Annotated in this window: 180 protein-coding genes and 2 riboswitches (1 of these 182 cut by a window edge); of the genes, 110 read left to right on the forward strand and 70 right to left on the reverse strand. The window is 62.0% G+C overall.

What is annotated here, in order from left to right; genetic code table 11:
- Window positions 1–3,000, reverse strand: the 5' end (the start) of a protein-coding gene (locus Q5H93_RS07310; protein ID WP_305005853.1) for an alpha-2-macroglobulin family protein. Its footprint begins 3,318 nt before the window's first position; only the first 3,000 of its 6,318 coding nucleotides appear in the window; the start codon lies at window positions 2,998–3,000; its stop codon lies beyond the left edge, outside the window.
- 228 nt (window positions 3,001–3,228) lie between these two features.
- Between Q5H93_RS07310 and Q5H93_RS07315 the strand changes: the two genes are divergently transcribed.
- Entirely contained in the window at window positions 3,229–3,954 is a 726-nt protein-coding gene (locus Q5H93_RS07315) for a porin family protein (RefSeq protein ID WP_305005854.1), read from the forward strand.
- Between the two features lie 72 nt (window positions 3,955–4,026).
- On the opposite strand, the gene Q5H93_RS07320 is transcribed toward Q5H93_RS07315, so the two are convergent.
- Window positions 4,027–4,608: a DinB family protein gene (locus Q5H93_RS07320; RefSeq protein ID WP_305005855.1), complete on the reverse strand. Its 582-nt coding sequence runs from the start codon at window positions 4,606–4,608 to the stop codon at window positions 4,027–4,029.
- A 120-nt stretch (window positions 4,609–4,728) separates the two neighbouring features.
- Between Q5H93_RS07320 and Q5H93_RS07325 the strand changes: the two genes are divergently transcribed.
- Entirely contained in the window at window positions 4,729–5,700 is a 972-nt protein-coding gene (locus tag Q5H93_RS07325) for a hypothetical protein (RefSeq protein WP_305005856.1), read from the forward strand.
- Between the two features lie 93 nt (window positions 5,701–5,793).
- The gene (locus tag Q5H93_RS07330; RefSeq protein WP_305005857.1) at window positions 5,794–6,273 is read left to right on the forward strand and encodes a GNAT family N-acetyltransferase; all 480 of its coding nucleotides are present in this window, start codon (window positions 5,794–5,796) and stop codon (window positions 6,271–6,273) included.
- Between the two features lie 57 nt (window positions 6,274–6,330).
- Here Q5H93_RS07330 and Q5H93_RS07335 read toward each other — a convergent pair whose 3' ends face one another.
- On the reverse strand, window positions 6,331–7,524 hold the full coding sequence (locus tag Q5H93_RS07335) for a hypothetical protein (protein ID WP_305005858.1): 1,194 nt from the start codon (window positions 7,522–7,524) through the stop codon (window positions 6,331–6,333).
- A 156-nt stretch (window positions 7,525–7,680) separates the two neighbouring features.
- Here Q5H93_RS07335 and Q5H93_RS07340 point away from each other — a divergent pair, with 156 nt between their 5' ends.
- Window positions 7,681–7,875, forward strand: coding sequence for a cold-shock protein (locus tag Q5H93_RS07340; RefSeq protein WP_305005859.1), 195 nt, complete (start codon window positions 7,681–7,683; stop codon window positions 7,873–7,875).
- 171 nt (window positions 7,876–8,046) lie between these two features.
- Here the strand turns inward: Q5H93_RS07340 and Q5H93_RS07345 are convergent, their stop codons facing one another.
- The 9 genes from Q5H93_RS07345 to rsfS all read right to left on the reverse strand — a co-directional run bounded on the left by Q5H93_RS07345 (window position 8,047) and on the right by rsfS (window position 18,222).
- Complete coding sequence (locus Q5H93_RS07345) at window positions 8,047–8,535, reverse strand: gliding motility lipoprotein GldH (RefSeq protein ID WP_305005860.1); 489 nt, start codon at window positions 8,533–8,535, stop codon at window positions 8,047–8,049.
- 3 nt (window positions 8,536–8,538) lie between these two features.
- The gene (locus Q5H93_RS07350; protein WP_305005861.1) at window positions 8,539–10,332 is read right to left on the reverse strand and encodes a regulatory iron-sulfur-containing complex subunit RicT; all 1,794 of its coding nucleotides are present in this window, start codon (window positions 10,330–10,332) and stop codon (window positions 8,539–8,541) included.
- A gap of 195 nt (window positions 10,333–10,527) precedes the next feature.
- Window positions 10,528–10,824 carry a hypothetical protein gene (locus tag Q5H93_RS07355; protein WP_305005862.1) on the reverse strand — a complete coding sequence of 99 codons (297 nt, stop codon included), beginning with the start codon at window positions 10,822–10,824 and terminating at the stop codon, window positions 10,528–10,530.
- 557 nt (window positions 10,825–11,381) lie between these two features.
- Complete coding sequence (locus Q5H93_RS07360; RefSeq protein WP_305005863.1) at window positions 11,382–12,548, reverse strand: zinc-dependent alcohol dehydrogenase; 1,167 nt, start codon at window positions 12,546–12,548, stop codon at window positions 11,382–11,384.
- Window positions 12,549–12,889: 341 nt separating this feature from the next.
- Window positions 12,890–13,792, reverse strand: a complete 903-nt coding sequence (locus Q5H93_RS07365; protein ID WP_305005864.1) for a hypothetical protein — start codon at window positions 13,790–13,792, stop codon at window positions 12,890–12,892.
- Window positions 13,793–13,826: 34 nt separating this feature from the next.
- On the reverse strand, window positions 13,827–14,624 hold the full coding sequence (locus Q5H93_RS07370) for a UDP-2,3-diacylglucosamine diphosphatase (protein ID WP_305005865.1): 798 nt from the start codon (window positions 14,622–14,624) through the stop codon (window positions 13,827–13,829).
- Window positions 14,625–14,856: 232 nt separating this feature from the next.
- Entirely contained in the window at window positions 14,857–15,498 is a 642-nt protein-coding gene (locus Q5H93_RS07375; RefSeq protein ID WP_305005866.1) for a LutC/YkgG family protein, read from the reverse strand.
- Between the two features lie 91 nt (window positions 15,499–15,589).
- On the reverse strand, window positions 15,590–17,713 hold the full coding sequence (ftsH, locus tag Q5H93_RS07380; protein ID WP_305005867.1) for an ATP-dependent zinc metalloprotease FtsH: 2,124 nt from the start codon (window positions 17,711–17,713) through the stop codon (window positions 15,590–15,592).
- 122 nt (window positions 17,714–17,835) lie between these two features.
- Window positions 17,836–18,222 (reverse strand): ribosome silencing factor, encoded by a 387-nt coding sequence (gene rsfS / locus Q5H93_RS07385; RefSeq protein ID WP_305005868.1) that lies wholly within the window; start codon window positions 18,220–18,222, stop codon window positions 17,836–17,838.
- Between the two features lie 65 nt (window positions 18,223–18,287).
- Here rsfS and Q5H93_RS07390 point away from each other — a divergent pair, with 65 nt between their 5' ends.
- The 4 genes from Q5H93_RS07390 (at window position 18,288) to Q5H93_RS07405 (ending at window position 28,041) form a co-directional block, all read left to right on the forward strand.
- Window positions 18,288–19,052, forward strand: coding sequence for a biotin--[acetyl-CoA-carboxylase] ligase (locus tag Q5H93_RS07390; RefSeq protein WP_369810993.1), 765 nt, complete (start codon window positions 18,288–18,290; stop codon window positions 19,050–19,052).
- 357 nt (window positions 19,053–19,409) lie between these two features.
- A complete protein-coding gene (locus Q5H93_RS07395) occupies window positions 19,410–20,048 on the forward strand; it encodes a T9SS type A sorting domain-containing protein (RefSeq protein ID WP_305005869.1) in 639 nt (212 codons plus the stop codon).
- Between the two features lie 187 nt (window positions 20,049–20,235).
- Window positions 20,236–23,223 carry a glycosyltransferase family 117 protein gene (locus tag Q5H93_RS07400; RefSeq protein WP_305005870.1) on the forward strand — a complete coding sequence of 996 codons (2,988 nt, stop codon included), beginning with the start codon at window positions 20,236–20,238 and terminating at the stop codon, window positions 23,221–23,223.
- A gap of 153 nt (window positions 23,224–23,376) precedes the next feature.
- On the forward strand, window positions 23,377–28,041 hold the full coding sequence (locus Q5H93_RS07405; protein ID WP_305005871.1) for a beta strand repeat-containing protein: 4,665 nt from the start codon (window positions 23,377–23,379) through the stop codon (window positions 28,039–28,041).
- A 110-nt stretch (window positions 28,042–28,151) separates the two neighbouring features.
- Here the strand turns inward: Q5H93_RS07405 and Q5H93_RS07410 are convergent, their stop codons facing one another.
- Complete coding sequence (locus tag Q5H93_RS07410) at window positions 28,152–31,229, reverse strand: SBBP repeat-containing protein (RefSeq protein ID WP_305005872.1); 3,078 nt, start codon at window positions 31,227–31,229, stop codon at window positions 28,152–28,154.
- Window positions 31,230–31,382: 153 nt separating this feature from the next.
- On the opposite strand from Q5H93_RS07410, the gene Q5H93_RS07415 reads away from it, so the two are divergent.
- From Q5H93_RS07415 to rlmB, 5 genes are all read left to right on the forward strand, one after another.
- Window positions 31,383–31,685 (forward strand): hypothetical protein, encoded by a 303-nt coding sequence (locus Q5H93_RS07415; protein ID WP_305005873.1) that lies wholly within the window; start codon window positions 31,383–31,385, stop codon window positions 31,683–31,685.
- A gap of 63 nt (window positions 31,686–31,748) precedes the next feature.
- Window positions 31,749–32,741 (forward strand): hypothetical protein, encoded by a 993-nt coding sequence (locus tag Q5H93_RS07420; RefSeq protein WP_305005874.1) that lies wholly within the window; start codon window positions 31,749–31,751, stop codon window positions 32,739–32,741.
- Window positions 32,742–32,785: 44 nt separating this feature from the next.
- Window positions 32,786–33,850, forward strand: coding sequence for an HNH endonuclease signature motif containing protein (locus tag Q5H93_RS07425; RefSeq protein WP_305005875.1), 1,065 nt, complete (start codon window positions 32,786–32,788; stop codon window positions 33,848–33,850).
- A 114-nt stretch (window positions 33,851–33,964) separates the two neighbouring features.
- On the forward strand, window positions 33,965–35,212 hold the full coding sequence (locus Q5H93_RS07430; RefSeq protein ID WP_305005876.1) for a GWxTD domain-containing protein: 1,248 nt from the start codon (window positions 33,965–33,967) through the stop codon (window positions 35,210–35,212).
- Window positions 35,158–36,237 carry a 23S rRNA (guanosine(2251)-2'-O)-methyltransferase RlmB gene (gene rlmB / locus Q5H93_RS07435; protein ID WP_305005877.1) on the forward strand — a complete coding sequence of 360 codons (1,080 nt, stop codon included), beginning with the start codon at window positions 35,158–35,160 and terminating at the stop codon, window positions 36,235–36,237. Before Q5H93_RS07430 ends, rlmB begins: the two co-directional genes overlap by 55 nt.
- Window positions 36,238–36,468: 231 nt before the next feature.
- Here the strand turns inward: rlmB and Q5H93_RS07440 are convergent, their stop codons facing one another.
- Complete coding sequence (locus tag Q5H93_RS07440; RefSeq protein WP_369810994.1) at window positions 36,469–37,551, reverse strand: mannose-1-phosphate guanylyltransferase; 1,083 nt, start codon at window positions 37,549–37,551, stop codon at window positions 36,469–36,471.
- A 165-nt stretch (window positions 37,552–37,716) separates the two neighbouring features.
- Window positions 37,717–38,736: a KpsF/GutQ family sugar-phosphate isomerase gene (locus Q5H93_RS07445; RefSeq protein ID WP_305005878.1), complete on the reverse strand. Its 1,020-nt coding sequence runs from the start codon at window positions 38,734–38,736 to the stop codon at window positions 37,717–37,719.
- A 172-nt stretch (window positions 38,737–38,908) separates the two neighbouring features.
- Between Q5H93_RS07445 and recQ the strand changes: the two genes are divergently transcribed.
- A complete protein-coding gene (recQ, locus tag Q5H93_RS07450) occupies window positions 38,909–41,116 on the forward strand; it encodes a DNA helicase RecQ (protein WP_305005879.1) in 2,208 nt (735 codons plus the stop codon).
- A 5-nt stretch (window positions 41,117–41,121) separates the two neighbouring features.
- On the opposite strand, the gene Q5H93_RS07455 is transcribed toward recQ, so the two are convergent.
- From Q5H93_RS07455 to Q5H93_RS07495, 9 genes are all read right to left on the reverse strand, one after another.
- On the reverse strand, window positions 41,122–42,162 hold the full coding sequence (locus tag Q5H93_RS07455; protein ID WP_305005880.1) for a hemin-degrading factor: 1,041 nt from the start codon (window positions 42,160–42,162) through the stop codon (window positions 41,122–41,124).
- A 251-nt stretch (window positions 42,163–42,413) separates the two neighbouring features.
- Complete coding sequence (locus Q5H93_RS07460) at window positions 42,414–43,214, reverse strand: heme ABC transporter ATP-binding protein (RefSeq protein WP_305005881.1); 801 nt, start codon at window positions 43,212–43,214, stop codon at window positions 42,414–42,416.
- A 160-nt stretch (window positions 43,215–43,374) separates the two neighbouring features.
- Window positions 43,375–43,539, reverse strand: a complete 165-nt coding sequence (locus Q5H93_RS07465; RefSeq protein ID WP_305005882.1) for a VOC family protein — start codon at window positions 43,537–43,539, stop codon at window positions 43,375–43,377.
- 9 nt (window positions 43,540–43,548) lie between these two features.
- Entirely contained in the window at window positions 43,549–43,746 is a 198-nt protein-coding gene (locus Q5H93_RS07470; RefSeq protein ID WP_305005883.1) for a VOC family protein, read from the reverse strand.
- Between the two features lie 128 nt (window positions 43,747–43,874).
- Window positions 43,875–44,981: a FecCD family ABC transporter permease gene (locus Q5H93_RS07475; protein ID WP_305005884.1), complete on the reverse strand. Its 1,107-nt coding sequence runs from the start codon at window positions 44,979–44,981 to the stop codon at window positions 43,875–43,877.
- A gap of 137 nt (window positions 44,982–45,118) precedes the next feature.
- Window positions 45,119–45,952, reverse strand: a complete 834-nt coding sequence (locus Q5H93_RS07480) for a heme/hemin ABC transporter substrate-binding protein (RefSeq protein WP_305005885.1) — start codon at window positions 45,950–45,952, stop codon at window positions 45,119–45,121.
- A 116-nt stretch (window positions 45,953–46,068) separates the two neighbouring features.
- Window positions 46,069–47,250, reverse strand: coding sequence for an HmuY family protein (locus Q5H93_RS07485; RefSeq protein ID WP_305005886.1), 1,182 nt, complete (start codon window positions 47,248–47,250; stop codon window positions 46,069–46,071).
- Window positions 47,251–47,282: 32 nt separating this feature from the next.
- A complete protein-coding gene (locus Q5H93_RS07490) occupies window positions 47,283–49,424 on the reverse strand; it encodes a TonB-dependent receptor plug domain-containing protein (RefSeq protein ID WP_305005887.1) in 2,142 nt (713 codons plus the stop codon).
- Between the two features lie 242 nt (window positions 49,425–49,666).
- Window positions 49,667–50,089: a BrxA/BrxB family bacilliredoxin gene (locus Q5H93_RS07495; RefSeq protein ID WP_305005888.1), complete on the reverse strand. Its 423-nt coding sequence runs from the start codon at window positions 50,087–50,089 to the stop codon at window positions 49,667–49,669.
- Window positions 50,090–50,426: 337 nt separating this feature from the next.
- On the opposite strand from Q5H93_RS07495, the gene Q5H93_RS07500 reads away from it, so the two are divergent.
- From Q5H93_RS07500 to Q5H93_RS07530, 7 genes are all read left to right on the forward strand, one after another.
- Window positions 50,427–51,560 carry a tetratricopeptide repeat protein gene (locus tag Q5H93_RS07500; protein ID WP_305005889.1) on the forward strand — a complete coding sequence of 378 codons (1,134 nt, stop codon included), beginning with the start codon at window positions 50,427–50,429 and terminating at the stop codon, window positions 51,558–51,560.
- A 13-nt stretch (window positions 51,561–51,573) separates the two neighbouring features.
- Window positions 51,574–53,634, forward strand: coding sequence for an OmpA family protein (locus Q5H93_RS07505; protein ID WP_305005890.1), 2,061 nt, complete (start codon window positions 51,574–51,576; stop codon window positions 53,632–53,634).
- 30 nt (window positions 53,635–53,664) lie between these two features.
- The gene (locus Q5H93_RS07510; RefSeq protein ID WP_305005891.1) at window positions 53,665–53,880 is read left to right on the forward strand and encodes a hypothetical protein; all 216 of its coding nucleotides are present in this window, start codon (window positions 53,665–53,667) and stop codon (window positions 53,878–53,880) included.
- Window positions 53,877–57,218 carry a hybrid sensor histidine kinase/response regulator gene (locus Q5H93_RS07515; protein ID WP_305005892.1) on the forward strand — a complete coding sequence of 1,114 codons (3,342 nt, stop codon included), beginning with the start codon at window positions 53,877–53,879 and terminating at the stop codon, window positions 57,216–57,218. The genes Q5H93_RS07510 and Q5H93_RS07515 overlap by 4 nt, the downstream gene beginning before the upstream one ends.
- Window positions 57,219–57,346: 128 nt before the next feature.
- Complete coding sequence (locus tag Q5H93_RS07520) at window positions 57,347–58,072, forward strand: LytR/AlgR family response regulator transcription factor (protein ID WP_305005893.1); 726 nt, start codon at window positions 57,347–57,349, stop codon at window positions 58,070–58,072.
- 53 nt (window positions 58,073–58,125) lie between these two features.
- Window positions 58,126–58,731 carry a PKD domain-containing protein gene (locus Q5H93_RS07525; protein WP_305005894.1) on the forward strand — a complete coding sequence of 202 codons (606 nt, stop codon included), beginning with the start codon at window positions 58,126–58,128 and terminating at the stop codon, window positions 58,729–58,731.
- A 137-nt stretch (window positions 58,732–58,868) separates the two neighbouring features.
- Window positions 58,869–59,474, forward strand: a complete 606-nt coding sequence (locus tag Q5H93_RS07530) for a DNA-3-methyladenine glycosylase (protein ID WP_305005895.1) — start codon at window positions 58,869–58,871, stop codon at window positions 59,472–59,474.
- Window positions 59,475–59,779: 305 nt separating this feature from the next.
- Here Q5H93_RS07530 and Q5H93_RS07535 read toward each other — a convergent pair whose 3' ends face one another.
- Window positions 59,780–60,610 carry an IS5 family transposase gene (locus Q5H93_RS07535; RefSeq protein ID WP_305005896.1) on the reverse strand — a complete coding sequence of 277 codons (831 nt, stop codon included), beginning with the start codon at window positions 60,608–60,610 and terminating at the stop codon, window positions 59,780–59,782.
- 521 nt (window positions 60,611–61,131) lie between these two features.
- Here Q5H93_RS07535 and Q5H93_RS07540 point away from each other — a divergent pair.
- The gene (locus tag Q5H93_RS07540) at window positions 61,132–64,134 is read left to right on the forward strand and encodes a T9SS type A sorting domain-containing protein (RefSeq protein WP_305005897.1); all 3,003 of its coding nucleotides are present in this window, start codon (window positions 61,132–61,134) and stop codon (window positions 64,132–64,134) included.
- 411 nt (window positions 64,135–64,545) lie between these two features.
- Window positions 64,546–66,009 (forward strand): T9SS type A sorting domain-containing protein, encoded by a 1,464-nt coding sequence (locus tag Q5H93_RS07545; protein ID WP_305005898.1) that lies wholly within the window; start codon window positions 64,546–64,548, stop codon window positions 66,007–66,009.
- Between the two features lie 78 nt (window positions 66,010–66,087).
- On the opposite strand, the gene Q5H93_RS07550 is transcribed toward Q5H93_RS07545, so the two are convergent.
- Complete coding sequence (locus Q5H93_RS07550) at window positions 66,088–66,759, reverse strand: hypothetical protein (protein ID WP_305005899.1); 672 nt, start codon at window positions 66,757–66,759, stop codon at window positions 66,088–66,090.
- 489 nt (window positions 66,760–67,248) lie between these two features.
- Window positions 67,249–67,704: a GNAT family N-acetyltransferase gene (locus tag Q5H93_RS07555; RefSeq protein WP_305005900.1), complete on the reverse strand. Its 456-nt coding sequence runs from the start codon at window positions 67,702–67,704 to the stop codon at window positions 67,249–67,251.
- A 136-nt stretch (window positions 67,705–67,840) separates the two neighbouring features.
- On the opposite strand from Q5H93_RS07555, the gene Q5H93_RS07560 reads away from it, so the two are divergent.
- Complete coding sequence (locus tag Q5H93_RS07560) at window positions 67,841–69,226, forward strand: PQQ-dependent sugar dehydrogenase (RefSeq protein WP_305005901.1); 1,386 nt, start codon at window positions 67,841–67,843, stop codon at window positions 69,224–69,226.
- Between the two features lie 93 nt (window positions 69,227–69,319).
- On the opposite strand, the gene Q5H93_RS07565 is transcribed toward Q5H93_RS07560, so the two are convergent.
- Both Q5H93_RS07565 and Q5H93_RS07570 read right to left on the reverse strand, forming a co-directional pair.
- Entirely contained in the window at window positions 69,320–71,761 is a 2,442-nt protein-coding gene (locus Q5H93_RS07565) for an NIDO-like domain-containing protein (protein ID WP_305005902.1), read from the reverse strand.
- Window positions 71,762–72,131: 370 nt separating this feature from the next.
- Window positions 72,132–74,129, reverse strand: coding sequence for an NIDO-like domain-containing protein (locus tag Q5H93_RS07570; protein ID WP_305005903.1), 1,998 nt, complete (start codon window positions 74,127–74,129; stop codon window positions 72,132–72,134).
- A 704-nt stretch (window positions 74,130–74,833) separates the two neighbouring features.
- Between Q5H93_RS07570 and Q5H93_RS07575 the strand changes: the two genes are divergently transcribed.
- Window positions 74,834–77,473 (forward strand): T9SS type B sorting domain-containing protein, encoded by a 2,640-nt coding sequence (locus tag Q5H93_RS07575; RefSeq protein WP_305005904.1) that lies wholly within the window; start codon window positions 74,834–74,836, stop codon window positions 77,471–77,473.
- 279 nt (window positions 77,474–77,752) lie between these two features.
- Here the strand turns inward: Q5H93_RS07575 and lnt are convergent, their stop codons facing one another.
- Both lnt and rsmI read right to left on the reverse strand, forming a co-directional pair.
- The gene (lnt, locus tag Q5H93_RS07580; RefSeq protein WP_305005905.1) at window positions 77,753–79,423 is read right to left on the reverse strand and encodes an apolipoprotein N-acyltransferase; all 1,671 of its coding nucleotides are present in this window, start codon (window positions 79,421–79,423) and stop codon (window positions 77,753–77,755) included.
- Window positions 79,407–80,171 carry a 16S rRNA (cytidine(1402)-2'-O)-methyltransferase gene (gene rsmI / locus Q5H93_RS07585; protein WP_305005906.1) on the reverse strand — a complete coding sequence of 255 codons (765 nt, stop codon included), beginning with the start codon at window positions 80,169–80,171 and terminating at the stop codon, window positions 79,407–79,409. Before rsmI ends, lnt begins: the two co-directional genes overlap by 17 nt.
- 110 nt (window positions 80,172–80,281) lie before the next feature.
- Here rsmI and Q5H93_RS07590 point away from each other — a divergent pair, with 110 nt between their 5' ends.
- The 10 genes from Q5H93_RS07590 to Q5H93_RS07635 all read left to right on the forward strand — a co-directional run bounded on the left by Q5H93_RS07590 (window position 80,282) and on the right by Q5H93_RS07635 (window position 90,114).
- Window positions 80,282–80,776 carry a hypothetical protein gene (locus tag Q5H93_RS07590; RefSeq protein WP_305005907.1) on the forward strand — a complete coding sequence of 165 codons (495 nt, stop codon included), beginning with the start codon at window positions 80,282–80,284 and terminating at the stop codon, window positions 80,774–80,776.
- 69 nt (window positions 80,777–80,845) lie between these two features.
- Window positions 80,846–81,082, forward strand: coding sequence for a hypothetical protein (locus tag Q5H93_RS07595; RefSeq protein WP_305005908.1), 237 nt, complete (start codon window positions 80,846–80,848; stop codon window positions 81,080–81,082).
- A gap of 101 nt (window positions 81,083–81,183) precedes the next feature.
- On the forward strand, window positions 81,184–81,882 hold the full coding sequence (locus Q5H93_RS07600) for a metallophosphoesterase (RefSeq protein WP_305005909.1): 699 nt from the start codon (window positions 81,184–81,186) through the stop codon (window positions 81,880–81,882).
- A gap of 667 nt (window positions 81,883–82,549) precedes the next feature.
- The gene (locus tag Q5H93_RS07605) at window positions 82,550–84,202 is read left to right on the forward strand and encodes a hypothetical protein (RefSeq protein ID WP_305005910.1); all 1,653 of its coding nucleotides are present in this window, start codon (window positions 82,550–82,552) and stop codon (window positions 84,200–84,202) included.
- 153 nt (window positions 84,203–84,355) lie between these two features.
- On the forward strand, window positions 84,356–84,511 hold the full coding sequence (locus tag Q5H93_RS07610; RefSeq protein WP_305005911.1) for a hypothetical protein: 156 nt from the start codon (window positions 84,356–84,358) through the stop codon (window positions 84,509–84,511).
- Window positions 84,512–84,735: 224 nt separating this feature from the next.
- Window positions 84,736–84,921, forward strand: coding sequence for a hypothetical protein (locus tag Q5H93_RS07615; protein WP_305005912.1), 186 nt, complete (start codon window positions 84,736–84,738; stop codon window positions 84,919–84,921).
- Between the two features lie 185 nt (window positions 84,922–85,106).
- Window positions 85,107–86,399 (forward strand): serine hydroxymethyltransferase, encoded by a 1,293-nt coding sequence (gene glyA, locus Q5H93_RS07620; RefSeq protein ID WP_305005913.1) that lies wholly within the window; start codon window positions 85,107–85,109, stop codon window positions 86,397–86,399.
- A gap of 124 nt (window positions 86,400–86,523) precedes the next feature.
- Entirely contained in the window at window positions 86,524–87,378 is an 855-nt protein-coding gene (tatC, locus tag Q5H93_RS07625; RefSeq protein WP_369810995.1) for a twin-arginine translocase subunit TatC, read from the forward strand.
- Between the two features lie 165 nt (window positions 87,379–87,543).
- The gene (locus Q5H93_RS07630) at window positions 87,544–87,972 is read left to right on the forward strand and encodes an RpiB/LacA/LacB family sugar-phosphate isomerase (protein WP_305005914.1); all 429 of its coding nucleotides are present in this window, start codon (window positions 87,544–87,546) and stop codon (window positions 87,970–87,972) included.
- A gap of 207 nt (window positions 87,973–88,179) precedes the next feature.
- A complete protein-coding gene (locus Q5H93_RS07635; protein ID WP_305005915.1) occupies window positions 88,180–90,114 on the forward strand; it encodes an ATP-binding protein in 1,935 nt (644 codons plus the stop codon).
- A 12-nt stretch (window positions 90,115–90,126) separates the two neighbouring features.
- On the opposite strand, the gene Q5H93_RS07640 is transcribed toward Q5H93_RS07635, so the two are convergent.
- Both Q5H93_RS07640 and Q5H93_RS07645 read right to left on the reverse strand, forming a co-directional pair.
- Entirely contained in the window at window positions 90,127–91,515 is a 1,389-nt protein-coding gene (locus Q5H93_RS07640; protein WP_305005916.1) for a hypothetical protein, read from the reverse strand.
- A 183-nt stretch (window positions 91,516–91,698) separates the two neighbouring features.
- The gene (locus Q5H93_RS07645; protein WP_305005917.1) at window positions 91,699–91,941 is read right to left on the reverse strand and encodes a hypothetical protein; all 243 of its coding nucleotides are present in this window, start codon (window positions 91,939–91,941) and stop codon (window positions 91,699–91,701) included.
- 89 nt (window positions 91,942–92,030) lie between these two features.
- Between Q5H93_RS07645 and Q5H93_RS07650 the strand changes: the two genes are divergently transcribed.
- The 4 genes from Q5H93_RS07650 (at window position 92,031) to Q5H93_RS07665 (ending at window position 96,142) form a co-directional block, all read left to right on the forward strand.
- On the forward strand, window positions 92,031–92,267 hold the full coding sequence (locus Q5H93_RS07650; RefSeq protein WP_305005918.1) for a hypothetical protein: 237 nt from the start codon (window positions 92,031–92,033) through the stop codon (window positions 92,265–92,267).
- 63 nt (window positions 92,268–92,330) lie between these two features.
- Entirely contained in the window at window positions 92,331–94,091 is a 1,761-nt protein-coding gene (locus Q5H93_RS07655; protein WP_305005919.1) for an ABC transporter substrate-binding protein, read from the forward strand.
- Between the two features lie 12 nt (window positions 94,092–94,103).
- Window positions 94,104–95,165 (forward strand): ABC transporter permease, encoded by a 1,062-nt coding sequence (locus Q5H93_RS07660; protein WP_305005920.1) that lies wholly within the window; start codon window positions 94,104–94,106, stop codon window positions 95,163–95,165.
- Window positions 95,162–96,142 (forward strand): ABC transporter permease, encoded by a 981-nt coding sequence (locus Q5H93_RS07665; protein ID WP_305005921.1) that lies wholly within the window; start codon window positions 95,162–95,164, stop codon window positions 96,140–96,142. Before Q5H93_RS07660 ends, Q5H93_RS07665 begins: the two co-directional genes overlap by 4 nt.
- A 724-nt stretch (window positions 96,143–96,866) precedes the next feature.
- Here Q5H93_RS07665 and Q5H93_RS07670 read toward each other — a convergent pair.
- Together Q5H93_RS07670 and Q5H93_RS07675 are read right to left on the reverse strand one after the other, a co-directional pair.
- Window positions 96,867–97,757, reverse strand: coding sequence for an SDR family oxidoreductase (locus Q5H93_RS07670; protein ID WP_305005922.1), 891 nt, complete (start codon window positions 97,755–97,757; stop codon window positions 96,867–96,869).
- A gap of 3 nt (window positions 97,758–97,760) precedes the next feature.
- Window positions 97,761–98,441 carry a peptidylprolyl isomerase gene (locus tag Q5H93_RS07675; RefSeq protein ID WP_305005923.1) on the reverse strand — a complete coding sequence of 227 codons (681 nt, stop codon included), beginning with the start codon at window positions 98,439–98,441 and terminating at the stop codon, window positions 97,761–97,763.
- Window positions 98,442–98,567: 126 nt separating this feature from the next.
- Here Q5H93_RS07675 and Q5H93_RS07680 point away from each other — a divergent pair, with 126 nt between their 5' ends.
- The gene (locus Q5H93_RS07680; RefSeq protein WP_305005924.1) at window positions 98,568–99,209 is read left to right on the forward strand and encodes a DUF2238 domain-containing protein; all 642 of its coding nucleotides are present in this window, start codon (window positions 98,568–98,570) and stop codon (window positions 99,207–99,209) included.
- Here the strand turns inward: Q5H93_RS07680 and hemC are convergent.
- The 5 genes from hemC to Q5H93_RS07705 form a co-directional block, all read right to left on the reverse strand.
- Window positions 99,187–100,113, reverse strand: coding sequence for a hydroxymethylbilane synthase (hemC, locus tag Q5H93_RS07685; protein ID WP_305005925.1), 927 nt, complete (start codon window positions 100,111–100,113; stop codon window positions 99,187–99,189). The two genes, Q5H93_RS07680 and hemC, sit on opposite strands and share 23 nt — an antisense overlap.
- 39 nt (window positions 100,114–100,152) lie before the next feature.
- A complete protein-coding gene (locus tag Q5H93_RS07690) occupies window positions 100,153–101,301 on the reverse strand; it encodes a DNA polymerase III subunit (RefSeq protein ID WP_305005926.1) in 1,149 nt (382 codons plus the stop codon).
- A gap of 61 nt (window positions 101,302–101,362) precedes the next feature.
- Window positions 101,363–101,758, reverse strand: a complete 396-nt coding sequence (locus tag Q5H93_RS07695; protein WP_305005927.1) for a GxxExxY protein — start codon at window positions 101,756–101,758, stop codon at window positions 101,363–101,365.
- A gap of 105 nt (window positions 101,759–101,863) precedes the next feature.
- Window positions 101,864–103,069, reverse strand: coding sequence for a GlmU family protein (locus Q5H93_RS07700; protein WP_305005928.1), 1,206 nt, complete (start codon window positions 103,067–103,069; stop codon window positions 101,864–101,866).
- 174 nt (window positions 103,070–103,243) lie between these two features.
- Window positions 103,244–103,513, reverse strand: a complete 270-nt coding sequence (locus Q5H93_RS07705; RefSeq protein WP_305005929.1) for a type B 50S ribosomal protein L31 — start codon at window positions 103,511–103,513, stop codon at window positions 103,244–103,246.
- Window positions 103,514–103,715: 202 nt separating this feature from the next.
- Between Q5H93_RS07705 and Q5H93_RS07710 the strand changes: the two genes are divergently transcribed.
- The 6 genes from Q5H93_RS07710 to Q5H93_RS07735 all read left to right on the forward strand — a co-directional run bounded on the left by Q5H93_RS07710 (window position 103,716) and on the right by Q5H93_RS07735 (window position 107,471).
- Entirely contained in the window at window positions 103,716–104,168 is a 453-nt protein-coding gene (locus Q5H93_RS07710) for a hypothetical protein (protein ID WP_305005930.1), read from the forward strand.
- Window positions 104,169–104,242: 74 nt separating this feature from the next.
- Entirely contained in the window at window positions 104,243–104,830 is a 588-nt protein-coding gene (gene rdgB / locus Q5H93_RS07715) for an RdgB/HAM1 family non-canonical purine NTP pyrophosphatase (protein WP_305005931.1), read from the forward strand.
- A gap of 19 nt (window positions 104,831–104,849) precedes the next feature.
- Window positions 104,850–105,476, forward strand: a complete 627-nt coding sequence (locus Q5H93_RS07720; RefSeq protein ID WP_305005932.1) for a uridine kinase family protein — start codon at window positions 104,850–104,852, stop codon at window positions 105,474–105,476.
- 106 nt (window positions 105,477–105,582) lie between these two features.
- Complete coding sequence (locus Q5H93_RS07725; RefSeq protein WP_305005933.1) at window positions 105,583–106,143, forward strand: Uma2 family endonuclease; 561 nt, start codon at window positions 105,583–105,585, stop codon at window positions 106,141–106,143.
- A 3-nt stretch (window positions 106,144–106,146) separates the two neighbouring features.
- A complete protein-coding gene (locus Q5H93_RS07730; protein WP_305005934.1) occupies window positions 106,147–106,608 on the forward strand; it encodes a DUF4268 domain-containing protein in 462 nt (153 codons plus the stop codon).
- Window positions 106,609–106,655: 47 nt separating this feature from the next.
- Window positions 106,656–107,471 (forward strand): T9SS type A sorting domain-containing protein, encoded by an 816-nt coding sequence (locus tag Q5H93_RS07735; protein ID WP_305005935.1) that lies wholly within the window; start codon window positions 106,656–106,658, stop codon window positions 107,469–107,471.
- Between the two features lie 76 nt (window positions 107,472–107,547).
- On the opposite strand, the gene Q5H93_RS07740 is transcribed toward Q5H93_RS07735, so the two are convergent.
- Window positions 107,548–108,228: a hypothetical protein gene (locus Q5H93_RS07740; protein ID WP_305005936.1), complete on the reverse strand. Its 681-nt coding sequence runs from the start codon at window positions 108,226–108,228 to the stop codon at window positions 107,548–107,550.
- A 449-nt stretch (window positions 108,229–108,677) separates the two neighbouring features.
- Here Q5H93_RS07740 and Q5H93_RS07745 point away from each other — a divergent pair, with 449 nt between their 5' ends.
- From Q5H93_RS07745 to Q5H93_RS07775, 7 genes are all read left to right on the forward strand, one after another.
- Complete coding sequence (locus Q5H93_RS07745) at window positions 108,678–109,052, forward strand: hypothetical protein (protein WP_305005937.1); 375 nt, start codon at window positions 108,678–108,680, stop codon at window positions 109,050–109,052.
- Window positions 109,053–109,193: 141 nt separating this feature from the next.
- Window positions 109,194–112,202 carry a protein translocase subunit SecDF gene (gene secDF, locus Q5H93_RS07750; RefSeq protein ID WP_305005938.1) on the forward strand — a complete coding sequence of 1,003 codons (3,009 nt, stop codon included), beginning with the start codon at window positions 109,194–109,196 and terminating at the stop codon, window positions 112,200–112,202.
- A 201-nt stretch (window positions 112,203–112,403) separates the two neighbouring features.
- The gene (locus Q5H93_RS07755; RefSeq protein WP_369810996.1) at window positions 112,404–113,015 is read left to right on the forward strand and encodes an RNA polymerase sigma factor; all 612 of its coding nucleotides are present in this window, start codon (window positions 112,404–112,406) and stop codon (window positions 113,013–113,015) included.
- Window positions 113,002–114,693, forward strand: coding sequence for a hypothetical protein (locus Q5H93_RS07760; protein ID WP_305005939.1), 1,692 nt, complete (start codon window positions 113,002–113,004; stop codon window positions 114,691–114,693). The genes Q5H93_RS07755 and Q5H93_RS07760 overlap by 14 nt, the downstream gene beginning before the upstream one ends.
- A gap of 51 nt (window positions 114,694–114,744) precedes the next feature.
- Window positions 114,745–115,137 carry a hypothetical protein gene (locus Q5H93_RS07765; protein WP_305005940.1) on the forward strand — a complete coding sequence of 131 codons (393 nt, stop codon included), beginning with the start codon at window positions 114,745–114,747 and terminating at the stop codon, window positions 115,135–115,137.
- A 35-nt stretch (window positions 115,138–115,172) separates the two neighbouring features.
- Complete coding sequence (locus Q5H93_RS07770; protein WP_305005941.1) at window positions 115,173–115,751, forward strand: YceI family protein; 579 nt, start codon at window positions 115,173–115,175, stop codon at window positions 115,749–115,751.
- A 20-nt stretch (window positions 115,752–115,771) separates the two neighbouring features.
- Window positions 115,772–116,683 (forward strand): DUF5777 family beta-barrel protein, encoded by a 912-nt coding sequence (locus Q5H93_RS07775; protein ID WP_305005942.1) that lies wholly within the window; start codon window positions 115,772–115,774, stop codon window positions 116,681–116,683.
- 158 nt (window positions 116,684–116,841) lie between these two features.
- Here the strand turns inward: Q5H93_RS07775 and Q5H93_RS07780 are convergent, their stop codons facing one another.
- A complete protein-coding gene (locus Q5H93_RS07780; protein WP_305005943.1) occupies window positions 116,842–117,444 on the reverse strand; it encodes a NifU family protein in 603 nt (200 codons plus the stop codon).
- 265 nt (window positions 117,445–117,709) lie between these two features.
- On the opposite strand from Q5H93_RS07780, the gene Q5H93_RS07785 reads away from it, so the two are divergent.
- On the forward strand, window positions 117,710–119,920 hold the full coding sequence (locus Q5H93_RS07785; RefSeq protein WP_305005944.1) for an OmpA family protein: 2,211 nt from the start codon (window positions 117,710–117,712) through the stop codon (window positions 119,918–119,920).
- 51 nt (window positions 119,921–119,971) lie between these two features.
- Window positions 119,972–121,333 carry an HTTM domain-containing protein gene (locus Q5H93_RS07790; RefSeq protein ID WP_305005945.1) on the forward strand — a complete coding sequence of 454 codons (1,362 nt, stop codon included), beginning with the start codon at window positions 119,972–119,974 and terminating at the stop codon, window positions 121,331–121,333.
- Here Q5H93_RS07790 and aroC read toward each other — a convergent pair.
- Together aroC and Q5H93_RS07800 are read right to left on the reverse strand one after the other, a co-directional pair.
- Entirely contained in the window at window positions 121,328–122,407 is a 1,080-nt protein-coding gene (gene aroC, locus Q5H93_RS07795; protein WP_305005946.1) for a chorismate synthase, read from the reverse strand. The two genes, Q5H93_RS07790 and aroC, sit on opposite strands and share 6 nt — an antisense overlap.
- A complete protein-coding gene (locus Q5H93_RS07800) occupies window positions 122,408–123,883 on the reverse strand; it encodes a BatD family protein (protein WP_305005947.1) in 1,476 nt (491 codons plus the stop codon). It abuts the gene before it with no gap.
- A 329-nt stretch (window positions 123,884–124,212) separates the two neighbouring features.
- Here Q5H93_RS07800 and Q5H93_RS07805 point away from each other — a divergent pair, with 329 nt between their 5' ends.
- From Q5H93_RS07805 to Q5H93_RS07835, 7 genes are all read left to right on the forward strand, one after another.
- Window positions 124,213–124,965 (forward strand): ferritin-like domain-containing protein, encoded by a 753-nt coding sequence (locus Q5H93_RS07805; protein ID WP_305005948.1) that lies wholly within the window; start codon window positions 124,213–124,215, stop codon window positions 124,963–124,965.
- Window positions 124,966–125,001: 36 nt separating this feature from the next.
- Complete coding sequence (locus Q5H93_RS07810; RefSeq protein ID WP_305005949.1) at window positions 125,002–125,850, forward strand: ferritin-like domain-containing protein; 849 nt, start codon at window positions 125,002–125,004, stop codon at window positions 125,848–125,850.
- A 251-nt stretch (window positions 125,851–126,101) separates the two neighbouring features.
- A complete protein-coding gene (locus Q5H93_RS07815; RefSeq protein ID WP_305005950.1) occupies window positions 126,102–126,842 on the forward strand; it encodes a ferritin-like domain-containing protein in 741 nt (246 codons plus the stop codon).
- Between the two features lie 72 nt (window positions 126,843–126,914).
- On the forward strand, window positions 126,915–127,910 hold the full coding sequence (locus tag Q5H93_RS07820) for a ferritin-like domain-containing protein (protein ID WP_305005951.1): 996 nt from the start codon (window positions 126,915–126,917) through the stop codon (window positions 127,908–127,910).
- 45 nt (window positions 127,911–127,955) lie between these two features.
- Window positions 127,956–128,669, forward strand: coding sequence for a ferritin-like domain-containing protein (locus tag Q5H93_RS07825; protein ID WP_305005952.1), 714 nt, complete (start codon window positions 127,956–127,958; stop codon window positions 128,667–128,669).
- Window positions 128,670–128,687: 18 nt separating this feature from the next.
- Window positions 128,688–129,569, forward strand: coding sequence for a ferritin-like domain-containing protein (locus Q5H93_RS07830; RefSeq protein ID WP_305005953.1), 882 nt, complete (start codon window positions 128,688–128,690; stop codon window positions 129,567–129,569).
- A 195-nt stretch (window positions 129,570–129,764) separates the two neighbouring features.
- On the forward strand, window positions 129,765–129,956 hold the full coding sequence (locus Q5H93_RS07835; RefSeq protein ID WP_305005954.1) for a hypothetical protein: 192 nt from the start codon (window positions 129,765–129,767) through the stop codon (window positions 129,954–129,956).
- 11 nt (window positions 129,957–129,967) lie between these two features.
- Here the strand turns inward: Q5H93_RS07835 and queG are convergent, their stop codons facing one another.
- The 4 genes from queG to Q5H93_RS07855 all read right to left on the reverse strand — a co-directional run bounded on the left by queG (window position 129,968) and on the right by Q5H93_RS07855 (window position 133,560).
- The gene (gene queG, locus Q5H93_RS07840; protein ID WP_305005955.1) at window positions 129,968–130,924 is read right to left on the reverse strand and encodes a tRNA epoxyqueuosine(34) reductase QueG; all 957 of its coding nucleotides are present in this window, start codon (window positions 130,922–130,924) and stop codon (window positions 129,968–129,970) included.
- Between the two features lie 87 nt (window positions 130,925–131,011).
- Window positions 131,012–132,064 carry a Holliday junction branch migration DNA helicase RuvB gene (gene ruvB / locus Q5H93_RS07845; protein WP_305005956.1) on the reverse strand — a complete coding sequence of 351 codons (1,053 nt, stop codon included), beginning with the start codon at window positions 132,062–132,064 and terminating at the stop codon, window positions 131,012–131,014.
- A gap of 132 nt (window positions 132,065–132,196) precedes the next feature.
- The gene (locus Q5H93_RS07850) at window positions 132,197–133,174 is read right to left on the reverse strand and encodes a hypothetical protein (RefSeq protein WP_305005957.1); all 978 of its coding nucleotides are present in this window, start codon (window positions 133,172–133,174) and stop codon (window positions 132,197–132,199) included.
- Between the two features lie 50 nt (window positions 133,175–133,224).
- Entirely contained in the window at window positions 133,225–133,560 is a 336-nt protein-coding gene (locus Q5H93_RS07855) for an HIRAN domain-containing protein (protein ID WP_305005958.1), read from the reverse strand.
- 201 nt (window positions 133,561–133,761) lie between these two features.
- Here Q5H93_RS07855 and Q5H93_RS07860 point away from each other — a divergent pair, with 201 nt between their 5' ends.
- The gene (locus tag Q5H93_RS07860) at window positions 133,762–134,910 is read left to right on the forward strand and encodes a hypothetical protein (protein ID WP_305005959.1); all 1,149 of its coding nucleotides are present in this window, start codon (window positions 133,762–133,764) and stop codon (window positions 134,908–134,910) included.
- A 49-nt stretch (window positions 134,911–134,959) separates the two neighbouring features.
- A complete protein-coding gene (locus tag Q5H93_RS07865; RefSeq protein ID WP_305005960.1) occupies window positions 134,960–136,003 on the forward strand; it encodes a hypothetical protein in 1,044 nt (347 codons plus the stop codon).
- 466 nt (window positions 136,004–136,469) lie between these two features.
- Here Q5H93_RS07865 and Q5H93_RS07870 read toward each other — a convergent pair whose 3' ends face one another.
- Window positions 136,470–137,705 (reverse strand): acyl-CoA dehydrogenase family protein, encoded by a 1,236-nt coding sequence (locus Q5H93_RS07870; protein WP_305005961.1) that lies wholly within the window; start codon window positions 137,703–137,705, stop codon window positions 136,470–136,472.
- A 415-nt stretch (window positions 137,706–138,120) separates the two neighbouring features.
- Here Q5H93_RS07870 and Q5H93_RS07875 point away from each other — a divergent pair, with 415 nt between their 5' ends.
- The 3 genes from Q5H93_RS07875 to Q5H93_RS07885 all read left to right on the forward strand — a co-directional run bounded on the left by Q5H93_RS07875 (window position 138,121) and on the right by Q5H93_RS07885 (window position 142,746).
- Complete coding sequence (locus tag Q5H93_RS07875) at window positions 138,121–139,884, forward strand: APC family permease (protein WP_305005962.1); 1,764 nt, start codon at window positions 138,121–138,123, stop codon at window positions 139,882–139,884.
- Window positions 139,885–140,015: 131 nt separating this feature from the next.
- Window positions 140,016–140,131, forward strand: a riboswitch (SAM riboswitch).
- Between the two features lie 157 nt (window positions 140,132–140,288).
- The gene (locus tag Q5H93_RS07880; RefSeq protein WP_305005963.1) at window positions 140,289–141,473 is read left to right on the forward strand and encodes a trans-sulfuration enzyme family protein; all 1,185 of its coding nucleotides are present in this window, start codon (window positions 140,289–140,291) and stop codon (window positions 141,471–141,473) included.
- Between the two features lie 25 nt (window positions 141,474–141,498).
- Entirely contained in the window at window positions 141,499–142,746 is a 1,248-nt protein-coding gene (locus tag Q5H93_RS07885) for a homoserine dehydrogenase (protein ID WP_305005964.1), read from the forward strand.
- A 54-nt stretch (window positions 142,747–142,800) separates the two neighbouring features.
- Here Q5H93_RS07885 and Q5H93_RS07890 read toward each other — a convergent pair whose 3' ends face one another.
- On the reverse strand, window positions 142,801–143,595 hold the full coding sequence (locus Q5H93_RS07890) for a helix-turn-helix transcriptional regulator (protein ID WP_305005965.1): 795 nt from the start codon (window positions 143,593–143,595) through the stop codon (window positions 142,801–142,803).
- A gap of 701 nt (window positions 143,596–144,296) precedes the next feature.
- Here Q5H93_RS07890 and Q5H93_RS07895 point away from each other — a divergent pair.
- Both Q5H93_RS07895 and Q5H93_RS07900 read left to right on the forward strand, forming a co-directional pair.
- The gene (locus tag Q5H93_RS07895; RefSeq protein WP_305005966.1) at window positions 144,297–146,033 is read left to right on the forward strand and encodes a flavin monoamine oxidase family protein; all 1,737 of its coding nucleotides are present in this window, start codon (window positions 144,297–144,299) and stop codon (window positions 146,031–146,033) included.
- Between the two features lie 170 nt (window positions 146,034–146,203).
- The gene (locus Q5H93_RS07900; RefSeq protein WP_305005967.1) at window positions 146,204–147,937 is read left to right on the forward strand and encodes an alpha-keto acid decarboxylase family protein; all 1,734 of its coding nucleotides are present in this window, start codon (window positions 146,204–146,206) and stop codon (window positions 147,935–147,937) included.
- Window positions 147,938–148,079: 142 nt separating this feature from the next.
- Here Q5H93_RS07900 and Q5H93_RS07905 read toward each other — a convergent pair whose 3' ends face one another.
- Window positions 148,080–150,566 carry a TonB-dependent receptor gene (locus tag Q5H93_RS07905; protein ID WP_305005968.1) on the reverse strand — a complete coding sequence of 829 codons (2,487 nt, stop codon included), beginning with the start codon at window positions 150,564–150,566 and terminating at the stop codon, window positions 148,080–148,082.
- Between the two features lie 60 nt (window positions 150,567–150,626).
- Window positions 150,627–150,732, reverse strand: a riboswitch (TPP riboswitch).
- Between the two features lie 165 nt (window positions 150,733–150,897).
- On the opposite strand from Q5H93_RS07905, the gene Q5H93_RS07910 reads away from it, so the two are divergent.
- Entirely contained in the window at window positions 150,898–151,122 is a 225-nt protein-coding gene (locus Q5H93_RS07910) for a hypothetical protein (RefSeq protein WP_305005969.1), read from the forward strand.
- 147 nt (window positions 151,123–151,269) lie between these two features.
- Here the strand turns inward: Q5H93_RS07910 and Q5H93_RS07915 are convergent, their stop codons facing one another.
- The 4 genes from Q5H93_RS07915 to pnuC form a co-directional block, all read right to left on the reverse strand.
- Window positions 151,270–151,686 carry a GNAT family N-acetyltransferase gene (locus tag Q5H93_RS07915; RefSeq protein WP_305005970.1) on the reverse strand — a complete coding sequence of 139 codons (417 nt, stop codon included), beginning with the start codon at window positions 151,684–151,686 and terminating at the stop codon, window positions 151,270–151,272.
- 12 nt (window positions 151,687–151,698) lie between these two features.
- Complete coding sequence (locus Q5H93_RS07920) at window positions 151,699–152,565, reverse strand: aldose 1-epimerase family protein (protein WP_305005971.1); 867 nt, start codon at window positions 152,563–152,565, stop codon at window positions 151,699–151,701.
- A 258-nt stretch (window positions 152,566–152,823) separates the two neighbouring features.
- Window positions 152,824–153,351, reverse strand: a complete 528-nt coding sequence (locus Q5H93_RS07925) for an AAA family ATPase (RefSeq protein ID WP_305005972.1) — start codon at window positions 153,349–153,351, stop codon at window positions 152,824–152,826.
- Window positions 153,348–153,968 (reverse strand): nicotinamide riboside transporter PnuC, encoded by a 621-nt coding sequence (gene pnuC / locus Q5H93_RS07930; RefSeq protein ID WP_305005973.1) that lies wholly within the window; start codon window positions 153,966–153,968, stop codon window positions 153,348–153,350. The genes Q5H93_RS07925 and pnuC overlap by 4 nt, the downstream gene beginning before the upstream one ends.
- Before the next feature lie 79 nt (window positions 153,969–154,047).
- Between pnuC and Q5H93_RS07935 the strand changes: the two genes are divergently transcribed.
- From Q5H93_RS07935 to Q5H93_RS07950, 4 genes are all read left to right on the forward strand, one after another.
- The gene (locus Q5H93_RS07935; RefSeq protein WP_305005974.1) at window positions 154,048–154,371 is read left to right on the forward strand and encodes a rhodanese-like domain-containing protein; all 324 of its coding nucleotides are present in this window, start codon (window positions 154,048–154,050) and stop codon (window positions 154,369–154,371) included.
- Between the two features lie 98 nt (window positions 154,372–154,469).
- Window positions 154,470–157,190 carry an ATP-dependent helicase HrpB gene (hrpB, locus tag Q5H93_RS07940; protein WP_305005975.1) on the forward strand — a complete coding sequence of 907 codons (2,721 nt, stop codon included), beginning with the start codon at window positions 154,470–154,472 and terminating at the stop codon, window positions 157,188–157,190.
- Between the two features lie 75 nt (window positions 157,191–157,265).
- On the forward strand, window positions 157,266–158,183 hold the full coding sequence (locus Q5H93_RS07945; RefSeq protein WP_305005976.1) for a fatty acid desaturase: 918 nt from the start codon (window positions 157,266–157,268) through the stop codon (window positions 158,181–158,183).
- A 528-nt stretch (window positions 158,184–158,711) separates the two neighbouring features.
- A complete protein-coding gene (locus tag Q5H93_RS07950) occupies window positions 158,712–159,464 on the forward strand; it encodes a DUF2490 domain-containing protein (RefSeq protein WP_305005977.1) in 753 nt (250 codons plus the stop codon).
- A gap of 123 nt (window positions 159,465–159,587) precedes the next feature.
- Here Q5H93_RS07950 and Q5H93_RS07955 read toward each other — a convergent pair whose 3' ends face one another.
- Window positions 159,588–160,433: an FRG domain-containing protein gene (locus Q5H93_RS07955; RefSeq protein ID WP_305005978.1), complete on the reverse strand. Its 846-nt coding sequence runs from the start codon at window positions 160,431–160,433 to the stop codon at window positions 159,588–159,590.
- A 153-nt stretch (window positions 160,434–160,586) separates the two neighbouring features.
- On the opposite strand from Q5H93_RS07955, the gene Q5H93_RS07960 reads away from it, so the two are divergent.
- On the forward strand, window positions 160,587–163,064 hold the full coding sequence (locus tag Q5H93_RS07960) for a T9SS type A sorting domain-containing protein (RefSeq protein WP_305005979.1): 2,478 nt from the start codon (window positions 160,587–160,589) through the stop codon (window positions 163,062–163,064).
- A gap of 189 nt (window positions 163,065–163,253) precedes the next feature.
- Here Q5H93_RS07960 and Q5H93_RS07965 read toward each other — a convergent pair whose 3' ends face one another.
- The gene (locus Q5H93_RS07965; RefSeq protein WP_305005980.1) at window positions 163,254–163,601 is read right to left on the reverse strand and encodes an MmcQ/YjbR family DNA-binding protein; all 348 of its coding nucleotides are present in this window, start codon (window positions 163,599–163,601) and stop codon (window positions 163,254–163,256) included.
- A 153-nt stretch (window positions 163,602–163,754) separates the two neighbouring features.
- A complete protein-coding gene (locus Q5H93_RS07970; RefSeq protein WP_305005981.1) occupies window positions 163,755–164,606 on the reverse strand; it encodes an oxidoreductase in 852 nt (283 codons plus the stop codon).
- A gap of 221 nt (window positions 164,607–164,827) precedes the next feature.
- Between Q5H93_RS07970 and guaB the strand changes: the two genes are divergently transcribed.
- The 9 genes from guaB (at window position 164,828) to Q5H93_RS08015 (ending at window position 175,247) form a co-directional block, all read left to right on the forward strand.
- Window positions 164,828–166,306: an IMP dehydrogenase gene (guaB, locus tag Q5H93_RS07975; RefSeq protein ID WP_305005982.1), complete on the forward strand. Its 1,479-nt coding sequence runs from the start codon at window positions 164,828–164,830 to the stop codon at window positions 166,304–166,306.
- A 249-nt stretch (window positions 166,307–166,555) separates the two neighbouring features.
- Window positions 166,556–168,061, forward strand: a complete 1,506-nt coding sequence (locus tag Q5H93_RS07980) for a PP2C family protein-serine/threonine phosphatase (RefSeq protein ID WP_305005983.1) — start codon at window positions 166,556–166,558, stop codon at window positions 168,059–168,061.
- 15 nt (window positions 168,062–168,076) lie between these two features.
- Entirely contained in the window at window positions 168,077–168,406 is a 330-nt protein-coding gene (locus Q5H93_RS07985; protein ID WP_305005984.1) for an STAS domain-containing protein, read from the forward strand.
- A gap of 108 nt (window positions 168,407–168,514) precedes the next feature.
- The gene (locus tag Q5H93_RS07990; RefSeq protein ID WP_305005985.1) at window positions 168,515–168,928 is read left to right on the forward strand and encodes an ATP-binding protein; all 414 of its coding nucleotides are present in this window, start codon (window positions 168,515–168,517) and stop codon (window positions 168,926–168,928) included.
- Between the two features lie 214 nt (window positions 168,929–169,142).
- On the forward strand, window positions 169,143–171,455 hold the full coding sequence (locus Q5H93_RS07995; RefSeq protein ID WP_305005986.1) for a peptidylprolyl isomerase: 2,313 nt from the start codon (window positions 169,143–169,145) through the stop codon (window positions 171,453–171,455).
- 212 nt (window positions 171,456–171,667) lie between these two features.
- Window positions 171,668–173,053: a peptidylprolyl isomerase gene (locus Q5H93_RS08000; RefSeq protein ID WP_305005987.1), complete on the forward strand. Its 1,386-nt coding sequence runs from the start codon at window positions 171,668–171,670 to the stop codon at window positions 173,051–173,053.
- Between the two features lie 128 nt (window positions 173,054–173,181).
- The gene (locus tag Q5H93_RS08005) at window positions 173,182–174,138 is read left to right on the forward strand and encodes an AAA family ATPase (RefSeq protein WP_305005988.1); all 957 of its coding nucleotides are present in this window, start codon (window positions 173,182–173,184) and stop codon (window positions 174,136–174,138) included.
- A gap of 118 nt (window positions 174,139–174,256) precedes the next feature.
- A complete protein-coding gene (locus tag Q5H93_RS08010; protein ID WP_305005989.1) occupies window positions 174,257–174,676 on the forward strand; it encodes a hypothetical protein in 420 nt (139 codons plus the stop codon).
- Window positions 174,677–174,689: 13 nt separating this feature from the next.
- Window positions 174,690–175,247 carry a GNAT family N-acetyltransferase gene (locus tag Q5H93_RS08015; RefSeq protein ID WP_305005990.1) on the forward strand — a complete coding sequence of 186 codons (558 nt, stop codon included), beginning with the start codon at window positions 174,690–174,692 and terminating at the stop codon, window positions 175,245–175,247.
- Between the two features lie 4 nt (window positions 175,248–175,251).
- Here Q5H93_RS08015 and Q5H93_RS08020 read toward each other — a convergent pair whose 3' ends face one another.
- Entirely contained in the window at window positions 175,252–176,466 is a 1,215-nt protein-coding gene (locus tag Q5H93_RS08020) for a lipid A deacylase (RefSeq protein ID WP_305005991.1), read from the reverse strand.
- Window positions 176,467–176,671: 205 nt separating this feature from the next.
- On the opposite strand from Q5H93_RS08020, the gene recA reads away from it, so the two are divergent.
- The 10 genes from recA (at window position 176,672) to tsf (ending at window position 184,992) form a co-directional block, all read left to right on the forward strand.
- Window positions 176,672–177,754 carry a recombinase RecA gene (gene recA / locus Q5H93_RS08025; RefSeq protein WP_305005992.1) on the forward strand — a complete coding sequence of 361 codons (1,083 nt, stop codon included), beginning with the start codon at window positions 176,672–176,674 and terminating at the stop codon, window positions 177,752–177,754.
- 120 nt (window positions 177,755–177,874) lie between these two features.
- The gene (locus tag Q5H93_RS08030; protein WP_305005993.1) at window positions 177,875–178,687 is read left to right on the forward strand and encodes a DUF3108 domain-containing protein; all 813 of its coding nucleotides are present in this window, start codon (window positions 177,875–177,877) and stop codon (window positions 178,685–178,687) included.
- A 100-nt stretch (window positions 178,688–178,787) separates the two neighbouring features.
- A complete protein-coding gene (locus Q5H93_RS08035; protein WP_305005994.1) occupies window positions 178,788–179,483 on the forward strand; it encodes a response regulator transcription factor in 696 nt (231 codons plus the stop codon).
- A gap of 77 nt (window positions 179,484–179,560) precedes the next feature.
- Window positions 179,561–180,613 (forward strand): sensor histidine kinase, encoded by a 1,053-nt coding sequence (locus Q5H93_RS08040; protein ID WP_305005995.1) that lies wholly within the window; start codon window positions 179,561–179,563, stop codon window positions 180,611–180,613.
- A 122-nt stretch (window positions 180,614–180,735) separates the two neighbouring features.
- On the forward strand, window positions 180,736–181,449 hold the full coding sequence (locus Q5H93_RS08045) for an RluA family pseudouridine synthase (protein ID WP_305005996.1): 714 nt from the start codon (window positions 180,736–180,738) through the stop codon (window positions 181,447–181,449).
- A 12-nt stretch (window positions 181,450–181,461) separates the two neighbouring features.
- Window positions 181,462–182,025, forward strand: a complete 564-nt coding sequence (locus tag Q5H93_RS08050) for an SMI1/KNR4 family protein (protein ID WP_305005997.1) — start codon at window positions 181,462–181,464, stop codon at window positions 182,023–182,025.
- Window positions 182,026–182,180: 155 nt separating this feature from the next.
- Window positions 182,181–182,633 (forward strand): 50S ribosomal protein L13, encoded by a 453-nt coding sequence (gene rplM, locus Q5H93_RS08055; protein ID WP_305005998.1) that lies wholly within the window; start codon window positions 182,181–182,183, stop codon window positions 182,631–182,633.
- Window positions 182,634–182,687: 54 nt separating this feature from the next.
- On the forward strand, window positions 182,688–183,074 hold the full coding sequence (rpsI, locus tag Q5H93_RS08060) for a 30S ribosomal protein S9 (RefSeq protein WP_305005999.1): 387 nt from the start codon (window positions 182,688–182,690) through the stop codon (window positions 183,072–183,074).
- Between the two features lie 18 nt (window positions 183,075–183,092).
- Entirely contained in the window at window positions 183,093–183,860 is a 768-nt protein-coding gene (gene rpsB, locus Q5H93_RS08065; RefSeq protein ID WP_305006000.1) for a 30S ribosomal protein S2, read from the forward strand.
- Window positions 183,861–184,155: 295 nt separating this feature from the next.
- Complete coding sequence (gene tsf, locus Q5H93_RS08070; RefSeq protein WP_305006001.1) at window positions 184,156–184,992, forward strand: translation elongation factor Ts; 837 nt, start codon at window positions 184,156–184,158, stop codon at window positions 184,990–184,992.
- Window positions 184,993–185,048: 56 nt separating this feature from the next.
- Here tsf and Q5H93_RS08075 read toward each other — a convergent pair whose 3' ends face one another.
- From Q5H93_RS08075 to Q5H93_RS08090, 4 genes are all read right to left on the reverse strand, one after another.
- Entirely contained in the window at window positions 185,049–185,357 is a 309-nt protein-coding gene (locus Q5H93_RS08075) for a hypothetical protein (protein ID WP_305006002.1), read from the reverse strand.
- Between the two features lie 12 nt (window positions 185,358–185,369).
- Window positions 185,370–186,386, reverse strand: coding sequence for a DUF3089 domain-containing protein (locus Q5H93_RS08080; RefSeq protein WP_305006003.1), 1,017 nt, complete (start codon window positions 186,384–186,386; stop codon window positions 185,370–185,372).
- A gap of 48 nt (window positions 186,387–186,434) precedes the next feature.
- Window positions 186,435–187,421 (reverse strand): hypothetical protein, encoded by a 987-nt coding sequence (locus Q5H93_RS08085; protein WP_305006004.1) that lies wholly within the window; start codon window positions 187,419–187,421, stop codon window positions 186,435–186,437.
- A 125-nt stretch (window positions 187,422–187,546) separates the two neighbouring features.
- Window positions 187,547–187,948, reverse strand: coding sequence for a hypothetical protein (locus Q5H93_RS08090; RefSeq protein WP_305006005.1), 402 nt, complete (start codon window positions 187,946–187,948; stop codon window positions 187,547–187,549).
- 197 nt (window positions 187,949–188,145) lie between these two features.
- Here Q5H93_RS08090 and Q5H93_RS08095 point away from each other — a divergent pair, with 197 nt between their 5' ends.
- Window positions 188,146–188,559 carry a hypothetical protein gene (locus tag Q5H93_RS08095; RefSeq protein WP_305006006.1) on the forward strand — a complete coding sequence of 138 codons (414 nt, stop codon included), beginning with the start codon at window positions 188,146–188,148 and terminating at the stop codon, window positions 188,557–188,559.
- A gap of 281 nt (window positions 188,560–188,840) precedes the next feature.
- Here the strand turns inward: Q5H93_RS08095 and Q5H93_RS08100 are convergent, their stop codons facing one another.
- Window positions 188,841–189,740, reverse strand: coding sequence for a carboxypeptidase-like regulatory domain-containing protein (locus Q5H93_RS08100; protein ID WP_305006007.1), 900 nt, complete (start codon window positions 189,738–189,740; stop codon window positions 188,841–188,843).
- A gap of 257 nt (window positions 189,741–189,997) precedes the next feature.
- Window positions 189,998–190,891: a carboxypeptidase-like regulatory domain-containing protein gene (locus Q5H93_RS08105; protein ID WP_305006008.1), complete on the reverse strand. Its 894-nt coding sequence runs from the start codon at window positions 190,889–190,891 to the stop codon at window positions 189,998–190,000.
- 252 nt (window positions 190,892–191,143) lie between these two features.
- Between Q5H93_RS08105 and Q5H93_RS08110 the strand changes: the two genes are divergently transcribed.
- Window positions 191,144–192,544, forward strand: coding sequence for an alpha/beta hydrolase family protein (locus Q5H93_RS08110; RefSeq protein WP_305006009.1), 1,401 nt, complete (start codon window positions 191,144–191,146; stop codon window positions 192,542–192,544).
- A gap of 192 nt (window positions 192,545–192,736) precedes the next feature.
- Here the strand turns inward: Q5H93_RS08110 and Q5H93_RS08115 are convergent, their stop codons facing one another.
- Window positions 192,737–193,636: a carboxypeptidase-like regulatory domain-containing protein gene (locus Q5H93_RS08115; protein WP_305006010.1), complete on the reverse strand. Its 900-nt coding sequence runs from the start codon at window positions 193,634–193,636 to the stop codon at window positions 192,737–192,739.
- A gap of 229 nt (window positions 193,637–193,865) precedes the next feature.
- Here Q5H93_RS08115 and Q5H93_RS08120 point away from each other — a divergent pair, with 229 nt between their 5' ends.
- From Q5H93_RS08120 to Q5H93_RS08150, 7 genes are all read left to right on the forward strand, one after another.
- On the forward strand, window positions 193,866–194,123 hold the full coding sequence (locus Q5H93_RS08120; RefSeq protein ID WP_305006011.1) for a FeoA family protein: 258 nt from the start codon (window positions 193,866–193,868) through the stop codon (window positions 194,121–194,123).
- Between the two features lie 9 nt (window positions 194,124–194,132).
- Entirely contained in the window at window positions 194,133–196,313 is a 2,181-nt protein-coding gene (gene feoB / locus Q5H93_RS08125; protein WP_305006012.1) for a ferrous iron transport protein B, read from the forward strand.
- A 172-nt stretch (window positions 196,314–196,485) separates the two neighbouring features.
- Window positions 196,486–197,733: an efflux RND transporter periplasmic adaptor subunit gene (locus Q5H93_RS08130; protein ID WP_305006013.1), complete on the forward strand. Its 1,248-nt coding sequence runs from the start codon at window positions 196,486–196,488 to the stop codon at window positions 197,731–197,733.
- 165 nt (window positions 197,734–197,898) lie between these two features.
- Entirely contained in the window at window positions 197,899–199,368 is a 1,470-nt protein-coding gene (locus tag Q5H93_RS08135) for a TolC family protein (RefSeq protein WP_305006014.1), read from the forward strand.
- 297 nt (window positions 199,369–199,665) lie between these two features.
- A complete protein-coding gene (locus Q5H93_RS08140) occupies window positions 199,666–200,334 on the forward strand; it encodes an ABC transporter ATP-binding protein (RefSeq protein WP_305006034.1) in 669 nt (222 codons plus the stop codon).
- 145 nt (window positions 200,335–200,479) lie between these two features.
- Window positions 200,480–201,067 carry an RNA polymerase sigma factor gene (locus tag Q5H93_RS08145; protein WP_305006015.1) on the forward strand — a complete coding sequence of 196 codons (588 nt, stop codon included), beginning with the start codon at window positions 200,480–200,482 and terminating at the stop codon, window positions 201,065–201,067.
- Window positions 201,057–202,322: an ABC transporter permease gene (locus Q5H93_RS08150; protein WP_305006016.1), complete on the forward strand. Its 1,266-nt coding sequence runs from the start codon at window positions 201,057–201,059 to the stop codon at window positions 202,320–202,322. Before Q5H93_RS08145 ends, Q5H93_RS08150 begins: the two co-directional genes overlap by 11 nt.
- A 27-nt stretch (window positions 202,323–202,349) precedes the next feature.
- Here the strand turns inward: Q5H93_RS08150 and Q5H93_RS08155 are convergent, their stop codons facing one another.
- Window positions 202,350–202,757, reverse strand: a complete 408-nt coding sequence (locus Q5H93_RS08155; RefSeq protein ID WP_305006017.1) for a four helix bundle protein — start codon at window positions 202,755–202,757, stop codon at window positions 202,350–202,352.
- A 43-nt stretch (window positions 202,758–202,800) separates the two neighbouring features.
- On the opposite strand from Q5H93_RS08155, the gene Q5H93_RS08160 reads away from it, so the two are divergent.
- The 7 genes from Q5H93_RS08160 (at window position 202,801) to Q5H93_RS08190 (ending at window position 224,465) form a co-directional block, all read left to right on the forward strand.
- Entirely contained in the window at window positions 202,801–204,006 is a 1,206-nt protein-coding gene (locus Q5H93_RS08160; RefSeq protein ID WP_305006018.1) for an ABC transporter permease, read from the forward strand.
- A gap of 480 nt (window positions 204,007–204,486) precedes the next feature.
- Complete coding sequence (locus Q5H93_RS08165) at window positions 204,487–205,875, forward strand: sigma-54-dependent transcriptional regulator (protein WP_305006019.1); 1,389 nt, start codon at window positions 204,487–204,489, stop codon at window positions 205,873–205,875.
- A gap of 129 nt (window positions 205,876–206,004) precedes the next feature.
- Window positions 206,005–207,309, forward strand: coding sequence for a sensor histidine kinase (locus Q5H93_RS08170; RefSeq protein ID WP_305006020.1), 1,305 nt, complete (start codon window positions 206,005–206,007; stop codon window positions 207,307–207,309).
- Window positions 207,310–207,375: 66 nt separating this feature from the next.
- A complete protein-coding gene (locus Q5H93_RS08175) occupies window positions 207,376–212,892 on the forward strand; it encodes a reprolysin-like metallopeptidase (RefSeq protein ID WP_305006021.1) in 5,517 nt (1,838 codons plus the stop codon).
- 98 nt (window positions 212,893–212,990) lie between these two features.
- Entirely contained in the window at window positions 212,991–218,969 is a 5,979-nt protein-coding gene (locus Q5H93_RS08180; RefSeq protein WP_305006022.1) for a reprolysin-like metallopeptidase, read from the forward strand.
- A 187-nt stretch (window positions 218,970–219,156) separates the two neighbouring features.
- Window positions 219,157–222,906: a choice-of-anchor Z repeating domain-containing protein gene (locus tag Q5H93_RS08185; RefSeq protein WP_305006023.1), complete on the forward strand. Its 3,750-nt coding sequence runs from the start codon at window positions 219,157–219,159 to the stop codon at window positions 222,904–222,906.
- Window positions 222,907–223,151: 245 nt separating this feature from the next.
- Window positions 223,152–224,465: an ammonium transporter gene (locus Q5H93_RS08190; RefSeq protein ID WP_305006024.1), complete on the forward strand. Its 1,314-nt coding sequence runs from the start codon at window positions 223,152–223,154 to the stop codon at window positions 224,463–224,465.
- Between the two features lie 196 nt (window positions 224,466–224,661).
- Here the strand turns inward: Q5H93_RS08190 and Q5H93_RS08195 are convergent, their stop codons facing one another.
- The 3 genes from Q5H93_RS08195 to Q5H93_RS08205 all read right to left on the reverse strand — a co-directional run.
- A complete protein-coding gene (locus Q5H93_RS08195; protein ID WP_305006025.1) occupies window positions 224,662–225,372 on the reverse strand; it encodes an SAM-dependent methyltransferase in 711 nt (236 codons plus the stop codon).
- A 114-nt stretch (window positions 225,373–225,486) separates the two neighbouring features.
- Window positions 225,487–226,557 carry an RCC1 domain-containing protein gene (locus Q5H93_RS08200; protein WP_305006026.1) on the reverse strand — a complete coding sequence of 357 codons (1,071 nt, stop codon included), beginning with the start codon at window positions 226,555–226,557 and terminating at the stop codon, window positions 225,487–225,489.
- A 135-nt stretch (window positions 226,558–226,692) separates the two neighbouring features.
- Window positions 226,693–228,403: tail fiber domain-containing protein (locus Q5H93_RS08205; RefSeq protein WP_305006027.1), on the reverse strand; the 1,711-nt coding region annotated here is incomplete at its 5' end.

Genomic DNA, 228,403 nt, shown 5'->3' on the forward strand with positions numbered 1-228,403 from the left:
CACGCGGGCATCGGTTTCGCTACTGCCTAGCAGCAGGGTGGCGGGCTGGCCGGGGCGCACGCTGTCGGCGGGCACCAGCACCCAGTCGGGCGTGGCATAGGGAATCTGGCTGGCCTTCGAGTCGTAGAGCACGAAATCCAGCTGCGCCTGCGCCGAATCCTGGCCCGCCACGCGGGCTTTGAGCTGGTAACGGCCGGTGGGCAGGCCCGCCAGCGCGGCCTGCAGGTTGGGCAGCGCGGGGCCGTTTTTGGTATCGAAGGGCAGCTCCTGCACCAGGCGCGGCCTGGCTTCATTCTCCTCGTTTTCAGGCACCGGACCGGGCACGCCGGGCGGCAGCGGGCGGTAGCTGCGCTCCAGCAGGCGCAGGGTGCCGGTGGCGGGCGTCGGCTCGCCGGTGGCATTGGTGCTGAATAGCTTAAACGCCTCCAGCGCCTGCTTGTCGGCCTTATCCGGCCCTTCCAGCCGCAGGCTGATGAGGTCTTTGCCGATGGTCAGGCTTTGGGTGCCGGTGCGGGTTTCGCCCGCCGCGTCGGTCACGTCGGCCGTGATTTCAAAAATGTACGTGGACTCCCAGCGGCGCTTGCCCGTTTTGGGCACCACCGGCGGCGTGAAGGTGATAGTGAAGCGGCCTTCGGCATCGGTCTGGGTGGTGCCGTGCGCAATTTCCTGGCTGCCGGCCCCGCCCCCACCGGGCACGAAGCGCCCGCCGTAGCCGAAGTACAGCATCAGCTCGCGGCGCGTGACGCGGTAGCTCACTGTGGCGCCGTCGGTGGCTTGCCCGGCGTAGGCTTTGGCCTGGCCGCGTAGCGTCAGCGGCTGGCCCAGGGCGGGCGTGCCCGTCACCGGCTCGAAGGTCACGGCGAAGGTAGGCCGCTTGTAATCTTCCACGGCGAAGCTCACGCTGCCGTCGTCGGTTTGCAAGCTCATTTCGCCATTGAGCAGGCTGGTGGGCAGCACCAGCGAGCCATGAAACGAGCCGAACTCCGACGTGGTGAAGGTCAGCGTCTGCACGGTCTGGCCGTTCACATCCTGCAAGCGCACGCTCACCGGCTGGCCAGTCAGCAGCGTGCTTTTTTCATTGACGTGCTGCGCCAGTACCCCCTTGAAATACAGCGTTTGCCCCGGCCGGTAAATGGCGCGGTCGGTAAACATAAACGTGCGGCGCTGCGTGGGCTCCAGTCCCGGGCGGCCGGGGTAGTAGTAGCCGTTCACGCCCGCCACCAGCAGCGTATCGGTGCCGCGCCAGATGCGCACGGCCTGCAGCTGCTCGCGGTTGTCGTTGGTGCTGGCGGGGGCCGGCAGCTGCACTTCGCCGCCGGGGTTGGTTTTCAGGATGTCGCTCGGGCGGCTGACGTAGTCTTGCTTTTTACGGTCGTAATACTGGTAGCTGGCCCGCGCCGATACGCCCGCCAGCGGCGCCCCGCTCTGCCGGTGTAGCACCAGCAGCTGCGGCGCGCCGGTGTCGGCCTCGCGGCGGTGCACGGCGCTTAGCTCGCTGGCGCCCAGCACGGCGTAGCTGGTCGCGGCCCCGGGGCGCTGCTCCAGCGGCTTGTCGGCTTGGTTGCTCAGCACCACCAGGTAGTAGCCGGCGGGCAGGGCCGTGCCCGCTGCGCTTATTTTCTGCGTTTTATAATCGAGCGGATGCGCAGGTACCGGCACCGCCCAGTTAGCAACCGGCTTATTTTTCAACGCCCGGGCATAACGTTCGGCAAAGGTGCGTTGCCGCGAATCGTAGCGTCCAAAAGCCTCCCACTCCTGCATGGTAATGCGGTAGGCCCAGGCGTGTAAGCTACTCAGGTTGAGCGCCGTAGCATCGAGTCGCCAGGGCTGGCCGGGCGTCACGATGTCGGCGGCCGAAAAATCCAGCTCCGGCCGCTCGATTTCCTCCCGAATACTCCGCGCCCGCTGCGCCCCCCGCGACTTCGGATACGCCTTCTCGGCTTCCTTCGCCAGGGCCACCGCCGCCACGTTTTCCCCCGCTTCGTGCAGGGCCTGCACCCGCCGCGCCGTAAACTCCGTGCTGATGGGTAGGGTCTTATACGTCTCCGCCATGCGCACCAGCGCTGGCACATACAGCTCTGCCAAGTCGGTCCCCGGCGTGATGCCGTGCAGGTAATCAAGCCGCTGCAAGTCCACATCGGCCAGCGCGGCCACGTTCTGCGGAGCCAGTTGCTGGCGCGAGGCCGTGAGGCGCTGCAACAGGTGCAGCGTGTGCAGCTGCCCGTTCAGCGAATCGACCTCCGGGGCCAGCAGGCGCAGGGCGGCAAACTCGGCAGCTGTACCAAACACCTTCGGCTCGGTGAGCAGGAATTGCTGCTCGGGCCGGGTCACGTACAGCTCCTGGTTTTGCAGCCCCTGAATGGCGCGGTGCGCCAGCAAATCGTAGAGTGAGGGGCGCAGGGCGCGGCCTTCGGCATCGCCGCCGGTGGCCAGGTCGCCCAGCTCGGCCAGGGTGGTTTTCAGCTGGCGCTGGGGCTCATCTTCCACCGATTGGTAGTAGTGCCGCACGATGGTGGCACCCAGCCGGCCCAGGTCCCAGGTGGCGAGGCCGGTACCGCCGTCGGCAGTGGTGTTGCCATCGTCGGGGCGGGGCTTGGTCCCGGCGGTACGCTGGTAGAGGCGGTAGCGGTTTTGGTTTAAGTAATTAGTGTAAAGCTCGGCCAGCAGCGAGTGCAGGATAGGCCGGGCCGGGAAATTAGCCGTTTGCAAGTCCTTTTCGAGCAGGCTGATGGCTTTTTCGTCGGCATCTTCCTCCTTGCGCTGCAACAGCCTGATTTTGTAGAGCAGGGCTCGCACGTAGGCGGGGGCGTTGTTCTGCTTTTTGGCATCCTGATACAAGGCTTCCACCAGCGGCGCGGCGGTAGCCGTCTGGTCTTTAGCAAGCAGGGTATCAATCTTTTTCCAGCGCGGCCCGAAGGGGCCGGGCGGCGGGGCCGGGGCGGCCGAGTCGTTGCTAAACGTCATCAGGACAAGTAAAAGAGCAAACAGGATATAACGCATGGGCACTTATAAAAGCAAAAAAACGATAGCCGCCACGCCTTCTACGATGCGGACCGGGGCGGTATTGCATACTGCGGGCCAAAGTTCATCGTTTGGCAATAGCTAGAGTGGTAGCATGAATCCGATAACGCTCCTAGTAGTTGTCAAATTATAAAAAAGTTAAGCCTGGTATTGCGCCTATGCCATTTGGACTTAGCTTTGTCCCGCATTTTTTTCATCACTCATTTTATGCAAGTTAAGTTTTACACTATTCTAACCACCCTGGCCTGTCTGGCGGGTGCCCATTCGGCCAGTGCCCAGTTCAGCATCGGTCCCCGACTAGGCCTGAACCTGGCCGATGTTGCGCTCAGCGGTGACCTCGATGGCGATACCGACACAAAAATCTCAGCCGGCGTGCAGGTTGGGGTGGCGGCTACCATTGGGCTGGCCGACAAATTTGCCTTCCAGCCCGCGCTGCTGTACTCGCAGAAGGGCTTCAAGCGGGAACAGACCGAAACCGAAACCTTTGGTGGTATTACATACACGGCCTCCTTCTCTTCCAAAGCCAGCTTCAACTATCTGGAAGTGCCGCTGAATTTCGTATTCACCACCGGGGGCGAAAACGGCTTTCAGGTTTTTGCCGGCCCTTACCTGGCTTACGGAGTGGGCGGCAAAACTGAATCCAAATACTCCGTAAAGGACGCTAACGGCACTACTTACGACAGCGGCTCCGAAAACAAAACGGTGAAATTTGCTGATAAGGAAGGCTCGGATGATTATTCCTACGTCCGGGCTCTCGACCTGGGCCTTAACGGTGGCCTGGGCTACCGGCAGGGTCCGTTCCAGGCGCAGGTAGGCTATGGCCTGGGGCTCGGCAACCTGATACCCCAGAATGAGAATGGTGACGAATATGATTACAAAGCGCGCAACCGGGTAATTCAGGTATCGGCTACTTATTTCTTCAGCGTGAAATAAATGCTTGTCGCTTATAAAAAAGCCGGCTGACCTTTTGGGTCGGCCGGCTTTTTTATATTTCTGAATGGCTGCTCAAACCTTGGCTTCCAACCCTTTCAGCACCGCTTCGGCCTGCAGCACGTGGCGCTGAATGTGGGCTACCAGAAACTCCAGCTGGTCCGTCAGCCGCAGGCGCAGCAAGGGCATAAGCGGGTTGGGGATGCGCACCATATTGGCATTCACCTGGCGAGCCAGCAGCACCAGGCGCAGCAGCTCATCGAGCTGGCGGCTATACACTTCCGTGACCGTGCGAGGCAGGCGCGTGCCGGTGGGTGCGTAGCGCTGGGGCGTGGTCAGGGCCCGCTCGGCGGCCGGGCGGCGCATCGATTCGATGAGCCGCCGGCCGATGAAACCGCTCTTGGCCGTATCGGCGGGTTTGGAACCTGCTGCCATGGCTTTATTAAGACGGGCGGCAATTTCGGGCAGGTAGTGGCCACCCACAATATTGAGGTGTTCAAGGCATTGGCCCACGCTCCAGCGGCTGGGGCTGGGCCGCCGGTTCAGCACGTCGGGGCTGAGGGGACGGAAGTGCTGCTGCGCCTGCACCCGCAGCAGCAGCAGCTGGTCGGTGAGGCGGTCGAAAAACTCGGGAGTAGCGCGGGCGTCTGTGGGCATAATTCGAAGGAAACCTAACCAACCGTAAACATACCATTTAACGGTCGGTTTTCGGACAAAACAACGGCCTGAACGGCCAAACACCGGAGATATTTACCAGCCGTCCGGTATCTTGGCCGCATGGTAAACGAATGGACAGCGCGACTGGGCTTGCTGGCCGGGCTCGGCTTAGTGCCTTGGCTGGCACCAGCCCAGGCCGTGCCCAACCCCGGCGAACGGGTCGAAAGCCTGGTCACTTTCGGCGCAGCGTCGGACAAAACCTGGGGCGACGACGACTATACGCAAACTTTCTTCTTTCTGATACCTGAAGGCCAGCGCCAGCCGGTGTACATCCGGGTGTGGGACCCCGACTGTGGCGGCCAGAACGACGACCTCAAGGGCTCGGCCAGCACTACCACCTCGTTCAGCCTCTACGGCGGCGCGGGTACTTTTAGCGGTCCGGGCGCCCGCGAGCCCCACGCCATACCCAACCCCAGCGGCCGCCTCATCAAAAGCCAGACCTTCGGCAACGAGCCGAAGTACGACGGCAAGTGGTTCACCTTCGGCCCGCTCAACCCGCTGGAAGGCGAGCCGGTGAGCGAATTCAAGGGCCGCGTGTTCAAAATGATAGCCAAGGGCCTCAGCGGCAACGACGGCAACCTGTACCGCTACTTTTTCAGCACCAGCCCCACGCAGAACATTCCCGTGGAAGGCGGCAATGCCTTTACGTACAAATACGGCTTCCGCTTGCCGGCCACCAGCAGCAAGGCTACCGTGCACCTCTACCCTTTCGTTAACGACCGGGTAGTGAGCATCAAGCAAAGCAATTTTGACATGGACAACGCGGCGAAGCTGACCATCTTCAGCATCGCCAAAAACGGCCACTCCGGTGTGGTGAGCGGCGATGGCGTGTGGGCCAACAGTACGCTACCCATCGTGGACAAAGAGCACGGCCTGAGCCTGGACTTCCGCCTCACCTCCAACCTGAAGACGCCCAACGACCTGGTTTTCTACGTCACCGACCAGTACGATACGGCCCTGCCCTTCTTCGCCATTCCGCTGGGCGGCCCACCGCGCTACCAGTACGATATCGACGTGAAGGTGCACCGGTAGGTGAGTTATGAATTATGAGTTAAAAGTTATGAGTTGAAATCGGACTTAGTTCTACTGCGAGGTTATTAACTCATAACTTTTAACTCATAACTCATGACCATTCGCCCTTACACCCCCGCCGACCGCGCCGCCTGCCTGGCCATCTTCGAGAGCAATATGCCGCGCTACTTCGCGCCTGATGAGTTGCCCGGCTTCGCGCGCTGGCTTGATGCGCAGGATGCTGGCCGCCTGGCGTATGCCGAAAGCCTGGCCGAGCCATATTTCGTGGTGGAGGTAGCCGGGCAGGTCGTGGCCTGCGGCGGCCTCGGCATCTACCTCAAACAGCCCTTGCTCACGATGGCCTGGGGCATGGTGCGCAACGACTTGCACCACCAGGGCACTGGCCGGGCGCTACTCCAGCATCGTCTGCAATTCGCGGCTACGCACCACCCCAGCTACGCCGTGGTGCTGGATACTTCCCAGCATACCTACCCATTTTTTGAGAAGCTGGGCTTTCAGGTAACGAAAGTCACTCCCGACGGATACGGTCCCGGCCTGCACCGCTACGATATGCAGCGCCCTGCCCAGCGGTAAACAGAAAAGCCTGATGCAGTTGCAGCAGGCTTTTCTTTCGAGGGTTTGGTTTGGCGGTTACTCAGCCGCCTGCTCGTCGTCGCGGCCGGCGTTGCGGCGCGGGGCGCTGCCATAGTCCGTGTCGCTGGCTGGCGGGCTGGCGGCGGCATCATTAGCGGGCTGGCTTTGGCGGTCGGCATCGGGGCGGGCACCGGGGTTTTTATCGTTGTAGGAGCCGCCTTTGGAGCCGTAGCCCTGGCTGGTGTCGCCGCCCTCAGTGGCCAGTTTGGTACCGACGGTATTGCCCTGGCGCTCGGCCCCGGTGTGAGGGTCCGAGGGCTTGGGCTGCTCGCTGCGCTGGTGGCCGTAGCCGTAGCCCTCGCCCTGGGGGGCCTGGGGGGCATTGGGGCCACTGGGGGCGGCGCCACCGGCCGGCTGCTGCGCGGTGCCGGCCGAGTCGTGGTGTTCGCCGCCGGCGCTGCCCTGGTTGTCGTAGCCCCCGCGCGAGGAACGCTGGTCTTCGCTTTGGTTGCGGCCGGGCGCGGGCGGGGTTTCCAGGGGCTGGCCGACGGTGCGGGGCAGGCCCACGCCGCTGGTGTGGCCGTAGTCGGGGGCGTAGCCAGCGCCCTGCACTTCCACCGAGCCGTTGTCGTTCTGGTGGGCGGCAGCGGCATCGGTGCGGTCGGGCAGGTTGCGGTTGTCGAAGTCGTTGCCGCGGCCGTCGGTGGGCTGGTGGGCAAAAACGGGCGCGGCGGGCGGCGTGTCGATAACGGCGGCCTGCTCCACCGGCGAGGCTTGCACGTCGGGCCGCTCGTCGTGGCCGTCGTAGGCTTGGTAGGCATTCACGTCGCCACCGTCGGCGCGCACCACGCCTTCGCCGTAGTATTTTCTATCAATGCCGCCGTGCTCGGTCACGCCTTCGCGAAACTGATTACCGAAGCCGCCGTGGGTCGCACCCTGCGCCCCCTGCACGCCAAACTCGCCGCGGTCGGCGCTGCTGGCCTGGTTATCGGCGTGGGCCTGGTCGTTGTACACATCCCGGGTCGACTTGTTGAAGTTGGGGTCGGGAATTTCGCTGGGCTGGGATTTCCGGATTTCAGCCAGGTCGGCGGGGTCGGGGCGGGCGGCGGGGCCGCTGCCATGGCCGGTGGCGCTGGGCTGGCCCACGGCGGGCACGGGGCGGGCGGCGGTGTTTTCGGCCGGGCCGCCGAGGGGGTTGCCGGCAATGTAGTTGGCCTCGGTGTTGAGGTCTTTTTCTTCTTCGGTAGGCATGACAAACAAGGGGAATCGGTGAAGGCCGGCCGGAAACCTACGGGCCTCTTTCCTATACGCGGCCCCGTTCGTGTAGTTCAGGCGCTAGGGCGGTGGCGCGGCGGCTTCGCGGTTTTTGCCTTTTATTTGCCGTCTTCACCCATTCTTTTAGTTGCTATGCTTACTGGCACCGTCAAATTTTTCAACGACACCAAAGGCTTCGGCTTCATCGTCGCCGACGATACGCAGGAAGAAATCTTCGTTCACCAAACCGGCCTCATCCACGAAATTCAGGAGGGCGACCGGGTCGAATTCAACATCAAGGCCGGCAAGAAAGGCCCCAATGCCGTGGATGTGACGCGGATTGTGTAAGTAGAACGACAAAACCAGAACGTCATCCTGAGGCGCAGCCGAAAGGACCTCGCCCACTTCTCTGTGGCAGTAAATTCAACCGTTCAAACGGTGATGATTACTGCTGCACGAGGCGCGGGCGAGGTCCTTTCGGCTGCGCCTCAGGATGACGTTCTTTTATATTTTACCGCTTTACTTCACCTTCTCCACCCGCACCCCGATGGCCATCAGTCCCGGCAGCTGGTCCTGGCGCATGTACTGCTCCAGCGTAAGGGTATAATTGCCCGCTTGGGCAAACTGCTGGTTAGGCAAAGCCAGAATCTGGTGGTCGAAAATATCCCCGGTGCCGGTGCCGCGGGGCTCGCCGGTTTTGGGGTCCAGCAGTATCATCTGGTGTAGCAGGGCCGACTTCACGCGGCCGCCGGGGCCCGTGAGGGTATGCTTCACGTAGAGGTTGTAGAAGCCGTAATCGGCCGCGTTGCGCACGTTGAAATACACGTTGTAGCGCGTCGTCGTGTCGGCAATGGCAAAGGTGAAGCTGGGCTTCTGCTGCACGTCCCAGGAGTAGTTGGGAAAGTCCGTGTTTTGCTCGAACACCCGGTTGGGGTCGCAAGCCATAAGGCTGGCGGCCAGTAGCCCGAAGGCGGCCACCCGCCAGCTTAGGAAGAAACTAGTACGCATGACTTAGGCGCTGGGAGGAGTAGGAGCTGCATTGCCGGTGCCGCCTTCGCTGCTCCGGCCGCCACGGCGGCCACCTCGGCCGCGGTCGCGGCGGCTGCCGCCATCGCGACCACCCTCGCGCCCTTCGCGGGGCGGACGGGCTTCGCCCTCGGGGCGGGACGCGGCAGTGGCATCGGGCTGGCGCGGGGGGCGGTTGCGGCCACCCTCGGGGCGCGGCTCGGGGGCGGCGCCTTCGGGGCGGGGGGCGTTAGCGTCGCGGCCCTCGCGGCCTTCCCGACCATCGCGGCTGCGGCCGCTCCGGCGGTTGCTGGGGCGGGCGGCTGCGCCGCGGCGGCCGCGCTGTTCGGCAGTTTCGTCGGCGGCGGGGCTGGTGAGCTGCTCGGGGGGGCGGGGTCCGCCGGGGGTATCAATGACTACCGTGGCCGGACGGGCGTCGCGGTCGCGGCGCTCGGGGCGGCCTTCGCGGTTGGGCCGGTCGGCGCGGGGCTCGCGGTTTTCGCGGCCTTCCCGGGGCTCGCGGCCTTCGCGGGCGGGACGGTCGGCGCGGGGCTCACGCGGCTCGCGGCCTTCGCGGGCCGGGCGGTCGGCGCGGGGTTCACGGCCTTCGCGGGTCTCTTTGGGCTCGCGGATTTCGCCGCTGGCGCCGGCTTCGCGGCCGGGCTTGTCGCGGTCCTTTTTCTTGCGCTTGCTGCGCTTGCTGGTCTTGATTTGGTCGTCGAGGCGGTCGAGCGAGCCTTCCACGATGGCCGACACTTCGGGCTCAGGAATTTCCTCGCGGGGCGGCAGCAGGCTGTCGATTTTCTCGCCGCGCTTGTTCATTTCCAGCAGCTCTTTCACGCGGCTGGTGTCGAGCATCACCCAGTTGTTGTCGCCCTTGAAGGCAAACCACATGCGGCGGCGGAAGATGTCGGTTTTCTGCAAAAAGGCTTCGCCCTTTTCCGTTTGCAGCGGGCGCTGCACCGAGGGAATGTCTTTCAGCGCGTCGAGGTAGGCGTCGAGCTCGTAGTTGAGGCAGCACTTGAGGCGGCCGCACTGGCCGGCCAGCTTCTGGGGGTTGAGGCTCAGGTTCTGGTAGCGGGCAGCGGTGGTGCTCACGGTTTTAAAATCCGTGAGCCAGGTGGAGCAGCACAACTCCCGCCCGCAGATGCCGATGCCGCCGATGCGGCCGGCCTCCTGGCGCAGCGAAATCTGGCGCATCTCCACGCGCACCCGGAATTCATCGGCCAGGCGGCGGATGAGCTCACGGAAATCGACCCGGTCCTCGGCTGAGTAGTAGAACAGGGCGCGGGTGCGGTCGGCCTGGTACTCCACGTCGGAGAGCTTCATTTTGAGGCGCAGCTCGCTTACCACGGCGCGGGCGCGGAACATAGTGCCGTTTTCCAGGTCGCGCACGGCCTGCCAGCGCTCCTCGTCGTCGGGGGTGGCGATGCGCAGGATGGGCTTGATTTCCTTGGAGTCGGTGGGGACTTTCTTTTTGCGCATCTGCAGGCGCACCAACTCGCCCTTCAGGCTGACATGACCGAGGTGCCAGCCGCTGCCGGTGGCCTCTACCACCACGGCGTCGCCGGTGGTGAGGTTGAGGCGCTGGTCATTGCGAAAGAAGTCTTTCCGGCCGCCTTTGAAGCGAATTTCGACGATATCGAAGCCGGCGAAGGAGTCGGGCACGGCCACGTCGGCCAGCCAGTCGAACACATTTAGGCGGGTGCAGCCGCCGGAGCTACAGCTCCCTTTGGAGCCGCAGCCGCCTACCGAATCGGTAGAGCAGCCGCCGCCAGATGAACAGGATGAACAAGCCACGAGGGTGGGAATTTATATGAGTGAGGCGGCGCTTTCTCCGGGCCGCGCGATGAGTTCGGAATCTAGCAAAGATAACCCGTTTGGGGGGTGGTTGGGTTTTGGCATTCCGAACAGCCTGCGGTACGGCAGGCCGTAAGCAAATGCCCCACCCCGGCCGCAAGGGCTGGGGCGGGGCATCGCACTGGTGGTAAGTACCTACTCCTTTGGTTTGGCGGCTGCCTTCGGCTTGGGCGCCGGCGACTCTTTTACATCGAACCCATAGGGGCCGAGGGCGGCGGGGTTGCTCTTGTGCTTGCCCAGCAGGGTGTCGCGGCTGCGCTGGCCGATATTGGTGAATTTTTCCAGTAGCGTGTTGCGCTGACCGTAGAGGTCTTTCAAATCCCGCTCCATTTTGTCGATGTCCTTCTGTATTTTAGCAGCCTTGGCTACTTCGGGACCTATCTCATCCCAGTCGGGCTCGTCGAGGATGACCAGGGGCGACTTGTTCCCCAACTCCTAGTGGTGGGCGTAAATATCACCGGTGAGTTTGATAAGCTCGTTGGGATTTTTGGGTATTTCTACCCGTGGTTTGTGGGCCATGCGTGAAAAGTGGTTAAAGTTGATAATAAATCCGGCGCCAAATTAATTATCTTTTTGATTTCTTCAAACACTGTAGCCCTATTTTTTTAGTTGCCCACCCGCGCCTTAACTAATTGAAGGTCATTCCCGCCCCGATGCGTTCATGAAAAGCCTGCCATCGGGTCCGCAGCCCTGCTTTCCGCTCCATTTCACTTAAAGCCGGAGCCAACTTTGGCAATGTCGGAGCCGAATTTTATAATGTCGGCTTCGATTTTATAAAAGTCGGGGCCAACTTTATGAGTACCGGACCCAACTTTATAGAAAACGGACCCGACTTTCAAGAAGTCGGGTCCGTTTTCTATAAAGGCGAAGTCGGATTTACTACCGGCAGCGCCGTCTTTGCTTCGATTAAAGCCAACCTTACCTCCGTTGATACCAATGGTGGCAGTGTTGAAGCCGCCAGGGCTTCCGACGACGCCATAAGCGCCGGCTTAGCTCCCCGGCGTCAGCACCACTTTCACGCAGCCGTCCTTTTTGTGCCGGAAGATGTCGTAGCCGTGGGGCGCCTGGCTCAGGGGCAGGCGATGGGTGATGATGTCGTCGAGCGTGACCTCGCCGCGCGACACGTGGCCCATCAGCTTGTCGATGTGCTTGTGAGCCGGGGCCTGCCCGCCGCGCAGGATGATACCCTTGTCGAAGAACTGGTGGATGGGGAAGTTGTCGAACGGCGACGAGTACACGCCGAGCACCGTCACGTAGCCGCCGCGGCGCACGGCGCTCATGCAGGTGGTCAGCACCTTGTCGGAGCCTTTTTCGAGGTTGATGACGGCCTTGGCCCGGTCGAGCAGGTTGCGGTCGGGCTCGAAGCCCACGGCTTCCACGCACACGTCGGCGCCGTAGCCGAAGGTCATAGCCCGGATTTCATCCACCACCTGGTCGTGGCTCTGCCACAGGATGCCCTCGGCGTTGGCCGTCTTGGCGGCCTTATCGAGGCGGTACTGCTGGGTGTCCACGATAATCACGCGCTTAGCGCCGCGCAGCCAAGCCGATTTGGCGGCCATGATGCCTACTGGGCCGGCCCCGAAAATGGCAATGACTTCACCGCCCTTCACCTCGGCCCAGTCGATACCGGAGTAGCCGGTGGGGAAGATGTCAGTGAGGAAGAGCACCTGCTCATCGGTCAGGTTATCCGGCACTTTGCGCGGGCCAAAGTCGGCGTAGGGCACCCGCACAAACTCGGCCTGCCCGCCGTCGTAGCCGCCATACAGGTCGGTGTAGCCAAACAGCGCGCCGCCCTTCTCGGTCAGCAGGCCGCCCTCCGGCCCGTAGTGCTCGGGGTTCGAGTTTTCGCAGTGCCCCGGCATCTCGTGGCTGCAAAACATGCAGTGCCCGCAGGCCACCGGGAAGGGCACCACCACGCGGTCGCCCACCTTGAGGTTGCCCACGCCGCGCCCCACTTCCTCCACAATGCCCATAAACTCGTGCCCGAGCGTCATGGGCCGGGGCTGCGGAATGCTGCCGTTGTAGATGTGCAAATCGGACCCGCAAATGGCCGTGCTCGTCACCCGGATAATGGCATCGCGCGAATCCTCAATCTTAGGGTCGGGCACGTTGTCGACCCGCACGTCGCGGGCCCCGTGAATCACCAATGCTTTCATAAAAAGAAGTAGTTAGGAAGTGGAAAGAAGAAACTTCTCTCCTGCCTAACGGCCGCTTTTCGGATGGGGTTGCTAGGGTTGAGGTTGGGAAGGCAGAACGACAAGCTCCCCTCCTTGGAACCAAAGGTCGGCGAAGCCAAAGGAGGGGATGTTTTGCCGCAGGCAAAACGGGGGTGGTTCGCCGGGTCGCGCCGCCTGGGCTTTCAAGAGAATTACTGCGTCGTTCTATTGGCGCGACCGGTTCAACCACCCCCGTTCGCTGCTCAGCGCAGCTCACATCCCCTCCTTTCCAAGGAGGGGAGCTTGTCGTTCTGCCACCCTTACAACTCGCTCTATTGCCCTTATAGCTGATACACCAACACCCCCTCCGCCGTGAATACATACGCATACCCCTCGCCCAGCAGCACCTGCCGCACTCCCTCGGCCGGCACCGTGGCCGGCAGCGCCACGGTGCGCTCCGTCAGGTTGTAGAGGTGGAAGAAGTGCAGCGCCCCGCTGCTCACGTAGTACAGCTCGTCGCCCTTAAATCCCACCGTACTCAGCCCCAGGAAGGGCAGCTTCTTCTTATAATTTCCGAGGTTGTCGAAGACGTAAATCCCGGTCGTGCGGTCCACCAGATAGGTGTTGTTCTGGTATTGGCGGATAAAGCGGAAGTCCGGCCGCGTGCGCCCGATGATGAGGTCGAGCGGCGTGTTCTGCACCAGCCGCAGGGTCTGGGGGTCGAATTCGCGCAGTACCAGATTACTCTCATCGAGCAGCCAGATTTGATTGTCGGGCGCCAGCGTGGCCACGCGCACCATGCCGTCCACGTAGTCGGCCAGCCGCAGCTGCGACAGCGGCGCCAGAAACCTATCGAGCAGCAGAATTTCCTGCCGGTCGTCGTAGAATACCAGCGTGTTGGTCACGTTCCAGGCTTCCACCAGCGCCGTGTGGCCCGGCTGCGGGGGCGAGTAGGTATTCAGCGGCAGGCCCTCGGCGCCGTACTGGCGCAGGTTGTTGTCGGCATCAGTGAGGTACAGCGCCCCGCGCCGGTCCAGCGAGGCCGCGCCGGGGTTCGGTATTTTGATGATGCGCAGTAGCCGCCAGCTGTTGCCGTTGGGCGTGCCTAGCACGTCCGGCTTGGGCTTGGGGGCTTCCAGCGGGGCCACCGTGCCCGCCGGCGCCACCGAGGCCGCCGAGGGCACCGTCACCTGCGCCTGGACTTTGTTAGCCGTTAGCTGATAGCTGCCAGCGGTTAGTAGCATCAGGCTCCATAGGTGCCGCTTTGCCGCCCCCGTGCTACGCGGGAAGCTGCTGCTCAAAATGCCGCAAAGCCAGTTCGTTGCCATCATACACGCCGTAAGAACAATAATTGACCCATTCTCCCAAATTCACGTAGCGGCTGCCCGGCCCCACCGCCACATCGAGCGGCAAGTGCCGGTGCCCGAATACGTAGTAGTCGTGGTGCTGCACAGCCTCCAGCTCGCGGCAGTAAATCAGCAGCCACTCGTCCTCGCCGAAGTAATTGGCATCGGCCGCGCCATTCTGCAGCCGGCTGCGCTTACTCCAGGCGTTGGCAATGCCGATGCCCGTGTTCGGGTGCAGCCGGGCAAACAGCCACTGCGTGAATTTGCTGTTGAACATCGGTTTCAGCACCCGCTTGTAGGCGTGGTCGCCCGGCCCCAACCCGTCGCCGTGCCCAATGTGCAGCAGCTTGTCGCCGATGCGCTGCGTCACCGGGTTGCGCAGAATGGGAATACCCATCTCCTGCGTGAAGTAGCCGAACATCCACATGTCGTGGTTGCCGGTAAAGAAGGTAATGGGCAGGCCCGCATCGGTCAGCTCCGCCAGCTTGCCCTGCAGCCGGCTAAAGCCCCGCGGAATAGCGTGCTTGTACTCAAACCAGAAGTCAAAAATGTCGCCCAGCAGGTAAATAGCCGCCGCATCCTGCGCCACCATGTCTAGCCAGCGTACAATGCGCCGCTCCCGCGCCAGCGAGCTGGCCGCATCCGGCGCCCCGAGGTGAAAATCAGAAGCGAAATAAACACGCTTGCCCGGCGGCAGGAGTAAGTCGGGCAGTTGCGGAGGCAGTTTCATGCAGTAAATAACGGAAGAACGACAACTCGCCTCCTTAGAAAGGAGGGGATGTGAGGCGCGAAGAGCGCCGAACGGGGGTGGTTGAGCCGTCCGCGCCGTTAGAACGAAAGCAGTAGTTCCTTGTTCTATTCTCTACTATTTAACAAAAGCCCAGCCGGCGCGGACGGGCGAACCACCCCCGTTGCGCTTGCAGCGCAACATCCCCTCCTTTCCAAGGAGGGGAGCTTTTCGTTCATTCATCCTCCAGCAAAAACAGCGAAATCCGGCGTGGACCGTGCGCCCCCAGTACCAGCGTTTTCTCAATATCGGCCGTGCGGCTCGGCCCCGTCGTCAGCGAAACCATCGACGGCAGTGCTGTCCCGTACCGCTGCTGCATTACTCGCAGGGCATCGCCGATTTCAGCTACCACCTGGCTGGGGCGGGCCAGCACCACGTGCTGGTCGGGGTAGATGCTGAGGCGGCGGCCGCTGGCCGAAGCTGCGCTTACCAGCACGCTGCCGGTGCGCGCCACCAGCGCCTCGCACGACGTCAGCCCCCAGTCGGCGTGGGCTAGGAATTCGGTTTCATCAGCCTGAAAAGCTACGCCAGCCGCCCGCAGGATTTCCTGCATGGCCGGCTCCCACACGAAGGGCCGCCCCAGTTGCTGCCGCTCCCGAAACGTCGCCAACTGCACCGCCAGCTGCGCCCGCGTCTCGCAGTAATAAAACTCTCCGCCTGCCCCCTGAAAGCTCTGGGCAAAGGCCAGCACCTCATCATCGCCCGCCAGCGGCGGATGCACGGGGGCCGTAAAATCGGGGCGCGGCGGCAGCGGCGCGGGCTGCGCCAGGCCGGTGCGGATGCGGGTGAGAATGGCCTCGCGGGCAGTTTCGGACATAAGGCAAAATTACGGGGAAAGAAAAAGCCAGCCCGGATGGGGCTGGCTTTTCGGTTTTTTTGACGGCAAGCTGAAGCTTACCGCACCTCATTTATACCGGCGTTACGGCGCTGCCTGCTTCCACGTCGGAGCCGGGGCGGGCCAGGCGGTTGTCGTCGATGCCGGGCAGTTTCAGCTCGGGCAGGTCGTTGAGCAGGCCGGCGGCGGCTTGCTCGCCTTTCACTTCGCTGGCGGTTTCGCTGCGGTCGGTGCCGTGCATGTGGGCCTGGTAGGTGGTCTGCGAATCGAAGGGGCGTTTGCCCACGAGACGCTCCAGGTCGTCCTGCAGCAGCACTTCTTTCTCCAACAGCTCCTTGGCCACCACTTCCAGCTCGTGCCGACGCTCGGTCAGCAGCTCCTTGGTGCGGATATAGGCCTGCTCGATGATGTGGCGGATTTCCTCGTCAATAATCTGCGCTGTAGCCTCCGAGTAAGGCTTGGTGAAGCCGTACTCGTTCTGCCCTTTCGAGTCGTAGTACGAGATGTTGCCCAGCTTCGGGTTCATACCATAGATAGCCACCATCGACTGCGCCGTTTTGGTGATGCGCTCCAGGTCGCTCAGCGCACCGGTCGAGATTTTGCCGAACACGATTTCCTCCGCAGCCCGGCCGCCCAAAGTCATGCACATCTCGTCGGTCATCTGCTCCACGTTGTACAGAAACTGCTCCTTAGGCAGGTACTGCGCGTAGCCCAGCGCGGCCACGCCGCGCGGCACAATGCTCACCTTCACCAGCGGGTCGGCGTGCTCCAGAAACCAGCCCGCGATGGCGTGCCCGGCCTCGTGGTAAGCCACGATTTTCTTTTCCTCTGGGCTGATGATTTTGTTTTTCTTCTCCAGGCCGCCGATTACGCGGTCAATGGCATCGGTGAAGTCTTGATTAGTAATGAACTTCTTATCGCGGCGGGCGGCGATGAGCGCGGCCTCGTTGCACACGTTGGCAATTTCAGCGCCGGCAAAACCGGGCGTCTGCGCCGACAGCTTCTTGGCGTCCACATCCGGCCCCAGGGTCAGGGGCTTGAGGTGCACGTTGAAAATCTCGGTGCGGCCGTTGATGTCGGGCCGGTCGATGCTGATTTGACGGTCGAAGCGGCCGGGACGCAGCAGGGCCGAGTCCAGCGTATCGGGCCGGTTGGTGGCAGCCAGGATGATAACGCCCGAGTCGGTGCCGAAACCGTCCATCTCCACCAGCAGCGAGTTCAGGGTGTTTTCGCGCTCGTCGTTGCCGCCGGGCGTGCTGCCGCGGCTCCGGCTCCGGCCCACGGCGTCAATCTCATCGATGAAGATGATGCACGGCGCTTTGCTGCGGGCTTGCTTAAACAAGTCGCGCACCCGGGCCGCGCCCACACCCACGAACATCTCGACGAAGTCGGAGCCCGAGAGCGAGAAGAACGGCACATCGGCCTCACCGGCCACAGCCTTCGCCAGCAAGGTTTTGCCAGTGCCGGGAGGTCCTACCAAGAGTGCCCCTTTTGGAATTTTACCGCCGAGGATTGTGAATTTCGAAGGGTTCTTGAGGAACTCCACGATTTCCTGTACCTCCTCCTTGGCTTCTTCCAGCCCGGCCACGTCCTTGAAGGTAATTTTCACCTTATCACCGCCTTCAAACAAAGCAGCGCGGCTCTTGCCGATGTTGAAAATCTGCCCGCCGGGCCCGCCGCCACCGCTCATGCGGCGCATCAGAATCCAGAAGCCTACCAGCAGCAGGCCGTAGAAACCCAGTGTGGTCAGCGTATCCAGGTAATTAGGGCTCGAGTCGATGTTCAGCGGTAGGCGCTGGGCCTCGGGCAGCTCTTTCTGAATGCGGTCCAAATCTTCCTTGAAGAGCTTGGCATCCACCACCGGGAAGTAGAACTGCGGGTCGCCGCTCACGCCCAGGGGCGAGCGTTGCGCGATTTTGTTCCGGTACTCGGGTTTGGCGAGGGCTGTTTTTTTCAGCGTCACGTCTACCAGCTTGTCCTTCTCGTTGTGGATGGTGATATCGCGCACATCGCCAGCGCGCAGCATCACTTCGAAGTCCTGCTGGTTGATTTTGACCGAGGAGTTGAAGCCCCGCGTCACAATTATTCCAAACACGAACACCAGCAAGCCAGCCAGGGCCCACAGCTGCATCCCCGGGCGGGGACTGGGCGTGGTGCCACCGGCCTTTTTCTTTTTATTGGGCGTTTTATCCGACATGAAAAATAGATAGTTAGAATCAGGCAGAAACCAGGGGCGCAACACCGCGTCGGGCGCAAATGTTCGCTGCCGCCAGCGCACTTGCGCTTGCAGCGGTAAGACGCACGAAGGGCGTAATTATTTTACCGCGCTCCTTCCTCGTTTTCGATGTAGCTGATTTCGGCGTCGCCCCACAACTCCTCCAGAGCGTAGAACTTGCGGCGGTCACGCAGGAAAACGTGCACGACTACATCGACGTAGTCGAGCAGCACCCACTCACGGTTGGTGCGGCCTTCGGTTTGCCAGGGGCTTTCGCCGGAGGCTTTTTCTACTTCTTCCTCCACCGAGCGGGCAATGGCTTCGATTTGGGTATCAGAGTTCGCCGAGCAGATGATGAAATAATCGGCGATGGAATTCTTGAGGTCTTTCAGATTCATCACCACGATGTCGGACGCTTTTTTGTCCTGCATGCCGCGTACGACGATATCTGCCAATGTGTCCGAATCCTGCCGGACCAGGGTGCTTTTCATATTCTCTTGTTAGGTGTGAGCTTTGCAGCCGAAAGGCAACGTTAGTTAAAAATACGGAAAAAGGCGTGGTTATTAGTCCCCAGACCCTCTTCACGGGCCGGCAACTGATTTGGTTGCCGGAATGTCCGTCCACCAATTCGGAGGCTCAGGCCCTGCTCGTCCAAAACCGGGCCAGCGACGGCTGCACCGTCATTACGGGTTACCAAAGCCAGGGCCGGGGCCAGCGCGGCAACCAGTGGCACGTGGCCCCGGGCGAGAACCTGACGCTTTCCGTTATCTGGCAGCCCACGTTTCTGGCCGCCAGCCAGCAGTTCCTGCTGAGCCAGGCCGTGGCTCTGGCCGTACACGACTGGGCCAGCACCCTGCTCGGCCCCGACCCGAAGCTGAAAGTGAAGTGGCCCAACGACCTGTATTTTGGCAACCAGAAGTTTGGCGGCATTCTGATTGAAAACAGCCTTAGCGGCCCAAAGATTCAACACAGCATCGTCGGAATTGGCTTAAATATCAATCAGCAGCAATTTCCCATCGCCACGGCCACCTCGCTGGGCCAGCTCACCGGCCGCGCCTATGCCCTGGATGTGCTGGCCGCCCGCCTGCTCGAATGCCTGGAGCGGCGCTACCTGCAGCTACGCGCCGGGCAGATAAGCACCCTGCGGGCCGATTATTTAAAAGCTCTCTATCGCTACCAGGAAACCCACTTTTTTGAGGTGGATGGGCAGCGGGTAGAAGGGCAGATTGTGGGCGTGGAGGAGGACGGGCGGCTGGCCGTAGCCCTTAGCGCCCAGGAGCTGCGCCGATTCGGAATGCAGGAAATTCGGCACGTGGTGTGAAGACGAATTTCGGCAGATAATTCACTCATCGGCTACGCAACAACCTTGAACGACGGCCGGGGTTTATGGCCCATTGACCTACGAAAAACCAGTGTTCATCGTAAACCACTAAAAGTTTTTTGCATCTGCCTGAAAAAAGCTCTAGCTTGCAGGCAACCGAAGCAGCGTTACTGCCGAGTTGGCATTAGCAAAGCAACGGTTGGGCTCTTTTTTGGGTCTATCAATCCGATTGCGGCGCGTTTTCGTTGGTTGCGCGGCGGTTTTGCGGCCCGGCACGGTGCTTGCAAAAGGCCAATCCACGAGCTACCTCACCGCCGCTCGTTTTCTTAATCTGACATTCTCTCCTGCATTTCAACCATGCGCCTTTTTACTAAGCTTATTCTTTCCACTTTACTAGCGGCTAGCTCGTTGGTTTCGGCCTTGGCCGGCACGGTCACCATCACGGTGGGCGACAATTTTTACCGGGGGCCCGATGGCACCTCTACCATCACAATGGCTGCCAACGACCAACTGGTGTTCAGCTATCCAACGGGCAATAGCAGCCACCCGACCATGTCGGACAGTTCGCCGGCCGCCTGGAGCACTTTCCCGATGAACCCCAACTCGCGCACCAAGACGTTTGCCCCGAACACGTTTACGCCCGGCACTTACGCATTCCACTGCACGGCCCACTCCGGCCAGACGGGTACGCTGATTGTGACGGCTGTAACTGCCACCGCCGATGCCCGCCTCACGGCCCCGGTGCTCAACCTCTTCCCCAACCCCAGCAAGGGGCAAGTGACGCTGCAAATCAGCCAGCGCCCGGGGCAGGACGTGAAGCTGCGCCTGAACAACGTGATTGGGCAGGAAGTACGCTCGGTAGCTTTGAAGCCGGAGCTGCTGGCCAACGGGCAGGTAATTAACCTGAGTGACCTGCCGTCGGGGGTGTACTTTTACAGCGTGCTGGTGAACGACAAAGTAATGAGCACGAAACGCCTGATACTCCAGAATAATTAAGTGCGAAACACTTGATTGCAAGAATCGAAAAGCAGCCCCCGGGCTGCTTTTCGTGTTTATGGGCTGTAGCAAAGTAGGCGGGCGGGCAACGTAGCTGCCGATACCTTGCGGGCTACTAGTTACTTTTGCCCATTAGCTGATTTATTAACCCATTTTTCTTGGCCTGCTGCTTAACGGCGGGTACGGTATGCGTTTCAAAACCCTGAATAATCTGGTCGGCTGGCTGGTCTTTGCCATTGCCGCTGCCACTTACCTGCTCACCCTGGAGCCCACGGCTTCGTTCTGGGACTGCGGCGAGTTCATTGCCTGCTCCTACAAGCTGCTAGTGCCGCACCCCCCGGGCGCCCCCACCTTCCTGCTGCTGGGCCGCATGATGTCGCTGCTCTCGTTTGGCGACGTGACCAAGGTGGCCCCGCTCATCAATGCCCTGTCGGGCCTGAGCAGCGCGTTTACCGTCTTGTTTTTATTCTGGATTATCACCCGGCTGGCGGGCAAGCTGGTGCTGCGTGGGCACGACCTGGTGGCCGAGCACGCCGAGCCCACCATCGGCCAGCGCCTGCAGATTCTGGGCGCGGGCGTGGTCGGGGCGCTGTCGTTTGCCTTTTCGGATTCCTTCTGGTTTAACGCCGTGGAGGGCGAGGTGTACGCCATGTCGGCCCTCTGCACAGCGGCCGTGGTGTGGATAATGCTGAAATGGGAAGCCCACGCCGACGAAGCTGATTCGGACAAGTGGCTCATTCTGATTGCCTACGTGCTGGGCCTCAGCATTGGCGTCCACTTGCTGAATTTGCTGACGCTGCCGGCGCTGGGCTTCATCTACTACTACCGCCGCAACCAGACGCCGACGCTGAAAGGCGGCCTGATAGTGCTGGCGGTTAGCTTTGCCATTGTGGGCATCATTCTGGTGGGCATTATCCCCGGTTTGCCGTCGCTGGCGGGCAGCTTCGAGGTGTTTTTTATCAACACTGTGGGCCTGCCGTTCAACTCGGGGCTGTTTATTTTCCTGGTGCTGTTTGGGGCGGCCATCTGGTTTGGGTTCCGCTTGTCTTATCGGCTGAACAGCCGCCTGCTGAACACGGCGATGCTGTCGCTGGTGTTCGTGCTGATTGGCTATTCGAGCTACCTCATCGTGCCGATTCGCAGCTCGTTCCACCCCACCATCAACGAGAACAACCCCGAGGACGTGCTCTCGTTCGTGAGCTACCTCAAGCGCGAGCAGTACGGCTCGCGGCCCTTGCTCTACGGCCCGCAATTCAACGCCCAGCCCATCGGGCAGGAAGTGGGCTCGAAGCGCTACGCCCGCGACCCTAAGGCCGGCACCTACAAAGAGCTGCCTCCGACGCCGGAATACACTTACGCCGACGAGGATAAAATGCTGCTGCCGCGCCTGTACAGCTACGAGCCCAGCCACATTCAGGAGTATAAAAAGTGGGTTGATATCCAGGAGGGCGTGAAGCCGACGATGGGCCAAAACCTGTCGTTCTTGTTCCGCTACCAGATGGGGCACATGTTCTGGCGCTACTTCATGTGGAACTACGTGGGGCGCGAGTCCGACATCCAGCAAGCGGGCGTGGTGACGCCGGTGAGCAACAACAAGAACCTGCCGGCGCGCATTGCCGAGAGCCCGTCATACAATAACTTCTTCGCCATTCCGCTTATTCTGGGGCTCATTGGGCTGTGGTTCCAAAGCAAACGCGACTCGCGCGATGCCTTCGTGGTGGGGCTTTTGTTCCTGCTCACGGGCCTGGCCATCATCATCTACCTCAACCAGCCGCCGCGCGAGCCGCGCGAGCGGGACTACACCTTCACCGGGGCCACGTTTGCCTTTGCCATTTGGATTGGCCTGGGCGTGCTCGGCATTGCCGACGTGCTGGGCAAGGTGGTGAAATCGGACGGCCTGCGCGCTGCCGTGGGCGTGCTGCTGGGCCTGCTGGCTCCCGGCCTGCTGGTGGCCCAGGGCTGGGACGACCACGACCGCTCGGACCGCTACAACTCGGTGGATTCGGCTAAGAACCTGCTCAACAGTTGCGCCCCGAACGCCATTCTGTTCACCAACGGCGACAACGACACCTTCCCGCTGTGGTATGCCCAGGAGGTGGAGGGCGTGCGCACCGACGTGCGCGTGGCCGTGCTCTCGTACCTCAACACCGACTGGTACATCCAGCAGATGAAGCGCCGCGCGTACCTGTCGCAGCCGCTGCCCATCAGCATGGACGATGCCAACTACATTCAGGGTACCAACGACTACCTGCCCTACGTGCCTAACGCGCAGGTGCAGAATGTGGACCTCAAGCAGTTCATCGGCCTGGTGAAAGAAAACAGCATGCTGCTGCAGGCGCAGTCGCAGGATGGCAGCAGCATGATGTCGTTCCCAACGGCCAACTTCTTCCTGCCCATCGACACGACGGCGGTGAAAGGCTTGGGTATCATCCCGAAGGACCGCGCCGGGCAGCTGGTGCCCCGCATGGAGTGGAGCATGGGCAAGCGTGCCATCGAGAAGAAGAACCTGGTGATTCTGGACATGATTGCGACCAACAACTGGAAGCGGCCCATCTACTTCAGCAGCACCGTGGCCCCGCAGGACTACATGAACCTGCAGCCCTACTTCCAGCTGGAAGGCATGGCCTACCGCCTGCTGCCGCTGAAGGACCCCAACTACGACCCCCGCGGCTCGGACGAGGGCTTCGTGGAGAAAGACCTGCTGTATAAGCGCCTGATGAAGGACTTCAGCTACCGCGGGCTGGCTGACGCCAGCATTTTCTACGACGAGAACAACCTGCGCTTCCCCTCGAACTACCGCGACAAGTTTGCCCGCCTGGCCCAGTCGTACCTCGATGAAGGCAACACGGCCAAGGCCAAGGAAGTAGCCGATAAATGCCTGGCAGTGATGCCCGACAAGGCCATCCCCTACGACTACTACTCGCCGCTGCTGGTGCCCGCCCTGGTGGCCGGCGGCGAAAAAGCCAAGGCCGACGAGCTGATGGACACCATGACCAAGCGCTCGGAGCAGATGCTGGCCTACTACGCCACCCGCCCCGACGCCGGCCTGTTCGACGACGACCAGCGCGTGTGGCTACTGGGCTTGCAAAGCGTGTACCGCGCCGCCGAGATGGCCGGCGACAAGCCCCGCTCGGAGCGCGCAGTGAAGCTCATGCAGCAGTATTATCCGCAGTAGCCTTTCGGCTGCTTGAATAATGGCAAACGGCCGGTTCGCACCACGCGGGCCGGCCGTTTTGTTGTTCGGCAAGCTCATTTTAATACAGTTGCTTATGAAATGATGCGTGCTAGCGGCTGTATCTTTACCAAGTATTTAGCATCCGTTTCCTTTATGCAAGTGTTCTACTCCTCGTTTCTTGAAATACGCGCCACGCTGACGCGGCTGGCCGTTTTGGTGGCTGCTATCACCGTTGGCGGGCTGCTGGCGGCCCCCGCCGCACGAGCGCAGGTGCCCCAGTGGCAGCAGCTCATCTACGACCAGTACCAGCCGCGGGGGGCAACCAGCTCCACCATCAGGGCCACGGCGGTAGATGCCAATGGCGACGTGCTGGTAGCCGGAATTTTCAACTTTGAGGTGACCTTTGGGACGCACCGGCTGGCCAGCCGGGCCAATAATGAGCTGTTTGTGGCCAAGTGGCGGCCGAGCACCAGCACCTGGCTGTGGGCCATTCGGGATGGCGGCTACAACGTGACCGACGTGACGGGCCTGGCGCTGAACGGCAGCAGCGTCTACGTATCGGGCACGTTTACCAGCAATGCCAGCAGCACCTTTGCGGGTACGGCACTGCCGGGCGCGGGCGAAGCGGATGCCTTTCTGGTAAAATACACCGACACGGGCAGCACCGCTACCGGCGTATGGGCCGTGAGCGGCGGCGGTCCCGTAGCCGACGCGGGCCGGGGCGTGGCCGTGAGCGGCAACAGCGTGTACCTCACGGGCTCCTTTTCGGGCACGGCCCGCTTTGCCGGGACCTCGCTGGTATCGGCGGGTTCCAGCGACGTGTTTCTGGTGAAGTACACCGACAATGGCAGCAGCGTGGCACTCGGCTGGGCCCGGCGCAGCGGCGGCACCCGCATCGAAACCAGCGGGGCGGTGGCCGTGAGCGGCAACAACGTGTACATCACCGGCGACTTCGTAGGTCAGGCCAGCATTGCGGGTGTGACGCTACGCAGCACCGTGCGCACCGGTAACATTGAGACCCGCGACCTCTTCCTGGCGAAATATACCGACGCGGGCACTACCGCCTGGGTTACGCAGGTGGGCGGCACCGGCGAAGAATATGGCCACGCCCTGCTGGTGCAGGGCAGCGACATTTACCTGGGCGGCGAGTTTGCCAGCACCCTGACCATGGGCAGCACCACCCTCACGGCTGCGGGCAACCAGGATGCGCTGCTGGCCCGCTTCAGCGACACCGGCAGCACGGCGACGCCCGTGTGGGCCGTGCGCGACGGCGGCGGCAGCGCCGACGAGGTAAAATTCCTGGCCCTGCGCGGCAACGAGCTCTACTCCATCGGCACGTTCAGCCCCTCGACGCAGCCGGCGCCCAGCGTGGCCGGCGTGGCCCTGACCTCGGCCGGGCTGCTGGACGTGTACGTGGCCCGCTACGCCGCCGACACCGGGGCCGGGCAGTGGGCTAGAAGCTTCGGCAGCACTTTCAACGATGAGGCCTACGCCGTAGCCCCCAGTGCTACCGACCTCTACATCGCGTTTAACAACCCTAGCAGCGTGGTGGCTTTCGGGCCCAACCAAACCCTGCTGGCGACCATGAATGCCGGGGTACTGGGCCGGCTCGACCCCGCCACCGGGGCCTGGCGCGACCTGCGCACGCCCAACAAAGGCGGCCGCTCGCAGGTGAATGCCATCGCCCCCGATGCTGACGGCAACCTGCTGGTGGCTGGGCTGTTTTCGGGACAACTGGCCCTGGGCAGCACCCTGCTCACGAACGTGGGCGGGGGCGGACAGAACGACATCTTTCTGGGCAAGTGGAGCCCGGCGGCCAACGACTGGCTGTGGGCCGTGCGCGGCGGCGGCCTCGGCAACGACGAGGCCACCGGCGTGGCCGTGGTGGGCAACAGGGTGTACGTGGCGGGCACCTTTGCCAGCGGGCAGGGCTGCCGCATTGCCGGCACCAACCTGCCCGGCGCGGGCAGCACCGACGGCTTCGTGGCCGGCTACACCGACAACGGCAGCAGCGTGAGCGAGGACTGGGCCGCGGGCCTGGGCGGCAGCGGCGACGACCTGGCCAGCAGCCTGGCCGCCTCGGCCAGCGGCGTGTACGTGACGGGCACCTACACGGGCAGCGCTACGGCCGCCGGGGTGGCCCTGCCCACGTCTGCCGGCAGCACCGACATCTACCTGGCCAAGTATACCCTGGCCGGGGCTGGCGGCTGGGCCGTGCGCGGCGGCGGCACCGGTGGTGAGTGGGCGGGGGCCGTGGCTGCCAACGGCAACCAGGTTTACCTTACGGCCTCGTTTGACAGCCAGCGGGCGGCCTCGTTTGCGGGCGTGGTGCTGCCGGGGGCCGGCAGCTTCGACGTGGTGCTGGCCAAGTATGTAGACCAGGGCAGCACCGTGGCCGACGGCTGGGCCGTGAGCGCCGGCGGCCGCAACTACGAGCGCGCCCGGGCGCTGGCGGTGAGTGGCGCCAACGTGTACCTCACGGGTAGCTTCAGCTCAACCTTTGGCACGACGGTGGCGGGCGTGGCCCTGACCGGTGCTGGCAGCGATGACCTGTTTGTGGCCAAGTACGTGGACCAGGGCAGCACCGTGGCCAACGGCTGGGCGCGCAGCGGCGGCGGCACCGGCAGCGACATCAGCACGGGCATTGCGGTGAACGGCAGCTACGTGTACCTCTCGGGCACCTTCCTGAACGGTTCGCAGGGCAACACGGCCACCATTGCCGGCAGCACCATCACGCAGATTGGCGAAACCGACGTGTTCCTGGCCCGCTTCACCGACACGGGCAGCGCTGCGGCCGATGGCTGGGCCGTGGCGGGCGGCAGCGACGAGGGCCAGCTGAACGGCCCCGAGGGCAACGACTACGCGGCCACGGTGGCCGTGGTCGGCACCAACGTGTACCTGGGCGGGCAGGTGAGCGTGCCGGGCGGCATCACCTTCACACCGCCGCTGTTCAACGCCCAGCCGCCCACCTTCGGCACGCTGACAATGGAGCGCGGAGCGGGTAGCTACCCGTATTTCATTGCGCGGCTCAATGATGCGCCGGAGCCGGTGATTACGGCCCTCACGCCGGGCACGAGCGCGCCGGGCGCCACCATCAGCATCGCGGGCACCAACCTGAACGGCATTACCAGCATCACCTTCACCGGGCCCAGCGGGCCGCTGACGGTGACCACGGGCTTCGTGGGCAACGCGGGCGGCACCCTGCTCACGGGCGTGGTGGTGCCGGCCGGCGCCCTCACCGGGCCCGTGACCGTGACTGGCGCGGGCGGCACCAGCGCGGGCTTCGTGCTGCTGCTGCCGGGGCCGCGGCTGGAGGTGGCGCAGGGCGCCACCCCCTACCCCAGCGGTGGCCTAGCCTACGACTTCGGCCCGGTGCCGGTGGGCACCACTTCGGCCCCGGTCGCCTTCACCCTGAGCAACCCCGGCAGCACGCCACTGACGCTGACCAACGTGAGTGCCAGCTTCGACTTCGTGCTGAGCGGCGCGGTGCCTGCCACCGTGCCGGCCGGGGGCACGGCCACCGTGAGCGTGGCCTACGCCCCCACCCTGGCCGGGGCCCGGACGGGCACCCTCACCCTGACGTCGGCCCTGGGCGCCTATACCGTGAACTTGAGCGGCCGCGGCCTGCCCAACCCCACCGTCATCAGCCTCTCGCCGCCCGTCACGACGGTGGGCGCCACGGTTACCATCACGGGCACCAACTTCGTGGTGGGCGGCACTACCGTTACCCTCAATGGCGTGCCGCTGACCGGTGTATCGGTGAGCCTCACGCAGGGCTCGCTCACGTTTGTGGTGCCGGCGGGGGCTACGTCGGGGCAGCTGGTGCTGAGCACTTCGGGCGGCACGGCCAGCGCGGGGCTGCTATGCATTTCGTATCCGCCCACGGCGGCGGCGGTGGCAGGCTGCGCGGGTTCGGCTCTCACCCTCACGGCCAGCGGGGCCCCGGCTTCGGGCGGTACCTACCAGTGGTTTGCCACGGCCAGCAGCACGGCGGTGCTGGGCACCGGGGCCACTTTTACCACCCCGCCTTTGAGCGCGGCTACCACCTATTACGTGGCTATCGACTTTGGCGCGGCGGGCACGGGCTGCCCCAACCCGCGCACGGCCGTGCCGGTGACGCTGACGGCGGTGCCCCGGCCGACCATCGCGGCGGGCGGCCCGCTCAGCTTCTGCGCCGGCGACAGCGTGCGCCTGACGGCCAGCGGGGCCGATACCTACGTGTGGAGCACCGGCGCCACCACGCCCAGCATCCGCGTGACGACGGGCGGCAGCTACACCGTGACCGGCACCAGCACGACCACGGGCTGCGCGGGCCAGTCGGCGACAGTGGCCGTGCTGGTGCAGGCCCTGCCCGCCACGCCCACTATCACCCAGGCCGCCGGCGGGCTGCTAAGTAGCAGCGCAGTCAGCGGCAACCAGTGGTACGTGGGCGGCGTGCTCATTCCGGGGGCCACGGGCGTGAACTTCCAGGCCCCGGCCAACGGCAGCTACTCGGTGACGACGACCTCGGCGGCGGGCTGCGTGTCGGCGGCTTCGGCGGCGGCGGTGGTGGTACTCACGGGCACGGCCGCTTCTTCTTTAGCCGAGGGCTTCGGGCTGTTCCCCAACCCGGCCCACCACGCGGCCACGGTGCTGCTGCCGGCCGGGCTGGGCGCGGCACGGCTGACGCTGCTCAATGCCCTGGGGCAGACGGTGCGCTCGGTGGCGGTGAGTGGCCAGCAGGTGGCGCTGGACCTGCGCGGGCTGGCGCCGGGCGTATATGCCGTGCAGCTGGCGGCGGGCGGCCAGCGGGCCACGCGGCGGCTGGTGGTGGAGTAGCATCCAAGTTGATTTAACGGCAAACGGCCGGTCCGCACGGGGTGCGGGCCGGCCGTTTTTGGTTTGGATTCACTTATTCAACTGCCAGCCCGGCCGCGGCCGCCAGGAGCTTACTCTACCATCAGACGCAGCACCTGGCCGCCGCTGGCACTACGTAGGAGGTAGAGCCCGGGCCCGAGATGAGCTGGCAGCGTGAGCTGGAGCGGCCCGTGGGCCGGCATGACGGCCTGAGTTAGCAGCTGTCCTACGGTATTGAGCAGTTGCACGGGCTGGCCGGGCGGCAGGCCCGCTATCTGTACTTGGCCGTGGGCCGGGTTGGGCCAGAGGCTTCCTGCGGTGCCCGCCGGGGCCTGGGTGCTGGTGAGCACCGTGCCCAGTTGGGCAATGAAGCCGCTGTAGCCACTGGTGCCGCTGCCCGGCACCGTGGAGGCTCCGATGGTGAGCGTTGGGCCATAGGTGGTACCCGTTACGTACACCACATTATCCCGGCCGAGGGCCACTCCGGCGCGGTCGAGTAGCCCCGCGCCATCCAATACGTACTGCCCGCCCGACACTACGTTGGTGTAGTTACCAGCAGCATCAAGCACGGCCAGCACCAGCGTGCCATATATCGTTGGCGGTAAAGTAAAACTGCCAAACACTGGCTGGCTGCTGGTAACTCCGGTGGTGACGTAGGCATTGTTCTGAGGGTCCAACGCAACATCGCTTCCCATATCTGCCTCATACTGCGTGGCTGGGCTGGTAGCTCCTCCCTTCACCACCCAGTCCCAGGCGCCGTTGGCGCCGATTTTAGCCACAAACAGGTTGCTGCTGGGGCAGCTTAAGCTAACGGGGCCGATGGTAGCGGTGCCACTGAAAGTGCCCACAACCCGCAGGTCGCCATTGGTATCGAGGGCAATGCCGGTGCCCTGGTCGGCGCCGGGGCCACCGCAGCTGCCGGCCCATTCCCAGGTGCCGGCCGAATCGAGCCGGGCGATGAAGGCGTCATTGGTGTAGCCCTGCGAGCCGGTGCCATTGTTAGCATTGAGCAGGGCAATGGGGCCGAAAGCGGCCGCCGGGCTGGAGAAATACCCCGTGAGGTAGGCCGTGCCGTTGGGCGCGACGGCGATGGCCGTGCCGGCATCGAACGGGGAGGAGCTGGTGGAGCCGCCGCGCACGGCCCAGCGCCAGGTGCCGGCCGTGCTGATTTTGGCGACGAATACCTTACGGCCGACGGGGCTGGCGGCCAGGACAACGGGCCCGAAAGCGGCCGTAGTGCCCGAGTAAAAGCCCGTGAGGTAGACATCCCCGCGGCTATCGACGGCTAGGCTGCGGCCCTCGTCGTTGCTGTCGTAGCTGTTGCCGCCGGCCTGCCGCGCCCACTGCCAGTTGCCGTTGGGGTCGAGCTTGGCTACTACGATATTGCTTTCGGTGTAGCTGTTGGGCACGCTGGTGGTGGTGAGGGTGGCGGGGCCGAAGGTGGCCGTGGGGCTGTTGAAGTCGCCGGTGAAGTACACGTTGCCGGCAGCATCCACGGCCACGTCGCGGCCCCGGTCGTCGAACTGGCCGCCTGCCCGCACGGCCCAGAGGTAGCGGCCGGCGGCATCGCGCTTGGCCACCACCACATCCGAATAGCCGGCGCTGCGCAGACTGATGGCGCCCAGGGTGATGGTGCGCTTGAAATACCCGGTGAGGTAGGTGTTGCCGGCCGCATCGCTGCCGATGGCGCTCAGCCGGCTTTCGCCGAAGCCAGTGGCGCTGCCCGCCCGCCGGAAGGTGCCGCTGGTATCGAGCTGGGCTACCAGCACGTCGCGCTCGCCCAGCAGCTGCAGGGGCAGCGGGCGGAAGGTAGCATCGTCGTTGCTGAGGTAGCCGGTCAGGCTCAGGGTGCCGCCGGGGCCGGTGGCAATGCTTTGGCTGTAGTCGCCGCTGTTGGTGGCCCAGTCCCAGGCGCCGGCCGCCGACAGCCGCGCCACGAAGGAATTGCCGGTGGTGGTCGAGAGCATGTGGGGGCCAAAGTAGGCAGGGTAGCCGTAGTAATAGCCCGCCACATAGATGTTGGCGTCGGCATCGAGGGTCAGGCCGCGCGCCTGGGTGTCGGTTTTCTGGATGCCCCCCATCGTGGTGGTGCCCCGGCCACCGGCTTTCAGGGCCCACTGCCAGGCCCCGGCAGGGCTGAGCCGGGCCACAAACATATCGTTGGTGGGTTGCAGGAAGGCAATGTTGTTGGGGTTGGAATTGGCGAGCGTGATGCTGCCCAGCTGCACGCTGCTGCCGGCAAAATGGCCCGCGATAACCACATTGTCGTTGGCATCGACCGCCAGGGCGCTGCCGGCGCAGGTGTAGGCGCATTGGCTGCCGACGGCCCACTGCCAGCTCCCGCCGGTACTCAGCTTAGCCACCAGCAGGTTGGACTGCCCGCTCAGCGGCACGCTGATGGTGCCAAAGGTAGCCGTCGGGTACGCCGACAGGCCGGGCGTCGCGCCCAGCAGGTACACGTTGTCGGCCGCGTCGAAGGCCAGGGCGGTGGCGGCGGTGCCGCCGGCCAGGGTGGCGCCCTGCCAGCTGCCGCTGCCATCAAGGCGGGCCACAAAGGCGCTGGCCGTGGGGGTGGCCGCCAGGGTGGTGGGCCCCAGGGTGGCGCTAACGATGACGCTACCGCCCACGGCAACGCGGGTGCCGGCGCGGTTCACGGCCACGCTGCGGCTGCGGCCGCCGGTGCCCTGCCGGGCCCATTGCCAGCTGCCGGCGGCACTAAGCCTGGCTACGAAGGCCCCGCCGCCCGGCAGAACGGTGCTGCCAAAGGTGGCGCCGGCCGCGCCCAGGGTGCCGGCCACGTACACGTTGTCGTTGGCGTCGAGGGCCACGTCGGCCAGCTCGTCGTTCGGGCTGGTGCCGATGGCCTGCGCCCAGAGCCAGCTGCCGGCCGGGCTCATCTTGGCCAGGAAGGTGCCGGGCTGGTTGGGGCGGCTCGTGAGCTGGGTGGAGCCAAACACCAGGTCGCCCTGGAAGGCCCCGACCACGTAGGTATTGCCCTGCGAGTCGACGGCCAGCTGGTTGCCCTGCCCCCACCCGCCGCTGGCGCCTTCGCCAAACCGCTCGGCCCGGGTGAAGGCCCCCTGCGCCCGGGCGGGCGGGGCCAGCAATACGCTCCAGATAGCCAGCAGGGCCCATAGCCAACGGCCGGCGGAAAGTATACTTTTGCTCATGCGAAAAGCAGTGAAAGGATAAGTGCACAAGGTACTACAGGCGGGCCACAGTGAGGCTGCCCGGTGGCGGCCGGGCAGGCGCCGCAAACGGCGGGCTTACCATACTACGGTAACCGGCCGGCGCGCACGAGGGGCGGACCGGCCTTCTGGGTTTTGCTCGACTGCGTCCTGAAGGCGCTCGACTGTTCCTCGGGCGTGCTCGACTACGTCGCGGGGACGCTGGACGGCATCTTGGGTGTGCTGGACGGTGTCGCGAAGATGCTGGACTGCCTCCCGGACGGGCTGGACGATGCCTCGGATGGGCTGGACAACCCCACGGGGGCGCTGGACGATGCCTCGGGCGGGCTGGACAAGGCCACGGGGACGCTGGACAGTTTTTTGGGGAGCAAAACCGGGGGTATTGCGCTGATTGGGGGTTTGTTTGCTGATTTGTGGGGTTGGAATAGCGGAGGGTAGGGAGAATATGGTAAGAACGTAGTACATTTCAGCCATCTATTCACCCTTACAACTGTTTACCTCATGAACGCGAAAGAAACAGCCATCTATAACAGCGGCCACGATGTGGGCCTGGCGGTGGCCGATTACACGAAAGAATTGAATGATTTTCCGCCGCTGAAGGCCGCCAATGTGACGCGGGGCGAGCTGGTGGACGCCATTAAGGACAAGACGGAAACGCAGGATACGAACACGACGGCGGCGACGACGGACAAGGAGCTGCAGCGGGAGAAAATGGCGGTGGCGACGGATGTGCTGTCGGCGCGGGCGGTGGGCTATGCACTGGATACGAAGCAGCTGGGATTGAAGCAGGCGTTTACGCTGACGTATGCCGACGTGCGCTACGGCGATGCGGACGAGGATGTGAACCATGTGCGCGAGCTGGTGGCGAAGGTGCAGGCTTTGCCCCAAACGGTGCGCGAGCTGTACCGGCTGACGGATGCGGTGATTCAGGCCCCGGCTGATGCAGCCGATGATTTTGAGAAGGCGGATGATACCAAGACCAGTGCCAAGGCGGCCCCGCGCCTGGCTACGCTGGCGCTGCCGGAATTGCTGCGGCAGCTAAGCGCCGTGCTGCTAGTGATGAAGAGCTTGATTAAGGGGCAGCGCACCGATACGGACAAGAACTTTCAATGGCCGGCGCTGCATGCGGCGTTCACGACGGCGAACAAGCGCCGGGTGGTGGCGTCGAAGAAGCGGCCCGTGGATACCAAGCCGCGCCTGGTGCGCACGCTGCCGCTGACGGTGGGCGATGGGCAGCCGGTGCGGCTGGCGAACACGAACTATGGGGCAGCTTACACGCTGACGGTGGAAAACCAGTCGGCCAACGACTTACTGCTGTGGATGGCGCAGAAAGACGGGGCCCAGACGACACCGGGCCTGTGCCCGGCCGGGGCCGTGACGGTGCTGATGCGGGCCGACATTGGGCCGGCGACGGCGCGGTACCTGACGGTGCAGTTTGTGGGCGAAAGCGGTGGGCAGGCGACGGTGCAGGTGCGGCGGGTGGTGACGGAGTAGATTGAGGCACATACCTTAGCCTTCAATTTACAACAGGACTCATTATGGAAGTCATCAAAAACTTCGGCATCCTAACATCCATCGCATGGAATAGCAATGGTTGGACAAAAGACCCCAGCGCTGCAGACTTAGCCAAGGCGAAGTACGACTTTGTTAAGGAGAATGCGCACGAACACGAAAGCATCAATTTTGGTCATGAGATTTATCCGGCTGAAGAGGACGGCTCTTATATCGGTTATTCGCCTATACTGAACAGGACTCCGGATAAAGAGAACTCCAAGTATGTCAGCGCAATTTTCTTTTTAAGCTCTGATTACCGCCATCAGAACAGAAAGTGCATTGTAGGCCTCTATGGCTTTCCTGAAATCGGCTGGGCGCAGCGCGAAGCGAAGCATCCCATTTTCAAGACTTATGATGGAGGAAACATTCGTGCTCATGTCGACAACATCATTTACTTTCAGAATCCAGTGGTCATCGATGACCGAAGTGTCATCGATGATAAATTATTGCCAATAGGCAAGTTGATTTCGAAACAGGGTTTCAATTATCTGCATTCCGACAATGTATTCAATATCTTGTTGGCAGCAGTCAGGCTAAATCCGGCTAATACCAAGCTGGCAACCTTAGTCAGAAAATTTCCGACAGACATTGACTTCTTCAACGAACTCATTGATGGAGGAGAGGCTCATGATTTTCTTGAGAACAAGGAAGCAGACTCCCTTGCTGGCATAGCCGAATTGGAGAGGAAGATGCAAAAGCTACGTCCTCAAGTGAAGGAAAGAGTTTCGGCTTTCATCGAGAGAGGTGCCATTGCTGGCAAAGTTAAAAGCCTGACCGGCCATAAATGCCTGATGTGTGAAGCATTGGGCTTGAATCCAATTGGCTTTTTAAAGCGAGATGGTGTTCCATACGTTGAAACGCATCACGTCACTCCCGTTTCAGGCCTTACTGTGGGTGGACTAGGTTTAGCCAATATTATTACTCTTTGTGCAAATCACCATCGACAGATGCACTATGGCAACACTGAGCTTATTAGTCAAACGAAAACCCTTTTTGTGTTTTCCATTGACGGCAGTAAAGTCGAAATAAGCAAAATACGGGTTTCGTAGTTTAATCTGCACACCGGAATGCAAGCCGGTTCGCATTACGCGAACCGGCTTTTTCGTTAGCCCCCTTCCCTACTTTCCCGTAGCTTAGAACCTATGCCGCGTCTTCTGCCCCTATTGCTCCTGTTGCTCCTGCCGCTGCTGGCGCTACTGCCCGCCGCCCCGCGCCCCGATTTCGCCGGCCTCTACCGCGACCAGCCGCGCCTGCGCCTCGACACCCGCCGCGAGGCCGACAGCCTGCGCCTCTACCTGCAAGTGCCCGCCGACACGCGCCTCACGCCCGGCCGTTCCCTGCTGCTCACCGCCTGGCCCGCTTATGAAGCCAAGCAGCCGCAGTGGCAGGACAGCCTGCCGCGCCGCCGCTGGCACCCGCGCCCGCTGCCCGGCGGTGAGACGCTGCTCAGCTTCTGCCTGCCCATCACTAAGCTGCCCGCCGGCACCGTGCTGCAAATTCAAATCGGCAATGAGGTAGCCCCCGGCGGCTACCAGCCCGCTGAGCGCACGGCCTGGCTTACCCTTACGCCCGAGCGGCTGGCCCGGCCCTTCGTGCTCACCGATACGCTGGGCCTGCCGCTGCTACGCTCCTACGTGCGCACCACGGAGGTCTTCGGCGTCGAGAGCTTCGGGCTGATGCAGCCCGTACGCTGGACGCGCTACGACCTCAAGCCCGCCCCCGCCCTGCCGCCCATGACCGACCCGCGCACTGTGCCCGCCGGCCCCCGCGTGCTGCCGATTCTCGATTCGGCCACGGCCCAGCCGGGGCAGCTGTTTCGCTTCGGGCAGCCGGGGCTGTATGCGCTGCGGGTGGGCGGCGCGGGGGGCGTGCCGCGCCGCACGGTGGCCGTGCTGGCCGCCGAAAATGAATATCCGGCCCTCGTCACCGCCCCCGAATTAATTGAGCCGCTGCGCTTCCTCACTACCAGCAAGGAGCGGCAGGCACTGAGCAGCGCCGCCGAGCCCAAGCGGGCCGTCGACCAGTTCTGGCTCGACATCGCCAAGGGCAACAAAACCCTGGGCAAGGAGCTGATACGCCGCTACTACGGCCGCGTGACGGCCGCCAACGACCTCTTCGCCGCCCACAAGCCCGGCTCGCTCACCGATATGGGCCTGCTCTACACCGTGCTGGGCCCGCCGCCCAGCGTGCGCCGGCTGGCTAACGGCGAGGAACGCTGGTTTTATCCCGAGGCCAGCCGCGACGGCGGACCGGTTACCTTCACCTTCCGGCCCAAGCCGAGTACCTTTGCCCCCGATTATCACGAATTAGTGCGCCGCCCCGAGTACGAATTGCTCTGGTATGCCGCCGTAGAGCAATGGAGAACCCCCTCGACCGCCCCGAACGCCCCCGCCGCACCCAGAAACCGGTAGCCGGCCGCCGTTTTTACGACTCGCAAAACCGGCAAGTCACGCCCAAGCAGTTCCGGCCCGACCGCCAGGCCGGCCTGGGCGATGAATTCAGCGACCGCCCCGCCCGCCCCCGCGGCCGCGGCGGCTCCGACAACCAGCCCGAGGGTAGCGAGCGCCGCTTCGGCAACGACCGGCCCGACCGCGGCGGCGACCGGCCGCCCTTCCGCGAGCGCGACGACCGCGGCGGCCGGGGTGGCGACGACCGCCCGCGCTTCAACCACAAGCCCGCCGCCGACCGCAGTATCGACATGCTCTTCGGCCTGCGCCCCATCCTGGAGGCCCTGAATGCGGGCCGCACGCTGGAAAAGATTTTCCTGCTGCGCGGCACCAAGAACAGCCTCGTGTCCGACATCTCGGAGCTGGCCCGCGCGGCCGGCATCCAGGTGCAGCTGGTGCCGGTGGAGAAGCTCGACGGCCTGACCCGCAAAAACCACCAGGGCGCGGTGGCCTTCGTGTCGCCCATCGACTTCGCCCCGCTCGATAGCATCGTCTCGACGCTGTTTGAGGAAGGTAAAGTGCCCTTCCTGCTGCTGCTCGACCGCATCACCGACGTGCGCAACTTCGGCGCCATTGCCCGCACCGCCGAGTGCCTCGGCGTGCAGGCGCTGGTGGTGCCCAGCCACGGCGCCGCCCAAATCAACGGCGACGCCCTCAAAACCAGCGCCGGCGCCCTCAACCTGCTGCCCGTGTGCCGCGAAAAGGACCTGCGCGACACCGTGCGTTTCCTCAAAGACAGCGGCATCACGGTAGTGGCCTGTACCGAAAAAGCCGACGAAGCCGTGGGCGCCCACGAAATCGATTTCTCCGGCCCCGTGGCCGTGCTCATGGGCTCGGAGGAAGACGGCATCTCGCCCGAGCTGCTGCGCCTGGCCGACGTGAAGCTGAAAGTGCCGATGGCCGGCCAGATTCAGAGTTTGAATGTGAGCGTAGCCGCCGGGATTATGCTGTTTGAGGTAGCCCGCCAGCGCGTGACCACGGAGGAGTAGAACGATAAACTCCCCTCCTGCCAAGGAGGGGATGTTGCGCCGCAGGCGCAACGGGGGTGGTTAGGCCTGCCGCGCCGGTTGCGCCACTAATCAAAAAGGCCGTGAAGCGAAGTGCTTCACGGCCTTTTTTTTGTTGTTCGGGTTTTGTTCTAACGGCGCTGACGGCCTAACCACCCCCGTTTTTGCTGCGCGAAAACATCCCCTCCTTGGCAGGAGGGGAGTTTGTCGTTCTTAATTATACCCGGCACCCTTCTTGGCCTTCACATCGGCCACGAAGTCCTTCACTCGCTGCTCCTCCGAGCGCTTGCAGATGAGCAGCACGTTGTCGTACTCGGCCACGATGTAATCTTCGAGGCCCTGCACCACCACCAGCCGCTCGGAGGGCGTTTTGATGACGCAGCCGCTGGTGTCGTAGAGCAGCACGTCGCCGCTTACCACGTTGTTGTTCTCGTCCTGCTCGCCGATGCGGTGCAGCGAGTCCCAGGTACCTACGTCGCTCCAGCCGAAGTCGGCGGGCAGCACGTACACGTTGTCCGCCTTTTCCATCACGCCGTAGTCGATGCTGATGTTGCGGCAGCGCGAGTAGGCTTCGCTGATGAAGGCTTCTTCCTGCGGGGTGCCCAGCTGGTTGGCGCCTTCGTCAAATACCTCGGCGATATCGCTCAGGTACTGGTGCAGGGCGTGCACAATCACATCGGCGCGCCACACGAAGAGGCCGGAGTTCCAGAGGAAGTCGCCGCTGTCGATGAACATCTTGGCCAGCTCCAGATTCGGCTTTTCGGTAAAGGTTTTCACCTTGTGCAGCTGGCCGCCGGGCAGGCTCTGGTCGTCCATGTACTGGATGTAGCCGTAGCCGGTATCGGGGCGCGAGGGCTTGATGCCGAGCGTAATGAGAACGTCATCTTGCCGGGCAGCCTCTACGGCAATGCGGATGAGGCGGCGAAACTCGTCTTCCCGCAGCACGGCGTGGTCGGCGGGCGTCACGATAATAGTGGCTTTGGGGTCGCGCTGCGCAATGCGGTAGCTGGCGTAGGCGATGCAGGGCGCCGTATTGCGGCCGATGGGCTCGCCCAGAATCTGGTTGGCGGGCAGGTCGGGCAGGTGTTCCTGCACCAGGTCGGTATAGTCGCGGTTGGTCACCACAAACACGTTTTCGGGCGGGCAGATGCCGGCAAACCGGTCCACGGTAAGTTGGAGCATGGAGCGGCCCACGCCCAGCACGTCGTGAAACTGCTTGGGATGATTGGTGCGGCTAAAGGGCCAGAAGCGGCTGCCAATGCCGCCGGCCATCACGATGAGATAAGTGCTTTGCAAGATGGTAAACTAGTGAAATGGCGAGGTGGTGAGTTTATAAAGCAAGCTCTTACCTCAGTCCGGCATTGTTTTACAGAGAATTCAAGAATACAAAATTGCACCGAAAAGCCGAACTGGCCGCCGGTTGGTGTTACTCACCACCCTACTATTTCACCAGCCCAGCACCTACACCAGTCCCTCACGCAGCAAATCGTGCAGGTGAATGAAGCCCGCGAAGGTGCCGTCCTCCGTCACCACGAGTTGCGTAATGTTGCGCTGCTGCATGCGGGCCAGGGCCTCGGCGGCAAAGTCGTCGATGTCGATGGTGGCCGGCTGGGGCGTGAGAATGTCGCTGGCGCGCAGGCTTTCGAGGTCGGAGAAGCTGCCGAGCATGCGGCGCAGGTCGCCGTCGGTGATGATGCCGGCCAGGGCGTCGGCAGCGTCGAGCACGGCGGTGGCGCCGAGGCGCTTGCCGGAAATTTCCAGCAATACCTCTTTCAGGGTAGCGTCGAGGCGCACCTGGGGGCGCTGGTTCTGGCGGCTAAGGTCGCCTACTTTGAGGTAGAGCTTCTTGCCGAGGGTGCCGCCGGGGTGCAGGCGGGCAAAATCGGCGGCCGTGAACTGGCGGCTTTCGAGCAGACACACGGCCAGGGCGTCGCCCAGGGCCAGCGCAGCGGTGGTGCTGGTGGTGGGGGCCAGGTTGTTGGGGCAGGCCTCTTTCTGCACCGGGGCGTGGAGGATGAAATCGGCCTGCCGGGCCAGGTAAGAGTCGGCATTGCTGACCAGCGCGGCCAGCGGCACACCCTTGCGGCGCAGCAGCGGCACCAGCACCTTTATTTCGGGCGTGTCGCCGCTTTTGCTGATGGCCACTACGAAGTCGCCGGGCTGAATCATGCCCAGGTCGCCGTGAATGGCATCGGCGGCGTGCATAAACAGGGCGGGCGTGCCAGTGCTGTTGAGCGTGGCCACGATTTTACCGGCAATGTGGGCGCTTTTGCCGATGCCCGTGACCACCACCCGCCCCGCCAGGGCCAGAATAGCCGTGACGCAGCGCGCGAAGTCGGGCGTGGCGGCAATGGCTTCGGCCACGTCGTGCAGCGCGGCCGCTTCGGCGTGCAATACCTGCCGGGCAATGGCCAGCACGTTGACGGCCGGGGCCGGCGCGGCGGATGCTGCCGCAGCAGCCGAAGAAGAGGAAGAAGCCATCGAAAGAGCGGGGTTGAGGGCGCAAAATTCGGGGAAAACTACTGGATTGCGGAGCGGGGGAACTTTCCCGGGTCTGTTAAGAAAAAAATTTCGCTTTCATGTTGAAAACGACGGCTCGTGCTTATCTTCGTTTAGTCCTGCTTCTGCAAGCCACTTACTTTAGTTCCGTCCAATGCCGCTACCCGTCCTCGAAGCAACCGCCGAAGTTGCTGCCGACCTGAAACACAAGCTTAAGGAAGTTTTTGGCTACGGCCAGTTCAGGGGAACGCAGGAAGCCGTTATCAAGAATGTCCTAACGGGCCACAACACATTTGTGATAATGCCCACCGGCGCGGGCAAGAGCCTGTGCTACCAGCTGCCGGCCCTGGTGGTGCCGGGCACGGCCATCGTCATTTCGCCGCTCATCGCGCTGATGAAGAATCAGGTGGACCAGTTGGGCGCGTTCGGCGTGAACGCGCAGGTGTACAATTCGACCCTCACCAAAAGCGAGATGAAGCGGGTGCAGCGCGACGTGGTGAGCGGCGAGGTGCGCCTGCTCTACGTGGCCCCCGAAAGCCTCAACAAGGACGAAACCATTGAGTTTCTGCAGCGCTCCAACATCAGCTTCGTGGCCATCGACGAGGCCCACTGCATCTCGGAGTGGGGCCACGATTTCCGGCCCGAGTACCGCCGCATTCGCGGCATCATCGACCATCTGGGGCCGAACATTCCCATCATCGCCCTCACGGCCACGGCCACGCCCAAAGTGCAGCTGGATATCCAGAAAAACCTGCACATGGACGACGCTTCGGTGTTCAAGACCAGCTTCAACCGCACCAACCTCTACTACGAGGTGCGCGCCAAGCACAACACCAAAAAGCAGCTCATTCAGTACATCAAGCAGCGCAAGGGCAAGGCGGGCATCATCTACTGCCTGAGCCGCAAGAAGGTAGAGGAAATTGCAGAGCTGCTGCGGGTGAATGACATCCGGGCACGGCCCTACCACGCGGGCCTCGACCAGCAGGTACGCATTGACAACCAGGATGCTTTTCTCAACGAGGACTGCGACGTGATTGTGGCGACCATTGCCTTCGGCATGGGCATCGACAAGCCCGACGTACGCTTCGTAGTGCACTACGATGCGCCTAAAAGCATCGAGGGCTACTACCAGGAAACCGGCCGCGGCGGCCGCGACGGCCTGGAGGGCGACTGCCTGATGTTCTACAGCTACGACGACATTCTGAAGCTGGAAAAATTCAGCAAGGACAAGCCCGTGACCGAGCGCGACAACGCCCGGCAGCTGCTGCAGGAGATGACCAACTACGCCGAAAGCGCGGTGTGCCGCCGCCGGCAGCTGCTGCATTACTTCGGCGAAAACCTGGACACCGACTGCGGCTTCTGCGACAACTGCCGGCACCCCAAGGAGCGGTTTGAGGGCGAAGAGGCCGTGGGCCTGGCCCTGCGCGCCGTGGTGCAGACCGAAGCCCGCTTCAACCTCGACCATATCGGACAGGTGCTGATGGGGCTGACCAACCCGCACATCGAAAGCTACGGCCACAACGGCCTGCCGGTGTACGCGCAGGGCAAGGAGCTGGGCGACGCGCAGTTCTGGCACTCGGTGCTGCGGCAGTGCCTGCTCAACGACTTTCTGGAGAAGGACATCGACAGCATCGGGCTGGTACGCATCACCGACCGCGGCATTGACTTCATCGAAAACCCGCGCTCCATCACCCTCACCAAAGACCACAACTTTGAGGAGGAGCAGAAGGCTGACGAGGAAAAGGAGGAAGTGCAGCACGCCGCCGGGCACGACGAAGTATTGTTCAGCCAGTTGAAAGAACTGCGCCGGCAGGTGGCGAAGCAGAAAAACCTGCCCCCCTACGTGCTCTTTCAGGACCCGAGCCTGAAGGAAATGGCCACCACCTACCCCACCACGCTGCACGACCTGACGCACGTGTCGGGCGTGGGCCAGGGCAAGGCGCAGAAGTTCGGCGCGCCGTTCGTGGCGGCCATCAAGAAGTACGTGGAAGACAACGACATCGTCACGGCCGAGGACGTGGTGGTGAAGTCGGCCGTGAACCGCTCGAAGAATAAAATCTTCATCATCCAGCAAATCGACAAGAAGATGATGCTGGAGGATATTGCCCAGGCCCGCGGCCTCGACATGCGCGAGCTGATGGAGGAAATCGAGCACATCTGCTACTCCGGCACCCGCCTGAATCTCGATTACTACCTCGAAGACATGGTGGATGAGGACAAGCAGGAGGAAATCTACGACTACTTCATGAACGCCAGCACCGACAACATTGCGGTGGCCTTGAAGGACCTGGGCACCGACGATTTTACCGAAGAAGAGCTCCGGCTGGTGCGGATTAAGTTTATCAGCGAGGTGGCAAATTAGGCTCTTTACAGCGCCGCTACCAGTTCGCGCCACGACTCCTGCTCGGGGATGCCGGGCTTGCGCTTGCCGAACAGCAGCAGCAGGTTGCGGCCCTGGGCGTCGAAGAGTTCCAGGGAGGTTACCACGCCGTCGGCGGTGGGCTTTTGCACCACCCAGCTCTCGGCTACATCACCTAGCTTAAGGTGGAGGTTAAATTCAGGGTCGAGCACGTTAATCCAGGGGCCGGTGGGCACGATTTTGTGCACCGCGCCAGTGTGAATCTGAATGCAGCCGCGGCTGGCCACGAAAATCATAACTTCCTGCTCCTGCGCGGCGGCGGCGCGCAGGGCGCGCTCTATGGCATCATTCGCCACGCGGCGCAGCAGCTCGGGCGGGCCGAGGCGCAGCGCCTGGGTGCGGCTCAGACCAAACTGCCGCAGCAGGCCGAAGAAGGCGTGGGTATCCTGCAGGTCGCGCCAGGCAGCCTGGAAACCAGCTACGTCGATGCTGTCGTCGGAGGCTTCGGCTTTTTCGGTGGGCGACGGTGTGGTAGCGAGTGTGTCGGGTTGCACGTCGGCACGGTAGCGGGCCACCAGGGCGTCGTAGGCAGCGTCGTCGCTGGTTTCGGTGAGGTAGATTTTGTGCAGCGCCTCGCCATCGGCGGCGAAGAACTGCAGGCTGCGGCGGCCGTTTTCGCTTACGGCGAAGCCAAATTGCCAGTGCATCATAAAGAGACGCAGGTCAATATCTTCGCCTAGCACGAGGCCCATCTGCCCCTGAAAGGATACGTCGCGGTACGGGCCCTTGCGCTCGTGCACCACGCTGTCGTTGCGGGTCAGAGCCATCACGTGGCCCAGGGTGGGCACTTCCTTTAGCAGCTCGCGGAAGTCGCCGGCCAGAAATACCACGGGCGAATCGGCGGCATTGGAGCATTGGGTGGCTAGTAGCTCGGCTTCGCTGCTATTCAATTGTTTGGCGGCATCGCGGATGCGGGTTTGGGGATTGGCGGCTTTGAACTCGGCCCAGCGGGTGGCGAGGGCGGCGGAGGCAGTGAGGATTTCAGACATAATTTGGATGAGATGAGGAAGATGAGAGAACAAAACTCCCCTCCTTGGAAAGGAGGGGATGTTTTCGCGCAGCGAAAACGGGGGTGGTTGAACCGGTCGCGCCGATTGGGCTTTTGTTGAGTTTTTTGAAAAATCGAGAGCAGAACAAGGTATTACTGCGTCGTTCTATTGGCGCGAACGGGCGAACCACCCCCGTTCGCGCCTCAGCGGCGCTCACATCCCCTCCTTTCCAAGGAGGGGAGTTTGTCGTTCTACTCCTTCCCTATTACTTCATTATTGCCGAGCGGCACAATGAGCGGGCAGTTCAAACGCGGGTGTTCGAGCAATTCGACTTCGATGTCGAAGCCTTCCAAGATGTTTTCACTGGTGAGCACCTCGGCCGGCAGCCCGCAGGCAATAGCCCGGCCCTGGCGCATCAGCAGCACCTGGTCGGCGTATTGGGCGGTCAGGTTGAGGTCGTGCAGCACAGCTACCACGCCAAAGCCGCGCTCGCGGGTGAGGCGGCGAGCTACGTCCAGGGTATGGTGCTGGTGGCGCAGGTCGAGGCCGGTGAGGGGCTCGTCGAGGAGCAGGAAGCCGCCCTCGGCCTCCCACACCTGGGCCAGCACGCGGGCCAGCTGCGCCCGCTGCTGCTCGCCGCCCGAAAGCGTGGGGTAGCTGCGCCCGGCCAGGTGGCTGAGGCCCACGGCGGCCAGGGCAGCAGCCACCACGGCGTGGTCGTGGGCCGTGGGCTGGCCGCCAAAGTGCGGGTAGCGCCCCAGCAGCACCAGCTCCTGCACCTGGAAAGCCAGCGCCAGCGTGTGCTGCTGCGTGAGCACCGCCCGGCGCCGGGCCAGGCGCCCGGGAATCCAGTCGCCCAGCGGGCGGCCCGCGAAGGTGAGGGTGCCGGCGCTGGGCCGGAGGTCGCCGCTGAGCAGGCGCAGCAGCGTGGATTTGCCCGCCCCGTTGGCTCCCACCACGGCCACAAGTTCGCCGGGGCGGGCGCGGCCCGACACCTGTTGCAGCAGGGTTTTCGGGCCGATTTTATAGGTTAGGTTCTGGAAATCGAACATAGTGAGGGATGGGAAACCCAGAACGTCATCCTGAGCGACGAAGGAGCGAAAGGACCTCGCCTGCTTCGTTGGGGTGGTAATTAATTACTGCTGCACGCGGCGCGGGCGAGGTCCTTTCGCTCCTTCGTCGCTCAGGATGACGTTCTATTTATGCACTTCTTCAAAAATCCCATTCCACCGGCTCACCAAATTTGAGCAGATTCCCATCAGGGTCGAGGATGTAGAACTCCCGCATGCCCCAGGGCCGCACCGCCAGCGCGTGCCCGGGGCGCAGCAGGCCGGGCACAGCGGCGTAGCTTTCATGCAGCGCTTCGATGCCCTGCACCCGCAGGTATCAGGAGCAGGATGCGCCCAGGGCGTCGTCGGTGGTCAGCCAGAAGTGCAGCTCCTGCTCGTTCAGCTTCAGCAGTAGCAAATCGGGGTAGCGGCCCACTTCGCGAAAGCCCAGCTTCTGGCGGTAGAACTGGCTGGTACGCTCCAAGTTGAGGCTGGGCAGCTGCGGCACAATGGTGGTGATAGTGAAAGCAGACATAAAGGGTGCGGATGACCGACTGGTAAGGCGAAGAAGCTGGTAGACTTTTTTATTTGTTTTAAAGAAAAGTATACAGGACTGTATACTTTTCCGCCGGTTTGCGAAAAAAGTCTACCAGTTGAAATGACTTAGCGGAGCCTGCGCTGCTCGCGCAGCACCATCCCCAGAAAGACCGGCGCGCCCAGCAGCGCCGTGAGAATGCCAATGGGCAGCTCGGCCGGCGCCGCCACGGTGCGCGACAGCGTATCGGCCAGCACCAGCACCAGGGCGCCGCCCAGGGCCGAGGCGGGCAGCACGAAGCGGTGGTCAGGCCCGCCCACCAGCCGCAGCAGGTGCGGCACCAGAAAGCCCAGGAAGCCAATGGCGCCCACCATCGCCACCGAGGCGCCCACGGCCAGCGTGGCCAGGGCCACCAGCTGCCACTTCAGCCGGGCCACGGGCAGGCCCAGGTGGGCGGCCTGCTCCTCGCCCAGCGCCAGCAGGTTCAGCGGCTTGCCCAGGCGGGGCAGCCCCAGCAGCGGCAGCGCCAGAAAAGGCAGCAGCGTGGTCACGGTGCGCCACGAGGCGCCGCCCAGGCTGCCCAGTCCCCAGAAGGTGATGCTGCGCAATTGCGCATCGGTGGCGGCGTAGGTGAAGAGGCCGGTGAAGGCGCCCGCCAACCCGTTGGTAGCCACGCCCACCAGCAGCATGGTGCTCACCAGCACCCGCCCGCCCACGTGCGACACCCGGTATACAAACAGCGCCGTGAGCGCCGCGCCGAGGAAGGCCATGAGTGGCAGCAAGTAAGTGCTTATGGAGTTGTTAGGGTCGGCAAAAGCCGGCAGGAGCTTGAGCAGTTTTTCTTCCAGAATGATGGTGGCCACGGCCGCCATCGACGCGCCGGAGGAAATACCGAGCAGCCCGGGGTCGGCCAGCGGGTTGCGAAAAAGGCCCTGAATAGCCGCCCCCGACAAGCCCAGCGCCGCGCCCACCAACAGCCCCAGCACCACACGCGGCAGCCGGATGGCCAGCAGCACGCCTTCCTGCTGCGGCTCGAACGCCAGGCCGGTAGCTACTCCCAGCTTACTCAGCAAGATGCCCAGCACCGCCGGCACCGGAATGGCCACCGCCCCCACCACTACCCCCACCAGCATGGCTGCCAGCAGCCCCGCGGCCAACGCCAGCAGCAGCAGGCGCGGCCGCCGCGTGGGGGCCGGGGTGGCGGTGAGCTTGGGTTTTTCGGCGATGGCGGGCATTTGGAGTTGGGGGTTGGGTGAGAAAGCTTTATTCTATCATGCTGAGCGCACCGAAGCACCCTCTCACGCTTGGAAGATTGATTTACTGTGTCGTGCAGGCGTAAAAAGATGCTTCGCTACGCTCAGCATGACAGTTCTTACTTCAGCTTACCGGCCAGCTCGGCCGTGGCCTGGCCCAGGCGCGGGCCGAAACCGGTGAGCAACTGGCCGTCCATTTCAATCACGCGGCCGGTTTTGCCGGCGGTGGTTTGGGCGATGCCGGGCACTTGCAGCAGGCCGGCTTTGCCGCCCAGGCTGGCCAGGCCGCTGTCGAAGAGCAGCAGCATGTCGGGGTTGGCCGCCACGAGGGCCTCGGCGGTGAGGGGCTTGAAATCGGCGAAGTCGGTGACGGCGTTTTTGCCGCCGGCCAGCTCGATGATTTTCGCGGCCTGGGTGCCGGTGCCGGCCACCATCATGGTGCCGCTGCCCCGGGCGTAAATAAACAGCACTTTGGGCGCGGCGGCGGGCTTTTTCACCTTCGCCAAATCGGCATTCAGCTGCTTGATGACGGCCGGCGCCTGGGCCGAAGCTCCGAAGGTCGCTGCCACTTCGTTGATGAGTCTGGCAGTACCCGCCACCGAATATTCCTGCTTGAATAGCTGCACCTTCACGCCAGCGGCGCGCAGCTGTTCTGCTACTTCGGGCTTCAGGCTTTCGGTGGTGCCCACTACCAGGGTGGGCGTCAGGGCCAGTACGCCTTCGGCCGAGATATTGCGCGAGTGGCCCACCTTGGGCAGTTTCTCCAGCGCGGCGGGATAGGTGCTGGTCACGTCCACGCCCACCAGCTGGCTTTGCTTGCCCAGCGCGCACACGATTTCGCTGATGGTACCGCTCAGCGACACCAGCCGCGGGGCCGGGCCGGCCAGAGCGGTGCCCAGGGCGAGCAGCACAACAGCAACACTCAGCAACAGGCGGTTAAAAAGAGTTTTCATAGCTCAGAAAGACTTTGAGTGAAACTGTCCTGCTGACGAAAGAAGCCTTTTGTTGTGGCCGGATTCCCCCCACGGTCATCCCCACCCAAGGCTCCTTTCACCAGCACGACAGGTAGTTACTTCAGGTTGGTAGTGCCGTCGGCCTGATACACGTAGCGGAACGAGTAGTAGCCGCTGGGTGAGGTGGCCGTCGGGGCGGCCGGCGCATCCTTGTAGTAGTTCTGAATTTCCAGCTTGGCGTACCTGCCGAGGGCAGTTTTCAGCGCAATCACGCGGCCCGCGATGGGTGAAATGAGGTGCGTGGTCTGGTCGTAGCTGTACCAGCCGTTGCCCGAGCCGGTCGGGATGGCTTTGCCAGTGGCGGCGTCAGCTTTGTAGCCGGTAGTGGGCGCCGTGGTCAGCTCTCCAAACAGGCCGGGCAGCACCTGCGCCTGGCCCTGGCCGGGACCGCTCGTGCCGCCGTTCACTAGGATGGTCGTGCCGCGGAAAGCCACGTCCCACTTCGTGCTGGCCGAGTCGGTGTACGGCACCGTGCCCTTGCTCACGAAGCTGTAAAAAGTGTAGTGAGCCGGCGCCAGCGGCTGGCCGGTGGTGCTGATAAGCGTGGTATTGAGGCGGGTGCTGCCGTCCAGCTGCACGCTGTGGCGGAAGCTGTAGTAGCCGCCGGGCGTGGCCACGGTGGGGTTGGCCACGGCATCCTTGTAGTAGTTCGTGATTTCGAGCTTAGCGTACTTGCCGGTGGCGGTTTTCAGCAGAATCACACGGCCCGCAATAGGCGAAATGATGTGTGTGGTTGAGTTATAGTTGTACCAGCCATTGCCCGGACCCGCCGGAATGGCCTTGGCCGCCGCGCCGTCGCTGGCGTAGCCGGTGGTAGGAGCGGTGTTCTGCGCCTCGTAGGTAGTGCCGCTCACCACCTGCGCCTGGCCCTGGCCGGGGCCGCTCGTGCCGCCGTTCACCAGGATGGTCGTGCCGCGGAAGGCCACGTCCCACTTCGTGCTGGCCGAGTCGGTGTACGGCACTTCGGCCTTGGTTTCGAGGCTGTAGAAGGTGTAGTGCCGGGCGGGCAGCGGGCCCTGCGGACCATTGCCTGCCGAGGGCTGGGGCACCAGGCTGGTCACAGCGGCGGGGGTCAGTACGATAGGATTGGCCGCGCCGGGGGCCAGGCTGGTCACGGTTTCGGCCTGCGTGGGCGCGGTGGGCGCTACTACGGTGTCGTCGTCATCGTCGCACGAGGCCAGGCTCAGCGTCGTCAGCGTCAGGGCGGCCAGGGCCACGCGGGGGTTCAGGAGGTTCATAGAATGTTAAAAGGGTTGATTTTGAGACTGATTTAGTTGGTCCGCTTGCCCAGCTCCACGCCCAGGCTGGCGTAGAAGAGCCGCCCCGGCAGCGTGCTGATGAAGGCCGGATTGGTGTGGTTGAACAGGTTATCGACGTTGGCCTGCAGCGTATAGCGCTGGTAGAAGGTCTTGCTCACGGCCACGTTCCAGAGGGTGTAGCCGGCCACGTATTCGCTGGCCGCGTCCAGAATGGTGTTCTGGTTGAGGTCGCCAAAGCCATAGCGGCCGCGGTAGATGGCGCGCAGGCTGGCCGTCCAGCCCCGCCGCTCGTTGTCGTAGAAGAGCTTGGCGTTCCAAGTGTGGCGCGAGCGGTTGAAGAGTCCGCCGTAGTCGCCAGGGCGCACACGGCGGGTTTCGCCGTCGGCATCGCGGCGGAATACCTGGCCGGTTTCCACGCTTTCCTCTACCGCTTTATCCTTGGCAATGAGGTACTGGTAGCCACCGCTCAGCGTGAGGCTCAGCGGCAGGCGCAGACTGTTTTCCAGTTCCAGGCCCTGGGTGTAGGCGCGGGTGATGTTGCGATAGGAATACACAGCCTGGCCGTTTTTCTTCAGCGCCACCGTGGCCGTTTCGATGAGATTGGTGAGGTCGTTGCGGAAGGCATTGGCCGAGAAGCGGTACTGGTACTGCTCGTTGCGCAGCTTCGGTTCCAGCACAAAGCCCACGTTGTAAGCCAATGAGCTTTCGGCCGTCAGGCCGCTGGCCTGGTCCAGCACCGCCTGGTAAATCACCGGTTGGCCGGTAGCGGGGTCCACCGTCAATTGGCCCTGGGCGGCCAGCAGGGCCACCTTGTCGCGCACCTGGCTGGTACCGAACACGCTGTAGCCCACCACCGGATTCGAGAAATTCAGGTACAGCTGCCGGAAATCGGGTGCCCGGTAGCCACGCCCGGCCGAGCCGCGCAGTGCCAGCCAGGGCCGCAGTTGGTAGCGCGCCGCCAGCTTGGGACTAACCTGCCCGTCATACTGGCTGTGTCCGTCGTAGCGCAGGCCACCCACGATGTTCAATTTCGGCAGTGGCGTCCAGTCGTACTGCCCAAAGGCGTAGCGGGTTTGCTGGCGCTGGCGTTGGTCGTAGCGGGTGGCCGCCACGGTTTCCCACACGTAGCCCACGCCGCCGGTGATGGTGTGGCTGGCCGTCGGCGACCAATCCACCTGCACCTCGGGCCGGGTGAAATACTGGTTAAAATACGTGACGTCGTAGGGCTGGCCATCCACCGCGTAGGTGTAGTCTTCCTGGGTGCGGTAGCCACTCACGTACAGTCGTGTAGTGGCAAAAAGCTTGCCGCCGGCCGAGCGGTGCGTCAGCACCGGGTTCAGGCTGTAGTCCTGCTGCCGGGTTTTTAGCCGTACATCCGCATCGGTACCATCCTCGCCCGCCATGCGCATTACGCTATTCTGGTTTTCAATAAAATACCGTCCTGAAACACTGAGCTTGGTGCGCTCGCTGAACTGGTAGCTCACCCGGCTCTGGGCGGTGTAGGCCGCGAAGGGCGGCACCGTCGGCGTGCCGCTTTCGGGCTGCAAGGTGTAGCCCGCCGAACTATAGCGGTTCAGGAACAGCGTGGCACCCAGCTTCGGCCCGCGCACGTTGAGCTTGCCGGTGAGGTCGGCGGTGCGGTTGGTGCCGTAGCGCAGGCGCAGCTCGCCGCTGGTGCCGTCCTGCGGCTGGCTGGTGATGATGTTCACCACGCCGGCCAGCGCGTCGGAGCCCCACAGGGCCGAGGCGGGCCCTTTCACCACCTCGATGCGCTGGATGTTGCCCACCGCCACCCGCGACAGCTCCAGCGTGCCGGCGGTGCGGCCAATCAGCGGCTCACCATCCACCAGAATCAGCGTGTACTCCGGGCTCAAACCCTGCATCTGGATACCGCGCCCGTGGTCGGCCACAATGTTGAGGCCGGTTTGCTCGCCCAGCACGTCGTTGAGCCGCAGCGAACCCATGGCCTTAATCTGCTTCGCCCCTATCACCGCCACCGGAATCGGTACTTCGGTGAGACTCTTTTCGGTGCGCGTAGCCGTCACTACCACGTCGTCGAGGCGCTGGCGGCGCAGGGTATCGGCCGGCTGCTGGGCCAACGCCGGCAGCCCCAGGCCCCACAACGACACGCAGAAAAGACGAACCAACACCATGCTTTCTGTATTTAGAATTATTCTAAACAGCCGCAAAGGTATTCAGCGTTGACTCACCCGGCAAGACTATTTAGATTAATTCCAAATAAAAATTCAGGCAACAAAAAAGTGGCCCTGATAATCAGGGCCACTTTTTTGTTGACGCACGTAGGGGCGGGGGCAAGCCTCGCCCGAATCGTTACAGTCGTTTACTCAACTGGGTAATCGCGGGCGCGCGGGAGCAAGCCCAGCCCCCACGAGTGCTAGCAATACTCCTCGAAGGCGCCTTGCAGGTTGTTCACGATACGCATGGCATCGTTACCTTCAATGTGGTAACGCTCAATCATGTGCACCAGCTCGCCGTCCTTAAACAGAGCGATGCAGGGCGAGGAAGGCGGATACGGCAGCAGGTGCTCGCGCATCTTGGCCACGGCCTCGGTTTCCATGCCAGCAAATACGGTCACGAGCTTAGCGGGCTTTTTGTCGGCGCTGGCGAGGGCCATTTTCAGGGCGGGGCGGGCCTTGGCGGCGGCGCAGCCGCACACCGAGTTCACGGCTACCAGCACGGTGCCTTCTTTGTCGGCGAGGGCGGTTTCAACTTCTTCGGGGGTCATGAGCTGCTCGAAGCCAACTTCGACCAGGTCCTGGCGGATGGGCGCCACCATGTATTCGGGATAAACTGCCATTGGGAGTAATTTTTAAAAGTAACGGCGTGAGCCGTAGTTAGAGCCAGGCAAAGATACGCGGCCTATAAGTGGGAAGCGGGGGCAAAAGTTTCGAAAACGGGTTAATGGTGTAATTCGATAGGGACGCAATATTTTGCGTCTCGTCGTTGAACAATTTGGCTCCATTGACGCGACCGATGAGACGCAAAATATTGCGTCTCTACTGTCTGGGCCACTATATCCGACCTCTCATCTTGTTGCCTACTCTGCTCATCTCATCGCCTAGAATTGCCCCGCCGCTTAAAATCCAATAACTTCGCCCGGTAAGCTATTCACACAGGAAAAATTTCCGGGAATCATGCAATTCAACTTCTACTCGCTGGGGCTTTTGCTGGGGCTGGCGCCGCTGGCTGCCCAGGCCCAGGTCGATTCGGTGCGGGCCAAGAACCTGCCCGGCGCCCAGGTAGCCGAAAAGGCTTACAACATGGGACTTGTCAGCTTCAACGGCAAGAACTACACTGCCGCGCTGGCTAGCTTCAACCAGGCCGTGGCGGCCAAGCCCGACTTCGGCGCGGCCTACTCGAACCGGGGCGCCACGCGCTACGAACTCAAGGAATACGACAAAGCCATTACCGACTACGACCAGGCCCTGAAGCTGGAGCCGGGCAGCTACCGCAGCTACTTCGGCCGCGCCCAAGCCGAAGAGGCACTCAACAAGCTCGACGCGGCCGAGCAGGACTACTCCGAGGCGGTGAAAAACCAGCCCAGCTACGCCCCGGCCTGGTACCAGCGCGGTATCATTCGCTTCGAGAAGGAGGAATACCAGCAGGCCCGCGACGACTTCGACGGCGCCATCAAGGCCGACCCCAACTACGCCTACGCCTACCACGACCGCGCCAGTGCCAATACCAAGCTCAGCAACTTTGCCTCTGCCGAGCAGGACTATTCCAAAGCCCTGAGCCTCGACCCCAGCCTGCTGCCCGCCCTGCTCAACCGCGCCGCCGCCGAGCGCCGCCAGGGCAAGCTCAAGGAAGCTCTGCGCGACTACGACGCCTACCTCGACAAAAAGGCTGACAATGCCCTGGCTTTTAATAACCGCGGCAGCGCCCGCTTCGAGAATAAGGACTACGCCGGGGCCATTTCGGACTTCAACCAGGCCATTCTGCTGAACCCCAAATACTCCTTTGCCTGGAACAACCGGGCGGCGGCCTACCTGAAGCAGGAAAACTACGAGAAAGCCGAATCGGACGCCGACGAAGCGCTGAAGCTCAATCCGCAGTACGCCGAGGCGTACTTCAACCGGGGCCATGCCCGCGAGATGCTGCGCAAGGCCGAGGACGCCTGCGCCGACTGGCGCAAGGCCGCCGAGCTGGGCATTGATGCCGGCAACAGCTACGCCGCCGCCGCCGGCTGCGCCGGAGAGGCTACTGAAGCAAAAGATGAGGCGCCAGCCGACGAGAAGGCCGAACCGAAAACCACCGAGGGTAAATAGCTCATTATCTACCATGACCACTACCATTACCCGCCTGCTACTGGCTGCTTTGCTGGGCGGCGCCGCTTTGAGCGCCAGCGCCCAGAGCGTGCCGTTTTCAAAGGACAAGTTCTCGGACAAGGACGGCCTGAAAAACGCCCTACGCGAAATCAAGGCCGGCGACGAAGCCTACCAGGCCGACCCGCCGCGCTACACGGCCGCCCTGCCGCACTACCTGCAGGCCCAGAAATTCAACCCTGACAACGCCGGGCTGAACGTGAAAATCGGCGACTGCTACCTGCACTCACCCAGCAAGATGGCCTCGCTGGAGTATCTGCAGAAAGCCAACAAGCTCGACCCCACCGTGGACGCCCGCCTGCACTACCTGCTGGCCCGCGCCCTGCACCTGAATGCCAAGTGGGCCGAGGCCATCAAGGAGTACCAGCAGTCGCGGCCCGTGTCGAACCCCAACGGCGGTGAGGAAGGCAGCGTGTCGGCCGACGACATTGCCCGCCACATCCGGGAGTGCAAAAACGGCCAGCAGCTGGTGAAAACGCCGGTGCGCGTGTTCATTGACAATGCCGGGCCGGAGCTTAACTCGACTGACTCGGACTACGGCCCGGTGGTGTCGGCCGACGAATCGACGATTCTCATCACGTCGCGCCGGCCCAATGCTCCTAATGCCAAGAAAGACCCCAACGGCGACGGCTACTACGAGGACATTTACCTGGCCACCTGGAAGGGCAAAGCCTGGGGCAAGGCCACCAACCTGGGCGAGCCGGTGAACTCCGACGGCCACGACGCTACAGTAGGTCTTTCGCCTGACGGCCAGCACCTGCTGGTGTACGTGGATGACAAAAACGGCGACATCAACGAAGCCAACCTGCGCGGCACCACCTGGGGCCGGCCGCAGGGCCTGGGCAGCCGCATCAACACGGTGCACCACGAGTCGTCGGCCTCCTACTCGCCCGATGGGCGCTACCTCTACTTCGTGAGCAACAAGCCCGACGGCAGCCGCGGCGCTTCCGATATCTACCGCGTCGAGATTGAAGGCCGGGGCCCAGCCGTGAACCTAGGCCCGGAAATCAACACGCCTTACGGCGAGGAAGGCGTATTTATGATGCCCGACGGCAAGACGATGTACTTCTCCTCGGAGGGCCACAACTCGATGGGCGGCTACGACATCTTCAAGTCGACCTACCTCGACGGCCACTGGAGCGAGCCCGAAAACCTGGGCTGGCCCATCAATACGCCCGACGACGACGTGTTTTTCGTGACTTCGGCCTCGGGCCGGCACGGCTACTACTCCAGCGAGCGGCCCGGCGGCCTCGGCGCCAAGGACATTTACCGCATCACCTTCCTGGGCCCCGAGAAGCAGCCGCTGCTCAGCCAGGAAGACCAGCTGCTGGCTTCGCGCCTGCAGCCCGTGCGCCAGACGCTGCTGGCCCCGGCCGTGGCGGTGGCCTCAGCCAAGGTGACCATCCTGAAAGGCACCATCACCGACAACGCCAGCAAGCAACCCATTGAGGCCACTATCGACCTGATTGACAACGTGACAGGCCAGAATATTGCTACGTTTAAAAGCAACGCCACTTCGGGCAAGTACCTCGTGAGCCTGCCTTCGGGTGTGAACTACGGCATCGTGGTGCGGCAGGACGGCTACCTGTTCCACTCCGAAAACTTCGATTTGCCGGCCAATGCGGCGTATGCCGAGGTAGTGAAGGACATTCCGCTGAAAAAGCTGGAAGTAGGGGCCACTATCATCCTGAAAAACATCTTCTTCGACACTGGCAAAGCCACTCTGCGCCCCGAAAGCACCGCCGAACTGGAGCGCCTGCAGAAGCTGCTTACCGAAAGCCCGAACCTGAAGCTGGAAATGGCCGGCCACACCGACAACGTGGGCAAACCTGCGATGAACCAGGACCTCAGCCAGCGGCGTGCCCAGGCTGTGGTAACCTACCTCACGCAGCACGGCATTGCCACCGGCCGCCTCACGGCCGTGGGCTACGGCGACACCAAACCCGTGGTACCCAACACCACCAAAGTAGGCCGCCAGCTCAACCGGCGCACCGAGTTTAAGGTGACGGCAAACTAACTTGTTTAAAAACAATACCTCAGCCGCTGGATGACCAAGCTCATCCAGCGGCTGAGGTATTTTCGTAGTGCCAGCCTGGCCAGGCAATTGTTTGGCAGAAAGCGTGGTTTCGTTCGTCCGGCGCTGGCCCTTGCTGACCGAGGAAAAACTGCTGCCCGGCGTTTCGGTGAGCGGCATAAAAGTGCTGGCTTCTATTTTAGTTGTTTGGTCGTCCGTACTGTTCTGCTTGGCCTGAATTTCTGGTGATACGCTCTCTCTTTTCTGTATGGTGCTGGCTGCTGCTGGCTGGTGGGCCGTTATGGGCCCAGCCGGCATATGTGCGCCAGTTTGGGCCGGCCGAGGGACTGCAGCAGCCGTTCGTCTACGCCTTGCAGCAGGATGCGCAGGGCTACCTCTGGCTGGGCACCGCCGAGGGCCTGGTGCGCTACGATGGCAGCCGCTTTGTCACGTTCACCAAGGCTGAGGGCCTAGCCGAAGACTTCACCACCAACCTCTGGCTGGCCCCGCAAACCCAGCAGCTCTGGGCCCGCGGAATTGATGGGCATTATTCAGTTAAAAAATCTACTACCGAACGTTTTAGCGTCATCCCGCAGCCACCAACGGCCACCAACTGGCGCGCCCTGCCCACTGGCACGCCCACGCCCGACACCGCCGCCATTGGCCGCTACCTGCGCCGCTACCAGCTGCGGCTGCCGGCCGAGGTGGTCATTACCTGCCTCCTGGAAGACCGTGAGGGCAACGTCTGGCTGGGAACTGCCGGCCAGGGCCTATGGCGCCACGCCGACCGCCACCTGCGGCTGGAGCCGCGCCCGCTGCCGCCGCGCACCTTTGCCCCGATGACGGGCCTGCCCGCTACTGCCATCATCACGGCCGAGGCCAACTCCCCGGCCAGCGGGCGCTGGGTGGGCACGGCCGCCGATGGCCTCTATTGGCATCCCCTGGACCCGCACCTGATTCGCCGCCAATTCACTACCGCCGACGGGTTGCTACACAACAGCATCCGTACCCTGCTGGCCGACCGCACCGGGCGAATCTGGGTGGGCACGCACGGCACCGGGCTGGCCGCTTACGAGCCACATTCCGGCAAATTCGAGGCCTTTCGCCTGAACCGGAGCGGGGTTGATGTGAATTGCTTTGTGGAAGACCGGGGCGGCAATTTCTGGGTGGGCACCGAAGGTCAGGGGCTGTATTGCTACCGGCCGGGCGGGCAGTGGCACCATTTTGCGGCTGGCAGCGGCCTGCCCTCCGACTATATCTACGGCCTGCTGGCCCTGCCCCAGCACGGGCCAGGCCGCCGCCTGCTAGTGGTGCATCGCAACGGCCTGACCCTGTTGCACGACCTACCCAGCGGACCGGTTTTCACGCCCCTCGTCTCGGCGGATAATCCGCTGGTGCGCGAGCTACTGCCCGACCCGGAGCGCAGCGCCGATTCCAGCCAGGTATTCGTGCGCAGTCGGCAGGGCACGTTGATTTTATCCGTCAATGAATTGCCAGCCGCACCGGCGCCGCCCGGCCTGGCCATCACCCGGGCGGCGGTGGATGGCGCACCGCAGCCTGCCTTCCGGTTGGGCGAGCTGAGCGCCATCCGGCACCGGCTCGATTTCAGCTTCCAGGGCATCAGCCTCACGCCCGGCGCACCGCTGGAATATCAGTACCGCCTGCGTGGCCTGGCCGACGACTGGAACCGGCCCAACAGCGCCAGCGAAGCCCAGTTTCCGGGCCTCGATGCCGGCGACTACCGCTTCGAAGTGCGCGTGCGGCGCGGCAGCACCGCGCCGTGGAGCGCAGTGATGTCGGCGGCATTCAGCATTGCCACGCCGCTGTGGCGGCGGGGCTGGTTTATCGGGCTAGCGGCCTTGGCAGTCATTGCCTTGGGGGTGGGTGTGGTGCGGGCCCGCGAAGGCCGCCTGCGCCAGCAGCAGCTGGTGCTGGAACGCACCGTGCGCGAGCGCACGGCCGAGCTTCGCCAGCAGAAATCCCACATCGAGGTGATTAACCAGGATTTGACGGTGGCCCGCGACGCAGCCGAGGCGGCCTCACGCGCCAAGGCGCAGTTTCTGGCCAACATGAGCCACGAAATCCGCACCCCGATGAACGCTGTTATCGGCCTCACCAACCTGCTGCAGGCCACCCGCCCCAGCACCGAGCAGGCCGAATACCTCACGGCCATCGAGTCGTCGTCGCAAAACCTGCTGGTGATTATCAACGACATCCTCGACAGCTCGAAGATGGAAGCCGGCAAGCTGACGCTGGAGCAGGTGCCCTTCCGCCTGCCCGAGGTCGTGCGGCGGCTGGAGGCCATGTTCCGCTTTGCTACCGAAAGCAAGGGGCTGTTTTTGAAGGTAAACGTGGCGCCCGAGGTGCCCGCCGCCGTGCTCGGCGACCCCGTGCGCCTCAACCAGGTGCTGGTGAATCTGGTGGGCAACGCCATCAAATTCACCCGCCGGGGCGGCGTGACGGTGACGGTGGAGAGCCTGTTGCCGCTTGCTTCGACACCTCAGCATCAGCAGATTCGCTTTAGCGTGCGCGATACTGGCATTGGCATTCCGGCCGATAAGCTGGGCGCTATTTTTGAGGATTTTTCGCAGGCCAACACTTCTACCACCCGCGAGTTTGGCGGTACGGGCCTGGGGTTGAGCATTGCCCGCAACCTGGTGCAGCTGCACGGCGGCCAGCTCGGCGTGAGCAGCGAGGAAGGCCAGGGCTCGGAGTTCTTCTTCGATATCACCTACGAAGTGGCCGACGCCGACGCGGCCCAGCCCGAAACCCAGCACGGCCAGCTCCGGCCCTTCGAGCCGGCCCTGCGCGTGCTGGTGGCCGAGGATAACGACCTCAACCAGCTGGTGGCGCGCAAAACTCTGGAGGCCTGGAATGTAGAGGTGGTCATTGCCGCCAATGGCCGCCTGGCCGTGGAGGCTGCCATCGCCGCCGAGCAGCCCTTCGACGCGGTGCTGATGGACGTGCAGATGCCTGAAATGGACGGCTACGAGGCCTCGCGCCAGCTCCGCCGCCACTTCCCCGATGCCCGGCAGCTGCCCATCATCGGCCTCACGGCCTCGGTGCTGCCCGAAGACCGGGTGCTGGCCCTCGACGCGGGCATGAACGATACCCTGGCCAAGCCCTTTGAGCCCGCCGTGCTTTATTCGCGGCTGGCGCACTTTACCGGCCAGCCGATTGGCTTGCAAGAAGTTAATTCGGACAAAATGGTCGAATCAGCGCCCGAAACGGCCGCTTCATTGCTACCAACCGCCTTCACGCACGCCCGGCCCGACTGGCAGTTGCTGGAAGAGTTGGCTGGTGGCAACGAGGCATTTCTACGCCAGATTGTGCATACCTTCCTGACCGACGCGCCGGCCCAGGAGGCCTTGCTGGCCGTGCACCACGCCGACAATGCCGACCTGGCCCGCGTAGCCCACAAGCTGAAAGGGCAGGTGTCGTACTTCGGAATGCCCGGCCTGTGCGCGCAGCTCGACGAGCTGGAACGCGCCGCCAAACAGCCCGAATGCCCGCACTGCGAAGGGCTGATTGGCAGTATTCGCCAGCAATTAGCAGCGCTGTACCCGCAACTGCAGGAAAGAGCGTGAGGCAGAACCAACCGAAAATAAGTCCGGCACTGAGCAGGATAGTCGTTTTCTTCAGTTGGTTTGGGCAGCAATAAGCGGCCGGGGCCTATCTTCGTATGATTCTCCGATTTTAGCCTCTGCTGTCTCGTATGTCCTCTTCCGACCTTTCGCTGCGCTGCCTGGTAGTCGATGACGACCCGCTGTCGGTGCAGGTGGTGCTGAATTGCATTGCCAACACTCCTTTCCTGACGGCCGTGGGCAGCTACAACAATCCAGTAGAGGCCGCTGAATTTTTGCGCACGCAGTCGGTTGATTTACTGTTTCTGGACGTAGAAATGCCGCTACTGTCGGGCATCGACCTGCTACGCACCCTGCAGAATCCGCCCCTGACGGTGCTCATTACCAGCAGCAAGGACTACGCTGTGCAGGCCTTCGAATATGCCGTGGTCGACTATCTGGTGAAGCCCGTGAGCTATCCGCGCTTCCTGCAGGCGGCTCAGAAAGCCCAGGAGCTGGCCCAGCGCCAGGCCGTCGCCTTCGACGGCCACGACGCGCCCGCTGACGCCAACTTCACCTTTGTGAAAGTAGATAACAAGCTCGTGCGCGTGGGTTTTGATGAAGTGCGCTACGTAGAGGCCCTGGGCGACTACGTGCACATTGTCACTGATTCGAGTAAGCTCATCGTGTACAGCACGATGAAGGCCGTAGAGGAAAAATTTCCTAACAACCGCTTCGTGCGCGTCCACCGCTCGTTTATTGTCAACCTCAACCGCATTCAGGCGGTGGAAGACAATGCGGTGGTGGTAGAAGGCAAGCACATTACCGTGGGCCAGACCTACCTGCGCGACGTAATGCAGCGCTTGAACAAATTCTAAGCTCGGCTTTATCTTTGCCCTCCCGGCTGCTGAGTGATGGCCGCCAGTTGCCTATGCGGTTAGCGCCTACGCTCTTTCTTAATGTGCTGACCGGCGGCCTACTGGCCCCGGCAGCGTGGGCGCAGGTGGCCGGCGATACCACCACCATTGCCTGCCCGCCGCCGCTGCCGCTCAAGCTGTGCGTCGACCTCGACGGCCGCCCCTCGGTGGACCCCGGCGCCGGCCCCCTCACCTACCGCTGGCAAATGGGCGACGGTACCTCCCTGGAGGGCCCCCTCGTAACGCACTGCTACACCAAGCGCGACCTCTATACCGTGCAGCTCGACGTGCTGGTGAACGCCACCGGCGAGCTGCGGCGCAACGAAAAGCGCCTCACCGTGGACCTGCGCCGGCAGGATATTGTGAACTTCACTGCCCCCGAACGGGCCAAAGTAGGCCAGCCCGTGAGCTTCGCTGCCCCCGACTCCCAACTACCCGACTGCGAAAACCTGGTGATGCTCTGGGATTTTCGGGATGGTCTGGTGGCGCAGGGCCGGCAGGTGCAGCACAGTTTCCGGCGGCCGGGCCGTTACCAGGTGCGGTTCAGCATCCGGGCCAACGGGCCGGGCTCCTGTCCCGACAGCCATTGCGTGACCCGGGAAATAGTGGTGGAGCCGTAGGGAAAAGGCTTGGGAAAAAGCCTGGGCTGAAATATTAAGTGTTTCGGTGTTGAGTGTTTGAGTATTGGGATTCGTAAGCCACCCAATACCTAACACCAAAAACCCAACACCCAACACCCGCTCCCGTAAACCGGGAAATGCCACTCCTCCCCCTCCCCTTCTATCAGCGGCCCGATGTGCTGCGCATTGCCCGCGAGCTACTGGGCAAGCATTTGTACACCAATATTGACGGGATAATTACCGCAGGACGGGTTGTCGAAACCGAGGCTTACCGCCACCAGGGCGACCACTCGCTGACGCTGCACCTGCAACGCAAGCGGCACCAAGCGCAAGGACTATACTTGCCGGGCGGCCACGCTTACGTCTACACCGTGTACAACCGCTACGCACTGTGCAATCTTACCACAAATGATGCCGAGCATCCTGATGCTGTGCTTATTCGGGCCATCGAGCCCACGCTAGGCGTCGAGACGATGCTGCGGCGGCGTGGTTTGCCAGCGGCCACGCGGGCCCTCACGGCGGGGCCGGGGGTGCTAAGCCAAGCGCTGGGTATTACCCCCGCGCTGAGCGGGCAGCCGCTGACCAAGCCGCCGCTGTGGCTGGAAGACCACGGCGAAACCGTGCCCGAAGACCAGATTCGCGCCAGCGCCCGGGTGGGGCTGGCCTATGCCGGCGACGAAGCGGCCGGGCTGCCCTGGCGCTTTCGCGTGCGCGATAACCCCTGGACCAGTCCGGCGCGGTAAGAGCCGTGTAGCGCTCTAGCTTAAACTTTTCTGATGCACCCAACGGCTCTACTTTCCAGCCGCACAATATTTCTGGAACCCTGGCCCTAGCCAGCGCCCTGCCCTTTGCACCTTACCCCCAGCCACAACGGCCATCTCACCCACTACTTGCCGGGCTCTTCCCCACCTCTGTACGCTACGTGAAGTAGGCGGAGCGGCGGTGAGCAATTGGACAGTGGTGCTGGACTAAGTTTCTGAAAAGTTAAAAAAGCGGTCTGCTGTATTAGCAAGCCGCTTTTTTATGCAAATCGACCAAGTGAAGCTGTTTAGGAAGTGGGGTGCGGGGCAATTTTACGCAGCAGAAGCAGCGTGAAGGCCACCCAATGCAGGGCCATCCAGTTTTGCAGGCTGGTTTCATAGCGCACGAGCAGGGCCTTAAAGCCGTCGAGCCAAGCGTTGAGGCGCTCAATTGCCAGCCGGCGGCGGTAGAGTTCCGGGTCCAGGGCCGTGTCATCGTCGGTCTGCCAGTCGGCCGAGCGACGGTTGCGTGGGATGTTGGCCTCGATGCCGCGCCGCACACACGCTTGGCGCAAGGCGGTGGCGTCGAAGGCTTTGTCGGCATTGAGAAAGAGGCCGTCCAGGCGCAACTCGGCGGCTTCGAGCAGGCTGCACAGCTCGGCAAAGACCCGCTCCAACTCAAACGTGTCGTGCTGGTTGCCCGCCTGGGGCGTGGCCATGGCCAGCGGCAGGCCTTGGTTGTCGGCCAGGAACAGGGCGTTGGTGGTGCGGCCCGCTTTGCGGCCCTGGTAGCCGATGGCCGCTCCGCCGTTCTTGGCCAGCGTGTGGCTGCCATCGAGTTGCACGCTGGACAGGTCGAGCGTGCGCCGAGGTAGAGGCACGCTGCTGAGCCACAAATTTTTCCAGGCCCCTTGCTTGCCCCAGGCATTAAAGGGATAGTAGACACCCTGCCAGCTCAGCGGCTCGCCCGTAAACAAGGCCTTCACGGGCAGCCAGCGCCACTGGCAGCCGGTTTTGAGCTTGTAGCAGATGGCCCCCACTACCTCGGCCGGGTCGGCGGCTGCGCGGCGGCCACCCGAGCGGGCGGGCAGGTAGGGCAGTATCCAGCGGGTACTCATATCTTTGGGCAGGACTTCCATGGGGGAGGGAAAGGAGATGGGTCGCACCTCAAATTTCCCGCTTTTGTGGGAGTCTTTTGTGTTTTGCCTCTCTCTGGCTACTTCCTAAACAGCTTCAGTATTAACGCGGCGCACGACAATATTCTGACGATAGAAACAAGGACGCATTATTGTCAATCACAAAAAATAATACGTGAAGATTTGGTGAATACGCAAATTACTGTTACTATTGCCCAAAATACTTCTCACCAAACAATCTCTCTTTCAGATGAAAAAAAAAATTACGCTTTTTCTATTTCTTGGGTGCGATGGCCGGGTGGCTGTTTAATGCCTCCCATGCATCGGGACAAATAGCACATGCTACTAACACAGCCACTCCGGCACCGCCTGTGGCCCGTAGTGCATCGGCCAGCAATAAGCTCATCGTTTGCCGCAATGGCACCGTGCAGGGCTGGGGCTTCAATGGGCAGGGGCAGATGGGATTTAACCCCAGTTCTGTTTCCTTGGTTAGCACCGCCCAAACCGTTCCGGGACTCACGAATATGGTCGCTGCCGAAGTAGGTGGCACTTCCAGCTTTGCCATCCGGCAGGACGGCACCCTCTGGGCCTGGGGCAGTAATGCTCAAGGACAGCTGGGCACCGGTAACACCACCTCTAGTAGCTTGCCCATTGCAACTGGCCTGAGCAACATTATTGCCATCAGTAATTCTGACCAAACCAGCTTCGCCTTGCGCAACGATGGCCGAGTATACTCGTGGGGCAGTAATGGGTCCGGCATTCTGGGTTTAGGTGCTGGCATCACTCAGGTGAATACGCCGACCCTGATTCCGGGCCTGACGAATGTGCGGCAGATTGATGCCAGTAATACCACCGGTAAAGCAGTAACCTCGTCAGGGGCTGTATATTGCTGGGGTAGCCAGGCCTTCGGGCAGGTAGGCAATGGCATTGTTAGTATCTCTGCTCTTCAATACACTCCCGTACAGCTCACCAGCATCACTGGTGCAGTCGCAGTGGCAAGCTGTGTGGTAGCCAGCATTGCCATTCTGGCTAATGGTGATACCAGGGTGTGGGGTGATAATAGCAGCGGTCAGTTTGGGATTTGCTCGTCCAGTGATAGCTCGGTTCCAATTCCTGGACCCAGCTTTATGGCCGGCGTCGAAATAGTCGGAACCGGCTGGCTACTTACCAGCATTGAGCCCAATGGCGTAGTAAAAACCTGGGGCGGCCACCCTGTCTACCTTGGCGGCTACACCCCCACCTCTACGATGCCAAGCGGCTACTCCTGCGCGCCCACCCCGGTGCCTAACGCCTGCTTGGCCAAGCCCAATGCTTGGCCGCCCTGCGCCCCTGTGGCCATAGCCACTCCAAACGGCACGTCAACGTGTGCAGGCAGAACTATTCACCTCGTGGCTAGCGGGGGCGACGGCATGACCTATACGTGGTCGCCCGCCACTGGGCTATCTAGCACTACTGGTCAAATGGTAACGGCTTTCGTCACCAACAATATCACGTACACGGTGAGTAGCTGCGGCCAATCAGCTTCGGTCGATGTGGTACCCGAATACAATTGTTGCTTGCGTGATGCAAACCCCGACGCCTACGAAGTGCCGCCAGGCACCTACGATGACAACTCTAACCCCTTCATATACGGACCACAAGCTACGTATTACCTGCCGGGCACAGTACGGCTGGAATACGGCACGTTTTTCTTGGAAGAAGGCGTGACGGTGCTTGTAGACAGCGACACCACCAGCTATATAGAATTAGGGCCCGAGGCCCAGTTAGAGATGAGCGGCGCTACCATCACCGCTGCCTGCCAGAACATGTGGGGCGGTATCAAGGTCGAAGCCGATGCGATTGGCATTATGAGCTATGCCGACCAAAACGAGAACCCCAGCAGCATTCAGCACAGCTTCCACGGCATCGTGTTGCAGGAAGCAACCGCAACGCCTGCTTACTTTGGTCTGTCACAAACTAGTTTCTGGTGCAATCGACAGAGTATTAAAATCCATCGCTACAACCTCCCGGCCACGCCTACCGATTATGTCCAGGGCTGCACGTTCGACAGCAATCCCCTAGACTTCAAAGCGCCCTGGGAGCATCAGGATGCCGAAAATCATTACTATTCGCTCCGCCACATTGCCGTGGCCGGCGACCTGCGCGATGCCACCATCACGGAAAACAGCTTCAGCCACTCGCTCTACAGCGTATATGGTCTAACCAATGACTTGGAAGAATCAGCCTTGCGTTTGAGCAACTGTCGCTTCGACGATTTCTACTTGGCAGGCATCGCGAATTATCATGGGGGCACCAATAACACCTACCTCGTTACTGGCTCTACATTCACGTTTCCCAATACTGGCTCCTTCCTCCCTCCTACCGAACAGATTAACGAGGCCATAGCGCACCAGAATGAGCTATTCAATCAAACCGGCGGACCATATAATCTGCCGTTTGGCCAAGAGGTATTTCACGAAGGAACCTATGGCATCTTCACGCACCGGGTGGGCCTTACGGCTCTCGATAACCGCTTTCAGCAACTCGACAGCGTCAGCGTTGACATGGACAACTACGACCTCTTCATGTCGACTCGCCCCCGCCAGACCGGAATTCTGACTGCCACGCCCGCCACCACCAACGGCAACAGCTTCTACCTGCTCGATACCGGCCTGAACTTCCAGGAAATCTACCAGAACACGCACTACACGGTGCAAGGCAACGGTTTCACTCACTGCCGCATCGGCGTCAACCTCCAGTCGACAAGCGGGGGCCATCCCACGTTGCCGGATGCCGTAGTTAACCTTAGCTGCAATACCTTCCGCCGGATGGATGGCGTGCGGGGCGGCACCACCATCGGGGTACGCATTGCCTATGCCCAGATGTTTGACGTCCCCCAGCATATGTGCACCTACTGCCCGGTAGTATATTTCTACGCCGGCATCCGCCTCGACGACCCGGCCGCTACGCCGAACGACACATACATGAAAAACTGGTTCGACGATAGTAACGTGGCAAGCGGCCATGCTTATTACTCACTGCAGAATGAGCAGCCAGGGTATACACTTAGATACAAGACGTTCGGCAATAACAATTTTCCTGTAAATTCTTATGCGCTTCATGACGCCAATTTATCCTATGGTTCTACCAACATACCAACAGGCGGTGCGCTACCTAATACTCTTGGTATGCCAGAAACCTATACTTGTCAAAACCAAATCCCAGCGTGGCCCGGTGCCGGCATCCAATTTCGAGGGGCAAATAGCCCTACGCAGCCTACTACAGGGGGTGGCAATAGTCTTGACCAAAACTGGCCGAATCCGGCTACTGGTGTAACCTCGTTCGCCTACCAACTTAGAAACGGGACGCAGCAAGCCGACCTGCTCATCCGCCGCGCCACGGATGGCGGGGAAATACAGCGTACGCCACTCAATGTACGCGCCACCAGTCACGACATCAATGTAAGCAAGTGGACGCCGGGCACCTACTTTGTTACCCTGACGATTGACGGGGTACCGGGACCGACGCGCCGCGTGGTAGTACAATAGCCCCTTGCTATGAAACATATCCTTTTCCTATTACTGACTAGTGGCCTACTGCCACTAGTCAGCCTAGCCCAAGCACCCGTGCTGCAATGGGAACGGCGTATCGGTAATCTGAGCCGACCAGACTATGCCCGCAGCATTACCTACACTCGTCCAAATCGGATTTTTGTAGCTGGTATTACCTCCATTCCCCGTTTTCCTGGGCCAGGCTGCTGTGTTGGGCATGAAGAACATATTTGGGTACTCAACCAGAACGGAGACTCGATTCGTACGCTTTCTCCCACTTCCCCTGTTAATGGAGAGATTATCGGCGTAAGCAAGGTTGTTCCTTTGCCTGATGGTGACCTACTGTTAGCTGGCGGGGGGTATGATGGAACCCAAACCACGCCGGCAGGCCAGCAGGCTACCTCATTCATGTTCCTAGCCCGAGCCGATTCGCTGGCAAACATCCACTGGATACAGCGCTACAATTATGGAATAGCCGCTGCTATTGAGGACTGCGTACTATTGCCTGATGGGGGAACTTTGCTGTTATTTATGCAAAGCATTGGCACCACGCCCTTCAACCAAGTTTACTACGCCCACGCGGCCCGGTTCGACTCGGCAGGTACTATGCGCTGGCAGCACCGCTACGGCAACGCCTTCGCCGGCCTGCAGCACGCGGTAGCCTGTCCCGATGGCTCGTATGCTTTGGCGGGCGCTTACGGCCGCCGCACCCCGCAAAACCGGCTGGTCTATAATGCTTGGATACTCTACCTGACGGCGGATGGCGATACCATTCGCAGCCGCCACTGGAATAGTCTGAATAATATCCGCAACATCAGTGATTTCAAACTTACACCTGATGGAGGGTTGTTGCTGGCCGGTCTCCATGTTAATGGTCCGGCAATAACGCCTAGCACCGTGGACCGGGGCTGGCTACACAAACTCGACGCCCAAGGCAATACGCAGTGGGACTACGAAATTGTAGCCAGCAATCCTTCCGGCACTACTATCGGGTCCACGATGACTTGGCTGCAAGTGCTGCAAAACGGCGACTTCCTTTTGCGGGGCACCCGCAATCAGGCACCGGCTCCAAACAGTACCCTGGGCTACCTAGCACGTTGGCACCCACCCGGCTCCGGCAGCACCCAACCAACGCCCGTTTGGGAGCTGCAGCTATCCGGCAATCATAGCACGGCTTACCACACCGCAATGGCCCCCGACGGCAGCCTAACGCTGAGCAATTCCTGGGCCGACCCTAACCCACCGCAATACGACCACGTCTGGCTGCGCCACTACGCCAGCCAGGGCCTGCCCTACTCGCCCCAGGCCGCCCTGTGCGCCATCCCGCCCGTGCCCAACGCCGCCTTCGAGCAACCCACCCCCGATTCGCTCATCCTGCACGAGCTCGGCAGCCCCGGCCCCCAGTATGCCCAGCTCCTGCGCTGGCGCTGGACCCTCGGCGATGGCACCGTCGTAAACCGAACCACCGCCGCCCCCCTGCGCCACCGCTACGCCACCGTGCCGCCCTTCGGCACCCCGGTCACGGTCACCATCACCAACAACCTGGGCTGCACCGCCACCCAGACGCTCTACCCCTGGGGCGGCCCCCTCGCCTCCCAGCCCGCCCGGGCCCTGGCCGCCCGCACCACCCTCTTTCCCAACCCCGCCAGCGGCGCGCAGGTCACGCTGCGCATGGCCGGGCTGCGGCCGCAGGGCTCCGTGCCCGCCCAGCTGCTCGACGCCCTCGGCCGCGAGCTGCGCCACTTTACGCTGTCGCCCCGCGCTGGCACCGCCGAAGCCACCCTCGACCTGCACGGCCTGCCCGCCGGCGTGTACCTGCTGCGCCTGCTCCCCGCCGAAGGGCCCGTACTCAAGCGCCTGGTGAAGCAGTAAGCCGCCGCCGCAATAAGCCCAAAAGCCCTCCCGGCCACCTGGCCGGGAGGGCTTTTACCAGCATAAGCCTTGCTGTAACTACCCCGCCGGGGCTGGCGTCGGCTTCACCTCGTCCGGGCCCGGGCCTTTGCCCGGGCTGGCGGCGTCATCTATGCGCATGGCCTCCAGCAGCGCATCGCGGAAACCAGCCGCCTCCCCCTTCATCGTTTTGGTGGCCGGGCGCAGGTCACTGTCGACAAACAAGTCGGCGGCTTTCAGGGCCGTGCCCAGGGCGGTGCGCTTGGTTTTGCCCTTCTCCCGGGCCAGCTTGGGCGCCGTCAGCAGGTTGCTGAAGGCTTTGTTGGCCTCGTCAAGCTCGCCCAACTCCTCGCTGTCTATTTCGGCTTCGTCGGCCAGCTTGGTTTTCATGGTCGGCACCGCCGCCTGCTTGGCCACGTTGCGGGTTTCGGCCAGCGTCAGCGCCCCCGGCAGCCCGTCGTAGTCGGTTTTGAAGCGCTTCAGGGCGTGGGCCTTCTCGCTGCCCTGCTCATCGTCCTCATCCTCCAGATACAGCAGGTACATGGCGTTAGCTACCGGCAGCGCCGCCGCAATGGCCCGCTTCTTCTCCTTGCTTTTCTTGAGCGTGGCCCCCGCCGAGCGCCCCTCTGGGGTGTCCATCAGGCCTTCGGCGGTTTGTAATAGCGCCTCGTGGCGCCCCAGCACACGCGTTACCAGCTTCGAGATGGGCACGCCAACGTGGTCGGCGCACACTTTCCGAATTTTCAGCTGGCGGTTCCAGTTGGCTACCTGAAATTTTTTTCCATGGGTAAAATGGTGGTTGTAGGGTAAATATGATGCCGTGAAGATGAACGGCTTTTTCCACATTTACAATACCTGCTACCCAAAATATTCTGCCCTTTCCCCTCTCCGTCAGCCACCTTCCCTTTCAGCCACTTTCCGCCCTCCCCAATACGGCCTCCAGATGCTGGAAACGGCCTTTTTCCACCCCGCCACTCGTTATTTCACCCCCGGCTTGCACAATTTCGACCCCGACTTAGAAGATTTCCAGTCTGGTTTAGATGATTTCGACCCCAGATTGTACGATTTCGGGTCCGGTCAATGCAATTTCAACCTTGGATTAGCCGATTTCGACCCCAGATTAGATAATTTCGAGTCCGGCTGACCCGATTTTGAGTCCGGGTGCCGGGCGCGCTCCCGCGCCGCCCGCGCGCCGGTTGGCCCGGCCCGCACACCACCCGCCTACGGCGCCGGGTACGGATTCGGGTGCCGGATTTCGAGCCAGCGCCCGAGCTGGGCCAGGGGCTGGTAGCCAAACTGCTGGTAGAGCCCGTGCGCATCAAGGGTAGCCAGCAGGTGGCGGCGCAGGCCCTGCAGGTCGGGGTGGGCCAGCATGGTTTGCACCAGCCACTTGGAGAGGCCCTGGCCCCGGTAGGCGGGCAGCACAAACACGTCGCAAAGCCAGGCAAAGGAAGCCTGGTCGGTAACGACGCGGGCGAAGGCCGCTTGCTGGCCCACCGCATCGTAAATACCAAAGCACAAGGAGTTGGCAATGCCGCGCTCGACCACGGCCCGCGGAATGTGCTGTGCCCAGTATGATTCTTCGCTCAGAAAGCGGTGAATAACGTCAATATCGAGCCAGGCAGGGTCGGTGCTGAGGGTGAAGTTGGTAGGAGCGGGGATGGCTATTTCGGGCATGAGGGTAGCTTTGTTTTATTCTGTCATGCTGAATGCAGCGGAACATGACGGTTCAAGTGCAGGCTGTTCAAATCCATTCGGGCACCTTCGCCGTTATGACAAGCAATTGCACGGCAAACCTTATTTACTTTGTTCAATGAAACACAAACTTACTCTTGGGCTGCTGGCCCTGCTGGCAGGCGGCCCCAGCCTTAGCCGGGCGCAGGCACCGGCGCTGGCTACTTTTCAGGTGGGCACCACCACCGTCACGGCCTCGGAAGTGGCCAACAGCCTCGGCATCGTGTGGGAGCTAGCCTGGGGGCCCGATAATTTTATCTGGATGACGGAGCGCCAGGGCCGCATCAGTCGCCTTAACCCGGCTACCGGGCAAGTGCTGCCGCTACTCACGCTGCCCGACGTGACGCCCGTTGGCGAAAGTGGTCTGCTGGGCATGGTCCTGCACCCGCAGTTTGCCACGTCGCCCTACGTCTACCTGGTGTATAACTACACTGAAGCTGGCACGCTGAAGGAAAAGCTGGTGCGCTACACCTACGCCCCCGCCGCCGGCACGCTGAGCAGCCCGCTGGTGCTGCTTGGCAACATCACGGCCACCACCACGCACAGCGGCTCACGCCTGCTCATTCTGCCCGACCTGACGCTGCTTATGACCACCGGCGACGCCCAAATACGTCCCGATGCGCAGAATATGACTTCGCTCAATGGCAAGATTCTGCGTCTTAACCTCGATGGCAGCATCCCGGCCAACAATCCGACGCCCGGTAGCCCCGTATATACCCTGGGCCACCGCAATCCCCAGGGCCTCACGCTGGGACCGGGCGGCCGCATCTATAGCTCGGAGCATGGCAACAGCACCGACGACGAAATCAACCTCATCGAGCCGGGCCGCAACTACGGCTGGCCCACCGTGGAGGGCTACTGCAACCTGCCCGCCGAGGCTGCCTTCTGCACCCCCAATAATGTGCGCGAGCCCCTCGTGGCCTGGACGCCCACTATTGCCCCTTCAGGCCTGACGTACTACGACCACCCGGCCATCCCCGGCTGGCGCGGCAGCCTGCTGCTGGCCGTGCTCAAAGACCAGGTGCTGGTGCAGCTGCCGCTTAATGCGGCGGGCACCGGCATCACTTCGCCGGCTTATTTTATGCGCGGCACCTTCGGGCGGCTGCGGTCGTTGTGCGTGTCGCCGCAGGGCAAGGTGTACGTGGGCACCAGCAGCAGCACCGGCGGCAACCGCAACGACCGCGTGCTGGTGCTCGAAAATCGCAGCTACGTGACGGCCACGACGCCCACCGCCAGTCTCGATTTCCGCCTCTGGCCTAACCCCGCCCAACGGCAGTTGACGATAGCCTTGCCCGCCGGGCCCGCCCGCCTTACCATCCGCGATGCGCTGGGCCGGAGCGTGCTGAGCCAGCAAACCACCACCGCCACCACCACCCTGGAGCTAGCCGCCCTGCAGCCGGGCTACTACACTATTCAGGCCCAGCATGCCACGGGCAGCAGCATTCGTCGCCTAGTGGTTGAATAGCTTGCTCGTTTCTGATTAGAGCGGCGCAATAGCCGCAAACAAAAAGCGCCGGGCAACTGCCCGGCGCTTTTTGTTTGCCTTAACCTGGCTTGCTTACTGCAGGACGACCTTGGTAGCGGAAGCGCGCTGGCCCACGGTCAGGCGCAGGGTGTACACCCCGGCCGCCAGCCCGCGCGTGCTCACGCGCTGCTCGCTGCTGCCCGCCGCCACTGCCACCTGCCGCACCACCTGCCCCAGCGCATTCACCAGCGCCGCCGACCCGGCCCCCTGCGCGCCCGCCACGCGTAGCGTCAGCTCGCCCGTGTTGCTCGGGTTGGGGTACACGGCCAACTCGCCGGCCGCCGCCGCCGCGCGCGTGCCCAGCACCGTGTTGGTAGCCGACACCGTGAAGGCGCCGTTCACATCCGACGAGCCGAAGCCCGACACGGCCAGCCAGTAGCGCTGCCCCGCCACCAGTCCCGTGAAGGTCACCGGCGCCGCGAAGCCAGCATTGTTAGCCGTTGCCGCCGCGCAGCCCACCTGCACAAACGGGCCGCCCGTGCAGTCGGGCGCCGTGAACAGGCGCACCATGCCCGCAGTCGTGCCGGTCAGATTCAGCGTCGTGCTGGTGGCGTTGGCGCCCAGCGTGAACACGAACCACACGTCCTTGGGGGCACCTGCCGGCGAGCAGGCCGGCAGGCTGATGCCCGTTTGCTGGCTGGTGGTGGCCCCGATGGTGGTGCCGCCCACGGCTCCGCTGGTGCTGGCCAAAGGCAGCGCACCGCAGGGCTCGTCGTTGTCGGGCACCGTTAGCGGAGTGCGGAAGCACGTCGGGCCCACCCAGGAGCTGCTGCCGTTGGTCGGGCCGCAGTTCTGGCGCACGTAGAAGCAATATTCCGTGTCGGGCAGCAGGTTGGCGAGTTGGTAGCTGGTGCTGGTCAGGCCATTCACAGCCGTACCCGTGCCCAGCGTATAGCCGCTCACGCCGTACTCAATTTCGAAGGTATCGCCGGGGTTGGTGGTACCCGTAGCCACCCACGACAAGTCGGCCGTCGTGTTGGTCAGGTTGGCGGCGGCCGGCGCGGTAGGCAGCGGGCAGTTCGAGGGTGCCGTGGCGCACACCGCAAGCAGGCCATTTTGGCCCCCGTTGTAGTCCCACACCCGAATGTAAAGCACCTCGCCCGGCGTGCGGGCCGTGGCGCCGGTGAACTCAATCAATGACTTGGCACCGCCGGCGCCATCATCATCGCAGTCTACCAGTGCCAGGTTGCCGCAGGTGCCCGAGTAGATAGCCATGCCCGTGTCAGTGATATTGCTACCAGCCGTGGGGTCTACGGTTTTCACCGTTAACTCGCCGCTGGCCGGCACCGTTACCTTAAACCACAGGTCCTGCCCCATGTACTGGGCACAGCCCGGCGCCGGCACGTTGGGCGAATCGGTAGCCGCCGAGTTATCGGCGCTGGTCTGGCTGATGCACTGCGAGCCATATTGAATCGGCACATCAAGGGCCCCGGCGCAGTCGTCATTAACCGGCGGGGTTTGGTTGGTGGTGAATGCCTCGGCCGCCGAAATGGGGCTGCTGCCAATGATGCCGCCGCAGTTCTGCGTCACGTAAAACTGGTAGCCTGTGGCGGGCGTCAGGCCGCCGATGGTAGTCGTAGTAGTCGTGAGGGTGAGGGTGGTGCCCCCGGTAGCCGGGTTGAAACCCGTTGGGCCGTAGATGAGCGTAAAGGGCCCGGGGTTGGCGTTGCTCACCGAGAAGCTGAGCGTAGCCCCGGTAGCAGTGGTGACGGCCGACAGGCAGCGCGGCGTAGGGCAGGCTGCTGCTACACCTGGCACAAAGGAATACACCTGCCCCGTGGCTGGCGTATCCGCAATGTTGTCATTTTCGGTAGTGCCGCTGGCCGTTGGCGTGGCCGAGGCATCGCTCAACGACAGGAACGACGCGCACGAGCCGGTGGCAATGCCCGATAAGCCGATGGAGGCTGTGGCCGTAGTGAGGGGGGTGGTGCCGCGCTCGTACACGAGCCGCACCTGATTAGTCCCCTCGAATAGCTGCACCTGCATCGAGAACGTGCCGGGCTCAAAAAACCGCTCCCAGTTGCGCCACTCAAACGTGAACACGCGGTTAGGGGCCGTGCCGGTGGTGGCGTAGCTGGCCGTCGACGAGCCGTTACCCCCATCCAGGTCGTCCCAGAAGGGTGCTATGCGCGGCCGCTCGGTCGCATTGCCGTTGTCAAGGTCGTTGCTCAGGTTGCTGCTGGCTGCCGCCATATTGAAGCTCAACCAGCCATTTGACGAAACGATACACTCACTGTAGCTCGAGCCGTCGAAAACGAAGGAGAAGCCCAGCGGTATGGTGCCCGAATACGCATCATCGGCCTCAATGCTGGACACTCCCGTTCCACCCGTCAGCGGCGTGTAGGCACCAGTGCTGGGCGTGAAGGTGTACGTGTCAACCTGGGCCTCGGCCCGGCTGGCCAGGAGTAGGCCACTAGCCAGCAGCATAGCGCCACTGAAGTGCTTACCCCAGTTAGAGTAAATGGATTTTCTCATGGGTGAAGAAGAGAGGGTGAAAAAACGAAAAAGTCAAGTTTTCGAGCTGCCTGGAGTGTCCGCAATGGGCATTCAGTGATGAAATGTATAAACAAACTGCGGAATACCCACTCCGGTTTGACCACTTTATCGACGAGCAGCAGGGTTTAATCGTCGGCTAGTGCCTTTGAACGGCATGTATGCCACCGCCCCAATTTGGATAACCATCAGAATTTATGAGCATTGCCCCAATATTGTCATACACAATCCCGGTAGCGGCATTTCCCCATTGGAATCATAAATCCCGCAGACGTATTACTGCTCACCAGCCAATAGAAAAGGCCCCTCCAGTGTGGAGCGGCCTTTTCTATATTATCAGAGATTGGCTTGCTTACTGCAGGACGACCTTGGTAGCGGAAGCGCGCTGGCCCACGGTCAGGCGCAGGGTGTACACCCCGGCCGCCAGCCCGCGCGTGCTCACGCGCTGCTCGCTGCTGCCCGCCGCCACCGCCACCTGCCGCACCACCTGCCCCAGCGCATTCACCAGCGCCGCCGACCCGGCCCCCTGCGCGCCCGCCACGCGTAGCGTCAGCTCGCCCGTGTTGCTCGGGTTGGGGTACACGGCCAACTCGCCGGCCGCCGCCGCCGCGCGCGTGCCCAACACCGTGTTGGTGGCCGACACCGTGAAGGCGCCGTTCACATCCGACGAGCCGAAGCCCGACACGGCCAGCCAGTAGCGCTGCCCCGCCACCAGCCCCGTGAAGGTTACTGGCGCCGCAAAGCCGGCATTGTTGGTCGTTGCCGCTGCGCAGCCCACTTGCATAAACGGACCGCTCGTGCAGTCGGGCGCCGTGAACAGGCGCACCATGCCCGCAGTCGTGCCAGCCAGGTTCAGCGTCGTGCTGGTGGCGTTGGCGCCCAGCGTGAACACGAACCACACATCCTTGGGGGCAGCCGCCGGCGAGCAAGCCGGCAGGCTGATGCCCGTTTGCTGGCTGGTGGTGGCTCCGATGGTGGTGCCGCCTACGGCTCCGCTGGTGCTGGGCAGCGCAAACGCGCCGCAGGGCTCGTCGTTGTCAGGCACCGTTAGCAGCGTAGCGAAAGCCACGGGGCCGGTGCGGGTGCCAGTGCCACCGCCAACGCAGATAATGCTGACGTAGAACTCGTAGTTAGTATCGGGCGTCAGGTTGTTGAGCGTAGTGCCGTTGGTGGTGATGCCCGTGATGCGGGTGCCGCCGGTCGCGGGGTCGAAACCAGCCGGACCGTAGATAATGGTGTAGCTAGCCCCAGCGGGCAGCGGCCCGGCCCAACTCAGGCTAGCCGTGGTGTTCGTCGTATTATTCACCGTGAGGCCGCCCGCCGAGGGACAAGCTACCGAGAAATTTCCTGCTCCCGATAGGCTGCTGCTCCCGAGCGCACCGCCGCACTCCTGACGCACGAAAAACTGGTAGCTGCCCGGAGCCAGACCCGTGATGGCGCTGGAAGTAGTCGTAACGCCGGTGATGGTGGTGCCACCGGTAGCGGGGTTGAAGCCCGTTGGGCCGTAGATAATGGTGAACGGACCGGGGTTGGGATTGCTGGCCGAGAACGAAACCGCAGCCGTGGTATTGGTTACCACTGCCGAGAGGCAGCGCGGAATCGGGCAGCTCGTTGGTACGGGCGGCACAAACGAATATACCTGCCCGGAGGCCGGCAGGGTAGAAATGTTGGTGGTTTCGGTGGTACCGCTAGCCACCGGGTTGGCCGAAACGTTGTTCAGCGACAGAAACGACGCGCAGCCACCGGCAGCAGTGATGCCCGACAAACCCACGGAAGCCGTGATGCCAGCAGGCGTGCCTCCGCCGTTCTGATAAATGTAGCGCACTTGATTAGTACCCTCGAACAGCTGAACCTGCATCGAAAACGGTGCCGCGCTGTTGCTGAGGCGAGACCAGTTGAGCCATTCGAAGATAAATACGCGGTTGGGAGCCGTGCCCGTAGTGGCAAAGCTGGCAGCAGCGTTGGCGCCGCGGCCGTCCAGGTCGTCCCAGAACGGAGCTACGCGTGGCCGCTCGGCAGCGGTACCGGTGGCAAGGTTGTTGGTCAGGCTGTTGGCGGTAGCAGCCGTGTTAAACGTCAGCCAGCCGTTGGACGAAGCTTTGAACTGCGTGTAGGCAGTACCATCGAAAACGAAGGAAAAGCCTAGTGGAAAGACGCCTGACAGCGCATCGTCAACCAGCAGTGCGGGTACCGGAGTGCCGCCGGTAAGCGGGGCATACGTATCAGTGCTGGGCGTAAATGTGTACGCATCAACCTGAGCCTCGGCCTTGGTGGTCAATAGCAATCCACCGGCCAGCAGCATCGCGCCAGCGAAGAGCTTGCCTGGATTAGGGTAAAAGGGTTTTCCCATGGGTGAAGAAAAGAGGAGTGAAAAATGGGTGAAATATGGATTCCTGGTTGGCGCCAACCCGGAAGGGTATTCTGCCTTGAAATTTATAAACAAACTGCCGAACGGGGGCTTTGGTTGGCGGGTTCTACGGGCAGATGTGGGCATTTACCTGCTTGGCCATGCCCTTTGCGGGTATTTATTCAGCAGGCTTTAGTCGTATCCCAATAATATAATCCTAGACTATTAGAGTATTTTATCTACGGCATTAAGATGGTAGTCCGGTCGGCAAATAGCGGCCCTTGCTATCTAAGCCTTTACTCTTAACGCCGCCCATCGGTTTGCCCCCAATAGGCACGGTAGTGCGCCAGCAGGGAGGCAAAAAGTGAGCAAGCGCAACCGAAAAGACCATATTTTAGAGTTTTTTAGCCTGAATTTGAATCATTTATCAACGCACAAAGCGGCTTAGCTTTGCTTGCCGCAGCTCTTCCCTTTTAAGGAATAATCCTGAAAATTAGCCCAAAAAAATTGGCTTTTCTGAAAGCAATAAAAAGTTCCGGAATAGCGGATTTAAACACTTTTTGGCCCTGAATTTGCTAGCAATTCTGAACCGCAATTACCGGGCAAAGGTCATTTCATTAGGCCGTACCTTTAGCCCTGTAAATACCCCCTCTATCACTCGTCTTACTTTATTTTCCACTCTCAACCACCAGTTCTCTTCAACAACCATGAAGAAATTCCTACACTCCACCAGCCTGCTGTTGCTTAGCTGGTGCCTGCTTCTGGTAGGCACGCAGCAAGCACGTGCTACGCACATTCAGGGCGGGCAGCTGACGTATGTTAACGTCGGCAACAACCAATACGTGGTTACGCTGTACCTGTACCGTGACTGCTCGGCGACTGCCACCCTACCCACCAGCATGTCGCTGCTGGTCAAGAATGGTTGCACCGGCACTACGCAAGGCACCTACCCGATGAATCCGGTGCCTAACTCTATTGCGGTAGGCACTCAGTATTGCCCTGCTCAGCAGCAGGCATCTCAATGCGTTAGCACTGCCCAACTCCCGAACTATCAGACGCAGCAGTACCGTACGGCAACGGTGACGATTACCCCCGGCCAGTGGCTGTTGAGCACTGAAATCTGCTGCCGCCCCAGCACTGCTAACCTGGATGGCCAGGCTAACTTCCGCTACGAAGCTTCGCTCAACAACCTGATTACGCTGGCTGACGGCCAGACCCGGGTAATTCAAAACAACTCGGCGCAGTATTCGCCCCAAGATGTACCGGTGCCTTTCGTGTCCTATAACCAGTCGACTACTATCGGCTTCAACACCACCGACCCCGACAACACTCGCGCTAATCCTGACCAGGACTCGCTGGCCTATTCGCTGACCACCCCCCTGAAAGGCTGCAATCTACCGGTGGACTATTCCAATTACCCCGGTGGTTTCCCAACCCCGCACCCCACTATTCCGGGCTGCTTTATTCTTCCTCCGGCCAACACTCCCACGTTATTCACGGCTCAGCTACCTATCGCAGTGGGCTTTAACACCACCGGGGCTTGTCCTATTCTCCAGGGCACGACGAATTTGTTCGCCTTCAACGCAGCAGCTGGTCAGTTTACTTTCACGCCCAACGTTTACCGTAATACTGCTCCCGGCTTGGGCGAAAACAAGTACGTGGTAGTAGGCCGCGTAGATGACTATCGTAAGCTGCCCGGCAGCAACCGTCGTTACCTAGTGGGTTCGGTGCGTCGCGAAATTTTCGTCATCGTAATCAACAGCAGCAACACCGTACCGTCGGCCCCGACTGGCACGCCGGTAACGCCTAACGCTGGCACGACCGTAGTACAAACCGTCGATTCGCTCGACGTAACCATTCAGCCCTGTAACTACTCGCAGGTACTGGTGCGCTTCTCCGACCCCGACCCGACCGACCTGCTGACGGTATCGTACACTGGCGCTGGCACCATCCCGGTTGACATCCTGCAGAGCGGCGACATCGGTACTTATACCCTGACTGGCAACGGTACCCGCAACCCGGTGGCCCGCTTCCTGTTCCAGCCCTCGCCGGCTTATAGCGGCCGCGTGCTCCGTATTCCCTTCCAGATTCAGGATGATGCCTGCCCGGTACGTGGTCTGCAAACTCGGATTCTGGTTGTGCGCATTGCCAGCACCCGTCGTGACCTCGCTACTTCGGCTACCGTGGCCGGTGCTCCGGGCCTGGGCGCTATCAATACACCTGGCCTGCGGGAGGCTTCCATCTGCCCCGGTGGCTCGCTGCAACTGGTAGGCACGGTAACTCGCCCTGACTCGACTCGTGGCCGTCTGCAAACCTACAACTACACCTGGACCGGTAACGGTATTCAAGGCAATGCCAATCAGGCGGTTGTTACGGTACGCCCGCTGACGACGACCATGTACCGCCTGCAAGTGAACCCCACGAGCGGTTTCCAGACCGGAGTTTGTGCCGACATTGACTCTATTCTGGTGCGCGTAGTGGCTGAGCCGGAAGTAGCCGTTGTGGCTAGTAACGCCGACGTATGCCCCAACGGCGAAATCACCCTGACCGCCACAGCCAGCCGTCCGAACGATGCCCTGGTTGACAACTACACCTACGAGTGGTTTGATGCTAACAACCAACTACTCAACCAGACTGGCAATACAGTTACCGTGCGTCCGACGGGCCCCACTTCGTATACGGTACGTGCTAAAGGTGCTTTGGCTTATGGCTGCGACGCTAGCAACAGCATCAACCTGAACGTGGCTCCGGTAGCCGTGGCCTCCTTCGATACGGTAAACGTCGTGGCTATTTCGTCGCGTGCCGGCAGCCGCTCGTTGATTCCGCCGGTGACGTTTAAATTCACCAACACCTCGCGCCTGAACCCCATCAACTCCGCTTACCAGCTGGACAGCGTGCGGTGGACCTACCAGCGCGTACGTACTGCTAGTGGCGAGCCTGTTACGTCGCTGCCAGTTCGTTTCTCCACTAGCCGCACCGAGGCTACCACGCCTCCCTTGGAGCCGGGCTACTACCTCATCAAGCTGACGGTGAACACGCGTGCTGCAGGCACTAACTGCCCCGAGGCTACTGCTCAGTACACGGTATTCGTTCCGAACATCCAAGTACCGAACATCATCACCCCGAACGGTGACAACTTCAACGACTTCTTCGTGGTGAACGCCGACCAAAAGGGTGGCAAGCTCGAAATCTTCAACCGCTGGGGCCGCAAGGTGCAGGAGTACGGTAACTACCAGAACAACTGGAATGGCGAAGGCCAATCCGACGGGGTGTACTACTACTACCTGACTGACCGTCAAGGCAACAAAACCAAAGGTTGGGTGGAAATTGTGCGGGGCGGCAACTAGTCGCTCACTCATTCCGCAGTAAAAAGGGCCGTGCAGATGCACGGCCCTTTTTTGTGTTTAGAGTTGCTGGGAAAAGCCGCTTTGATGCTGTTGCGCCATTATCGTCCAGCTGTGGAGAAAGGCCTGTCGACTACCACAAGCGTAAAGCCGGTGCCCACATTCTTTTAGAGAAAGGGGTGAGGTTGCTCCGGACGGCGCGAAAGCCCTACCGACTTCGACCACCCCCGTTTTCGCTACGCGAAAACATCCCCTCCTTTTCAAGGAGGGGAGTTGTCGTGCTTACCGCTTGGGGCGGCGGGCTTGCCAGAAGGCAAACAGCAGCAAGAGCACCGCTACTATTTGCGTGCCGCGCCCCAGCAGTTCGCCAAAACGGGCGTAGAAGGTCAGCTCATCATTAAGATGCACCGTGCCGCGGCTGGCGGTGGGAATCCAGGCGGTTTCGGTTTGCACCACTTCGCCCCGCTGGTTGATGAAGCCGGTGAAACCGGTGTTGGCGGCGCGGGCCAGGTCGCGGCGGGTTTCGATGCAGCGCAGGGCGCCGTAGCGCAGCAGCTGATGGTAGCCGGGCGAGTCGTTCCACCAGGCGTCGTTGGTGAAAAGGCCCAGCAGGGTGGCACCGTTGTGGGCGTACTCGGCCGTGAAATCGCCGTAGATGGACTCGTAGCAGATGAGGGGGGCCACGCGCAGCGCGGGCGCGTTGGCCGGCGCCGTGTACACGGTGCGCTCTTCCTGGCTGCCGTAGCTGCCCACGGTACCGCCCAAGTCGATGTGCGAGATGACGGAAGTGAGCAGTGGCGGAATCTTCTCCACGCCCGGCACCAGCCGCGACTTGTGGTAGAACTGCACCGGTGCCGTCGCGTCGGCAAAAAAGGCCCCGGCATTGAATACGTCATAGTAGCCTAGGTCGTCGCGGTAGCGGGCCGTGACGCTGGCTTCCAGCTTATTCGGATAGCTTGTGACGGACGTGATGCCCGTGAGCAAAGCCACGCCCGGGTGGGCTTTCAGCCACTGCCGGACGCGGAAGATTTTGGGGTTACTCTCAATCGTGTTTTCCCAGTACGACTCCTCCAGCGCCGTTTCGGGCCAGATGACGAGGCGCGTTTGCGGCGTCAGCTTCTGCTCCGAAAGCGTGAGCAGGCGGGTGAGCTGCTCGTCGTAGGAAATGAAATCCGGCGTGCCGGCAAACTTCTGCTTGTAAGGGTCGATGTTGGGCTGAACGAGGACGACTTCGGTGGCGGGGCCTTTTTCCTGGTAAAGGCTACCGATGAGGTAGGACAGGCCAATGGGCGCGGCTATCGCCAGGGCGGCCGTTAAAAATTGTGAATTAAAAGTTAAAAATTGACGTGCAGACGGCGCTTCTGCGCTCACCAACTCATTTTTAATTTTTAATTTGCAATTTTTAATTAACCAATTAAAAATTAATAAGTTCACCGCCCACACCCACAGCGAGCCGCCCAGAAAGCCGGTGTACTCGTACCACTGCACCCACTGCGGCGCGGCGGCAAAGCCGTTGCCCAGCGTCAGCCAGGGCCAGGTGAGGTCCCAGTGCAGGTGCAATTGCTCGAAGGCAATCCAGAACACCGGCAGCGAAAGGTAGCCGAGGCGGCTGCCCAGGCGCTTTTTAGTCTGGCGAAAGGCCATGAGCGGCAGGCACATCAGTAGCGCATTGAGCACCACGGCGGCAATGCCCCCGCCCAGCGTACTGTAGCTCACCCACCAAGTGGTGAAGGCATTCCAGAGCAGCAAGTACGTGTAGGTGTAGGCAAACACCTGCCGCTTGCGGGCGTTGGCCAGCGTAAGGCGGCGCTCAAGCAGCAAATACGGCACCCAGCCCACGAACAGCAGCAGCGCAAACGGAGCCGGATGCACCGGCCAGGCAGCCCACAGCAATGCCGGGCCCAGTAGTACCAGCAGCCAGTTAGGCAGCTGCGGGCTAGTCTTCTCCTTCAAAGTCGTCGGATTCACGTTCTTGTTCTTCGCGTTGGGAATAGCGGTTGGCTTTGGATTCGCGGGCTGGCGCGGGGCCACCTTCGACCACCAGCACAATCTCGCCCTTAATGGTGGCGCGGGCGCCAAAATCGGCCAGGAGGCTGGCCAGGGTGCCAGTCACGGTTTCTTCGAATAGCTTGGTGAGCTCGCGGCTGACGGACGCCCGGCGGCCGGCTCCGAAAACTTCGGCCAGCTGTTCCAGCGTTTTCACGATGCGGTGCGGCGACTCGTAGAAAATCATGGTGCGCTGCTCCGTAATCAGCTCACGCAGGCGGGTCTGGCGGCCTTTTTTCACCGGCAGAAAGCCTTCGAACGTAAACCGCTCGGCCCCGAAGCCCGACTTGAGCAGCGCCGGCACGAAGGCCGTGGCCCCGGGCAGGCACTCTACGCCCAGGCCCCGGCTGAAGCACTCGCGCACCAGCAGAAAGCCGGGGTCCGAGATGCCCGGCGTGCCGGCATCCGATACCAGGGCCATGACTTCGCCCTGGGCCAGGCGCTCGAGCAGGCGGGGCACCTGCTGGTGCTCGTTGTGCAGGTGGTAGGCCAGCAGGGGCTTTTTGAGATTGAGGTGCTGCAGCAGGCGGCCGCTCACGCGGGTGTCTTCGGCCAGCACGGTGCTCACCTCACCCAGTATGCGGATGGCCCGCAAGGTGATGTCTTCCAGGTTGCCGATGGGCGTAGGCACGAGGTACAGGACGGTGTCGGGCATGGGTCAAAGGTACGGCGGCGGGCAGGCTTGCGGCTACGCCCTAAACCCAAACCCGCAAACATAAGTACAACGCTTTCACAAGTCACCTTTCTTTCTTCAGCTTTCTTCCCATGCCCATCGACCCCAACAACCGCCCCATCCGCGTCAGCTACGACGATACTACCGAGCAGGAAATGCAGGATGGCCACCACATTCCCAACGCTGACCCGCCCAAAAACGACGCCGCCCGCGGCGGCTTCGGCAACCGCGACGGCAAGGAAGGTTTCGGCTCGGACACGGCCGGCGGCGAAACCGCCCTCGGCGTGAACGAAACCGCCGACAGCATGAGCCCGCCCGCCGACAATATGCGCTCGAATGACGAAGGCCGCGCCGGCCGCGCCAACCAGGACCTGCCCGACGAGGACGAGGACGACCTGAGCCCCGTGCGCCCGCTCGACGAGCTCGACGCCCACGACTACCGCTCGGGCGTGGACGAAATGCAGAACCCCAACTCCCGCGTGGGCATGGGCCAGATGGAACCCAAGGCTCCCAAGCCCATCACCGGCACCGATACCAACGCCGAGCTGACCGACCCCAACGCTACCGATACGGCTATTGACCAATAGTTTCCGCTGCCAGGCTTCGCTCAGCCTGGCAACTCCTCCTTCCTTTCCACTTTTAACCTAATTCCCGCCATGTCCTTGCCCAATCAAAACCCTGCTTCCGGCGACCAGAAGCCCAAAACGAATACCTCGGAAACTCATCCTGACAAACGCAACCTGCAAGGCACCTCCAAAGCTGATGCGTTGCCGGTGAGTGACCTTGACCCCGAAACGGAAGCCCGCCTCGAACAGGAAGCCCTCGACGCCGGCTTGCGCCATCCCAACCGCAGCTACGATAAGCCCGACATCGACAAAGGTGCTTACAGCTAGAGCCCGTATTTATTTCATCTGAAAAAAGCGCCGCGTAACCCGCTGGTGCTTTTTTTTGCGTACTGCCGCCCTGCAATTTCGCCGAAAACACCCTTTTGCTCATGGCCCGCTACGCCACCTCCGATATTCACGGCTGTTTGCTCACCTTACGCCATCTGGTTGAGGAAGAACTTCAACTTACCCCCACCGATGAGCTGTACGTGCTGGGCGACTACATCAATAAAGGCCCCGACAGCAAAGGGGTGCTCGATTACTTTATGGGCCTGCAGGCGCGCGGCTACCGGGTAGTATGCCTGCGCGGCAACCACGAGCAGGAACTCATCGACGCGGCGCGCAAGCGCTGGCGGCTGGCCTGGCTGGGCCGCCTGAGCCGGCAGGCCACGCTGCGCAGCTTCGGCGTGCACCGGGCGGCGGCCATTCCGGAGGCCTACATTCAGTGGCTGGAAAGCCTGCCCTACGAGTGGCAATTGCCCGATTTTCAATTGGTACACGCCGGCTACGATTTCAGCCTGCCGCCCGAGCAGATGCACCAGGATTTGCATACTATGCTCAACACCAAGAAATACGTGCTCGATGCCAGCCGGCTGGAAGGCCGCCGCCTGCTACACGGCCACGTACCCACGCATGTGGCACAGGTAAAAAAGCTGGTAGCCAAGCGCGCGGGCGCCGTGGTGCTCGACACCGGCTGCGTGTTTCGCCACAATGCCGAGCTGCGTCACCTCGCGGCCCTCAACCTCGATACCTGGGAGCTGACGCTGGTGGAAAACCGCGAGCCGCCATACCCGATAGGTCGGAAGTAAGCTGTCTGCGCCTGCTGTGCAGCTTCGAAAACCCCAGCGCCCCTACCGGCGCTGGGGTTTTGCATTTTAACAATACACTCCATATTGCCCGCTTGGATTTATAGAGTTGCAGTTTATAGACGACGAACCCAAATAATAAAAATAATCCTAAAATTAACCCTTGACTCCATTTCGGTTTAACATTTACGGCAGTTTTTGCCACAAGCAGCCTTGTTATCAATACCGAGTATAAATAACAGTTATTTTGAAAAATAATAGCAAATTGCTTTGAAAAAGATAGGACCCTAGAAATAACGTCAGTGATTTACATAATTTTTCTCAGCTTTAATTGTTTTCGCTCTTGCGCTCGGCATTGGGATTCACTAGATTTGATAACATGACTAAGTACAATCAAGGGCAATTACCCAAATCACTCTTCTTATCCGATGGGCCTATGAGTAGAATTTGACTTTTCGGTGCTCGCACAATTCTATTACGGGTGCTATCAATTCCCGGCCTGTAGCATTCCGCTAACTGGCCGACCGGACTGCTACGCCTTTTTTTTAACCACCAATTCCCACACAATGCTCTCATGGAACAACATTTACATTTTTCGCAACGCCAAATTGGGTCGAAATCGGCCCTACGCGCGTAGGTAGCCCAGCGCCAGTTGGGCCTCGGCCTGCTGATGCTCCTTGCCATGCTGCTGGTGCTAAGCCATGTGGCGCAGGCAGCCATCACGATTACGCTCACAGTGGGCGTGGGAGGCGACTACACCACCATCGGCAGCGCGCTGGCGGCGGTGCCCTCGCCCCTGCCGCTGCCCTACGAACTCCGTTTGCTGGATGCCAACTACGCGGAAGATGTGCTGCTGACGCAAACCGGCTCACCTTCTAGCACTCTTACTATCAGGCCTGCGAATGGCGTGAGTCCGGTGCTCACCGGCACGCTCACCTTTGGGCCGGGCAGCCGTTACGTGGTGCTGGATGGCCACAACGGCAGCGGCCGGGGCCTCACGCTGCGCCAGCCTAGCCAGCTGGTGCCCACCGTCATTTTCAGTGGCGATGCGGCCAGCAATGAAGTACGCCAGTCCATTATATTGGGCTCTAATGGCCTTATGAACAGCGGCGTGGTGGTAATCGGTGACGGCGCCCTGAATGGCAACGACAACAACCGCATCACCGAAAGCCTGATTGGAAACGTGAGCCCGGCCCTGCTCCCCACCAACCTGATGTATGCAGCCAATGTCGGCGCGGGCATGAACGACAGTTTCACTCTGAGCCACAACGAGCTGTTCAACTTTGCCCGCACCGGGGTGCTGGTGGCAGGCGGCAACGGCGACCAGTGGACCATCAGCGACAACAGCTTTTACTATAACGTTGCCAGCCTGCCCGTGGCGGCCCAAACCGCCATCGACTTCCATCCCGGTAGCGGGGCCAACAGCGCGGCCGTGCGCAACAACTACATCGGCGGGCGGGCGGCCAACGCCACCGGCGGCATCTGGGAAAACATGGGCAGCCAGCACTTTCGGGGCATCGTGATGGACTGCGGCAATAGCACCAGCCTCATCAACGAAGTGAGTGGCAACGTGGTAAGCAGCGTGAGTCTGACGGGCGTCGGCTCGGCCTCGCTCACGGCGCTGCACGTAGAAGCCGGCCGTAGCGAGCTGACGGCCAACGTGCTGGGCACGATGAGTAACACCGGCACCAGCGGCATCAACAGCCTCGTGAGTCGGGCCACCACGGTACTCAACTCTTTCACCATCAGCAGCGGCCATCTGATGGTGGTGGAAAGCGGCCTGACCGTGGTGCTCGGCAACCTGAACAACGCCGGCATTCTCAACCATACCGGCGGCGACATGCTCATTCAGGGCAACTTCACCAACACCGGCACCTTTGCCCAAACCCTGGGTGATATTGAAATCAAGGGTGATATGCTGAATAGCGGGCAGTTTACCTGCTCCACCGGCAAGGTGAAGCTGACTGGCAACGGCCCGCAGCAGGTGAGCGGCGGCCTCTACTTCAATCTCGAAGTAAACGGCCCCGGCCTCAAAACCCTCACCGACGACATCGACATCTACAACGGCGTGCAGATGCTGAGCGGCATCCTGACCACTGGACCCTACCACCTCAAGCTCAACGCAATGTCTAACCTCACCGAAACCGATGCCAGCTACATACTGGGCCGTGTGGAGGTGCGCCGCACCGCGGTATCCGGCGTGCTCGAAGACTTTGGCGGTGTGGGTTTGCTGCTGACGCCGGCCGTGGGCTCGGTGCTGCCTGGCCCCACGCTGGTAAACCGCATTACGGGCGTGGCCCCGATGGGCGCGGGTGGTAACTAGGGCATTCTGCGGTATTTTGACATCTCGGCGCCGGTCAGTGCAGGCTTGAATACTACTATGACCATCAACTACTTTCCCCATGAGCTCAACGGCATTGCCCCCGCTAACCTGCGCTTTTTCAAGTCGCCTAACAGCGGCGCCTCCTAGAAGAACATGGGCTATAGCAGCGCCGGCACCAATTCGCTTGCCCTCAATAATGTGAGCGGCTTCTCGCGCTGGACGCTGGGCAACGAGCTTCTGCCGTTGCCGGTGGGCCTGGTGGTCTTCCACGTCGAGCGCCGGGGCGCCGGGGCGCCGATGCGCTGCTGAGCTGGACCACCGCCACGGAGCGCAACAACCGGGGCTTCAGCATCGAGGTATCGACCGATGGCAAAACCTTTCAGCTGCTGGGTTTTGTGGCGGCCAACGACGAAGGCGGCCGCCCGCAGCACTACCAGTTTGTAGATGCGACCAAGGACAAAGCGGGCCTGCGCTACTACCTTCTGCACCAAGAATATGTGAGCGGCTAAGTCAACTGTTTTGCCCCGAAAACGGTGCTGTTTGAGACTGCCGCCACTAGCCTGGCCGCCTACCCCAGCCGCACCGTGTGGCGGAACGACTACGCGGTAGCGGCCGGCACCAATCCGCTGCACGCCTGGCCCACCTGTGCCGCTGGGGCCTACACGCTCACCGCCGAAATCGGCGGACAGGTACTGCGCCAGCGCCTGCTGAAGGAATAGGTATTCCGGGACTGCTATAATATTCTGAAATCCACGCTTAGCAATTCAGGACTTAGGCTGGTTTCTGTTGAAAAGCCCTGTCCATGATTAGTGGTCAGGGCTTTTTGTATGGCTGCTAACCAACAAGCTACTTAACCTACCCGGCGGCATTGTTCGTTGCGCATTGCCCATCGTACCTTTGGCCCATGCAAACGCCCGATTTCACTGCCTTCCGCGACACCGTCGTCTTCGACCTCATCAATCAGGAAAAAGCCCGCCAAACCCACGGCCTTGAGCTCATTGCCTCCGAAAACTACGTTTCGGAGCAAGTGATGGCTGCCCAGGGTTCGGTGCTGACCAACAAGTACGCCGAGGGCCTGCCCGGCAAGCGCTACTACGGCGGCTGCGAGATAGTGGACCAGGTGGAGCAGCTGGCCATCGACCGCGTGAAGGAGCTTTTCGGCGTGAGCTGGGCCAACGTGCAGCCCCACTCCGGCGCCCAGGCCAACGCCGCCGTGATGCTGGCCTGCCTGCAGCCCGGCGACAAAATCCTCGGTTTCGACCTCTCGCACGGCGGCCACCTCACCCACGGCTCGCCGGTGAATTTCTCGGGCAAGCTCTACCAGCCCAGCTTCTACGGCGTCGAAAAGGAAACCGGCCTCATCGACTTTCAGAAGGTAAAGGAAACTGCCCGCCGCGAACGGCCCAAGCTCATCATCTGCGGCGCCTCGGCCTACTCGCGCGACTGGGACTACGCCGCCCTGCGCGAAGCCGCCGACGAAGTAGGTGCCCTGCTGCTGGCCGATATTTCGCACCCCTCCGGCCTCATAGCCAAAGGCCTGCTGAACAACCCTTTCCAGCACTGCCACATCGTCACCACTACGACGCACAAAACCCTGCGCGGCCCCCGAGGTGGCCTCATCATGCTGGGCCAGGATTTCGAAAACCCCTTCGGCCTGAAAACCCCGAAAGGTGAAATCCGCACCATGAGCAGCCTGCTCGACGGTGCCGTATTCCCCGGCACGCAGGGCGGGCCGCTGGAGCACGTCATTGCCGCCAAGGCCGTAGCCTTCGGCGAAGCGCTGGGCGAGGGCTACACCGCCTACGTGAAGCAGGTGGCCGCCAACGCCCAGGCGCTGGCCAAAGCTTTCGTGGGCCTGGGCTACGACATCATCTCGGGCGGCACCGACAACCACCTCATGCTCATCGACCTGCGCTCGAAGGGCCTGACCGGTAAGCTGGCCGAAAACACCTTGGTAAAAGCCGACATCACCATCAACAAAAATATGGTGCCCTTCGACGACAAGTCGCCCTTCGTCACCAGCGGCATCCGCATTGGCTCGGCGGCCATCACCACCCGCGGCCTCGGCGAGTCGGACATGGCCCGCATCGTGGAGCTGATTGACGAAAGCCTGATGAACCACGACAACGAAACCCGCCTGACGCAAGTGCGCCAGCAGGTAAACACCTGGCTGCAAGACTATCCGCTCTTCGCCTAAGGAGTATGAGGGTGGGTGCGTGAGAGTTTAGGATGACTTTCTGACTAGAAACCGATTTTTATCGTAAGTCAGTCTCCTCACTCTCCTACCCGCCCACCCTCCTACCCTCTTACCCCGAATTCAAGTGCCCGAAAACGCTCCGCTGGCCGACCAGCAAGAAATGTCCTTTATCGACCACCTGGAGGCGCTCCGGTGGCACATTATTCGCTCGGCCATTGCCGTGGTGGTGTTTACCACCATCGCCTTCTTTGCCAAGGACTTTCTATTTCACGACCTCATCCTCGGGCCCTCGCGCAACGACTTCTGGACCTACCGGATGTTCTGCAAGCTGGGCCAGATGGTCAGCGCCGAGCCCTGCAGCGACATGGTGAATTTCATCATTCAGAACCGCACTATGAGCGGGCAGCTGTCGATGCACATCAGCACCTCGTTCATAGTGGGTATCATCCTCACATTCCCGTACTTATTCTGGGAAATCTGGCGTTTTGTGAAGCCCGGCCTGTACCCGCACGAGCGCGCCGGCTCGCGGGGCGCGGTGTTTTTCGTGTCGGTGCTGTTTTTGCTGGGCACGCTGTTCGGCTACTACATTGCGGCACCACTGAGTATCAACTTCCTGGCCTCCTATACGGTCGATGCCAGCATCGAAAACCAGATTGACCTGCAGAGCTACATCAGCACGCTCACTACGATGACGCTGTCCTGCGCCCTTGTGTTTGAGTTGCCCATGATTGTGTATTTCCTGGCCAAGGCGGGGCTGATAACGCCCGAAATCATGCAGATGTACCGCCGGCACGCCATCGTGGTGATTCTTATCATCGCCGCTATCGTGACGCCGCCCGAAATCACTTCGCAGATTATCGTCACTATACCTATTCTGTTGCTCTACGAGCTCAGCATTTACATTGCCCGCGCCGTACGTCGCAACGCCACGGCCAGCCTGAATGCCAAGCTGAAGGAAACCGGCGGAGTAGCACAGTAACAGCACATCATCCTGAGCATTCCGCGCATCAAGCGGCGACGAAAGGACCTCGTCCGCACTGGTCGCAATAGTAATTCCAACTACTTAAACAACTGAAATACTATCACAACGAAGCGGGCGAGGTCCTTTCGCTGCGCTCAGGATGACATTCTTTTTTCGACCGCTATGCAACTTGCCCTCGGCTCCGACCACGCTGGTTTCGCTCACAAGGAAATGCTTCGTACCTGGCTAACCAGCCTGGGCTACGAAGTACAGGATTTCGGTACCCACTCGGCCGATTCGATGGATTACCCCGACGTGGCGCACCCCCTGGCTGCCGCCGTCGCTGCCGACCCGCTGCTGCGCGGAATTCTCCTCTGTGGCTCGGCCAATGGCGTGTGCATCACTGCCAACAAGCATGCGGGCATCCGCGCCGGTTTGGCCTGGTTGCCCGAAGTCGCCTCGCTCATCCGGCAGCACAACGATGCTAATATTGTCTGCATCCCGGCCCGCTACGTGACCGAAGAGCAAGCCCGGGAAATAGCCTCAACTTTCCTCGACACCGCCTTCGAAGGCGGCCGCCACCAGTTGCGGGTGGGGAAAATCAATTGCTAGCTTGACGAATTTGACTGTTGCTTTTGTCCAGTTTCGGCAGCAACAGCCTGGGGGTTGAATCTCGGAACCGGAAATGGGTTTTGTTACATCTAATGCACCGAAGCTGGATTTTATCATTCTTACATCATATTTTTCCATATCCAACAAGGCATTTTTTGAAAGCTGCGGGAGCGTCCTTATCTTTGATAAGCGCTATTACTGCCCGAAATGAAACGCCCTGCTTTTTTGCTATTTTGGCTTCTTTGGAGCGGGGTTAGCATTCAGCTACTGACAGCAGCTACCGGGCCGCTCCCTAACGATACCATTCGGCTGCAGCAACAGCTCGGCCGGGTTACCACCGATACGGCCCGCATCCGGCTGCTGACAATTCTGTGCTACGAGCTGCACGACGAGCAGCCCGCGCGGGCCCGGGTGCTGGGTGAAACCGCCGTGGCCCAAGCCCGGGAACTCCCGGAACCAGCGCGAAGCGGCCTGCTAATGAACAGCTTGCTGCACCTGGCCAGCTGCTATGCCAACCTCTCCAATGGCCCGCAGGCCCTGCGCCTCCTCAGCGAGGCCGACCGGCTGGCCCGCCAGCAGCGGCACCTCGATGGCCAGGCCCGCGCCGCCTGTGCCAAGGGCAGCATCTACCACGAGCGCGGCGACTCGGCTACTGCCTGGCAATACTACCACCACGGCCTGACGCTCGCCAAGAGCCCCGCTGTGAGCGACCGCACCCGCATGCGCCTGATTGGCAATGTGGGTGAGTTGCTGTTCTTTCGTCAGCAGTACAGCCGGGCGCTGCATTTCGACTCGCTGGCCCTGGCGCTGGCCCGCCGCATCCCCGACCCAACGGCCGAGTCGCACTATCTGGCCAGCATGGGGTCATACCATTTAAATCTTAAGAATTTACCCGAAGCGCAACGGCTACTCATGCAGGCGCTGGCCATCAGCCGCCGTGAGGGCGCTTTACGCAACCAGGCCAGCCAGCTGGAGCTACTGGCGCTGTATTATATTGTAACCGACCAGCCTGCCCGCACTGATGCCGTGACGCGGGAAGCCTTGCAGCTAGCCAGGCAAAGTGGTTTTCTGGAGCGGGTACTCGATGCGTACAGCATTCTGGCCGCTGAGGCCGCCGACCGCCGCGACTACCGCCAGGCCTACGAGTGGAACCAGCGTTTCGTAGCCCTCAACGACACCCTCAACAGCCGCCAGACCATGCAAACACTGGCCGCCACCCAGGCCAGCTACGAAAACCAGGAGCGCCTGCGCCGCATCCGCGAGCTCACGCAACAGCACGAAATACAGGTATTGCGCAGCCGGCTGCTGGTGGGTGTAGTGGCGCTGCTGACCATCGGGCTGCTGGTGGCGGGCTACCTCTACCGCAAGCTGCGCCGCAGCCGGGCGGCGCTGGCCAGCAGCCACGCGGCGTTGGAAGCAGCCTCGGTACAATTGCGCAGCATGGCCGTGTTCAAAGACAAACTCTACGCCATCGTAGCCCACGACCTGCGCGGCCCGGTAATGGCATTTGCGGGCGTTACAGAGCTGATAAATTACTACATCGCCGAAAAAAACGAAGCCGAGCTGGCCTTGCTGCCCGCCTTGGTGCGCGAAGCTGCCGACAGCCTCAACCGCTTGCTCGACAATGTACTCAACTGGGCAGTCAGCCAAACCGGCGAACTGTCGTACCGCCCCGAGGCGCTGCCCGTCGCCACGCTTCTTACCGAGTGCCAGGCCCTGTACCAAACGGCCGCCAAAGCTGGCCAGCAACAAATTACCGTCGCCGCCACACCCGAGCTGCGCATCTTTGCCGACCATAATATGACGCGCACCATCCTGCGCAACCTGCTCGGCAACGCGCTCAAATTCACTCCTGCTGGCGGCCACGTGCATCTCGAAGCCGCGCCCGACCCTGCCGACTCACGCATGGTACTGCTCAGCTGCACCGACACCGGTGTGGGCATGAGCGCAGCCACCGTGGCCCGCCTCATGAGCGGCCCCGACATGCCCACTCCTACTACTGCTCCTGCTGCATCTGCGGCGGGCGTAGGCCTTGGGCTGGTACTATGCCGCGCCTTCGTCCACAAGCACGGCGGCACCCTCGTTATCCAGAGCCGGCCCGGCGCGGGCACCAACGTCACGGTAAGTCTGCCGGTAGCTTGAAGCAGCGGCGGGTTAGCTAGCGGGTTCTTCCGCGGGGAACTTCGACACCGGCGTGCCAGCGCGCAATATATTCAGTATCAGCTTCCACATTTGGTCATAGGGCACTATTTCCACCTCGGCAAAAGCATTGCCGGGCGGCGGCGTTTCCTTGATTTGCTGTAGCAGCTTTTTGCCACGCTCCTCACTGATTGCCGGGTCAAAGTTCTTTTCCACCAACACATAAAGTAACCTGATAAACAAACGGTTGCGCAGATTACTTTCTTCGCGCAAGTGGCGTTGCTGGTACTTGCGCAGGCGCTCCATCCGCACCATCACTTCGTCCAGGTCGCGTTCGCGCAGGAAGTGTAGCAGTTGCAGAATGAGAATGGCCACGTTGTGTCCGCGCTTGTCTCGGTTATACTCCGGCAGCGTCAGGCTCCACTGCGTAATTTCCCGCCGCCGCACCACGCTCACCCGCAAGGGTGGCAGCACAAACTCGGCATAGGCCCGGTACAAATCCCAGCGCTGCAAAGCTGCCGCCCGCTGCTTCATAAACGTCGGATTTTTGCGCGTAGTGAGCAGTATCTGCTGAGCCCGAGCGTATTGCTCGGCATGCAGGGCCAGTAGAAAGTAGATTTCGTAGAAATAAAACCAGTTACTTGATGAGGGGTGAAATTCCCGCGCATACGTCTCGGCCAGCTTCAGGCCAGCCTGGGCCTGCTGCCCGCGCAAGTGCGCAAATACGCTCATGTAGTGGTTAAATCGTTTGTCGAACCGGCGCACATTGAGCCCGTCTTCCCGCAGCCGCTTTGCTGCCAGCGCCGTGATGTGAATGATTTCGCGGAAGTTGCCCCGCAATTCTTCGTATGACAGCCGGGCCTTATAAAGCACATTGAACGTATTGAATGTCTTGGCCTTGCGATGCAATGTTTCGAGTTGAGAAAGCTGCGCGGGCATGGTGGGCAGCACGTTGCGCCGCGTGTTCACGGTAAGCGCCATCTCCAGCTGCATCTCGGCATAAATCCGCTCCGCCTCATCCTCCAAGCTCAGGAGCTGCTGCCACTTGGCCAGCTGCTTGCTCATGGCGCGGTAGCGCGGGCGCAGGGTTTTCTCACTATATAATGTGCGCAGCAGCCGGGCACTTTGCACGGTGTATTGCGTGAATTCCCCCTGTTTGGCCAAGCGCATCGCCTTTTGCAGCAACCTCTCCGATAGAGCGTATTCCCCCTCCGCGTATAAAATCCGGCCTTTGTGCAATATATCCAGGCACTCCATCTCGTAGCGCCGCGACACCACGTAGCGCGGGTCCGAGTTATCAAGAAAATAAAGCTGATTGAGCAGCTTGCTCTGCACTCGCGCCTGCAAGCGCTGCAGGGCGCGGGTATTTTCGGTGCTGGCGCGCCCATACAGGGCCTTTACCATCTGCTTCGGGATAACCTGCGGCGTATCGAGTAGAGCCTGAACAAAGGAAGCTTCTTTGCTGCCAACCCGCGGCGGAAATTCTAAAACTGGCAGGCTCGGCAAACTTCGTGATGTCACAATTCGCGCCAAATTTGCAATTTCTTTCATCGAAAATGTGGCTCCATTGAGCGTACGAAGGGTTTTTCAAAAAATAAGCTCCCTAAAGTAGGCGTTTTTAAAACGGCGTTCTTTCCTTTTTTTTTCGCTACCCCTGCCAGCACCTTTGTATCGTGGTTTTTTCTGCCCGTTTTTCCGGCCGGATGTCGCAAAACAGCATTTTTTTGCAAAAATGCACAAAAATAATCGCCCCGTAAAGCGTAGAAATGCACTTTTATTTTTTTTATCTCCTTTTAGCACAAAAAAATATTTGCTAAGTTCTTGTCTCATTTAGGCTAATAGTTTCCTTTTTTACGGTGTTAGGGCTGCCCAATTTTGTATCATCAAAACGGCAAACACCTTCTTAAATCCCTAACATCATGTTGAATCTAGTAGCCCTCGCCCTCCTTCAGATTGCCACGCTGACCGACCCGCCCGTTACCACTACTCCTACCATCTCCTCGGAGCCCACCATCACCAACCAACCTATCGACGGCGGCACTGGCGGCTGGGGTAGCGACAAACCTGCCGACGGCGGCACCGGCGGCTGGGGTAGCGACAAGCCCGCTGATGGCGGCACTGGCGGCTGGGGCAGCGACATCAACGGCGGCCAATAGTCCGGCAACCGACGCTTCGTGCCTAACTTGCCTGGCCGCCCCTGTTGGCGGCCGACACCCCGCATGAAGCACTTATTCCCGCTGGGGCTCCGGCTGGCTCTCGTAGCCCTCGGCTTGGTAGCAGGCTGCACCAGCCGGCCCTCCAAAGAGCCGCCCATCAGGGTGCGCTGGACGCGCGACCCTGAAAGCCTCGACCCGCTGTTGCTGGCCAATCAATACGCTACCGAGGCAGCCAACCTTCTGCATCTTAGCTTGCTGCAGGTTGATTTTTCAAAAAATGATTTCAGCCCCGCCCTGGCCGAAGCTCTCCCGACGGTTACGCTGCTTGGCGATTCGCTGACGCAGCTCACCTACCAGCTGCGACAAGCCGCCGCCTGGGACAATGGCCAGCCCATCACGGGCCACGATGTGGCCCTGACGCTGAAACTCATGTATTGCCCGGGTCTGCCCAACGAAAGTGCCCGGGCGCAGGCCGGCTTCATTCGCTCAATTCGAATAGACAGCCTCAATCCCAAGCGGTTTACCCTAACTTGCCAAGGACAGGCCGTGGAGCACATCCAGGCCTCTGGTGACTTTTTTATTCTGCCGGAAACTGTGCTGGACCCCCAGCATGAGTTGCGCCCGACTTCCCTGTCGGAGTTGCAGAAGCGCCCCCCCACCACCCCGCCCGATTCGGCCCTGAGCCGGCTGGCGCGGCGCTACCTGGCGGCGGTTCCGATGCCCGGTAGTCCGGCACCAGCTTTGGGCTGCGGCCCTTATGAGCTCAGTTCCTGGCAGAAAAACCAGACCCTGCGCCTGCGCCGCAAAACCCGGTGGTGGGCCGACCAGGTACGGCCACGACCGTTTGTATTGCAAGCACAGCCTAGGCGACTGGAGTTTGCCATCATTCCCGACGATGCCACGGCCGCACTGGCCCTGCAGCACGGCGACATCGACCTCTACCCGCAGGTATCGGCAGCGCAATTTGCCCAGCTTCGGGCTTCCGAAACCACCCGCGAGCAGCTGGCTTTTTACACGGCGCCTTCTTATGATATTGTGGCTGCCGGCTTTAATACCCAGCAGCCGGCTCTCGCTGATGGCCCAACGCGCCGGGCGTTGAGCTACTTGTTTGATGCAGCAGGCCTGCTGCAAGCCACGCAGTTCGGGCAGGGCCTGCGCACCGTTGGGCTTATTCATCCGAATGACCAGCGTAACTATAACCGCAGCCTAAGCCTGTTGCCATTTGCCCCCGACACAGCGGCGCTCCTACTTCGGCGGGCTGGCTGGCAGCAAACTACCCCCAGAGGACCTTGGCAGCGCCAGCCCAAAGCAGGCGCGCGCCAGCAGCTGAGGCTCCGCTTCCGCTACCGGGCCGACGATGCCAGCTTCGAAACCATGGCGCTGCAGTTTCGGGCGGCGGCCGCTTCCGTTGGCATTGCCGTTGAACTGCTTCCTACCGCAGCGGCCGCCCTTACCCCTAATCTACAAGCGGGTGACTTTGACGTGTATGTGCGACTAATCAAGGGCAATCCATTTCTGTTCAACTTCATCCCGGTGCTGCATTCCAGTGCCCGGGGCGCGGGCAATTTCACAGGCTACGGCACGCCAGCCAGCGACCAGCTGATAGAGGCCATTGCTGCCGCCCGCCAGCCAGCGCAGCGCAGCCGTCTCTTACAGCAGTTTCAGGCCACATTGCGGACTGATGCGCCAGTGGTACCGCTATTTTTCATGGCTACCCGCCTGGCCGCCAGCCGGCAGCTCGCGGGCTTGCACGTTTCCCATCTGAAGCCAGGCTACCTGGTTACGACTATGGAGCGGAAACCCGCGTCTTTCCCAACTCCTTAAAATCCTCACCAAATGGTAAAGCAGTGGCTGTGGCGCTTGGGACAAACGGCGGTGGGTATCTGGCTGCTGGTTTCACTGGTGTTTCTGCTCAGCCACTTGGGGCCGGTGCAGGGTGATGATGCGCTGCTGCCCGCTGCGGGCGACCTCAACACTACCTCTACCCCAAGCAGCTTTGCCCAGCGGCAGGCTACCCGTCGTGCCGTGCAGCACCGTCTGGGGCTCGACCAACCGGTTTTTTACCTGAGCTGGCAGCCCGCCACCGATACCACTAGCGGTTGCTGGAGCTGGCATGGGCTCTCCAATCAATACCATCACTGGCTATTAAGCACCGTGCATGGCGATTTGGGCACCTCCCTGGGCAGCCGCGAGCCCGTGGCGCGCCAGCTGTGGCAAGCATTGGTCTATACGCTACCACTGGTAGGCATCACGCTATTGGGTACCCTATTGCTGGCCTGGCAACTAGCCGAGCGTTTGGCCATGCAGCCTAGGTGGCAGCCGCTACTGCAGGCTGCCCTCACGGGTTTACAAGCGCTACCGCTGTTCGCCATTGCTCTGGCACTCTTGCTGCTGCTCGCCAATCCGAGTGTTGCAGCCTGGTTTCCTCCCTACGGCTTGGGCCAAGCCACGCCCGCAGAACTGGGCTGGGGACTTTGGATAAGCACCTATGCCTACCATGCTACGCTGCCTGCGTTAAGTCTGATGCTGAGCGTTCTTCCCGCCGTTACTCTCCAGTTGGCCGGCGCCCTTCGCGACGAGCTGGCGCAGCCGTACACTGCCACGGCGTATGCCAAAGGACTCAGTCAGCCCCAGGTGATTCGCCGCCACGCGCTGCGCAATGCCCTACTCCCTTCTCTGACCCAGCTAACTGACTTGCTGCCAACCCTGGTGGCAGGCACTCTGGTGGTAGAAGTGGTATTTGCCCTGCCCGGCATGGGCCGGCTGCTCGTGCAGGCCGCCACCACCCGCGATTACCCGCTGCTGGTAGGCGGCGTATTGCTTATCGGCACAGCCCGGCTGCTGGCCCTGCTGCTCGCCGATGTACTCTACGGCTGGGCCGACCCCCGCATCCGATGAAACAAAGGGCCGGTATGACATGGGCAAAGCGGCTGGCGTGGCTATGGCTTGGCATTCTAGTGATAGTGGCGGCGCTGGTTCCCTGCTTGCCATTGCCCTACGCGCCCGCGGTGCCCGACTTGGCGCACGTGGCAGCCCCACCCGGCAGTGCGAGTCACTGGCTGGGCACCGACGCCCAGGGCCAGGATGTGCTGGCCAACCTGCTTTTTGGCACGCGTACGGTGGTGCTGCTCACCTTGCCCGCCGCCGCCCTGGCGGCCCTGTTAGGCGGTCTGGCGGGCGGCATAGCCGGTTTCTGGGGCAACCGGCTGGCCCTACCGCTGCCTTACTGGCTAGCGGCCCTGACCCTGACCTGGGCCTCCCTGCGCCTGCCGGGCTATAGCTATGCGCTGGCACTGGCGATGCTGGCGGCGTTGAGCATTCTTTTGCAACAGCGGATGAGGTGGCGCTGGCCGGTGTTCCGGCTACCGCTCGACACGTTTTTGCTGGGCAGCATCACGATGCTAGGAGCCGTGCCGCGTTTATTACTGGTAGTAGCGATTACCAGTCAGGGGGTTACTGGTATCGATTTGGTGGTATTGCTGGCCCTGCTGGCTTGGCCCGAGATGGCCCGCTTGGTACGCGCCCACATGCAACGCACTAGGGTGCTGCCATTTATCGAAGCTGCTCGGGTAGCGGGATTACCTCCGCTCCGGTTATGGCTGTGGCATGCCCTTCCCCACGCCCTCCAACCCCTCCGCACAGCCTTACCGCTTAGTTTGACGGCCCTCATTGGGCTGGAAACAACCCTGTCATTTTTAGGCGTTGGCTTACCACCTACAGTTCCAAGCTGGGGTCGAATGTTAGCCAGCGCACGCCTCAATCCATCATCTTATTCATCAGCAATTTACCCATTATTCTTGCTCATTATTTCAATTGTAGCGCTGCAAACGCTTGCTACAAGCCCGTCATTTACCATACATAAGCAAAAAATTTAGAGATGATTAACTGATTGTAAAAATTAAATTAAAATTAATTTTGAATGCCTAATGTCATAAAACAGCGGTGTTTTTGCAAAAACAATATTTCGTGAAACGTGGCCTGAGTGAGCATCTAAGGACGATTATCAGTTTTAGACCACTGATTTTATTTGTTTTTCAAATCTATTTTTTAACTATATCAAGTGATTCCCCATGTTTTCAATGTCTCAATTAGCGGTAGTCTTTCCTTTTTTTAGCTGATAAGTCGCGGTAATATTGTACTGATTTTGGAACGCCTCCAAATTCACGCCACGCCTATTTAAGCCCTTCTACCATGTATCTCCTTTCTAATTACCCATTTATGAGTAACATCAGACCTTTGGGGTTGCTGAAAAGGGCTTCTGTTTCGACGTCGCGTGAGCTTGATTTTGTAACACCGGACGGTAGCGTAGTCCCACGCGCTTTGGGGGAAGCCGCGTTACGTTGCCACATGGCAGTGCTGGTAGGCGGCTTGTTTGTAGGTTCCTGGCCCAAGTCTGAATAAAGACGTTAGTGTCAATCCTACAGAACAGTCGTTTGAGTTTTGTTCTGGTTATTATGGTGCCCTATCTAGTATAATAGTCTACCCTATCCGAATCCTGTACCTGTGAGACCCAACAGTACAGTCCAGCGTCTACCCCGCTGACTGAACCCGCCAGCACTGCTGGCGGGTTTTTCAGTTTTAAGGGCAATAGTTCGGGGATTAGCCTGCCACCAGTGCAATGCCCTGCTCGAAGCTACGCGGCTCGTAGCCTAACTCCGTCTGCGCTTTCGCAATTACAAAGCCGGTGCGCAACGGCCGCCGGGCGGGCTGCGAAAACGTGCTGCTGTTGACACGCTCGATAAGTGTGGAGTCGAGCTGAAAGAAGTCGGCCACGCGCAGGGCCATAGCGTAAGGCGTCATCATCTCGGCACCACTGAGGTGGTAGATACCCTGGGCTTGCTGCCGGGCAATTAGCCAGCAGCCCCAGGCCAGGTCATCAATCAGAGTGGGCGTACGCCACTGGTCGTCAACCACCTTAATTGCTTTACCGGCATGCAGTGAGTCACGCACCCAGGTTACCAGGTTGGTGCGGCCGTAGTCGTGCGCGTTGCCATACACCAGCACCGTGCGGGCAATGGCCCAGGGGCCGGGGCTGGCCTGCACCAACTGCTCGGCGGCGAGCTTACTTTCGCCGTAGAAATTGACCGGCGCGGGCACAGCCGTCTCGTCCAGCGGGCCAACTTTGCCACTGAAAACGAAATCGGTACTGAGATGCGTGAGGTGAACCTGCCGCTCGGCGCAGGCGGCCACCAGATTGGCTACGGCCGTTACGTTTTGCTGCCAGCAGGCTTCGCGGCTCAGCTCACACTCGTCGGCGTTGGTCATGGCCGCCGTGTGGATGAGATGCGTGGGCTGCTCCTGCGCCAGCACTTGTTGCACCTGCACCGCATCGGTCACGTCGAGGCGCACAAAGGGCGCTTCGGGGTAGATGGTGGCCAGCTTATTGGCACCGCGCGAGGTAGCTACTACGGCCACTCCGGGTTGCTGCGATAATAGCCGTACGAGCTGCTGGCCCAGCAGGCCATTGGAGCCCGTTACAAGTATCTTCATGCCTTACTGATACTTGTAGCCGTAGAGTTTGGTGATTTTCTTTTTCTTGAGCTTTTCTACCTTCATGGTCATTTTGACGTCGGTCGTGGGCCGGTCGCGGCCGTCTTTGGCCACTTTGGCAATTTTGTCGATGACGTCGAGGCCCTGAATTGTCTGGCCATACACCGTGTAAGCGCCATCGAGAAAGTGAGTGCCGCCGTGGTTTTCAACCAGGTAAAACTGCGAGTAGCTGCTGGGCGTGCCAGCCGGGCCGCCCTGGCGGGCGGCGGCCAAGGCGCCGTAGTCGTGCTTGTGGCCGGGGCCGAGCTCGGCGGGCACGGTGGGGTCGGCGTCCTTGCCCATGCCGTCGTTGGTGGGGTCGCTGTCTTTGCTGTTGGCATCGCCCCCCTGAATCATGAAGTTATCGATGACGCGGTGGAAAGTGGTGCCGTTGTAGAAACCGCTTTTGGCTTTCTCCAGAAAGTTCTTCTTGTGCAAGGGCGTATCATCAAACAAAACAAGCCGGATATCGCCTTGCGAAGTAGTGATGGTCACTACTTCATCTTTGCTGCTGACTTTGGGCTTTTTCGGCGCCTTTTCTTTGATTTTCACTTTCGCGACACCTTCGGCGGGCTGCTGAGCGTGGGCGGGAGTGGTGAAGGCCAGCGCGGCCACGGGCAGGGCCAGCAAAAGCAGACGAGACATGGGTGATTTCATATTGTGGATAGGAGTGCCAAACGACAACGCCGGACAAAAATAACCGCCGTACCGGCTTGTTTTACGTATGCGGCGCAAGTTCTTCATTTCCGGAACTGTCCGCCTATCTCGCGCATGTCTGATTCTTCCCGTTCCGTCACCTGGCCCGCGCCGCACTGGTTTCCCAAACTACTGCTGGCTATTTACCTGCTGGTGTTTATTATCTGCGCCATCAATCCGGCTGAACGAGACACTTGGGTAGTTGAAAATCTGCCCATTGTGGTCATTGCCGGAGTACTGGCGGTGCTGTACTGGCGCGGCGTCCGCTTTTCTAATCTGGCTTATGCGCTGATGAGCGTACTGCTGCTCATGCATACCATTGGCGGTTACTATACCTTTGAGAAAGTGCCGTTTGACTGGTTTAATAACCTATTCGGATTCAAGCGCAATATGTACGACCGGGTAGCGCACGTCACGGTCGGTTTCTATGCCTTCGCCATCATTGAGCTGACCGACCGGCTGGGCAACATTCGCAGCCGTTTCATTTCGTATGCCTTTCCGCTCTGCGTCATCGGCACCGTAGCCATGGCTTACGAGTTGATTGAGTGGATATATGCCGCTACGGCCGGCGGCTCGGCCGGGGCAGCATTCCTCGGCAGCCAGGGCGACATCTGGGATGCCCAAAAAGACATGCTGGCCGATACCAGCGGGGCCATTTTTGCCCTGCTGCTCTACGCCTTGGTGGGGCGCGGCCCTAGCGCTGGGCGGCGCGAATAGCCGCCAGAATTGCGCGGCCGCCCCGCGCCAGCACTTCCTGCGCCACGGCTTCGCCCAGAATTACCGCATCGGAGCCAGTCTGCACGACCTTCACTTCTTCCTCGCCATCGAGGCTGATGATGCCCGCTTCCAGGCGAATAGTACTATCATCCAGCAAAGTAGCCAGGGCAAACGACGGGATGCTGCAGCCGCCTTCCATGCGGTGCAGGAAGGCGCGCTCGGCCAGCAGGCATGTGTGCGTGGGTGCGTGGTCGAGGGCAGCTTTCAGGCGGGTTTTCAGGTCGGCATCCAGCCCGGCGGCGCACTCCACGGCGATGCTGCCCTGGCCGGTAGCGGGCACAAACTGCGTGGTACTGAGCTCGTGGCGCACCAGGTGCTCGTAGCCCATGCGGTGCACGCCGGCGTAGGCCAGCACCAGCGCATCGTACTGGCCTTCTTCGAGTTTGCGCAGGCGGGTCTGGAGGTTGCCGCGAGCTTCGGCAGTTTCGGCGTGGGGGGCGTAGCGGCGCAGCTGGGCCTTGCGGCGGGTGCTGCTGGTGCCCAGCAAAATGCCTGGCTTGGCGAGCGAAAAGTCTTCCTGAAAGCTCAGCACCACGTCGTTCACTTTCTCGCGCTCCAGGAAAGCCAGCAGCTCCAGGTCCTCGGGTATGGTGCTTTGTACGTCCTTGGCGCTGTGCACGGCCAGGTGGGTTTCGCCCCGCCGCAGGCTTTCCTCCAGCTCTTCGGTGAAGACACCCTTGGCGCCGATTTTCGCCAGCGTGCGGTCCAGCACCTTGTCGCCGATGGTTTGCACGGGCACCAATTCAGTTTCAAAACCGACTTGGTTGAGCAAAGCGGCGACGTGCTCGGCCTGCCACATGGCGAGGCGGCTGCTGCGGGTGACGAGGCGAATGGGATTGGTCATTTAACAGGTATCGATTAACAGTTAACAGTCATCCAAAGGCTAGGCTTGCCGCAGCTGCCCGCCCATACGCAAGGAGCTATCCACGAACACCATGCGCGGGTTGGCGTTGCGCTCGATGTGATAGTGCGCGTCGGTCAGTTCCTTGGACAATAGCTCGGCATTGCGCGTCGTGACCAGCTTGGAGAATCGGCCCACAAACTCCTGCTCACCAGCGGGCAGGTGGGGCACGAATTTCGGGTCGATGCCGAATAGCAGCACTTTGCGCAGTAGCCCCAACGAGTAGCTCAGCAGCTCCTTCTGCGTCTCGCGGCCCAGCTTCTGGAATTCGTCGCTCGACTTCAGGATATCCGCCGCTTTCTGACTGTAAGCCTGCCGCATCCACTTCACGAAGAACTCAAAGTAGTCGTGGTCGGCGTTCTGGTCCTTGGAGGCGATGGCGGCGCCCAGGCTGCCATCGGCTATCTGGGCTACCTGCCGCGCTTTCACCTCGGGCAAGTGGTAGTGCGCGTGCAAATACTGCGTGATATCGGCCTCCGGAAAAGGGCGCACCACGATGGGCTGCACCCGGCTGATGATGGTGGGCAGCAGCTGCTCGGGCGCAAAGCTCACCAGCAGGAAGATGGTGGCGGGCGGCGGCTCCTCCAGCAGCTTCAGCACGGCGTTGGCGGCCGTGGGGTGCATGAGCTCGGGCAGCCAGATAATGACGATTTTGAACCGGGCCTCGAAGGCTTTCAGCGACACCGTTTTGAGAATCTGCACGGCCTCATCCTTCGAGATGTTGCCCTGCTTGTTTTCGGCCCCGATGTGCTGCATCCAGTCGTTGAGGCCCTGGTAGGGATTGTCGAGCACGAAGGTGCGCCAATCGGCCATAAACTTGTGGCTTACCGCATCTTTACTCACCGATTTGGTGGTGGTCACGGGCACGATGAAGTTCAGGTCGGGGTGGGCCAGCTTGGCCGTTTTGGTGCAGGCGGGGCAGTGGCCACAGCTGTCGGCCGCGCCTGCGGGGCGCTCTTCGCAGTTGAGGTACTGGGCGTAGGCCAGCGCCAGCGCCAGCGCCGCGCCGCCCTCGCTGCCCCGGAAGAGCTGCGCGTGCGCCACGTGCTGCCGCTGCACCGACTGGCGCAGCACCTGCTTCACGGCTTCCTGGCCGGGGATGTCGGAGAATCTGAAACCACGGATTGACACGGATTTTTCGGATTTCACGGATTTTGTGGACGATTACTTTCTTTACTGATTGATAGAATAGTTACCCTAAACTGCGGGGATGATTCTTTAGGAAGCGTTTAAACTTTAAGCTAGGCTCACCAAAATTTATAAGCAATCCAACTTCTAGCTGATAGGCTTCTAAGTAGTTGATGATTTGCGCATGATGAGTCTTTGTAAGTTCATGCAACGCTTTCAACTCAACTAACACGCATTCTTCAACTAAAAAATCTACCCGGCGGCTACCAACTTCTACACCCTTATAGAAAAGCGGCATCTCAATTTCTCGGGCAAATACCAATCCCGCTTCTCTCATCTCAATGGCGAGACTACGCTGATAAATTACCTCTTGAAATCCTGTGCCCAGCGTCTTGTGCACTCGCATAGCACAGCCAATAACAGCCTCGGTCAGCTTATTGTGTCGAGTATCAACTAGCATAAGGAATAACAAGCAATACAAAACACACTTTGCAGTTGCCACTCGCCGCCACAATGACCCGTCCACAAAATCCGTGAAATCCGAAAAATCCGTGTCAATCCGTGGTCAGGCTTTCTCCCACACCCGGTCCTTAGCCGTGTCATCATACACGCGCTGCATAATCCCCTGCTCCACGGCGTCATACACCAGCCCGCGGCGGCTCATCACACGCTCGGCTACTTCGGCCACGCGGGGCAGCTTGAAGGTTTCGAGGCCGGCGGGGCCGCCCCAGCTGAAGCTAGGGATGAAATTGCGCGGGTAGCCGGCCCCGAAGATGTTGGCGCCCACGCCCACCACCGTGCCGGTGTTAAACATCGTGTTGATGCCACACTTGCTGTGGTCGCCCATCATCAGGCCGCAGAAGGTCTGGCCCGTATCCACGAAGCGGCCGATGGCGTGGCTCCAGATTTTGACGGGCGCGTAGTTGTTCTTGAGGTTCGAGGTATTGGTATCGGCGCCCAGGTTGCACCACTCGCCGATGACGGAGTTGCCCATGTAGCCGTCGTGGCCCTTGTTGCTGTAGCCGAGGATGATGCTGTTGCCCACCTCGCCGCCCACTTTGCTGTGCGGACCCACGGTGTTGTCGCCGCGCATTTTGGCGCCGGCGTTGATGTGGCTGCCTTCGCACAAGGCCAGCGGGCCTTTGATGATGGCGCCTTCGTGGACCTGCGCGTTTTTGCCGAGGTAAATCGGCCCATCCTCGGCGTTCAAAATCGCGGCGCGGATTTTCACGCCTTCCTCGATGAAGATGTTTTCGGCGCCATACACGATGGTGTGCGGGTCGCCGACGGGCTGCGACTGGCGCCCGGCCGTGAGCAGGGCGAAGTCGCGGCGGATTTCGACGCCGTTGCGCAGGAACAGCTGCCAGGGGCGGTCGATGACGGTCACGGGCTCGGCTACTTCCACGGTGCCGGTGAGGCCGTCCTGCACCAGCTCGGCCACCAGGGTGGCATCGGCGACGTGGGCGGCCACCAGCAGCTCGCCGCAGTAGAGGCCCTGGCCGGGCTGCAGGGCCTGCACCTGCTTCGTGAGCAGGTCGTCGGGGCACACGGCCCCGTTGATGATGAGGGCGGGGCCGCTCACGTCGCCGGCCGGGAACTTGGCTTGCAGGTAGGGCTGGGTGAGGTAGCCCACGGTGGGCGCGCCCAGGCGGTGCTGCCACTTCTCGGCGATGGTGAGGATGCCGCAACGCAGCGCCGCCACCGGCCGCGTGAAGGTGAACGGCAGCAGGTGCGGGCGAATGGCCGGGTCGTCGAACAGAAGAATGTGCATTGTTCTTAAGCTGTTAGCTAATAGCTGCTAGCTCTTAGCTTTTTTAGGTAGTGCAAATTTACAGTTGGCAGGCTGGGCATTGCCCACAAAAAAACTCCTTCCGGCGAGGCCGAAAGGAGTTTCCTTTAAAAGCTAACAGCTAGTAGCTAAAGGCTAACAGCTTAAAGCAGCAGCCTACATTTTGTCGGTGCTGTTCTGCTCTTTTTTCTTGTAGCGGTTCATGAACTTCTCTACGCGGCCAGCCGTGTCGATGAACACGTTTTTGCCGGTGTAGAAGGGGTGCGAGGCGCTGCTCACCTCGATTTTCACCAGCGGGTAAGTCTTGCCGTCTTCCATCGTGATGGTGTCGGCCGGCTTCATCGTGGAGCGGGTGATGAATTTAAAATCCGAAGAAGTGTCGTGAAAAACCACTTCCTGGTACTGGGGGTGCGTGTCTTTTTTCATATCGCAGGGGCTGTTTTACCATTGAACCCCGCCGTTTTTGCGGAAGGGACTGCAAAAGTACGGCTTATCCCGCAGATTGCCAACGCCGGCTCGGATATTTTGCCGCGCCCCGGCCGGGGGCAACCTTTGGCCGGGGATTGCGGTCTGTCCTGAAAAGTTTGTACATTTGAATCCGGCCTCCTACTGGGCCGACTTGCCGCGCGTGCTACACTCCGTACTCGTTTCTCGTCTTATTCACCGCTTTGGGTTGCTTACCCTGGCGCTGGTAGCCCTGAGTGCCACCGTGGCACTTGCCGCTACCGTCACGCTTTTCACCGCTGCCTACGACGGCGCCACCGTGCGCGTGGAGTGGGAAGTGAGCAGCGAATCCGACGTATCGGGCTTCGACCTCTACCGCAAGGCGGCTTCCGAAACCTCCTTTACACTCGTCAGCAACGTGGTGCCTACCGGGCAGCGGCGCTACCAGTACATCGATAGCAACGTGTACCGCCAGGTGGTGGGCTCCACACCCATCAACCCGGCTGCTACCGGCCCCTTCACCTACCGCCTCACGGTGCATGGCGCCAGCGGCGACCAAAGCTACACTGCCGTGCTGGCGGGCACCCCCAGCGCCGTGCAACGCTCCTGGGGCACCATCAAATCGATGTTTCGCTAGCGACCAGTCGGTTTTTCAACGTTTGCAGGAAGCCGACCGCCGTCGGCTTTTTTTGTGCCCCTTACTTTTGGCCGATGATTACTTCCCTTTGCTTCGCCTCCAACAATGCTCACAAGCTGGAGGAAATTCAGGCGCTGCTGCCGCCTTCCATCAAGCTGCTGAGCCTGGCCGATATCGGCTGCCACGAGGAGCTGCCCGAAACCCAGGACACCCTGGAGGGCAACGCCCGCCAGAAGGCCGACTACGTGCGCCAGCACTACGGCCTGGCCTGCTTTGCCGATGATACCGGGCTGGAGGTAACGGCCCTGGACGGCGCGCCGGGCGTGTACTCGGCCCGCTACGCCGGCCCGCAGCGGCTGGCCGCCGACAACGTGGCCAAGCTGCTGCACGAGCTGCAGGGCCAGGCCGACCACTCGGCCCGCTTCCGCACCGTGATTTCGCTGGCGCTGCTGGATGGCTCGTTTCACGATTTTGAAGGGGCCGTGGAGGGCGTGATTACCGAAGAGGCGCGCGGCAGCAATGGCTTCGGCTACGACCCGGTGTTTGAGCCCCTGGAGGGTGGCGGGCGCACGATGGCGGAAATGAGCGCCGCCGAGAAAAACCAGATTAGCCACCGGGCGCGGGCCACGATGGGGCTGCTGGCCTACCTGCGAAACGAATAGAACTTACCTTTGTCAGTCTATGCGTCATCCCTATTTAATTGGCATCACCGGTGGCAGCGCCTCGGGCAAAACCACCTTTCTGCGCCGCCTGCTGGATTCGTTTCCGGAAGAGGAAATCTGCCTGATTTCGCAGGACAACTACTACCACTCGCTCGACAAGCAGACGCTCGACGCGCAGGGCGTGCACAACTTCGACCTGCCGGCCAGCATCGATGCGGCGGCGTATGCTGATGACGTGCTGCGCATCAGCCAGGGGCAGGAGGTGCGGCGGAAGGAGTACACTTTCAATAATTCGACGGTGAAGCCCAAGGAGCTGGTGTTTAGGCCGGCGCCCATCGTGGTGGTGGAGGGCATCTTCGTGTTTCACTTCGAGGAAATTGCCCGGCTGCTCGATTTGAAGGTCTACATCGATGCCCAGGAGCACGTCAAGCTGCACCGCCGCATCATCCGCGACCGCGACGAGCGGGGCTACGATTTGGCCGACGTGCTCTACCGTTACACCCACCACGTGGCGCCGACGTACGAGAAGTTTATCGCGCCCTACAAGCACGAGGCCGACATCGTGGTGCCGAATAACCGGCACTTTGATAAGGGGCTGGAGGTGCTGGTGGGCTTTCTGAAGGCCAAGGTGGCCGAGGGGCGGTAGGGAAACGCCAGCCTGTCGGGGCACGTTTGTTATCTTGTTTGCCTAATCTCCGACCGTGATGGATGTTTTTGAAATGCCTTTAGAGCTGCGTACCCTGCGGGGGCCTATGGTAGCTCGCCTGACGGATGATGAGTTTTTTCAGCTCTGCCAGGACAACCCAACACTTAATCTGGAGCGCACCGCGCAACACGATATCATGTTTCGTTCACCAGCCGGCTCTGATTCGAGTGCTTCCAGCGGCGAAGGCTACGGCCAGCTTTGGCTATGGAACCGGCAAACCAAGCTGGGGCAGACCTACGAATCGTCAGCGGGCTTTACGCTGCCTAATGGCGCGGTGCGCTCGCCCGATGCGGCTTGGCTCAGCAACGCCCAATTTGACCAACTCACCGCCGAACAGCGCCGCAAGTTTCCGCCGGTGTGCCCGGAATTTGTGCTCGAAGTGAAGTCGCCATCCGACCGTCTGAAAGACCTGCAGGCCAAGATGGAGGAATACCTTGCCAACGGTGTGCAGCTCGGCTTCCTGCTCGACGTGGAAGCCGAAATGGCCTACATCTACCGCGCTGGCCAGCCCGCCGAAACCGTGACGGGCTACGAGCAGGAACTGAGCGGCGAGCCTGTGCTACCCGGCTTCCGCCTCGATTTGCGGCCCCTGCGCCGACTACGTTAATCAATGTATACCAAAGCCGAAGCCTCCCAGCTGCGCCAGGCCTTCTGGACCACGTTTGGGCAATACATGCAGCCGGTGCCCTCGGCCGAGGGGGGGCCGGTGAACTGGGTGAACTACAAAACGGGCATCAAGCACCTGTATTTCCGCATGCAGGCCGACAACCGGCAGGCCACCATTGCCATCGAGCTGACGATGCCGGACGCGGGCATCCGGGAGCTGTTCTTCGAGCAGTTTCTGGAATTGAAAACGCTGCTGCACGAAACCCTGGGCGAGGAGTGGACCTGGGAATTAGACTCGACCGCTGCCAACGGGCTGCCGCTGACGCGCATTTACCAGGAGCTGCGCCCGGCCAACATCTTCGACCGCGAGAGCTGGCCGGCGCTGATTTCGTTTTTTAAGCCGCGCATGGTGGCGCTCGATGCGTTCTGGGCGGATGCGCAGTACACGTTTGAGGCGCTGAAGTGAGCGCGGCTATCTTTGCCGCCCACCTCTATTCACCGCTCACCTTGAAAATGAAGCATTTTTTATTCGCTGTTGGCCTGGGATTGGCCGCTACCACCACCGTGCGGGCGCAAATGACGCTGGAGCATAGCTACCGCGCCGACATTGGCGCCAGCCGGCTTTCGACCGGGGCGCTGGTGTACTATGAGTGGCCGGTGGATGGACAGACACCTGCTTCCAATGCCCTCACTCTTTACCAGGAAAACCACGCCGTGCTGCGGCAGCTGACCGTGCCCACGGTGGCGGGCTACACCTTCGAGAGCGTTGATTTTGTCAGCGACAAGCTCTTCAACCAGGATAATGCCCTGGAATACGTGGCCAACTACAGCCGGCAAAACACGAATGCGGGCTTCTACCGCCTGGTGGTGGTATCGGAAACCGGCACGCAGCTAGCCATGACCGACACCGTGGAGTACGACAACGTGGCGCAGCTGGTGCGGGGCAGCTCCGGCATCAAGCTGCTGGTGCCCACCTACCGCATCGACGCGGCCGGCAACCAGACGGGCCATTACACCAAGGTGTTTGCGCTGGGCGGGTCGCACCTGCCCACGGCCAGTCGCGCCGCCAGCACTGCTACGGCCGAGGCCCTGCCCTACCCCAACCCCGCGCACGAGCGCATCACGCTGCCCTACTCCGTACCCGCCGGCCAGACGGCCACCCTGGAAGTACTCGACCTGACCGGCCGCGTGGCCAAAACCTACACCGTAGGCGCCGCCTTCGACCACCTGCTGCTCGATGCCCGCGAGCTGCGCGCCGGGGCCTACACCTACCGCCTGCGCCGCGCCGATGGCACCGTGACGGCGGGCAAGCGTTTTGTGGTGCAGTAAGTCACTCCCTTTTTTATAAAAAAGCCCCCGGCTGCCAGCGCAACCGGGGGCTTTTTGCTGCTTATTACTCGCTGGGCTACACCTGCGGCTTCGGCTCCTCGCCCCCCTTGCCGCCACCCATACTCCCTACGCGCCGGGCCTTCTTATACCCCGTGTACAGCTCCTTATTCAGCAGCCGAAACACGTCCATCGGCTTGTCCAGCTCATACACTTGCTGCATGAGCTCGTCGAGCAGGTCGTCGGTGGTTTGGTTGGCGGTGCTGCGGGTGTCGATGAGGCTGCTGGTGCGGCGCACGGTGCCGGCAAATTCCCCGTGCTTGGTATTTAGGGTAGCCAGGGCTTCGGGCGTAAGGGCATAGTCGGCCAGTTCTTTCTGATAGTTGGCGGCGGCCTCAAGCAGGGCTTTGCTCACGTCGCGCAGCTCCTCGGGCTTCATCTTATAGAATTGGCGACTGTTGAGCGTCGCCCGGGCCAGCAGGTCGGGGTCATTGGTTTTGGTGGCAATGCTGCGCAGGGGGCCCAGCACCACGGGCAGCAGTTTCAGAAGCTCCCGCCGACTGTCTTTGGCCTTTTTGGTATTCTCCCTGGTGCTGAGCGGGGCTTGCCCCACGGCATTTTTCACGGCCTCGTAGGCCGTGAGCACGTCGCCGGCGTCGGCGTCGGCCACCTTGCTGGCTTTGATAGCCGGGCGGTTGTCGGTAATGAACTTGGCCAGGACGGTGGTCATGGCGTACTGGTTTTCTTTCTCGTTGTCCATGATTTCAGGGTTTTTATAGGTGAATGGTGAGAATGCCTTGCAAGCTACTATTTTTCCCGTAATGACCCTCATGGTCAGTTCTCCAGTAGTTGATAATTTCTTTCGGAGGGAAATAAAAACGTTTCGGAGATGCCTGAAAACACTCCGGAGATAGTTGGAAACGCTTCGGAGATGTCTGAAAACACTCCGGAGGTAGTTAAAAACGCCCCGGAGCTGCCTGAAAACACTTCGGAGGGCGCTACAAACACTCCGGAGGCAGTTAAAAACGCCCCGGAGTTCTCTGAAAACGCCTCGGAGGGGGCTGCCAACGCTTCGGAGCGGCCGTTGCATCTGCCAGACGGCGCGGCACGGCTGAATAGAAGCACACCAGCAGGCCAACGCCATGAATTCCCGCCTGCTGGGCTTGCCTTCCGGCGGCCAAGACCTATATTTGTAGCCCTGTCCGCCCTATGCGCCAATTCCAACGCCATTTTTTCACCTCGCTGCGCTTCGTGCTGCTCACCTGCTCGGTGCTGCTGGTGCTGGGGCTCAATCAGCGCACGGTGAGCGTGTTGCGGCTGCCGGCGCCAAAGGGACAAGCGCGCTTCACGGCCCCGCCCAAGGCCACGGTAGTGAAGCAAAAAGTGCTGCTCGAAGCCACGGCCTCGCTGGCCCACTTCGTGGCCCCGGCGGCCGATATGTGGCTGCCCGCCTCCCCCACCACCTGCTGGCTGCCGGCTGTGCGCCGGGCGCTGGCCGTGCCGCGCCTCTGCGTAGGCGTGCGGGCGGCGGAGGTGTTCCGGCAGCGGCTGCTGGCCGTGGTGCTGTCGCCGCAGGCCCCGTAGGGAGTTATGAGTTATGAATTATGGGTTATGAGTTGGCAGCCTGGCATTTTTTGCGACGGGCACCATCGGCATAGCTGTAGTTCATAACACCTCTTGCCTACCCAACTCAAAATTCAAAACTCATAATTCATAATTCCTCTAATGCGTAACAAAGGAATAATCATCGGCCTCACCGTCATCGTGTCGGCGTTGTGTGCCTACTTCCTGTTCTTCACCTACGTCTCGCGCGGGGTGCAGGACAAAGCCGTGGCCTACGCCACCCAGAACGGCAAAGTCAACGAAACCATGCGCCAGCACTACCTCGACTCGGTGTGGCGGGCCCCGGTATTCGGCCCCTACACCTACCGCGACGTGCGCCAGAGCGAGCTCGGCCTCGGCCTCGACCTGAAAGGCGGCATGCACGTGACGCTGGAAGTATCGCCGGTGGAAATCGTGCGCGCCATGAGCGGCAACTCGAAAGACCCCGCCTTCAACAAAGCCCTGGCTACGGCCGTGGAGCGGCAGAAAACCAACTCCAGCACGCCCTTTACGGCCCTGTTTGCCCAGGCCTGGCGCGAGAATGCCAACGGGAAGAAGCTGGCCAGCATCTTCGCCAACACTACCAACAAAAGCCGCGGCATCGACATCAACTCGTCGGATGAGAAGGTGATTGCCGCCATCGACAAGGAAGAGGAAGAAGCCATCGACCGCTCGTTCGACATCCTGCGCACCCGCGTCGATAAGTTCGGCGTGAACCAGCCCAGCATTCAGCGCGTGAAAGGCACCGGCCGCCTGCAAATCGAGCTGCCGGGCGTGGACAACCCCGACCGCGTGCGCAAGCTCCTCTCGGGCCAGGCCAAGCTGGAGTTCTGGGAAGTATGGTCGCAGAATGAGGTGATTCCCTACATCGCCCAGCTCGACAACTCGCTGAAAGCAAAAGAAGACCTCGCCAAAGCCGGCGGCGCTACCGTCACCGCCCCCGACGCCGCTACCGACACCACCGCTACCGCCGCCGCTGGCGACTCGACCTCGAACTCGCTGGCGGCCCAGCTGGCCAAGAAAGACACCAGCGCCACCGCCAAGGCCGACTCGGCCACCGCGAAAGGCGGCCCGCTGTCGCGCCTCTTCACCATGCCCGGCTCGCTGGGCGTGAACGTGCGCGACACCTCGCGCATGAACTCGCTGCTGCGCTCGGAAGAAGCCCGCGCCACCCTGCCCCCCAACCTGGCCCTGCTGTGGTCGGCCAAGCCCGTCACCATCGAGAAGCAGGAATACCTGCGCCTGATTCCGGTGAAGAAAGACCGTAACGGTGCCGCCGCTCCCCTCTCGGGCGAAGTGGTATCGGATGCCCGCCAGGACTACGACCAGGGCGGCCGCCCCGAAGTGAGCGTGGGCATGAACCCCGCCGGTTCCCGCAAGTGGCAGAAAATGACCGCCGCCAACATCGGCAAGCAGGTCGCCATCGTGCTCGACGACTACGTGTACTCGGACCCGGTGGTGCAGTCGGAAATTGCCGGCGGCAACACCAGCATCTCGGGCAACTTCACCATCGAAGAAGCCCAGGACCTTGCGCAAGTACTGAAAGCCGGTAAGCTGCCCGCTCCCACTCGTATTGTAGAGGAAGCGGTAGTTGGTCCGTCGCTCGGTCAGGAAGCCATCAGCCAGGGCCTGTACTCGTCGCTGGCCGGCGTGGTGCTTATCATGATTTTCATGGCCGTGTACTACGGTCGCGCCGGTCTGGTAGCCGACGTGGCCCTGCTCTTCAACATGTTCCTCATTCTGGGCGTGCTGGCGCAGTTCGGCACCGCCCTCACGCTGCCCGGCATCGCCGGCCTCATTCTGGTAATCGGCTCGTCGGTAGATGCCAACGTACTGATTTTCGAACGCATTCGGGAAGAGTTGAACCACGGCCTGGGGCTGCACGACGCCATTGCCAAGGGCTACGACCGCGCCTTCACGGCCATTTTTGACTCGAACGTGACCACGATGCTGATTGCCGTCATCCTCGGCTTCTTCGGCACCGGCCCGGTACAGAATTTCGCCATCACGCTCGGCATCGGGGTACTGACTTCGTTCCTGTCGGCTGTGTTTGTGTCGCGCCTCATCATCGAGTGGCTGACGAAAGGCAAGGAAACGAGCAGCATCACCTTCTCGACCTTCCTGTCGCGCAACCTGTTCCAGAACGTGAACTTCGATATCGTGGGCAAGCGTAAAATTGCCTACATCGGCTCGACGCTGTTCATCGTGGCCGGCTTCGTGCTGATGGCCATCCAGGGCGGCCCCAACCTGGGTGTTGACTTCAAAGGCGGCCGCTCCTACGTGGTCGACTTCAACAAGCCCATGGTAGCCTCCGACGTGCGCGAGGGCATCAGCGATGCCTTCCAGGACGCCGGCCTCGAAGTGAAGCAGTACGGCTCGCCCACCCGCCTGCGCGTAACCACTGGCTACCTCGCCGAAGACGAAAGCCCCGAGGCCGACGCCAAAGTGCGCGCCGCCCTCGACCAGGGCTTGGCCAAATACGCCTCGGCCAACCCGCAGGTGCCCTCCGCCTCGAAAGTAGGCGCCACCATCGCCGACGATATCAAGCGCACCTCGGTGCTCTCGCTGGGCCTCACGCTGCTGGGCATCTTCATCTACGTGCTGTTCCGCTTCGAGAAGTGGCAGTACTCGATGGCCGCCGTAGTGGCGCTGTTCCACGATGCGCTGCTGGTTATCGCCGCCTTCCCGATTGCCCGCGCCTTCGGCCTGAACTACGAAATGGACCAGATTTTCGTGGCCGCCGTGCTCACGGTTATCGGCTTCTCGATGAACGACACGGTGGTTATCTACGACCGTATCCGCGAGTACCTGCGCGAGAACCCCAAGCTGACCTTCGCCCAGGTGGTGAACCCAGCCCTGAACTCGACCTTCTCGCGGACGATGATTACGTTCACCACGGTATTCCTCGTGATGCTGGTGCTCTACATCTTCGGCGGCGAAACGCTGCGCTCATTCTCGTTTGCCATGATTATCGGCATCATCTTCGGTACTTACTCGTCGCTGTTCATCGCCACGCCCATCATCCTCGATACCTATGGTAAAAAGGAGCTGCGCGAGCGCGCTGCCGCCGGTGAAGACATCAGCACGCTCTCGGGCGATGCGCCGAAACTGAACACGGCCGCTTCGGTGTAGTAACAACTGTCATGCTGAACGCAGTGAAGCATCTTATCACGTTTGGATAAGGAATTACTGCATCGTTGAGGCGTGAGAGGATGTTTCGCTACGCTCAACATGACAACCAAAAAGCCCGGCCCACCAGCCGGGCTTTTTTCGTGAAGCAACCTTTTTACCTTACCTTCCGAGTCGCCAGTTAAAAGCCCGCCGCCCTGGCCCATGATGCACATCTCCCCACCCGATTCGGTCCCCACGCTGCCCGAGCTGCTGGCGGCCTGCCAGCGGCAGGAGCGGCTGGCGCAGCGACGGCTGTATGGGCAGTTTCACGGCTTTGCCCTGACGGTGTGTCTGCGCTACGCCCGCAACCGCGAGCAGGCGCTGGAGGCGGTGAACGACGGGTTTCTGAAAGTATTCCGCGACCTGCACCGCTTCGACGCCAGCCGCCACCCGCAGGATGTGCCGGGCTCGTTCCGGGGCTGGCTCAAGCGCATTATGATTCACACGGCCATCGACCATTACCGGGCCAACGAGCGCCACCAATACCAACAAGAGCTGGACGATACTACCTATAATCAAGCCGATGGCGGCGCCACGCCTCTCGATTCGCTGAGCTACGACGAGCTGCTGGCGCTGGTGCAGCGCCTGCCCCCGGCCTACCGGGCGGTGTTCAATCTGATTGTCATCGACGGCTTCGGGCACGAGGAAGTGGCCGAGCAGCTGGGCATTTCGGTGGGCACTTCCAAGTCGAATCTATTCAAAGCCCGCGCCCACCTCCGGACGATGCTGGCCCATACTTCCACTCCTTCACTTGCACGCTATGTGGTCGGATAAGGAGCTTGATGACGCCTTCCGCCGGCTGGCGCCGCCCGAGCCGGAGGCCGAGCCTTTCCCGCTCGACGCCTGGCTGCGCCTGGAGCAGCAGCTCGACAAGACGGCGATGGAGCGCGAGTTCCGGCGACGGCTGTGGCGGTTTTTCGCCGCCGAGATGCTGGTGGTGGCCGTGGGCGCGCTGCTGTGGCTGGCGTGGCCGGTACGGCAACGGGCGGTGGCGGTGGGCGGTGGGGTTGCGGCAAGCCCTGCGGCACGGGTGGCGGGAGCGAATAGCCCGACTACCGGAGCCAGGGCCGCGGCACCAGGTTGGCAGCAAAAACCAGGCGTCCGTTCATCCGGCGCCGTTGCCAGCGGCGCTATTGATGACGCTGGCGCGGCGGCTGTAGCCTCGGCTCCAGCTTCGCCGAGCGACAACAACTCGATTGAGGCTACAAATGCGGGTGCCGGGCTGGCTCGGGCTGCAACTGGTGGTAATACGCATTCCGCTAGCAGTGGCGCGGCCGGGCACGCAGGCCATGCCGCTACCACCGCTGGCACGGCCAGCGATTCAGCCGTTTCTGCCGGTCGCAGCCCAGGTGGTTTAGTGGCTGCCGGGCTGGCAGCTGCCGAACGGCAGCAGGCGAAAGCCGCACGGATACCTGGGGGGCGTGAACCTTCGGCGGCGGCTCGTCCGAAAATGACGGCTTATACCGCCGCGCGTGCTAAAGCCCCGCGCACCGCTGGTAGCCGAACAGGCCGTGCTTCCACCACACTCCACAGCAAGCATTTTGCTGCCAACACATCTACAACTCGTGCCACCAACGGTAGTCATGGCAAGCAAAAGGCGCTGACCTCTTCCCGTTTTCAATCAGCAGCTTCCAGGCCTGCTGATGCAACGCTGACACAATTGGCGGCTATTGCGCCTGCGCCAGGAAATGCAGCTTCGGTGCCCACAGTAGCTGATGCAACTGGTAGCCTCACTGCGGCCGCAACGGAATTAGCCGAGTTGCAGCCGCGGCCTGTAGCCCTACAAACGGATTCGGCCACTGCCCTACCCGCGCCGCTGGCCGCCCTCCCCTTTACTACCGCGCCGCTGCCGGAGCCCTTCCGGCAACCCCGGCTCTACCTCGGCCTGCTGGCCGCGCCCGACGTGAGCACTGTGAAAATGGCCGACTACCAGGCGCCTACCCCTAACCTGGGCGTGCTGCTGGAATACCGTCTGACCACCCGCCTACGAGTGAACACCGGCTTGCTACACAGCACCAAGCAGTACCGCGCCCGACGGCAGGACTACGACTGGTCGTACTACCCGCGTGGGGCCACCGGCACTTTCGAGTGGGTTGATGGGCGCTGCACCATCCTCGATGTACCCGTGAACCTGCGCTACGACGTGCTGGCCCGGCCGCGCTACCAGGTATTCGGCTCGGCCGGGTTGTCGAGCTTGTTTATGCAGCACGAGAACTACGCCTACGATTACGAGTACTACGGTCGGCTATACCGTTGGGAAAGCAGCTTCACTAATGAAAACCAGCACTGGTTTAGCGTGCTCAATCTGTCGGCGGGTTATGAGCACAACCTTAGCCAGCATTGGCGGTTGCAGGTCGAGCCCTACGTGAAGATGCCGCTGGGCGGTGTGGGCGCCGGCAAGGTGCGATTGATGAGCGGCGGCGTATTTTTCGGGGTGAAATACGGGCTGTAGACCCGACGCTACGGGCGCAATATCTTTTTTAGTGCATTCTCTTTCTCATTTATGAGCTTTTTCTCTACTCGTTGGCTGGCCGGTGCGTTGGTAGCCACGTTGGTTGGCCTGTCCCTTAGCACGCCCAGCTGCACCTACTCGCACGGCGAGCCCGTGCCCTGCATCACCGACACAACCAGCATTACCTACGCCGCCGTGGTGTCGCCCATCATCCAAGCCAATTGCCTCGACTGCCACAATACGGCTAACTACCAGAATGATGGCGACTTCCAAAACTTTGACCAGTTCACGGTGCTGCAAAGTCACGCCCTGAGTGGGCAGCTGATGCGCTGCCTGCGGCACGAGCCAAGCGTATCGGCCATGCCCAAAGGCCGCGCCAAGCTCTCGGACTGCGATATTGCCCGCATTCAGGCCTGGGTCGATGCCGGTGCCCTCAACAACTAGCCTTGCACGCCGCCGCTTCCCCCTCGCTTCCCGCTATGAAACGCTTCCTGTTCCTCTTCATTCCCACGCTGCTGGCGGCGGCCGGGGCCACTATGGCCCAGGGTCGCTACCTCACCAAAACGGGCCGCGTCACGTTTTTCTCGGCCAGCCCGATTGAGGATATTGAGGCCCAGAACCAGCAGGCCGGCGCCATGATTGACCTCGGCTCCGGCCAGGTGGCCATCTCGATTCCCATCCGTAGCTTCACTTTCAAGCGCACCCTCATGCAGGAGCACTTCAACGAGAACTATCTGGAGTCGGATAAATTTCCTAAGGCCACCTTCAGCGGTAAGCTGCTCGGCACCAACGCTGCCACGCTCGGCCAGGGCCAGCAAAAGGTGACGGTGGAAGGCGACCTCACCATTCACGGCGTCACGCACCACGTCACGGTACCCGGCGTGGTAGAGCTCAAAAACAACCAGTTGCAGGCCACCGCCACGTTTTCGGTAGCCCCGGCCGACTACAAAATCGAAATTCCCCTGCTTGTACGCGACAAGATTGCCAAAACAGTGAGCGTGCGCGTAGCCCTGGCCTGCGACCCGGTGGCTACCACCCCCAGCGCCAAGACTCCCTAACGCTCCATTTCCCGTTATTTATGAATCGTACGCTTTACTCGCTATTGCTTACCGGCGGCCTGCTGCTGGGCGCCGCCGCCCCCGCCCTGGCCCAGGACGACCTGCTGAACGAGCTCGAAAAAGAAACCACCGACCCGCAGCGGCGCGAGGTAGTGCAAGCCACCTTCAAAGGCACGCACATCGTTAATTCCCAGTCCATCGAAACGCCCGGCAAGGGCACGCTGGCCTTCCTCATCCAGCACCGCTTTGGCACTTTGAATAGCGGCGCCTACGAATTTTTCGGCCTCGACCAGGCCGAGTTGCGCCTGAGCTTCGAGTACGGCCTCAGCAACCGGCTGGCGCTGGGCGTGGGCCGCACCAAGCTTGGCAAAACCTTCGATGGCTTCGTGAAATACCGCGCTTTGCAGCAAAGTACCGGCGCGGGCGCCATGCCCGTTTCGCTGTCGCTGCTAGCGTCGGCGGCCATCGTCACCACCAAGTTTGCCACGGTGCCGGGCGTGGAAGGGCGCGATGCCTCGTCGCGCCTGGCCTACACCTACCAGGCACTGCTGGCCCGCAAGTTTAGCCCCAGCCTGTCCATTCAACTGATGCCGACCCTTATCCACCGCAACTACGTGGATACCGACGCGGAGCAGAACGACGTGTACGCCCTCGGCGGCGCCATCCGGCAGAAGGTGAGCAAGCGCATTGCCCTCACGGCCGACTACTTCTACGTGCTGCCCGGCCACACCGCCGACACCTACCGCAACGCCGCCGGCCTCGGCGTCGACATCGAGACGGGCGGCCACGTATTCCAGCTGCACTTCACCAACTCGCAGGGCCTCATCGAGTCGCAGTTCGTGCCACAGACCAGCGGCAATATCTGGGACGGTGATATTTACTTCGGCTTCACCGTGGCGCGGAATTTCACGGTTAAGTCGAATTTGAAGTAGGGGATAAAAAGAAATGTCATCCTGAGCGCAGCGAAAGGACCTCGCCCGCTTCGTTGTGGCGGTAATCTTAATCGTTTAGACGAAAAAGAATTACTACCACAAAGAAGCGGGCGAGGTCCTTTCGCTGCGCTCAGGATGACGTGCTGGCTTGTCTGTTCTTACACCAAGATACCCTCGGCCACCACGCTCTGCACCTCCGGCACCATGCGCTTGAGCAGGTTTTCGATGCCCGACTTGAGCGTAACGGTAGCCGAGGGGCAGCCCGAGCAGGAGCCCTGCAGGTTCACGGTCACGATGCCGTCGTGGTAGCTTTTGAAGGTGATGTTACCGCCGTCCTGCTCCACGGCGGGGCGCACGTAGTTGTCGAGCAGGTCAATGATTTTCTGGGACGTCTGGCTGTCCTGGGCGCTGGGGTCGCCGGCCGAAGCGGCCTGAGCGGCCTTTTGTTCGGCGGCGGGGTCCACAGTGAACAGCGGGCCACCGGCTTCCACGTAGCTTTTCAGGAATTGGCGCAGCTCGGGGATGATGTGCGTCCAGCCCAGGTCGGCTTGGGTTTTGGTGATGGTCACGAAGTTCTGGGCGATGAAGACGCGGCCCACATAATCGAAATTGAACAGCTCCTGGGCCAGCGGCGAGTTGGCGGCGGCTTCCAGGGTGGGATAATCCACGCTCACGCCGTCGGCGAGGAGCTGCTGGTTGAGCACGAACTTCATGCTCTCGGGGTTTGGCGACGCTTCGGCGTAAATCGAGACAGCGGACATATTGTTGATTTTCTGGTTTTTGGACTAAGAACTGTGGCTGGCGGCTCGTTGATTATCAACCGTAAACCGGCCTCACAACTACCTGCTGGCAGCCAGCAGCGGCACTACAACAGCGCGAAGGCGCCGGAGGTTGCAAAGGTACAACCGGCGCGGGGCTACGGAGTTGGAGCGTTTAGTTTCCCGCCGTCCGGCTCGTCGGATACTTCCCAATAAATCAGGGCTGGCACGGATAGTAAGTGTGCCCTTAGTTGGCCCAACTTGCGGCATGAAGTGCTTCTCTATTCGCTGGCTGCTGCTCAGCCTGCTGGTCCTGCGGCTGAGCAGCCCGGCCCGCGCCCAAACCCTGCCGCCCGACCTGCTGCTTAATGAGGATTTTCAGGACAACCGTCGCAGCTGGTACACTGGCAATAACGCCGACTGGCAGGTGAGCCTCACACCCGGCGACTACCGCCTGACCAGCCGCAACAGCGGCGGCCGTTTCGCGTGGCAAAACCTGGCTCTAAACACAGCGGCCGACTTCGTTATCGAAGCTGAAATGAGCAACACCAGTTCCGGCGCGCTGGTGTGGGGCGCCCGGTCGGCCGCCGATGCGCCGATTGCGGCTATCATTCCCGGCGGCTTCGTGGCCGGCGGTTGGCGCGGCGGCAAATACTCGACTCACAACGAAGGCGCTACGCGAACAACCGCCGCCCGGCCGCTGGGCGAGTGGAACACCCTGCGCGTGGCGCGGCGCGGCGCCACCATCTACTACTCGGTGAATGGCACCGAGGTATGGCACGAGCCCGTGGAGGCCGTGGCCGCCGCGCCGCTGGGCACGCTGGTAGGCTTTCAGAGTGAAGGCAATACGGTGGTGCGAGCACGCCGCCTGCGGGTGTGGCACCACTCGCTGGTGAAGCGTCTGCCCGGCCTGCCCACCACCCTGAGCCGCGAGCGGCTGGGCCCGCAGCTTAACTCGCCCCGGTACAACGACGGGGCGCCGGTGCTCTCGCCCGACGGGCAGGAACTGTACTTCTCGCACTGGCAGCCCGACGCGCCCAAGCGCTGCGACATCCTGCGCAGCCGCCGCCAGCCCGACGGCTCCTGGGGCCCGGCCGAAGACCTGGGCGCCCCCCTCAACAACGGCGGCTACAGCTGCCCGCTGGGCATCACGCCCGATGGACAAACTCTGCTGGTGCTCAACCACTACCTACCCGACGGCCGGCCCGCGCCCAGCGGCGGCTGCTCGCTCAGCCACCGCCAGCCCGACGGCCGCTGGGGCGTGCCCGAGCCGCTCGTCATCCCGGGTTTGCCCAACCGCGTGGCCTACTATTACTTCTCGCTGGCAGCCGACGGCCTCACCCTGGTCATGGCTTTCGAGGACGAGGCGCCGGGCAGCCCGCGCGGCGACCTCTACGTGAGCCACCGCGCCGCCGATGGCCGCTGGAGCCGCCCCCAAAGTCTGGGCCCGGTGGTGAACAGCGCGGGCCGCGAAAACTCGCCTTTTCTGGCGCCCGATGGCCGCACGCTCTACTTCGCCTCCGAAGGCCACCCCGGCTACGGCGACAGCGACCTGTTCGTGACCCGCCGCCTCGACGACAGTTGGACGCGGTGGAGCGAGCCGCTCAACCTGGGCCCGGGCATCAACTCCAGCGGCATGGAAGCCTGCTACACCCTAAGCGCGGCCGGCGACGAAGCCTATTTCTGCGCCCGCCAGTGGCCCGAGCCGCTGGAGGATATCTTTCGGGTAAAGCTGCCCGCGGCGGCCCGCCCCAGCCCCACGCTGCTGCTACGCGGCCGGGTGCTCGATGCGCTTACCCATCAGCCGATTGGCGGGGCGGCGGTGTATTACGAATTACTACCCGAGGGCCAAACCGCCGGCCTTGCCCAGGCCGCCGTCGGCACCGGCGCCTACCAGGTAGTGCTGCCCAGCGGCGGCACCTACGGCCTGCGGGCCACCGCCCCCGGCTACCTTTCCGTGAATGAAAACCGCGACCTGAGCACCGCCAGCCAGTACGCCGAAACCACGCAGGACTTGCTGCTACTGCCGCTGCCGGCCCCGGTAGCCGCCCGCGCCGTGGTGCCGGCGGCTACCGAAGTTGCCGTGCTGCCCAGCCAATTGCGGGGCGTGGCTGCGCCGGCAGTGGCGCTTAAAGAAGAGAAAATCACGCTGAACAACGTGTTTTTCGTGCGGAGCAAGCCCGTGCTGCTGCCGGGCTCTTTTCCCGAGCTAAAGCGCTTGGCCCAAACCCTGAAAGACAGTCCGACGCTCGAAATTCGCCTCGATGGCCATACCGACAACGTGGGCGGCCCGGCCGAAAACAAAACCCTGAGCGAGCAGCGCGTGGCCGCCATCAAGGCCTTTCTGGTGAAGCAGGGCATCGCCGAAAACCGCCTGAGCACCCGCGGCTACGGCGGCATCCGGCCCATTGCCCCCAACGACACGGAGGCCAACAAAGCCCGCAACCGCCGGGTGGAGTTTGTGATTCTGCAACGGTAAAAACGACCTGGGTATCGCACTTCTTAATGCGCTCAATGATAACTTGCGCCCGTGCCTTTCCCCTACCTGACAACTCGTTTACGCGCCGCGCTTTTTCGCCCCATTGATATTGCGTGGCTGGTTTTGTTTCGCATTGGGGCCGGCGTGCTCATTGCTACTGAGCATCTTGGCGCAGTAATTATGGGGCACCCGCAGCAGTATCTGGCGGCGCGGCACCACTTTACCTACCTGCTGGCGCCGTTGCCCGACTTATCGGCGCCGGCGTTATATGCCTTCTACGCGGCCACCATCGGGGCGGGGCTGGCGGTGGCGGCAGGCTGGCACTACCGGCTGGCAGCGGCCGTCCTGACCGTCGGAACGTGGTGGATTTTCCTGCTCGATTCGACGGGCTATATCAATCACCACTATCTGTTCTGCCTCATTGCCGGGCTGCTGCTGGTGCTACCCGCGCACCGCGCCGCCTCGCTCGACGGGCGCGCCGGGCGCGTGACGCCCTCCCCCACCGCCCCAGCCTGGACACGCTACCTGCTGCTGGGCCAGGTGAGCATCGTGTACTTTTTCGCCGGCCTGGCCAAGCTCAACCCCGACTGGCTGGCCGCCCGCCCGCTCACCATCTGGCTGGGCCACAAAGGCAACTGGTGGCTCATTGGCCCGCTGCTGACAACGGCTTGGCTACCTTGGCTGATGAGCTACGCCGGGCTGCTGCTCGACCTCTTTATCACACCCTTGCTACTGTGGCGGCGCACCCGGCCCTGGGCCTACGGCGCGGCCGCGTTTTTCCACCTCAGCAACGTGGCCATCTTCGGCCTGGGCACTTTCCCGTGGTTTTCGCTGCTGATGACGGCCCTGTTTTTTGACCCTGATTTTCCGCGCCACCTGCCAGGTGCGGTGGGCCGCTGGTTTCGGCAGCGGGTGCCGCAGCCCACTGCTGCTGATGTTATTACAATACCCTCGCCACTATTACTACGCACCGTCGTGCTGGGCCTCACGGTGTACGCCGCCGTTCAGATTGCCGTGCCGCTCCGGCATTTCCTCTATCCCGGCGAGGTACATTGGACTGAGCAGGGTCACAACTTTGCCTGGCACATGATGCTGCGCAACAAGGACAGTAACGCCCAGTTCCGCGTCCGCTTCGCCGCCGATGGCCACGAGGAAGTAGCCGACCTCTCGCAACTACTCAGCCCCCGCCAGCGCAAATTCGCCGACTTTCCCGACAATCTGCTGCGCGTAGCTCACTGGCTGGCCGAGGATTACCGCGCCCAGGGTCGCCCGCTGGCGGCCGTATACGTCGATTCGCAGGTGTCGCTCAACGGCCGCCCGGCCAAGCCGTTCATCGCACCCGACGTGAATTTACTGGACTACGAGCCGACTTTGGCCCCGGCCGCGTGGCTGACGGCTGCGCCGCCGCTATAACCGGTTGGCCCGGGCCCGCAGCAGCAAATCGGCCAGTACCAGCTGCGTCATGGCCTCCACGATGGGCACGGCCCGCGGCAGCACGCAGGGGTCGTGCCGCCCGCGGCCGGCCAGCGTGATGGCTTCGCCCTGGTCGTTAATAGTTTGCTGGGGTTGCAGCAATGTCGCCACCGGCTTGAATGCCACCCGAAAGTAAATATCCTGCCCGTTGCTGATGCCGCCTTGGCTGCCGCCGCTGTGGTTGGTGCGGGTGCGCACCCGGCCCGCTTCGTCGGTATAAAACGCGTCGTTGTGCAGCGAGCCCGGCAGCCTGGTCCCGGCAAAGCCGGAGCCGAACTCAAAGCCCTTCACTGCATTGATACTGAGCAAGGCGTGCCCCAGCACGGCCGGCAGCTTGTCAAACACGGGTTCACCCAGACCGAGCGGCACGCCCAGCGCCACGCCCGTAATCACGCCGCCCACGGTGTCGTGCGCATCGCGCGCCGCCCGGATGCGGGCCTCCATCGCAGCCGCCGTTTCGGGGTGAGGGCAGCGCACGAGGTTGCTGTCAATCAATCTTAAGTCCAGTTCTTCGTAGCCGACCGGCACCTCTATTTCCCCTACTGCCGACACGTAGGCCCGCACCGTCACGCCAAAGTGCGCCAGCAGCTGCGCCGCCACGGCCCCGGCCGCCACCCGCGCCGCCGTTTCGCGGGCCGAGCTGCGGCCGCCGCCCCGGTAGTCGCGCCGGCCATACTTGGCGTCGTAGGTATAATCGGCGTGGCTGGGGCGGTAAGCGTGGGCAATGTGCGAGTAGTCGTCACTCCGCGCATCGGCGTTGGGAATGAACAAACTGATGGGCGTGCCGGTGGTCAATCCTTCAAAAACGCCCGACTGCACCTGCACGGTATCAGCCTCCTTACGCGGCGTCGTCAGGTCCGACTGGCCCGGCCGGCGCCGGTCCAGCGCCGCCTGAATATGACTGGCTTCCAAAGCCACGCCCGCCGGGCAGCCATCGATAATTACCCCGATACCAACGCCGTGCGATTCGCCGAAAGTGGTGATGCGAAAGATAGTGCCGAAGGAATTGCTCATTTAGTCTGCGGTTTTGTTGCGCCAGGAATTTGCCATCCCGCCTACGGCCAGCAGCGCCAGCCCGGCCAGCAGCCAGGTGGCGTATTGCCGCACCTGCCGGTACACGTCCAGCGGCTGCAGTTCGGTGTCGGCCGAAGCCAACGCGGGACCATAAAAAGGGTCGTCTTCGGGCTTCAGCTGGCGGCTGGGGGCGGCGGTAGCGGCGCCGCGCACCTGCAGCTGCAACTCGGGGCGCAGGGTGTCGTAGCGCGCCGTGCGTGGGTTGAACACGATGAACTGCAACAAGCTATCGAGCCGCAGCATCCCCGGCCTGTGGGCTACCAGCCGGTAGCGAAACAGCTTGGTGCCGCCGCCCAGCACCGGCTTTTCCCGTAGCTCCGGCCCGTATACCTCCAAGTCGGGGGGCGCGGTCAGGGCGGGCATCAGCACGCTGGCTAGGTTGCCCCGTCCTTCCACGCCCACCGCGTACGTAAACGCCTGCCCTACCCGAAAGCTGGTGCGGCTGATGGCCTCGCGCAGCTGGTAGTCGCCCACCGGCACTTGGTCGCGCAAGGGGTGGGGCGGCAGTGGCCGCACCTGCACCTGCACGGCCGGGGCCGCAAAGGTTTTGTAGGTCGGCAGAAGATTATTCTGGCCCGGCTCCGGCTTCTTGAGCTTCTTAAACTTAATCATTGTCAAGCTCAAAGCAGGGAAGCGCAACGGCTCGGCGGTGAGGGGATAGTAGAACGCCTCGGCCAGCCGAAACCGCAGGTACAGCTGCCCGTTGCGGCGTAGCGTGTCGGGCTTTTCGCTGGGTGATGCAGCGGGCACCTCCCAGGCCGTGGTCTGGTGCAGCTGCTGTAGCAGCGTCGGCAACTGGCCGCTGAAGTCATGAAAATTCAGCAATTCTTGGTCGGCGGGCTGCAGGTAGAAGTACAAACCCACCTTCACCCCTTCGCCCACAAACACCCGCGACCGCTCAGCCACCACGGCCAGCGACGCATGGTCGGGCACCTCCTGGTAAAGCGCCGCTTTCGGCTTGCCAAAAAGCTTGTCGAGGTCGCCCACCGCCTGCAAATCGGCCGGCGGGCTGGCGGGCGCGGTGATGGCCGGCGGCGCAGTCGTTACTGCTTCCACCTGCACCGTAGCCCCCGCGCTACGCACCGCCTGGCCGTTCACGGTCAGCTGGAAGGGCTTGATTACCTGCTTGCCCTCGCCATAAGGTGCGTAGCGCTGGGTAATAGTCAGCTCGCTGAAGCTCTTACCCTGCACGATGCGCGTGGTAGTGGTGCTGGTTTTGCCGCTTTTCTTGAAGCCCTCAAGCTCCGGAAAGTCCGAATACGTGTCCAGCGCGGCACCGCGCAGGCGGAATGCAATGGTATAGTAGCTCGTGAGCGGCAGCCGGGCCGGGCCCAGCACCAGCTCCACCACAGTTGGGCTGGTGGCCGCTTTGCTGGCCCCGGCCGCTGGTTGGGCCTGGGCAAATGGGCTAGCCAAGCATTGCTGCAGCAACACAAGTAGTAACCATACCACGCATTTTTCTCTCACCAGCCGTTTTTTTAATCCTGCAATAAAAATACGCGGAAAGCAGCTAAACGAGTCCAGAATCAGGCTTTTTTGCCTTCCCCGAGCTCTCGCCGGGTCACTAGCCAGCACCAATATTTTGTTTTTTTCGGCCCCTTTTGAATCCTTGGAACGGCCCTATTGCGTATTTGCCCACAGATACCCAACAACGTCTTGGTTTTATTCAACTAAGAACCGGCTATTGTAGGCCGGCAAAGTCCGTATTGCCTTCATTTTCCACTTTCACCACTTATCTCACTCCCATGTCTGAGAACCTCCAGCCCGGCGGCCCCGATGGCACCCAGCTCGCCCAGCCGCTCTACGTACCCATCAAGCGGCGCTCTTTCTTCATGTATGCTGGCGCTACGGCCGGAGCTACGGCTCTGCTGCTGAGCAGCTGCGACGATGACGACGACGTTACCCCCCCTAGCCTGCCCGTGGGCAACAGCGTCAACGCCGATGGCTCCATCAGCCTCGGCTCGGGCGACGTGGGCGTGCTCAACTACGCTTATGCGCTGGAGCAGCTCGAAGCCGATTTCTATGCTAAGGTGGCGGCTACCAGTGGCATCCTGTCGGGCACCGAGCTGAGCTACTTCCAGCAGGTAGCCGCGCACGAAGCCATTCACCGCGACTTCTTCAAGAAAGCCATCACCGGCGCGGCCAGCGCTCAGCTGTTGCGCAATCTGACACCGAAGTATCCGGCCGACACCTTCACCAGCCGGGCTAAAATCCTGGAAACGGCCAAAGCGTTCGAAGACCTCGGCGTGGCTGCCTACAATGGCGCCGGCAAGCTCATCCAAACTCCGGCTTACCTGGTGATTGCCGGTCAGATTGTGTCGGTCGAAGCCCGCCACGCGGCCTACATCCGCGACCTGATTACGCCCGGCTCCTTTGCCGCCGACGACCAAGTGGATGCTCAGGGCCTCGATAAGGCCTGGACGCCGACGCAGGTGCTGACTGAAGCGCAAAAATTCATTACCGAAAAGATTGATGGCAGCAAAGTGGGTGCCCGCTAAGCTTCCCTTCCACTCACCTTGTAACCTTCCTTCGTTATGAACTTCTTCGAAATAATCAAGCAACTTGCCGAGGTAGACTCGGACGTCCTCGGTCGCCTCGACTCGCGCCGGGCCGTATTCAGCTCGCTGGGCACTGCCGCCAAGCGTGGCGCCATGGCGGCTACCCCAGCGCTGCTGGGCGCCTTCTTCCAGAAAGCCTACGCTGGCACGTCCGGCACTAAAGTGGGGACCATCGCCGAGATTTTTAAGTACGCGCTGACCCTGGAGCAACTCGAAGCCGACTTCTACAAGAAAATGGTGGATTCTTCGGTCTTCGGCAGCCAAAGCGCTGCAGCCCAAGCTGCCATCCGGCAAATCAAAAAGCACGAAGACGCGCACGTTGCGTTGCTCAGTGCAGTGCTGACCGGTTTGGGCTCGCCCTCGACTACGACGACTACCTTTAAAGCTTCTGCTTTCCCAGCCGACTGGACTGGTCAGCTGCAAGTAGCCCAACTGCTGGAAGATACCGGCGTGCGGGCCTATAAAGGCCGCGCCGGCGACATCCTCGCCGCCGGTGGTGCCGCCGATGCCAACGTCACCGGTGTAGGCACCGTGAACCCGCTACAGGCCGCTCTGCAAATTCACTCGGTGGAGGCCCGTCACGCCGCTCACATCCGCTACATGCGCAGCCAGACGCCGTGGATTACCGGCTCCGGCGACCTTGACGGTCAGGAACATTACAAGGGAACTACCCCCGAAAGCACTACGACCCAAGCCGGTATCGACTTGCTGACGGTGACCAGCGGCAAAACCTACACGACGGCTGAGGCCGCCGCCTCATTCGACGAAATCCTGACCCCGGCCGAGGTGCTCGACCCCGTACGCGCAGGTGCTCTGGTAGGCTAGTTGGTGCCTGAACCTCATCTAAAAGCCGGTTCCGCAGTTGCGGGACCGGCTTTTTCTGTAATCCGCCAACTCCCTTTCAGTAAATCCATTACATTATTCCTTCCTGACTCGCGCCGCCACCGGCGCCGCTACCGTCCCGGTAGGGCCGCAGCGGCTAAGCCAGGCGTTGCAACCATTGCGGGGGTAGCCAGTACCTTTGTAGCTGTATTGGCCTGCCCGCGCTGCCGGGTTAGGAGCCTAATTCCACTTGAATGTCTGATAAATCGTCTTTCTTCGCGCAGTCCTCTTCGTTTATCCAGCGGCGCTCTTTCCTGAAATATGCCGGGGCTACTGCCGGCACGGCCGCACTAGTGCTGGCCGGCTGCAAAGACGACGCCCCCGGCGTCGAGCCTGCCAACACAATGGTTGAAGTAGGCTCGGCCGACAATGGCGTGCTGAACTACGCCTACGCCCTGGAGCAGCTCGAAGCCGCATTTTACCTCCGCCTGCGCACTGGTCTTTATTATACTACCATTGCTACGGCCGCCGAAAAGCAGATTCTGGACGACTTGGCCAAGCACGAGAAAACGCACGTCGATTTTCTAAAGTCCGTCATCCCCAGCGGTTCCATCATCAAAACGCTGGAGGTCGATTTCAGCAGCATCAACTTCGACACGCGGCAGACCGTGCTCATGGCCGCCATGACGTTTGAGGACCTCGGCGTGGCCGCCTACAACGGCGCCGCCCGCTACCTCACCAATCCGCTGACCGTGCTCACGCTGGGCAAAATCGTCTCGGTCGAAGCCCGTCACGCGGCCTTGATTCGGGACTTGCTGACCTATAACTCATTTACCGGCAGCGATGTAGTAACGCAGTTTGTGCCCGCCTCCGGTCTGCCCGGCGACGGCACCGGCACCGGCCTGGAAATCTCCAAAACGCCGGCTCGGGTTATAGAGCTGGTCAATCCTTTCCTCAAGGACGGCTCCAAGCTGGTGGCCGCCAGCCTGGCCTAACGCAACCGCAGTGCATCAACGGCTACAGCGAAGCCCTTCACTGCCTACTCTCTAACTATTACCCCTGCGGGCATGGACTTTATTAAAATCATTACCGAAATCGAGAAAATCGACCCCGAAATCTATGAGCGGCTCGACACCCGCCGACGGGTGTTTCAGCACGTTTCGGGCCTCGGCAAGAAACTAAGCGCCGCCGCCCTGCCCGGTTTGGTAAGTATGCTGTTCAACAAAGCTTACGGGCAAAGCGGCAACACCAGTCTGCCCCAAGGCATCGTTGATATTCTTAATCTGGCGCTGCAGCTCGAATACCTGGAATATTATTTCTACGACAAGGTTCTGACCACCACGTCACTGCTGAACACTGCCGATGCAGCCGCCGTAACCGCCATCCGCAACGACGAGTCGGGGCACATCAAGGTGCTGCGTGAGGCCCTGGGCACCAGGGCCAAGCCGCAAAGCGCCCCCACGGCGGACGCATTCGACTATACTGCCGGCGGCCGCTTCCCGAACGTCTTCACCAGCGCCGCCGTCTTTTTCACCGTCGCCCAATGCTTCGAGGACCTAGGCGTGCGGGCCTACAAAGGCGCGGCACCCAAGCTCCTCTCCAACAAAACCCTACTGGAAACGGCGCTCAATATCCATTCCGTCGAGGCACGGCACGCCTCGCACATCCGCACGCTGCGCCGGGGCCTGAGTGCCGGGGTCAGCGGGCCGGATGCCGCTCAGGCACTGCCCAGCCTCACGTCTTTGGCCACCAAGCCCAAGAGCTGGATTTCAGGTACCGACGCCGATGGTCCGTCGGCCCCCTTCACGGCGGCCATCTACGGCGCGGGCAGCCCGGCCGTAGGCGTAGCGGCGCAGCTTTTCTATCCGGCCGAGAGCAATGTTACGCAAGTCGGTATCAATGTGCAAACTACTCCCATGGCCCCCACTAATGAGCTACCCCTCAATGCTGCTTCCGCGTCCGAAGCCTTCGATGAGGCTCTGAATGACGGCGTAGTGAAGGATATTGCGCTGAACTTCCGGTCGGCGCTGGGTGCCAGTATTGGTTTGGAGTTATTTCAATAGCCGCCCCGGGCAACTTGCTCGGCTTCAGGCTTTTTACTTTTGACAATGTCATCTTCTTCTTTATCCGATACTTCCACCGGGACGTTGGTGCGGCGCCGGACTTTCCTACAGGCGGCTGGTGTGGTAGCTGGCGCTACCGCCCTCACGCTGGCCGGTTGCAGCGACGACACCCCCACTACCCCCGTCGACCCCTATCTGCTCAGTCTGCAAGAGGCTGATGCCGGCTTGCTTAATTACCTCTACCTGCTCGAGCAGTTGGAAGCAGGCTTCTATCAGCAGGTGCTGGATGTGCCCCCTACCGACCTGCAAGCCAGCGACCTGACTTACCTGCGCGACCTGCGCGACCACGAGCTGATTCACCGCGAAACCTTGCTCTTCGCCCTCGGCAGCGCCAACGCTGCGCCCGTGCCCACTCTCACGTTCAACTTTTCGACCCTCAACCTCACTACGCGGGCCGGCGTGCTGGCCGCCGCCAAAACCTTTGAGGAACTGGGCGTAGCAGCCTACAACGGGGTTTTACACCTCGTAGCAGACACTACTACCCTGCAACTGCTGGCCAAAATAGCCTCTGTCGAAGCCCGCCACGCTGACTTTATCAACGAGCTGCTAACTCCTAACACTTTCGCTACCACTATGGTGGTCAATGAAGGCCCCCTGTTCAGCGTGGCTGCCAGTAAAACGCCCACGCAGGTTATTGCTGAGGCGGCGCCGTTCTTTCTTCCTTATAAAGTATCCGTCACCGCACTGCCTACCACGTAGGGCTTGCGGCTTGTTTATATGAATATTCTCTCGATTCTCGACCAGCTTAGCTCGCCGAACTCCACCACTGCTGCCCCGCGCCGCCACGTCCTGCACCAGTTGGGCGCAGCCGGCGCACGTCTGGTAGCCGCCGGCTTGCCCATAGTGCTGGCTACCAGTCCGGCCCAGGCCCGGCCCAGCGCCACCGCTCTCGATGCTGTGCTGCTGCTGCTTAAGCTCGAAGAACTTCAGGTGGCTTTCTACACGCAGGCCGCCAGTGCAGCGGCCTTAGCTGCTTATCAGGCCGATATCACCACTATCCAGGCGCACCAGCGGGGTCATCTCACCTTCCTGCGCCAGTTCCTGACCAATGCCGGCGTGGCCGTCCCCGCCACCCCAACCTTCGATTTCAGCGGCCAGCGCGGCAACACTGCCAACCCGGTTCTGTTCGCCGATGTGTTTACTAGCCCGGCCAATTTCTTGCAGCTGGCCCAGCAACTGGAAGACGCTGCCGCCGGCATTTACCTCAGTCAGGCCGCCGTTTTCACCGAGCGTCCGACTATCATGGCGCTCTACCGCATGCAGTCGGTTGAGGCCCGCCACGCGGCCCGCATTCGCAGCCTGCGCCAGACGCTGCTGGGCACCGCTGGCCGCGCCAAAAGCTGGCCCAGCCGGGCCGATACGGCGCCCAGTGCCCTCATCAGGGTGCCCGCAGTGCCTGCCACTACCCCCGCCAGCACTACGTCCATCTACAGCTTCGAAAACAACGAAACGCAGCTGGTAGGCGGCTCCCGCATTGTGCCTTACGCTACCCTGCTGGCCGATGCTTCCAAACTGGTACAATCTAACTCGCTGGCGGAAGCCTTCGATGAGCTGCTGCCCGCTGCCCAGGCCACAGCCCTGCTGAATATTTTCGGTTAGGTCGCCAACAAAATTTTGGCATTTTCCGTAAAACGGCGGCCGAAAACGCTTGTTTCGCGTATTTCGGTATCCTTCCCGGGAACGATTGCGGAGTTTTGCTTGCGTTCATCCGGATTGCGTTTGTACCTTGCTTCCACTTGGCCGCCGCCCCGGTCAATTTCCTACCCCACGCTTTTCACCGCCCACTAGAATATTATGCTAGACTACGTGAAAATGATTCTGTTAAAGGTCAGCTTTAACAAAGCGCTGTTCGAAAAAGAGCTGCGCAAAGCCCTCCACGTGCTGCTCCCGGCAGAAGTGCCAGACTTCCGTACCTGGTGTTACGAGCAGTTTTCACGCATTTACCGCGCCATACTGAACCAAGTATTCGGTCTGGCGGTAGCATAGCCGTGTTTCACCTATTCTTCCGGGGCATGAAACTCCTCCTCACCCGTCACAAAACGGATGTTGCGGGTGAGGCCCGCGTAGCCTGTGCGCTTCACTGCCGACTGCCGGAACAGCTCCGCAAACAGCTCGTGCGTGATTTCCTGCCAGTCGGTTTTGCTTAAATCCTTCAGGCCGGGGTGCGGGTCGAACTGCGGCTCCTGGTGCGGCTTGGCAAAGCGGTTCCAGGGGCATACGTCCTGGCAGATGTCGCAGCCGAATACCCAGTTGCCGAACTGCCCGGCTACTTCGGTCGGAATCTGGTCCTTCAGCTCAATGGTGAAGTAGCTGATGCACTTGCTGCCATCCACTACGTAGGGCTCAGTAATGGCCTGTGTGGGGCAGGCATCGAGGCACTTGGTGCAGGTGCCGCAGTAGTCGCGGATGGCGCCGTCGTAGTCCAGCTCCACGTCCACAATCAGCTCGGCGATGAAGTAGAACGAGCCCGCGCCCGGCGTGATGAGGTTCGAGTTTTTGCCCACCCAGCCCAGACCGCTTTTCTTGGCCCAGGCCTTGTCCAGCACCGGCGCCGAATCGACAAAGCAGCGCCCCACGATGTGGCCGATTTCGGCCTCCATGTCGGCCAATAGCGTTTTCAGCTTGTCCTTGATGACAAAGTGATAATCGCGGCCGTAAGCGTATTTACTGATTTTCAGCGTGTCATCGGGTTGCTGATTTTCCGGCGGCGGGTAGTAATTCAGCAGCAGGGAAATAACCGACTTGGCTCCATCCACCAGCAAGCGCGGGTCGAGGCGCTTGTCGAAGTGGTTTTCCATGTAGCCCATGCGGCCGTTCATGCTGCGCTTGAGCCAGTTTTCGAGGCGCGGCGCTTCCTCTTCCAGAAACTCAGCTTTGGAAATGCCGCAAGCCATAAAGCCAAGCTCGGCCGCGCGGCGCTTAATAAAGGAAGTCCACTGGGACCGGGAAAGCATAATAATGGCGTATTAGCCTGCGAAGAAACAAGAAACGCGCCACTGGGAGCGGCGCGTTCCAAACAAACTTCTGCGTTCATCGCTGAGCTACTGCGTAATCTCATCAAACAAGCTGCCCGAATTGCCGCGCAGGTGCGCGGGCAGCAGCCGCCCCAGGTGCTGGTACGCTGCCTCAGTAGCCTCGCGGCCCCGCGCCGTGCGCTTGATGTAGCCTTCCTGAATGAGGAACGGTTCGTACACTTCCTCGATGGTTTCGCCTTCCTCGCCACAGGCCGTGGCGATAGTGCTGATACCCACCGGACCACCCTTGAACTTGTCGATGATGGTGCTGAGGATGCGCTTGTCCATGTCGTCAAGGCCGCGGGCGTCCACATCGAGGGCGTTCAGGGCAAACTGCGCGATTTCGACCGTGATGGTGCCGTCGCCCTTGATTTGGGCAAAGTCACGAGTGCGGCGCAGCAGGTTGTTGGCAATGCGGGGCGTGCCGCGCGAACGGCGGGCAATTTCGTAAGCCGCATCCTCGTGGATGGGCGTGCCGAGAATGTCAGCTGAACGCTCCACGATGGTAGTGAGCAACTTGGAATCGTAATACTCCAAGCGGGCCGAGATGCCGAAGCGGGCCCGTAGCGGCGCCGTGAGCATACCCGAGCGCGTGGTGGCCCCGATGAGCGTGAACGGCGACAGCGAAATCTGCACCGAGCGGGCATTGGGGCCCGAGTCGAGCATGATATCGATGCGGTAGTCCTCCATGGCCGAGTAGAGGTACTCCTCTACCACCGGGTTGAGGCGGTGGATTTCGTCGATGAACAGCACGTCGTGCGGCTCCAGGTTGGTGAGCAGACCGGCTAGGTCGCTGGGCTTGTCGAGCACCGGGCCGGAGGTCATTTTGATGTTGGAGCCCAGCTCATTGGCAATGATGTGCGAGAGCGTGGTTTTGCCCAGGCCGGGAGGGCCGTGCAGCAGCACGTGGTCGAGAGCGTCGCCGCGCTGCTTGGCAGCGGCCACGAACACCTTGAGGTTTTCGAGGATTTTGTCCTGACCGGTGAAGTCGTCGAAGGAAAGCGGGCGCAGGGCTTTGTCGATGTCCTTGTCGGTACCATCGTAGCCCTCGGTGCCGCCGGAGAGAAAGGCTTCGCGCATAGCGTTAGTTTATTGGCAGTTGCTAATAGCCCATCGTCGGTAACGAATGGGTAGCTGGCCAACGATTTTAGGCAAGAAAAAGCTCCCGCTTTTAGCCAAAAAAGTTAGTCTTTCGCAAACATTCCGCCGCAATTAATGCTGCTGCACCGGACTGTCCACCAACAAAAATAGGTAGGGCGAGGCTTCCGCGTACGGCTGCCGGCCGGTGAGACGCTGGGTGAGCTGGTTGGCGGCCTCCTGCCAGGCGGGCGGGTTGCCAGGTAAGTCGGCACGCCGCGCCGGGGCGAGCAGCTTGTTGTAGTCGGCAGCGGTAAACTCATAGGCCTCGTTGTTGCCCAGGCGGGCGGGTTGCAGGCCAGAACCGGTATCACCCAGACCCTCAGCACCTATCAGCACAACTTCACCTTTAGCATTGATAAGGGCGCCAGCCAGGGCCAGCACGGTGGTGGTGGCATTGAGGTTCTCGAGGCGCGTGAGGTGCTGCACGTGGCCGGAGCCGGAGTCGAGATAATAATCAGTGGCCGTAGCGCCACCCGTGGAAAAAGGACCAGCGGAAGCTGTTTTCATCGAAAAATACAGCTGCGACTCGCGTACCAGCGGCACCAACAGGTAATCAAGCTTTTGGGTGACCATGAGCTCCAGCAGCAGTTGCCGGGTTTTGCCTTGCCCGTTCCAGCCCGCGAGCTGCACCACGCCCTTGCCGGGATTGGGATTTTGCAGATTCAGGACATAGCCGGGCAGGGTACCGGGCAATTCCTGGTCGGGGCTACCAAAGTACACCTCGGGCAGGCTATTGCTTTTGGCGCCCGCTGGCAGGGCCACGGGCAGCAAGCCGGGCTGGCGGCTCAGGTAGCGCGTCAGTGAATCGAGCAGCTCCGGGGCGCGGGTTTGGGCCAGGATGCGCGCGGCTGCCGGGTGTTGCAGCCGCACCGGCAGCACCCCGATGCGGGCGTTAGCGCCGGGAATAGCCTTGGGCTGATAGGCATGATAGTAAGGTGAATGCGTAACGGCCGTGGGGCCGCGCAAGCCTTGGGCTGAAGTACGACCAACAATTAGCAATGCTGCTACTGCCAGCAGGCAGCTGGGAACGAAGCGACGAACAGAAATCATCGAGGAAAGTGGATTTTACTCCTTGACTCCGGAACGCCGCCGGTAGTTGCCTAGCGTTCCATCAGCACCTCGATGTCGAGGTGCAGCCAGTCGTCTTCCCAGGCCTTGTGGTTGAGGCGGGCCACGAGGGGAAAACCGGCATCGAGCAGGCGGGCCACGGTTTCGTTGCGGCCTTCGGGCAGGTAGCCAAGCCAGATGTTGGCGGCATCGGTGACGGGGTGGGTGTGCACCTGCACGGCCCAGTCGTCGTACTTACTGTCGGCTTCGCGGGTGAGGTACAGCGTTTGGCCGAGGTGCAGCTCGGCTTCGTGCGACGGCAAATCGGGGCGGTGCGAGGTGCCGGCAACGAGGCACTCCAGCAAAACGAGGGGGGTGGCGGGCTTCATGGGGGCAAGTTAGGGCCTACGCGCGGGATAAGGCCCTGGCGACGGCTTGGTTTACGGTGGCCAGCGCCGGAACAAGCCGGAATAACCCAGACCTTACCGGCCTTTCAATGGCCTTTTGCCGGCAGGTAGTGTGAAGTTTGCCAAATATTTCCCAATTTCCCGTTACCATCATGCGTGGTACCCGCTTAGCATAAATCTATCATGGCTGAGTTTGACGATAACGAAGAAGAATTTGACGACTCCGACGCGCCCGAGCCTTCGGCCGAGGAGCGCGAGGCCGCAATTGAGCGCATGGTAGCCGCCCTGCCGGCCGAGCTCTACCCCGTGATGCAGCCGCTACTGATGATGAGTCAGTTGGCTAACCACGCCCTGCTGGGCCACGCCGACGACCCCGTGCCCCAGGCCCTTAAAGAGCTGCTGGACTACGACCACGATTTTGTGCGCGAGGTGATGGCCGTGAATGACACGCCCAGTCTGGGCCGCCTGCTGGCCACTAATATGTTGCAGATGTTCGACTTCCTGCTCGTGGGCCGCCTGGTGTTCGATAGTTCGCTCGAGCCCACGCTGCGCGCCTACCTCAACCGCAACAGTCCCGCCGAAGCCGACGACACCAGTATGCGCGACTACGTGCTGGACTACGGCGAAACCATGCTCGAAAACCTGACTCAATATCTTACTAGTGGCGATGCCGACCTGGAAGAAGAGCTGCGCATGCGCCGCCTCCAGACCGAAAGCATCTTCGCCCGCCTCGGTGATACGCTGCGCATGTTTTATCCGCCCGGCCAATCGCCCGAAGAGTTGGCAGCCGAGCGTCTCGATGCGCAGGATGAGGCTGAAGATGCTGAAGAAATGGCCGTCACGGTGCGGTTCAATCAAATCCAGCTGGTGACGCTGGGCACGGCCCTCAAGCTGCCCACGATGCTGATTGGGCTGGCCGAAACGCCGTTTGGCCGGGCGCTGGAAACGGTGCCGCGCTTCCGCAAAAAGGCGCTGGAACGCCTGGCCGAACGCATGAGCGCAGCCGAACCCGACGAGGAATTTCCGCTCGCATGGTCGGAGCTGCTACGCCTCTACCAGGCGGCGCAGGTGTGCGCCCTGAGCGTGGTGGCTGACGTGTTCTGGGTGGGCAGTATCGAGGATGTGCTGCTGAGCGGCGGCCCCCGCAACCCCGCCGACGGCTACGAGCCCGAAGGCCCCGGCCTGCCCGCCGAAGAAGCCCGCCAAACCCGCGAAATGCTGACGAGGCTGATGAGCGGCTTCATCGAGCTGGTTGAGGAAAACTACCTGGACGATGAGGATGTGATGGCGGCCAAAGCCGAGATTTCGCAGCTGGCGGAGCTGTTGGCATAGCCAGGCGGCGCTCACTAATTATTCTCCCTTAATTACACCTACTTAACCCATGGCAACTTCGTCTACTCCCACTGGATTACCTGATATTTACACTCCTTCTGCGCAACTCCTTACTTTGATTGGCCTGGGTAACCGCGCATTGTTTTCGCGCAAGGAAGACCCGCTGCCGCAGGCGCTGCACGCCCTGACCGAGTACGACATGGCGGCAGTGGACCGCGTGAGCGCCGTCAAGGATTCGGCCGGCCTGTATGCCCTGCTGGAAACAGAGCCGGAAACCTTTACCGACCATCTACTGCTGGGCCAGCTGGTGTATGCATCACCCCTGGGCCCTTGCATTGCCGCGATGCTGGCGCCCGATGGCTCGGCCGATGAGGCTACGCTGGCCCAACGCCGGGCCGAGCTGCCGGCCTATGTGCTGCATCATGCCGAGTGGAACAGCAACTTGTTTGAAAACTACCTACTCAGCCGCCACTACGAAGCCGACCGGGCCGAAGTGCAACAAGAGCGCGCCGAACTCAAAAAGGCCCTCGAAGCTGCTTTTGCGGAGTGGCAGCATTCGCTGGGAGCCTTGGGAATGCCGGCGCCGCCTCCCGTAATGCCGCTGGCGGGCACGGGCTGGTCGCTGCATCCCATGCAGATACAGCTGGATATGTTGGTGGTGGCCACTACCGTGTTGCGGGCACTGCCGGCCCTCAGCAGCCATCCGTTTGCCCAGGCAGTGCAGCGGCTGCCCGATTTCAACTCGCAACGGCTCGAAGAGCTGACCGATTACCTGAAGGCGGCCGAGGCCGAGGAGCGGCTGCGCCTCACCCGGGCCCAGGGCCTGCTGCTCTATGTGGCAGCGCATCTGGTGATGATGCTGTTTGTGCACGACGTGCTCGATGCCGGCGGCCTTGACGACTTTCTGCTACAGGAGCACCGGTTGACGGACGATATTGAGGACTTACCGGAAAAAATCAGCGACATGCGCGAAGCGGCGGCCATCATGTTGAGCGGCTACATCGAAGTAGTGCGCGAAAATGAGGGCGACGCAGCAGACTTTCAGGCGCTGGAGGCGCGGCTGCAGCCGGTGCTGGCGCTAGCTAGCCAATGAGGGCCGGGCTAATGCGGGAATTGGTCTAAGTTACAGACCTTATTCCTCGACTTTCTTTTTCCAATAAAAAAAGTATTTATCGCCGGAGCGTTGGCGCTGGTAGCGGCTAGCTCTTGGGCTTTTTAGCAAAAAGTATCGCCTGACCATTCAGGCTACATGATGGTAATAGGATGCGTAAGCTTAGCTTCCGAGCCACCATCAATCACAATCACGGTTATCTCACCAACAGGTGAAGCCCAGACACAATTAATAAGTAATAAAGTGACCCGGGTTAATTTTATCGAATCGGAGCAGCAACTTCACAAAGCTATACTTATCAAATTGAACACCCTTAAAAGCGAAGGTTACAAATTAGTCACTACTAACATTAACTACGAGGACCCAATCTATAAACACATTTACATTCTAGACAAATAAAAAAGGGTGCTCCTTTGAGCACCCTTTTTTATTTGTCTAGAATGTACCTCTACTTAAACGCCTGAATCCCGGTAATATCGGCCCCGGTGATGAGCAGGTGAATGTCGTGCGTGCCCTCGTAGGTAATCACCGATTCGAGGTTCATCATGTGGCGCATCATGGGGTATTCACCGGTGATGCCCATGCCACCGTGAATCTGGCGGGCTTCGCGGGCAATGTGCAGGGCCATGTCCACCGAGTTGCGCTTGGCCATCGAGATTTGGGCGCTGGTGGCTTTGCCTTCGTTTTTGAGCACGCCCAGGCGCCACACCATCAGCTGGGCTTTGGTGATTTCGGTAATCATCTCGGCCAGCTTCTTCTGTTGCAGCTGGAAGCTGGCGATGGGCTTGCCGAACTGCTCGCGCTGCAGCGAGTATTTCAGGGCCGACTCGTAGCAGTCGATGGCCGCGCCGATGGCCCCCCAGGCGATGCCGAAGCGGGCCGAGTCGAGGCAGCCCAGCGGGCCTTTGAGGCCGTCGATGTTGGGCAGCAGGTTTTCCTTGGGCACCTTCACGTTGTCGAACACCAACTCGCCGGTGCAGCTAGCGCGCAGGCTCCACTTGTTGTGGATTTCGGGGGTGGTGAAGCCTTCCATGCCGCGCTCCACGATGAGGCCCTTGATGCGGCCTTCCTCGTTTTTGGCCCACACCACGGCCACCTGGCACTCGGGCGAGTTCGAAATCCAGAGCTTGGCGCCGTTCAGCAGGTAATGGTCGCCCATGTCCTTGACGGTGGTGGTCATGCCGCCGGGGTTCGAGCCGTGGTCGGGCTCCGTCAGGCCGAAGCAGCCGAGCCACTCGCCGCTGGCGAGCTTGGGCAGGAATTTCTTGCGCTGCTCTTCGGAGCCGTATTGGTAGATGGGGAACATCACCAGCGAGCCCTGCACCGAGGCGGTGGAGCGCATGCCGGAGTCGCCGCGCTCAATTTCCTGCATGATGAGGCCGTAGCTGATGTAGTCCATGCCGCCGCCGCCGTACTCGGTGGGGATGGTGGGGCCGAAGGCGCCCACGTCGCCGAACTTGCGGACGATTTCGGAGGGGAAGTGGTTATCCTGCGCCCACTTCTCGATGTAGGGGTTGATTTCCTTTTTCACGAAATCGCGGATGCTCTGGCGCACGAGGATGTGCTCCTCGGTGAGCAGGCCGTCGAGGTCGAAGTAATCGGTGAAGCCGTTGGCATTGGTGGAGCCGCCCTGCTTGCTGTGGGCCTTGGCTTTGGGGGAGAGGACGTCGGTTTCGGAGGACATGGAGGGAAAATGGGTGGGATTTTTTTTTGCAAAGATACGGGCAGATAGCGCCTTGCTGGGTCTAAAAAAATGCCAGCTCCCGCCTTCGGCTGCCCGTCACCAAAGCTCCAGCCGACCCGCCCCAAGCCGGGCCCGAAGCCCCCAAAGCGGCAGCAGAAGCGCCCTAAGCCCTGCCCGAGACCTCACAAGCCTTAGCCGAGTCCACCAAAGCTATTCCCGAAGTCATAGAAGCTGTATCCGAGGCGGCAGAAGCCGTTTGCGAGGATGTTTTTGCACCTTCAGGCAGGTTTTATGGTATTCTAGCAATGCGTTTCACTGCCTGGGTCAGCCATTTTTCGGCCCGGGCTCGTTTAACGGGCGCCGTTGGCTACCCGCCTGCTACATTCGCAGCCCCGGCCCACCTCCCACCCGCCCCATGCCTACACCACTACCCACTCACCACGCCAAAAAGCTCAACCAGCTGGAGGCCACTGCTATTTGCGGCAACGATATTTCCTCGTCGTGCCTCTACGTGTCGGCGCTGGTTATCAGCCTGGCGGGGCAGTACGCCTGGATTTCGCTAGTCATCGTAGCCGGACTGCTGTACCTGTTTCGCAAGATTTACGGCGAAGTTGTCGGCGCGCTGCCCCTGAACGGCGGCGCCTACAACGTGCTGCTGAACACCACCAGTAAGAGCAACGCCGCCTTGGCCGCCTGCCTCACCATCCTCTCGTACATGGCCACGGCGGTGATTAGCGCCACCGATGCCATGCACTACCTCTACCTGCTGGCCCCGATTCCGGGGATGCCGGTGCTGCTGGCCACGGCCGGGCTGCTGCTGTTTTTTCTGCTGCTCACCTCCGCCGGTATGTCCGAATCGGCGATTGTAGCGGTGGTTATCTTTCTGGCGCACCTCACGTCGCTGGTGCTGCTGGTGGGGTCGGGCGCGTGGTTTGTGTGGCAGCACGGACTGGTGCAGCTGCACCTCAACTACGCGCAGCCGGTGGTGGGCGGCAGCATTGCTATGGCCCTTTTTCTGGGCTTCAGCGCGGCCATGCTGGGCATTTCGGGCTTCGAGAGCTCAGCCAACTTCGTGGAGGAGCAGGCCCCGGGCGTATTCCTGAAAACCCTGCGCAACATGTGGGTCGTGGTCAGTTTTTTCAACCCCGTGATTGCGCTGCTGGCGGTGGCCGTGCTGCCGCTGGCCACCGTGGGCGAGCACCAGGAAACCCTGCTCTCGTACCTCGGCCAGCTCACCGGCGGCCCCTGGCTGGCCAAAGTCATTTCCGTCGATGCCGTGACGGTGCTCAGCGGCGCCGTGCTCACGAGCTTCGTGGGCGTGAGCGGCCTCATGAAGCGCATGGCCTTGGACCGCATCTGGCCGCAGTCGTTTCTGAAGGAAAACCGGCGCGGGGCCAACTACCTCATTCTGCTTATTTTCTTCGCCCTGTGTCTGTCCATTTTGTTCATTACCAAGGGCGAGCTCTCGACGCTAGCAGGCGTGTACACTATCTCGTTCCTGTCGGTTATGGCGTTTTTTGCCATCGGCAACTTCCTGCTGAAAATCAAGCGCGGCAAGCTACCCCGGCCGGTGTACGCGGGGGTGTTCAGCGTATTTCTGGCGTTGGTGGGCGTGCTGGTCGGCCTGTATGGCAACGTGAGCAAAAACCCCGTTCACCTCGTGGTATTCCTGCAATACTTTTTGCCGGCGGTGCTCATTATCTACGCCATGCTGGAGCGCATTGCGCTGCTTAATTTGATTCTGGCCGGCGCCACGTCTTTTTATGAAGGCTTCCGGCGCCTGGCTATCAGCAGCCAGGTCACCATCCGGCGGCTGGTGCGCGAGCTGAACGAGCAGGAATTCGTATTCTTCACCAAGGGCGACAACGTGGCCAACCTCAACAAGGTGATGACTTACGTGGAGGAAAACGAGTTTACTAACCGCCTTAAAATCGTGATGCTACTACCGGAAGGCGAAATCGTGCCCGAGGGCCTGCTCAACGATTTGCACGTACTCGACCGCGCTTATCCCAACCTGCATCTGGAGTTTGTAACCATGCCCGGCACCTTCGGGCCGGAGCTGATTGAGCGGCTGTCGCAGGAGTGGAAGATTCCGAAGAACTTCATGTTCATCGGCTCGCCGGGGAATAAATTTCCGTACCAGATTTCGGAATTGGGCGGGGTGCGACTGATTATTTGAACAATAGCGCGGACTTTGTAGTCCGCGAGTGCGAACGTTCACACTCGCGGACTACAAAGTCCGCGCTACATTTCTTGCAGATTTCATTTCCGCCCGTACATTTGCACCGCTCCCCGTTCACGCGGCGGGGCACCTTATCAAGAAAGGCAGAGGGACAGGCCCGATGAAGCCTTAGCAACCAGTGGATGACACCAGGTGCTAAATCCTGTTCCGAAACAGCTCCGGCTGCTTCGGAAGAAGATAAGTTGCAAGAACTGCCACCGGTTGCAAACGGCGGGCTGCTCTTCTGACTTGTCGGAAGGGCTTTTTTTATGCTCTTTCGGTGAGGAGGATTAACTGAACTTGACAAGGTGCCGCGCGGTGAAGGAGGGGAGTTTTCGCTAACTCTCAAACTGTTCAACACCATGCAGCTCAGCACTCGCCTCCTCCACGCCATCCCCTCCGACCCCCAGACCGGCGCCATCGCCGTACCCATTTACCAGACCTCGACCTTCATCCAGGAAGCGCCGGGTGTGAACCTCGGCTACGACTACGCCCGCTCGGGCAACCCCACCCGCCAGGCCCTCGAAAACCTGGTGGCCACCCTCGAAAGCGGCCACGCCGGCTTCGCCTTCGCCAGCGGCCTCGCCGCCATCGACGCGGTGGTAAAGCTGCTCTCGGCCGGCGACCAGATTGTGGCCATCGACGACATCTACGGCGGCGCCTTCCGCCTCTTCGAGCACGTGTACCGCCGCCTGGGCATCGACATTGTGTACTGCGATACCACCGACGCCGCCAACGTGGCCGCCGTCCTCACGCCCCGCACCCGCCTCATCTGGCTCGAAAGCCCCTCCAACCCCACGCTCAAAGTATCGGATATCAGCGCCATCGCCGCCATTGCCAAAGCCAATAACGTACTACTGTGCGTCGATAACACCTTTGCTTCGCCCATTTTGCAGCGGCCCATCGAACTGGGTGCCGACATCGTGGTTCACTCCGCCACGAAGTACCTCGGTGGGCACTCCGACCTCATTGCCGGGGTGGTAGTGGCCGGCACGGCCGAGCTGGCTGCTCAACTCAAGTTCATTCAGAACGCCTCGGGCGGCATCCTCGGGCCGTTTGATTCTTTTCTCGTCATCCGCGGCATTGAAACGCTGGCGCTACGGGTGAAACAGCATTGTAGCTCGGGGCTGGCGGTGGCGAAATTCCTGCAGGCGCAGCCCGAAATCGCGCAGGTATTCTACCCCGGCCTGGAAGACCACCCCAACCACGCCGTGGCGCGGCGGCAGCAGCCGGGCGGCTTCGGCGGCATCGTGTCCATTGCTCTGGCCGACGACTCGGTGGAATCCGCCACGCGCTTTGTGACCTCAACGCGGCTATTCAAACTGGCTGAAAGTCTGGGCGGACCGAAAAGCCTGCTCTGCCACCCGGCGACCATGACGCACAAATCGACGCCCGCCGCCCAGCGCCGGGCCGCCGGCGTAGCTGATGGTTTGGTGCGGCTGTCGGTGGGGCTGGAAGACGCCGAGGACTTAATTCAGGACCTGGCGCAGGCGCTGGCGCTGGTGCGCATCGGGGCGGAAGCGCGGGCCGAAGTTTCTGTAGCCTAATTCCTTATTTCTGTCTTTCTGAGCTATGACTCGCACCACTATTTCCATCGGCCTTTTCGGTTTCGGCTGCGTGGGCCAGGGCCTGCACGAAGTGCTGGAACGCACGCCCGGCCTGCGCGCCCGCATTGCCCGCATCGGCGTGAAAAACCGCACGAAAGCCCGTGCGCTGCCCGCCGAATATTTCTCCTTTGACCGCGACGATTTGCTGTACGACCCGGCGGTGAACGTCATCGTGGAGCTGATTGACGACGCCGACGAAGCCTACCAGATTGTGAAAACCGCCCTGCACCTGGGCAAAGCCGTGGTGACGGCCAACAAGAAAATGCTGGCCGAACACCTCCCCGAACTCATTGCCCTGCAACGCAGTACCGGTACCCCGCTGCTCTACGAGGCCGCCGCCTGCGCCAGCCTGCCCGTCATCCGCAACCTGGAGGAATATTACGACACCGACCTGCTCGATTCGGTGGAAGGCATCATCAACGGCTCGACCAACTACATCCTCACCGCGATGCACCGCGACGCGCTGCCCTTTGCCGAAGCCCTGGCCCGAGCGCAGGCGCTGGGTTTTGCTGAAAGCAACCCCGCCCTCGACGTACAGGGCCTCGACGCCCGCAACAAGCTGGTACTGCTGCTGGCGCACGCCTTCGGGCTGGTAGTAGGACCAGAAGAATTGCTGACTGTGGGCATCGACAACATCAGCCCCCTGGCCGCCGCCTACGCCCGCGAGCGTGGCCTCACTCTCAAGCTGCTGGCCGAGGCCCGCCGCCTGCCCGATGGCGGCATTGCCGCAGCCGTGCTGCCCGCGCTGCTGGCCCCCGAACACGAGTTGGCCCGCGTGCAGGACGAATACAACGGCCTCATCACCCAGAGCGGCTTTGCTGACCGGCAGTTTTTCCTGGGGCGCGGGGCCGGGGCTTTTCCCACCGCCTCAGCCGTGCTCAGCGACCTCTCGGCCCTCACCTACGGCTATCGCTACGAGTACAAAAAGCTGCACCAGAATCAAGCGCTGGCGCTGCGACCCGAGGCTACAGAACTAGATGTGCTGGTGACCTACACTAATGGACAATCATCATTAATCGAGGATTTTACGCAGGTTCACGAGCAGTTTCACTCCCGCATGCAGGGGCACTACCTCACGGGCACCATCGGACTAGCGCAGCTGGCCGGCGCGGTGTGGCTGCGGGCGCCGGGCGTGAGCGTGGTGCGGCTGCCGGGCGCTTTGCGAGAGGTACTTGCAGCGGCTTCCGAGCTCACGGAACTGACCACCCGATAACAAAAAAGTCCCGCGTCAGTAATGACACGGGGCTTTTGGCGGTACCAGTCCGTGCTACATTTCTTCTTCGAGCAGTTGCATCACCTCGCGCATCGAGCCGTGCTTCACGGTACTTTTGAGCTTGTTGATGTATGTGCGCAGCTTTTGTACTTCCTCGTGTGGGTCGCGCACGACAGTGCCCAGCAGGTAGTCGGTACTTACGCCGTAGAACCTGGCAATTGCCACCAGCTGGTGGTACGTGGGGTTCGAGCGGTTGTTCTCAATCAGGGAAATCCGGCTGTTGTCGGTGCCCAGCACTTCGGCTATTTCGGAGGCCGTAAAGCCGCCCGCCTTGCGCAGGTGCGTCAACCGCTGGTTCAATTCTTTGAAAATGCGTGTGCCGTAGGGCTGTGGGTCAGCCAAGGGCGAATTGTCCAAGATTTGCAGATAGGGTGCAGCGGCTTCTGCGTCGAGGTGGCCACCAAGGGCCGCCACCAGCTTCTCCCATTCTACCTTGCGCAGTGGAGCCCGCCCATTCTCCCACAAGGTAATACGGTTGTACGGCAGGCCTAGCTTCTGAAAGAGTCCATTTTGGGTGAGGCCAGCGCGCTGGCGGCCTTCTTTAAGTAGCGTGCCCAGAGCCCGGCTCTCGGGCGTGGTCACGATAGCCTGAGTGGACAAGGCATCAAAGCCATCCTGGGGCAAGCGCCTGGCCAGCCTGGCAATATCACCGGCCAGCGGCTCGGTGGCGCCGGTGGTCCACTGCTGTACCCGCTCCGGCGGGAAGCCCGTGAGTGGGGCAAATTCTTCAAGAGTTAAACTTCGGCGCTCGGCCGCAGTATCCAGGAGTTTCTGAAAAGGGGTTTTCATGAGGGCGTGTGGATTCGTTAAGATTGTCGCATCGGCAGGGAAGGGTGAGTCGGGCCATAAAACCCTGGTTATTACCGTTTAGCTTGCAAGTTTATGAAATAAATAGCAAAAATATTTTTGAGCACGCACAATCAGTAAGCTTCTTCGCATAAGCAGTCTTCCATCATTAGTTACCCATCGCCCCCAGATAACCAGCCGGTCGTCTGGGGGCGGTATTGTTTTCTGGCATTTCTACCGAAACGCTTGCCACTTTCAAAAAAGCCCTATATTGCGGCCGCTTTTCAACGGGCGCCAGCGGGCTTTTACCGGCCATAACGCGGCGTTGACTGGCTAATTAGATAAACTCAGTGCCGGCACCCCCCTACTCCGGCAGAGCCTTTGGCAGCTTCGGCTGCCGGCCAGGCATTAGCAGCCTGGCCTTATTGTCGAGTGCGCCGCCGGCTTCCGGCGCGGACTTGCCCCTGCTCTGCGTTCCCGGTACGCGGCTGCTGCGGCAGCCACGGTGAAGCCTGCTAACCGGCAGGCTGGCTTTCCCTCCAATTTCTGACTGTTGCCCCGGCTGCTGTTGAAGCGCTGTTGGCTTCGTGCGTTTTCGGCAATCGCCGCGCGAGCTGGCGGCGCGTGCAATCCACTGATTTTCAATCTACACGTCCCATCTGCAATTTTCTTTTACCCATCACCTTTTTCTCAACTTTCACCCTATGAATCTCGACGTTGCCATCATTGGCGGGGGCGTTTCGGGCGCCTACAGCGCCTGGCGCCTCCAACAGGAAAACAGCGGCAAGGCCCGCATCGCCTTGTTCGAATACAGCGACCGCATTGGCGGGCGGCTCTACACGGTCACCATCCCGGGCCTACCCCACGTGAAAGCCGAAGTGGGCGGCATGCGCTACATCCCCAGCCAGCACCTGATGGTGGCCGACCTCATCGACCACCTCGGGCTGCCCAAGGCCAACTTCCCGATGGGCGCGCCCGCGCCGGTGGGCGCCAGCTGTAACATCTTCTACCTGCGCGGCAAACATCTGCGTATGCACGAGCTGGCCGACCCCGCCAAGGTGCCCTACAACCTGGCCTGGTCGGAGCGCGGCCTGGGGCCCACCAACCTGCAGGTGCAGGTGATGAACACCATCTACCCCAAGATGAGCGACCTCAGCCTCTGCGACCTCATGAAAGTGAAGGCCTTCGATAAGCCGCTGTGGCGCTACGGCTTCTGGGATTTGATGTACCGCACGCTCAGCAACGAGGGCTACCAGTTTATGAAAGACGCCGGCGGCTACGAGGCTAACGTGGCCAACGCCAGCGCCGTCACCCAGCTCCCGGCCACCGAATACAGCGACGAAACCGAGTTTCTGACCCTGCGCGACGGCTACGACCAGCTGCCCATCACGCTGGCCCGCGAGTTTAACGAGCTGTTTGCCGGCACCGTGCCGCGCGGCCAGCGCGTGCACATGAACCACCGGCTGGCCGAGATTGAAATCGGCAAGGGCGACTACCCGTACACGCTTTATTTTGAGCCGACTATCACCACCGTTGGCGACGACAACCAGCGCCAGACCCTGCTGAAAACCAAGGCCGAGCGCGTGGTAGTGAAGGCCAAAAAAATCATTCTGGCCATGCCGCGCCGCTCGCTGGAGCTCATCAAGAGCAGCTTCTTCGAGGACAAGTGGCTGAAGGAAAATATCCCGTCAGTGCTCATTCAGAGTGCGTTCAAGCTCTTTCTGGCCTACGAGCGGCCCTGGTGGCGGGCGCTGGGCGTGGTTTCGGGCCGCGCCGTCACGGATTTGCCGGTGCGGCAAGTGTACTACTTCGGCACCGAGGGCGAGCAGCCCCACGGCCAGCCCAACCTGAACTCGCTGCTGATGGCCAGCTACAACGACATCAGCACGGTACCATTCTGGAAAGGCCTGGAGGACGGCGCACCCTACCTAGGCTACCGCCCCGCCTGCCTCGACCCAGCCACCGACAACGTGATTCCGCCCATGGAATTCCAGGCCACCGATGAGATGGTGCAGGTAGCCAACCGCCAGGTGGCCGAAGTGCACGCCCTGCCCGAAATCCCGATGCCGTATTCGGCTGTCTATCATAGCTGGAACGAGGACCCCTACGGCGGCGGCTGGCACGAGTGGAAAGCCAACTACCGCCTCGACGAAATCATGTGCCGCATGCGCAAGCCGGTGGCTAGCGAGAACATCTTCATCGTGGGCGAGGCCTATTCCTACGGCCAGGGCTGGGTGGAAGGCGCCCTCGACACGGCCGAATCGATGCTCCAGGAATTCTTCAGCCTGAAATGGCCCGACTGGCTGGACGAAAGCTGCCAGCTGCTCCCCAACCCCTGCCCCGGCTGCGGCGACCTCGACGGCTGCATCCCCAGCAAGGATACGGCCGCCTCGCTCAGCTCGATAACGCCCAACTGCCAGGCGCCGCTGCCGATTAGCTAGGACAGTAGGACAGAAAGAACGTCATGCTGAGCGCAGCGAAGCATCTCGCGTGCAGCAGTAATCCCAGTCGGTAGAAATTACTACCACAGGCGAGATGCTTCGCTGCGCTCTGCATGACGTTCTTTCTGTACTGTTGTTCAAAACAAGACTCACCTTATCATCTGCTTTTTATGCCTAATACCGTCACCGTTTCCGAATACATCATCACCCGCCTCAAGCAGCTTGGGCTGGAACACATGTTTGCCGTGCCGGGCGACTACGCCGGGCCATTTTTGACCACGCTCGATGAAGAAGGCAGCATTGCCCGAATTCCGAATATCAACGAGTTAGGCTCCGGCTACGCGGCCGATGGCTACGCCCGCTTCCGGGGCATCGGGGCGGCCTGCGTGCAGTATGGCGTGGGCACGTTCAGTTTGCTTAATTGCACGGCCGGCTCCTTTGTGGAGCGCGCGCCGGTGGTCGTGATTTCGGCCAGCCCTAAAACCAGCGACCGCCAGCTGGAAGAAAGCCAGAGCATTCTCTTCCACCACAGTACGGGCCACCTGCGGGCCGACCAGCAGGTGTTTGCCAACGTCACGGTGGCTTCCGAAATCATCGACAACCCTGACACCGCACCCGCCCAGATTGACTACGCCCTGACGGCCATGCTCACGCAGCGGCGGCCTATCTATCTGGAGGTTATCAATGACGTGTGGGCGGCCGTCTGCGCCGCCCCGGTAGGCAAGCTGGCGGCAGCCACGCCCACCAGCGACCCTAAGGCGCTGGCCGGCATCATCGACGCGGCCTTTCAGCGCATCCAGGCGGCTAAGCAGCCGGTGCTGTGGGCGGGTGTCGAAATCCAACGCTATGGTTTGCAGGATGCTTTGCAGGAGCTGGTGGATGCCAGTGGCCTACCCTTCACCACCACCAGCGTGGGCAAAACAGTGCTCGACGAAAGCCAGCCCGCCTTCATCGGCACCTACGCGGGGCCGGCCTCGCCCGCCCTCACCCGCCAGATGATGCTGGAGTGCGATTGCCCCGTCGCGCTGGGCGCCATCATCACCGACGACTACCTCGACATCATGAAGGCTTCTTACGGCCAGATGATTGTGGTGAATGACGAGCAGGCCCGCATCGGTCTGCAGCCCTTTGGTCGCGTGGCCATGGGCGACTTCCTGACCGGCCTAGCGGCGCGGTTCCGGGCAGCCGGGGCGCCCCCGGCCCGCAAGCGGCCCAAGGTGAAGCCCGACCCGGAGCCAGTGTACAAAGACAACAGCGAGCTGACGTACAACATCTTTTACGCCGAGCTGAGCAAATTCCTGGTCAAGCAGAAACTGCTGAACGACATGGTACTGGTGCTGGGCGAAAGCACCTCGCTCTACGTGTTCGGCAACCTGATGGGCCTGCCGCGCAACAGCTTCGTGGCGCAGGCGGCCTGGGGCTCGCTAGGCCACGAAACGGGCTGCGCGCTGGGCGTGGCGCTGGGCAGCGGCAAGCGCCCCTTCGTGGTGGCGGGCGACGGCGGCTTCATGATGATTTGCCAGGAAATTTCGAGCCTGGTGCGCCAGCGCAGCAATGCCGTAGTGTTCGTAATGAGCAACAAAGGCTACGCCATCGAGCAGGCTTTCGTGGACATCAACGCCTTCAAGCCTGGCCAGGAGTTCGCGGCTTTCGACATGCTGCCGACCTGGGATTATCTGGCGCTGGCCAAGGCTTTCGGGGCGCGGGGCTACCGCGCCGGCACCGTGCAGGAGCTGCAGAAAGTGCTGGCCGACGTGAACGGCCTTACCGATGTGCCCGCGCTGGTGGAAATCGTCATACCGCCGCATGATTTGGCCCCGCAGCTGGCCCGGCTGGCGGGCGCGCCGGCGGCCACGGAGTCGCGCGAGCAGCACAGGCTGGCGTTGAAGGCACTGACGGCGTAGCCTCACCCCCCGACCCCCCATCCGAGGGAGAGTCAAACATCAGAAAAAAAGGCCACTGCATGTGCAGTGGCCTTTTTGCTTTGAGCGCCGAACCGGTGCCATCTCTCTTTTGGAGAGGGGGTCAGGGGGTGAGGTCCCGCCGCTAGAACTTCACCCCCACCGAAGCCAGGAAATTGCGCGTGGCCTGCGGGAAATACCAGTTGAACGTATCCAGCCCGCCGCTGGCGCCGAGGTAGCTGTAGGTATAGCCGTTGGCCACGTACTCCTTGTTCAGCAGGTTATTGACCAGCAAGCCCAACTCAATTTCCTTCACGAATCTGGGCTGAATGGCGTAGCGCAGACGCAAGTCCAGCACCTCGTAGCCGGCGATGCGGCGGCGGTCGTTCTGCGAGTTGTCGAGGTACTGCTGGCTTACGGTTTTGAGGAGCAGGGCTAGGCGCAGGCCTTTTACGGGCTGGCCTTCCAGGGTGTGGGCCGATACCACGGCCGGGGAGTAGGAAATGGTGCTGGTGCGCGGGGCTTCCACTACTGGGTTGTAGTCGGCATCGTAGCTCACGCCCTGGTAGTCGAGAATGCGGTTCTGGCTCAGGGTGAGGGTGGTGCTGAGGCTGATTTTGTCGTTGGCCGACACGAAGCCGGTGAGCTCGACGCCGCGGCGGTAGCTGCGGGCCACGTTGGTGCGCAGGGCGGTGCCCACGTCGTTGAGCTGGCCGGTGGCCACGAGCTGGTTTTGGTAGCTCATGTAGAAGCCGTTGGCTTCGAGACGCAGGGCGGTATTGGGGCCGAAGAAGGTGAGGTCGGCGCGGGTGAAGCGGTAGCCGCCCTCCCAGTCTTCGAGGCGCTCGGCTTTGGCGCCGGTGTCGCCAGCGGGGCGGTCGGTGAAGTCGGCGCGCACGGGCTCGCGCTGGCCCACGGCAAAGCTGGCGTAGAGCTGCTGGCCGGTGCCCAGGGCCAAGGTAGCGCCGGCTTTGGGGTTGAAAAAGGTGTAGCTGGCGCGGGTGGTCACGTCGTTCTGGTCATCCTCCACGCCGTCGATAGTGTATTCGATATGACGCACTTGCACGTCGCCGTAGAGTCCCAGCCGGGGCAGCACCTCGTAGGTGGTGCGCACGTAGGCGTTGTAGTCGGTTTTGCGGGCGTCGTTGAAGTAGTAGCGCTGGCGGATGCTGCTCGTGGAGGCGTACTGCGCCCAGATGATTTCGCCGTAGTGGTCGTTTTCGAAGCGGTTCCAGGCCCCGCCGATAGTGGCTTGCAGCTTGCGCGCGCCGGGCGGCTGGTAATTGAGCGCAAAAGTGCCGCCGTAGAAGTAGTTATCGAGCCACTTCTGGTCTACGAGGTTGGTGCGGGTGAGCGTGTCGCCGCCCAGTTCGACGTTGGGCAGGCCGTAATCGGCGAATTTGCGGCGGGCGCGGTAGCTTTCGTAGTAGCCGAAGCCGCGGGTGAGGTGCAGCGCGGCGCCGATGTTCCAGCTCTCGCCCAGGCCCTGCGAGAGGTGCAGCTGGTAGTGGTTTTGCTGGTAGTTATCGGTCTGGTTGTCGTAGGTGTAGTAGCTGTAGCGGCGGCCTTCCGACTCGACGCGGGCCGAGTCGCTTGAGCTTAACTCCCCGTTAGCCACGTAATTGCCCAGCAAGGCGCGGTTGCCGGTAATGGCTGGCTCGGGCACGCCGTTCCAGGCTTGGTAGGTGCGCTCGCGGCCCGAGAAGGTGATGAATTTCAGCAGCGTGTTCTTGCGCTGGTAGCCGGCGGCGAAGTAGTACGACTTCAAATCGGAGAAAGCCCGGTTCATGTAGCCGTCCGACTTGATGCGCGACAGGCGGCCGTCGAAGGTGAAGTATTTGCCCACCAGGCCAGTGCCGAACTGCACGGTGTTCTTCCAGGTGTTGAAGGAGCCGTAGCTGTTCTGAGTTTCGCCGTAAGCTTCGCGGCGGTTGTCGAGCGTGCTGATGTTGATGCTGGCCCCGAAGGCGGCGCCGCCGTTCTGGCTGGTGCCCACGCCGCGCTGCACCTGCAGCGAGTTCACGGACGAGGCCAGGTCGGGCACGTTCACCAGAAAGGAGCCGCGCGACTCGGCATCGTTCAGCGGAATCCCGTTGATAGTCATGTTGATGCCCGTGTTGCTGGTACCGCGAATGCGGATATCAGTGTAGCCCACGCCGGCCCCGGCGTCGGAGTTTACCACCACGGAGGGCGTCTGGTCGAGCAGGTAGGGCAGGTCCTGGCCGAAGTTGCGCTTGGCAATATCCTGCTTGCCAAGGTTGGTGTAAGCGGTGGCGGTGCGGTCGCTGGCGCGCTGGGCCGTCACGAGGGCTTCGCCTGTCAGCACGCCGCCGGGCTGCAGGCGGGCGGCCAAGCGCTGGACTTCGGGCTGGCCCTGAATAGTTTGCATCAGCGCATCATAACCCAGGAAGGTGATGCGCAGCTCGTGCGGCCCGGCGGGCACGGCCGGGATGGTGAAGCCACCGGCGGCATCGGTGTTGCCGCTCACGGCGCCGTCGAGGAAAATGGTGGCGCCGGGCAGGGCCTCGCCGCTGCGGGCATCGGTGAGCGTGCCGGACACGGGGCCTTGCGCCCACGCCGGCGCGACAGCCAGCGCCCAGAGGCCGGCTCCCGCAAGGAGTACAGTTTTCAAAAAAAGAATGGGTAAAAAATGGAACGCGCCGTCGCCCCAGGGGTCGGAGCGGCAGCGGAAACGTCCGCGGATTGTTTGTTCCCTGCGCCGGCATTACCCGGTTCAGGTTCGATGGGTATCATCTCAGCCGATGTCGTGCACAACATCAGCACCCCTAAACATGCGGCAAAGGTAGCACCCCCGGCGGGCAAAAATCACCCTTTGTTCCTGAAAACCCGGGCGCGACTTGGCGGTTTCCTGAAAGTCAGTTAACTTAGGCCTATCGGTTGGCGCAACGTCTGCAGGGGCGTTTGCGTTTTTAGGCTCTCACCACTACCAACGCCGTTTTGCCATGTATCAGCTCCTCTACGCCGTCGCTTTCTGCGCCATTTTTGTGTTTTGGCTGGTCGTGCCGCGGCGGCGTTCGTCGCCGCCCCCACCCTACCCGTCGGATGGCGATGACGACGGCGGCGAGCCGCATGACGCCGACCTGCCCGACCTCGATTTGCCCCCCGGTATCTCGCTGCCCATCAACGACTGGGAGCCGGAGTATAATAAAAGGAGGGTGTTGCAGTGAAACAACTCAGCAGGAGCTTTTTGGTCTCCTGAATGTTTAGATGTTGGGTGTTTGGTTTTAGGTGTCGGGGCTTCTTAAAATACTAACACCGAACACCTAAAACCAAACACCCAATACTCATAACAACGCGCAAGGCAACTGTTGGCTTCAACTCCATTCCATCATCATTCTCTGGTAGGGAATCGGGCCTTTATAAAAGATTTCGCCCTCCGGCTGCAGGCCGAAGCGGGCGTAGAAGCCGGCGCTGTCCTGCCGGGCGTCGCACCAGATGCGGCGGGCACCCTGGCGGCGGGCTTCGCTGAGAACGTGTTGGAGCAGCGCTGTGCCCAGCCCCTGACCCTGGTAGTCGGGATGCGTGGCGAACTTGCGGAACCGTGCCTCAGGCCCGGTGATGAAAAGCGAGATGACGGACAGCAATTCCTCGCCCCGGAAGGCCCCGAAGTGGCAGCCCGCTGCGTCGTCGTCTATCCTGACGTAATCCAGCGGCTTATCGGGCCACAGTACTTGGTGCCGTAGGGCGTAAGTATCGGCCGGGGTGATGAGTCGAATGTCGAAATCAGGCATCGAAGCAAGCTTTTAGCCGATGGTGATGCTATACGTGGCCTCGAACTGCTGCCGGGGCGGCAGACTCAAAATCCCCTCTTTGTCGCGCAATTCTGCCGGCTGGCCCACGCTGCTGGCAATGCCCTGCCAGGGTTCGATGCAAACGAATTCGGCCCCCGGCCCTTTCGTCCAGAGGCCGAGGTAGGGAAAGCCATCAAACCGTACGCGCACGAAGTGCGGCGAACGGCGCGAGCGCAAGGCTACGCGGGTGAAGTCGTAGTGTTTGAACACCAGCGCGTCGTCGGCGAACAACCCGTAGGTGAGCGGTAGCTCGGTTTGATTTTGGAGGCTGGGGGTGGTTTCGCCGTTCAGCAAGCCGCCTTGTAGCAGATGACGCTCAGCGGTTACGGGGTGGTCGAAGGCAAAAAAGTAGTCTTCAAATTTTTCTTCGGGTAGCAGGGGGCAGCGGAAAGCGGGGTGCGCGCCGATACTGAATAACAGCTCTTCGGTGGCCGATGGGTTGCGCACCTGCCAGCGCACTTCCAGCTCATCGGCGCGCAGAGTGTAGCTGATGGTCAGCTCGAAGGCAAACGGGTACGCGGCGCGGCTGGCCTCGTCATCAGTCAGGCGGAACACGATTTCGGAGTCTGACTGGCTGACCACGGCAAACTCGCGGTCACGGGCGAAACCGTGCTGCGTGAGCTTGTAGGCTTGGCCGTTGTGCAGGTACGCATCCTCCGGCAGGCGGCCGACAATGGGAAAGAGCACCGGCGCGTGGCGGCCCCACACGGCAGGGTCGGCCTGCCAGAGGTATTCGAGGCCGTCTTTGACAAAGCTGGTGAGCTCGGCGCCGTGGGTGGCTAAGGTGGCGTGGGCGGTAGCGGACGTGAGGGTGTACATGATAGAACGTCAAGCTCCCCTCCTGCTAAGGAGGGGATGTTTTGCCGCAGGCAAAACGGGGGTGGTTAGGCCGCCCGCGCCGGTGGGACTTTTGGGAACGGGCAAAGTTCGTTTGGGTTTTGCGGAAGTGGTGAATACGCGGTGGCACGGATGCCTAGGCGACGGCACGAAAGCCCAGGCGGCGCGAGCGGGCAAACCACCCCCGTTCGGCGCTCTTCGCGCCTCACATCCCCTCCTTTCCAAGGAGGGGAGCTTCGTTCAATCTATCCCATTCAGCAGCAGCTCATCTACCAGAAACCTTGCCTGGGCAAAGCGCCTCTGCTCCACGCCGGTAATCTCGGCGAAGGGGACCATGCGCTCGCGGAGCTCGCGCTGGTAGAGGTCGTAGAGGGGCTGGCGCAGGTGGGGGTGCTCGCGCAGGGGGTCGGGCTGCCAGGGCAGGTCGATGCCCATGAGCAGGGTGAAGTCGTAGGGGTTTTGCTCGAGGTGGCGGGCTATCCACTCGGGACAGTGGCCGAAGGCGTGCTCGGCCCATATCTTGATTACCAGCAGGTCGGTATCGAAGAATACGACGCCGTGTTGGGCGGTGGCTACGGCTTCGGCTTCCCAGGCGAGTTGGCCGCGGGCTATTTCTTCGAGGTCGGCGAGGGAGTAGTGGGGGCCGGTGCATTCGAGGTACTCGCGGGCGAACTCGGGCGCGTAGGTGGTGCCGTAGTGAGCGGCGAGCTGGGTGGCCAGGGTCGATTTGCCCGTCGACTCGGGGCCGGTGAGAGCCACGCGCATCATGGGACGAGGGCGGGCTTTTGGGCGGCTTCGCGCCGCCACTGGAGGTAGCCGTAGGTGGCCAGGCCGAGGTAGAGGGCGTAGAGCAGGCTGGTGGGATAGAGCTGCTTCATCCAGAGCATGGGCACGTAGATGAGGTCGACCAGAATCCAGAGCAGCCAGTTTTCGAGGCGCTTGCGCATGAGCAGGAACTGCGCCACGAGGCTCACGCCGGTGGTGAAGCTGTCGACGTAGGGCAGGGCGGCATCGGTGTAGTGCTGCAGGTAGTAGCCGAAACCAGCGGTGTAGGCGGCGGCGAAGACGGTGCCGAGCAGCCACTCGCGGCTAGTAGTGGGCGTGACGTGCAGCTCGGTGCGGTTGCGGCCGCCGTAGAGCCATTCGTACCAGCCGTAGATGCTCAGGCCGATGAACAGCCCCTGCAGGTTGCGGTCGGAATAGAGCTTGGCTTCGTGGTAGATGGCCACGTAAAGCAGGCAGCTGACGATGGCAATCGGGAAGTTCCAGAGCGACTCGCGGGCGGCCAGCCACACGCAGGCGAAGCCGGTGAGCACGGCCGCCCACTCGAGGGCGGTGGTGGCTTGCAGGGCGTGCAGAATGGCGGTAGAGAGGGCTTCGAGCAAGGCGGCGGGCTGGTAATCGGCCGCAAGGTAGGACGTAGCGGGGCTATTTTTGCACCCTTACCCGGTATCTTCTTCCCCTATGCTTCCTGAAATAACGCCTACCGCCCTGCATGCCCGCTTGCAAGCGGGCGAGGATATTCAACTTATCGACGTGCGCGAGCCGATGGAGTTCGACTACTGCCAGCTGGCGGGCAGCCACTTGCTGCCGCTGGGCGAGCTGCCCCGCCGCGCCGACGAGGTTCGGACCGAGGGGCCAGTGGTGCTCATCTGCCACCACGGGGTGCGCTCGATGCAAGCGCTGGCGTATCTGCAGCAGCGTCACGGGCGGCAGAACCTGCTGAACCTGAAAGGCGGCATTGATGCGTGGAGCCGGCTGGTGGACCCGGCGGTGGCTATTTATTGATTGGTTGCTGGTTTCTGGTTGCTGGTTTCTGGTTGCTGGTTTCTGATTTGCACATAACCGAAACCAGCAACCAATCAGCCAGCCCCGACCTTTGCGGCATGGCTGCATCCTTCCGACTTCCGACCCTGCCCACACTTCCCGTGGTGGAGGCCCTGCCCCGCCTGCTGGCCGCCCTGGCCGACAATACTCGCGTGGTGCTGGAAGCCCCGCCCGGCGCGGGCAAAACCACCGTGGTGCCGCTGGCTTTGCTGGCCGCCGAGTGGCGCGCCCCGGAACAGAAGATATTGGTGCTGGAGCCGCGCCAACTGGCGGTGCGCGGGGCGGCGGCCCGGCTGGCTGAACTGCTAGGCGAGCCGGTGGGCCAGACCGTGGGCTACCGCGTGCGGCTGGACAGCAAGGTATCGCGGGCCACCCGCATCGAGGTGGTGACGGAGGGGATTCTGACGCGCATGATTCAGGACGACCCGGGGCTGGAGGACGTGGCCTGCGTGGTGTTTGACGAATTCCACGAGCGGAGCCTGAACGCGGACCTAGGGCTGGCCTTGGCGCTGGATGCACAGGCTGTGCTGCGGGATGACTTGCGGATTCTCATTATGTCGGCGACGCTGGAGGCGGAGCGGCTGGGCGCCTGGCTGCCCGCGCCGGTTATTTCATCGAAGGGCTTTTTGTTTCCGATTGAGACGGTGTACTTAGACCCGCGCCGGGCCGCCGCGCTGCCCAACAAGCCCGGCGAGCGGCTGGCGGAGCTGGTGCCCCGGCAAGTGCGTGAAGCCTTAGAGAAGCACGAGGGCGACGTGCTGGTATTCCTGCCCGGCGTGGCCGACTTGCAGCGCGTGGCCCGCAAGCTGGACGACTCGCTGGCGGGCAATATCGACCTGCACCAGCTGCACGGCGAGCTGCCGCTGGAAGCTCAGGACGCGGCGCTGCGGCCCGCCCGCGCCGGGCGGCGCAAGGTGATACTGGCCACCAGCATTGCCGAAACCAGCCTGACCATCGAGGGCGTGCGGGTGGTAGTGGACGGCGGCTTTGCGCGGGTGCCGCGCTTTGTGCCGCGCACGGGCTTTACCACCCTGGAGACGGTGCCCGTGGCGCGGGCGGCGGCCGACCAGCGGCGCGGCCGAGCGGGCCGCCTGGCGCCCGGCACCTGCTACCGGCTGTGGACGGAGGCCGAGCACCACCAGCTCCCGGCCCACCGCCCGCCCGAAATCCACACCGCCGACCTGAGCGGGCTGACCCTGGAGCTGGCCTTGTGGGGCGCGCAGGAGCCGGGGGCCCTGCGGTGGATTGACGCGCCGCCGGGGCCGGCGGTGAGCCAGGCGCGGGAGCTGTTGCTGCGGCTGGGTGCGGTGATAGGACAGGAGGTCAAGAGGATAGGCAGGCACGACGGAAGTGGACTGGCAACAGCACCAAACAACCCTTCGACCCTAACCCCTCTTACCCTCCTACCCTCCCACCCTCCTACCCTAAAACCCACGCCCCACGGCCGGCAATTGGCCAAGCTAGGGCTGCCCCCGCGCCTGGGCCACCTGGTGGTGCGCGGGCAGGAGCTGGGCCACGGCCCGGCCGCCGCCGCGCTGGCTGCCCTGCTGGCCGAGCGCGACCTGCTGCGCTGGGCCACGCCCCACGACCCGCGTCCCACCCCGCCCGACCTGCGCCTGCGCCTCGAAGCCCTGGCCAGCGGCCGGGCACCACTACCGGGCCTGGCGCTGCACCACGCCACTTTGCAGCGGGTGCGCGACGTGGCCCGGCACCTGCAAAGCCGGCTGCCGAACGCCGGCAAGTCTACGCCTGCCAGCTCATCATTCCACCAGTCCACCAACTCATCCGTCGGCCTGCTTACGGCCCTGGCCTACCCCGACCGCATTGCGCAACGCGAGGCCGACAACCGCCTGCGCCTGGTGACCGGCCAGCGCGTGGAGCTGAAGCTGGAAGACGTGGACCCGCAGGCCACGTACTTCGCCGTGGCGCACCTGGCGGGGCAGGCGGCCACGCCCCGCGCTACGCTGGCGGCTCCGTTAAGCAAAGAGGAATTGGAAACGGCCTTCGCCGAGCAGATTACGACGACCGAGGAAGTACGCTTCGAACCTGCCACGCAGCGCGTGACGGGCAAGCGCCTACGCCGGCTGGGCGCTTTGATATTAGAAGAGAAAATCATCGGTCAACCCGACGCGGCGCTGGTGAGCCGGGCGCTGCTGGGATACCTACAGGAAGCCGGGCTTAGTAAGCTGAACTGGACGAGCGGGGCCCGGCAGCTGCAGCAGCGGCTGGAGTTTGTGCGGCATCACTTTGCTCCCGAACCAAACTCAGAAGACGAACCCAAGTGGCCCGACTTCTCCAATGAAACCCTGCTGGCCGACTTGCCAAACTGGCTGGGCCCGCACCTGGAAGGCCTCAAAAGCCTCGACCAGGTGCAGCGCCTCGACCTGTTTGAGCCGCTGCTCGCCCGCCTGCCGGGCGGCTGGAACCAACGCCAGGAGCTCGACCGCCTGGCCCCGGCGGCGCTGGAAGCACCCAGCGGCTCGGAAGTAACGCTGGACTACGCCGACCCCACGGCCCCAGTGCTGGCCGTGAAGCTGCAGGAGCTCTTCGGGCTGACCGAGACGCCGACCGTGGCGGGCGGGCGGGTGCCGCTGCTGCTGCACCTGCTGTCGCCAGGTGGCCGGCCGGCCCAGGTGACGCGCGACCTGCGCTCATTCTGGGAGAAGGGGTACTTTGAGGTGCGCAAGGACTTGAAGGGCCGCTACCCGAAGCACCCGTGGCCGGATAAGCCGATGGAGCACATCCCCACCAAGCTGACGAAGAGGCGGCTGGGACAGTGAGGCGACTGGCCCTGGCCGCTTCACCCCACCCCGGCCTCACCATCTTATCTTTATAGAGTAGCAGCCCCCTCTCCTATGGCTTCCCGCACTCCCCTCATATTGCCCGGCGACCAGCTGCGCCCGGGCTGGCTGAAAATCTTCTGGTTGTATGCCATGCTGGGGCCGGCACTATGGTGGGGGTGGAGTAGCTGGAGCCCCGGGCGCGGGCTGGCTTCGCTGGGACTGGTGGTACTCACGGTGGGCTTGGGGCATTCGGTGGGGCTGCACAGGGGCATCATTCACCGGGCGTTTCGCACCTCGCGCAGTATGCGGGGGGTGCTGGCCTGGCTGGCGGTGCAGTCGGGGCTGGGCGGGCCGCTGGCCTGGGTGCGCTCGCACTACTTCCGCGACTACTGGCAGAACCGGCTCGACTGCCCGCGCTACTTCGCCTACGACCACTCGATGGCCCGCGACTACTACTGGAACCTGCACCTCAGCCTGCACCCGGCCGATGAAAGCCGCTACGAACTGCCACCCGCAGAAGTGCGCGACCCCTGGCTGCGCTGGCTGGAGCGCACTTGGGTGTGGCACGTGGCGGGGCTGCTGGGGCTCATCTGGTGGGGCTGGGGCTTCGAGGCCATGATAGTGTGCGGGCCGGTGCGCATCAGCGCGTCCATCCTGGGGCACTGGGCAGTGAACTTCCTTTCGCATAAATATGGCTACGCCCGCTACGACATTGCCGACGCCAAGGAGCACGGCTACAACAACTGGGTGCTGGGCGCGCTGTCGTTCGGCGAGGGCTTTCACAACAACCACCACGCCCACTCCAGCTCGGCCAAGCTGAGCGTGGCTTGGTATGAGCTCGACCTGGGCTGGTGCCTGGTGCGCCTACTGCGCGCTGCCGGCCTCATCTGGGACGTGCAGGCAGTGGGCGAAACCCCTACCCAGCGCGACCGGGCCCGCGTGCGGCCCTTCCGCTGGCGCTGGCCCTGGCGGGCGGCCCAGGTGCGCTAAGTACGAAATCCGGCGGAGCGCCCGCCTCCAGGGTGCTGCGGCCGCCTTTTCTATTGGAGCGCTGCTGAAAGCACTGCCGATGCTGCGCATCTCCCCACTGCCCACCCTGCGCTACGCCGTTGTGCCAGTAGCCACAACCCGGGCTACCGGGTCGCGCTTGCGGTACAAACCAGCGGTGCCAGCTACGCGACGTCGCGGTAGCATTCAGCCACCACCTCCAATGCGTCTCCCAGCACCGCAGGCGCCGTTATGCTGCGGCTGGTGGCGGGGCCAACCAACCACAACAGCTGAATAGAGGGGCAGGACGCGGGGACGGCGCGATGAGCAAAAAGGTCCTAGCACCCGTCCAGCTGGTACAAAAGTCGCTGCAGCCGTACAAAAGTCTTCGGCGTGGCACAAAAACCTGGTGACTTTACGAGCCCTTGCGCGTCAATTAATCCGGCGGCGTACCCCGGTGCCCGGGCGGGCCAATGTTATCATTTGGTCACCATTAGCACTTTCGTGGTAACAATTTCGTAACTTGGGACTATGAAACACTTCTTCGCTCTCATCCTGCTTAGCGCCCTGGCCCTCACCGGCCCCGGCGTGGCCCGTGGGCAAGGAGTGCCAGAAGGCGGCAGTCCTCTCGTCGGCTGGCTCAAGCTCAGCACCGAAAGCACCCTGCGCGGCCCCTGGAGCCTCTACACCGAGCTGGAAACCCGCCAGGGCAACAGCCGCCTTACCGCCCAGCACCTGGGCCGCGTGGGCCTGCGCTGGCGCCTGGGCCCCAGCTTCAGCCTCACCACCGGCTACGTGCTGGCCTACAATCAGGCTCACCCCGACGACCCCAACCGCGCCCTGCCCGAGCACCGCTTTTACCAGGAAGTGAGCCTGGCCGACGCCAGCGGCCGCCTGCGCGCCAGCCACCGCCTGCGCGCCGAGGAGCGCTGGCTGCGCCCCGGCACCGAGGCGGCCTTCCGCTTCGCCCCGCGCCTGCGCTACCAGCTGCGCCTCATCGCGCCCTTCCAGCGCGAGGGCAAGCTGCCCGTGGGCACCCTGTACGCCGTGGCCGCCGACGAGCTTTTCGCCGGCCTGGGCCCGAACACCAACCGCAGCTTTCTGGAGGAAAACCGCGCCAGCCTGGGCCTGGGCTACCGCCTCAACCGCAACCTGAACGTGGAGCTGGCCTACCTGTACCAAACCCAGAGCCTGGGGCCGCAAGGCGAGTCGGCCAGCCGCAACGCGCTGCTGGCGAGCCTGGCGTTTGCGCCCGCAAGGCCGCTGGCGCTGGTGCGGCGGTAGGCTCAGCTCCGGCAACCCCACCCCCGGCCCCTCCCCTTCGGGAGAGGGGAGCCGGTCATGCGCAGTCTGGAATCGTCAGGCTCCCCTCTCCCGAAGGGGAGGGGCCGGGGGTGGGGTCACGCGCTACCGCATCTCATTCTCATCCCAGAAAGCCGAGCCGCCACTGCGGGGCGAGTAGTGCCGGTGCAGCCAGCGGCTGAGCCCGCCCAGCCCGGGGAAGAGCACCCGCTCGGTAATGCCCGCCTGGTCCAGCTTATCCCGGGCTTCCCACTTGAGCTCGGCGGGAATGATGATGCGCGAGTAGAGTTCGGGATGGTCGGCCAGCCAGTCGTGCAGCACACTCTGGGCAGAGTTCATGAGCGAAAACAGCGCGTACTGGTGCACGATGCGCGAGTCGAGGCTGGGCGGCTCCAGGAAGAGCACAAAGGGCTCGGGCTGCAGGCCGTCGAGGGCACGCAAACTGCCGCTAAGGGGCTCCAGCAGCTCGGAGGTGAAGACGTTGGAGCCTTCCTGGCGCAGGGTCTGGCGCAGGGCGTCGGGCAGGTGCTCGGCGGCCTTCACGTAGTTGAGCGCCCAGATGATGCCGTCCTCGTCGTAGGCCTGCAGGTCGTCGGTGGCGAAGTGCAGGGCCACGTAGGGCGAGTAGGTCCAGTCGAGCAGGCGGGTGGGCAGGCCGTGGTGCTGGGCCAGGGCCAGCCAGTCCCAGGTGCCGGCGGTGGCAGCGGGCACGGCGGCGGCGGTGTCGCGGGCATACTTGCGGAAGTTGCGCAGCAGGTGGTGCTCCAGCTTGTGGTACTCGCCACCGAGGCGCTGCAGGCTGGTATCGAGCTGATACGACTGCGAGCGGCCGCCCCGGTACACGAAGGGCGAGCGGAAGCGGCCGATGCGCCCGTCCCAGGTGTCCTGAAAGAGCAGGCGCTGCAAATCGGCCCAGGAAGTGGCGCGGTGGTCGTTGGCGGAAAATGGCATGGTGGCGGGGTGGTGGGGTAGCGAAGTTACGGCTGCCGGCCGCCCCAGCCGGGCATTCGTCGTCGCCTTGCCACCACTTGCCGTAGCCCCACCGCCGGGCTAAGCGCCGGTTGCTTATATTTGATGTTCCCCCGCTATATAATTCCTGCCCACATGCTTAAACCGCTACGTTCTGCCTCCTTTTACCTACTGCTGGTGCTGCTGGCCGTAGCCACCACGGCCCGGGCCCAGACTGAGTATCGCCCTCTGCTGCGCCTCGACGTGCTCAACAGCGGTACGCTCACCGACCAGACGCACGTGTACTTCCAGCAGGGTGCCACCACTGGCTTCGACCCCAGCTTCGATGCCACCAAGCTCACTAATCCCTCGGGGCTGAATCTGGCCAGCCTGGCCGGGGGGCAGCAGTACGCCATCAGCGGGCTGCCGCTGCTCATGCCGGGTGTGGCCTACACCGTGCCGCTGTACCTGGGCGTGCCGGCCTACGGCACCTACCGCTTCCGGGTGGGCGAGTTTGTGAACCTGCAAACCACTCAGGTGTACCTGCGCGATGCCGTGCTTAACACCCGCACCGCGCTGGCGCTGGCCACCACTTACACCTTCAGCATGACGGGCACCTACGTCACCAGCACGCGCTTCAGCCTGGAGTTTACCGAGGAGGTGCTGCCAGACCTGGTGGTGACGACCAATCTGCTCAACCCGCTCACGGCCTACCGCAACGTGACCATCCGCAGCGGGGGTTATCTGCGCCTGCAAAGCGACCTGCACGTCACGGGTACGCTGACGGTGGAAGATGGGGGTGCTCTGGGCACCAGCTACAGTGCCTCAAGTAGCAACATAGTCCACCATATCCTCACCGGCAACACCTTTACCTTGCAGCCGGGCGGCTTCCTGGTCATTGGCGAAGAAGCTGGTATCACCCGGACCGGCTCGTCGGGCAGCATCCAGACGGCGGTGCGCAACTTCTCTACCGATGCCCGCTATTCGTACTTCTTCTTCTATAACGGCCCCAGCCGCCCCGTCACCGGCAACGGCCTGCCCGCCACCGTGCGCGAGCTCATTCCGCTCACCCGACTGGGCAACGGCCTGCCACCCGTTTCTCCCGGCACATTGGTGCTCAGCCAGCCCGTCGCCATCACCCAGACGCTGAACCTGGGCTACAACCTCGACACCGACGGCCACGCCCTCACCCTGAAGTCGACGCCCACCGGCGGCACGGCCATCATCAGCGACATCAACGGCCGCGTGTTCGGCGACATTACCGTGGAGCGCGCCATCGACCCCAGCCTGAACGCGGGCAGCGGCTACCGCCACTTCAGCAACCCGCTCAACAGCGGCTCCACGTTCGGCCTTACGGCCACAAACTTCACGCCTGTCGTCAACGCCGCTTACAACGGCAGCGCCACCCCCAGCGCCGTAACGCCCTTCCCCAACCTCTTCACCTACGACTTCACCGCCATTGCCGGCAGCCCGGCCACCAGCTACTCGGCCTTCGACCGCGGCTGGCGGGCCCTGGGCATCGGCGACGTGGCGCCGGTGCGAGGCACGGGCTTCATTGCCCACCTGCCCGCCTCAGCAGTAGTGAGCTTCACCGGCACGCTCAACGAAGTAAGCCAGGCCGTGCCGCTGCCCGCCAACCCCGACGCCACGGCAGGCTGGGTGCTGCTCGGCAACCCCTTTGTGGCGCCGCTCGATGGCCGGCTTATCACCCGCCCGGCCTCGGTGCCGGCGGCGTTCTACGTCTTCGAAACCACCGGTGCCTACGCCGGCCGCTACCGCGCTTATGTGAATGGTCTGGGTGCCTCGCCGCTCATTCCGGTGGGCCAGGGCTTCTTTATGAGTCAGGATGCCGGGGCTGGCGCCGCCACGCTCACCATACCCACCGCCGCCCGCGTGAACGCCTACAGCGCCGCTACGCCCACCCTGCACCGCCCCGCTGCCGACCTGCGCCCGCAGCTGCAGCTGCGCCTGAGCGGCCACGGCAGCACCGACGACCTGTACCTCTACGCCGAAACCGGCGCCACCCCCGCCTTCGACGCCGCTTTCGATGCCCGCAAGCTGCCCAGCCCCGGCCAGGTCGAGCTGGCCACCCTGGCTGGCAATGAGCTGCTGAGCATCGACGGCCGCCCCGCCCTCGCCGCCAGCCAGCTCCTGACCGTGCCGCTGCACGTGGCCACGCCGCGCCCCGGCCCCTACACCCTTCGCGCCGAAGCCCTGCTCAACCTGACCGCCACGCCGGTGTTCCTGCTCGACGCCCGCACCGGCCAGCGCATCGACCTGCGCCAGCAACCCGAGTACGCCTTCAGCACCACGGCTACGGAGCCCGCCACCGGCCGCTTCACGCTGCAGCTCGGCGCTGCCGCGCCCACCGCCACGGCCGCCGAGCTGCTGAGTGCCGCCATCAGCCTTTACCCCAACCCCGCCCACGCCAGCGTGACGGTAAGCGGCCTGCCGCCCACGGCCGGCAGCCTCACCCTCATTGATGCGCTGGGCCGTACCGCACTGCGCCGCGAGCTAACGGCCGCCACGGCCGGCAGCCTCATCCTCCCCACCACCGGCCAGGCGCCGGGCGTGTATACCTTGCGGCTAGCCACCGCAGCGGCCGTAGTTACCAAACGGGTGGCAATTGAGTAGGTCGGTTAGCCGCAAAGCGGCGCCCCGTTGGTAGTTAGTTGTTTCATAAAATGACCCGAGCCGCAAAGCGGCGGCACTTTCGTCGGGTGCCGCCGCTTTGCGGCTCGGGTTACTTTACGGCATGATGAGCTACCACCGTAGCGCCGCTTCGCGGCTAATCCGCCACCTGAGTTGAAACCAGCCCTACTGCTACGCCCGCGCCGCTTCGTAGGCGGTAATGAGCTTGCGGGGCGCCACCATGCGCCAGGCATTTTCCAGCATCGGCGGCAGCATTTCCCAGCGCACCGAGGGCAGGTCAATCAGCAGGCCGGCGTAGTTCTGGTAGTGGCTGGTGATGAAAAACGTATCCGGCCCTTCCTCGAAATACTGCTCCCGCTGGTCGAGCGGCACTTTCAGCATCAGCGTTTCGCCGTTTTCCAGCAGCCGCGCCAGCAGCTTTTTGCCCACAAACAGGGCGGGCGTGCCGTGGCACAGGCTTTCGCTGACGCCGGGAAACCCCAGCGCCGCCTCCCAGATGCGGTGATAAGAAACAGCCATTGCTCCAGGTGCTAAAGTAAAGGTCAAACGGAGGAAGTGGTTGGGCTACTGAAAAGGTGTTGGGTGTTGGGTGTTCGGTGTTCGGTGGCATACGAACACCCAACACCCAACACCTTTTCAGTAGCCGGACGACCCCAATTCGGGGAATTTCCCCTACTCCCCCGCCGGGAAATCTGCCGCGTCGCCGGTCGCCGCGTGGGCTTCCAGCTCCTGCAACAGCTCGGTGAATTTCTCGCGGGCCCCCTTCACGGCCGCCTTGCCGAGGGGCAGATGCACGGGCGGGTTCTCCAGCCGCACCACGTCGTACATGGCCTGGGCGGCGCGCACGGGGTCGCCCGGCTGCCGCCCGCTGTAGCCCTGGATGGCCGACATATTCTGCCCTGCCGTCGACTTGTAGTCGTCAATCCGGGGCTCGGTGTAGGTGGCCGATTCGCCCGCCCACTTCGTGCGGAAGCCGCTGGGCTCGATGTTGGTCACAAAAATCCCCAGCGGCTTGAGCTGCAGGGCCAAACTCTCGCCGATGCCTTCGAGGGCAAACTTGGAGCCGTTGTACACGCCCGTACCCGGAAAAGCCCGCAGCCCGCCGATGCTGGTGATGTTGAGAATGTGCCCGCTGCGCTGCTGGCGCAGGGTGGGCAGCACCGCCCGCACCACGTGCAGCGGCCCAAACACATTCACGTCGAACTGCCGGCGCACTTCCTCGGCCGAGATTTCTTCCACCGGCCCCAGCGAGCCGTAGCCCGCGTTGTTCACCACCACATCCAGGCGCTGGAATTTGGCCACGGCATCGGCCACGGCCTTTTTAACTTGTTCTTCGTCGGTGATTTCGCACACCAGTCCCAGCGCCCGGCCCGAGGCGTGCGCCGTAAAGGCTTCGGCCTGCTCGGGCTTGCGGAAAGTGGCGGCCACGCTGTCGCCCTTGTCGAGGGCCAGGGTGCTGAGGGCTTCGCCGAAGCCCGAGGAGGCACCGGTAATAAACCAGGTTTTCAGAGTTGATTCAGACATAAAAAGAGAAAAGGATGACTGGGATAAAAGCCCGGAAATCGTTTAAATGTTTGCGTCTTGTACTGGTAAGGCCGATAGAACGTTCTACGCCCTCGGCGTCCTCTGCGGGAGGCGTCGCCGGCCCCACCCTACCCCGAAAGCCGCAAAAAACCCATCCCCACTAAGAATCCTCGCCGTACCTTTGCCTGGCAATAAGGTTTACACCCAAAACCCCATTGCGCATGGCCGACCACGCCACCCCCAAAATTGCCTTCGAGGCCCTCACCTACGACGACGTGCTGCTGCTGCCAGCGTACTCGGAGGTCCTCCCCCGCGACTGCGACACCAGCACGCGCCTCACCGACACCATCCGGCTGAATACCCCGCTCATCTCGGCCGCGATGGACACCGTGACGGAGGCCGACATGGCCATCGCGCTGGCCCAGGAGGGCGGCCTCGGCATCATCCACAAAAACATGAGCGTGAAGGCCCAGGCCGACCAGGTGCGCCGCGTCAAGCGCAGCCAGTCGGTGCTCATCGCCGACCCCTTCACGCTGCCCGCCACCGCCTCGCTGGCCGACGCCCGCCAGCTCATGCGCAAGCACGACATCGGCGGCGTGCCCATCGTCGATGCCGACCGCCGCCTGCTCGGCCTCATCACCAGCCGCGACCTGCGCTTCGAGCGCGACCTTACGCCGCCCGTCACCAGCGTGATGGTGCATCTCGAAAACCTCGTCACGGCCCCCGCCCACACCGACCCCGCCGTGGCCGAAGAGCTGCTCCAGACCCGCAAAGTCGACAAGCTCCCGCTGGTGGACGCCGACGGCCGCCTGGCCGGCCTCATGACCTACAAGGACATCCGCAAGCGCCGCCGCGCCCCCTTCGCCAGCAAGGACAGCCTCGGCCGCCTGCTCGCCGGCGCCGCCGTCGGCGTCACGGCCGACCTGCTGCCCCGCGTGGCCGCCCTGGTCGAAGCCGGCGTCGACCTCGTGAGCCTCGACACCGCCCACGGCCACTCCAAGGGCGTGCTCGACGCCGTGCGCGCCATCAAAGCCGCTTACCCCAGCCTGCCCGTGATGGCCGGCAACGTGGCCACCGCCGCCGGTGCCCGCGCCCTCGCCGACGCCGGCGCCGACGTGGTGAAAGTGGGCGTGGGCCCCGGCTCCATCTGCACCACGCGCATCATCGCCGGCATCGGCGTGCCCCAGCTCTCGGCCGTGCTCGAAGCCGCCAAAGGCCTCGAAGGCACCAATGCTACGCTGGTGGCCGACGGCGGCATCAAGTTCTCGGGCGACGTGGTGAAGGCCCTGGCCGGCGGTGCCGCCGCCGTCATGGTCGGCTCGCTGCTGGCCGGCACCGAGGAAGCCCCCGGCGACCTCATCATCTACGAAGGCCGCAAGTACAAAACCTACCGCGGCATGGGCTCCGTCGAGGCGATGGAAGACGGTTCGAAGGACCGCTACTTCCAGGACGCCGAGGCCGACGTGAAAAAGCTGGTGCCCGAGGGCATCGTGGGCCGCGTGCCCTTCAAAGGCCAGGTGTCGGAAGTCATCTACCAGCTGGCGGGCGGCCTGCGCGCCGGCATGGGCTACGTGGGCGCCCCCGACATCGCGGCCCTGCAAGCGGCCCAGTTCGTGCGCATCACCGGCGCGGGCCTGCGCGAGTCGCACCCCCACGACGTGCAGATTACCCGCGAGGCGCCCAATTATTCGAGCCGCTAAGCCCGTTTTGGGTTAAAAGTTAGTTAAAAGCGAAAGGCGAAGCGGCGCCGCAGGCTCAGCACCTCTGGCAGCTTCGCCTTTCGTCTTTAATATCTTATCGGTAGCTAAAGCCGTGCTGCCTAGCGTAGCACCCCCACACGGCACGCCGCAGCACTTGGCTGCGGGTTTCGTTCTTGTATCTTGCAAATCCGTATAGGCTCGTCCAGCCCCGCTGGACTGCCCGGCCGGCGCCATTCTTACCCTGCTTTAGTGCGTACACGCTTACTCGCCTTACTTATTTCCCTGACGCTGCTTAGCTGGGTGCTGGTGCTGTACAGCCTCTACCGGCCCGGCGGCGCGGGTGCGGCGCTGAGCTCCGGCGCCACGCAGGGACTGTTGGGCCTGGCCGTGCTGGCCTCGGTAGGCTTGCTCCTGCTGGTATTCAGCAAGCCCGAGCCGGCGGCCGAAGCAAATCCGGCCTTCTCCCCGCGTCGGCTTGAAATTGCCAGCCTCCAGCGCCTGACGCAAACCATTCAGCGGGCAAAGTCCTCCCAGGAAATCTATCAGGTGCTGCTCGAAGCGGCCGTCGAAACCGCCGCCGCTGATGGCGCCTGGCTGGCTCTCGCCCCCGGCCGCCCCGAGGGCGAAACCAGCGACGTAACCGACCAGTACTTCCAGCTCGCCCCCGAGCAGCTGGCGGCCCTGCGCCAGGGCCTGCAGCACCTCGACGTGCAGGGCGTGGAGTTTATCAGCAACAACCTGGCAACTAACCCGCACTTCGTGGATGCTGCCATTCCGTTTCAATCGCTGGTGGCGCTGCCGCTGCAGGGGCCGCAGCACTACTACGGCACCCTCTACTTACTAAAGGAGCAGCCCCAGGGCTTCGACCACGGCGACCTCGGCATTCTGCAAACCCTGGCCAGCCAGGCCGTGCTCAGCATAGAGAACCTGCAGCTCGTCGTCACTTCCATCCAAAACCAGCGCACCCAGGAGGAGCTGAAAATTGCCTCCCAGGTGCAGGACAGCCTCATTCCGAAGAATCTACCGACCGATAACTGGTTTGAAATCAGCTCGCACTCGCTGGCGGCCAAGGAAGTGGGCGGCGACTTCTACGACTTCCTGCACCTGCCGGGCCGGCGCCTGGCCGTGCTCATCGGCGACGTATCGGGCAAGGGCGTCACCGCCGCCTTCCACATGGCCCAGATGAAGGGAATTTTCCACGCCCTGATGCAGGAAAACCCCCTGGCCAAGAACGAGCGAGACCGTTTCCCGGTGCCCAGCCGCTTCATGACGCAGGCCAACACCGCCCTCACCCACTGCCTCGAACGCTCGTCGTTCATCACCTCCACGCTCTACATTATCGACTATGAGCAGGGCGGGTTCATGTTTGCGCGCGCCGGGCACTGCCACACGCTCTACTACCACGCCATGCGCGAGGAAGTGTTTTACTTCGATTCGGCCGGGCTAGGCCTGGGCATCATCCGCAACGACAGCTACGAGAAGCACATCAAAAACCAGTTTTACGACTACAGCCCCGGCGACGTGATGGTGATTTACACCGACGGCATCGTGGAAGCCCGCGGCGCCGAAAGCGCCGAATACGGCGAGGACCGGCTCAAGGAGCAGCTCGAAGCCTGCTACTACCTCGACGCCGAAGAAATAAAAAATCATATCCTCGCCGACCTTAACGGCTTCACTCACGGCTTTCCCGTACACGACGACCAGACCCTGTTGGTCATTAAATTCAAATCGGCTCAACCCGTACCGTTAGCCTAACGTATCGGCCTCACTATGAAAGTAACCGCTCAACCCTCCGCCGACACGCTCACCCTTCACCTCGACGGTGAGCTGGATGCCAGCTCCGCCATTCTGCTCGATACCGAGCTGGCCAAACCCGATATTCTGAACTACAAAAAAGTACTCGTCGACTGCGCTAAGCTCAGCTACATTTCTTCGGCTGGCCTGGGCGTGTTCATCTCCCACCTCCAGCGCTTCCAGGATGCCGAGGTGAAGCTCGTGTTCTTCAACATGCAGGAGAAGGTATTCAACGTCTTCGAAATCCTGGGCCTCGACGCGCTGATGACCATCGTGCCCACTGAAGCTGAGGCAACGGCAGCGTAAAGAGTTATGAGTTAAAAGTTATGAGTTATGAGTTATCATTCAGCGCAGCTGGCTTTCTCATAGCTCACAACTCATAACTCATAACTTTTAACTCATAACTCCCCTCCCATGTCCGCCACTCTCCGCATTACGTGTTCGCGCAGCAACCTCCAGAAGGTGCGCGACTTCGTGCGCGAGCATCTCGTGGAGGAGAAGCTGTCGGCCGTCACCGTCAATCAGGTGGTGCTGGCGGTGGATGAGGTGGTGGCCAACTTCATCATCCACGCCAACGGCGAGGATGAAAGCCAGTTTCTGGACCTGGAGCTGGGCGTGAGTCCCCATCGGCTCGACGTGGAGATTGTCGACCAGGGCGAAACTATTTTCCTGCCGCCCAGCCATCAGGCGCCCGATTTGCGCGAGTACGTGCGGCAGGGCCGCAAGGGCGGCATGGGCATGACCCTGGTGCACCGACTGATGGACGATGTGTCGTTTTTTGCCCGCGACAATCATACCGTGTGCCACCTGAGCAAGCGGCTGCCCTGATTTTTTTCGGCTTTTCCTGGCAACTATCGGCCCGGCCCCGCTGTCTGCTTGCAGGCGGCGGGGCCGGCGTGCGAACGGCCATTTTGCGGGCTAGTACGATTGTAGCGGCGCCGCATGCGGCATCCACTTAAAAATCCCTAATTTCGCAGCGGTAATTTCACGCCTGGGCCGCTTTGGTCTGATTTTCGGCGCTATTGTCTTCTTAATTCCCTTTATGCACAAACGCATTTTGTACGTCGGCGCTGCCGCCGTAACGCTTCTGGCTGGCTGCAAAACCTCGAAGCCGGCTACCACGGCGGCCTCCGCTACCCCGGCCGGCCCTGCCATCGAAACGCTGGGAACGTACCCGGTACCCGCCAGCGAGTTTGCCTACGTGTACCGCAAAAACAATAGCTCGGCCGCCGACTACGGCACCCGCGCGAGCGTAAATGAGTACCTCGACCTGTACACGAACTTCCGCCTTAAAGTATTGGAAGCCGAACAGAAAGGCCTCGACACTACCCAGGCATTCAAGCGCGAGCTCGACGGCTACCGCCAGCAACTGGCACAGCCCTACCTGACCGAGAAAAGCGTGACCGACAACCTCGTGCGCGAGGCCTACGACCGCATGGGCCAGGAGGTCAGTGCCTCGCACATCCTCATCCGCGTCACGCCTGAGGCCTCGCCGCAGGATACGCTGGCCGCGTTTCAGAAAATCGAGCGAATCCGCCAGCAGATTGCCGGGGGCGAGAACTTTGAGAAGCTGGCCCGCGAGGTGAGCGAAGACCCCTCGGCTAAGGAGAACGGCGGCAAGCTGGGCTACTTCACGGCCATGCAGATGGTGTATCCGTTCGAGTCGGCCGCTTACAAAACGCCGGTGGGCCAGGTGTCGCAGCCCATCCGCACGCGCTTTGGCTACCACCTTATCAAGGTCAACGACAAGCGCACGGCCCAGGGCGAAATCAAGGTGGCTCACCTGATGGTGCGAGCTAACCGCAACGCCCCTGCCGCCGACTCAGTGACGGCTGCTAAGAAAATCACCGAGCTCTACAGCCGCCTGCAGAAAGGCGAAAACTGGGACAAGCTCGTGGCGCAGTTCTCGGAAGACGCCGGCTCGGCCGCCAACGGCGGCGAGCTGCCGCCCTTCGGCACCGGCCGCATGATTCCCTCGTTCGAGGAAGCCGCCTTCAAGCTGCAGAAGTCCGGCGACATCGCCCCGCCCGTGCAAACGCCCTACGGCTGGCACATCATCAAGCTGATTGAGAAGCAGCCCCTGGCCAAGTTTGCCGACATGGAGCCTTCGCTGAAGAGCAAGGTGGCCAAGGACTCGCGCTCGGAGCTGAACCGCGCCGCCTTCCTGAAACGCGTGCGCCAAGAAGACCAGTTTATCGAAATTCCGGCCGCCAAAACCTATGCTTTCAGCAAGGCGGATACTTCGCTGGTCGCGGGTCGCTTCAAGTACGCGGCCCCGGCCGCTCCCGCCAAGGGCAAAGGCCCGAACGACAACGTGGCGCTGTTCACCATTAAGGGCCAGCCCTACCTGGTGAAGGACTTCCTGACCTACGTGCAGCAAAACCAGCGCGCCCGCGCCGGGGCCCAGCCCAGCTTTGTAATGCAGCAGCTCTACGACCAGTACGTGGACCAGAGCCTGACCGAGTTCGAGAAAAACAGCCTCGACACCAAGTATGAGGACTACCGCATGCTGGTGAAGGAGTACCGCGACGGTATCCTGCTGTTCCAGCTGATGGACGAGAAGGTATGGAGCAAAGCCATCGAAGACACGGTGGGCCTGAAGAAATACTTCGCCGACAACCAGGCCAAGTACCAATGGGACCAGCGCGCCCAGGGCACCGTTATCAGCGCCGCTACGCCCGCCCTGCTGGCTCGTGCTCAAAAGGAGATGAAAACCAGCCGCTACCCTGTAAAAAAGGGTGTACCAGAGCAGGTGTACTTCTCGCCCGACAAGGCAATTCCAAGCAAAGTGGGCAACATGGCCCTGGCTGAAATGGGCAAGTACATGAGCAACGATACGCTGACCAGCGTGGTAATTACGGGCCGCGTGAAAAAGGGTGAAAAAGCCTCGCTGGCCAAAGCCCGCGCCGATTCGGCCGCTTCGTACCTGCGCCGCAGCCACGGCGTGGCTGCCCGCCGCATCAAAACGGCCAGCCTGACTGCCCCGGTTAAATATTCGGTGGCCCAGCTTGCCGTGTACAGCGCTAATACGACCGCCCTGGAAAGCATGCTGAACGAGCAGAATCCGCTGTCGGTGCAAGTCACGCAAAAGGTGTTTCAGAAAGGTGACAACAAGGTGATGGACGACCTGCTGAGCAAAGCGCCCGGCACCTACAGCGCCCAAAAAGATGGTCGCTATTACACAGTTATCATCGATAAATCGTTGCCCGCCGGCCCCAAAACGCTGGCCGAAGCCCGCGGCCAGGCCACCAGCGACTACCAGACTTACCTGGAGAAAGCCTGGATTGCCGAAATGCGCGCCAAATACCCGGTGAAGGTGAATGACGCCGAAGTGAACAAGCTGGTGACAAAGTAAATCACTGATTCAGGATTGATTTAGCTGATTTCACAGAAGCTGAATTTATAAAGCCCTGGCCAGCGCGGCCGGGGCTTTTTAGTAATGCGCAGTTGGGGTCCGACTGCAACCTTTAACATAGGCAAGAACTCCTTCTTTTTGCCTGTCAACGGATTTATGGTGAAATTTACGGGCCAGTTGGCGTGTTACGCTGGTCCGGCTCCTATTTAATTATGCTGCATAAACGCTTTTTTGCCTGTTCGCCCCTGCTGCTGACGCTGCTGCTGGCGCTGGGTTTTGCCTCTACCAGCCACGCCCAGTTGGGCATTGGCCGCCCCCGGGGCCAGCAGTTGCTCGATGGCATTGTGGTGAAGGTTGACAACCAGATTGTTCTTCGCTCCGATGTGGAGAATATCTACGCCCAGGAAGTGGCGCGTGCCGAGGGCAAGCCGATACCGCCCGACCTGAAGTGCAAAATTCTGCAAAGCCTGGTACTCAACAAACTGATGCTGGCCAAAGCTGAAACTGATTCGGTGACGGTGACCGACCAGCAGGTAAACGGCGAGTTGGACCGGCGCATGGCGTACTTTATCCAGCAAATCGGCTCCGAGAAGAAGCTGGAGGAGATGTACAACAAGCCCTTGAAGGCCCTGAAGGATGATTTGCGACCCCAGGTGCAGGAACAACTGGTGCAGCAGAAAATGCAGGAAACCATTTCGGGCAAAGTGAATGTGACGCCCCGTGAGGTGAAAGCCTACTTCGACCGCGTGCCGAAGGACAGCCTGCCCTACTTCAGCACCGAAGTAGAAGTGGGCCAGATTGTAATTCCGGCGCAGGTGAGCGACAAAAACAAGCAGGCTACTATTGCCAAGCTCAACGATATCCGCGCCCAGATTCTGGCCGGGGCCTCGTTTGAGGAAATGGCCAAGAAATACTCCGAAGACCCCGGCTCGGCCGTGGAGGGCGGCTACCTGGGCTTCTTCAAGCGCCGCGAACTGGTGCCGGAGTACGAAGCCGCTTCGATGAAGCTGGAACCCGGCCAGATGTCGCCGATTGTGGAGTCGCAGTTCGGCTTTCACCTTATTCAATTCATTGAGCGTAAGGGCGATAGCTATTCGACCCGCCACATTCTGCTGAAGCCGGCCACGGGCTCGGCTGATGCCAGCGAAGCCGCCAAAAAGCTGGAGCGCCTGCGCCGCCAGATTCTGTCCGACAGCATCAGCTTTGCCAAAGCAGCCAAGGACAATTCTTCCGACAAAAACAGCAGCGGTAACGGCGGCCTGCTCGCCAACCGCCAAGACGGCGGCTCGAAGCTGCCGCTCGACAAGCTCGACCCGGCTATCTTCTTCACCATCGACACGATGAAGGTGGGCCACATCACCCCGCCCCTGCCCTACCGCACCGACGACGGCAAGGACGCCATGCGTATCCTCTACCTCAAGTCGAACACGCCGCCCCACCAGGCCAACCTGCAGGACGACTACCAGAAAATTGCCGCCGCCGCCCTCACTGAGAAGAAAAACAAGGCGCTGGATGCTTGGTTTGTGAAAAACCGCGGCAGCGTGTACCTCGAAGTAGCGCCGGAATACGCCCAGTGCAAGGTGCTGGACGTAGAATAGTTTTTCAGCTGTTAGCTAGTGGCAGTTAGCTGTTAGCTTTGGTATTGGTGCTTTTATGCTACCAACCCAGCTTTAGTTTTGACAAAGAAGCTAACAGCTAACTGCTATTAGCCAACAGCTTATAATAAATGACTAACGACAAAGAAGCTGCCGACTCCCTCGCTGCCGCCTACCAGACCTTACGCCGCGAAATCGGCAAAATCATCGTGGGACAGGATGAGGTGGTACGGCTGGTACTCACGGCTGTGTTTTCGCAGGGCCACAGCCTTTTGGTAGGCGTGCCCGGTCTGGCCAAAACGCTGCTCATTCAAACTATTGCCGACTCGCTTGACCTGTCGTTCAACCGCATCCAGTTCACCCCCGACCTGATGCCCAGCGACATCGTGGGCTCGGAAACGATGAACCAACAGCGCGACTTTCAATTCGTGAAAGGCCCCGTGTTTGCCAACATCATTCTGGCCGACGAAATCAACCGCACGCCGCCCAAAACCCAGGCTGCCCTGCTTGAAAGCATGCAGGAATACTCGGTGACGGTGGCCGGCAAGCGCTACCCGCTGAGCCGTCCGTTCTTCGTGCTGGCCACGCAAAACCCTATCGAGCAGGAAGGTACCTATCCGCTGCCCGAGGCGCAGCTCGACCGCTTCATGTTCAACATCGAGCTGGGCTACCCCAGCTACGCCGAGGAGCTGAACATCGTGAAAAACACGACATCCAACGTGAAGCAGACGGTGAATAAAGTCCTGCATGCCGCCGAAATCCAGGCCTACCAGGAGCTGGTGCGCCGCGTGCCCGTGGCCGACAATGTGGTGGAGTACGCCGTGAGCCTCGTGCAGAAAACCCGTCCCAAAACCGAGCGCGCCGCTCCCCGCACCAACCAGCTGCTGGAGTGGGGCGCCGGCCCCCGCGCCTCGCAGCACCTCATCGTGGGCGCCAAGTGCAACGCGTTGCTCAACGGCAAGTACTCGCCCGACATTGAGGACGTGCGCGCTGTGGCGGTACCGATTCTGCGTCACCGTTTGGTGCGCAATTTCAAAGCCGAAGCCGAAGGCATTTCGGTAGAGCAGATTGTGAAGGAGTTGTTGTAGAAAACCTGTCATACTGAGCGCAGCGAAGGAACTTGTCACGCTCGCGCCGTATGCGTTAGAACCCCAGCGGCGCGAACTTAAGAAGATGTTTCGCTTCGCTCAACATGACAGAAAGCCCATGGAAGCCCAATCCTACTACCAGCAATTTGAGCGCAACGTGCGCATCGTACTCGACGCCCTAGCGGCTGGCCTCGACCTGCGCACTACTGCCCTCGAAACCAGCCTGCCGCTGGAAGTGTACGTGCTGTGCGAAGTGCTGAACCAGGGCGCCGGCGAGCAGTTCCAGCTCACCGCCACCGGCGTGGCCCGGCTGGCCGAGTTCCAGCAGCAGTTTATGCGCCACGAAGACCAGACCCTGGCCGCCATGCAGCGCATTTTGGCCGACAAGCGCGGCATTATGCGAACCCCCGAAGGCCGCGTGCTGACCAAGGAAATGCTCATTCGCCGCCTCGAATTCTTCAACGAAGCCGCCCGGCAGGTGAACGTGATGCGCACCCAGCAGGCGCTGGGCAGCCCGCGCCAGCACGTCGTCGCTTAACCCAGCCAGTTCCGTGAGTCCGGCTCTCCCGCGCACGCCGCTACTCACGGCCCGCCTGCTACTGCGCCCCTACGAGCCGGCCGATGCGCCGGCCTTCGCCGCGCTGCTGCTGGCCAATCAGGCCCGCATCCAGGTTTCCTTTCCCGAGCGGTTGCAGGCGGCGCTGGCGCCGGGCGGCGCGCTGGCCTCCATCCAGAACTTCATGCAGGACTGGCGCACGGGACGCTTCTACGTGCTCGGCATCTGGCAGCACAACACCAGCCACTACCTCGGCGACATTTGCCTGCTGCCGCACCCGCCCACGGGCGGCGAAATCGGATACTACCTGGCTGCCGAGGCCGAGGGACAGGGCTACGCCCGCGAGGCACTGGAGGCCGTGGTAGCCTTTGGCTTCGGTACCCTTGGATTGAGCAGCCTCACTATCCGCTGCTACGCCAGTAACGAGCGGGCCCAAGCCGTAGCCCGGGCCATTGGCTTTCAGGAAGATATTGTGCCGCCGAAGAAATCGTTCTGGTTTCGCTCGTTGAGCAGCACGGAAGAAATCCGCCGCTTCGTTCTGACACGCAGCTAGCAAGCTACTGCCCCGCCCGCATTCGTCGGCTCACGTTGCCCAGCAGCCATTCCTGCCGGAAATTAAAGTACATGCTGAACGAGTAGTCAAACAGACTGGAATTGTTCAGGTCGAATATCGGCTCCACGCGGGCCGTAACCGCCGCCGCATCGGAAATCCGGAAGTCGCGCATCAGGCGCAGAATCACTATCTGCCGGTTAGGTTCGATATAGTCCGGGTTCGACACCGTGCGTGAAGCGCCCTGGTACAGGTCGCCCCCCAGCACCGAGATGAAGTTGGAGCCGCGCCAGTAGCTCACCATCAGGTCGGCATACCGGGTTTCGACGGTCCCGTTCAAATACAGCCCCCAGCCGCGACGGTACGGGAAAAGCCCCCGGGTAAAAGAGTAGTCTTGGTAGCCCACACCGTAGCCGTTGAAGCGGAGCGCCTGCACGGTAGGCCCCGCCAGTTGATAACGCGCCTCCAGCCCCAGTGCCCCGTTGAATACGGTTTGCAGCGGTTTATCCAGCGTATCAATCTGCCCGCCGCGGTGAATAGCGGTGAACTGGAATGGTATGGCTACGTGCCACTTGCTATTATCGGGACTGACGCGGTAGCTGCTGCTCAGGCCGCCGGCCACTTCCTCCTGGTAGTTACTGTAGCGGTACTGCTGCCGCTGCCAGTCTACCCACTGGTCGAAGAACAGCCGCTTACCCTGGAAACGCGTCTGAATGCCCTCCTCCAACGGATTGAGCATTACGCGCTCGAAATTGAACAGCGGCTCAATATAATTATGGTGCAGCGTCGACCGGATGTTGCCAAAAATTATCTGCTGCTTGCCCGTCGTCCAGGTAGCCCGGAAGGTGGGGCGCACCTGCTGTAGCTCGGGGTTGCCAAAGTCTTTCCACAGAAAAACGCCGCCATCCAGCCGCAGGTTTTTGAGCGGATAATAGGTTAGCTGTGGGTTCAACTGCGTGCCATACAGTGTATAGCCTTCAATTATTTTGTTGAAATACTCATTATCCTTGAAAAAGACGAATGCATTCAAAGATAGCCGCAGGTCACCCGCCTTTATGCCCCGCTCCCCTTTCTCGCCGGCTATTTCCGCATCCAGCGAGTCCCGACGCTGCTCACTATCGCCGATGCTGGCCGAAGTAGCGGGTCGAAATCCGCCCGGTGTGGGGCTGGTAAACGCCCGGTTATCCAGCTGCGCTCGCGCCGATTCTACCGTAATTAGCACAAGCCCAAGGGCAACTAAATTTTTTAGAAATTTATGCATAAATTTGCCCTGCGACGGGCACAAAAACGATGGTCGCTCTGTTAGAAAAAGCCGTCCAGAAGCGGCCTGAGGCCAGCAATTTCAAGGCTGGCAATCAGGTATCCGGATTGGCCTTTTTTCGCTTATCTTTACCAAACCTAACTTCCTTTTTTTTAACCCAACCCCAATGGCAGTAGCAACTGACAAAGCAGCCCCGGCCTCCCAGGCCGACGCCAAAGCCAAAGCCCTTCAACTCACCCTCGATAAGCTGGATAAGGCTTACGGCAAAGGTACCGTGATGAAGCTCTCCGACCAGAAGGTGAGCGACATTCCGGCCATCAGCACCGGCTCGCTCTCGCTGGATATCGCGCTGGGCATCGGCGGGTTGCCCCGCGGTCGGGTGGTAGAAATTTACGGCCCGGAATCGTCGGGTAAGACGACGCTGACCATGCACGCCATTGCCGAAGCCCAGAAGAAGGGCGGCATTGCCGCGTTCATCGACGCCGAGCACGCCTTCGACCCGACTTATGCTCAGAAACTGGGCATCGACACCGCCAACCTGCTCATCGCCCAGCCCGACAACGGCGAGCAGGCCCTCGAAATCGCCGACCAGCTGATTTCCAGCGGTGCCATCGACATTATTGTAATTGACTCCGTGGCCGCTCTCGTGCCGAAAGGCGAGCTCGAAGGCGACATGGGCGACTCGAAAGTGGGCCTGCACGCCCGCCTCATGAGCCAGGCCCTGCGGAAGCTCACCGGCACCATCAACAAGACCAACTGCCTGTGCATCTTTATCAACCAGCTGCGTGAGAAAATCGGCGTGATGTTCGGCTCGCCCGAAACCACGACCGGCGGTAACGCCCTGAAATTCTACGCTTCGGTGCGCCTCGACATCCGTCGTATCGGCCAAATCAAGGAAGATAAGGACAACGTGACCGGCAACCGCACCAAAGTGAAAGTGGTGAAAAACAAAGTAGCCCCGCCCTTCAAAGTGGTGGAGTTCGACATCATCTACGGTCAGGGCATCTCGAAAGTAGGTGAGATTGTGGACCTGGGCGTGGACTTCGGCATCATTGCCAAGTCGGGCTCGTGGTTCAGCTACGACGACAAGAAAATCGGCCAGGGCCGTGAGGCCGTGAAAACCCTGCTGCTCGACAACCCCGAGCTGGCCGAGGAAATCGAAGCCAAAATTCGCACCATGGCGAAAGGCGACGACGCCGTGCTGCCCATCGACATGGACGGCCCTGAGGACGGCGAGGATACCCTCTAAGCCCTTCGAACTTAATATAGAAAAAGCCCGTTGCAACCCCGCGACGGGCTTTTTCGTGTTCGTACTTTTACTGGCATTCGGTTTGTCTATCGGCTTTTTGTGTCTACTTCTTCTGTTATTATGAACCGCCGCTGGCTCTTCATTACCCCACTTATTGGTTTCTTACTGGCTGCCGCCACACCTCAGCTCGGCCCGGGCGATGCCGTGCGCAACATCCCGCAGAATAGCTTCGGACGCGGCGAAGTGCTGAGCTATAAAGTACATTACGGCTTCCTGAATGGCGGCGAGGCCACCGTGGAAACCAGCCGCGGCCTGGAGCGCGTGAACGACCGGCCCTGCTACAAGGCCACCGTCAGCGGCAAGACCATCGGCTCAGTGGACCTGTTTATGCGGGTGCGTGACCAGTGGCGCTCCTACATCGACACGACCAGCATCCTGCCCATTCGCACCCAGCGCGACATTGCCGAAAACAACTATCGTAAGAAAGAAACTGTGGATTTTGACCACCAGCACGACCATGTGGATGTGCACGACCACACCAAGAATACGCGAAGTAACTACAGGATTGTCAATAATTCGCTTGACATGGTGAGCGGTTTTTACTACCTGCGCACGCTCAATTTTGAGCGTATGAAAGTCGGTGATGTTATCAAAATGCCGGGCTTCTTCGATGGGGAAAACTTCATGCTGGAAGTAGTATATAAGGGGCGGCAAGTAGTTGAAACCAAAGCAGGCGACATTCGCACCTTTAAGCTGGTGCCGAAGATGCCCGCCAACAAGATTTTCAAGGGTGAGAATGCCATTACGGTGTACTTGTCCGATGATTTAAACAAAATTCCGGTGCTGTTTCAGGCCGAGATGTTCGTGGGCTCGGTGAAGGTGGATATGTTCAAGTACCAGGGCCTGCGCTCGCGGCTGAACATTGTGAAATAGGGGCGCTTAGCGGCTGGTCACACAAACGTAACACGGGCAAGGGCGGGGTTGGCGGTACCTTTGCGGCGCGATACTGCGCTCCATTTAAGTTCTTCACGCCGTGGCTACTCCCAAATCCGCCGTTTACAAGATTCTCGTGGTTGACGACGACCCCGACATCGTCGAGCTGCTGGAGTTCAACCTCAAGAAAGAAGGCTACCTCACCGCCTCGGCCGGCGATGGCCGCAAGGCCCTGGAAGTGGCCGTCGACTTCAATCCCGACATCATCCTGCTCGACGTGATGATGCCCCACCTCGACGGCATTGCCACCTGCCGCCTGCTGCGCGAAAACCCCAAGTTTAAAGATACTTACATCCTGTTCTTGACGGCCCGCGCCGAGGAATTCTCCGAAGTAGCTGCCTTCGAGGCTGGGGCCGACGACTTCATTGCCAAGCCCATCAAGCCGCGCGCCCTGCTCAGTCGCCTCGCCGCCCTCAAGCGCCGCGACCAGGACCCCGCCAACGCCGTGGATGCCATCGATATCAACGGCTTGCGCATCGACCGGACGGCCTTTGCGGTGTATCAGGACGGCCGCAAAATCACGCTGCCGAAGAAGGAATTTGAGCTGCTGGCCTTCCTGGCCGCCACGCCACATAAGGTGTTCAACCGCGAGGAGCTGCTGCAGAATATCTGGGGCAACGACGTATTCGTGCTGGCCCGCACCGTAGACGTACACGTGCGCAAAGTGCGCGAGAAAGTAGGCGACCACCACATCCAAACCATTAAGGGTGTGGGGTATAAATTCAACGTTGATTAACTGCATTCCGGCCTTTTATCTCACCAAATGAGCAACGGCGGGCGCGTCGTTGCTCATTTGCTTTGTAGCTTGACCGTATGAATCTGTCCTCGCGCAACATTGCCATTCTGCTGGCCATTCTGGTTGCCGGTGTGCTCACCACTTTCGCTTACATCTTGCCTTCACTGTCGTTTCAGGAGGCGTTTTTGGCAACGGGCGTGACGGTGGCGGCCTGCTTTCTCTTGCTTTATCTGTCGTTCGAAGCGCTGATTTTCCGGGAAATCAACGGGATATACGCTGGCTTAGAACACATCAAGCGCAAAGAATTTAAAAAGCTGAGCAACAAGTTTTTATTTCGCCCTGAGCCAATCAAGCGAGTGCGCGACGAGATTTTACAGATGGCCGAGCGCCGCCAACAGGAGCTGGACGAACTGATGCGCCTGCAGGCCCTGCGCCGAGAGTTTCTGGCCGATGTCTCGCATGAGCTAAAAACGCCGCTATTTGCAGCTCAGGGCTTTGTGCATACTATTTTAGATGATGAAGACGACGATATTGACGTGGCCACCCGCCGCAAGTTTCTGAGCAAAGCCGCCGCCAGCCTCGACACCCTCGATGCGCTGGTGCAGGACCTTGTGACCATTGCCCAACTCGAAAAAGGGGTGGTGAGAATGCGCCGTCAGCGCTTCGATGTGGTGGCGCTGGTACAGGAGATTTTTGAGCTGCTGGAGCAGCAAGCCGAGCACCGGGGCACTACGCTGGCGCTATTTCCGCCCACCTTACCTACCGATGGGCTAATAGTAATAGCCGACCGTAACCGTATCCGTCAGGTGTTAATCAATCTGATTGATAACGCTATCAAGTACGGTCGCGACAATGGCCGCGTGGTGGTGTCGCTGGTTGAAGGCAGCCGCCAGATTCGCATTGCTGTGCGCGACGATGGCGCTGGCATCGCGCCGGAGCACCAGAACCGGATTTTCGAGCGGTTTTATCGGATTGATAAAAGCCGCTCGCGTGACTCAGGCGGCTCGGGGTTGGGCCTGGCCATCAGCAAGCACATTGTGGAAGCGCACAAGTCTACTATAAAGGTAAAGAGCACGCTGGGGGAGGGCACGACGCTGGAGTTCAAGCTCAGCAAACCGAAAGCGGTATAAGAACTGTCATGCTGAGCGCAGCGAAGTATCCTATCACGCCGGAATGATTTACTGCATCGTTGCAGCGTGAGAGGATACTTCGCTGCGCTCAGCATGACAGGAGCCGTACCTTCGTGCTTCTTATGAAGCTACCGAATTTCAAGGACCTCATCCTATTCGAAAACGACGACTACCTCGTCGTGAATAAACCGCCCTTCCTGGCCACACTCGACGAGCGGGTGGGCGGCGCGCCTAACCTGCTGCGCCTAGCCCGGCAGGACTACGACGACATCCAGGCTGCCCACCGCCTCGACCGCGAAACCAGCGGCGCGCTGGCCTTCGCCAAAAATCCGGCCGCCTACCGCCACCTCGCTATGCAGTTTGAAAACCGCGAGGTGAACAAGCAGTATCATGCCGTAGTGTGGGGCACGCCGCAGCTGGACAAGGTGTTGGTGGAGCGCAATATTGAGAACACCACGCGGGGCAAAGCCCGGCTGGCCTATAAGGGTAAAGAGGCCGAAACGGTGTTTACGACCCTCGAAACCTACGCCCGCCACGCCCTCATTCTGGCCGAGCCCATCACCGGCCGGATGCACCAGATTCGCCTGCACCTGATGTATTTGCAGGCGCCCATCGTGGGTGATGTGACGTATGGCGGCGAGGATTTTTACCTTTCTTCCTTAAAAAAGAAGTTTAACATGAAGGAAGGCGAGGAGGAACAGCCCTTCATTAAGCGCTTCGCGCTGCACGCGGCGCGGCTGCAATTCACGGGGCTGGATGGCGAACAAATCGTGGTGGAAGCACCATATCCGAAGGATTTCCGGGTGCTGGTGGATGTGCTTCGGCAGAATCATTAAGCCCTCGAGTCGATGCAGGACGTTTGGAAACGCTTTGAAAACTGGCTGCAAGCCAATGCACCGCAGTTGCTGGAAGATTTGAATCCGCCTGCGTCGGAAGACGAGTTGCAGCAACTAACGACACTTATTGGAACTGAGTTACCGGCTGATTTTCCAGCCTTCTACCGCATTCACAACGGACAGAAAGGCAAGTTGGGCGGCCTGATTGATGCCGAAGAACTGCTATCGGTTTCGCGGATGATTGATGAATGGACCATCTGGAACGACCTGCTGAAAGGCGGCGATTTCGACGGCACTATTTCCCAGCCTGCGCCGAGCGTGCGCGCCGATTGGTGGAACCCGCGCTGGCTGCCGCTAACCTATGATGGCGCGGGCAACCATTGCTGCCTCGATTTGGACCCGGCTGAGGGTGGCAATTATGGGCAGGTGATTCGCATGTGGCACGACGATGCCGAGCGGACCTTGCTCACCGACTCCTTTGCGGAGTGGATGGAACAGTACGTGGCGGGGCTGGAATCGGGCGCGTACGTCTTCAGCGAAGACTACGACGGCCTCATCTCGAAGGACGATTTGTAGGGGCGGGCGGCGCAACTAGCCGCTTTACAGGCATAAATTCCCGGCCGGACTTGGTAATGTGGCGAGAATTCGGTACCTTTGTGTCCGTTTTTCCCGAAGCCGTACTGGTTTCGGGTTTATTGTCAATTGCTTAGTCAATCTTTTTCCATACACTCATGGACCACCTGAGCTTCAAGACGACCCACGTCAACAAGGCCAACGCCCAGAAAAACTGGGTTATCGTAGATGCCAGCGTAGCCCCGCTCGGCCGCGTGTGCAGCCAAATTGCCAACTTCCTGCGTGGCAAGCACAAGCCCTCCTTCACCCCTAACTCGGACTGCGGCGACAACGTTATCGTTATCAACGCTGACAAGCTGCGCGTGACGGGCAAGAAAATGACCGAGAAAGTGTACATCACCCACTCGGGCTACCCCGGCGGCCAGAAACGCCGCACCGTGCGCGAGCAGATGAACCGTGACTCGCGTCGCGTTATCGAGCACGCCGTGAAAGGCATGCTGCAGGACAACCGCCTGGGCGCCGCCCAGTACCGCAACCTGTATGTGTACGCCGGTGCCGAGCATCCGCACGAAGCGCAGCAGCCGAAAGCTATCGAGCTGACCAACCTCTAAGATTTCATCCGGCGTCGGCTTAACCTCCGCGCTATTTTTCAATTCATTCACCAAATGGCAATTACCAACACCTCTGGTAGAAGAAAAACCTCGGTGGCCCGCATCTACATGCAGGCCGGGCAAGGGAATATCACTATCAATGACCGGGACATGAAATCGTACTTCAGCAACGAATTGCTGGAGAACGTCGTGAACCAACCCCTCGCAATCCTCGAGCAAGTCGGCCAGTACGACATCAAGGTGAACGTGAAGGGCGGCGGCATTTCGGCCCAGGCCGAGGCTATCCGTCTGGCAATCACCAAGGCGCTTGTGAGCGACAACGAAGAAGTTCGCCCGGCCCTGAAGAAAGAAGGTTTCCTGACCCGCGACCCCCGCATGGTGGAGCGCAAGAAATTCGGCAAGCGCAAAGCTCGTCGTTCGTTCCAATTCTCGAAACGCTAATCCAGGAGGACTTTCATCATGGCTCAGACTACTTATAAGGACCTGCTCGACGCAGGTGCCCACTTTGGTCACCTCACCCGCAAGTGGGACCCCAAAATGGCGCCGTACATCTTCATGGAGAAGAACGGCATCCACATTATTGACCTGAACAAGACGCTGGTATCGCTGGAATATGCGGCCAACGCCATTCGTAACATTGCCAAGAGCGGCCGCAAGGTGATGTTCGTGGCGACGAAAAAACAGGCTCAGGAAATCGTAACGACGGAGGCCCTGCGCCTCAAAATGCCGTACGTGACCGACCGTTGGCTGGGTGGTATGCTCACCAACTTCGCCACCGTGCGCAAGTCGCTGAAGAAAATGGCCACCATCGACAAGATGGTGAAAGAAAACACCGCTTACGCGGCTCTGGCAAAACGCGAGAAGCTGATGATGAGCCGCGAGCGTGAGAAGCTTGACCGTGTACTCGGCGGTATCGCCGACCTCGGCCGCCTGCCCGCCGCGCTGTTTGTGGTGGACGTGAAGCGCGAGCACATCGCCGTGAAAGAAGCTCAGAAACTGGGCATTCCGGTGTTCGCTATCGTGGACACGAACTCGAACCCCGAGCTGGTGCAGTTCCCGATTCCGGCCAACGACGATGCCTCGAAGTCGATTCAGCTGATTATCAACGTTATTGGCAAGGCTATCGAAGATGGCCTGTCGGAGCGCAAGGTGGACAAAGAGGACGCCGACCGCAAAGAGGCTGACGAAGCCGCCATTGCCGAAAAAACGACTGCTGACGAGGAATAAGCCCTTGTAGCTCTTTGAGAAAAGGGGAACCTTCGAGTAGCAGTTGGCTCCGGGGGTTCCTCTTTTTTATTGCGGCCGTGAGGCCGCCAACTCCCCTCCTGCTAAGGAGGGGATGTTGCGCTGAAAGCGCAACGGGGGTGGTTAGGCCTCCAGCGCCGATAGGACGAAGCAGTAATTTCCCGAAAGCCCTGCCGACGACCAACCACCCCAGCCGGGCCTGCGGCCTGGCGTCCCCTCCTTGAAAAGGAGGGGAGCTTGATGTTCTTAAACCCAACCCTCCCAATAACTTACTCTAATGGCCGCAATTACCGCCGCAGACGTAAACAAGCTCCGCACCATGACTGGCGCGGGCATGATGGATTGCAAAAAAGCACTGACCGAAGCCGATGGCGACTTCGAAGCTGCGCGTGACATTCTGCGCAAGCAGGGTCAGAAAATCGCCGACAAGCGTGCTGAAAACGAAACTTCGGAAGGCTTCGTGGCCGTGGCCGTGAGCGAAGACGGCAGCAACGGCAAATTGGTGGCCCTGGCCTGCGAAACGGAATCGGTAGCCAAAGTGGCTAACTTCCGCGAGCTGGTGCAGCGCATTCTGGATGCCGCCGTGCGCACCAACGCTACCACCAAAGAAGAGCTGGTGGCTGTGAAAGAGGAAGATGGCCTGACCATTCAGGAGCACATCACGGACCTGATGGGCAAAATCGGCGAGAAACTCGACCTGACTTACGTGACCTTGTCGGCTGAGAAGGTGGCTTCGTACATCCACTCGGACAGCAAAAAAGGTGTGCTCGTGGGCCTGAAAAACGTAGGCGGTGCCGACATCGCGGCCGTGGGCCGCGACGTGGCTATGCAAATCGTAGCCATGAAGCCCGTAGCCGTTGACAAAGATGGTGTGGACTCGGCTGTAGTGGAGCGCGAAATCGAAATCGGCAAAGAGCAGGCGCGTGCCGAAGGCAAGCCCGAGGCGATGCTGGAGAAAATCGCCCAAGGCAAACTCAACAAGTTCTACAAAGACAACACGTTGCTGAACCAGGAGTTTGTGAAAGACGGCTCGCTGACCATTGCCCAGCTGCTCGACAAAACGTCGAAAGGCATGACGGTAACGGACTTCAAGCGCGTGGCTATCGGCGCGTAAGTGCTGCTTATTGCTAAACAAAGAAGCCCCGCTGGTGTAATATCAGCGGGGCTTCTTTATTCATCCAGCGGAACTGGTTTTGTTATCAATTCCAGCACAATATCTGGCATATCTTCGTCTATCACCAGCCCGTCGATATAGATGCTGGTTTCATCAGGGCGCATTAGCTGCCACTTTTTGAGCACTTCTTCTGCGTCTTCACCGGCGCTCATAAACATGTGCGTCCAAGGCGGGGGACAATATTGATTCCACATGCTGGTTAATGCGCCCAACGCGTCAAACAGGTCTTTACTACGCTCAAAAATTAGCTTACGTAGCGCTTCATTTTCGGCCTTTAGCTTAGCTGTCATTGCCTCATCATTCATGATGCAAGCTAATCAATCATTGCGCTCCCGCCACATCCGTACCCGCAGTTGCGCATTGCGGCGCACGTTAATGTAGAACAGGCCGTAGTCGGTGAGGTGGAAGGAGTGGCGGAACTCTGGCTTACCGGGCAGGAAGAAGCGCATGAAGGACGGGCGGCCGGGCGGCGTTATCCAAAGTAAGCCGTTGTGAATCTGCGCGTCGGTGAGGTGGGGACGGACTTTATTAAAGGGGATGCCGACGCTGCCGCGATTGAGCGAGGCGGGGGCATAGAACGTATCGAGCTGCCAGGTGAGGGGATTGGTGACGAGGCCGTGGGCGTAGGGGGCGTATTCGTGGCCTTTAGAGACGGAGTTCCAGCTGACGAAGCAGCCGGTGGCCAGGGAGTCGGGACAGGGACGGATGGTGGTGAATTCCTGGGCTTTGGTGGGGAAACCGACGAGGTAGGCGGCTACTAGCTGGCGGCGGAGCTTTGGGTCGTTTTCGAAGAACTCGTGGAGCAGGCGGGTGGCGTGGACGGTGCCCTGGCTGTGCCCGGCCAGGATGATGGGGCGGCCGTGGTTGTAGTGCTTGAGGTAGTACTCGAAGGCGCGCTTTACGTCGGCGTAGGCGAAGGCAATGGCTTTGTCGCCTTCCTTATCTTCCTCATCGAAAAAGGAATAGAGCGTGGCCTGCCGGTAGCGCGGGGCGTAGATGCGGGCGGCGCCATTGAACACGGTGGATTGGTGACGGATGGTGCTGCGCTCGACGGCGTGCGTGAAGGGCGCGTTCCAGGTTTTGCGGCGGATGTAGGTGGTGCGGTGCAGGAAGAACACGTCGGCGTCGGCGGTGGCTTGCTGGTCGCGCAGGTGCGACTCTTCGGGCACGAGGTCGGCCCAGTCGCAGACGTTGGGCAGGGCGGCCCAGCTGTCGAGCTTGGCGTAGTCGGGGGCCGCGGGGGGCTGGTAGTGCGCGAACTCGTGGCGGGGGGCTAGGATTTTGATGCTGCACGAGGAGAGCAGCAGCGTGAGGAGCAGGTAGGGAATTTTCACCGTAGAGGACGCAGAGGTTTTCGCAGAAGACGCAGATAACTACGCGGGCTAGGTTGTTAGGGTACGGGGCTGGCTGTTTTCGTCGTAGAGCAGGCTCATCGGCTGGGTGATGTCCTCGCGCACCTTAGCTAGGGGGATATTCCAGCGTTGCCACATTTCGCTCAGGGCCTGGGTGTAGGCGAAGTTGTCCCAGGGGTTGAAAATGACGTTGGAAACGTCGTCGAGCAGAGCGTCGAAGACGAGTTTGTCGTCGCCGGGCTTGGGGTAGCGGGGGTAGATGTCGGGCACGATAGCCAGCAGGTGGGCGGCGTAGTATACGCGGGCTTTGAACTCGGCCACCTGGGCAGGGTGCAGGGGGCGCTGGGCGTCGGCATACACCTGACGCATGGCTTGGCCGATGAGGCCAATGTCACCAAGGGTGGAAATGAGGACAGCGGAACCGAGCTTTATACTGAAGACGAGGGTGTTCAGGTCGTCGTCGTACTCGAAGGGAATCGTATCCTCGGCGGGGTCTACTTCGAGCACGAAGATGGAGCCGGGCACGAAATCGGCGTATTCGACGGGGACGCGCAGGCCTTGCAGGAGCGGAAAAAACGCCTGGAATTTTCGGAGCAGGGCGGCGTTTTCGGCCAGCGGATATTGGGGTTTTACCAGCGGGTCTTGTTCCTTAAACAGTTCGGTGATGAATATGCCGTAGAACATTTTACTCAGCCAGAGGAAGAGCTTATCGTTGCCGAGGGCGCGGAGGGCGCCGGGACCGGCGAGGGCGGCGGCTTGCACTTCTTTTTCCAGCGCTTCGATACGGGGGTGGAGCTCTGGAACGAGCGGTAGCCGCAAGTCCTGATAAGTGGTGATGCTGCGGTCGAGCAGCAGTATTTCGCGCTCAGCGAGCTGGTAGCTGGCTTGCAGCCACTCGGCGAAAACTGGGATGGTGGCGGTGGTGGGCTGGCCGCTAAGGAAGCAGATATTGGGGCCGAAACGCAGGTTCTCGAAGGGGTCGTAGGGGGTGAGGTCGGCGGCGGAGTAATGGGGCATGAAGAAAGCGCGAACGTTGGAGGGCGCGTCCCGGCAAACAGCCAATCAACACCATAGGTTGGGCTAAGAGTGCAGGGGACGCGAACTACAAAGTTCGCGCTACTTATCGTTTTAGCGGGCGCAGCTTAGCGCGACAGCGAGTTGGCGGCTTTGATGAGCAGCTTGCTGAGGTTGGCGAGGGGGGCCGAGTAGGCGCCATCGGCCTCGTCGGCCACTTTAGCGGTTTCGGCGCCGAGGGAGGCCAGGATTTCGGCTACGTCGTGGGGGTTGGCATTCTTGTCGGCTAGGGCCTCGTGCAGCAGGCGCAGCTCCTGAGTAATTTTGGCCAGCCCGGGGCGGTCGGAAGACGCCAGCACGGTTTCCCAGCGCTCGATTTCGACATGGGGGTGGTCGCCTTTCTGGGGCGGCAGGCCGTGGCTGAGCAGGGCAAGCGTTTCGTCAAGCAGGGCCGAAGTTTGCTGGTCGCTCACAGTGAGCGGCACTTCCGGCGTGATGACGTTATGGGGCGTGGTGGCGGTGGAATCCATGAGAAAAGCAGGGGAAGGGAGTATTGTTCGGCTATACTGTGGACACGGGAAAAGGTTGGTCGGGACGACCTCCGGCAGTAGCATTTAAATTGACAACCTGAACAATGCAAAAAGCCGAACAGGTGAACGGGTTACTTTTCAGCAGCAGCGGAAATAAAGACGCATATTTTCACCCTCAATTTCTAACTCCCATGAAAATGTCCGTTAAATCCCTGCTGGCGGCCATAGCCGTAGCCTTCGCCGCCACTGCCTGCGAGCATAGCACCACCGAAACTACCACCACCAGCGACGGCACCACGACCACCACGGTAACTACCGATTCGACCGTAACTCCTTCGACGGAAGCCGCCGAGGCCAACGCCGAAGCTGCCGGCGACCGCATCGAAGGCAAAATGGAAGCCGCTGGCGCAAAAATCGATGCCGCCGCCGCCGAGGCCAAAGCTGACATTAAGGAAGAGGCCGCCAAAGCCGATGCCAAGCTGGAAGCCGCCAGCGCCGAAGCTAAAGCTAAGGCGCAGGCCGCTGGTGCTAAACTTGACGCCCTAGGCGACGCCGCCGCCAAATCGGCCAAGCAGACCAAGGAAAATATCAAAGAAGCTGCTAACAAGTAGTTTCGATGCAGCAATTGAAAGCCCGCTCGTGCAGACGAGCGGGCTTTTTCTTTTGTATCCCGGCTGATATGCGCAGGCATTTTTTCAGACCGGCCACATGGCCCTGTAAGTCGTGGCGGGCTGAATTACAAACAAGCCTACCAGCAACCTATCAACCGTTAAAGGCCGCCTGCTCAGGTGAAGCGGAAAACGAGCCGGGCCTATTATCAACCCAAAAGCCCCGCCAGAAAATCCGGACGGGGCCTTAGGTGTAGTACTGTCAACGTGTAAACGGGCGGGGCCTACTTAATCATGTCCACTTCGGCCTTAATCATGGCGTTGTAGCGCTGGCCGCTGCCGTTAGCCAGGGTCAGCAGGTTCCAGCCCTTGCCGATGGTGTAGCTCCAGGTGCGGCTTTCCTTAAACTCGAAGGTCGGGCGCATAATCTGGCCGTAGGGCGTATAGTTGTCCATGAAATTGGTGCTGTAGAACTTGTCGCCACCCACAATCCATTCCATCGCCACAAAGAATCCTTCGGTGGGCGCGGGAATGTTGTACGACGTCAGGTCGATAGTGTACCACTCACCGCCGCGCGAAGCCGACACCACTACGTTTTCCGTCAGCAAGTCGGTGTTGGGCGAGTTGTAGTTGCCGTCGGCTTTGTATATGCGGACGCGGAAGGGCTCGCGGGGGAAGCCGTTTTCGCCGATGAAGAACGACACCGTGCGCACGTTGCCGAGCTTTTTCTGCTTGTCGTTTTTGATAAAGAAGGCATACTGGCTGCCGGGTAGGCCTTGAATCATGCCCTCGCCGGGGTTGTTCGACTTGGCGCCGAGGCCCAGGTTTTTCACCTTGCCGCCCTGCACCTTCACCTCGCTCAACTCCACCACGCGCTTTTTCAGCTCAATGATGAGGTCTTCGGTGGCGCCACGCTTGATGAGAACGGCCGTGCGCTCGTAGCCCAGGGTCATCACAATCAGCGAGTCGGTGTTGGTTTTTTCAAGGCCGGCCAACTGGAAAAAGCCGTATTCGTTAGTGAGGGCACCGGTGCCCTCCTCGCGCAGGCCGATGGAGGCAAACGGCACGGGGTCCTTGGATTTACCGTCGATAATACGGCCCGTGATGCGGTTTTCCTGCGCCCAGCTCATAGCCGGAAGCAGTAGCAGCACCCAGAAGGCGAGAAAAGGTAAGCGTTTCATCATTGCTTAAAGTAGCATAATGGGGGATGGCTGGCAAATTTACAAAGTTCGGGCCACTCTAGCGCCATTATTTTTGAAGATAAGGCCTTAAAAAACCGTTAGTAGACCCAGGCCGCAAAACCAATGGCTGGTTTAACTGAAAACCATCCTATTGCAATAAACCTAGTGGCATGGGTTAAAAATACGAAAGCCAGCCCGGAATCCGAACTGGCTCCCGAAACGGGGCGGCACGGCGCCTGGTATGCGTGGCGGCCGGCTGATTATTTGTAAGCGTCTACTTCGGCCTTAATCATGGCGTTGTAGCGGGCGTTGCCGTTGGCCAGGGTGATGAGGCTCCAGCCGCGGCCGATGGTGTAGTTCCAGGTGCGGCTTTCCTTGAACTCGAAGGTTGGACGCAGGATTTGACCGTAGGGCGTGTAGTTGTCCATGAAGTTGGTTGTGTAGAACTTATCGCCGCTCACAATCCACTCCATGGCCACGTAAAAGCCCTCGGTGGGGGCGGGCAGGTTGTACTGCGTCAGGTCGACCGTGAACCACTCGCCGCCACGCGTGGCCGACACTACCACGTTGTCGAGCAGCATGTCGGTGTTGGGCGAGTTGTAATTGCCGTCGGCTTTGTAGAGGCGGATGCGGAAGGGCTCGCGGGGGAAGCCGTTCTCACCGATGAAGAACGACACCGAGCGAATGAAACCCAGCTTCTTGCCCTTCTCGTTTTTCATGAGGGCGGCGTACTGGCTGCCGGGCATGCCCTGAATCATGCCGTCGCCGGGGGTGTTGGAGCGCGAGCCCATGCCCATCGGGCGCACTTTGCTGGCCTCGATGGTCACGTTGTCGAGCTTGATGCTCTGGCGCGGCAGCTCAATGATGAGGTCCTCCATCTTGCCACGCTTCACGAGCAGAGCGGTGCGGCGGAAGCCCAGCGCCATCACGATGATGGAGTCGTCGACGCTACGCTGGGGCATGGCCAGTTGGAAATAACCGTACTCGTTGGTGAGGGCGCCGGTGCCTTCCTCGCGCAGGGCAATGGAGGCAAAACCGATGGGCGACTTGGATTCAGCATCGACCACGCGGCCGGTGATGCGGGTTTCCTGGGCCCAGCTCAGCGTTGGATATAATGAAGTTAGTAGTAGGAAAAGAAATAGACGTTTGAGCACGGCAGATATGCTTTAGAAAGTGGGATTTTCGACAAATTTACAAGTTTTTAGGAAAATTTCCGCCACCACGGCTAAGCCGGTGAAGGCAGGCGCCTTACCCCGGCGAATAGCAATAAAATAAGAATGTGCATGTGTAGCCGCTTGTGCGCAGTCGGGATTTTCGTTAGCTCTGCCATTACTTTCGTGGATGAGGCTGCGCGTAAACGCAGTAACTTTCGGCCCGAATGCCCTGATTTGGCACTTTAAGAAGGTATGAGATTTTTTACTTGGGCGGGGTTGGTGGCGGTGGCGTTGGGTATTACGACATCGACAGCCTGGGCGCAAAGCCCCAGGCCCGGGCCGCTGGGTGGCCTGTGGAAAGGTCAATTACCGCTGCTGGGCGGCAAGCTCGACATGACTATTAGCATCGTGCCGCTGGCGGGCGGCACCTACTTCGCGGCCCTCGACGTGCCGGCCCAGCGCGTGGCCCGCATGGCCATAGAGCTAACGCTAAAAGAGGACTCGGTCATCATGTGGATGCCGCAGGCCGAGAGCCGCTACCGCGCCCGCCTCGACACCGTGCGCAAGGAGCTAAGCGGCACCTGGACGCAGCCCGGCGTGAACGCGCCCGTGGTGCTGACGCACTCGCCTATGCCCGTGGCCGAGCCCGGCAACGCCCGCCTCACGCCGCCCTACCGCGAGGAAGATGTGGTGTTTACCAACCCGGCCAGCCGCCTCAAGCTGGCCGGGCAGCTGACCATTCCGGCCGGGCCGGGCCCTTTCCCGGCCGTGGTGCTGCTGAGCGACATGGGCCCGCAGGACCGCGACGGCAGCGTGGGCGACTACCGCCTGCTAGGCTCGCTGGGCGACTATCTCACCCGCCGCGGCATTGCGGTACTGCGCTTCGACGACCGGGGCGTAGGAGAGTCGGAGGGCAATAACGCCACTACTACCATCGCGGCCCGCGTGACCGATGCCCAGGCGGCGCTGAACTTCCTGCGCACCCGGCTGGAGGTAAAAATCAACCAGATTGGCATCATCGGCCACGGGGAGGGCGCTAATGTGGCGCTGCTGGCGGCGGGCCAGACGCTGCCGCCGGCCTTCGTGGTGTCATTGGCGGGCTACGGCCTGCCGGGGCAGCAAACGCTGCTCCAGCAGCAGGTGGACCGCCTCAAGGCCCAGACCACGCCCAAGCTCGACCCGCTGAAAATTCAGGAAGCCTACGAGCGGCAGCGCACCATGTACGACATCATCCGGCAAACCAGTCCGCAGCAGGCCCAGGCCATCGTAGCCAATATGTTGCGCCAGGACAGCGGCGAGCTCGACGCCCCCGCCGCGCAGAAAAAAGCGGCCGAGCTACTCACGCCCTGGCAGCGCCATTTCCTGGCTTTCGACCCCATTGCCAGCCTCGACCAAGTGAAGTGCCCGGTGCTGCTCCTCGGCGGCACCAACGACCAGGAAGCCCCCGCCGACCTGCACCTCACGGCCCTCGAAAAGGAGCTCAAGAGCTTCAACCACGGCGCCACCAGCAAGCGCCTGCCGGGCGTGAACCACCTCATGCAGCCCCCCCAAACGGAGTGGACGATGTTGAATGGGCAGATGCGGCCCGTATTTTCGCCGGTGGCGCTGGAGGCTATTCGGGAGTGGATTGTGGGGCTGTACGCAAAGAAGTAGAACGACAAACTCCCCTCTTTTCCAAGGAGGAGATGTTGCGCTGAATGCGCAACGGGGGTGGTTAGGCCTCCCGCGCCGTCAGGGATTTACTGGGTTCGTTCAGCGTCGTTCTGACGGCGCGACCGGGCGAACCAACCCCGTTTTACCTGCGGTAAAACATCCCCTCCTTTCCAAGGAGGGGAGTTTGTCGTTCTACTTAATCATGTCTACCTCCGCCTTAATCATGGCGTTGTACCGCAGTCCCTGCGCGTTGGCGGCGGTAATGAGACTCCAGCCACGGCCGATGGTGTAGTTCCAGGTGCGGCTTTCCTTGAACTCGAAGGTCGGACGCATTATCTGGCCGTAGGGCGTATAGTTGTCCATGAAGTTGGTGGCGAAAAACTTGTCGCCGCTTACTACCCACTCCATGGCTACGAAAAAGCCTTCGGACGGGGCCACGATGTTGTAGGGCGTGAGGTCGACGGTGTACCACTGGCCGCCCTGGGGGGCCGACACGACCACGTTTTCGGTGAGCAGGTCGGTGTTGGGAGCGTTGTAGTTACCGTCGGCCTTGTAGATGCGGACGCGGAAGGGCTCGCGCGGAAAGCCGTGCTCGCCGATGAAGAACGACACCGTGCGGACGTTGCCAAGGCGCTTGTTTTTGTCGTTTTTCACGAAGAAGGCGTACTGGCTGCCGGGCTGGCCCTGAATCATGCCGTCGCCGGGGTCTTTGGCTTTGGCGCCGAGGCCCAGGTTTTTCACTTTGCCGGCCTGCACCGTCACGCCGCCCAACTCGATGGCGCGCTTGGGCACTTCAATAATGAGGTTATCTACGGCCACGCCGCGCTTGACGAGCAGAGCTTTACGGTAATAACCCAAGGCTACCACCATCAAGGTGTCCTGCGCATTTTTGGTAGGGGCAGGCACGATGAAAACCCCGTGCTCATTGCTGAGGGCGCCAATTTGCTCATCCTTCAAGCCGACGGACGTGAAAGGGAGCGGTTCTTTGGTATCCTTATCCACGATGGTGCCCTTGATTTGGGCCGTTTGAGCGTGGCTTATGGTCGATAGCGATACTAAGAAAAATACTACAAAAAGTACGCGTTTGAACATAGAATAGGCGGTAGAACAAACGAAATTACAAAATCGGGCCGGAAAGTTATTGGAAATAATTGGTTGATGCAACCATCGTAGATAGCAGCGTGGCCGAATAAACACAATGATGACCTCCGGCGGTTCGGCCGGGCGCAGATTAGGCGCGGAACCGGGCTGTGGCGTATCTTTGTTTGTAGCGTTTCTAAATAAAACCCCCTTCATGCCTTCGGCTCTATCTCGTCGCCCCTTGTCCGTTTCGGCCCCGGCCGCAACTTCGCAGCGCTCGGCCAAGGATTTGCAGCTGGGCGAGACGGGCACCATCTGCTGCCTGCAGGACCCCGAAATGGCGCTGAAACTGCTGGAAATGGGCTGTGTGCCCGGCGTGCGGGTGCGCCTGAGCGGCCGGGCCCCGTTTGGCGACCCGCTGATGCTGGTGCTGGGCGACGAGGAATACACGCTGTCGCTGCGCAAGAGCGAGGCGGCCACCATTTTGTTGAAGGACTAAACGCGGCGCATGGCGGTGACTGTCAGCCCCTCGCGGCCCCACGATACTATTACCGGCACTCCCGAAACCGGGAGCCAGCTCACGCGTATCGCCCTGATTGGCAACCCCAACAGCGGCAAAACCTCGCTGTTTAACCAGCTCACGGGGCTCAATCAGAAGGTGGGCAACTTCCCCGGCGTGACTGTGGACCGCAAGTCGGGCTTCGCGCAGCTGAGCAGCACGCGGCGGGCCGAGATTGTGGATTTACCGGGCACTTACTCGCTCTATCCCAAGAGTTTGGATGAGAAGGTAATTACCGACCTGCTCTACGACCGGGGCTCGGCGGGCTACCCCGATTTTGTGGTGGTGACGGTGGACGCCAGCAACCTGCGGCGCAGCTTGTTGCTATTCAGCCAGCTGGCCGATTTGGAACTACCCGCCATTCTGGCCCTGAACATGACCGACGTGGCCGAGCGTCACGGCATCAGCATTGATATTCAGGCGCTGGAGCAAGAGCTGGGCGTGCCCATCGTGCCGATGAATGCCCGCAAGGGCATCGGGGTGGCAGCGCTCAAGATTGTGATGGCCGAGCGGCTGGCCACGCACCCGGTGCGCTTCTGGGAGCCGAATGACGAGCTGCTGCCGCTTGTGCGGCAGATTCGCTACTACTTCAACCTGCACAACGACTACCTGGCGCTGCACTACGCCCAGCAGTACCGCAGCATCAGCTTCCTGAGCGTCGATGACAGGCAGCACATTGCGGAGTTGGTGGCGCAGTCCGGGTTCGACGCCACGGCCTGGCAGGCGGCCGAAACCATTGCCCGCTACCAGCGCATCAACGAGGTGCTGCTGGAGGCCGTGACGGTGACGCGCACCGAAAAGCGCGAGCCCATCAGCAACCGCATCGACAAGGTGCTGACGCACCGGGTAGGCGGCTACGCTATTTTCCTGGGCATTCTGTTTTTGCTGTTTCAGACCATTTTTGCCTGGGCGCAGTACCCGATGGATTTGATTGACCAGGGCATTTCGGCGCTGAGTGAACTCATTCAAAGCAGCTTCGCGGGGCCGCTGGTGCGGCTGCTCACGGAGGGCGTGCTGGCGGGCCTGGGCGGGGTGCTGATATTCATTCCGCAGATTGCGCTGCTGTTTGCCTTTCTGGCGGTGCTGGAGGAAACGGGCTACATGGCCCGCGTCACCTTTTTGATGGACAAGCTGATGCGGCCCTTCGGACTGAGCGGCAAGAGCGTGGTGCCGCTGATTTCGGGGCTGGCCTGCGCGGTGCCGGCCATCATGGGGGCGCGCACCATCGAAAGCTGGAAGGACCGGATGATAACCATCTTCGTGACCCCGCTGATGTCGTGCTCGGCGCGCATCCCGGTGTACACGGTGCTGGTGGCGCTGGTGGTGCCCGACCGGGCGGTGTGGGGCTTTCTGAATTTGCGCGGCGTGGCCCTGATGGGGCTGTATCTGCTGGGCGTGGTGGCGGCGCTGGGCTCGGCCTGGGTGCTGAAAACCTTGCTCAAGGCCCGCGAGCGCAGCTACTTCATCATGGAGTTCCCGGTGTATAAGTGGCCGCGCTGGAAGAACGTGGGCATCACCATCTGGCAGAAGGTGAGTGCGTTTGTGTGGCAGGCGGGCAAGGTGATTGTGGCTATTTCCATCCTGCTGTGGGTGCTGGCCAGCTATGGCCCGGGCCAGCGGCAGGATGCGGCCGAGGCGCGGGTGCGGGCGGCAGCTCCGGCCGTTGCCACAGCGGTGCCCGATACTACTGCCAGCCAAGAGCTGGAGCGCCGCGTGGCCTCGGTGCGCCTCGAAAACTCCTATGCCGGGCTGTTCGGGCGCGGCATCGAGCCGGTGATTCGGCCGCTGGGCTTCGACTGGAAAATCGGCATTGCCTTGCTTACCTCGTTTGCGGCGCGGGAAGTGTTTGTAGGCACCATCTCAACCATTTACAGCGTAGGGCAGGATGCCGACCTGGGCACGGTGCAGGAAAAATTACGGGCCGAGAAGGACGCTGACGGCCAGCTGTTTTTCACGCCGGCGCGGGCGTTTTCGCTGCTGGTATTCTACGTGTTTGCCATGCAGTGCATGAGCACTCTGGCCGTGACGTACCGCGAAACCAAGAGTTGGAAGTGGCCGCTGGGGCAACTGGTATACATGACCGGGCTGGCGTATGTAGCGGCGCTGGTGGTATTCCAGGTGTTGAAGTAGGGGCGGGACTTAAATTTCAACGTTCATATCGGAACAGCCTGTCCGTAAATGGACAGTTTGCAGGCCGCTGGCGCCATCCGCCAGCGGCCTTTTTATCTACATAACAGCACCTTACTGATTTGGCACACCACTTGGCTTAGCGGTTAGGAAACCCCTACCCGCCCGCCCAAAAATGGACAGAGCCCTCGCCCCCGCCATCAACACCCGCCGCAAGCGCCGCCGCTGGCTGCTGGGACTAGGCTTGCTGCTAGGATTGGTGGCCGTAGTGCTAGCGGCTCGCGCGCTCCTAAAGCCGACCATCAGCCGCGAGGAATTGCTGACGGCCAGCGTGGAAACCGGCGACGTGGAAGCGGCCCTGACCGCCGCCGGCACCGTCATTCCCGGGCGCGAAGCCGTCATTACCAGCCCCATTCAGAGCACCATCCGGCGGGTGGCGCTGGCGGTGGGCACGCGGGTGCAGCCAGGGCAGACCATCGTGGAGCTGGACAAGGACCAGGCGGCCTTGTCGCTGGCGAAGCTGGATGATGAGCAGCTGCGCAATCAGAACAAGAACTCGCAGCTGCAGCTTACGCTGGAAGGCAGCCTCAATGATTTGCGCTCGCAGGAGCAGGTGCAGCGGGTGAAGGTGAGCAGCTTGCAGTCGGCCCTGCGCGACGAGCAGCAGTTGCTGAAAATCGGGGGCGGCACGCCGGAGGCGGTGCGGCAGGCCGAGCTGAACCTGGCTGTGGCAAAGCTGGAAGCTGAGCGGCTGGTGCGCCAGATTCGGACGCAGCAGAAGTCGAACGCGGCCGACGTGCGCGAATTGGGCTACACCGTGTCGATGCAGCAGCGCAGCATTAAGGAGCTGGCCGACAAGCTACAGCAGGCCGACATCAGCAGCCAGCAGCCGGGCGTGCTGACCTGGGTGAACGACAACCTGGGCAGCACCGTGCAGGCCGGCGACCCCCTGGCCCGCGTGGCCGACCTGAGCAGCTACCGCGTGCGCGCCACTATCTCCGACGCCTACGCCGACCAGCTGCACGAGGGCGACCCAGTGGTGCTGCGCGCCAACGGCACCGACCTGCGCGGCTCCATCAGCAGCATCAGCCCGGCCGTGGACAAGGGCGTGGTGACCTTCTATGCCCAGCTCGATGACAACCACAACGCGGCGCTACGGGCCAACCTGCGGGCCGACGTGTTTGTGATTACCAAGTCGCACCGCAATACGCTACGGGTGAAGAACGGGCCCTTCTACCACGGCGGGCAGGAGCAGGCGGTGTTTGTGCTGAAGGATGAAAAGCTAACGCGCCGCACGGTGCGCTTGGGCGACAGCAACTTCGACTACGTGCAGGTGGTGAGCGGGCTGCGCGCCGGGGAGGAAGTGGTGGTGTCGGACATGAAGGACCACGAGGATACGCCGGAGCTGCGGGTGAAGGAATAGTCGCCCTCCCCAGCGGACCTCACCCCCCGGCCCCCTCTCCAAAAGAGAGGGGGAGCCTGACGATTACCTACAATTTTTAGTGATTAGCAAGCAATGTTTTCTTTATCTGATTTCTGTAAAAAGGTAGTAGGCTTCACCACAAAACCGTCAGGCTCCCCCTCTCTTTTGGAGAGGGGGCCGGGGGGTGAGGTCCGCCGGGGAGGACGACTCGCATTAGCCTTCCTGCTTCTTCCCTTACTAAGCCTCGCCCAGCTCACCCTGCCCGCCGCCATCAGCCAGGCGCTGGAGCACTCGGCCATCGGCCAGCAGGCCGCCACCGACCGCGACATCAGCTACTGGAGCTGGCGGGGCTACCAGGCCAACTACCGCCCGCAGCTGGGCCTGAGCGGCACTATTCCCAACTTCAGCCGGGTGATTACGCCGGTGGTGCAGCCCGATGGCACGACTGATTTCCGGGCCGTGCGGATTAACAACTCAGTGCTGGGGCTGACCCTGAGCCAGAACATCGGGCCGACGGGCGGGCAGATTATCGTGGGCTCGGAAGTGCAGCGGTTTGACGACTTCAACGGCAACACCAAGCGCTATAATAACCAGCCGTTTACCCTGGGGTTGGTGCAGCCCATCGGGCGCTTCAATACCCTGCGCTGGAACCGGCGCATCGAGCCGCTGCGCTACCAGGAAAGCCAGCGGCTGTACGTGGAGCAGCGGGAAACCATTGCCCAGCGCGTCACGGAATTGTACTTCGACGTGCTGCTGCAGCAGGTGAGCGCCGAGGTGGCCGGCCAGAACGTGACGGCCACCAGCGAGCTGCTGCGGGTGGGCCGCGAGCGGTTTGCGCTGGGCCGGCTGTCGCAGGCCGATTTGCTGCTGCTGGAGCTGAACGTACTCAATGCCCAACAGGCGCAGACCCAAGCCCGGCTCGACGCCGAGAATGCTACTGTGAACCTGCAGGCCTACACCGGCTTGTTTGAAAACGGCAAGCCCACGCTGGACGTGCCCGACGATGCGCCCCGCCCGGCCGTGCTGCCCGCCGTGGCCCTGGAGCAGGCCCGCCAGAACCGCAGCACCACGCTCACCTTCCGCCGCCGCCTGCTGGAGGCCGAGCGCGACGTGGCCCTGGCCCGGGGCAGCACCGGCTTCCTGGCCACCCTTACGGCCAACACGGGCTACGTGAACCAGGCCCCCAACCTGGGCGCTACCTACCTCAACCTCCAGAACCAGCAGCAGGTGGCGCTGGGCTTTTCGGTGCCGCTGGTGGACTGGGGCCGGCGCAAATCCATCGTGAAAACCGCCCAGCTGGCCCGCGACCAAGAGCAGCACAACGTAACCCAAGAAGAGCGCAGCTTCGAGCAAACCGTGCTGACGCAGGCGGCCCAGCTGGCGGCGCTGGCCGAACAGCTGCAGCTGGCCAGCCGCGCCGACTCGCTGGCCCGGCAGCGCTACGTCATCGCTGAGGCGGTGTACCGGGCGGGCCGCCTGAGCCTCACCGACCTCACTATTGCGCAGTCGGGCAAGGATTTGGCGCGGCGCGGCTACATCGCGGCGCTGCGGGCCTGCTGGGTGGCACACTACCGCCTGCGGGCCCTGACGCTGTACGACTTTGAGCGGGGGCAGTTGATTACGGCGGTGCCGTGATGACGCAGGCCGGCTATCCGCGGGGCTCCGGGCCGCAACGCCCGCGCCGTTCGGGAATGGTCAACTGTCCGCTAATGAACATATTTCCCCGAGCCGGCCATCCGCCAATACACCTCAACTACCTGAAAGCAAATACGCTGCTTAATTGGCACGCCTCTTGGCTTACCGAATGGCATCTGCTTCTGCTACCGTTCACAACCGGACATTTCCGCTCACTTTTGCTCACCTCGCCGACTCATGGATACCCTCGCCCCTGCTCCCGCCCCCGCTACGGCCCCGGCCCGCACCCTGCAGCCGATGCTGCGGCTCATTGATATCGAGAAAGTATACCAGACCAAGACCATCGAGACGGTGGCCCTGAACCGGGTGAACCTGACCATCGGCAAGGGCGAGTTTGTGTCCATCATGGGGCCCAGCGGCTGCGGCAAGTCGACCTTGCTCAGCCTCATCGGGCTGCTCGACGAGCCGACCAGCGGCACCATCGAGCTCAATGGCCGGGCCGTGCGCTCGTACTCGGACAAGGAAGTGGCGGCGCTGCGCAATTCCAAGATTGGCTTCGTGTTTCAGAGCTACCACCTTATCAACGACCTGTCGGTGCTCGACAACGTGGAGCTGCCCTTGCTGTACCGGCCCGGCGTGAGCGGCAAGGAGCGGCGCCAGCGGGCGCTGGATGCTCTCGACAAAGTGGGCCTGAGCGCTCGCACGGCCCACTTCCCGGGTCAATTGTCGGGCGGGCAGCGGCAGCGGGTGGCTATTGCGCGGGCCCTGGTGGGCCAGCCCGAGCTGATACTGGCCGACGAGCCCACCGGCAACCTCGACTCGGTGATGGGCGAGGAAATAATGGACCTGCTGCTGGAACTCAACCGCCGTGATGGCGTGACCATTGTGATGGTAACCCACGACGAGCAACAGGCGCTGAAGACCGAGCGGCTGGTGCGCTTCTTCGACGGCAGTCAGGTAAGCTGATTTTAACCAACGCAGAGCATTAGAATGGTGGGAGGGCTGGCCAGGGGCAAAGTGAATGGTGGGAAACAATGCCGCTCAGAATTGCTCACACTTGCCGCCCATCATTCGCCGCGCTGGCACTTAACTATCTTTTCTGCAACACGCTATGAAAACATCCACCCAATTTCCCACCGAAACCGCCCTCGTCGCTGCCTGCTGCCTCGGCAACCCGCGCGCCCAGCGCCAGCTCTACGACCAGCTGGCCCCGCGCATGCTGGCCCTGTGCCTGCGCTACCTGCCCCAGCGGGCCGATGCCGAGGAAGCCTTGCTGAAAGGCTTCGGCAAGGTGTTTCGCTCGCTGCCGCAGTACCGGCACGAAGGGCCGCTGGCCGGCTGGGTGCGCCGCATCATGGTGAATACGGCCCTGGCCAGCCTGCGCCGCCAGCCGCCCCGCCTGCTGGAAATCGACAACTGCCACCGCGAGCTGGCCCCGGTGGCCGCCCAGGCCGAAACCTCGCTGGCCGCCGCCGACCTGCTGCGCCTGGTGCAGGGCCTGCCCACCGGCTACCGCACTGTTTTTAATCTATTTGCCATCGAGGGCTACTCGCACCCCGAGATTGCCGAGCGGCTGGGCATTTCGGAGGGCACCAGCAAGAGCCAGCTCAGCAAGGCGCGCGCAATGCTGCAACGCCAGCTAACCCCTCCTACCCTCGCCCCCTCCTACCCTCATACCCTATTGGCCCATGCTGCTTAGCTACATCAAGATTGCCTGGAAGGTGCTCATGCGCCGCAAGTTCTTCACGGCCATCAACCTGTTCGGAATCAGCTTTACGCTGATGATTCTGCTGGTGGTGATGGCCCTGTTCGACCACGCGCTGGGGCCCAACAACCCCGAGCGCCGCACCGACCGGCTGCTGTACGTGCAAACCATCCGGCAGCAGATGCAGGACGGCCTGGGCTGGATGAACATGCCCGCCAGCCCGCACTTCGTGAACCACTTTGTGCGCACGTTGAAAACGCCGGAGCAGGTGGGGATGATTTCGAATATCAATAACGCCACGGCTTTTACCAATAAAGGCCTGCTGGCGCTGGATGTGCGCTACGCCGACGGCGAGTTTTGGCAGATGATGGATTTCGAGTTTCTGAGCGGACGGGCCTTCACGCCGGCCGAGGTGAAGCAGAGCCAGCCGCTGTGCGTGATAAATGAGGCTACGGCCCGCCAGTACTTCGGCCGCCTCGACGTGGTGGGCCAGACCCTGGAGCTCGACCTGCACCGCTACCGCGTGGCGGGCGTGGTGCGCAACGTGTCGGCCGCCCGCATCATGACCTATTCCGACGTGTGGCTGCCCTATACCCTCGACCCGGGCCTGCTGCGCGACAGCCGCCTCGAAGGCCCTTACCTTACCATCATTCTGGCCCCCTCGGCGGCGGCGGTGCCCGCCGTGCGCCGCGAGTTCGACCAATTGGTGCGCCGCATCCCGATTCCGAAGCCTAAGGACGTGAAGGCCATCTACGCCTTCGCCGATACGCCGCTCATCAGCCTGACGCGCGCCATTCACTTCGACGTGAACGCCACCCGCCTCGAAGACGACAACCTCGGCACGTTCTACGCGGTGGTCATCACATTGGGCCTGCTCTTTATGCTGCTGCCGGCCCTGAACCTGGTAAACCTAAACGTGACGCGCATCCTGGAGCGCTCGGGCGAGATTGGCGTACGCAAGGCCTTCGGGGCCACGGGTAGTAACCTGGTGAGCCAGTTCCTGGTTGAGAACGTGGTGCTGGTGCTGGTGGGCGGGCTGCTGGGCCTGGCCCTGGCCGCCGGGGCGCTGGCCCTGCTCAACGAGTCGGAAGTGCTGGCCCACGCCCACTTCAGCCTAAGCTGGCGGGTGTTTGGCTGGGGGCTGCTGCTCACGCTGCTCTTTGGGCTGATGAGTGGCGTGTACCCGGCCTGGAAGATGTCGCGCCTGAACCCGGTGGCGGCGCTGCGGGGCTCGGGCGAGCAAAAATGACAGGAATTATAAGTTATGAATTTTGAGTTATGAGTTTTTTTCGTTCTGCTTGTCCTGCTTCTCTTGCTGCTTCTGCTTGTCTTGTTGGTTGTGTTTCGTGGTCAGGATGATGCTCGTCAAAATCTTGATGAGCTCTTGGTTGTGACCGTGAATGGAGGCGAAGCTGGCTTCGGACAGGAAGTCATTGTCATACAGCAGGCGCAGCCAGTAAGAGGTTTCACGGGCTTCACGAACGGCGATGCTGAGCCGATGAATAAAATCGGCGGAAGAGCTGGCCGCTACGGCTTCCTCCACATTAGCTCCGATAGAAGTTCCACTACGCAGTAGCTGCTTAGAAAGAACATATTCCCGGTGCTCACTGACCAAAAATTTATAGGCTTTCACAATGCGGGAAGCGAAGTCAAATGATTTACGCCGGATGGTACTCTCCTTCATCCTGCAAATAACTCAAAATTCATAACTCAAAACTCAATAAGCCGTGTTCCGCCACATCTTCAAGCTCATCTGGAACCGCAAGCGGCACAACAGCCTGCTGCTGTCCGAAATATTCTTCTCTTTCGTGGTGCTGTTTCTGGTGGGCACGGTGCTTATCACCTACGCCACGCACTACCTCGAGCCGCACGGCTTCAACTACCGGCAGGTGTGGCGGCTCGAGATTAAGGCCGGGCAGGGCGAGAAGATGCCCCGCGCCGAGCTCGACGAGGTGCTGCGCCGGGTGCAGGCGCTGCCGGGCATCGAGCAGGTGGCCCTGACGAGCGGCAATCTGCCCTTTACGTTCAACAATAACAACTCCTTTTTTAAATACCAGGGTCGGAAGTCGGGCCTGACCGACACCTACGACGCCGACGACCACTACGCCCAGGTGATGCAGTTGCACCTGCGCGAGGGCCGCTGGTTTGCCAAGGGCGACGACGGCAGCCACTACCGCCCGGTGGTCATCAGTCAGAACCTGCGCGAGGCGTTGTTTGGCAAAGGCCCGGCACTGGGCAAAATCTTTTCCTTCGACTGGGATAAGAAGGGCGAGGCCGTGGCCTGGCAGGACAAGTTTCTGGTAACCGGCGTGGCCGACGACGTGCGTATGGGTAACGACTTCGGCGAAGCCACCCCCTCGATGTGGAAGCGCCTCATTCCCTTTGACACGACGCACTGGGAGACGGCCAACGTGGTGGTGCGCGTGACCCCGGGCCAGGGCGGTGCGCTGCAGGAAAAAATAGCCCGCACCGTGGCCGGCGTGACGCGCCAGTGGACCACTATGGTGCGTGTGATGGACCAGGACCGCCTGCACAAGCGGCGCTACACCCTGGTGCCGATGCTGGGGCTGGTCATTGTGAGCGTGTTTCTGATTGTGAACGTGGCGTTGGGCCTCTTTGGCGTGCTGTGGTACAACATCAACCAGCGCCGGGCCGAAATTGGGCTGCGCCGGGCCATGGGGGCCACGGGCCCGGCCATCAGTCGGCAGTTTTTGGGCGAGATGCTGGTGATAACTACCCTGGGCATTGCGCTGGGCGTGCTGCTGGCGGTGCAGTTCCCGCTGCTCGATGCCTTTGAGCTGGCGCCGCAGTTTTACCTCATGGGCATTGGGGTGGCGGTGGCGGCCATTTATGTACTCACGGCGGTGTGCGCCTGGCAGCCGAGCCGCCTGGCGGCGAGCATTCAGCCGGCAGTGGCGCTGCGCGAAGAATAAGAGCTAAGGATATTTCGTCGCATCCGCTTTGGTTTTCCAGACATATACATGGGAAGCACCACAGTAGCACTGCCAGTTTCTGTCATACCCTGGAAGAACTTTGCAGCACCTCTCTCGCGGCTTGTAGCACTCCTCTCGCGGCTTGTAGCACTCCTCTCGCGGCTTGTAGCACTCCTCTCGCGGCTTGTAATACTTCTCTCGCAGCTTGTAATATCCCTCTCGCAGCTTGTAATACTCCTCTCGCAGCTTGTAATACGAGTGTTGCAGCTTGTAATACGAGCGTTGCAGCTCGCAATACGAGTACGGTGGCTTACAATAGAGGTGTTGTGGACCAAAATAAGCGTGTTGCCAGATTCGACAACCGTGCAACCGTAGCTGGCAGGTGGGACTAGTACTTCTTCATTACTTCAACCAGCCTATCAGTCCGGCATTGCTTTTCCGCTCACAAGCACGCTTACTACTTACCTTCGCCTTCCCGCTATGATACTCATTATTGACGACGACCTGGCCGTGCGCACCTCGCTGAAGCTGCTGCTGAAGCAGGCGGGTTACGCCACGCAGGCCGTGGCATCGCCCACCGAGGCCCTGGCCGCCCTGGCCGAGGCTACGCCCCGCCTGGTGCTCATGGACATGAACTACTCGCTCGACACCAGCGGGCACGACGGCCTGACGCTGCTGCGCCAAGTAAAACAGCTGCGGCCGGCGCTGCCGGTTATCCTCATCACCGGCTGGGGCAGCATCACGCTGGCCGTGGAGGGCATGAAAGCCGGCGCCGCCGAGTTCGTGACCAAGCCCTGGAACAACGAGGCCCTGCTGCAAACCATTGGCACGGTGCTGAGCCTGGCCGAGGCCCCGGCCGACAGCGCCCCCGCTGACGGGGCCGCCCTAAGTCGCCGCCAGCTCGATAAGCAGTTTAAGTTCAGCAGCATTGTGGGGCAGGATGCGCAGCTGCTGCACGTGCTGCGGCAGATAGGACAGGTGGCCGCCACCGATGCCTCGGTGCTCATCGAGGGCGAGAGCGGTACGGGCAAAGAGCTGATTGCCGAGGCTATTCACCACAACAGCCACCGCCGGGGGCAGCCGTTCGTGAAGGTAAACCTGGGCGGCATTTCGAGCAGCTTGTTCGAGAGTGAGATGTTTGGGCACCGGCGCGGGGCCTTCACCGATGCCAAGACCGACCGCCTCGGCCGCTTCGAGATGGCCAACGGCGGCACCATCTTTCTGGACGAAATAGGGGAGCTGGAAATGGCCAGCCAGGTGAAGCTGCTGCGCGTGCTGCAAGACCGCACCTACGAGGTGCTGGGCGACTCGAAGCCGCGCCGCCTCGACATTCGCGTCATCGCCGCCACCAACCGCAACCTGGCTGAAATGGTCAGCCAGGGCCGCTTCCGCGAGGATTTGTTTTACCGCATCAACCTCATCAGCGTGCGCCTGCCCGCCCTGCGCGAGCGGGCGCAGGACATTCCTCTGCTGGCCCAGCACTTCGTGGATGGCCTGCGCGCCACCTACCACCGCCCGGCCCTCAAGCTCAGCACCCGCGCCCTGCACTGGCTGCGCGAGCAGGTTTTGCCCGGCAACATCCGCGAGCTCAAAAACCTGGTGGAGCGCGCCGTGCTGGTAAGCGGCAAGGAAGAGCTGGGGCCCGAAGACTTCCAGGCGCAGCACCAGCGCGGACCGGTGGTGACGGCCGCCGCCGGCGAGCTGCCCGCCCCCGGCACCATGACGCTCGACGAGCTGGAGGCCCAGATGATTCGGCAGAGTTTGGCGCACTACGACGGGAATATCAGTAGGGTGGCCAAGGCCTTGGGGCTGAGTCGGGGGGCGTTGTATCGGCGGCTGGAGAAGTATGCCATTCCGTTTGATGAGTAGGTTTGGTATTGGGTGTTCGGTTTTGGGTGTTGGGTATTTGGCATTGTGCTAGCCAGCCCCTAAAACCCAATACCTAAAACCAAATACCCGACACCTTTTTGTTACCGCCACCAGCATGCGGCTTAGTTGATGTCCCTCCGCCTCCATTTCATCCTCACCTTCGTACTGTTGCACGGCGTGCTCATCGCGCTGGCCTGGCAGCTGCGCAGCATCAACGTGCCGCTGTTCGTCGGCGCGGAGGCGTTTCTGGCCGTCAGCACCGTGCTGTCGGTGCGGCTGTACACGGGCTTTGTGAAGCCGTTTCACCTCATTGCGGCGGGCACGGCGGCCATTCGCAGCAAGGACTTTAGCATGAAGTTCGTGCCCGTGGGCCAGCCCGACATGGACGAGCTCATCAGCGTGTATAACCTCATGATTGACGAGCTGCGCCAGGAGCGCGTGAGCCAGCACGAGAAGAGCTTCCTCTTGGAGCGGCTCATCGAGGCCTCGCCCGCCGGCATTCTCATTCTCGACTTCGAGGGCCGCATCGACAGCGCTAACGCGGCCGCCGCCCGCTTCCTGGGTTTGCCCGAGGCCGCGCTCACCAAGCAGTGGCCCGCCGCCCTGCCCGGCGACTGGGGCACCACCCTGGCCGACTTGCCCGAGGGCCACAGCCGCACCCTGCGCCCGGCCGGCCTGCCTACCTACCGCGTGCAGGCCTCTCACTTTCTGGACCGGGGCTTCACCCGCCGCTTTCTTATCATAGAAGAGCTGACGCAGGAGCTGATGCAGCAGGAAAAGGCGGCCTACGAGAAGCTCATTCGGATGATGTCGCACGAAATCAACAACTCCATCGGCGCCATCAACTCCATCCTGGGCAGCTTCCGGCACTACGCCCCGCAGCTCGACGCCGACGACCAGCCCGACTTCACCCAGGCCCTCGACGTGAGCGTGGCCCGCAACACCCAGTTGGCCAATTTCATCGGCAACTTTGCCCACCTCGTGCGGCTGCCGCCGCCCGCGCCCGCGCCCACCGATTTGCACGCCCTGCTGCGCGGCATCGGCCGGCTGCTGCAGCCCCAGAGCGAGCAGCGTCGTATCCGGTGGCACCTCGAGTTTGGGCCAGAGCCGCTGGTTGTCAGCCTCGACCAGCAGCAGCTGGAGCAGGCCTTTCTGAACATTGCCAAGAACGCGCTGGAGGCCATTCACGCAGACGGCAACGTGTGGGTGCGCACCACCACCCACCCGCTCACGGTGACCATCGAAAACGACGGCCCGCGCCTGGCACCCGAGGTCAGCCAGCGGCTGTTCACACCCTTCTTCAGCACCAAGCGCGATGGCCAGGGCATCGGCCTGACGCTGGTGCGGGATATTCTGCTGGCCCACGGCTTCGGCTTCCGGCTGGAGCCGGGGGCCACGGCGGGCGCGGTATTCACCGTGGAAATGGCAGGGTAGAGCCTGAGCACTAGGAAGTACAGGAAGCCTTGCCTACATTTGGCAGACGCTCACCTGTTTCCTGCTATGATACGCTCGTTTACCAGTCTGGCCGTCCGTCGGCGGTCCTTTTTGGCGGCTGCGCCGCGCAGTTTCTATTACCCGCTGGCTGCCGCGTTGCTGGCATTGGGCAGCCCGGCCGTAGCCCAGCAGCGGGCGGCGCCGGTCTTGTTCCAGGACGATGCGGCGGCCCGCGCCGCCGCCCAAACCTCGCCGCTGGCCGCCCTGGTGCGGCAGGCGCGGCCCTTCTCGCTCGACCCCGACGTCGTGCTGGCCGCGCTGGCCGCCGCGCCGCGGGAGGGTACGGCCGACGGCACGCCCGTGGTGCTGGCCCTGCCCCTGCCCGATGGCCGCACCGCCCGCTTCGCCCTGCGCCAAACCGCCGTGATGGCCCCGGCCTTGGCCGCCCGCTACCCTGCTATCCGCACTTATTCCGGCGCGGGGCTCGACGATGCCACCGCCAGCCTGCGCCTCAGCCTCGAGCCGGGCGGGCTGCATGCGCAGGTGCTATCGGCCACGGCGGGGCCGGTGTACCTCGACCCGGTGAGCCTGACCGATAACGCTCATTACCTCAGCTACGAAGTGAGTGCGCGGCTACCCCCCGGACCGCTGCCGGGCTGTGCCGCGCCGGCCAGCACTCTTCCGGCCGCTTTGCCCGCGCGGCGGCCGGCATCGGGCAGTGCCCTTGCCACGGCAGGCCGGAGCGCGGGCGCAGCCCTGCGGGTATTTAAGCTAGCCGTAGCCACTACTGATGAGTACACCGCGGCCCGGGGTGGCACCCGCGCCAGTGCCCTGGCGGCGGTGGTCACTACCGTCAACCGTATCAACGGCCTGTATGAGCGGGAGCTGAGCGTACGGCTTCAGTTGGTAAACAATAATGAGTTGATTGTGGCTGCCAATTCCAGCACCCGCCCTGACCCCTACTCGAACAACAACGACGCTGGCACTGCTCTATCCGAAAATGCGACGCACCTCAACGCCGTCATTGGCTCGGCTAATTATGACATCGGGCACCTGTTTGGTACCTACGGCGGCGGTTATGCTCTCATTGGTATTCTCAACAACTACGCCAGCTACAAGGCCTATGCCCAGACGGGACTCAGCGACCCGGTGGGCGATGCCTTTGACATTCAACTGGTGGCCCACGAACTGGGCCACCAGCTGGGGGCGTACCATTCCTTCAACTCGACCGGCAGTGGCAGCTGCTCGGCTACCAACTGGGACTACAATGCCGCCTGCGAGCCCGGCTCCGGCTCGACCCTGATGGCTTACCCCGGCCTGTGCGGCAACGATAACCTGCAGGGGGGGCGCGATGCGTACTTCCACAACGTAAGCTACGAGCAAATAAGGCAGGAAATAGATTTCGCCACCATTGGCACCAACGGCCTGCCGACCGGCAATACAGTGCCCACCGTAAGCGTGCCCGCCAGCGACAAAACGCTACCCATCGGCACTCCTTTCAAGCTAACGGCGGCGGCCACCGATGCCAATGGTGACGCCCTGACCTACTGCTGGGACCAGCTCGACCTGGGCCCGGCCGCCGGGCTCACCGCCCCGCAGGTGGCGGACGAGCTGGTGCCCCTGTTTCGGTCGTGGGCGCCCAGCAGCAGCCCCACGCGCTACTTTCCCCGCCTGAGCACCCTGTTGGCCAATGGCACTAACCTGGCCGAGCGTTTGCCCACCGTCGACCGCACGCTGGTGTTCCGGTGCCTGGTGCGCGACCTGCACGCCGGGCCGCAGGGCGTAGTGGGCGGCAGCGCCAACAGCGAATCGGTGCGCCTGAACGTGAGCAGCGCGGCGGGCCCATTCGTGGTGACGGCCCCCAACAGCCCCATCAGCTGGACCGCCGGCTCGACCCAAACCGTGAGCTGGAACGTGGCCGGCACCACTGCCAACGGCGTGGACTGTGCCACGGTGAACATCCGCCTGAGCACCGACGGCGGCCTCACGTACCCCATCCTGCTGCTGGCGGGCACCCCCAATGATGGCAGCCAAGCCGTTACGGTGCCCAATGTGCTTACCACTACCGCGCGCCTGATGGTGGAGGCCGCCGACAACTATTTCTTCGACCTCTCCGACTACGACTTCACCATTACCCCCGCAGTCGTGCTACCCAGCCTCGGCAGCCTCAGCCCTGCCAGCGGCCCGGTGGGCACCCGCTTCACGCTGCAGGGCAGCAATCTGGCCGGCGTAACGGCCGTGACGGTGGGCAGCGTACGCGTGCCTTTCACCATCGTTTCGGCCTCCAGTCTCAGCCTCCAAGTGCCCGACAGCATCGCCGGCCCGGCTGCCGTGGCAGCAACCAGCAGCGCCGGCAGCAGCAATGTCTTGCCGTTCAGCATCACTCCGGTTATCAGCAGCCTGTCTCCTACTACGGGCGTAACGGCGAACTCCGTGCAGATTGGCACCACGGTCGTCATCACGGGCAGTGGCTTGCTGGGCGCGACGGAAGTACGATTTAATGGCTTGGTGGTCAATAATAGCACGGTGAATGCGGCGGGCACCGCCATCACCGTCACCGTGCCGAGCGGCGCCACATCTGGCTTCGTGACGGTACTCACCCCGGGCGGGCGGGCTACCAGTCCGCAACCGTTCACCATCACGGAGCGGCCCTGTATGCTGCCCAGCTCGGTCAGTTTCAGTATTATCACAGCCACCACGGCCCGGCTGGTGTTTGCGGCGAATCCCTCGGCCCCGCGTTTTTACCTCGCCACGCTCTCCCCCGGCAATCGTATCGACACGCTCTGGACGACGACAAGCTTTACATATAATAACTTGATACCTAACACCATTTACACCTTCACCCTGCGCAGTCAATGCGGCTACAGCCAGTCTTCGCCAACGCTTACGCGCCGCTTTGCCACGCCCGCGGCGGGCTCCAACAATGAGTGCGCGGGCGCCACGCCGCTGGTGCCCGGTGCCCCGGGCGAAAGCTGTATTCCTACGGGTAGCTCGCTGGGCACAGCTACGCAGTCGCGCCCCCCGGCCGAGTGCAGCGGCTCGCTGGCCACCACGGCCCGCGACGTGTGGTTTCGCTTCGACGCCGCCGGGCCGGTGCATACCATCGTCGCCAACAGCTCGGGCGATGGGGTGCTGGAGGTATTTGCCGGCCCCTGCGGCAGCCTTACCAGCCTGCAATGCGCAGATGCCGTTGCTACCGGCGGCGAGAGCCTGACACTGACTACGCTGACGCCGGGCACGAGGTACTGGGTGCGGTACTATCATAAAGACTTTGGTCTTTCCTTCTTCTCGGCCTGCGTCACGACGCCGGCCCCGGTTTCGGCCACCTGCCCGGCTCCTGCCAACCTAGTGGTCAGCAACGTGACGGCCAACTCGGCCAGCGTGGGCTTCAGCTCGTCGGGGCCCGGCAACCAGTACGTCGTGACCACCAGCCCGCCCTCCACCACCCAAACGGTCAGCGCCGGCCCCGTCATGCTCAGCAACCTGCGCGACGCTACCGCCTACGTAGTCAGCGTGGCCAGCGCCTGCCCCGACACCACCGCTTCGGCCCCCGTGCTGGCCACGTTCACCACCGACTACCCCGACCTGGTAATCGATGGCAGCTTCAGTGACATTACTGCGCGCACTTACCGCAACGTGACGATAACGGGCACCGGCTACGGCCAGCTTGGCGGCAACACGCCGGCCGGGCGCAACGTGGTCGTCGTCGGCACGTTCCGGATAGAACGCGGCGGCTACCTCGACGACAACTGCCGGCTGATTACCGGCCCCGGCAACTTTGTGCTGGAACCCGGAGCTACGATGAATATCTGTGGTACGCAAGGCATTAGCCTGAGTGGCGCCACCGGTACGGTACAAGTGACGGGCACCCGGTCGTTTGGCCGAAACGGCAATTATGAGTACACCACCTGGGGCGCTGCGCCGGCCATCACCGGCTCGGGGTTGCCCGACACCATTAACACGCTCCTGGTGGGGGGCGACCGGGCGCAGCACTTCAACCTTAGTAACACCCTGGTGGTGCGGCGCTATGTGCAGCTCACGAGTGCCAGCCTGTACCTGGGCAACTCCAATCTGACGCTGCTTTCCGACATTCACGGCACGGCCTCGCTGTATAATGAGCCAGGCGTGCGGGTGGTGAATGACGGGAGCGGCCGGGCCACCGTGCAGCGCTACATCCACCCCAGCACCACCTACCGCGGCCCCGGCTACCGGCACTACAGCTCGCCGCTACGGGCCGCCTCGGTGGCCCAATTGGCCGTGCCGGGGCAGTTTGCCCCCGTCGTGAATGCCGCTTACAACCCGCTGCCTGCCCCGGCGTTGCCTGCCAACCAGTTTCCTACCGTATTCCGCTACCGCGAAAGCCGCCTCACGCCCGCCTTCTCCGATTTTGAGGCGGGCTGGGAAAGCCCGGCCAGCCTGAACGACCGGCTGGTGCCCGCGCAGGGCTATACGGTCAATATCCCGCCCAGTGCCAGGGTCGCGCTCACCGGCGAACTCACCTGCGATGAGGTGAACACCGGTCCGCTCAGCCGCGGTAGCGGCCCCAACGCAGGTTGGCACCTGCTGGGCAACCCCTTCCCGGCCCCCCTTTTTCTGGCAGAGTATTTCAATGACAGCCTGCCGGCCGGGCTGGCGCGGGCCGTATATGTTTTTGAGCCTGACAGCCATTACGGCGGCTTCTACCGCTCTTACGTCAATGGTGTCGGCACGGATGGGCAGCCCTACCTGACCCTATCGGTGATGCAGGGCTTTTTTATGCGCGTGACCCAGGACCTACCCGGCGGCTACACCTTCCGCCACTACCTGCGGGGCACCAATCCCGACTCGGCAGGCTTCCATCGCCCGGTTTCGGGCAGCCTCCGCGCCCCACGTCCCCTGCTGCGCCTCACGCTGGCCGGCACTGCTGCCCAAGGCGCGGACCACACCGTGGTGTATCTCGAAAGCGGCGCCACCGCCAGCGGCACCGACGCCCGCTACGACGCCGCCAAGCTCACAAACCCCGGCGCGGCCCCGCAGCTGGCCACGCACATGCCCGGCGCGGGCAACGAGCCGCTGGCCATCAACGGCCTGCCCGACCTCACTGCCCGCGCCGACATCCGCGTGCCCCTGACCCTGCGCCTGCCCGCTGCCGGCCCCTATCAGCTGCGCGTGACCGAGCTCAGCAACTTCGACCCCAGCGTGCCGGTGTGGCTGCTCGACCACGCCCGCGGCACCCGCGTCAATTTGCGCCAGCAGCTTGGTTACAACTTCACCGCCTCCCAGGCGGGCGCGCTCGATGGCCGCTTCGAGCTGCTGCTGGGCCGCAGCAGTACGGCGCTGGCAACGACCAGTGCCGCGGCCAATGCGTTCAGCGTGTGGCCCAACCCGGCAGCAGTGGGGCGGAGCCTGCAGCTGGCGCTGGACGCCCCCGCCCCGGCCGCTACGGCCACGCTCACCACGCTGCTGGGGCAGCCAGTGGCGCGGATGAGCTTCGGCGGGAGCACCGCCGAGCTGGCCACGGCCGGGCTGGCGGCAGGCACCTACCTGCTGGTGGTGAAGGCAGCCGGACAGCCAGCCAGCACCCGGCGCGTGGTGCTGGAATAGCAGATGTGTTGAGCGAGGTAGGGGCGGGACTTCCCTCGCCCCCTACCTCGTTCTATTTACCTGTCAGTCGTTATCTTGCGGAATCTTTCGCCATCGCTATGAAGCAGCTAATTACTCATTTGACCACTACTACTCCTTGGGCTGCTTACTGCCGGTCCTTTGCTACGGCCCGGCTTTGCGGGGCGCTTCTGCTATCGGCGCTGAGCTTGAACAGTCAGGCCCAGCAGCGGGCGGTGCCCACGTTATTCCGCGACGACGCGGCGGCGCAAACGGCCGCCCGCACGGCGCCGCTGAACGCCCTGCTCTACCGGGCGCGCCCAGTGTCGCTCGAACTGAGCAGCCTGCGCACGGCGCTGGCCGCCGCGCCGCTGGAGCGGCCGGGCGCACAGCCCATCACATTGGCCCTGCCGCTGCCCGACGGCCGCACCGGCCGCTTTGCCGTGTACGAAGCCCCGGTGATGGCCCCGGCTCTGGCTGCCCGCCACCCCGAAATCCGCACCTATGCCGGCCGGGGGCTCGACGATGCTACCGCCACCGTGCGCCTGGATGTGATGCCGACGGGCTTTCACGCGCAGGTGCTGTCGGCCGATGAAGGGCCGGTGTATATCGAGCCGATGAGTGCTTCGGACACGGGCCATTACCTGAGCCTGCGGCTGGCCGATGCGCGGCCCCAGCAAAATAGCTCGGGCTGTGCGGGAGCTGCTTACCCGCCCGCAAGCAGCAGCCCGGTGCTCATACCGCGCGGAACGGCCGGCGCTACCGGCCCGCAGTCCCGGCAATTGCCGGTGGGCAGCCAGCTGCGCACCCTGCGCCTGGCCGTGGCCACCACCGACGAATATACGGCCCTCTGCGGTGGTCCGGCACTGGCCCTGAGCCACATAATCAGCACCGTGAACCGCGTGACGGGTGTGTATGAGCGCGAGTTGGCCGTGCGCTTAGAACTGATACCCAACGAGGAGCTCCTCATTGCCGCCAACTCCGCCAGCAGCCCCGACCCCTTCAGCAATAACAACCACTGGACTACTGCCCCCGCGGAGAATCAGACGTTCATCGACCGGGTGATTGGCAGCGCTTACTACGACATCGGCCACGTATTTGGCACCTATACGGCCAGTTACGCCTACATCGGCGTGGTGTGCGAAAGCTGGAAAGCGCGGGGAGAAAGCGGCTCCTTCTCGCCCGCCGGCGACTTCTTCAATATCCGGACCGTGGCTCATGAGATGGGCCACCAATTAGGCGCCAGCCACTCGTTTAATTCTGCAAATGCCGGCAGCTGCACGACCAACTACCGGATGGGCAGCGCCGCCTATGAGCCTGGCTCGGGCACTACCATCATGTCGTATGCCGGCCTGTGCCCTCCCGACAATATCGCGAACGAGCCCAGCCCGTATTTCCATACGGATAGCTACCAGACCATTCAACTCAATCTGAATAGCCTGGGCTGCGGGACAATGGCGGCCACCGGCAATACGCCGCCCGTGGTGACAGGCCCGGCCAGCGGCGACAAAGTGCTGCCCATCAGCACGCCTTTTAAGCTGACGGCCAGCGGCACCGATGCCAACAACGATGCTCTGACCTACTGCTGGGAACAGATGGACAAGGGCATCAGCGACTCACCCTCGTCGCCGCAGGCGGTGGGGCAGACGCCGCCGCTATTTCGCTCGTGGCCGGCCAGCAGCAGCCCTACGCGCTACTTCCCGGCCCTGCCCACGCTGCTGGCCAACACCAGCAGCCCCGCCGAGCGGCTACCCACGGTGGCCCGCCCGCTCACCTTCGTGTGCACCGCGCGCGATGCCCACAACGGCCCGCTGGGCGTGGTGGGCGGCGTGGCCCAAACCACCGACCTGGCCCTGCGCGTGACGGCCAACGCCGGCCCTTTCCTGGTGACGGCCCCCAACGCGGCCGTGAACTGGGCCAGCGGCAGCACCCAGACCGTAACCTGGAACGTGGCCGGCACCGACGCTAACGACGTGGACTGCACCAGCGTGAACCTGCGCCTGAGCACCGATGGCGGCTACACCTACCCTATCATACTGCTGGCCAACACGCCCAACGACGGAAACCAGGCCATCACGGTGCCCAACCTGGCTACCACCACGGCCCGCATCATGGTAGAGGCGGTCGGCAACTACTTTTTCGACATCTCGAATGCCAACTTCACCATCACGGCCAGCCCGACGGCGCCGGTGCTCAGCAGCCTCTCGCCCGCAAGCGGCGCGGTGGGCAGCACCATCAGCGTGACGGGCAGCAACCTGACGGGTTTGAGCACCGTGACGGTGGGCGGCGTGAGTGCCACGTTTGCGGGCGTTTCGGCCACGGGCTTCAGCTTTGTGGTGCCGGCCGGGGCCCCGGCCGGCCCGGTGCTGGCCACCACGGCCAATGGCGCCAGCAACGGACTGGCGTTTACGGTGCTGCCGGCCATCAGCAGCTTCACGCCGGCCAGCGGCACGGCGGGCAGCCTGATTACCATCACCGGCACCAGTCTAAGCGAAATCACGGCCCTGCGTTTTAACGGCACGGCGGCTACCAGCTTCAGCAGCAACGCCGCTGGCACGCAGCTGACGGCCACGGTACCCACCGGGGCCACTACGGGTCTCATCACCCTTACGACACCTGCCGGCACAGCCAGCAGCGCTACCAATTTCACGGTGCTGCCCACGCCCTGCACGGCACCTACCGGCCTCACGTTCCGGCAGATTGGCAGCTCCTCGGTCACGGTGCTGTTTGCGACCAGCGCGGGCGCACAGTCGTACACCGTGAGCACCACCCCGGCCTCGACCACCCAAACCGTGAACTCCGGCTACGCGGTGCTCACCGGCCTGACGGGTAACACCGCCTACACGCTCAACATCGTGAGCAACTGTGCAGGCGGGCAGACGTCGGCGGCCGCCATGGCCTCATTTAGCACCGCTCCCGCCACCCTCAACAACGAGTGCGCCTCGGCCGTGGTGCTGACGCCCGGTGCGCCCGGTGCCGACTGCTCGCCTACCGGCGGCACCGTGGCCGGCGCCACCCAAAGCCAGGCGCCCAACACCTGCAACAGCTCCCGGCCCGCTACGGCCCGCGACGTGTGGTACCGGTTCACGGCTACTTCCGACGCCCACATTCTCAGTGTCCGTAGCTCGTTTGTGGGCGTCATTGAGTTGTTTAATGGCAACTGCGCCGGCCTGACCAGCCGCACCTGCGCCAACGCCAACCAGCGCATTGGCGAGGTAACCAGCCTGAGCATGACTGGCCTGACGGTGGGCACTACCTACTGGGCGCGCTTCTACGCCTCGTCGAGCAGCGTGCCCAGCCAGCCGGAGTTTTTTATCTGCGTAACGACGCGGGCCCTGGGTTGCCAGGCGCCTACCAACCTCGCTGTCATTAACCCCTCTACCTCCACAGGGCGGCTGGACTTCACGGGTTCGCCTACGGCCATTGACTACACCATCACCACGGTGCCGTATTCGACGCCGGTCACGACCAGCCTCACCAGCCTGAACCTCATCAACCTGCAGTATGGCACCACCTATACGGTGACTGTGACGAGCAACTGCTCGGGCGGGGTAACGGCGGCGGCCAGCACCACCTTCACCACCGAGACGCCGCCGCCTTGCACGCCGCCCACCGAAGTGCTTATCAGCGAGGTGACGATGACGGATGCCCTGCTCTCATTCGCGGCCAACCCCAACTATAATTACGTTCGGGTGAGCACCGTACCCGCTACCATCAACCTCTATACCACCGCCAACCCCATCCGGCTGACCGGCCTGACGCCTGGCACCACCTACACGGTTTCGGTGGAGCTGCAGTGCGCTCCGATGGGCCCGGCCACCCCAGTCAGCACCACCTTTACCACGCTGCCGCCGCCCTGCACGGCCGCCACCAGCCTGAGCGTCGGCAACGTGACTTCCAGCTCGGCCACGGTCAGCTTCACGCCCAGCGCGCAGGCTACCAGCTACGTGGTGACCACAACGCCCGCCAGTACGACGCAAACCATCACCGCCTCGCCGGTGACGCTGAGTGGCCTGCAGGCCGCGCGCAGCTACACGGTAACCATTGCCAGCACCTGCTCCAGCGGCGCGGCGGAGGCCACCGCGTCGTTCACCACGCCGTACCCTGACCTGACGGTGAGCACCACCACTACCATCCCGGCCGGCATCTACAACAACATCACCATCACTGGCACCGGCGATGCCACGGCTGCCGGCAACGTGGGGGTGCAGGGCGTGCTGCGGGTGCAGGCGGGCGGCGCCTTCCACGACGACTGCCGCATCATCAATGGCCCAGGCTCCTTCGTGCTCGAAGCGGGGGCCACGCTCTACATCTGTAGTGCCCTGGGCATTGTGCGCGATGGCTCCTCCGGCGCCATCCGGCTGACGGGTGGCCTCTCTTTCAGCGAGTATGCCTCGTACGTGTATAAGGGGTTCGCACCCCAAGTCACCGGCTCGGGGCTGCCGGCGCAGGTGTTCAGCCTGACGGCGGACGGCGTGGGGCCCGTAAGGCTAAGTAAGTCAGTGAGCATCAGCCGGGTGATGCAGCTTTATAACACCGATATAATCCTAAGCAACAGCAACCTGACCTTGCTTTCCAACGCCAGTGGCACGGCCTACGCGGTGAATGCCGGCACCGGCCAGGTGCTGAATAACGGCACCGGCCGGGCTACCATGCAGCGCTACGTGCGCCCCAGCACCAACTACCGCGGGCCGGGCTACCGTCACTACAGCTCGCCGGTGAGCGGGGCCACGGTAGCCAGCCTCACGCTGCCGGGCAGCTTCGTGCCGCTGGTAAATGCGGCCTACAACGCCCTGCCTACGCCCGCGCTGCCGGTGGCGCAGTTCCCCACCGTGTTTGGCTACGACCAAAGCCGCCTCACGGCCAGCTACCCGGGGTTCGACGTGGGCTGGTACTCGCCCGCGGCCCTCACCGATGCGCTACAGCCCAGCCGCGCCTACACCGTGAACCTGCGCCCCAGCGACACACTCAGCCTGACCGGCCTGCTCAACACCGGCTTCATCGGGACCGGGCCGCTGCGCCGCGGCGTGGGCCCCGATGCGGGCTGGCATCTGCTGGGCAACCCCTACCCCGCCCCACTCGACTGGCACCTTGTCGAAACCACGCCGGGCGCCCTGCCCGCCGGCCTTAGCAATGCCATCTATGTGTATGAGCCTGATGCGCAATACAGTGGTTTCTACCGCAGCTTCACCAACAACATCGGTACGCTGGGCTTCGATGGCGTGGTGCCGGCCATGCAGGGCTTCTTCGTTCGCACTACCAGCGACGTGCCCGGCGGCTTCGACTTCCAGAATGCCTTCCGCCTCACCACCTACCGCAACCCGGCCTTCCACCGCAGCGCCGGCCCTGACGCCGATGCCGCCGGCCGCCCCCTGCTGCGCCTGCAGCTCAGCGGCGCCAGCCCCGAGCCCGACGAAACCGTGCTCTACCTCGAGCGCGGCGCCACCGCCACCGGCACCGATGCCCGGTTTGACGCGCCCAAAGTGCCCAACGCCGGCTCCGTGCCCAGCCTGGCCTCGCAAATGCCCGGCGCGGGCAACGAGCCCCTGGCCATCAACGGCCTGCCACCGCTGGGTGCTGCCAGCTCCGCCGTGCGCGTGCCCCTGCGCCTGACCCTGCCCGCTGCTGGCCCCTACGAGCTAAGCGCGGCCTCACTCACCGATTTCGACCCCGCCCTGCCCGTGTTGCTGCTCGACCTAGCCACCGGCCAGACCACCGACCTGCGCCAGCAGCCGATGTACGCCTTCACCGCCACCCAGGCCGGGGCGCTCAACCAGCGCTTCGAGTTGTGGCTGGGGCGCCCCACCGGCGCGCTGGCCACGTCGGCCGCAGCCAGCACCAGCTTTAGCCTGTGGCCCAACCCGGTGCGCGGCAAAGCCCAGCTGCACCTGGCCCTGGACCGCCCGGCTACAACCGCCACGGCCACGCTCAGCGACGTGCTGGGCCGCCCGGTGGTGCAGCACAGCTTCGGCGGCAGCGCTACTGAGCTATCTACCAACGGCCTGACGCCCGGCACCTATCTGCTGCGCGTGCAGGTGAAGGGCCAAGCCGCCACTACCCGCCGGGTGGTGATTGAATAACGGGTGCTGAGCTCATAAAAGAACGGTCATGCCTCACTCGGCATGACCGTTCTTTTATGAGCTCATTGAGGGAATTTGTCGATGTTTTGCAATAATCAGTCGATTTGCGTCGAGAAGCTGCTACTCTTCATGTTGAAGCAGCGGCGGGACACTTATCTTTGGCGGATATTTTCTCAACTAATTTTTTATGCAAGACTTCTTCACTGGTCTTAATGCCCTGCGGCGGGGCCTCGGTGCCGTGTTGCTGGCGGGCCTCGGGCTGTCGGCCCAGGCGCAGGTGCAGCAACGCGCCAGCAACCTGTTTCTGGAAGACGCGGCGGCCGTGAATGCCGCCCGTAGCTCGGCGCACGCAGATGCGTTCCGGCACGCTCGCCCGCTCACGCTGAATGCCAGTGCCATGCAGGCCACTCTGGCCGCCGCTCCACTGGAGGGCCGCGGCGCTGGGGTGCTGGTAGCCCTGCCGCTGCCCGACGGTAGCGTGGGCCGCTTTGCCGTGGTAGAGGCCCCGGTGATGGAGCCCGGCCTGGCCGCGCAGTTCCCGGAAATCAAAACCTACGCCGGCATTGGCCTCGACGACGCCGGCGCCACCGTGCGCCTCGACCTGACGCCCGGCGGCTTTCACGCCCAGATTCTGTCGCCCACGGCGGGCACCATCTACATCGACCCCGTCACGCGCACCGATACGCAGCACTACCTCAGCTTCTTTCGCCACGACATGAACCGGGCGGCGGCGGGCGAAGTCCCGGTGTGTGGCTTCCGTTCCACGGCGGCGCAGGCGGCGGCTACGGCCCGGCGGCAGGCCGCCGCGCCGGCTATTCTGGCCCAGCGCGCCACGGGCGCCACGCTGCGCACCTACCGCCTAGCGGTGGCCGCTACCGGCGAGTACACGGCCTTCCACGGCGGCACGGTGGCGCGGGCGCAGGCGGCCATCGTGACCAGCGTTAACCGCGTGGTGGGCGTGTACGAGAAGGAGCTGGCCGTACGCATGGTACTGGTGGCCAACAACTCGTCGCTGGTATACACTAACGCCAACACCGACCCCTACACCAACGAAGACCCCGACGCGCTGCTGACGCAGAACCAGAGCAACGTGACCTCCATCATCGGCAATGCCAACTATGATATTGGCCACGTATTCAGCACCGGCGGCGGCGGCTATGCCGGCCTCGGGGTAGTGTGTAATTCGACCGAGAAAGCCCAGGGCGAAACCGGCAGCGATTCGCCGGTGGGCGACGCTTTTGACATCGACTACGTAGCCCACGAGATGGGACACCAATTTGGCGCCGACCACACCTTCAACGGCAACGGCGGCAGCTGCCAGGGCAACCGCAACACCACCACGGCCTTCGAGCCGGGCGGTGGCACCACCATCATGGCCTACGCCGGCATCTGCGGCACGGCCAACGACCTGCAGAACAACTCCGACGCCTACTTCCACGTGGGCAGCTACGTTGAGATTCAGGCCTATCTGGCCACTACCAGCTGCGGCACCACCGCCGCCACCGGCAACACGGCCCCCGTGGTGAGCGGCCCGGCCAGCGGCAAAACCCTGCCGATGAGCACGCCCTTCAAGCTGACGGCCACCGGCTCCGACGCCGACAATGACGCCCTGACCTATTGCTGGGAGCAGTACGACACCGGCGCGGCGGGTTCGCCCACGGCCGCGCAGGTAGCTGGCCGCACGGTGCCGCTGTTTCGTTCCTTTACGCCCGTGGCTTCGCCCACACGCTACTTCCCGCGCCTCAGCAACCTGATTGCCAATACTACCAACATCGGTGAGCGGCTGCCCACGGTGGCGCGCACGATGAAATTCCGGGTGACGGCCCGCGACCAGCATGTGGGCACGGTGGGCACCATTGGGGGCGTGAACTACAGCGCCGATGTGGACCTGACCGTGGTGAGTACCGCCGGCCCCTTCGCCGTGTCGGCCCCTAACACGGCCCTGACCTGGATTACCGGCACCTCCCAGACCGTGACCTGGGCCGTGGCCAACACCAATGTGGCCCCGGTGAGCTGCGCCAACGTGAACATCCTGCTGAGCACCGACGGCGGCCTCACCTACCCCACCGTGCTGCTGGCCAACACCCCCAACGACGGCACCCAGGCCATCACGGTACCCACCATTGCCAATACCACCACGGCCCGCGTGATGGTGGAAGCGGCCGACAACTACTTCTTCGACATCTCGAACGCCAACTTCAGCATCATTGCGCCGGTAGTACCGGTGATTACCAGCCTCAACCCCGTTAGCGGGGTGGTGGGCAGCACCGTCACCATCACCGGCACCGGCTTTCTGGGCACTTCGGCCGTAAGCTTCAACGGCACGGCGGCCACCACCTTCACGGTGGTGAGCAACACCTCGATTACGGTGACCGTGCCCGTGGGTGCCACCACCGGCAGCGTGACCGTGACCAACCCGGCCGGCACCAGCAATGGCGTCAACTTCACGGTGACGCTGCCAGTACCCACCATCAGCGGCCTCTCGCCGGCCAGCGCGCCGGTGGGCACCACCGTCACCATCACGGGTACCAACCTGGGCTCGGCCAGCAGCGTGACCCTGAACGGCACCAGCCTGACGTTCACGCAGGTATCGGGCACCAGCATCAGCTTCATAGTGCCGGCCGGCGCTACCTCGGGCCCCGTAGTGGTGACGACGCCGCTGGGCAACAGTAACAGCACGACATTCACGGTGACCATTCCGGCGCCGGTTATCACCAGCCTCGCGCCCACGAGCGGCCTGGTAGGCATTACGGTCACCATCACCGGCACCGGCTTCACGGGCGCCACGGGCGTGACGTTTAACGGCACAGCGGCTACCGCCTTCACCGTGGTTAGCGCTACTTCCATCACCGTGACCGTGCCTGCGGGCGCTACTACCGGCCTCGTGCGGGTACTCAGCCCCAATGGCATTTCCAACGGCGCGACGTTCACCGTTATTCCACCCGCTCCGGTTATCACCGCGCTGGTTCCGGCCAGCGCTACGGTGGGCACCGTCGTCACCATCAGCGGCACCAACCTGACGGGCGCTACTGGCGTGAGCTTCAATGGCATCGCTGGCACGAGCGTAACGGTGGTAAATGCCACTACCATCACGGTAGTTGTACCCGCGGGCGCCACCACCGGCAACCTCACCGTGACCACGCCCGGCGGCACCTCCAACGGCCTGCCCTTCACCGTGACACTACCCGTACCAGCCATTACCCGCCTCAACCCGACCAGCGGCCTCGTCGGCACTACGGTTACCATCACCGGCACCGGCTTCAGCGGCGCTACGGCGGTGAGCTTCAATGGCACGGCGGCCACATTCACCGTGGTTAGCGCAACGTCCATCACGGTAACCGTACCGGCCGGCGCCAGCACGGGCGCCGTGACGGTAACTACCCCCGGCGGCACCTCCAACGGCGTAACGTTTACCGTGACGCTGCCCGCGCCAACTATCACCAGTCTCGCGCCCGCGACCGGCCCGGTGGGCACTACGGTCACCATCACCGGCACCGGCTTCAGCGGCGCTACCAGCGTGAGCTTCAACGGCACGGCCGCTACGGTTTTCACCATTGTGAGCGCCACTTCGGTAACCGCAACGGTGCCCACGGGTGCCAGCACCGGCAACGTCACCGTGACAACGCCCAACGGTACCTCCAACGGCGTCACGTTCACCGTCACCATCGGCACGGCCACGCAAGCGGCCAACAGCACCAGCTTCGCCGTGTATCCGAACCCGGCCAGCCTGGCGCAGGCGCTGCAGGTGCAGCTGGATGCCCCGACTCGCTCGGCCACCTGCCTGCTGCGCAACGTGCTGGGGCAGACGGTAGCACAGCAACATTTCAGCGGCAGCCGCACCGAGGTATCCACTACCGGTTTGGCCGCGGGCACTTACCTGCTCAGCGTGCAGGCCGAGGGTGAGGCTCCGACTAGCCGCCGCATCGTGCTGAAGTAGCTTTCGAGCACTGGCTTTTAGCAAAGCCCCCGTCCGCAGCTGCGGGCGGGGGCTTTTGCTTTAGCGGGCATTCAAAAAGAGGGGGTATCGCTAAACCCAAACCATATTTTCCAGCAAACCACCTTCAAAATTTACCCGCTCCAAAGAGTTTCTGTCATTTTATCACGGGCACCTATTATTTTTGAGGGTACATTTCTTAAAAAGGAGTAATTTTAAGAAAATCCACCACGAATCAGCCAGTCACCATGACTAGAAAACAACGTCTTGCCACGCTCTGCCTCGGGCTGCTCTTCCTGCTGGCCCTAGTGGCCGCCTTCCTGCCGCAAGACCACCCCGAAGCCAAGCCCAACTCGTTCAACCCCGCCGACCTGGCCTGGATGCTCACAGCCTCCGGCCTCGTGCTGCTGATGACGCCCGGGCTGGCCTTTTTCTACGGCGGCATGGTGAGCAAGCGTAGCGTTATTTCCACGATGCTGCAGAGCTTTATCGCGCTGGGCGTGATTTCGCTGCTGTGGTACGTGGTGGGCTTTTCGCTGGCCTTCGGCGACAGCATCGGCGGCTTGATTGGCAACCCGACCACGTTCTTCCTCTTCAACCACGTGGGCACGGCCCCGCACCCTACGCTGGCGCCCACGCTGCCGCTGGTGCTCTACGCCGCGTTCCAGCTCAAATTCGCCATCATCACGCCCGCCCTCATCAGCGGCGGCTTTGCCGAGCGCATCCGCTTCTGGGGCTACCTGCTGTTTATGGTGCTCTTCAGCTTGCTAATCTACTGCCCTCTGGCCCACTGGACCTGGCATCCCGACGGCTTCCTCTTCAAGTGGGGCGTGCTCGACTTTGCCGGCGGCACGGTAGTGCACATCTCGGCCGGTTTCGCGGCGCTGGCCGGGGCGCTGGCCGTGGGGCGGCGCCACGCCCACCGCGAGGGCCACGTGCATCAGCCCACCAACGTGCCCTTCGTGCTGCTGGGCACCGGCCTGCTGTGGTTCGGCTGGTTTGGCTTCAATGCGGGCTCGGCGCTGGGAGCTAATGCGCTGGCGGTGCAGGCCTTCTTCACCACCCACATTGCCTCGGCGGCCGCTATGCTCACGTGGATGATGCTGGAAGCCGTGCGCGGCCAACGCCCGTCGGCGCTCGGCGCGGCCATCGGAGCCGTGGTGGGCCTAGTGGCCATCACGCCGGCGGCGGGCTACGTCACCTATGGGCCAGCACTGTTCATCGGCGTGCTGGCCTCGGCGGTGAGCACGGCCGCCGTGGCGCTGAAAAACCGGACGACGCTCGACGACACGCTCGACGTATTCCCCTGCCACGGCGTGGGCGGTATCGTGGGCATGATTGCCACGGCCGTTTTTGCCCAGCAGGGCGGGCTGATTACGGGCTCGGCCACGCTGCTCTGGCACCACCTGGGGGCGCTGCTGTTCATCTCGGGCTTCACCTTCGGCGGCTCGTGGCTGCTTTATAAGGTGACGAATGCGCTGATTCCGATTCGGGTGAATGCCACGCACGAGGCCGACGGACTGGATGCCAGCCAGCACGGCGAGACGTTGGTGGTGCTGTAGTACAATGCCGCTGGCCGCAGTCTTAAGGAAGCGGAGCGACCGTGACTGCAGGCCGGCTGACGGGTGCAGTCTTCAGACTGCCGTCGTTAGTCCTGGTTCCGGCAGTCTGAAGACTGCATCCGTTTGCGTGGCTGGCAGTCGCGGCAACCGCGTTGCCTAAGACTGCCGCCAGCCCTGCCCGCCGCCAGCCCTGCAATTAACTCCCAATCAAAAACACCGTCGGAATCTTGTGCAGCTCCGGAGCCGGCAGCTGGCGCCAATCCGCCACCCGTAGCGTGCGGATGAATTCGCCCGCCCCCGTCACGTCGGCCGCCACGCAGAGGCGGGTGCCAGGCTGCAGCTGCGCCAATAAGTCGGCAAACAAAGCTCCGTTGCGGTAGGGCGTTTCGATAAACAGCTGCGTTTGTTGGCGCTGCAAGGCCTCGCGCTCCAGCGTTTTAATGGCTGCCACGCGGGGCGCCTTCTCGATGGGCAGGTAGCCGTGGAAGGCAAACTGCTGCCCATTCAGGCCCGAGGCCATGAGGGCCAGCAGCAGCGACGACGGCCCCACCAGCGGCACCACCCGCAGGCCCAGCCGGTGGGCCTCGCGCACCAGCGCCGCCCCTGGGTCGGCGATGCCGGGGCAACCGGCTTCGCTCAGAATGCCCGCGTCGAGGCCCTGTTTCAGCAGCGGCTCCAGGGCCTGGCGCACCTCGGCATCGGAGCTGTCTTTGTCGATGACGGTGAAGCGTAGCTCCTCGATGACGCGGCTGGGGGCCACGCTTTTCACGAAGCGGCGGGCCGTGCGGGCATTCTCGACCAGGAAGTAGGGCAGGCGGCCCACGGCGGCCAGCACCTGTGGCGGCAGCACCTGCGGGGCGGTATCTTCCGAGAGCGGCGTGGGCAGCAGGTAGAGGGTGGCGGGCATGGGCAAAGCGAATGAGGGCAAGATGTGGCGCAAAGTTCGGGCATAAAAAAACGGGCTGCCCCTGGTGAGGCAGCCCGCGTTGCAGAATGCAGAGAAAAGGACGGCTGGAATGCGCTAGTTGCCAGTCGAAGCGCTGATGGCTGACTCGTAGGACAGCCGACCGTTGAGGCGGCTGCCGAGGGGCTTGGCTTCGGGGGTGCCCCAGGTGTAGCGGCGGCCATCGGCCAGCACGGCCAGCGAGTGCGCCTGCCCGGCGGCGATGCGGGCCCAGGTACCGGGCTGCGCTTTGGCCGGCAAGCTGATGGTCACGGGGCGAGCGAAACAGTTGCCATTCAGGTGGGCCAGCTGGCCGGCCTTGTTGCAGCCCCAACCGTAGAGCTGCCCGTCGGTGGTGAGGGCCAGGGTGTGCGATGCGCCCGCCGCCACCTGCGCCCAGCCCGTAGCGGTACTCTTGCGGGGCAGGGCCACGGCTACCGGGCGCGTGTGCTGCACCATGCTGCCATCGCCGAGCTGGCCTTCGGCATTGCTGCCCCAGGTGTAGAGCTGCCCGGTGGCGGTGAGGGCCAGCGAGTGCCCATTGCCCGCCGCAATGCGGGTGATGGCCCCCGCCCCGGCCGGCAGCACCACGGCCGCCGCCGCCTGCGGGCGGGTGAAAATGGTGCCGTCGCCCAGCTGCCCGAACACGTTGTGGCCCCAGCTGTAGAGGCGGCCATCGGCGGTGAGGGCCAGGGTGTGCGAGCAGCCGGCGGCTACCTGCGCCCAGCGGGTACCGGCGGCCTCGGCGGGCAGGGGCACCAGCGCCGGCTGCAGGCGGCGCGTGAAGCCGTTGAGGCCGAGCTGACCGTCGGTGTTGGCGCCCCAGGCGTAGAGCTGGCCGTCGGTGGTGAGGGCCAGGGTGTGGCTGGCGCCGGCCGCCACCTGGGCCCAGTGGGCGTTGGCGGGGTCGGGGGCGCTGGTGTTGGGCAGCAGCACCTGGGCGGGCTGGGCGTGGGCGGCGGTAGTGCCGTCGCCGAGCTGGCCGTCGAAGTTGCTGCCCCAGGCCCAAAGGGTGCCGTCGGCGTGGATGCTGGCGGAGTGGATGGTGCTGATGGCCAGCTGCCCATCGGCAGGCTGGGCGTGGCTGATGCTGGCTACCGTAAGGAGCATAAGGAGCCAGGCCCCGAAGGGAAGAGTCGTTTTTTTCATAAGTTTTTGCGGAAAAAAGGTGAATAAACGGAGCGTCGCTCGGCATTCAGCCCCATAGATGCGGGGCGTGGTTTCGAGGTTGTCTCTATCACCCGTTTTTTTGCAAAAAACTTCCGTCTTTCTTTAGCGACGGGCCTAAATACTGCCGTTTACGAATTGCTTTTCAGCTTGCTCCAGCACCTGCAGGCGCTGTTCGACAGCATTCAGCGCGGTTTCGGCCTTCTCGGCGCGCATAGTGTGCTGCTGCAGCTGGGTTTGCTGGGCGGCGCTTTGCTGTTCGAGCCTGGTAAGCTGGCGGGCCAGCTCCTGGGTGGCACTCACGTTGAGCATGGCCAGGGCTTCGTAGTCCACGGTGCGCACGTCATTGTGCTCCAGGCCGAAGACAAACACCTCGGCGCGGCCCGCCAGCGCCACGGCGCCGCGCACGAGCAGCTGGCGGGCGCCGACGGCCGCCGTTTGGGCCACGGTGCCCACGACGCTGCCCGTGGGCACCAGCAACCGGAGGCGCTGGCCGGCACTGGCGGCCGTGGTGAGGCCCGCGGGCAGGCTGATGCACACCAGCGAGTCGCCGGCGCGCTGCACGCTGGCGGCCACGGCGTACACGTCGGGCAGGAAGCCTGTTTGCCGGTGCACGGCCTGCGGGAAAACCGCCTCCACCTCCTGCGCGATGACTTTCTTGAACTGCCGGCCGCCGTAGATGGCCCGGTCGCGCATGGTGTAGTCGGTGATGCGCAGTTTGGTGAGCAGGCTCAGGTCGGCGGCGCTGTTGCTGAGGCCGATGACGGCCTTCAGGCGGCGGTCGGAGGTGGCGTTGAACTCGGCGCCCACCACCCGGCCGCTGGCCCGGATGGTCACGTCGGGCTGGTTGCTGTTGCTGAAGCCCGAGCCGTCGGGGCCGTTGATGTTATAGTAGGCAAAGTAGTAGGTGCCGATGCTGGCGCCGCCCTGCACGTCGAGCGGCACCTGCGGAGTGGCCGTGCCGATGCCCACGCGGCCCGCATCCGACACCACCATGCGCCAGCCGGCGTTATAAAAGCCAATGTGCGAGCCGTTGAGCTGCCCCACAAACTGCGTGTTGCCCCCGTTGAGGAACACGCCGCCGCCGTTGGTGCCGTCGCCGGTGTGCATGCGGCCGTTCACGGCCAAGTCGATGCTGTAGCCGCCCGCGCCGCGCACGTCGAGCCGGGCGCCGGGCGCCGTGGTGCCAATGCCCACGTTGCCCGCGCTGTTGATGGTCAGCCCGTCGCCCCCCACGCTGTGCCAGATGGTGGCGCGGTCGTTGGTAGCGTACCACGAGAAGCGCTTGCTGTTGTCGGCGCGGTCGGCGAAGGTGAACTCGGCACTGCCGCCGCTGCTATACACCCCATTGACGACCTGCAGGGGGAAGGCCGGCGCCCCCGTGCCGATGCCCAGGCGGTTCGCGGCGTTGTCCCAGTACAGCTGGCTGCCCTTGCTGCTCAGCCCCGGCGTGCCCGTAAACACCACGGCGCCAGCGGTGCTGGCGGCGGGCAGCACCACGTTGGCCCCGCTGATGGCCGGGGCCACGTACTGCACCGCCGGGCTGGGGCTGATGGTGATGCTGCCGTTGCCGGTGTTGGCCCCGGCCGTCAGGGTCACGGCCGTGAGGCCGGGGGCGGCGTAGGAGCTGCCCCCGCCGCCGCCGCCATTGCCCACCGAGCCGCCGCCGCCCCCGCCGCCGTAGTAGCCGCCCCCGCCGCCGGCCGAGGCGCCAAACGTGCTGCCCTGCCCGCCCTGCCCGAGGCTGCCCGCCTGGGCATTGCCGTTGGATGGCGCCCCCGCGGCGCCGCCGGCCGCCTGCGTGCCGCCCTGGCCGCTGGCCCCGCCG

This window comes from Hymenobacter aranciens (assembly GCF_030580865.1).
GTDB classification, from domain to species: Bacteria; Bacteroidota; Bacteroidia; order Cytophagales; family Hymenobacteraceae; genus Hymenobacter; species Hymenobacter aranciens.

Coding starts and splice junctions, on each gene's coding strand:
- Q5H93_RS07315 (WP_305005854.1), top strand. CDS start 3,229: ATGCAAGTTAAGTTTTACACTATTCTAACCACCCTGGCCTGTCTGGCG.
- Q5H93_RS07320 (WP_305005855.1), bottom strand. CDS start 4,608: ATGCCCACAGACGCCCGCGCTACTCCCGAGTTTTTCGACCGCCTCACC.
- Q5H93_RS07325 (WP_305005856.1), top strand. CDS start 4,729: ATGGTAAACGAATGGACAGCGCGACTGGGCTTGCTGGCCGGGCTCGGC.
- Q5H93_RS07330 (WP_305005857.1), top strand. CDS start 5,794: ATGACCATTCGCCCTTACACCCCCGCCGACCGCGCCGCCTGCCTGGCC.
- Q5H93_RS07335 (WP_305005858.1), bottom strand. CDS start 7,524: ATGCCTACCGAAGAAGAAAAAGACCTCAACACCGAGGCCAACTACATT.
- Q5H93_RS07340 (WP_305005859.1), top strand. CDS start 7,681: ATGCTTACTGGCACCGTCAAATTTTTCAACGACACCAAAGGCTTCGGC.
- Q5H93_RS07345 (WP_305005860.1), bottom strand. CDS start 8,535: ATGCGTACTAGTTTCTTCCTAAGCTGGCGGGTGGCCGCCTTCGGGCTA.
- Q5H93_RS07360 (WP_305005863.1), bottom strand. CDS start 12,548: ATGAAAGCATTGGTGATTCACGGGGCCCGCGACGTGCGGGTCGACAAC.
- Q5H93_RS07365 (WP_305005864.1), bottom strand. CDS start 13,792: ATGCTACTAACCGCTGGCAGCTATCAGCTAACGGCTAACAAAGTCCAG.
- Q5H93_RS07370 (WP_305005865.1), bottom strand. CDS start 14,624: ATGAAACTGCCTCCGCAACTGCCCGACTTACTCCTGCCGCCGGGCAAG.
- Q5H93_RS07375 (WP_305005866.1), bottom strand. CDS start 15,498: ATGTCCGAAACTGCCCGCGAGGCCATTCTCACCCGCATCCGCACCGGC.
- ftsH (WP_305005867.1), bottom strand. CDS start 17,713: ATGTCGGATAAAACGCCCAATAAAAAGAAAAAGGCCGGTGGCACCACG.
- rsfS (WP_305005868.1), bottom strand. CDS start 18,222: ATGAAAAGCACCCTGGTCCGGCAGGATTCGGACACATTGGCAGATATC.
- Q5H93_RS07395 (WP_305005869.1), top strand. CDS start 19,410: ATGCGCCTTTTTACTAAGCTTATTCTTTCCACTTTACTAGCGGCTAGC.
- Q5H93_RS07400 (WP_305005870.1), top strand. CDS start 20,236: ATGCGTTTCAAAACCCTGAATAATCTGGTCGGCTGGCTGGTCTTTGCC.
- Q5H93_RS07405 (WP_305005871.1), top strand. CDS start 23,377: ATGCAAGTGTTCTACTCCTCGTTTCTTGAAATACGCGCCACGCTGACG.
- Q5H93_RS07410 (WP_305005872.1), bottom strand. CDS start 31,229: ATGAGCAAAAGTATACTTTCCGCCGGCCGTTGGCTATGGGCCCTGCTG.
- Q5H93_RS07420 (WP_305005874.1), top strand. CDS start 31,749: ATGAACGCGAAAGAAACAGCCATCTATAACAGCGGCCACGATGTGGGC.
- Q5H93_RS07425 (WP_305005875.1), top strand. CDS start 32,786: ATGGAAGTCATCAAAAACTTCGGCATCCTAACATCCATCGCATGGAAT.
- rlmB (WP_305005877.1), top strand. CDS start 35,158: ATGGAGAACCCCCTCGACCGCCCCGAACGCCCCCGCCGCACCCAGAAA.
- Q5H93_RS07445 (WP_305005878.1), bottom strand. CDS start 38,736: ATGGCTTCTTCCTCTTCTTCGGCTGCTGCGGCAGCATCCGCCGCGCCG.
- recQ (WP_305005879.1), top strand. CDS start 38,909: ATGCCGCTACCCGTCCTCGAAGCAACCGCCGAAGTTGCTGCCGACCTG.
- Q5H93_RS07455 (WP_305005880.1), bottom strand. CDS start 42,162: ATGTCTGAAATCCTCACTGCCTCCGCCGCCCTCGCCACCCGCTGGGCC.
- Q5H93_RS07460 (WP_305005881.1), bottom strand. CDS start 43,214: ATGTTCGATTTCCAGAACCTAACCTATAAAATCGGCCCGAAAACCCTG.
- Q5H93_RS07470 (WP_305005883.1), bottom strand. CDS start 43,746: ATGTCTGCTTTCACTATCACCACCATTGTGCCGCAGCTGCCCAGCCTC.
- Q5H93_RS07475 (WP_305005884.1), bottom strand. CDS start 44,981: ATGCCCGCCATCGCCGAAAAACCCAAGCTCACCGCCACCCCGGCCCCC.
- Q5H93_RS07480 (WP_305005885.1), bottom strand. CDS start 45,952: ATGAAAACTCTTTTTAACCGCCTGTTGCTGAGTGTTGCTGTTGTGCTG.
- Q5H93_RS07485 (WP_305005886.1), bottom strand. CDS start 47,250: ATGAACCTCCTGAACCCCCGCGTGGCCCTGGCCGCCCTGACGCTGACG.
- Q5H93_RS07490 (WP_305005887.1), bottom strand. CDS start 49,424: ATGGTGTTGGTTCGTCTTTTCTGCGTGTCGTTGTGGGGCCTGGGGCTG.
- Q5H93_RS07495 (WP_305005888.1), bottom strand. CDS start 50,089: ATGGCAGTTTATCCCGAATACATGGTGGCGCCCATCCGCCAGGACCTG.
- Q5H93_RS07500 (WP_305005889.1), top strand. CDS start 50,427: ATGCAATTCAACTTCTACTCGCTGGGGCTTTTGCTGGGGCTGGCGCCG.
- Q5H93_RS07505 (WP_305005890.1), top strand. CDS start 51,574: ATGACCACTACCATTACCCGCCTGCTACTGGCTGCTTTGCTGGGCGGC.
- Q5H93_RS07510 (WP_305005891.1), top strand. CDS start 53,665: ATGACCAAGCTCATCCAGCGGCTGAGGTATTTTCGTAGTGCCAGCCTG.
- Q5H93_RS07520 (WP_305005893.1), top strand. CDS start 57,347: ATGTCCTCTTCCGACCTTTCGCTGCGCTGCCTGGTAGTCGATGACGAC.
- Q5H93_RS07525 (WP_305005894.1), top strand. CDS start 58,126: ATGCGGTTAGCGCCTACGCTCTTTCTTAATGTGCTGACCGGCGGCCTA.
- Q5H93_RS07530 (WP_305005895.1), top strand. CDS start 58,869: ATGCCACTCCTCCCCCTCCCCTTCTATCAGCGGCCCGATGTGCTGCGC.
- Q5H93_RS07535 (WP_305005896.1), bottom strand. CDS start 60,610: ATGGAAGTCCTGCCCAAAGATATGAGTACCCGCTGGATACTGCCCTAC.
- Q5H93_RS07540 (WP_305005897.1), top strand. CDS start 61,132: ATGGTCGCTGCCGAAGTAGGTGGCACTTCCAGCTTTGCCATCCGGCAG.
- Q5H93_RS07545 (WP_305005898.1), top strand. CDS start 64,546: ATGTTCCTAGCCCGAGCCGATTCGCTGGCAAACATCCACTGGATACAG.
- Q5H93_RS07555 (WP_305005900.1), bottom strand. CDS start 67,704: ATGCCCGAAATAGCCATCCCCGCTCCTACCAACTTCACCCTCAGCACC.
- Q5H93_RS07560 (WP_305005901.1), top strand. CDS start 67,841: ATGAAACACAAACTTACTCTTGGGCTGCTGGCCCTGCTGGCAGGCGGC.
- Q5H93_RS07565 (WP_305005902.1), bottom strand. CDS start 71,761: ATGAGAAAATCCATTTACTCTAACTGGGGTAAGCACTTCAGTGGCGCT.
- Q5H93_RS07570 (WP_305005903.1), bottom strand. CDS start 74,129: ATGGGAAAACCCTTTTACCCTAATCCAGGCAAGCTCTTCGCTGGCGCG.
- Q5H93_RS07575 (WP_305005904.1), top strand. CDS start 74,834: ATGAAGAAATTCCTACACTCCACCAGCCTGCTGTTGCTTAGCTGGTGC.
- rsmI (WP_305005906.1), bottom strand. CDS start 80,171: ATGCCCGACACCGTCCTGTACCTCGTGCCTACGCCCATCGGCAACCTG.
- Q5H93_RS07590 (WP_305005907.1), top strand. CDS start 80,282: ATGCCCATCGACCCCAACAACCGCCCCATCCGCGTCAGCTACGACGAT.
- Q5H93_RS07595 (WP_305005908.1), top strand. CDS start 80,846: ATGTCCTTGCCCAATCAAAACCCTGCTTCCGGCGACCAGAAGCCCAAA.
- Q5H93_RS07600 (WP_305005909.1), top strand. CDS start 81,184: ATGGCCCGCTACGCCACCTCCGATATTCACGGCTGTTTGCTCACCTTA.
- Q5H93_RS07605 (WP_305005910.1), top strand. CDS start 82,550: ATGCTCCTTGCCATGCTGCTGGTGCTAAGCCATGTGGCGCAGGCAGCC.
- Q5H93_RS07610 (WP_305005911.1), top strand. CDS start 84,356: ATGGGCTATAGCAGCGCCGGCACCAATTCGCTTGCCCTCAATAATGTG.
- glyA (WP_305005913.1), top strand. CDS start 85,107: ATGCAAACGCCCGATTTCACTGCCTTCCGCGACACCGTCGTCTTCGAC.
- Q5H93_RS07630 (WP_305005914.1), top strand. CDS start 87,544: ATGCAACTTGCCCTCGGCTCCGACCACGCTGGTTTCGCTCACAAGGAA.
- Q5H93_RS07635 (WP_305005915.1), top strand. CDS start 88,180: ATGAAACGCCCTGCTTTTTTGCTATTTTGGCTTCTTTGGAGCGGGGTT.
- Q5H93_RS07640 (WP_305005916.1), bottom strand. CDS start 91,515: ATGGTAAAGGCCCTGTATGGGCGCGCCAGCACCGAAAATACCCGCGCC.
- Q5H93_RS07645 (WP_305005917.1), bottom strand. CDS start 91,941: ATGAGACAAGAACTTAGCAAATATTTTTTTGTGCTAAAAGGAGATAAA.
- Q5H93_RS07650 (WP_305005918.1), top strand. CDS start 92,031: ATGTTGAATCTAGTAGCCCTCGCCCTCCTTCAGATTGCCACGCTGACC.
- Q5H93_RS07655 (WP_305005919.1), top strand. CDS start 92,331: ATGAAGCACTTATTCCCGCTGGGGCTCCGGCTGGCTCTCGTAGCCCTC.
- Q5H93_RS07660 (WP_305005920.1), top strand. CDS start 94,104: ATGGTAAAGCAGTGGCTGTGGCGCTTGGGACAAACGGCGGTGGGTATC.
- Q5H93_RS07665 (WP_305005921.1), top strand. CDS start 95,162: ATGAAACAAAGGGCCGGTATGACATGGGCAAAGCGGCTGGCGTGGCTA.
- Q5H93_RS07670 (WP_305005922.1), bottom strand. CDS start 97,757: ATGAAGATACTTGTAACGGGCTCCAATGGCCTGCTGGGCCAGCAGCTC.
- Q5H93_RS07675 (WP_305005923.1), bottom strand. CDS start 98,441: ATGTCTCGTCTGCTTTTGCTGGCCCTGCCCGTGGCCGCGCTGGCCTTC.
- Q5H93_RS07680 (WP_305005924.1), top strand. CDS start 98,568: ATGTCTGATTCTTCCCGTTCCGTCACCTGGCCCGCGCCGCACTGGTTT.
- hemC (WP_305005925.1), bottom strand. CDS start 100,113: ATGACCAATCCCATTCGCCTCGTCACCCGCAGCAGCCGCCTCGCCATG.
- Q5H93_RS07695 (WP_305005927.1), bottom strand. CDS start 101,758: ATGCTAGTTGATACTCGACACAATAAGCTGACCGAGGCTGTTATTGGC.
- Q5H93_RS07700 (WP_305005928.1), bottom strand. CDS start 103,069: ATGCACATTCTTCTGTTCGACGACCCGGCCATTCGCCCGCACCTGCTG.
- Q5H93_RS07705 (WP_305005929.1), bottom strand. CDS start 103,513: ATGAAAAAAGACACGCACCCCCAGTACCAGGAAGTGGTTTTTCACGAC.
- rdgB (WP_305005931.1), top strand. CDS start 104,243: ATGATTACTTCCCTTTGCTTCGCCTCCAACAATGCTCACAAGCTGGAG.
- Q5H93_RS07720 (WP_305005932.1), top strand. CDS start 104,850: ATGCGTCATCCCTATTTAATTGGCATCACCGGTGGCAGCGCCTCGGGC.
- Q5H93_RS07725 (WP_305005933.1), top strand. CDS start 105,583: ATGGTAGCTCGCCTGACGGATGATGAGTTTTTTCAGCTCTGCCAGGAC.
- Q5H93_RS07730 (WP_305005934.1), top strand. CDS start 106,147: ATGTATACCAAAGCCGAAGCCTCCCAGCTGCGCCAGGCCTTCTGGACC.
- Q5H93_RS07735 (WP_305005935.1), top strand. CDS start 106,656: ATGAAGCATTTTTTATTCGCTGTTGGCCTGGGATTGGCCGCTACCACC.
- Q5H93_RS07740 (WP_305005936.1), bottom strand. CDS start 108,228: ATGGACAACGAGAAAGAAAACCAGTACGCCATGACCACCGTCCTGGCC.
- Q5H93_RS07745 (WP_305005937.1), top strand. CDS start 108,678: ATGCGCCAATTCCAACGCCATTTTTTCACCTCGCTGCGCTTCGTGCTG.
- secDF (WP_305005938.1), top strand. CDS start 109,194: ATGCGTAACAAAGGAATAATCATCGGCCTCACCGTCATCGTGTCGGCG.
- Q5H93_RS07755 (WP_369810996.1), top strand. CDS start 112,404: ATGATGCACATCTCCCCACCCGATTCGGTCCCCACGCTGCCCGAGCTG.
- Q5H93_RS07760 (WP_305005939.1), top strand. CDS start 113,002: ATGTGGTCGGATAAGGAGCTTGATGACGCCTTCCGCCGGCTGGCGCCG.
- Q5H93_RS07765 (WP_305005940.1), top strand. CDS start 114,745: ATGAGCTTTTTCTCTACTCGTTGGCTGGCCGGTGCGTTGGTAGCCACG.
- Q5H93_RS07770 (WP_305005941.1), top strand. CDS start 115,173: ATGAAACGCTTCCTGTTCCTCTTCATTCCCACGCTGCTGGCGGCGGCC.
- Q5H93_RS07775 (WP_305005942.1), top strand. CDS start 115,772: ATGAATCGTACGCTTTACTCGCTATTGCTTACCGGCGGCCTGCTGCTG.
- Q5H93_RS07780 (WP_305005943.1), bottom strand. CDS start 117,444: ATGTCCGCTGTCTCGATTTACGCCGAAGCGTCGCCAAACCCCGAGAGC.
- Q5H93_RS07785 (WP_305005944.1), top strand. CDS start 117,710: ATGAAGTGCTTCTCTATTCGCTGGCTGCTGCTCAGCCTGCTGGTCCTG.
- aroC (WP_305005946.1), bottom strand. CDS start 122,407: ATGAGCAATTCCTTCGGCACTATCTTTCGCATCACCACTTTCGGCGAA.
- Q5H93_RS07805 (WP_305005948.1), top strand. CDS start 124,213: ATGTCTGAGAACCTCCAGCCCGGCGGCCCCGATGGCACCCAGCTCGCC.
- Q5H93_RS07810 (WP_305005949.1), top strand. CDS start 125,002: ATGAACTTCTTCGAAATAATCAAGCAACTTGCCGAGGTAGACTCGGAC.
- Q5H93_RS07815 (WP_305005950.1), top strand. CDS start 126,102: ATGTCTGATAAATCGTCTTTCTTCGCGCAGTCCTCTTCGTTTATCCAG.
- Q5H93_RS07820 (WP_305005951.1), top strand. CDS start 126,915: ATGGACTTTATTAAAATCATTACCGAAATCGAGAAAATCGACCCCGAA.
- Q5H93_RS07825 (WP_305005952.1), top strand. CDS start 127,956: ATGTCATCTTCTTCTTTATCCGATACTTCCACCGGGACGTTGGTGCGG.
- Q5H93_RS07830 (WP_305005953.1), top strand. CDS start 128,688: ATGAATATTCTCTCGATTCTCGACCAGCTTAGCTCGCCGAACTCCACC.
- Q5H93_RS07835 (WP_305005954.1), top strand. CDS start 129,765: ATGCTAGACTACGTGAAAATGATTCTGTTAAAGGTCAGCTTTAACAAA.
- queG (WP_305005955.1), bottom strand. CDS start 130,924: ATGCTTTCCCGGTCCCAGTGGACTTCCTTTATTAAGCGCCGCGCGGCC.
- ruvB (WP_305005956.1), bottom strand. CDS start 132,064: ATGCGCGAAGCCTTTCTCTCCGGCGGCACCGAGGGCTACGATGGTACC.
- Q5H93_RS07850 (WP_305005957.1), bottom strand. CDS start 133,174: ATGATTTCTGTTCGTCGCTTCGTTCCCAGCTGCCTGCTGGCAGTAGCA.
- Q5H93_RS07855 (WP_305005958.1), bottom strand. CDS start 133,560: ATGAAGCCCGCCACCCCCCTCGTTTTGCTGGAGTGCCTCGTTGCCGGC.
- Q5H93_RS07860 (WP_305005959.1), top strand. CDS start 133,762: ATGGCTGAGTTTGACGATAACGAAGAAGAATTTGACGACTCCGACGCG.
- Q5H93_RS07865 (WP_305005960.1), top strand. CDS start 134,960: ATGGCAACTTCGTCTACTCCCACTGGATTACCTGATATTTACACTCCT.
- Q5H93_RS07870 (WP_305005961.1), bottom strand. CDS start 137,705: ATGTCCTCCGAAACCGACGTCCTCTCCCCCAAAGCCAAGGCCCACAGC.
- Q5H93_RS07875 (WP_305005962.1), top strand. CDS start 138,121: ATGCCTACACCACTACCCACTCACCACGCCAAAAAGCTCAACCAGCTG.
- Q5H93_RS07880 (WP_305005963.1), top strand. CDS start 140,289: ATGCAGCTCAGCACTCGCCTCCTCCACGCCATCCCCTCCGACCCCCAG.
- Q5H93_RS07885 (WP_305005964.1), top strand. CDS start 141,499: ATGACTCGCACCACTATTTCCATCGGCCTTTTCGGTTTCGGCTGCGTG.
- Q5H93_RS07890 (WP_305005965.1), bottom strand. CDS start 143,595: ATGAAAACCCCTTTTCAGAAACTCCTGGATACTGCGGCCGAGCGCCGA.
- Q5H93_RS07895 (WP_305005966.1), top strand. CDS start 144,297: ATGAATCTCGACGTTGCCATCATTGGCGGGGGCGTTTCGGGCGCCTAC.
- Q5H93_RS07900 (WP_305005967.1), top strand. CDS start 146,204: ATGCCTAATACCGTCACCGTTTCCGAATACATCATCACCCGCCTCAAG.
- Q5H93_RS07910 (WP_305005969.1), top strand. CDS start 150,898: ATGTATCAGCTCCTCTACGCCGTCGCTTTCTGCGCCATTTTTGTGTTT.
- Q5H93_RS07915 (WP_305005970.1), bottom strand. CDS start 151,686: ATGCCTGATTTCGACATTCGACTCATCACCCCGGCCGATACTTACGCC.
- Q5H93_RS07920 (WP_305005971.1), bottom strand. CDS start 152,565: ATGTACACCCTCACGTCCGCTACCGCCCACGCCACCTTAGCCACCCAC.
- Q5H93_RS07925 (WP_305005972.1), bottom strand. CDS start 153,351: ATGATGCGCGTGGCTCTCACCGGCCCCGAGTCGACGGGCAAATCGACC.
- Q5H93_RS07935 (WP_305005974.1), top strand. CDS start 154,048: ATGCTTCCTGAAATAACGCCTACCGCCCTGCATGCCCGCTTGCAAGCG.
- hrpB (WP_305005975.1), top strand. CDS start 154,470: ATGGCTGCATCCTTCCGACTTCCGACCCTGCCCACACTTCCCGTGGTG.
- Q5H93_RS07945 (WP_305005976.1), top strand. CDS start 157,266: ATGGCTTCCCGCACTCCCCTCATATTGCCCGGCGACCAGCTGCGCCCG.
- Q5H93_RS07950 (WP_305005977.1), top strand. CDS start 158,712: ATGAAACACTTCTTCGCTCTCATCCTGCTTAGCGCCCTGGCCCTCACC.
- Q5H93_RS07955 (WP_305005978.1), bottom strand. CDS start 160,433: ATGCCATTTTCCGCCAACGACCACCGCGCCACTTCCTGGGCCGATTTG.
- Q5H93_RS07960 (WP_305005979.1), top strand. CDS start 160,587: ATGCTTAAACCGCTACGTTCTGCCTCCTTTTACCTACTGCTGGTGCTG.
- Q5H93_RS07965 (WP_305005980.1), bottom strand. CDS start 163,601: ATGGCTGTTTCTTATCACCGCATCTGGGAGGCGGCGCTGGGGTTTCCC.
- Q5H93_RS07970 (WP_305005981.1), bottom strand. CDS start 164,606: ATGTCTGAATCAACTCTGAAAACCTGGTTTATTACCGGTGCCTCCTCG.
- guaB (WP_305005982.1), top strand. CDS start 164,828: ATGGCCGACCACGCCACCCCCAAAATTGCCTTCGAGGCCCTCACCTAC.
- Q5H93_RS07985 (WP_305005984.1), top strand. CDS start 168,077: ATGAAAGTAACCGCTCAACCCTCCGCCGACACGCTCACCCTTCACCTC.
- Q5H93_RS07990 (WP_305005985.1), top strand. CDS start 168,515: ATGTCCGCCACTCTCCGCATTACGTGTTCGCGCAGCAACCTCCAGAAG.
- Q5H93_RS07995 (WP_305005986.1), top strand. CDS start 169,143: ATGCACAAACGCATTTTGTACGTCGGCGCTGCCGCCGTAACGCTTCTG.
- Q5H93_RS08000 (WP_305005987.1), top strand. CDS start 171,668: ATGCTGCATAAACGCTTTTTTGCCTGTTCGCCCCTGCTGCTGACGCTG.
- Q5H93_RS08005 (WP_305005988.1), top strand. CDS start 173,182: ATGACTAACGACAAAGAAGCTGCCGACTCCCTCGCTGCCGCCTACCAG.
- Q5H93_RS08010 (WP_305005989.1), top strand. CDS start 174,257: ATGGAAGCCCAATCCTACTACCAGCAATTTGAGCGCAACGTGCGCATC.
- recA (WP_305005992.1), top strand. CDS start 176,672: ATGGCAGTAGCAACTGACAAAGCAGCCCCGGCCTCCCAGGCCGACGCC.
- Q5H93_RS08030 (WP_305005993.1), top strand. CDS start 177,875: ATGAACCGCCGCTGGCTCTTCATTACCCCACTTATTGGTTTCTTACTG.
- Q5H93_RS08040 (WP_305005995.1), top strand. CDS start 179,561: ATGAATCTGTCCTCGCGCAACATTGCCATTCTGCTGGCCATTCTGGTT.
- Q5H93_RS08045 (WP_305005996.1), top strand. CDS start 180,736: ATGAAGCTACCGAATTTCAAGGACCTCATCCTATTCGAAAACGACGAC.
- Q5H93_RS08050 (WP_305005997.1), top strand. CDS start 181,462: ATGCAGGACGTTTGGAAACGCTTTGAAAACTGGCTGCAAGCCAATGCA.
- rplM (WP_305005998.1), top strand. CDS start 182,181: ATGGACCACCTGAGCTTCAAGACGACCCACGTCAACAAGGCCAACGCC.
- rpsI (WP_305005999.1), top strand. CDS start 182,688: ATGGCAATTACCAACACCTCTGGTAGAAGAAAAACCTCGGTGGCCCGC.
- rpsB (WP_305006000.1), top strand. CDS start 183,093: ATGGCTCAGACTACTTATAAGGACCTGCTCGACGCAGGTGCCCACTTT.
- tsf (WP_305006001.1), top strand. CDS start 184,156: ATGGCCGCAATTACCGCCGCAGACGTAAACAAGCTCCGCACCATGACT.
- Q5H93_RS08075 (WP_305006002.1), bottom strand. CDS start 185,357: ATGAATGATGAGGCAATGACAGCTAAGCTAAAGGCCGAAAATGAAGCG.
- Q5H93_RS08085 (WP_305006004.1), bottom strand. CDS start 187,421: ATGCCCCATTACTCCGCCGCCGACCTCACCCCCTACGACCCCTTCGAG.
- Q5H93_RS08090 (WP_305006005.1), bottom strand. CDS start 187,948: ATGGATTCCACCGCCACCACGCCCCATAACGTCATCACGCCGGAAGTG.
- Q5H93_RS08095 (WP_305006006.1), top strand. CDS start 188,146: ATGTCCGTTAAATCCCTGCTGGCGGCCATAGCCGTAGCCTTCGCCGCC.
- Q5H93_RS08100 (WP_305006007.1), bottom strand. CDS start 189,740: ATGATGAAACGCTTACCTTTTCTCGCCTTCTGGGTGCTGCTACTGCTT.
- Q5H93_RS08110 (WP_305006009.1), top strand. CDS start 191,144: ATGAGATTTTTTACTTGGGCGGGGTTGGTGGCGGTGGCGTTGGGTATT.
- Q5H93_RS08115 (WP_305006010.1), bottom strand. CDS start 193,636: ATGTTCAAACGCGTACTTTTTGTAGTATTTTTCTTAGTATCGCTATCG.
- feoB (WP_305006012.1), top strand. CDS start 194,133: ATGGCGGTGACTGTCAGCCCCTCGCGGCCCCACGATACTATTACCGGC.
- Q5H93_RS08130 (WP_305006013.1), top strand. CDS start 196,486: ATGGACAGAGCCCTCGCCCCCGCCATCAACACCCGCCGCAAGCGCCGC.
- Q5H93_RS08140 (WP_305006034.1), top strand. CDS start 199,666: ATGCTGCGGCTCATTGATATCGAGAAAGTATACCAGACCAAGACCATC.
- Q5H93_RS08145 (WP_305006015.1), top strand. CDS start 200,480: ATGAAAACATCCACCCAATTTCCCACCGAAACCGCCCTCGTCGCTGCC.
- Q5H93_RS08150 (WP_305006016.1), top strand. CDS start 201,057: ATGCTGCTTAGCTACATCAAGATTGCCTGGAAGGTGCTCATGCGCCGC.
- Q5H93_RS08155 (WP_305006017.1), bottom strand. CDS start 202,757: ATGAAGGAGAGTACCATCCGGCGTAAATCATTTGACTTCGCTTCCCGC.
- Q5H93_RS08165 (WP_305006019.1), top strand. CDS start 204,487: ATGATACTCATTATTGACGACGACCTGGCCGTGCGCACCTCGCTGAAG.
- Q5H93_RS08170 (WP_305006020.1), top strand. CDS start 206,005: ATGTCCCTCCGCCTCCATTTCATCCTCACCTTCGTACTGTTGCACGGC.
- Q5H93_RS08175 (WP_305006021.1), top strand. CDS start 207,376: ATGATACGCTCGTTTACCAGTCTGGCCGTCCGTCGGCGGTCCTTTTTG.
- Q5H93_RS08180 (WP_305006022.1), top strand. CDS start 212,991: ATGAAGCAGCTAATTACTCATTTGACCACTACTACTCCTTGGGCTGCT.
- Q5H93_RS08185 (WP_305006023.1), top strand. CDS start 219,157: ATGCAAGACTTCTTCACTGGTCTTAATGCCCTGCGGCGGGGCCTCGGT.
- Q5H93_RS08190 (WP_305006024.1), top strand. CDS start 223,152: ATGACTAGAAAACAACGTCTTGCCACGCTCTGCCTCGGGCTGCTCTTC.
- Q5H93_RS08195 (WP_305006025.1), bottom strand. CDS start 225,372: ATGCCCGCCACCCTCTACCTGCTGCCCACGCCGCTCTCGGAAGATACC.
- Q5H93_RS08200 (WP_305006026.1), bottom strand. CDS start 226,557: ATGAAAAAAACGACTCTTCCCTTCGGGGCCTGGCTCCTTATGCTCCTT.